Origin of the sequence: Bradyrhizobium sp. 157 (assembly GCF_023073815.1) — a bacterium.
Classification (GTDB): Bacteria; Pseudomonadota; Alphaproteobacteria; order Rhizobiales; family Xanthobacteraceae; genus Bradyrhizobium.
In genome coordinates this window covers 1-181,234 of record NZ_JADPKF010000086.1, presented here as the reverse complement: position 1 = coordinate 181,234, position 181,234 = coordinate 1, and the positions used below count along the sequence as shown (strand labels likewise).

Here is a 181,234-nt window from a genome sequence, read left to right as displayed (position 1 = left end):
GGATGCCATTGGCCGCATCGTCGACACTTACTCGCCCGCAGAATCCACAAACTACTTCGCCGCCGCAGGATATTTGCAACCTGATCGGCTAACGCTCTAGCGCAGGGGACCAATGACCAGATCATCCGGCCTGCGATTACCCAGGCCTACATGGACAAGCTGTGCAAGGCTGGCAGCAAGGTCAGGATGGTCATCCTGCCCGGTATCGGGCACGGACGCGCCGCGCAAGCGAGCACGATGGCGGCGGTGAACTGGATGACTGACCGCTTTGCCGGGAAAATACCTCCGGACGATTGCGCCAGATAGAGCTTGTCCAGAGAGCTACGAAGGAATCGTCTATCTGCTCGATGGGCATAACAGCTTCGATTTCACCTGCAGCGTGCGGCGGTGCCGAGCTTTCGGTCGCCACCAGCGATCAGTCAGCTGTCAAAACGTCTCGGTAATCTTGCTCAGGCGAGGAGGACGATCCGGGTCAAATCCGCAGGCGCGTGCCGTCTGCTCGATCATCCGATAGGCCGGAACGAGCATGGTGATCGGGTCGGTGGCGGGGTCATCCTCGGCCAACCAGGGCAGCGAGCCATGCGGTCCGCCGCATAGATGCAGCGCGATCCTTTGCTCGCGCAATTCTTCTGCCAGCGCGTCCACCGTGGCCGCCGTTTCATCCATGAGGCGCATCATGAGAACCGGCGTGCGCGATGATAACGCGGCGCGCGGCCCATGCTGCAGCTCGGCGGCGCTCAAACCAATGGAAGGCAGGCGCAGGATTTCCGAAAGCTTGAGCGCGATCTCCCGCGCCGAGCCCAGGCCCAGGCCCCGCGCGGCGACAAACACGGCTGACGCTTTGGTGAGATCATCGGCAATCTCAGACCAGTCGAGCGCCAGCGCGCGATGCAGGCGCTCGGGCAACCTGTCGAGGGCTGACCGCAGCGCACGATCTTCCGCCAGCTCGGCAACAAGTCCGGCGCTGGCGGCCATCGAGCCAATTACGGTCTTGGTCGCCGCGACCGAGTGCTCTTGGCCGGCTTCAATCGGAACGACGAACTCCGCTTCGTCAGCCACCGGCGACGACGTCGCATTGACGATGGCGATGGTGCGGGCGCCCGCGGCGCGCGCCGACCTAGTCGCCGCGATAAGATCCGGGCTACGCCCGGATTGCGAGATTACGATGAACAGCGCATCGCGCAGCATCAAGGGCGTACGAAATGCCGTGATCACCGAAGGAGCGCTGGCTGAAACGGGAAGGCGAAGCCGCGTCTCGACCAGGTATCTTAAGAAAACCCCGGCATGCCCGGAGCTTCCCCGGCCGCACACCACGCACAGGGGGGCGGAGCCAATCCCGATTCGCTGTGCGATGTCGCGCGTAGCGGGGCGGTTACGCAGAATTTTGGCGACAACATCCGCGCTTTCCCTGATTTCGCTCGCCATGGCGGATTTCGTCACGGCTCAACCGCTCCGCCTTGCTTGCGCGGTGCCGCTTCCTTGGGATGCCGGTCACGATCCTTGGCTAGCTCGGCAAACACGCGCCGAAGATTGCCGTCACAATTTTTCAGAATGGTCTCGGCATCAACCCTGTCGATACCCAACGCCAGAAGGCCTGCCGTCTTGATGTCGCCCTCGGCCTGCTCAAGCGAGCGTGCCGCGTGCGACGGATCACAATGTGCGATTTGCGCCACCATGGCGTCGGCGCGCCGCTTCAGCTTGGCATTGGTCGGTTGCATGTTCACCATCATGCCGCGATACACCCGGCCAAGGCGCAGCATGATCCCTGAGGAGATCAGGTTGAGCACGACCTTCTGCGCGGTACCCGCCTTCATCCGCGTGGAGCCGGCGATCAACTCGCGACCGGTCTCTATCAAGATCGGAAACTTTGCCGATTCCAGCAGTGCAGTGCCGGGGTTGTTGGCGACACCGATCGTCACGGCACCGAAAGAGCCTGCCTGCTGCAGCGCCGCGACCGTGAACGGCGTTGTCCCGCTAGCGGCAACGGCGATCACCACGTCGTGCGCTGTGAGCCGAGCGGCATCGATCTGCGTGACCGCATCATCGACATCATCCTCCGCGCCCTCGATGCTGGTGACGAACGCGCTTTCTCCGCCGGCGACGATGAAGCGGACGCGCTCGCTGGGCCAGGCAAAGGTCGGCATCAGCTCGGCGCCGTCCTGGACCGCCACGCGGCCCGAGGTGCCGGCGCCGACATACACAATGCGTCCGCGATCGCCCAGCGCCGCCTTGGCCGCCTCAGTCGCCGCTGTGATCGCGGGAAGAGCGTGGCCGATCGCCGCGACTGCCGCAAGCTGGCCCTCCCACATCGCTTCCATCGCCGACGTCAGCGGCCATGCATCGAGATCGGCAAAGCGGGGATCGACTTCTTCGGTGGCCATATACTTGATCCATGCCCCATCAAACGCGGAATTTTGAAGCCTGTTCATGGTCAGCTTCTCTCTTGGGCAGTTCTTTCTTGGGCACATCAAGCCGCCTTCGCGCAATTAGTAATGCGCCGGCCGCCGCGTCGGCGTCAGGACACCTCAGGCGGGCGCGCAGGTCAGGCGTCAGCCAGGGCGTAATGGCATCCGCGAGCCCGCCCACCAGCGAGAGCCGGTCAATCCCTCTCGCCAGGAACAGATCGAGCAGATCGCCGATGGCATCGGCCGCGCGTTCGACAATGCGACGGCCGACCTGATCGCCCTGATTGGCGTGCCGTATCACGATCGGCGCGAACGCAGCGTAGTCCGTGGCCCTGGCTTCTTCAGACCAGGCCACCGCCTGATAAGGATCATGATCGAATGCGCCCAACACCTCTGAAAGCAACGGGGTCAGCTCGCCGCGGCGATCCGCGGCCCGCAACGCCAGTCGAACAACCTGCAGGCCGATATCGGCACCGCTGCCTTCGTCCGACACCGGAAAGCCGTAACCGGCGAGACGGATCTCGTGGCCGTCGATCAGGCCGACACCCACCGACCCTGTGCCGGCTACCACGATGGCCCCGTCCGCGCCGCTATGGGCGCCGAGACAGGCCGCCAAGCCGTCGCTGATGAAGATGACGGACGCAAAGGGATGCGCGATCTTGTTGAGTGCCGCTTCCGCGCCCCGGCGACCAAGACCGGCAAGGCCAATTCCGGCGTGCATCTGCGCGAAATCCTCGCGCGTCAGTCCGGCCTGTGCGGCTGCCGCTTCGGTGGCCTCCATGATGGACCGCCAAGCCTTCTCGAAGCCAATCCGGGTCGTGGCGGGCCCCGAGCTCGCTGCACCGAGTACCCTTCCGTTTTCGTCTTCGATCCGGGCGCGGCAGCGGGTTCCGCCACCATCAATGCCGAGATACGTGGTACCTTTTGTTCCCATGGAAAGTTAACGCGAAGGTTTCGCTCCGGGTCCTCTCAAGAGACCCTTGGTGTACATATGAAGTCTTGTACGAGACTCGCCTCACGAGTCCGTGACTGCCATTCTCGGATCAATACTGATGGGCCACGCTGGTTATTCCTCCCTCACGATTGCCGCGCAGCATATCTTTGATGGCGCCGAGATGCGCGGGCCGGGGTCGGTCACGATCTCGCAGGGGCGGATTGAAAGCACCACCTTCGGCGAGGCGGAGGCGCGCGCCTCCATCCAACTTCCCGCAGACGCGATCCTCGCACCCGGATTCATCGACATCCAGGTGAACGGAGGCGGGGGCGTTCTCCTCAACGATCAGCCAACGGAGGCTGGCGTTCGATGCATCGTTGAGGCGCACCGCAAGGGCGGTACCACGGGGTGCTTGCCGACCCTCATCACCGATCGCGGCGAGGTCATCGAGCGATTGGCTGCGGTCGCCCAGGCTTGTCTGAAGATTCCCGGCGTTCTCGGCTTTCATCTGGAAGGACCGGCGCTCAACAGGTCTCGCAAGGGCATTCATCCGGAAGCCGAGATACGCGTGCCCGATCGGCGGGATCTCGCCGCGATCAAAAGTTTTGGAGGCCGCGGCCGCTCCATTGTGACCTTGGCCCCGGAATGCGTGCCCGCGTCCATGATCGATGAATTGATCGGCGCCGGATTGCGTATCGCGGCCGGCCACAGCGACGCCACCGCAGCCGAAGTCGGGCAGGTGGTCGATCGCGGTGTCTCGGGGGTCACCCATCTGTTCAATGCCATGTCGCAGTTGAACGCCCGGGAGCCGGGCTTGGTGGGTGCCGCGCTTGGGGATGACCGGCTGTTTGCAGGGATCATCTGCGACGGCATCCACGTTGACCGCGCCGGTTTGCGTGTTGCTTTCCGCTGCAAGGGACGCGACCGATTGATGCTGGTCACCGATGCCATGCCACTGGCGGGCACGAACGACCGGCAATTCATGCTGCATGGAAGGCAGATCACGTTGAACGAAAATCGCCTGACTGGCCCCGATGGCACACTCGCAGGCGCTCACCTCACCATGATCGAGGCGGTGCGCAACGCTGTTGCGCTGCTCGGCATCTTCCTTGTCGATGCCCTCATCATGGCCTCCAGGACCCCCGCGGCATTTCTGGGCCTTGAGTCCGAGCTTGGACGGATCGCGCCCGGATACCGCGCGGACCTTGTCGTGTTCAATCCGAACTTTGAAGTCGTCGGCACATGGATAGGCGGTGTCGGTTCGATGGGCGAGGCGAGCGAGACTTCTCACCGAGGTTAGATGCGCAACCATCCCATCATCGTACAAAAATATGGCGGTGTCTGTCTTGAAACACCGGCGAAAATTCGTGCGGTCGCGCGCAGTCTCGCCGACCTGCATGGCCGTGGTCATCGTGTGGTGGCGATCGTCTCCGCCATGGGCAAGACCACCGACCAATTGATCCAGATGGCTTATCAGGTAAGTCCTGCTCCCAATCGGCGTGAATTCGACATGCTGCTAACGACCGGTGAGCGCATCAGCATGTCCCTGATGAGCATGGCGCTTTCCGATCTCGGCGTGCCCGCGATCAGCTTCACCGGCAGCCAGGCCGGCGTGATGACCGACGACTCCCATTCCTCCGCACGCATTCTGGATGTGCGGCCCATTCGCGTGCATGAGGAACTTGATCGTGGGCGCGTTGTGGTACTGGCAGGATTCCAGGGCGTTAACGCGGCGACCCGGGAAATCACCACGCTCGGCCGGGGCGGCAGCGACACCACGGCCGTTGCGATGGCAGCGGCATTGAAGGCCGAACGCTGTGAAATCATCAAAGAGGTCGACGGAATTTGTTCGGCCGATCCGCGCATCGTGCCGGATGCAAAGCCCCTGCGGCGAGTGGACTTCGCATCCCTGTCCGACATGTGCTTCTGGGGTGCAAAGATCCTGCATTTTCGCAGCGTAGAGCTGGCGCAAAGTCAGGATGTGCGTCTGGTTCTGAAGCAGTGGGGTAGCGTTGAGCGCAGTACGGAAGTGACGAAAGAGGTTGCAGGCATGGAAAACAGAAAGGTTCTGGCCGTCAACTCGATGGCTCGCATTGAGCACGTGGAGATCGATTCCAAAGATCTCAATCACGGTTTCGAGAAATTTGCGGAGCATCTCAAGCAAAACAGCCTGTCCTGGCCGCAGCTCCTCGCCTCGAGCTTCACCGTGGGAAAAACCAGCATGACCGTGGCCTGTGATCCAGAGTGGCTCGACGCCTTCTTGCGCACGCTGGAGCAAAGCAAGGATCTGCGCAAGCAGCGCGAGGCTTCAAGCTCGGTTACTCTCACCTGCTTCGGCGGCGTTTCGTCGGAATTACCGTTCAAGGCGTTGCAGGTTCTCGGACATCACGGGATTGTCCCCGACAAGTACGTGTTGTCGCCGCATTCGGTCAGTCTGTTTGTCCCTGTGGAGAGCCGGGAGGCCGCGGTTAAGGCGTTGCATGCGCTTGTCCAGCAAACATGATGACAAACAAAGCAATCGTTGATTTTCCTCATTTTCGTTGGAAATTGGCCATGTCCGTTGCGTTCTAGCGAGATTGTTTCTGGTGCGAAACCGGTGCGGTACGTTGGAAGATCGAGGATCTACGGATGAGGACCAACGCAAACGTTGAGCTCGACGCCGGCACCAAGACATTTGCCTCGGGCCTCTTGCCGGATTTGATAGCTGCGCTCCGCCGAAGCCGTAAAGGCGATCTGGTGGCCGTGATCAGCGGCGACTCAAGCATCGGCCCCGAGCTCGAGGCATGGTGTCGTTTCACCCGTAACAGTTTGGTCGACACAGCAGTCGAAAAAGGTCGCACCCGTTGGGTGCTCCGGTACGGAGAGGCTCCCGAGAACGTCGGAGAAGGTCGGCTTGTCGGCTCTCGTCTGTGGCTTTATACCAACTTCGACTGCAACCTGAGCTGCGATTATTGTTGCGTACGCTCGTCACCCAAAGCTCCGCGGCGAGCTCTCGGTATCGAGCGGGTGCGACAGATCGCTACCGAGGCAGCGGAACTCGGCGTAGGTGAAATCTTTGTGACCGGCGGCGAGCCGTTCATGCTGCCGGATATCGGCGAGATCCTTGCAGCGTGTGCTGCTGCGGCGCCGACGACAGTTCTCACCAACGGCATGCTGTTTGCCGGGAGCAGGCTCACAACGCTGCGCTCGTTACCGCGCGAGCGCGTAACCTTCCAGATCAGCCTCGACAGCCCCACGCCGGAGCGCCACGACAGTCATCGTGGAAAGGGGACATGGGCACGCGCCTGGAAGGGGGTCGAGCGGGCCCGCGCGGAAGGGTTCCGCGTGCGTTTGGCGGCGACAGTGTCGACTGACGCAGAGGCTGACGAGTTTCGCAGCTTCCTTGACGCCCATCACGTCAGCGAGGAGAACCGGGTGATCAGGCGGATTGCGCTGCGAGGCTCCGCCACGCAGGGCATCGCTTTGGCAAGGGCGGACCTGGTTCCCGAGGTGACGATCACCGCGGAGGGCGTATTTTGGCATCCGGTTGGAGCCGAGGATAACGACCTGCTGGTTAGGCGGGAAATCTTTCCGCTCGCCGAATCCTTCTCAGCCGTGCGCCGCGCCTTCGATCGCGAATCCGAGCATCAGCGCAGGTTGGCGATGATTTTCAATTGCGCCTGACAAAGGCGCGAGCGCGCTCAACGCCGGACCGGGGCTTTGGAGCGGCTGCTAGGCCAAAGGCCGCGTTAGGAAACCTTGCTGCGTCGACGCTTCCCGTAGTTGCGCATACGCATCAAGCTGCGGTGCTATCCATTGGCGCAACCCTTCCGCTTCGAGCACAGGACGATGGGCCGGGTTATCGTAGCTCATCCCAAACAATGCTTTGGCAAACTGCTGCTCCAACGCGGGGTCCAGATCTGACCGAGCAGTGAACATGCAGTGGTTATAGGGTTGCGATGTCCAGATCTCGGTCAACGCACCCTCCGGCACCAGGCGCTCGGTGCGCACGGTATTCCAGAATGGGCTGCCGATTGCGCCGGCATCGGCGCGGCCGTCGAGCACCGCGCGAACGACATCGGCCTCGCTGGTGCCGGTATCGCCGTGCTTGCCAAGGTCGGTGTTGAAGCGCAGCGTCTGGTAGTCTTTTCCCTCAAACAGTCCCTCGCGCTCCAGAAAGTAAACCGGGAGGATCGCCGCATGGCCGCTGTCGCGGCTGCCGAGAGCCAGGGTGCGGCCGTTAAGGTCAGCAAGCTTGGCGACGGACCCGCCGGTGACCGCGACGATCTTGGTCATCCAGCCCACATCCGTATCGCGCATCGCGATCGGCCGGCAGCGATGGTCGCTCCAGGCATCGGCTTGGATATAAGCGAGGTTCGTATTCCATCCGATGTCGATGCGCGGCAGCCGCTCACTCGGCGAGGCCAGGAGAGCTGCGACTTGCGCCTCATAGCTCTGAAACAGCACCACCTCGATGGGCAGATGCGCTTCTTCATGGAAGTAGCGCCGTATGCCCTCCCAGATACCGACCACCTTCGGATCATATGCGACGGCGCCTACCCAGATCGTCCGGCTCATGATTGCATCCCGCTTCTCAAGCCCACATTGAAATTCGTCTATCGCGATCCAAGCGCTGCCAAGCGGCGCAGAGCTCTCGCGCTCAGAACAGTGGTATTCCCAAAACGGCTTTGCCGATGAACTCCCGCAGCACATCGCCCGTCGGCGCCATGACGGCGCCTGCATGGGCATCGCGGAACAATCGCTCGATGGCCAGATGCTTGGAAAACGCAGCGCCTCCGCACGCCCGCATCGCTGCCGAGGTGACGGCGATGGCAACGTCACCCGCCGCCGCCTTGCTCTCCAGCACGCGCAGCATGGTGGTATCTCGGGGGCGCTCAAGATGATCGACGAGATCGTCGACGCGCGCGGCAAGCCCATCGGTGTCAATCTGCATCGTCGCAAGCTGTGCGCGAAGCGTCGGCAGGCTCTCGCCGAGCGTCTGGCCCAAATGCTCGAAGCGAGCGCCGTTGAGATGTGCTGCCGTCCCCGACACCGCAGCCCGGCAAAGACCAAGCGCGACCGCCGATGTTCCGAGGTTGAATAGCGGAAGCACGACTTCCAGCATCGCCGTGAACCCGGCGCCGTCGTCCGTCAGTTGGAGACCAGGTGCGATCTCGCAATCCTCGAGGGTCATCGGCGCAGAAGCATTGGCACGCAATCCAAGACCATCCCACGGGCCGGCGACCGACAATCCGGGCGTGCCACTGGCGACAAGATAAAGGGTTGAATCCGTCGGGCTCGTGCCTTCAGGCGCGAGCGCCGAAACAACGTAGCTTTGTGCGTGACCGGCGCTTGTCACCCATGATTTCTTGGCCGTGAGGTGCACGTTGGCGGCGTTTCGCTTCGCTCGCGAAACGGGTGCCCAGAAGTGGCTGCGCGATCCGGCTTCGCTGAATGCCAAGGTAGTTAGGTGTTTTCCGGCCGAAATATCCTTTAGCGTCTGCGCAACCGTGGCACCCGGACGGGCCGCCGCAATCGTTGCGGTAGCGCTCATGTGCATCAAATAAACCATCGCGGCGGACGCGTCCGCTTCTGCAAGTGTCGCGACGACGGCAGCGAACGTCCGCGGTCCTAGGGCCGAGCCGCCCATCTCGGTGGGCAGCGTGATCCCCAGCAATCCGGCCGCACCGAGCGCCGCGATTGCCTCGGACGAGAATCGCGCTTCCTTGTCATTTTGCCTGGCCGTCGGTGCGAGAATGCGATCGGCAATCTCTTTGGCATTCGAAACTGCGGTCTCGTGATTCATGGCGACCCTCGACGCTTAGGTGTTGCCAGCCAACTTCGAAGATATCGAACCCGCCTCTCTTTGCGATCGATGCTACGCGACCCGCACGATTGGATCAACACGACTAGTTTCGGGCATGGCAAGTCCTTGCCATGCCAACAGCGAGTAGAGGCCGTGGTAAGTACGTTCTTCAAAGCCGACTTGTTACATCACTTGAAGAATTCTTTTGTGACTTGGGTGCCGCCTCGGCGGCGCTTGCCCGCTGTCAGGGAGAGCGCTACCGTGCCCGGCGTCGGCGTGACGAGGTTGTCTGGTGATGGCGATCAATGATGGCGGGATCCCGCCCATCCTCGCGCAGAAACATTACACCCAACCGTCCGCATTGGCGCCGGAAAGTCTGCCGCGCGAGGCGCGCACGCAAAAGTGTACGTTGCAATTGACCGCGGTCGCCGCCGATCGCCTGCGGTGTCGGCTGCTGTGAGCGTCGCGGCGATCGGCATCATATGCAAGGCGCCGCAGCCCGGCCGCTCAAAGACACGGCTTGCGACCGCGATTGGCGAAGTTGCAGCATCAGAGCTGTCCGCCTGCTTTCTGCGCGACGTGGCCGCGGCAATCGAGGCGGTCCCTGAGGCACTCGGCAGGCGCGGCTATGGCGTCTACGCGCCGGCGGGCACCGAAGACGTCATGCGGCAGCTGCTTCCGGCAGGGTTCGGACTGCTACTACAGGCTGGCGATGACTTAGGACACGTGCTGCTTGGCGCGACACGCGCTCTCCTGGACGCCGGACATGACTGTGTCCTGCTTGTCAATGGCGACAGCCCGACGCTGCCAATCCATTTGCTGGTACAGGCTATTGAAGCCATGCGCGAGCCCGGAGATCGGATGGTGCTTGGGCCAGCAAGCGACGGTGGCTACTATCTCATCGGCCTAAAGCATCCGCACAAGCACCTGTTTACGCAGATCGCATGGGGAACAGAAACCGTAGCTCGCAGTACACGCGAGCGCGCCGCCGAAATCGGGCTTGCCACAACGCTGCTAGCGGAATGGTACGATGTCGACGATATTGAAACCTTGCGTTGGCTGCAGGACGAGCTGGCCGGGCATTCGACCCGCTTTCGCGGCGGCGGATCCGCCCCGGCGAGCCGGGCCTTTTTGAAGGACGCGCCGCAGGTAAGCCAATGAAGCCCATGCCAGGAGCGATCGCCGGTCAATTCGGTCGACTGATGCGCTCCGACCACGAGATATCTCCACTTCGCCTGTTGGCCGGCATCGGAGTTGTCTTGTGCGGTCTTACCCTGGTCACTCCTTATGCCTTCGAGGCTGCTGGCGACAATGCCTTCATTGCTCTGAGCATCCTCGCAGGTCTGCTGACGATCGTAGCGACAAGTCTGGCGGAGCGTTCGCCAACTGGTCGCGCACTATGGCTTATCGTTGGACTTGGGATCGTGCTGAGAGCTTATGTGCTGCTGTTCGATCCACTTCTGTCCAGCGACGTCTATCGCTACGTCTGGGATGGCAGGGTTCAGGCCGCCGGCATTAATCCCTATCGCTTCATGCCAGCCGATGAAACGCTGGCTTTTCTGCGCGACAGGATGGTCTTTCCTCACATCAACCGCGCTGATACGGCCGTAACCATCTATCCTCCCGTGGCGCAATTCTTCTTCCTCATTGTCACGCGGATCGGAGAAAGCGTGACGACGATGCGTCTCGCGCTGCTGGCGTGCGAGTCCGTCACAGTGATACTGATCGTGGTTCTGCTGCGGCGTATGGACCGCCCGGTGACGCGCGTAGTTGCCTATCTCTGGCATCCGCTGCCTGTGTGGGAGATTGCCAACAACGGCCATGTCGACGCGCTGATGGTTGCGCTGATGCTGCTGGGTCTGTGGATTGCCCTGACCGGCCGTGCTCTCCGCGGAGCGGTGGTGATCACTTTCTCAGTGCTGGTCAAGCCCTACGCGGCGCCGGTGCTGGCCGGGATCTGGCGCCCTTGGGACGTCAAGATGCCGCTCGTCGTGATCGCTACCGTCGCGCTTTGTTATCTTCCCTATCTGTCGGTCGGCTCGGGAGTTCTCGGATTCCTTACCAAAGGCTATCTGACAGAAGAGGGGATCAGTGGCGGCAACGATCTCTGGCTGTTGTCACTTTGGCGCCTGGTGTTTGGCGAGCATCGAGGTGATGTTGCCGCCTACGTCGCACTGGCCGCGCTGGTCCTTTGGTTCAAGGGGCTCTCCGTGGCCCGCAGCTCGCACCACAGCATTGCGTCCCGTCTTGCCGACATCAACATGCTGTTACTTCTCGCGCTCCTGTTGTTGTCGCCCAACTATCCCTGGTATTTTCTGATTATAATGCCGTTTGTCGCCCTGTGTGGATCCGCGCCTACCTGGGCCGTTTCCATCGGAGCGCTGTTGCTGTCCGAACAGCTCGACTGGGATTTCTACATCCCGAGAGTTGTGAGCAAATCAATTCTGTTCGGAGGTCTTTTCCTAGCTTGCGCCTTTACGGCCTGGAGGGCCCGCATGCAGCGGACTGCAGATTCCGAGGCATCGCAATGAACGTTTCCGGCGAAGTGCAGGGCACTCGCGCGCCGTTCGATCCGCGCCGCTATCACGAGTCGGTCACGGGCGAGCGCACCGAGGTCGCCCAGCGTCCGCCGGTCTGCGCCTATCTGGAAGTGACTAACCGCTGCAATCTGCTGTGCACCACCTGTCCTCGCACCTACGAGGAGCTCGAGCCGCCGGCAGACATGAGCTGGGATTTGTTCACGTCGATTGTCGACCAGCTTCCCGATCTGGCGCGCGTGGTTCTGCACGGCGTTGGCGAGCCGATGCTGGTCCCGAACCTGCCGCGAATGGTCAAATACCTGAAAGAGCGCGGCGTTTACGTCTTGTTCAACACCAATGGGACGGTCCTCAGTGAGCGCAACGGCCGTGCGCTGATCGACGCCGGGCTTGATGAGCTGCGTGTGTCGCTCGACGCGTCAAACCGCGAGAGCTTCAAGGCGATTCGTGGCAGGGATTATTTCGGTCGGATTGTCCGCAATGTTCGCGCATTTCGCGAGCTACAGGAGCGGGAGGGGTTCGCAAGGCCGCAAGTTTCCGTTTGGCTCACCGGCCTGAAAGAGACTGTCGAGCAACTCCCGGCATTTGTGAAAGTCGCAGCGGAGATCGGTGTCAAAGAAGTTTATCTGCAACGGCTCGTGTTCTTCACGGAGTCCGCCATTGGTATGGCGCGGCCGGATCAGGCCCTGTTCGAGCGCCTGACGCAGGAAGAAGCGGCCTATTTGAAAGAGGCGGAGGATCTGGCGCGTTCCCTCGGCGTGACCTTCAGCGCGTCGGGCGCGGCAACCGAGCCGGGACTAAGCCTGAAGAGCAGTGGTGACGGTTCGCCGTGGTCGCTCTGCCGACGGCCGTGGTCGTTGATGTATTTCACGGCCAATGGCCGCGCCTTGCCATGCTGCATAGCGCCATTTTCGCAGCATGGCTACGACAACTACACGCTTGGTCATGCAGGGCAGCAGTCCTTACGCGATATCTGGAACGGGTCCGCGTACCGGGATTTTCGTGCGGCCCTGCTATCGGACAAACCCCCTAAGAGCTGCGCCAATTGCGGCCTGCGCTGGAGCCTGTGAACGAGGTGAGCCACGGGATCGGTGGGGAGCGGCCCCTGTTGTGCCAACCGCCGGTCGTTTCCGCAATCATTCCATGCCTCGACGAGGAAGCGGCAATCGGCCAGGTCGTAGCTGCGGTGCTGGTACAGAACGTGAGTGAAGTCGTCGTTGTCGATGGCGGCTCGCGGGACCGGACGGCCGAGCGGGCACGGGCCGCCGGAGCTCGCGTGATTGTCGAGCCGCGACGCGGCTACGGTCGCGCCATCCAGACAGGCATCGCCGCCGCGCGCAATGACGCCGACATTCTGGTCTTTCTCGACGGTGACGGCAGTGATCCTGCAGAGCGCATCTCCGATCTTGTATCGCCGATCGTCGCTGGGCAGGCCACCTTCGTACTCGGCTCGCGCGTTCGCGGTTTACGCGAATCCGGCAGCCTGGCGCCGCAGCAGCTCCTCGCGGCTCATGTCGGCCGGCTGCTCCTGCGCCTTGTCTATGGCGTAGGCTTCACCGACCTGTCGCCGTTTCGCGCCATCCGGCGGGATGAGCTCAGACATCTCGGCATGAAGGAGGAGACATACGGCTGGAACCTGGAAATGCTGATGCGGGTTGCGGCCGCCCGCTTGCCGGCACTCGAGATCGCCGTCGGGCAGCGGCGCCGGATCGGCGGGGTATCGAAGGTCTCCGGCAATCTCATCGCCGGCATCAAGGCAGCTTGGTCGATCTCGACGACATTTGTTCGCCTCGCGATTGAGCTGCGACGCCAGAGGGGTCCGGGAGAGAGGCGTGGCTAGATCAGCGAGCGCCGGCACCCCGGCAAGCAACGATGTCCCGGGGGGCTTTTCGATCCCGTGGCTCCGGTGGCGAAAACACCGCCAGGTATCCGCCGTCGCCTGCGAGCTGATGTGTGGCGACCTCGCGATAGCCAACGGCGCTCAGTTCGCAACGTAACAGTTCGATTGGCGTGCCATGCTCCGACGTCGGACGCTCGAGGTCGACAATTCCGACCCGCGCGCCCCGCTTCAGGGCGGGCGCCAGATTGTAGAGGAAGGCATAGGGCTGAGCTATTTCGTGATACACGTGCACAAGGATGGCAACGTCGAGCGAGGAAGCGGGAAGGCGCGGGTCGTGTGGTTTGCCCAGCGCGAATGTGACATTTGTCAGCCTCAGGCGTTGCGTTCGCCTGGCGAGCGCGATGAGGTAACTTCGCGTGACGTCCTGGGCGATGACGGAGCCGGTGGGACCGACGAGACGGGAGAGACGGACCGTGTGGTAGCCGGCGCCGGCACCAATGTCGCCGACTGTCATGCCTGGCTTGAGTTCGAGAAGGCGGGCGATCTCACCGGCCTCATTCAATGAATCGCGGTGCTCCTCGGAGGCGCGGCTCGGGCTGACGATCTGCGCAACCGGGCGCTGAGCCGCGGGAAACTCCTTTGCAGGGACACCCGGCGGAGCCAGATAGCCAATGTCAGCGGCGTGTCCGCAACTTGCGCCCAGACCCACAAGGAGCGTCAGTGCGCGGGCCAGTGCCATCATCTGCTCGTCTCCCAGGCAAAACGATAACGATTAACCGGCGATGTTGAAGAACCGGCCAATAAGTCCCTTCCCATCGCGCACGACGGGCACGTTGCGCCGCAACCAGGCATCAAGGCCGAGATTGCGGCCGGCGCCCTCGAGCACAAACAGGAACATCAGCATGGCCAGAAACATGTACGACCACGGCCACTCGGCCGGATCGCCCGGCCGATAGATGCCGAGCCAGAGTTGCAGCGTATAGGCGACAGCCAGCACGCCTACGAATCGTACCGCAAGCCCGAGGATCATCGATGCAGCGAACGTCAGCTCGGCAAGAAAAACAATTGGTCCAAAGACGCTCATGTAAGGCAACACAATATCCTTCACGAAGGTGCCGTGAAACTCGAACGCGGCGCGGGTCGTTTCCTGTTCGGTCCAGTATCGCAGACCGTCGGACACGGGCAGCGGCAGTTTCCACAACATGCCCTCGAACCACATGCAGCCGATCAGGACCCGGACCAGCCAGATTCCAAGATGTCGGCCGTTACGTTGCGCCGAATCCTCCCGCCAATTCTGGAAGGCCACTGCAATGCCGGCGAGCAGCAGCGCCCAGAACAGCGCCAGGATCAGAAAGCGCCAGTTTCCCAGACGGAGATAATCACTGGTAGCTGCGGTCAGGAACTGCCAGACATCAGTGAAAGGATTTTTGGGCATTTGCGCGTGCTCCAAAGAATTGAATAGCTGATCTGCCCATCGGCCAGCTGGCGCACCGCCGCGCGGGCGATTGAGGGGCCTACCAGGTTACTACGCCATGGAACGTGTGGTTATTACGCAGAAGGCGGCATCAAAACCCTTAGGCGCCCGTACCTCGTTCGGGGAAGGCTTCCTTGTCCCAGCCTAAGAGACCGCGTGGCGCGGTGATTACGAAAACAGGCTCAGCAAACCACTGATTTCGCTGGTGGGCCCGGCAGGACTCGAACCTGCAACCAGACCGTTATGAGCGGGAGGACAATGGTCAGCTTCGTTGATATTGCTGCGCTTCCGTTCGGATTTGATTGGGTTCGTTGCGTTTTGGTGAGGTCGTTTCTGGTGCGAAACTGGTGCGGTCCATGGCCATCCGTTTAGAGGGGCATGCGGCGCAAAGCTTGGCGAAGAGAAGCTGTGCGGAGAAAAGAAGTCTTTCAGAGCTTCGCACGGCGATCGACGCTCCTGCGGGACTCCCATCGCTAGGCTCCCGACGAGTTTTCCCGAAACTCGCGCGGCGTTATGCCGGCCATGCGGCGGAAGGCACGGGCAAAGTGAGCCGGGTCGGTGTAACCGGTAGCAAAGGCCACGTCGATGATCCTGGCGTCCGTCTTGCGCAGCAACTCGGCACCTTTCTCGAACCGGACCTGATCGAGCAAACGAGAGTATGTCAATCCTGCGCTTGCGAGTTCGCGCTGAAGGCTTCTCACGCTGGTCCCGGCGATCTCTGCCACCTCGGCGATGCCGAGAGGGCGCTCATCTAGGTATGACGGAAGCATCATCTTGAGCGCTGTTACGGTATCGGTGCCGATGCGCCGAAATTCGCGCTCCGACGGGCCTGATGCCGCGGACTTCGCCGGATTGGGTAAGCTCAGCAGCGAAATAGGCAAATCGATCCATGAGACCTTCTGACCCGACAGGAAGCGGGTGTGGGGCCACCGGGATTGGGTCTCGGAACCAGGCGTGTATCGAGCTTCAAAGGCGATGGTCGCCGGCGCCCAGTTCGGCCCTGCGAACTGGCGGATGACGTAGACCATCATCACGTTCTGCACCCATTGCGTATGCTCGAGATGCAGCGTTCCGGCAGTTCCGGAGATGCTGTTGCAAACCCTCAAGCGGTCATCATGACGTTCAAGCCAATAACGGACGAAGTTGTCTTCGATCTGGATGAGCCGACACCACTGCTCCAACACGGTAAACAACGTCGGCGCGTGGCGAACCGCAGCTTGAAGTTGGTCGCTCAGATGACCAAAGTGCATTCGTTGGATGGCTCGAAATCCAAGATCCGCAATCCCCTGCGATGTCTGTACAGTCGTTGCGAACTGAAGCGCGGGAATGAGCGGGAAATAGTCATTGGGCTTCTGTTCGGGATGCGCAGGCAGGCCGAACCTGCCCAGCATCCGTTCAGCCGGGGCGCCGACATCGTTCAAAACATCAACGAAAGGTGCAAGCAGGGCGCAGCGCGCCAGGACAATGGCCTTCATGGTCGTGCCGCCGGGACGTCACGGTTTTCCGCTGTCCCGGCCCTCCCAAGGTGATGCAACCGCGCCTTGCTCCTGATACTACTTTAGACTGAGTCCAGGATCAACCTTTCCACGCTGCGCCGCAGCATCAGTCCGGTGCTAGCCTTGGCAACAGCCGGCGAAGTCGAATTTTGGCACGCGATGGCCATACGGCACGGCGTTTTCCGCGTAAACATTCGCGAATCTGTCGGAAGAGGCGAGGTTTCGCGCCATATCATGAAGCGAGTCTGCACGCCGTCCCGATACGCTGTCCGGGCGGCCATCGCCGCGTCGCTGCGCCAGGACGGTGCGATGCTGCCGCAAACGGCGCGCCGGCTCGGCATAAGTGCCCGCTCGCTTCAGCGCCGCCTCGCCGACATGGGCACCACCTACGCCGAACTCGTCGCGGAAGTCCGGCTCGACACCGCGTGCCATCTGCTCGCGGAATCGGACGAAAACATCGCCGACATCGCTGCGCGTTTGGGTTTCGCAGGTGCCAGCAGCTTCAGCCGCAGCTTCGTGCGCTTGATGAAGATCCAACCCATTGTCTATCGGCGACAACAGTCAGCCCGGAAGAGTGGCACGAAATACGGTCCTGTTGCCCGGAAGCCGGCAGGCAAGCGCCTCTCAGTACCTCGAAATGGTTAACTCAACCTCGGAATGATTGGCGCGAAATGGCAAGACGCCGCGACGTCGACAGATCATTCTGCACGCTGGTGCGAGTGTGCCTTGATCTTTGTCAATGAGCTGGGGAGCGCGTGATGCAGGCATTGGGACGGCCGCCGGTACCTATCCGGTTCGGCACGGCCCACGAAGGAGACGAGCGACAGGCAGCGCCTGGAAATTTCCCGGAAAGAGTCTGTTCGTGCGGCGGCGCGGCATTTTCCCGGCATTGAGCTTGCTGTCACATTTGGTCGGCAACTTCTGTGCGAGTTTGAAACGAAGATTCCAGCGCACTGGTCTTGATTTTCTGCGGACGCCCACACGGCGTTTCATGCAAACGATGTTGTACGTCTTTTACGCGAGCTCTCGCGGCTGACGCGAGAGTGCTACCAAAGCGATCGATCAAGCTTTTTGTAACAGGAGTGGAAGTCACATGCGCATCACAAAACTGAATCGGGTTTTCGCAATGCTCGCCTTGGCCACGACGTTTTGCGGCGCCAATGCGTCGCTCGCCCAGAACGCGGCGGCACCGTCTTCCATGAAGACAATCGGCACGCCGGCAGCCGCAGCCAAGCCCGAGATCGTGCCGTCGCTGTTCGTGCTCAACTCCCGCGGCGCCACGTTGCAAGGCGACACACTCACTTTGACCGGCGTATCGCCCAGCTCGATCATATTTGCCGACCGTCCAGTACGGTCCGCAGGCCACCAGGCGACCGCTGACGTGATCGCGGAGTGGGGATCGGGTGACGACAGTTTCACCAAAAATCCCCCCAACGCGACCGTCTCCGTGTTCGGCAAGGATGGCTCGGTAAAGGACGCCGTCGTCGTCCTGAAAAATCCGAAGCTCGAAGGCGACAAGCTCACGTTCAACGTTCAGACCCTGGAGGGAGATGTCGCCGGCGCTGACGGTGGGGCCGCACTCTTCATCGACATCATCGGGCGGCCGTTCACGCCGCTGTCGTTTGCCGGCGTTGCCCGCCGTAGCGCGTTCCGTGGCGCGATGTATGCAGGCGCCGCAGGCGCCGCCGCATATGGCGCGGCAGCCTATGCCGCACCGTATGCATATCCCTACGCTCGTCCGGCCTGCGGCTATTACCCTTATCCGCCCTGCTATTGAACGCCGGCGCTTTGGCGCTGGCATCCGACCGCACAAAACAACGACGATGATAAAGGAGAGCATCCCATGTTGACGAAACGCGATCTGCTTCGCTCTGCTGCGATGACTGCGCTCGCCGTCACGGCGGTGAAGTCCACCCCGGCAATTGCGCAGAACAAAGCCGATTGGCCCAGGCTGTTAGAGGCCAAGGACATCGCCGAGCAAGGGTTCATCTTCGGCCTGCCGATCGTGATGAACTATGCCGTCATGTACGAGTACGCGGTAGATCGCAATTCGGGGCAGTTCAAGGCGCCGTTCAATGAGATCAAGAACGAGCCCAACGTTTACACCTACAAGGACACGGCAATCGTCACGCCGAACAGCGACACGCCCTATTCCTTCGTGTGGCTGGATTTGCGGGCGGAGCCGGTGGTGCTCTCGGTGCCGGCGGTCGACCCGAAGCGCTACTACTCGGTCATGCTCTGCGACGGCAATACCTACAATTACGGCTATATCGGCACCCGCGCCACAGGGAGCGAGGCCGGCGACTACATGGTGGTCGGGCCCGACTGGAAGGGCGACACCCCGGCGGGCATCAAGCAGGTGTTTCGATCGAGCACACAGTTTGCCCTCGCAGGCTATCGCACCCAGCTTTTCGGCCCGGATGATCTCGACAACGTCAAGAAGGTGCAAGCTGGCTACAAGGTGCAGATGCTCTCGGCCTATCTGAAGCAGACGCCGCCAGCGGCCTCGCCCAAGATCGACTTCCCCAAGATCGACAAGGAACTCGTGAAGACCAACTTCTTCGATTACCTCGATTTCGCGCTGCAATTCGCGCCGGAACAGAGTAACGAGAAGGAGATACGCGCCAAGCTGGCACGCATCGGCGTCGGGCCGGGCAAGACCCTCAACTTCAAGGACCTGCCACTGGAGCATAAGCTGGAGCTTGGCCTCGGCATGAAGGAGGGCCAGCGGAAGGTCGACGAGGCCGTCGCAAATGCCGGCAAGGCGATCAATGGCTGGCGGGTTAGCGGTCTTCCGGGTGATAGCGCCCACTACAATGGTGACTGGTTGAAGCGTGCCGTCGCCGCTCAGGCCGGCATCTATGGTAATGACCCGGCGGAAGCGACCTATCCGTTCACGCGCGTTGACAGCGACGGCCAGACGCTCGACGGCAGCAAGCACAATTACACACTGACCTTCCCGGCGGGACAACTGCCGCCGGTGAACTCCTTCTGGTCGGTGACCATGTATGACGGCAAGAGCCAGCTCCTGATCAAGAACCCGATCAACCGCTACCTCATCAACTCGCCGATGTTGCCGGGTATGAAGAAGAACGAGGATGGCTCGCTCACCCTCTACATCCAGAAAGACAGCCCCGGCGCGGACAAGGAAGCAAATTGGCTGCCTGCGCCCAATGACACGATCTATCTCGTGATGCGCCTGTACTGGCCGAAGACCGAAGCGCCGTCCATCCTGCCGGCCGGCGAAGGCACCTGGCAGCCGCCCGGCATCAAGCGGGTTTGACAGACGTCCGAATGCAGATCGATTCGGCAATTCAATCGAGTTAAGGAGTAGTGCGAATGTTGACGAAGCGAGATTTACTTCGTTCCACCGTGGCGATCGCCGCCGGCGCGGCGATTGCCAGGCCAAGCCTGCTGATGGCGCAGAGCTATCCCGGCATCATCGAGGCCAAGGACATCGCCGAAACCGGATTCATCTACGGCCTGCCGATCGTGATGAACTACGGCACCATGTACGAATTTGCCGTTGATCGGAATTCGGGGCAGTTCAAGGCGCCGTTCAACCAGATCAACAACTTATCCCACGTCGCTACTTATAAAGATACCGCCGTCATTACGCCGAACAGCGACACGCCCTATTCGATTTTGTGGGTGGACCTGAGGGCGGAGCCGATAGTGGTTTCGGTCCCGGCGGTGGACTCAAAGCGCTACTACGCTGTCCAGCTTATCGACGGCAACACATTCAACTACGGTTATATCGGCAGCCGCGCCACTGGAAGCGAGGCTGGCGACTACATGGTCGTCGGACCGGAGTGGAAGGGAGCAACTCCCGCCGGAGTCAAGAAAGTGTTCCAGTCGACCACGCAGTTTTCGTTCGTTCTCTTCCGCACCCAGCTTTTTGATCCGGGCGACATCGACAACGTGATGAAGCTGCAAGCCGGCTATAAGGCGCAGCCGCTTTCCGCCTATCTGAAGCAGCCGGCGCCGCCCGCTTCGCCGGCCGTGAATTTTCCGAAGATCGACAAGGAACTCGCAAAAACGAACTTCTTCGAGTATCTCGATTTCTGCCTGCAGTTCGCGCCGGCGCTCGAGAGCGAGAAGGATATCCGCGCGAAGCTTGCGCGCATCGGTGTCGGGCCGGGAAAGACGTTCAGCTTCAAGGATCTCCCGCTTGAGCACAAGGCGGAGATTCTCGTCGGAATGAAGCAAGGCGAACGAAAAGTCGACGAGGCCGTCGCAAAGGGCGGCGTATCGCTCAACGGATGGCAGGTCAACTCCTTCTTTGGCAATGCCGCGTTCTACAATGGCGACTGGCTGAAACGCGCCGCGGGCGCCAAGGCGGGCATCTACGGTAACGATTCGGTCGAGGCGGTCTATCCGATCACGCGCGTCGACGACGACGGCAAGTCGCTCGACGGCAGCAAGCACAACTACACGCTGACCTTCCCGGCCGATCAATTGCCGCCGGTCAACGCCTTCTGGTCGGTGACGATGTACGATGGCAAGACGCAGCTTTTGATCGAGAATCCGATCAACCGCTATCTGATCAATTCGCCGATGCTGCCGACCATGAAGAAGAACGCCGACGGGTCGCTGACGCTGTACATCCAGCACAAGTCGCCGGGTGCGGACAAGGAATCGAACTGGCTGCCGGCGCCGAACGGCCCGATTTATACGGTCATGCGGCTCTACTGGCCGAAAACAGAAGCGCCTTCAATTCTGCCGATCGGCAAAGGGGCGTGGCAGCCGCCCGGTATCCATGCGGCGCAATAATTGTCCCTGACCCCGCTGATGCGCGGTGCCGGATCAGGCGCCGCGCAGCCCGGACTGCAACAAAGGATGAAGCACAATGAAACGCTACCTGAGATTGTCCGGCGCTACTCTTGCAGTGGCTGTAGACGAGGAGAGAGCCGTGATGCGCGCGACGCGACTGCTTTGCGCCACCGTTGCGGTGGTACTGATGGGCTTGGGCGCCGCTTCCGCACAGACCTACAAGATGACGACACCCATCGCGCCGGGCGTCGCCGTGCCGGATAAAATCGAGTCCTCGATCGGGACGCTGAATCTCAATTACGGCTACCCGTCGGCCGATACCGTCGACAAGATCTACGACAACCTGGACCGTTCGCGCGCGCTCCAAGCTTATCTGCTGGCGATTCCGATCGTCAATCAGGCAGGCATGCGCGACTCGCTGCGCAAGTTCGGACCCGATAACCAGGCCAACGTGATCTGGGAAAATCTGCTCGATTCGAAGACAGTCGCCCTGACTGGCAACGACAACACGATCTACAACTTCATGTGGGTCGACACCAGCAAGGGACCGCTGGTGGCCGAGATTCCGCCCAAAGTGCTGGGGATGATCGACGACTTCTGGTACAAGTGGGTGGCCGACATCGGCATCACCGGGGCCGACAAGGGCGAGGGCGGCAAATACCTCCTGTTGCCGCCTGGATTCAAGGGCGACATACCACCGGGGTATCACGTTTTGCGGCCGAGCACTTTCGGCAGCTACCTCGTATTTCGCGCCTTCGTTGTGGACGGCTCCACTCAACCTGCGGTCGATTCGGTCAAGAAGAACCTGCGGATCTATCCCTTGGCCGAGGCCGCCAACCCGCCGCCGATGAAATTCGTCAATGCTTCCGGCATTCCCTCGAACTTCGTCTCGCCGGGTGACTACTCGTTCTGGAGTCTGTTGAACCAGGTCATCCAGGAAGAGCCGGCGGACGGTTCCGATCCAACCACCTTGGGCCTGTTCGCCTCGATCGGCATCGTCAAGGGCCAGCCCTTCAATCCCGATGAGCGGATGAAGAAGATCTTGACCGACGCCGCCAACATCGGCGCCGTGACGGCGCGGACGATCGCCTTCAAGATTCGCGCGAAGGATGCGTATTTCTATCCGGACAGTACGTGGCGCCTGCCGTTTTTCGGCGGCTACAAGTTCGAGGTGGCGCCCGGTGTCAGCAACCTGGACGGTGCTGTCTTCTACTATTACTTCGCCATTGCCGTGACGCCGGCGATGGAGGAAAAGATGGTGGGCCGGGGCTCGCAATATCCCTGGTCGGTGCAGGATGCGAAGGGCAATCCCTTTGATGGCGGCAACACTTACAAGCTGCGCCTGCCGCCAAATATCCCGGTCAAGGATTTCTGGTCGGTCATCGTCTACGACAACCAGACCCGCTCGATGGTGCAAACCGACCAGCAAGCCCCGAGCGTCAGTAGCCAGAACAAGGGAGTCAAGGTCAATACAGACGGCTCGGTGGATGTCTATTTCGGACCCAGGGCCCCGGCGGGAATGGAGAACAACTGGGTGCAGACGATTCCGGGCAAGGGCTGGTTCATGATCCTTCGCCTCTACGGTCCGCTGGAGCCATGGTTCGACAAGACATGGAAGCCGGGCGAGATCGAGTTCGTGAACTGAACGTGTCGCGTAAGGATCGATCTTGGCCACGCATTTTTGATAGCGATGTGGCCGCTGAACAAACAAGGGAAAAACCAATGAAGATGCAGGACGCAGCAGACAACGCGATCGGCCGAGTGGCACGATGGCCGATCTTGGTCGGCACGATCTTGACTATGGGCGCTTCGCTCGTGCCTGAGGCTCGGGCGCAAGGCGGCGACGCCGACAAGCTTCTCAAGGCGATGTCGGACTACGTTGCGAGCCAGAAGGCGGTGTCGGTCACATTCGACTCCGATATCGAGGTGATTACCTCCAATCTGCAGAAAATCCAGTTCACGAGTTCGGGCCAGGTACAACTGAGCCGTCCCGACAAGCTTCGCGCCACCCGCACGGGGGGATACCGTGACATCGAGATTGTGTTCGACGGCAAGATGCTCACCGTGAGCAACAAGGACAGCAAGGATTACGCCCAGATCGATGCCCCGGGGACGGCCGATCAATTGATCGACGTATTGCGCGACAAGCACGGCGTCGTCGCTCCGGGCGCCGATCTCCTGCTTTCCAACGTCTACGACGTGATGATGGCCGACGTTATCGAAGGCACTGTGATCGGCAAGGGCGTCATCGACGGCGTCGAATGCGATCATTTGGCGTTCCGTAACTTGGAAACCGACTGGCAGATATGGATCGAGTCCGGCGCCAAGCCAATCCCGCGCAAATACGTGATTACCAGCAAGGGCATCGGCGAGGCGCCGCAATACACGCTGCGCATCAAGGAATGGAAGACAGACCTGCCGGCGGATGCCTTTGCATTCAAGCCGGATACATCCGCCAAGAAGATCGCGCTTGGCGATCTCGGTGACATCGATGAAGTGCCGCAGGGCGTTGCGAAAACAGGAGCAAAGAAATGACCGAGATATCAAAAACGTTCTTCCATTTCTCGATAGCCACCGTTCTTGGCGGCGCAGCCTTGTTGTGGAGCGGGCAACTGCCGCTGGATCCGCAATCATCGCTGATTTCGTCCGCCGAAGCCCGGATCGGGCGCCCGCTGACGCCGATGAGTTATGCCGGCGTCGCGCGGCGCACCACGCGTCGGGCCGTCGCGGTTGGCGCGGCTGCGGCTGGCGCAGCGGTGGTGGTCGCACCTGCATGCAGGCAGGTGGCGGATGCCTACGGCAGGATTGTCACGGTCTGCCCGTAAGCCTGCCTTGCACAGGGCCGGAGCGCGGGGTGACCGCGCCCCGATGCTCCGAAATTGTGCTGACGGCGCCGGTCAGTCGACCGTTCCGGAAATTGAGACGCAACATCGGTAGGGAGAAAAATTCAGTGATCGGAAAATGTTTCATCTTATGCTGCGGGGTTATCGTCCTTGCAGGACCCGCTTACGCACAGGTCGAACTCAAGACCTATGCGAACCCGACGGTTACGTCGACGTTCAGAAACTGACTTGCGCACAACTCGCAAACACCTTTCAGGAAGACGCTGATTACCTCACCGCCTGGTACAGCGGCTGGTACAACGGCCTCGCCAAGAAGCACATGATGCAGGTCAGTCGGGCGAAATCTCTCGAGCACGAGGTCATCGTCCACTGCAAGGCAAATCCCGGCAAGAAAGTCATTGAAGCCATCGACGTGGTCTTTAAGGAGTACAGGGCCGAGAAGGGCATCAAGATGAAGCAGTAATTGAGTTTCGCAGTTGGCGTAACCGATGTTGACAGATACCCCGACCATCAGCCAGCTCTCGCAGGTCATTTCGCAGGCGGCGGCGCCTGCGTTTCTGCTCGGCGCGCTTGCCGCTTTCATCGCCGTGCTGATTTCCCGGCTGAACAGAATCATCGATCGATTGATTTTCCTGAACGCGATCCCCGACCAGGATACGGCGAGGAGCCGGCTCAAGGCCGACCTTCCTCGTCTCACACGACGTGCAGCCATGCTGAACCGGGCAATCTTCTGGGCGGTCGCCGGGAGTATCGCGATCAGCATCCTCATCATCGTCGCATTTGTGACTGCGTTTTTCAGACTTCAGCATGAGCACGGGGTTGCCATCCTGTTCATTGTTGCCCTCGGCGCCTTCACGACGTCGCTGGTCGATTTTGCCCGGGAGGTTAGCATTGCCCTCAGTGAATACGATCACCATGGGTGAGCCGACGCATTCAGATCGTCACCGTAGTCCCGCCGCATGCTGGCCGGGGACCATACTTGAAGCGGAGGCGAGGAATGGCTGCAACGAGCGTTATGGCAAACACCGGCACGGGGGCTGCTCATGCTGATCATCCTGACGCTTTACCTGGTGCTGGTGTGGCTCGCCTTCTCGAAGCTCAAGCTGGTGAGATGGGGGTGGGCATCCGGCACCTTGGCCGTGCTCATGGGCGCGTTGATCCTGGCGGTGTTCATGGCGATGTTCAATTATCTCACGCCGTCGGGCAGTTTTGTCGTGATCTCGCGGGTGGTCGAGGTCGCGCCCAACGTCTCCGGTCAGGTCACCGAAATTCCGGTTCAGACCAACGTGCCTGTGAAGACCGGGACCATCCTCTTCAAGATCGATCCGGCGCCATTCCAGTATAAAGTCGACCAGCTCGAGGCATCGCTGGCCGGGGCCAGACAGCAGGCCTTACAGCTCAAGGCGAACTACGAGCAGGCGAGCGCGACTGTCGAGGGGCTCACCAAGCAACTCGCCTATAACGCCCAGCGCCTCGCCGATATTCAGAAGCTGGCCAGCCAGGCGGTGCAGAGTCTGTTCCACGAACAGGACACCCAGGTTCAGTACGAGACCGTCAGCGCTCAGTTGCTGGCGGCCAAGGCGGCGCAGCAGAGCGCCAAACTGGCGATGGATTCGGAGATCGGCGGCGTCAACACGACCGTAGCGCAAATCCAGGCCCAGCTCGACCAGGCCAAATGGGAGCTGGAGCAGACGGTGATCCGCGCGCCAGGCGACGGCTACGTCACGGTCATGGCCCTGTCCGCCGGCGACCGCGCCACGCAGCATAAAGCGGTGATGTCGTTCATCATCGCGGACCAGATCACCATCGTCGGCATGTTCTCGCCGAACGGATTCCGGACCATCAAGCCCGGAGCGGCGGTCAAGCTGGTGTTCGACAATGACCCCGGCCGCATCCACGATGCGACGATCACGGGAATCCCGCAGGGCGTGGGACAGGGCGAGATTGCCGTTTCCGGGACGCTGGCGCGGGTCGGCTCGATCGGCGGCGTAAAGACCTATCCGGCTGTCATCTCCATACCGAAGGACATCGATCGCAGCCAGCTCAGGCTCGGCATGCCCGGCACAGCCACGGTGTTTGCGGAGAACGCTGGCGTCATCGGCTTGATCATGTCGATCCTGGTCTGGGTCAGTTCGTATGCCGCTTACCTTTGACAACGACAGTGAGCGACGGCCATTTTGGCTGCAGACACGACCAGTTTGGGGGCAGAAAATGACACGCGACACATCGAAACGAAAATCTCGGCGTTGGCTGATCCGCTCAAGTCTCAGCGCGACCATGGCGCTGCTCGGCTGCGTGCCCGAAGCGGCATATGCGGATGAGGGCGGGGTTTCGTACTGGCTCCCCGGCCGGTTCGGCAGCCTCGCGGCGGTCCCCGGGGTGCCGGGCTGGTCAATGGCGGCGGTGTATTATCACACTTCGGTATCTGCATCCGGCGCCACAGCCGCGTCGAGGGAAATCCAGATCGGCAGATTTCCCGCGACAGTCAACACCAGCCTGAATCTGCATCTCAATGCGCAGGGCGATCTCGTGCTGCTCAACCCCACCTACACATTCGCAACGCCGGTGCTGGGCGGACAATTGGCCATTGGCGTAACCGGCCTGTTCGGGCGGTCGAGCGCGGACCTGAGCGGGACGCTGACCGCGGCTCTCGGGCCGCTCGTGATAACGCGCACCGGCACCATCGCCGACTCCATCACATCGGTCGGCGACCTCTATCCGCAGGCGACACTGAAGTGGAACGCCGGCGTCCACAATTTCATGACCTATGTGACCGGGGACATTCCCGTCGGCGCCTATTCGCCAACCCGCCTTGCCAACCTCGGTATCGGCCATGCAGCCATCGACGGCGGCGGCGGCTACACCTACTTCAATCCGCAGACCGGGCTGGAATTTTCCGCCGTTGCGGGCCTCACCTACAATTTCAAGAACAACGACACGCAATATCAGAATGGCATCGATTTCCATTTCGACTGGGGCATGTCGCAATTCCTGTCAAAGCAGGTCTTCGTCGGCTTTGTCGGGTATGGCTATCAGCAGCTCACCGACGACTCCGGGGCCCACCCGATCCTCGGCGGCTTCCGCTCACGGGTATTCGGAATCGGTCCGCAGCTCGGGTATTTGTTTCCGGTCGGCGACATGCAGGGATACCTCAACCTGAAAGCCTACGGCGAGTTCGCCGCGGAGAACCGCCCGGCGGGCTGGAATACCTGGCTGACGTTTTCGATTTCGCCAATGGCGCCCGCGAGCACTGTAGCGCCGACACGGCGAATAGTGACAAAATAGACCTCAAGAAGCCTGCGCGTTGCGGCGTTCCATAGACCGGCAGGATGGCTTCTGCCGCATGTCGGATGCTTACAAACCGGTCAGCAGGCCGTTCGATGAAGGAGGCGCAGCGCATGTTCAGCCGCTTCGTCCGATAGCGCCGCCGAATCTACGATTGCGAAGGTGAGACCGTAGTCAGCGAGACCGGGCGGTCGGGCCAGGACCTAGTCACGGCGCAATGGTGGATTTGTGCCGCTGATTTGCCCGACGTGTCAAATCGGCATCGCGCGAAGCATGCTTGCCGGCGACTGCCCTGCTACTTTGCATGGGGTTGTTTTCGATATTTTGGTTGGGAGCGAGACCGGTCTCGCGGCTGCCTTTCCCGGTGTTGATCGTGGAATGGCTTGCCGAGCCGTAGCTCGCGGGCCGCGCCCGCCTTCGCCCAAGTGGGCTACGGCGCGGCAGCCTTCACTCGCTTCGCGAGCGAAGGCTGGTGGGCCCGGCAGGACTCGAACCTGCAACCAGACCGTTATGAGCGGTGGAAACTCGCTGTATTGCCACTAGAAGTGCCCATTTTCATTGAATTTTGACGACGTTCGTTTTCTTCTTTTCAGTTCGTTTCTGAGGCGAAGCTGAGGCGGTAGGCTTGGCCGTCATCTTGGCAACGGCATCCTTCAGGTGGTCTGGGTGGTGATGCCCGTACACACGCAACAACGTTTCGACGCTCATGCCGAGGTAGCCGGCGGCTTGCCATGGGTCGGTACCGTTCTGCATCAGCCACGTTGCGGCGGTGTGCCGTAGTGTATGCGGCGAAACGCCAGGCCCGAGCTTGGCCAGCGCCACCGCATGTTTGAACGCGGTCTTCACGGAAGATACACCTTCGCCGTTGAACTCGACAAAGTGCCGCGCAATAATCTTGCGCTCCTTCCAACGTCGCAGGTGTGCCAGGAGGCGCGGTGGGATCGGCATCGGCGGCTGCCGTTTGTTAGTCTCCCGCTTTCCCTGGGCGCGTCGGTAGTAGACGCCACGTTCAAGGTCAACAAAGGACCGCCCGATAGCCGCGGTCGGCGATGCTGACGCAATGGCGCCCGCGCGCGTCCCGCTATAGACCCCGATAAGGATGAACCGGGCGAGATGGCGGAGGGGCCGCTTGCTCGTTTCGATCTGCTGCCCTTTATTGGGGCCGCGATGCATAGTCTGTATCTCGCGGGCGCGCCAACACGTCCACATTAGGTGGGCGGCTTCATCGCGAGTCAGCCATCGATCGCGGGCAGGGCCCTTCTTGGGAAGCGTGACCTTCACGATGCCACGGTGCAGCCCTTCCGCCGCATGGTTGGCGATGGCAGCCCTGAGATCCTCAAGATCTCGGCGTGCACCGCCCTTATTGCCGCGGTGTTGTTGGTACTCACGGCACTTGGTCCGGGTCACCTCCGACAACATGAGCTTTCCCCAAAACTCTTTGAGGCGCCCGATCCGATTGAGATACTTCTGAGCGTCGGAGTTCTCGACGTAAAGGTCGGGGCGGTCGTCAATGAAAATCGAAAGCACATCGGCGACGGGAATTTTCTCTAGGTCTTTTTCCTTGCGCGTCGGCGCGTATTTTTTTGCAATATAGTCCTTGAGGACTTGCTCAGCTCCTGCAACTTCGCGTTCAGCGCATCCAGTGGCGAAATATCCCGTGCCGTCCCGGATGACCCAAGTGGCTTGATGGGTGAGCTTTCCGGCCCTGTAGCGGGCTGGTCTGAGGTGGAGTCGGGCACCCTTACTTCTACGCGGCATCGGCCACGCATCCTTTCAATTTCATTGAGAGTCGTAAACGCTTTGCCTGCAATAATCTCGACTGTAAGCCGCCCCCGCTTGGCTTCTCGTCTCAGGCTGCTTTCCGAAATGCTCTGATCCGGAAAGGCGATTGCAGCTGCCACGGACAGCCTCAGCGGTGTATCGGGTCCTACATTCTCGGATGTTAGCGCTGGTTTGCGCAAGGGTCATCTCACAAATGATTCAAGCGAGCAAGCGGCCTGTGCGTAACGTTCCGCGAATGCGTTTGCGCGAGGCGCCGTGTTTGCTCAGGGGCCCCTATCGCATTGCCCAGCGATTCCCGGCTGAAAATCGGTGCGGCTTTGCGATTGTCTATTTTTATGAATCAACTCAAACGCCTTTTTGCTCGTCGATCAATTGCAAGCAGTAGAAAGTTGCGACCTCATAACCCCAGGTCAGCAAAGTGGGATTCATTTCGTATGGCTTGGCGCAGTTAGAGCGATGTGATCATATTTTGGTAATCAATGCCATTTCCATCGTCGCTCCCGAGGAATTCTCGGATTATCGCGCGTTGCGGCCCAATGATGGATTGGAACGAGAGTTCAATTTTTCAATCTGTTAGAAGGCGGCGTGTGCACGATGTGTGCACCGGGAGATCCAGAAAAATCTATTTATGGCAGATTTGAGCGCCCCTGGACTCGACGCGATCTAATTAACGAAAGCAGTGCGGCCGCGACCCAGAGGCCGATTTCGTCTGTCGACTGTGAGCGGACCAGGCGATGATGTCGCCGGCAGAGTAGGATGGTTGTTCCGCGTGTCTCTGAAGAATGCTGATGTCATGGGGCGAGCCGCTCCTTCTCGATCTCCGGGCTTCACGCCTTGGTCGGTCCTTGAGTTCGCTATCGCGTCCTTCCGGCAAATGGGAAACAAACTGCAGGTTCAACGACACCGTTATCGGAAAGAGCATTAATTTTCCGTTCCGAATGACTGCGCCGCCATTCACCGCGTCGCCGCCAGCGGAACAGAAGTTCGTCATACGGTCGGAGCCGTGCGGGCGCGTGCGCTGCTGGATCATCTCCAGACACTCGGCGATAGAGATCGTCCAAGTCAGCAGCGAAGCGAAGCAGAGGCCGACCATGATGGCCTTCACTACCAAGTCGGCCCATCGAACCACCGCGAGAGCTCATCACGTTCCCTTTGATTTGCGCATCTTGCGCTGCTGCAGATGTCGTCGCAATGAGAGCGACGTACAGGAACGAAATGGTGACGTGCAAAGTCAGTCCATGACGAGGTCTGGGAGCGTTCCTGAAAAAGCGAGGCCTATTGCGTTGCCGCGTCCAGGAAAACGCATGGCCTCTGGCGAGAGCGCTCTCGTCTATTTTTCCTGCCAAATTTCAACTGCACTGATTTGGAATCTTCCAAAGCACCTTTAGAAACTTTCCAAACACGGTGTCAGCTGACTCGACTCGTCGATGATTGAGACATTCTAAGTCGCAGCGCACGCATTTGCGTTGCGGTCACCATAGCGTCTCTCTAAAGAGGCGGTGCAGATCGCTAGCGATCGGAGTTTGCCGACAAGGCACAGGCAACCAACGCGGAGTGCGAGTCTGCGGGGGCGCTGATTCACATAAGTGTTGGCCGAGCTCGGACGCGGAGAGCGGATCTTCGATCCACGGTCGTTGCAGGCCGAGCGTAGCACCATTTCACGTTGGGCGCCGTGCTGTTGATGAGGGACTTTCTGGAATGGGACGTGCAGGTGGGATTGGGACGGTAGGTCGCTTCGGTGCGACACTGCTGGGTGGAGTGGCGTTGCTGGCGTGGTTCGAATCGCCCGCTCAATCCCAAACGCCGCAAGGCGGCAACTCCCTTCCACCCGTAACCGTCGATGCTCCGACTCAACAGTCGGCCCGCCGCGCACCGACCAAACGAAATGCCGCCCGGGTCCGATCAACTTCACGGCGCACCACGGCGCCTGGCGCGCCGCAAACCGAAACCGTCGCGGTGCAATCGCAGCCGTCGAAGTCGGGTGTCGTGCCCGCCTTTGCAGGCGGCCAAGTCGCTCAAGGCGGGCGGCTGGGACTGCTCGGAAACACCGACACAATGAAGTCACCGTTCAACGTGACGAGCTATACGGACAAGTTCATCCGGGATCAGCAGGCCGCGACGGCTGCCGATGCCTTGATCCTGGATCCTTCGGTGCGCAGTTCCCACCCGACGGGCGGTGTGGTCGATTCGTTCAACATTCGCGGCTTCCCCGTCAACGAAGGCAACAACGGTGAGTTCGTCTTCGAGGGCCTTTACGGGATCGCGCCGAACTACCGCATCTTCACGGATTACGTTGAGCGCATCGAAGTGCTCAAGGGCCCCTCAGCCGCGCTCTCGGGCATCGCACCCAATGGCGGCGTCGGCGGCGTCATCAATGTTGTGCCTAAGCGTGCGGGAGAGGACTTGACCCGCTTCACCGCGGGTTACGGCTCGGCCGCACGGTTCGGCGGTCACTGGGATATTGCGAGGCGCTACGGCGACAGCAAGGAATGGGGCGTGCGCACCAGCGGCAGCCTGCGCGGCGGCGACACGCCCATTGAGCGCCAGTCCGAAACGACAGGTGTCGGGTCGCTGGCCCTCGACTATCAGGGCGAACGGTTCAGGTCTTGGCTCTACCTCATCGCCCAGACCGATCGGTTCAATGCTCCGTCACGTCCCTTCCTCATGGCACCCGGCCTGCAAGTGCCGAAGGCGCCGGACGGTCGGCTGAACGTGACGCAGCCCTGGGAATGGTCGCGCATCAACGATCAATCGGCCTTGTGGCGCACCGAATACGATGTAAGCGATCAGGTTACGCTGTTCGCCGACGTCGGCGGATCGCGGACCAATGTCGAGCGATTCTTCGGTCTTCCGACGATCATCAACACGAGCGGCGACACGACCTCAACGCCCCAATTCTTTGGCCTGAGCGTTGACCGATACACGTATGATGGCGGCGTCCGCGCCCGCTTCGATACCGGCTTTGTCCACCATGCCGTCGCCTTCCAGGCCTCGGTCTATCACGACGCGCTGTACCGGCGGCTCACCAATGGCAGTCTGGTCGGGTCGAACATCTACAATCCGACCGTGGCGCCAGCTCAGTTCGCAAACGAGATCAGCGGGCGTCCTCGGCTCTCGGACAGTGAACTCACGGGGCTCTCGATTGCCGACACCTTGTGCGTGCTCGATGAGCGTGTCCTGTTGACTTTGGGTGTCCGGCGTCAGGGCGTCGAGGCGAACAATTATCTCTCCAATGTCGGAACACTGACGACATCCTACGACAAGAGCGCGACCACGCCTGTGGTCGGCCTCGTCGTCCGGCCCTTGGACAACGTCTCTCTGTACGCGAACTACATCGAAGGTCTGAGCCGGGGTGACGTAGCGCCACAGGGTACTTCCAATGAAGGTGAAGTGCTCCCGCCCTACATCGCCAAGCAGTACGAGGCCGGCATCAAGGTGGACTTCGGCAGGGTCGCAACCACTTTCAGCGCGTTCGAGATATCGAAGGCGAGCGGCGAGCGGTCCGCCGGGCGCTTTGCGGCGACCGCCGAAACGCAGGTGCGTGGGCTCGAGTTCAACGTCTACGGCGAACTCATGCCCGATGTTCGTGTCCTCGGAGGCGTTTCGCTGCTGGATGGCACCCTGACGAAGACCGCCGTCGCGGCAAACATCGGCAACACGCCGATCGGCGTTCCGAACGTACAGGCCAATATTGGAGCCGAGTGGGATCTGCCGTGGATGAGCGGGCTCACGTTGAATGGCGCAGTCATCTACACGGGCAGGCAGTTCGTCGATACAGCGAACAGACAGCCGATCCCGGATTGGACGCGACTCGATCTCGGCGCCCGCTACACGACGGCGATCAACGGCAGGAAGACGATTTTCCGCGCCAATATCCAGAATGTGACCGGTGAGAGCTACTGGTCCAGCGTGGCCTCATTCGGAACGTTCTTCCTGGGAGCACCGCGCACGTATTTGCTGTCGATGACCGTGGACATGTAATCGCTACTCTTACAATTTGGTGAGACGCTTCATGAATGCTTGTGAAGGCTCGGTCATGGTAGGAGATGTCAGCGCATTGGTTCGCGCGCCACCGCCGCTGCTGGACACGCTGATCGAGCAACTCGTTCGTGAACAGCTGGCGTGCTTGCAACCCTCTGTTCTCCTTGTCGCCGTGCATCGGCACCAATGAAGCAGTGCCACCCTGAAGGTGCTGCATGAACAATTCCTGCTCATAAAAATCAGGCTGGCCGATATGCAAGTTTGCCTCCTTTCGCCAACATGCTTGATCCCGACCGAAGAGGTCGATCCCGACAGGGTAGCGGAGCTGCAGGCGCAAATCCTCCGCACGGATTGCTGGACTGTTCCGATCACGGTGGAGAAGGACGCTCTCTTCGTGATGGACGGTCATCACCGGCTAGCAGTCGCGGAACGCCTGCGACTGCCGCTGGTGCCGGTGATCCTCTTGGATTACGACGCAGTGCGGGTGGAGAGCTGGCGTCCGGGCCTGACGATCACGCCTGCGTGCATCCTCGCGATGGCGCGCAGTGGCCGAAAATTTCCCTGCAAGACGACGCGACATATTTTTGATCAAGGCCTGCCCAATTGCAATCTGCCATTGGAGACTTGCGCTACGTTGCTCCGACAGAACGCGCCGTAGCCAATGCCGAAAGGGCGAGGTCGTGACCTTGCATTGCCACAAGCCTGGCGCGGGCCTCTTGCCGATTCTGCGGCCAAGCACAGCGGAGCTCTTGGCTGGCAACGGCCCGCTGCTGATCGAGTGGGTCGCCCGACATGGGTCTCCGGTCAATCTGATCTGGCCCGATGAGCTGCAGAGGAATCTCGCGGTACTCACAGGCGTCTTGCGAGAGAGCGGTGTCGCGCACGCCCTCTATTACGGAGCGAAAGTCAACAAATCGCCCGGGCTGTTGGCGGCAGCTCTGCGCGCAAGGGCCGGCATTGACGTATCAAGCCTTTATGAGTTGCGAGATGCCAGGCGGCTCGGTGCCGACGGCACACAACTTGTGGCGACAGGGCCGGCGAAGACGGCGGCGTTCCACAACGAACTCATCAACTGCAACGCTCTAATATCGGTGGATTCACCGGAAGAGCTCGAGGATCTGATCCGCTGCCTTCCAGCAAGTCGCGGCCCGGTTCAGGCGGTGCTGCTGCGTTTGCGTCCCACCAACCGGGCGCGGAGTCGCTTCGGCATGCCGGCGGCGGCTATCCGGCAGTGTCTGTCGCGTATTGCTGGCGAAAGCAGGTTGCGCTTTGACGGGCTGCACTTCCACCTGAGTGGTTATTGTTGGGAATCTCGTGCGCAAGCGATTAGAGAAGCCGCTAGCTTGATCAGCGAATCCCGCGCACAAGGTTTTGCGCCACGCCTGATCGACATTGGGGGCGGGCTGCCGATCCAATATGTCGATCAACACGCCTACCAGGCGCATCTCGGGGCACAGATGCCCGAGGATTACCGCACCGGCAAGGTGCCGGCCTCCTTCTATCCCTACGGCGGAGGGCTTTGCGCGGCCGAGTGGCTGCGCTGCCTGCTGCGCGCGCCGATGGCCGATGGCCGCAGCTTCGCGAGCTATCTTGTCCATGAAGGGCTGGTGCTGGGGATGGAGCCCGGGCGAGCGCTGGCCGATCAGGCCGCGATTTCCGTCTTCCGGGTCTTGCGCGTGAAAGCGGTTGGCCCTGATGCCCATGTCGTCTTCGTCGAAGGCAGCAGCTTCAGCGCTTGCGAAACCTGGTTTGGCTCCGAATTCCTGGTCGATCCCATCCTGGTTCCGGCCATATCGCCGCCGGTCGCCGCAAAACCGATCCGAGCTTATCTGGCGGGCCATAGCTGCCTGGACGAGGACGTCCTTTGCAATCGATGGCTCACCTTTCCGATCGCTCCGCGAGCGGGAGACCTTCTGGTTTACGCCAACACCGGCGGTTACCAGATGGACCTCCTTGAAAACGAATTCCATCGCCACCCGATGCCGAGCCGCCTTTGCGTGGTTCAGGATGCAAAAGGGCAGCCAACGCTCGTTCCAGACACATAGGAGAGGCACAATGCTCTGCACGACCGTAAGCCAGTTGATTGGCCAAACGCCGGTGATGCCGATTGCCGTACCCAACAGCGATGCCACGCTGGTGTTGAAGCTTGAAAAGAACAATCCGGGTGGCTCCATGAAGGACCGCATGGCGCGCAGCATGGTGCTTGCTGCGCTTGAGGATGGGCGGCTCCCGCCGGGCGGCACGATCGTCGAATCGTCGTCCGGAAACACGGGGATCGGACTGGCGCTGGTCGCATTGGAATTGGGCCTACGCTTCATTGCCGTTGTCGATCATCACGCCGCGCCGGACAAGATCCGCATGATGCGCGCGCTGGGCGCGGAAATTCGTTATGTCGAAGGCGATTATCGGGAGGATGAGGTGGCGGTGGTGGAGCGCCAACGGCTGGCCGCCCAACTCGGTGCCCAGCTTCCTGATGCGCTGTTCATGAACCAGTCAGACAATCCGGCAAACCCGGAAGGCTATGCCGGTTTCGTCGAGGAGCTCCTGGCACAGCTTCCAGACGGCGTCGACGCCTATGTCGGTTGTGTCGGCACTGGCGGGTCAATGACCGGTATCGCCCAGCGTCTGAAGCGGGTTAATCCTGCTGTCCGGACGATCGCCGTGGAACCGGCAGGCTCGATCGTCTTCGGCAAACCCGGCCATCCCTACTACCAGTCGGGCACGGGAACGCCCGCCGGCGATGAAATCGGCAAGGTGCTCGACTATGGATGCATCGATGAAGGGGTACAGGTCACCGATACCCAGGCCTTCGAAACCGCACGTTTTGTCGCGAGGCGCCACGGGATTCTGGTAGGGGGCTCGACCGGGGGCACCATCTACAAGGCGCTGGAATTCATTGCGGCCGGCAAGCTGTCCGGCACGGTGGTCACGCCCGTTGCCGACGGTGGCGAGAAATATCTCGGTTCGATCTTCGACGATGAATGGATGGCCAAGCGCGATTTGCTGGATCCGACAATCGCCGAACAGCTCGACGCCTGGCTACCCGGAAGGGCGCGCGCAGCATGAAGGTGACGATCTGCGGGGCAGGACGCACTGGGCATTTGAATGCCGTGCTCTTCAAGCAGCGTCCAGGTATCTCTGTTTCCGTGCTGATGGGAGCGGCCGCCGTCGCCGATCGGTGGACGAGCGGAGACGGTGTTTGGCGGGCCCAAACGCCGGACGGCCACGTCTTGAGCGGGCGGCCCGACTATGTCGGTACCGATCCGAGCGAGGCACTCACAAACACGGACATGGTGATCGTGACGCAGCCGGCCCACGCGCGGCCCGCGCTTCTACACGACTTCGCACGGCATCTGCCCCGGGACAGGCGCATCTATGTCGGCGCGATTCCTGGCTTTTGCGGCTTCAACTGGCTCGCAGCCAAAGCCCTTTCGGGCACAGACAATGTGGTGATCTGGGGCATGAAGGACGTGCCCCATACGGCCTTTGACCTAGTCCCGGGCGAGCGGGTGCGCATGGGGGGCGCCAAGGCTCAGCTCTTCGCGGCGCTTCATCGCCGCGAGACCGCAGCGAGCCGCACCGAGCTCCATGCGATGCTGAGTCGCCTTTATGAAGCTCCCGTCACCCTGCTGCAGGATTATCTGGAAATCACGCTGACTCCGGGCAACGCAGTGATGCATCCCGCCGTGCTCTACGCCTTGATCGGCCCTGGCGCACCCTGGGAAAACAAGCCCTTTGACGGCCCCCTTTGCTGGTGGAGCGATTGCCCGCGCGCGGGTGCCGAATTGCTGGAGGCCTGCGATGCGGAAAACCAGGCAATCCGCCATGCGGTCGAGTCACGCCTGGGCATTGATCTGAGTTCGGTGAAGCCGCTCCGACAGGAATTGATCGAGGCTTATGGCAGCCAGATCGAGGACAACCGGACCATGTACACGCTGTTGCGAACCAACCGCGCTTACGCGGGCATTCGCGCCCCACTTGTCCCCAATCCGGACGGGCCCGGCCTTGTCATCGATCGTGCAAGCCGCGCTTTCCACGAAGACATAGCCTTCGGGCAGGCGCTGCTCGTGGAATTGGCCGCACGGCTCGAAGTGGCAACTCCCGCTATCACGAAAACCTACAACTGGGCTCTCAAATACCACGGCGGGTTCACCGAAGGCGCGCCGGCCTGTTTGCCCGCCAACTGGCCGGAGGAAGCGTAATGGACGAGACGATGTCTTCCTCCGCAGATGCCGAAGCTCAGGCGCATGCCGCGCAGCTTTGGTCGGGCGCATCGCGCAATGCGCTCAACCGGTTGGTCCGCTGCCTGTTCGCCGAATGTCTCCTTGAACCGGATGCGTTATTGTGGACGCGTGACGGCAACCAGGCGTGGCTCCCCCTTTGGCAGTCACGCAGGGTCCTGCATTTCACCGACCTGCGCCGTGCGCCTGCCGGAACATTGCAAAATCGTGGTTCTATCGAAGTACTGGACGAGACCGGCGCTCGGCGCCGGATCGATCATCCCTCAGACTTCATCAGGCAGGTCGCGCCCGCCTTGGCGGTCTCGCCTGCATCGGACGGCGTCCAGCTTCTAATACGCGACGTCGAGGACAGCATGCGCAACGACGTCCTGGCACGCCGTCACCGGGAGCACTGGAGCGCCGAGCTGCGTGGGAAGGTAGCCGAAGCAGGCGCAAAGGGATTCCTCGCATATCTGGAAAAGAGCCTGCCGCCGCATCTGGCGGCCATGACTCTTGATCAGTGGGGCGCGCTGGAAGGTCACCCCTTCTATCCGACATGGAAGGCTAAATCCGACCTGTCGCCCGAGGACGTCACTGCTTTATCGCCGGAGTTCGGTGCCCGCGTGCGCGTCGGGATAGCAGCGCTGCGCAAAGAGTGGTCCTATGTGGAGAAGATGCCGCACGTCGGCAGCTATTCGGAATGGTTCGCACAGAACTTCCCTGAGCTCTGGCGCGACTGGACCGAAGGATTGAATAAACGTGGGAAGTCTCCCGAGGACTGGCTGCCTCTACCCGTCCATATCTGGCACCTTGACAACTTCCTGCGCCGTGAATTCGCGTCCGAGATAGCTTCCGGAGTTTTTGACCCGGATGGCCCGGAGGTCGTGACACTGCCGTCAATGTCGTTCCGCACAATGCTGCCGGACACACAGGATCCGCGGCCCTTTATCAAACTGCCGGTAGCGATTTGGATGACCAGCGAACAGCGCACTTTGCAGGCCAAGTCCATTCACATGGGGCCGCGTCTCAGCACCCTGATTTCCGATATTTTGTCAAAAGAGAAGGATCTTCATAACAGGTTGGAGATCTTCACCGAAGAGTTGGGCGCAATCCTGCACCACCCCGTAACGGGCGACGAGCATCCGGGCCGCTTTCTTTCGGTTGTCTACCGCAACTCCGACGCACTGGCGCGAAATGATGGACTGTTGCCGGTCACCGTCGCGGCACTCTTGACGGCAAGCCCGGTCGACGACCGCCCGCTCATTTGCGAATTGATTGCGAGAAGCGGCGATGAAAGCGAAGCAGCCGTATCTGAGTTCTTCCGTGCCTATGTGGGGACCGTCATCGGCCCAACGCTCGCCATGTATCTGCTTTACGGAATCGCCTTTGAGGCGCATCAGCAAAACAGCACGATCCTGTTCGATGAAACCGGCCGCCCGCGAAAACTGCTGATCCGTGATTTCGGCGACGGCCGCAGTTTTGCACCCCTGTTTAAGGAACGAGGGCATCACCTCAAGCCCTTCACTCGGACGGGGATCTTACCCACCACATTTGACGACGATATCAGCCTCGTGCGCTCATTCGTCATCGATGCCTGCTTCGTCTGCCACCTTCACGAGGTCGCGCTGTGCCTCGACGAACAATATACAATGTCGGGCACAAGGCTTTGGCGCATCCTGCGCGAAGAGGCCGAGGCAGCTTTCGACGCGCTCAGGCCGCGCATGTTGTCAGACGCGTTCTGGCTGGAAGAACGCAAGGCCTTTCTTGAGAAACCCTGGCCGAGCCGCTCGGTGCTGCGGATGCATCTGGAGCGTTATCACGACTATCGGGTTGAGCACGAACTTCCAAATCCACTGGCGGAAGCGGAATGACAAATGCTTCTGCCGCGCTTCGCGGCTTCGGACCTGTTTTTATTTTGTTGTTCGGGCTGCAATTCATTTCCATGGGCGCCATGGAAATGAGTGGTCCATTCTGGCCAATCCAAATCAAGGTGTTGAGCCCTTCCGACGGCGTCTTTGGACTCGCAGGCGTTGGCGTCTACGTTGGCCCGATGATTGGCATGTCCTTGACCAGCGCCTTTTGGGGGCGAATGGGCGATCGCTACGGCAATCGGCTGATGATGGTTCGGGCGCTCGGCGGTCTGGCGGTCACGCAACTGCTTGTTGCTGTTGCACAGGATGTCTGGACGATCGTGGCGCTGCGTTTCTTGCAGGGCGCCTGCGCCGGCTATATCGCCCCGGCGCAGGCCTATGGCGTGCAGATTACCGGCGGGAAGGATCGCGCAAGCCTCTTCGCCTGGCTTCAAGTTGCCACCAATGTGGGCTCGCTGGGCGGCGCTTTCCTGGGCGGGCTCATTCTCGATTCCTTTCCTTTTGCAGCAATAAATCTCACAGCGGGGGCGATTTGTGCGCTATGCGCCGCCGTTGCCTGGTTGAGCCTGCCTGTTCCGACGCCAGGAGCTGTTGCCGCCAATCCCGGAAAGACGGGTACAGCAAAGCCTGCGGCGTCGACAGGTGCTCCGATCGCAGCTCTTCTTGTCTTGATGGGGATGCTGCTTGCCAGCCGCATGGTCCTGCAGGTTCCTTTCTCACTGTACATGACCCAGGTGTTTGGCGCCCGACACTGGGTCACCGGCCTCACTTACGGACTGCTGGCGTGCGGCTTTGTTGTGGCCGCGCCGCTATGGGCGCGGTTCTTCGAGAATCGAACGCCATCCTATGTGCTGGGCGGGAGCGTGCTGATTTCGGCAGCGTGCGTTTTGGTTACGCATCTGGCGGGCAGCACGGGCTCCGTTGCCGTCTTCGCGTTCCTGTATTTTATCTGGGGTATGCTTCTTGGGGGAACGACGCCGGTCCTTCTCGCGCTCATTTCTGTAGCCGTGGCTAATGATCGGCAAGGTTCGGTTCTGGGCCTTGCGCAAGCTTGCCAGCAGGGCGCCTCCGCGAGCGGAATTATTGCCGGCGTCGGAGTCACCCAGCTCTTTGGTCTCGAAGCCGCGTTCCCGCTCGTCGCCACGCTTTACACCTTGTCATTTTTGACGGCTCTCGGCATATGGCTCAAACGCCCCATCCCACTCAAAGGAAGCCGACCATGACGGAACACCGATCGCTGCTGCATGCCGCGGTGGCGGCTCTTGTCCTGATCGCTTTGCTTCCAACAGCAGCATTTGCCGGCGAACCCAGACCGACACAGACACAAGCGCCGCTTACGCTCACTGATATCGCGGGCCGCCAGGTGACGCTAAACGCGCCCGTCAAGCGCATGCTTCTGGGTGAAGGCCGGCAGCTCTATCTCATCGCATCGCTGGAACCCGAAGATCCACTGGCCCATGTGGTTGCCTGGCGCACCGATCTGATCGCGGCCGACCCGGCCACTTACGCGCAGTATCTCGAAGTGTTTCCCGGGTTGGCCAAGCTCCCTTCCTTTAAAGGCCAGGAGGACAGCCTGATCGACATCGAATCGGCGATCATCCAGAAGCCTGATGTGGTGCTGCTCAATCTTGAAGCCATGCAGGCCAACAAGGACGCCAACTACATCGAGAAGCTCGCGGCACTGAACATACCGGTTCTTTATATCGATTTTCGCCACCGTCCCCTGGAAAACACCGAGCCGACCATTCGGCTCCTGGGCAGGATCATGGGGCGTGAGGCGCGTGCGGAGGAGATCATCGCGTTCCGCCGCCAGGCCATGGCCGCGGTTACGGACGTCCTTGCCGCCAAACAACCGAGACGTCCCAACGTATTCGTCGAGCGGATCGGGGGCTACTCGCAGGATTGCTGCCTGTCTTTCGGCGCAGAGAATTTCGGCAAATATGTCGAACTCGCTGGCGGCCGTAATATCGGCAGCGGTATCATTCCTTCGACCTTCGGGCAGATAAGCCCCGAACAGGTCATCGTCGCCGATCCCGAGCATGTGGTGGTTACCAGCGCCGACTGGCAAGCCTATGTGCCCGGCGGCCACTGGATTCCGCTCGGACCAGGGGCGGATTCCCGGGTGACGCGCAAGAAGCTCGAATGGTTCGTTATCCGCGACGCCTATACCGGTATCTCGGCAAAGAAGACGCGGAATTTTCACGGCATTTGGCACCAGTTCTACAATAGCCCATACGAATTTGTTGCCGTCCAACAACTGGCGAAGTGGTTCCATCCCGACCTGTTTGCCGATCTGGATCCCAATGCAACCTTTGCCGAATACCATCGTCGCTTCCTGCCCATAGATTACCGGCCCGGCTATAGCATCAGCCTTTCCGACGGCCAGCGATGACAGATCTCCATACCGAAGCGCCGACCTTGGCCGGACGCGACGCCTATCAGACGCTCAGCGTCAGGCGGTGGATCGTTCTCGTTGTGCTGGTGGTCGGGGTTTGCATCGCATTGGTCGGCGACCTTTCGACTGGACCGGCCAGCTACGGGCTTGGAGAGGTTGTGCGCACGCTCGTCCTGCCAGCAGAGGCGGATGCGCAGATGCGGGTCATTATCTGGTCGATCCGCATGCCGTCGGCCCTTATGGGCGTCGTGGTCGGTGTGGCGCTTGCTATCGGCGGCGCCCAGATGCAGACCATCCTGAACAATCCGCTGGCGAGTCCGTTCACGCTGGGCATTTCCGCCGGCGCAAGCTTCGGCGCGGCCCTCGCGCTCGCCTTCGGTGTCGCGCTGGTTCCCATGGTAGGCGACTACATCGTCGCGGCTAATGCTTTCGTCATGGCCATGGCAACCGCCTTCCTGATCCATTTGGCCAGCCTTCGGCGCGGAGCCTCGATCGAGGTGATCGTGCTTTTGGGCATAGCACTGGTTTTCAGTTTCAATACGGCCCTCGCCATCCTTCAATATTTCGCCGCCGAGCAGGCGGTCGCGGCCATCGTCTTCTGGACCATGGGCAGCCTCACCAAGGCAACATGGCCCAAGCTCGCCATCACCGCGATCGTCGTGGGTCTAACCTTGCCGGTCTTTCTGCGCCGCCGGTGGCAGTTGACGGCCTTGCGTCTTGGCGAGGCGCGCGCGGCGAGCTTCGGCATTCCCGTGCGGCGCCTGCGGCTCGAAACCCTGATCCTTGTCTCCCTTTTGACGGCGATCCCCGTCGCGTTTGTCGGCACGATCGGTTTTATCGGTCTCGTTGGCCCGCACATCGCCCGCATGATGGTCGGCGAAGACCAGCGCTTCCTGCTGCCCGCGAGCGCGCTGACGGGTGCGCTGATCATGTCGTTGAGCTCGATCCTGGCCAAAATCGCGGTGCCCGGCGCCGTCCTGCCGATCGGCATCGTCACCTCAGCGATCGGATTGCCGATCTTCCTGTATTTGATCCTGAGAAGCGGAAGAGACATATGGTAGTGTTGAGCACGCATCGCCTGGGCGCCCGCTTCGGATCACGCGAGGTACTACGTGATGTGACGCTTCCGCCCTGTTATGGCGGCGAGGTGGTGGCTGTCATTGGACCGAATGCTGCGGGCAAGTCGACGCTGTTCCGGCGCCTGGCAGCCATTCTTCCGGGACCTGGCGAGTGCCGGCTGGAAGGTATGCGCGATGCAGATCGCGCCGTCGCCTACATGCCTCAGGACCAAACGGCAAGCGCAGTGCTGACTGTATTCGAATCCATCCTGCTTGCGCGCAAGCAGGTCAGCGGCTGGCGTCTGGGGAGGTCTGATCTGGTGGCGGTGGACCAGGCGCTGGCAGCACTCGATATGAGCGATCTTGCCAATGAAATCCTTACCGAGCTGAGCGGTGGACAGCGCCAGCTCGTTGGGCTTGCCCAATGTCTCGTGCGCGAACCGCAGGTGCTGCTCTTGGACGAGCCGACCAGCGCGCTGGATATGCACCGCCAGCTGGAAGCGATGCGACAGGTGCGCAGCCTTGCGCATGACGACGGTATGCTCGTGCTGATCGCGCTGCACCATCTCGACCTGGCACTGAAATTCGCCGACAAGGTCGCTATCCTCTCTGATGGAACGTTGCACGATTTCGGCACGGCGGCTGGCGTCCTGACGCCGGAAAACCTTGCCGCAACCTTTCGCATTAGGGCACGTGTCGAATCCTGCTCGCAGGGCAAGCCACATTTGATCGTCGACGACGCGATCTGACGCCCACGCGTCAGGGGCTGGCCGGCCTCGGAAGTCCGTCGTGAAGGACAACTTCACCGTTCAGCAGCGCACCCTGCGCCACGGTGCCAAAGCTCGCGACACCGGCAGAGTAATCGTTGTCAAAAACCCCGACCGATGCCCGGAAATAGCGGACCCCCGTTACGACGCGTCACCCGCTATACAGTGGGTTTGCGGAAAGACACCTCCTCCGAACAGGGCAGCGAGCTTATCCTGCACCTCTACCATCGTCCTTTGGTGGGCGATGATGCTGACATGGTCTGCCATCGTTTTACGAACAGGTCGAGAATTGGCTTGTTCCATCGGGTGCAAGAAGCTGCAAGCTGACCGCTATGAGTGGCAGAATATTGATCGCTCTCGTTGATTGTATAGTGGTTCTGTTTGATTGCGATCGCGTTCGCTGCATTCCGATCAGGTCGTTTCTGGTACGAAACTGGTGCAGTTAGTAGTTGGGCATCGAGGCGGTACCCATTCTTGCCGGCGCGAAGCTTGGCCGACCCCTCGGCGCCGTGACTCAACCCCCGACAAGCTGTCGGGGGCGGCACGGTGAGGGGCTGGCCTCGGCAGCTTCTTTGAGCTTACTCCGATTGGCGCTGCTAGGCTCAAGCTAGCTCAAATTGGCCCATGATGGATTGGAGCGAGAGTTCAAGCTTTCCAAGCGGTTAGAAGGCGGCGTGTGCATGACGTGTGCACCGGGAGATCAAGGAAGATCTATCGAAAGCTATTGTTGATGATCTCATTCGAATGATGTGAGATCCGCAGCGTTGGGCGGCTTGGAAACTTGGATCGCAAGGGCAGGGCGAACGCGCGAGGGAGAGCTGATCGTGCTCGTCGCGATCGCTGAGTGTTCGGCCTACGGGAAGATTTCTGGTTACAGTGAGTACAAAGAATGATGTTGAGGGTTCGAGTCGCTCCCCTGCGCGAATTCAGAGGTCCAGTGCATCTCGTCTGCACCATTAAAAGCAGCATCTCGTATGTGAACCAGATCAGTGCTGCTTAGCTCGACGTGCACGCGAGCGAAACACCTACGTCGTCTTAGCCCTCTCAAGGCTGGAACAGGGGTTCGATTCCCCTAGGGAGCGCCACCCGTCAACAAATTTTTCGGAATTTCAGTCGGTTAGATGCCCGTTTTGGCTAACTGCCGCGATGCGTTAGCCACGGAATGTTCTTCAAATACCCCCGCAATGCCGAGCTTTCCGATACGCGGGATTAACGCTGCGCATCTAATCTTGGCGTATGCCCAACAACATCTACAGATTTCGGCATGCGAAATGGGCCAACCCGAAGCGGTTCAAACTGATCGCTGACAGCCAACCTTCGTGGCTCGGCTCGCGCTATCTTTCCGGCTTCATTGTTCTTTGCGTGCTTACTGGTTTTGTGGCCGTTCAGGCGTGGCCGAAATTCAAACCTGAACCTGCCAAGCTCGCCACACTATCAATCCGCGTGATCGACGGCGACACCGTCAGTCTAGGGATGGCAAACCAATCGTTCGTCTGGTTGGATTCAACGCGCCAGAAATGGGAAGCCGGGCCAGATGCGAAGTTGAACGTCAAAAGGGCGAAGCCGCCACACGACGGCTTCGCGAGCTTGTCAGCAATGGCCGATCCGACTTTCAGCAAGTCGCGTGTTCGTGCGCGCCCGGTACGGAAGGCACAGATGCTTGCAACTTCGGACGCCGCTGCGGCACGCTTCGAGCCAACGGTGTAGATGTTGGATCGACCTTGATCAATGAAGGCTTGGCCGTTCGCTTCGTATGCGGCGCGACTAGCTGCCCAACGCTTCCTCGCCCATGGTGTTGATAGACGCGGCGAGCGGACAGTTTCCCTAAATTATTAGAAAACTGGCGGCGTCCCGTATTGCCGCCCACAGGTCGAAGTCACTCTCGAACTAATTCGAATGATTTCGGACCACAGAGGGAGCCATCAAGTTCAAAACGACAGGCTGTGTCGGAATGACCTTGGAAGACAACGACGAACTGACAACCGGGCCATATCAAGTGTCGCGGCGGCGTTCTCCAAGAAGCGAGCGAAGGCAGCCTCGACGAATTGTAGCTAGCGCCGCAATTTCGCAATCACCCAATCTTTGATGGCTTGCTCGATTGAAGCAACATCGCTTATCGCGAAATCGTGTCGTTCGAATTCTAATCGGCTAAAATCATTGCTTACATAGAATATGATTTCGTGGAAGGCGATCTTATAGCACACCATGTAAACGTCGCGGCCAGCCCCGACTATCCAGTCTGTCTCGGTCACCTGGTAGTGTGAGGCCACTCGTTGCTTTAGGGCGGCTTCGAGCGCCTTCAAAAAATTTTGTATTGGCTCGAAAGCGGCCTTTGCCGCTGCAATCCCTTCTTCGTCTAATCGCTGTTCCTCAGCGCGTCGGTGATCGGCTGATGCCTTGGCCTCAGCGAGCACTGATACTAATTCTGTGAACTTCGGATCGAAGGCCATTGTTTCGTTGCTGTTATCGTTGCCGTAAAGATGGGACCATACAGCTCAGTCATTGAATAGGCTGGTAAGCAGCGAGAGATTCGAAGGCCCAACCCTCTCGGTGTAAACGACAAGATCGAACTCTCTAACATTGATCATTGTGGTTTTGCCTGCGTTTGTCGAGCCTGTTCCTGTTTGTCTCCGTCATATCGTTGCCGTGAACAAGGTTCGTTCGCTACCGCAGACCGACAGCTTATTTGCGTCTGTTACGAATCGTGCCGTCACGGTGCAGGATTGTCAGTCGCGGCCTATACCACGGCGTATTAATCGCTGGATTGGTGATCTTCGCCCATTTCAAGATATGCTCGCAAAGCGCTTTTTTGGCCGGGTTGGCATTGGATTGCCCGTAATGGCCATTTAGGTGGTAGGCTAGCGCCCCTATCAGAATATCGACAACCTGTAAGGCTTGGTGGTTCTCAGGGTCACGAAACTTCAATTCGCGGTACGGCCAATCTGTTCGATTGCTGTACTTCCGAGCACCAGCGTTCATGATACCTTGCGCTTGTCGTAAATCTTGCTTCGTCGTTCGCCGATCAGGGTAGAGGTGAAACAGCCCGCGCTTTAAGCGATTGCCGATGGTAGGCACGCATAGGAAATAGACCTCTTTCGCGAAGCCAATCTCAACGTCGCCATCGCCGGTCGCTTTCAGAGTCTTCTTTGAGGTATCGACGGCGACGCAATGAGTATCGAGGGACTTCGCCAAAGGCAATTTATGACGCTGCGGGAATGTGAAGTACGCATCAACCACCCGCTTGTAGGCGGCCAGATTATGTCCTTTCGCCTTCTCCCACTTCATCAGCTTGGGGGTCCCATCGGGCTTGAGAAGCGGTGTCGTGTGATCGCGGTGCGCGATTATATCGGCTTCAAAAGCTCTGGAATGACTTAGGGGGACGCACAGACCGCCCAGCACCAGATACCGGAACTTGGTCTGGCTGCTTTCATCGATATAGACCTCGTAAAATCGTTCCGCTTCTTCCGGCAGCGGCACCCAACCGTCTCTTGGCATGACTGACTTCGAGGAATTTTCAAACCACCCTTCAAAAGACCAGGCCGCCCTGTCCAACGGCTAAGATGGATAGAAGATCACTTAGTCTAATCGAGCCGCCCCGCCGACGCCCGAACATCCATCACGGTGCTCGTCGGTATGCTGTAGTCGCATTCATACCTGCTCAACACCCATGCGCCAAAGCCGTTCTGGAATTTGATCTTGTCACCAACATAGGTGATGACCAGATTGTTTTTATCCTTCCATCCAAATCGACTGAATTTCGACTCGTACCACTTGTCTATCCATTCGAAATTGTTCTTCGCAAGCTTCTCTACGTTGGGGGCACACTTGAATGAAGCCTCGATTGATTTTTTGTTGCCCAAGCATTTAAGGTCGGAATTGCAGCGTGCTTCTTCTTCTGCTTCTTTTTTTGCAGTGGCGATGCGGTCTTCTTCTGAGACCGCTTGCTGTTTTGTAGAATCCTTATTGAAAGAGTTGAGAAACATGATGACCAAAATTGTCAACAGACCAAACCCCAAAAATTTGCGCCCTAGCCCCGTCTGCGTTTGGTTTCTACTGGGAGTAGCGGGGGCTGCACCGCGTTGGATCCCTTGCGGTGCCCCACAGTGCGGACAGCTTGCGGCTTTGTGGCTGACGGTTTGCTGACATTCTTCGCAACAAATTAAAGCCATTGCTCCACCAATAATAAAATATTTGCAGGTATCTAGATGTGAAATCGCGGCTGGTGCAACTGGAAAATGGTGCCATTCTTAATGACGACACCATGCAGCCTGATCGCCCCAAGGCACCCCGCGGCTAGGAAGCCGCCCATGCAGTCAGCGCGCTGGCGGCGGCACGCGCGCATCGCGCGGCGTGCGTTATCTATAGCCTGCGCTGCGGCTCATAGCGCATGTGTGGCCTGTTCGACATCCCGGCGCAATGCTCGGCATCGACTCTAGTATCTCTTCGCTTTCGACCTGAAAGCGACGCCTTCTGGGTCGTTCTCAATCACTTCTGCGCTGCTTCGGCGGAAGCTAAGACCTTCAAACTGGCGAAGCCGCCACTGTGAGAAAGATTATTTGCGCCGCTCCCACACTTCTTCTAGCCGATGGTTCAAGATCGAGCCAGGTGGCGAAAGTTCTGGATACGACCACTGTTCGAATTTGATGTAATCGCATCTTGCATAGTGATCGATCCCAGCGGCCTCATAAGTGTATTCTGTCTCGAAAGCTCTGCAACTTTCCCCAGTGGTATGAACTACCCCATTCGGATTTGCCACCGTAGTGCGAACGACATAGCTCCAGCCATCAGCCAGCGGAAGCTTTGATTTCTCGAAACGAGACATTTCTACTGAACCGCATTGGTCATAATATGCTGGTCCGGCATTGGCTACCCACGTATCCTTTTCGATGCGCTTAAACTTCAAGCTGGAATATTGACTGCTAATTCGGCACGTTCGCAAGCGTGTGTGATGGTGCGCCCGAACCTTCTCGGTTGCCGTGGCCGCGCTAGGCTTTATGCAATCATTGTACTGAGCAGTCCAATTTCGAATCTCGTCTTGCTTTCTCTGCTCGTTGAGTTCGACCTGCATCGAATTCCAATGTAAAGGCTTATAGTTTCGGAACTTGTCGGCAAATTGCGAGAAGAATTCGCAGTTATCTCTCGGCTTCTGGTCTTTCGAGTACTTCAAGGTGTGCTCTAACGCTTGCGTTGGATCTTTCGGTTCTTCCATTCGGCGAATGGACACCTTCACCATCTGGCAAATCATCTCATTCTCGAAATCCACCAACGAGCACTCGTATTGCATAGAATCGCTCGTATTCGACACCAATCCGCTGCGCGGGTGATCGGCCGCCGGTGCTTGCGCTCCGCACGCAACAGCAAAGATCGGAACCAGAATCTTCTTCATAATCTTGATTGTCTAGATTTCTGCGCTACGCCGCACGATTCCCGCGCAGCTACAAGGGTGCATGGGAGGCCGCCCGGCGGCTTCGTCCTCCTTTAGCGAGCGTATGATTTAGTAGCGCGGCGACCGCGTACCGGTGTGCCCGTTGTTTGGGTTGTAGTTGCCGGACGCGCCGTAATTGTCCCGCTGTGTGCTATTTGGATTCGTCGCCGTGTAGGGCTGAACGTAGGTACCGTTGCTGCGAGTGTGGCCCGATGTGCTGTGGCTATTCGGGTTCGAACCAGTACCGAAATATTGAGCTTGAGCGCCCGTAGCGATGAGGACTAGCGATCCTGCCAAAATCCATTTTGTCATTGTTGTCCCTTTTCTTGTTGTAAAGTTGTGGGACGGAAAACAATCACGAAGGTTGTGAGAAATCCAACTGGAAATCCGCGAAACTCTAATCAATAAGTCGCCGGTAATACTACGGATTGGCCTCTATCGGAAATTGGAAAGCCGATCAGCACAGCATTACGTCTTCTTTGTCCACACCCCGCTGCACAATCACCAGCGCATCATCCGCTGATTTGGGGCGGCCGGATCATGGGCGCGAAGATGCGCGCCGAGACGGCCCGTCAAGAGGCCAGGAAGGCTGCCCGCGCGGCGGACCGGGCAGAAGCGGAAGCGTGGTCGGATCGGATGGAAGGCTATGGCGGGCCAGCGCAACCCTCCCCAACGATAGGCCACTGCCTGAACGGCGGGATGGCTGGCTAGAGATTGAATGCTGCCGATGCAAGACGCGAGCTAGTCTGCCATTGAATGCCATTCGCAGGTCGCGTGACACACACTTGACTCATCTTTCCGTTGTCGGTCTTGCGGCACGCGCCGCTATAAGCCGCCTGTCCGTATGATCAAGCTGACTGAGCAGCGGGAGATAACACCGCATAGGTGCGTGCCCGAACGAGGAACGCTAAGGAAGCCAGTCAACAGGCGAACCCGTCAGCATAGCCAAGCCCGGCCCCTGCCGTATTTCTACGGGGTTTGGGCTATTTGCGGGGCCGGCCCCAAAGCCGTCTCCGATCGGGGATTTGGCGACCTGCCCAACCCTGTGAATAGCCGACCGCCGAGCGTGTACAAATCGTTGACTTACACGCGAACATTGCATCGGATGCTGCCGAGACAAACGCATCGGGCGGCACATGTTAATGGCAAAACAGAAGTCAATGGCAAAGCAGAAGCGCACAAATCCCGTCGTACTCAGACCAGGAATGACCATTGGAGCCAACGCAGCCGAAATGGATGATGAATTCCTATTGAAATGTTTCGTGCATTATCCGCCCGTCGAACTGTGCATGAACGTTGCGTCGAGAGGGATGGTTATCGACGGCCGCACCGGATCAGGCAAGACAGCCATCATGAAATTCATTCATTCGAAGGCCGAGTACTCCGTCGAGATAGATCCGTCTGAGATGGCTATGAGCTACGTATCTAACTCTGATGCGCTAAACTTCTTACATGCCATAGGTGCCGATCTTGACCTGCTCTTCCAGGCGCTCTGGAAGCACGTTCTTTGCATCGAATTCATCCGTTTGAAATTCTCCGTGACGAATGAGACGAACTCGCGATCGGTATTCGAACGTTTAAGATCGCGCTTTAGTAGGGATGATCGAAAAGCGCGCGCCATCAGATATTTGAAAGATTGGGAGGGCAAGTTTTGGATCACGATGGATCAAAACATCAAAGAGCTAACGGAAAGAGTTGAGAAAGCGGTTAAAGCTGAACTTGGTGCAGAAATCGAAAAATTTAAGGCGGGCGGTCAGTACGAAAAGAGACTCAGTACTGACAAGAAGTCCGAATTTGTTTCTCGGGTACGGAAAATCATCAGTTCAGACCAGTTGGCAGAACTTGCTGGCGTGATCGAAATGCTCTCCGAAAGCGAGGGCGGTGACGATATGAAGCATTTCTATATTCTCATCGACAAACTAGATGAGCATTGGGTCGATGTATCCCTTCGGTTCAAGCTTATCCGGGCGCTGATCGAGTCGCTAAAATCGTTTCGTCGTATCACAAATCTAAAAATTCTGGTGGCGCTGAGGTCCGACGTTCTCGAACGAGTCGTCCAAGAAACGCGAGACTTAACATTCCAGCGTGAGAAACTGGATGACTATTTCGTTCATATAAGGTGGACCAAGCCGCTGTTGCGACAACTGGTTAACTCGCGAATACAATCGCTATTTAGAGGGCAATACGCTGACCGCGTGATCGAGTTTCAAGATGTGTTTCCCTTCAACGTCGGCAACGTTGATGCTTTTGACTACATTGTCGAGAGGACGTTAATGAGGCCAAGAGACGTGATTGCGTTCGTAAACGAATGTATTGAAGTTGCACAAGGAAGCTACGAAGTCACAAGCACAATGATTAGGCGTGCCGAATCGAATTTCTCGCGCATACGCCGGGATGCGCTTGAACAAGAATGGCAGAGCGCGTTTCCTTCCATAAAACGACTGTTGGATTTCGTCGGCACGCGCCAAAAGGCAACCGTCACCCTCGAAGAACTCTGTTCACCGAAGGAAGTCGATGACATTGCTCTTGCAATCTACTCCGAAAAGAAGATCGACTATGATCCGCTGTACGAGCTGGCAAGCACGTACTACGAGAAGGATAATCGTTCGGCGGAAGAAATGGTCAAAGCAATCGTTGGCATTCTGTACCGCGTTGGCGCCATTGGCGTGAAGCTGAAAAACGGCAGCCGATTCATGTACTCGCACTTGGACGATGCGCTACTTCCAGCAGCGCAGTTTACGGAAGACGCACGCGTCCGAATTCACCCTATGCTTTGGGGCGCATTCCATCTTCAAGCGGCATGACCGTCGTTTCAGTGATCACCAAAGAACAGCGCATTGAAGCAATGAAGGGAGTCTTAGCGTCTCTCTTCGCATCGCAGCGCACGCTCAAATCACTTGCGCCGAACTTTAAATGGTCCGGGCTTGGTAACTTGCTGGGCGACTATGGAGAGTTCATCGCCGTCGAGGTCTATAATCTTCACCCTGCTCCGCGCGGCGCTAATGGTTACGACGCGGTTAGGCCAGACGGCAAGAAGGTGCAGGTAAAGACGAACTACGCTGCGTCGCAGATTGGCTTTCGTGGCGAGGCCGATATGCTCCTTTGCCTCAAGATAGACCTAAACGGTGACTGGACGGAAATCTATTATGGCGATTTTGGGCTTGTGAAAGCGGCGGCTCGCTATTCGGCGCGCGACAACAAGCACATGGTGCCGATTAGTGCGTTACTGAAAATTGCGACATCGGGGTACGTGCTGCCCGAAGTGCTGCCGGTCGCGGACGTTGTAGTTGATGCGAGCGAGCCAATCTGACGAGGGATGACCTTTCAACAGTCTCATCACCACGATGGCTGCTCTGGCTACATTGTCACTAGAGGTGGCAGGCCAGCGTCGTTGGCCGTCTTCCTCGAGATATTTCAAAGAGCGAGACCCTAATGGCAAAGAGCAAAAATGATCCCGGCAGTTGGTTGATATCGATACCAACCCAAGGAATTCAGGTGTCTGGCTCGACCGATACTATTCTCAGATTTTTGAACGAAGAACTCGCGTACTACTCGCGTTTGGGATTCAACGGGACCAATCTTACCCTTGCTAGTCAAAGTTACGGTAGCGTTAACCTTTCGAACCGCGCTCAAGGCGAGCTCACTAGTATCATCGAAGAAGTGCGGCAAGGAAAAACTGACGCCTTACAGCAGTACATCGATCAGGCCGATCAGAGGCTAGTGCTCGTAGGCGCGAGCCGCATGGGAAAACAAGTTGAACAGATGAAGGAACTCAGTCCGGCAGCCGCGTGCATGTTGGCTTGCATACATTGCTGGAATTGGACAGAAACAAGTCACCCCACGGGCCGTGAACTCATCCTGTTGTTCCGTTCAATTGCGTTTGCGAACCCAGCGATATTCGCATTCAATGACCTCTTAGCAACAGAACGGGTGATGAAGGAATCAAAGCTAGCTTGGCAGGCTACGAAAGAGGAGTGCAATGCACTTGACGCATTCGTTAAGGAAAAAACCGAGCTTTTCGGTGTTCTTGAAGACCGCTACCGCAATCAACTGACTATTCAAGAGCCAGCGGTGTCGTGGGAAAAGATTACCGCGCAAAAAGCAAAACTTTGGCGGCTATGGCTCGGCATTTTTGCGCTCATGGTGATCGCGCCTATCATCGTTGCAATTGCCCAATGGGAAAGCGTATCTGGCGCAGTCAGCAAGTTAACGGCCAACTCGAATGGAACGTTCTCAATCGCAGGACTTGCTGTCGTATCGATCCCGGCGCTTTTCTATGCTTGGCTTTTGAAGAACGTAAGCCGTGTCTTCATTCAGAATCTAAATCTTGCAGACGATGCAGATCACCGTCGCTCACTTGCTTTGACATATATGGGTCTACTAGAGAACGCAAAGAGAGAGACCACAGACGCAGAGCGAGCAATCGTCTTGAATGCTCTGTTTCGACCGATACCACCCCAAACGAACGATGAGGGGCCGCCCGCCGGAGTGATCGATCTAATCAAGAAGAACTAACGTCGCCTAGAGCGACCATTTTGCGGATGTGTGAATTTTACCACCCGCCGGTCGAAGCCCTTAAACCGCTAAAGATCAAACGCCCCCCTAGCCAGGGTAGGAACTATCCCCATCGGGACAGCTTGGTATCCAAACGAAAGGATATCTTATGTCCACAAAGATACCGAACCGAGAAGCCGATGCGGGCCAGCAAGTCCCGCCACGTCGGCACGACGCCGGTAGCGGCGCGAACGAAACTACCGACGGATTGGATGCAACCGCGGAAGCGCTGCGCCATGCTGCGGAAGACACACCATCGGGTGCCTTGCCAGAGGATGTTGAGATTGTCCCGGTATTTGACCGCGCCGACCTCGCACCGAAAATTTAGGTGCAATCATGGTGAAGAAAAAGCACGGCGTCATTATCGAAACACCCACGGAAGCGCGTCAAGCCGAACCCGGTCCCTCGATTCTATTACTGCTTATCATCAGCGTAAGTATCGCGGTGATCGCTATGGGCATTGTCTGGTTCTTGTTCTTCCGTACCTAGACGGTGAGATTGTTCAGTAGGCGAGGGCCAGCTGGCGGGCTAATTGCCGTCGCGACTTAGCTTTGGCCGCCCTTCCGCTTGATCATGCGTTGTCGTCGGTGCGGTCATATCGTCGTAATTATTCGCAAGATGCAACAGCCGTTTCTTAATGAACGGGTCTGCTTCCTTCGCTAGCTCGCGGAGAACGCGTGCTCTACCTCTATAAAAGTTGTCGTCCATGCCGGGTGTCCCTCGAAATGAGAGTACATGCCCGGCTTTTTCGACCAATAACAGTAATCTAGATCACAAATCTGATTTTTGCAGAGCGAAGTATTACGGCCACATTCTCGCAATGAAGCTTGTTCATAGATCGCCAACACAGACCGGCAAAAAGCCGACTCTGCACTAATCCAATTCGGAGAAAGAATGGCAAAAGCTAAGAAGGTAGTTCGCCGCGCGTGGACAAAAGACGACGTTCGAACAATGAAGACGATGGCAAAAGCAAAGTCAGGGGTCGCCAAAATCGCAAGATCGTTGAAGCGAACTCCCGGTGCCACCAGCGTAATGGCCGCAAAGCTAGGCGTTTCCCTATCAACGCGCGCTTAACCGGGCCGACGGCGGGTTGACTTCATTGTCAGCCCGTCGTTCGATTCAGAATCTGTTTTGGACCGGGAAGTAAGAAGCTCCGATCTACGTCCTCAAAGCTGCAAAGATTGCATGCTCCCGCCATGAGGGGCGGGATAAATTCTGACCTTCACCCATTTGAGGCATGCGGCCATTATCACCCCAATTGGGAAGCGACTAGGCGCTTGAATCACCACCCGGGATGATACCCAGTCGGAAGGTTGTGCATCATCAATCGCAATCGCTTGACGGGTTGCACGCAAAGTTATTGCCTATGGTTGTTTCAAACCAGGGGTATAACATGATTTCCTTTAAACAGTTTGTCGCGATAACGCTGCTAATAGCGGGTACAAACCCAAGCTTCGGATCGGGATGCGACGATGTCTATCTAAATAACGTTCGCAATCGCACTTCTTCCGAAGCAGACTATGCGTCCCTGAATACGCTGTACGATCATCTTTGTACTTCTTCGAGCAGAAAGAAGAATCTAAGTTGGGATTCTTCGATGGGGATTGTGGTCGATGCGCTTCCCATAAATATGACGGGAAGCGGCAAATCCACGGAGGAGAAGGCTGACAATTTTTGTCGCATGTACAGCACGCTGCGTTTCGACAAGAGCCATAGCTCGGTTGCTAAGGACGAGGTCGTGACAGCCGCGTTAGCTAACTACAATGCCTGAAGAGATCGAAGCTCGCACAGGAGTACTCGTTACCCACAAGTTTGCTGATCCCGATGCAATCCTGGTCAACTTCGACTTTAAGAATGCGAACACATTTCTACGCATTGACGGCGTACTAGCCAAAAATCTGATCTGTCGCGCACCGGCCGCGCCCTCAGGCCAGAATGCTTTAAGTCAAACAACCAAGTTTGAAATGCTCGGAAACTTCGCGATAACATGCGCCCGAACTCATCCTAAGAACGACAACACCAAGTACAATCCCGGCAGTCTCGGCATCGCCACTAACATTGCGTCTTACACTATCTCGCTGCCCGCCGACAGCATTTACAACAACAGTCTCGCATCCGATGCGACCTCAAAGATAGAAGGATTGCAAAGGACTTTAGCAACGCTCCAGGCTCAGAAGAGCGAACTTGACGGCAAGTTCGCGGAAGCAAACAAGAAGCTCGATGGCATCAAAATGGTACCGCATCGCGTCATGATCGGCGAGCATAATCCCGGCGGCGGCTTCAACTTTTATGGTTGTTATACAAACCTCGACATGGTCCGCGACAACCTATGCAAGGGATCGGCACAAGCAATCGTTACGAAAGGAAATAGTGTTGGGGGCCACCGATGTGGCTATACCGACTATGTCGTCAGTTGTCTTTATTTAGGAAAGTGAGATGTCGCCTATTGGGAAATGATGTCGCTTTGGGCAGCATTCTAATAGGTGAACCCTGTGAGCCAACGCGGCCGCACCATTTCTGGTGCGACCGCGCCGCCGCACAGCGCAAGGGACGATTGCGCGTGCGTCACTGCCGTCAAAGAAGCGGACCGGCAGCGATTAGTTCAGTTTCGCATCCAGCTTTCTTAGGGCGCGCATTAAGTTTGCGTAGCCACCATCGGCAAGCACACGCTTCGACTTCACATCATCGGACAGCAACGGGCCGCAATCACTTTTGTCGATCAATACGCAGTACGCCTCCCGACAAGCACCGTTTGGCACGAGGCTGATTTCATTTAACGTCGCATCGCGAACGATACGAACACGTTTGCCGTTGTAATCTTCGAATTGCTTGTTTTCAAAGGTGATACCAACCGATAGAGCGGTTCGCCCGTTGTCGCGAACGGTTGTCACTGCTTCTCGATGAACCGCAACGTCATCCCTTGGATAGAAGCGCATCGCTAACCCATAATCGTCGGCTATCAATACCAACCCGTCGCTTGTCGTGCCGATTGTGCGACTCTCGTCGTGATCGAAGTGAAGTCGCTTCACGCCGCGCATTGGATCACGGATCGCATAGGGGGCTACCCAAGCGAACTCCTTGTCATTCACGTGAATCAACTTATTCCAGCGCACTGCGTAACCTTGAATCACGTAGCGATCAGCGCTCACATTGGATTTAACGTAAGATGGCGCGACCTTTCGACCATCGACGGCGGCGATATATCCGCCGCCGCCGTATTCCAGGCTCATCGGACCGGCCGCTGTTTCGTATTCTCTCAGCATTAGCGAAACTCCGCCGGAACTGCCTTGATGTAACCTGCCGCTTTTGCTTCACGAAAGTATTGCGCGAGTGACGATGTTCTATCCGTCGGCGATTCCAGAAAATCTGGCTCAATGTCGAAGACGCCGTACAGACCGCATTCATTCGTAAGCAAATCACGTTTCAACCTTTCGAACTCGACGTATGCAGCATGTGTTTTGAGCAGGGACTCTGATAAACGCTTCATGATTTCATCGTGCTTCGGCCGGAAGGTTTGACAGATTTCCCTCCCTGCCTTTCGTTTGAGTTCGACAACCCGACGCACAAGTACTTCCTTCGCGTCTTCGATAGACCTCCATTGGGTATTGATGTCGGCAATGCGACCATCGATGTTAGTCTGCGGTAGAGGGGCATCGCCGTTTATGATCGCTGAAATGCGCGCTTCCTTTTCTTCAACCGTTTCTCCCCCCTGTTTGACCTTCCAAAGGCGCTGATGTTCCTCGCGAAGTTCGGCCCCGCGAACGGCAAGATTTTCGTACTTGGCCAATGCGTCTTTCAGTTCGGGCGAAACGTCGGTAAGTTTCGGAATAGACATAAATTACCTTTCTCATGAGAAATGAAAAAGACGGCACGCGAGCGCAAGCCGTCAATCTCACTTCCGGTATTATGCCATTTGGAAGCTGTACCCCTCCCCCAAGGGGTGCTAGGCAGCTACATCGCGCACGTACCGCCGCATGTCGTCGTTAGCGGCGCGGCGCATTGACGGCGGGTAGACGCCCGCCTTGCTGGAAAGCGGGCCAATGGCCGAGGTCTCATTTTCCTCCCAACGCGCCAAGTCGATTCTGACAAGTGAAGCTGTTCGCAGCCCTGCCCGCACGAATGCCCGACCTTTCGCCGCACCGCTGGCACCTTCCGCTTGGGCGATGTCCTTCATTTCGGCCTGTTCGATCACGGCCCTGACGACATGCCGGTAATTGACATCCAGCCGATATTTCAGGTGCTGACAGGTTTTCCTCGCCTGCAACTGATACTCTACCCGAAACAACGCTTCGAGTTCTCTGCCGTATGCCGGAACAGTGTTCGGGTCCACACCAAACCATCGCTGCACCGGGTCGCGTTCGGTCTCAATTCCCTCTGGTTCGCTGACGGCACCGGTTCGGGGATCAACGGTTTCGCCGAGTTCACCCGGAAAGCCAGACGTGCAATATTGGTTTCCGCAAGCGTCCGCTTGGCGGTTCGCGAGTTGATAGACACCCGCGAACCATTTTGCTGTTGACCAAAGCACCTTACTTTCGGATTCGCATTTGCCGAGCCGACCGGCGCGATATTCTTCCATCAAAGGCCAGCGCCCCCGGTGGTTATCATTGGCGTATTCTGGCTCACCGGCCGGCCCGTCACGGGAAAACCAGGCGGACCTGCCAATGGGAATACCGCGAATGCAGCGGCGGGATTTTTCAGAAAAGACCGTGCCGTCTTCTAGTGTGTGGACGACGGGTGCGGGCGTGATCAACGTGTTGGTCATTCGATTCCTTTGAGAGAGTGCAAGGCAATCGGTTTGTTGCAAATTGTAAGCAGCATACTATGGCTCTTCGGATTTTGATCTTTCAGAGAGAAATAGTGGTCACTTACAATAATACAACAAATCAAAAAGCCCTCGATCTATAGGGATTTTTCTATTGCAACGAGATGCTTCTGTTGTTGCAATAGAACCGGATGCTTGGCCTTTCATTGTGAAAACCGGCTTCTATTGCAAAGCCGGTTACAACAAATCACGCGGCGGCGCGCACCAGTTCGGTAGCCACAAATTTCTCACCAGACCGGCCACGACCGCCGCGATTGTCGGGCTTACCGACGTTCGCAACCTGTCCTGACCTTTCCAGCCATTGCAATGCGCTATCGAGTTCGAACGGCGTCGCCTTCGTAACTCCCGCCTTTCGCATCAGCACCGACTTGGGGATACCGCTCCCGGCCGCATCCCGAATATGGCCATACACAAGCTTGCGTAGCGCTTCGGCGTTCGAACCAGCCATGTAGCGGGCAACACCTTGGCTTACGGAATCTATGGACTTGTGAATGAGCGCCCACCCCCAATCGATATCCGCGACCGACACAGCCGGATTGCGCGGGTCTTGCGAAATTGCGCGAAGCGTGGCCAGTTTGATGGTGTTCTCAGCTACCCGCTCGACAATTCCTGCCAGGTCGGATTCAGAGTCCAGCATGGCCCGTTGATCTTGCTGAACGAGCTTAAAGCGTGCCTTGGCATCGTCATCCGCAAATGGAATGACGTGCATATTCACGCGCATACTGGCATCAGCTAGTGCGACGGTCTTGAAAGAACCATTCGCTTTGGGAAAGGCCTCGATCGCCGCTTGCAATTGCTGAATTAGCTCTTCTGGCACCTTGGGGATGGCCTCGACATCCTGCATTTCCGGCCGCTCATCGCGATCACGACCAACCGGTTCAACAGCCCGTTGCTTGTGGAAGCGGCGGTCAAGCCCTTATAGAATTCATCCGGCGTGGTAGCGCCCAAAATAAGCACCGTTGGTTGCTCGACAGGAGTTTCCTTGACGCCCTTCACCTTGGCAGCGGTTGATTTGGCCTTCCAAGAACCATAGGCGTCGGAGCGGCTGTAGAGTTCAAGAAGGGCTCGACAAATCGTTTGCGTCCATGCGGGTGCCTTCGGATTTGTGGCACCTTGCAACAATAACCCGAATTCATCCATCGCCATGTAAAAGCATGGACTGGCCTGTAGGGCTCGTTCAATCGCAGAGTCACCGGTTACGTTGGTTGGGCCAACCTTTGCTTTCCCAAAAGCACCAAGCGACTGCAACAGAACGCGCGGCGCTTTCAATGGCCAATCTTTTCCTGATCCAGTTGGGGCGACCATCACAAGGTACAGGTTCGCGCCAAGGCCAGTTGGACCTACGGCACGAAGGCCGAACACCGAAGCAAGAAAAATAATTGCAGCGAACAAAGCCAGTTCAGGCAGTGGTGACCTTGCGTTGTTGAGAACCCAGCGGGCGCAAGTGCCCAACAGTCCGCCCGCTTCATCGAAGTCGAACGGATCGACGTTGGGCGGTGTGATCGTTACGCCCATTTCTGCTTCACGCTCGTCATCTTCTGACTCGCGAATAAGCCGTAACAGTTGACGTTCCTTGTTGATTGCACGCCTATTGATTTCACTCAGGTTTGTAAAACCGTTCATCCGAATATCCCCTCCTGTTTCATGCGCCGCACCACGCTCTTGACGGCTAGTTCTTCTATTGCCGCTCCAACGTCGTATCTATCCGCGTCAATCCCCACGCGCTTGCTGGCGCGCTCAATCACACTCCTTGTTTGTTGTTCCAGGAAGGCTGGATTGCTCGCTAACGCCGGATGACTATCTTCGAGACTCGGCTTCTCAAACAACCGGAACAGCAATTCTTCCGCATGTTCTGACGTTTCGGCGTAGATAATCGAAGCATTTGCGAGCCGCGCTTCATGGCGATTGATATGAATGACTGCACCAGATGCGTCCACCGCGAACTGTCGCGGTGAATAAGCATCCTTGCGCAGCACCACAACACCATCGCGCTGTCGAGATAACCACCGCCACGGCGTCGCATAGATGCGGACTGGTTGGCCTTCCTTGAAGTGTCCGATCATACCACCCCGCCCCGTAATCGCGCCCCACGCGTCCATATTGTCCGCGCAGATGCACAGGGCATCGATTGTCTGGCCGTCCCGCACGACAGGTACAGCTAGTGCCACATCGTCGTCCAATCCCGGCGAGAATGTCGCTGAGTAATTGAAGTCAGGCGATATCAGTGGCATAAACCGGCCCGTCACCAAAGTTATGTCCGACGGGTCGTCATCATCTTCCCCGAGCAAACCGCTGAGTGACATTACATCTGCGCATCCGGCTTTGCCGTGGGTTAGCAAAAGTTCGGCCACGTTCACGTCGTCAGAGCGGAAGTATGGTACTTCTGGGTCGAATTCGAAACTCATGCTGCGACCTGAACTTCCAGCAAGTTGCGCAACATCAGGACGAAGCCATCAAAGTCGATCACGTCGCGTCGAAATTCGACGAGCCGTGCGGCTTGATCGCTTGCTTCTTGCCATTGTTCAGAAGCCCAATCGTAGTGCGGCTTTAGCTGTGCCCAATCGTCATCGGAAAGGTTTTCCCCTTCCCGGGCAAGCCGCGCCAACGTTTCCGCCGCACGGGGATTGCGCGGATCATTTGGATACTGTGTCGCCTTGAATTTGCGCCAGCTTGCCATTCTTTTGAGTGCCGACGCCAAGCTGGCCGCAACATTCCGCTTTGCTTTTTTCGATCATGTTTCTCTCTGTAATTTGCCCATGACAAAGCACCCCATGGGCGATGGGTGTTCCAAGTTCTGAGGATCAGAATGACTTTCAGTCGAACGCTTTGGCGTAGTTGGCCATTGCTTGTTCTGCCAACAGGCGCTGGTCGCGATCCCGGACGTAGACCATTATCTCGTCGAGGTTCTTGTGGCCGGTGATCGCTTGCACTTGAAACGGATCGCACCCAGCATCGACCAGTCGGCGGCAAGCTGCCTTGCGTAAGCCATGTGGCGAGCTGTCGCTAGGCAAGCCCGCTTTATGAGCGGCTTCACGTATAGTTTGTAAAAGCCTTTTCAGACCGGGACGCCCCATGTTCAGTTACGATGAAAGTCATCTGATCTGCCGGTATCTGATGAAGCATTTCGCGCAACTTCGGATGAATCGGAATGATGAGTTCGACGGCCTCTTGCGACTTCTTCGTTTTGATAACGATGCGCTGATCATTGCCGAACATTCGCAAATGTTGCCTACCGAGCCTCACGACATCAGAACGTCGCAAGCCAGTGTGCAACAGGAGTTCGAATGCTTGGCGCTGCGGTGTGTGCATCGGCCAATAACTTCGAAAATCTGCAATGTCTAGTTCGGTCCAAGGCCGGATACCCTTGTCGCGATGTTTTATCCGCTTGGCTTTTTCAACAGGATTGTCTTCGCGATATCCTGCGCCGACGGCAAAATCCATCAGCGCCTTCAACCTCAGCCGAAAGTGTTTCGCCGCCGCTGGCTTGTCGGCGATTGCGTCGAGCATCAAGTTCACCGATGTGGTTTTCATTGATGCAACCTGCAAATGGCCGTATTGCCTGCGAAATCGTTCGAAGAATCGCCGGTAGTTAGCTCGGGTGGTAGCGGAAAGGATCTTGAACTCGGCACCGTTGTAGTATTGCGCAATCACTGCCGACACTGATCCTGAGGGTGCGCGAGACTGTTGCGTTGGTGTTTCGTTCTGAAATGCGTGATATTCTGCCAGAAATTCTGGCGTGCCTGCCGGGGACTTGGGGTAAACGGTCCGGCCGTTCCTGCGGAATCGAAGACGGCGTTTTCCGCGTGCGTCTGTGAAGTATCCGCAGTACTTCGGCAACACTCGCTTTTTGTTCATGCGATGACCCCATTGTGCCGCAAGGCAATTTCCCATTCATCGTTGTTATTTGCCGCAGTATCGATTTCAGGAAGATCATCGAACAGGCGATCTAGATCGCGCCGGTCGTAAAGGGTCACGCCGAGAAAAATCTTGGGCGATGGTACTAGTCCCAATTTGCGTGCTTCATCGAATTTGGAAGCCGACACGCCGATGTAATGCGCCGCGCTGGCGCGGCGAAGGCCACGCGGGGCGAACGCCTGTCTGGTGGATTTGCTTGGCAAGACGGTCTCTCAATCAATGCACGGCATTGCGGCGCCATTTCAGGCTCGCGACCCGTGGCGGTGATGGTACTGGTTTGAGCAGAAACGCGGACTTGACGGCGGCGCGGTCAACAACGACTGAAAAGCAAGGTGGTGTCGTTGCAAACCTGAAAACAAAAATGGCTGGCTTGACGGGCCAGCCCAGATACACACTGTCAGGTCTGGCAGAGGTCTACACGGAAAAGGTACTTTTTGCCAGTGTGCGTCGGGTGTCGCTTGGAAAGCCGTTAGCCAGCACGACGAAATGTCGTGCGATTTCATGGGCCGCTGTGAGGCGTATGACCGGGCGTTAGCCACGCTAAGTTCCTGAATTTGCTCAGGAGGGATATTCCCCTAGGGAGCGCCATTTCTTCCTAACTGTCTGACATCGCTAGAACTACCCGGTTCAGCTTCCTCGTCTGCTACGTCTTCGTGCTACGGGAAGCGATGAATGCCGCGTGTTTCACACCTGCTCAGGCGTAATGGTGTTTACTGGTTCAAGATCGATCTGCCGGACGACCTTGCTGGCCAGCCCCTTCCACCTTCCATCCCCGACAGCATCAGGCCGCTCGAAAGCCCCGTCCGACAAGGTCACCTCAAGACAGCGGTGTGGCTGTCGTTGAGAACGACGGTAGACCGCGTGGCCAAGGAGCGTGTCGGCCTTCAGATCGCAAGACATGCAAACCTGTTCGACGCGACGAGAGCGTTCCTGATCAATGGCGTTACACCCTCGCTAAAGGCCGAACCGCTGCAAGAACACGGTCAGGCACCTGCAATCCAAGAGGCTTGCCCAGTTGGCAAGCCAGCGATCGATCAAGGCTTGACCATAACCAAGGCATTTCAGTCGTGGTCGATTGGGGGCGGCGCTAAGGGTGCGAAGAAGCCAGCACCCAACACCGTGACCGAGGCTGACGCTGCCCTACGCAGATTCGTGGATTTGTTCGGAGACATGCAGGTCCATCACATCGGCAATCACGGCGTTCCCTCGTCACTCTAGTGAAAGCAAAGGAAGCTTCGAGAACTATGGGATAAATGAAAGAGCCGAAGATCATTGTGCGCCAGTGAGGTCGGAGAAGAACATAGCGATCATTTTCTGTTGACTGGCTTTTCGCGTCATCTTTGGTGTGCCCAATTTTGTTGAACGTGTATTTTGCCCTCCCATTGTTCTTTAGTTAGCTCAAGCTGCTCATGATGGATTGGAGCGAGAGTTCAAGTTTTTCAATTGGTTAGAAGACGGAATGTGCACGACGTGTGCACCGGGAGATCAAGAAAAATCGATTGATGGCAAAGGTGTGACGAGGACGTCGGCGTAACTTTTGGCCACGCGGGCGGATAGGCTTGACTAGAGCGGAGCACTGGCGCGATCCAAAAAGCTGAATCCGCTCTTCGGAATGGAAAACGCCTTTAGGGGAGTGATCTGCTGGTTGAGCGTACGCAAAGAATCCGAATGATGGTCCGAGTCGCTTCCCGGGTACTACGTCCCTCCATCAATCCCTGAAAGCTCTCGTCTTGACCGATCGCTTCGGCGCAACGGCTAGCGTCGAATCGTAAATTCCTTCGACGCCCGCCGATATTCCCAGTTAGCTCTCTCAAGTGCGGGGCGATCGAACTCTGCCTGGGGATACCCAACGCAGAAGTAACCGATGAATTTCCAGGATTGGGGAACGTCGAGGCTCTCGTAGATGAGGGCTGGCGTCAGTATCGACACCCAGCCGAGCCCAATGCCTTCCGCGCGCGCGGCAAGCCACATCGCGCAGATCGCCGCAACGACGGAATATTCGATCGTTTCCGGCATCGTGGCGCGTCCAAGGCCGTGGCCGATATCGCTGGCCTTGTCCGCGAAGACGGCCAGGTGACCCGGTGCCTCCTCGAGACCCGAGAGCTTGAGCGCTGCATATCGCGCTGCGCGTTCGCCCGAATAGGACGCCAGGGCATCGGCATTGCAGGTCTTGAAGTCGTCGATCACGGCTCGGCGTCTTGCCCCGTCCTCGACGATGACGAACCGCCAGGGCTGGCTCAGCCCGACCGACGGGGACAGGCAAGCGATGTCTATCAACCGCTCCAGCGCGCCTTCGGGCAGCGGATCGGTCCTGAAGCGCCGCACGTCGCGCCGCCAGATGAAGAGCTCGCGCAACTGGCGGCGGAATTGATCGTCGAAAGCGACCATCAGAGTGGCAGGCTGGAGTGAAAGAGGGAGGCCGCTATCAGCAGGATGGCGGTTTCGCCAAGCTGTTCGAATGCGCCCAATATATCGCCGGTCTGCCCGCCGATCTGCTTGATCGCCAGGCGAGCCGTCATCAGCCCGATCAAGGCGAGCAGGGCCACGGCCAGGATCGCCTTGCCCGTCCCGAAGCCGAGGGCGAGGATCAGGGCGCCCAAGCCAAGCGCAACGGCGGCGCCTTGAGGCGTCGGCTGTCCGGCGCGAGCCGAAAGTCCGTCCGGCCGTGCCGGCGGCACAAACGCCATGAAGGTAGGCACGCCCGCGCGCGCAGCGGCATGTGCAAGCAGGAGTGCGATCATGACCGATCGCGGCGCGGCGATCGCTGCCAGCGCGCTCCAGCGCAGGATCAGCGAGATGAAGAGCGCGCAGGCCCCATACGTGCCGATCCGGCTGTCGCGCATGATCTCGAGCTTGCGCTCGCGCGTCCGGCCGCCGCCCAATCCGTCCACAGCGTCGGCAAGTCCGTCCTCGTGCAGCGCGCCGGTTACGATGACCGTACTTGCAAGCGCCAGCATCGCGGCCGGCCCCGATGTCAGGCCAACCGCGTAGACGACGCCGTAGACAGCAGATCCAACGAGCCCCACCAGCAAGCCCGTGACCGGAAGCGACCAGGTTGCGCGCGTGACTTCGCCATCGTCCACGGCCGTGGACGGGCCGAAAGGAAGAATCGTGGCGAACGAAACACCGATCCTCAAGTCGGTGATGATGGTTCGGAGCTGCTCGACCCCAGGCATCACTTGACCTTCATCGGCAATCCCGCCACCACGAACTCGACCTCGTCGGCTACCGCGGCCACATTTTGGTTCAACAGGCCAGCGGCATCGCGAAAGGCACGCGCAAGCGCGTTATCCGGCACAATCCCGAGGCCGACCTCGTTGGTCACAAGGATCACGGGGCTGCGTTGTCGGCCGAGCGCAGCGGTGAGCAGGGCGGCTTCGTCCGACCAGTTGCGCTCGGCATGGAGGAGGTTGGACAGCCACAGCGTCAGGCAATCGACGAGCCGGGCACCGCTATGGTCCGTTTCAGTCAGTGCCTGCACCAGATCGAGCGGGGCCTCTCGCTCGATCCAGTCATTGCCTCGGCGCGCGCGGTGGCGGGCGATCCGCTCTTCCATCTCCGTATCGAGCGCTTCGGCGGTCGCAATGTAGATGGGGCGGCCAGGATAGGCTTGCGCACGCGCCTCGGCGCGCCGGCTTTTGCCGGAACGGGCGCCTCCCGTGATCAACACGATCGCCATTGAATTCTCCGTTCAGACCCGCACTAACCATCAATCGCCGGCAAAGACAAAGCCGAATTCTCCTCTCGGGGGGCTTGCGCTTCGCTGGAATTCTTGCGCATCAGGCGGGTAACAGGAGACAATGCGTGGACTTTGCCGGGGCAATAGCGGTAGCGATGACGGTGGACGCCGTGTTGGGGTGGCCCGGCGCACTGTTCGCGCGCATCGGCCATCCCGTGACCTGGATCGGTAAATTGATCAGCCTGCTTGATCGCAGCTGGAACCGGTCCGTCGACGCCCCGTCGATCCGCCGCATTGCAGGCGTCACCGCTGCACTGTTGGTGATCGGGCTTTGCGCCGGAGGTGCCTGGATCGTGCAGGTTATGTTGGGGCCGGGCTGGAGCGGCGTTGTACTCATCGGCATTCTCTCATGGCCGATGGTCGCGCTGCGCTCGCTTTATGACCATGTCACCGCGGTGGCGCGGCCGCTGCAATCGGGCGACATCGATGCTGCACGACTGGCGGTCGCGCAGATCGTGGGGCGCGATCCCGCAACGCTTGATGACGCGGGGATCGCGCGGGCAGCCATCGAGAGTCTTGCCGAAAATACATCTGACGGCATCGTGGCGCCGGTGTTCTGGGGCGCACTGTTCGGCCTGCCCGGCATCGTCGGCTACAAGGCCGTCAACACGCTCGACTCCATGATCGGCCATCGTTCCGAGCGTCATCTGTATTTTGGCTGGGCGGCCGCGCGAATCGACGATATCGCCAACTTCATTCCGGCGCGTCTCACCGGCTTCCTATTCGCGCTGGTCTCCTTGCGCGTCACGGATGCGCTGTCATGCATGGTACGGGACGCGAACCGCCATCGTTCGGTCAATGCCGGCTGGCCGGAAGCCGCGATGGCGGGCGCGCTCGGCGTCCGTCTGAGCGGGCCGCGCAGCTATCATGGCGGCGCGACCAATGAGCCCTGGCTGAACGACGGCGCGCGCGATCCGCTCGCTGCCGACGTCCGGCAAGGCTTGATGCTCTACATCCGCGCGATGCTGCTCCTCGGCGGGTTGCTCGTCGCACTGGCGTTGGCATGACGAGGGCGGCGATGCGCGAGCATGGTGGCAATCTCGATCAGGCCGTCCAGCGCTTCGGTGGGCGCATGCAGGACTGGATTGATCTGTCGACCGGCATCAATCGTCAGCCCTATCCGATCGGCGAGATTGAGCCGCATTTCTGGAACGCCCTGCCATCGCGATCAGATCTTGAATCGCTACATGAAGCCGCACGGCAGGCCTATGCAACCAAGGCGCCGATTCTGGCGATGGGCGGCGCGCAGGCCGCGATCCAGCTCCTGCCGCGACTTGCGCCGTGCGGCCGGGCGCGCGCGTACTCGCGCCGACGTACAATGAATACGCCGCTGTCTTGTCGGCCGCCGGCTGGCATGTTGCAGAAGTCGCCAGTCTTGACGCGTTGGCGCGCGCCGATCTTGCTGTGGCCGTCAATCCCGACGGGCGACGCTATGACAAGGCTGAGTTGCTCGCGCTCTTGCCGCGCGTCGGTCGTCTCGTCATCGAAAGCTTTGCCGACGCCAGGCCAGAGCTATCGCTGGCGGCGGAGGCGGGACGACCCGGGTCTCCTGATTCTGCGCTCGTTCGGAAAGTTCTATGGCCTCGCGGGGTTGCGCCTTGGCTTTGTGCTCGGCGCGGAAGAAGATATCGCCGCGCTATCGGCGATGGCGGGCCCGTGGCCGGTATCCGGTGCCGCGATTGCGGTCGGATGACGCGCCTTGCGCGATCGCGCTTGGGCCAGGGCGACCGCGGCCCGTCTGGAAGCCGATTGCCTGCGGCTCGATGCCGCCGTGAAATCGCAGGGGTGGCGCCTTATCGGCGGCACGCCGCTGTTCCGTCTCTACGAGACCGGCGACGGGCGTGCCGCGCAGGCGCGGCTGGCCGGTGCGCCCATCTGGTCACGGATCTTCGAGCAAAGGCCGGGCTGGTTGCGGCTGGGGTTGCCAGGCGATGAATCGGAATGAACGCGGCTGGCCGAGGCTCTCTCGAGCTGACGTTTGGCGCTCAACGTGCGAGCGCGAGCAGCCCTTCGACATCGAGATGGGCCTCGATGTGATCGGCCAGCGCATCGAGCGCGCTCTCCACCCGCCCATGATACCGCTGGTTGGCAACCGGAATGTCCAATTGCCTGAGAAACGAGCTGCGGAAACTGTCGGACGTAAATAGGCCGTGCAGATAGCTGCCGCAGACACGTCCGTCGCTTGAGACCGCGCCTTCCGGCGCGCCATGAAGCAGAGCGAATGGACGCGCACGGTCCGGCCCGTCCGTCTGACCGATATGAATCTCGTAGGCGTCGATCGGGTGCCTCGTTTCCGCGTGCTGCGCGGTCACGCGGGTGAGCGTCTTCTGCTCCGTCATCACCGTCGTCACGTTCAGAAGGCCGAGGCCTGGCGTTTCGCCAGCCGGGCCCTCGATCCCTTCGGGATCGGCCACGCTCCGCCCGAGCATCTGGTAGCCGCCGCAGACGCCGAGCACATGACCGCCACGGCGGTGATGCGCGAGCAGATCGATGTCCCAGCCCTGCGCGCGCAGGAAGGCGAGATCGCCGCGCGTCGATTTCGAGCCGGGAATGATCACGAGCCTGACGTCGCCGGGAATGGCCTCTCCCGGGCGGACCATCACGAGGTCGACGCCGGGCTCGAGCTTGAGCGGATCGAGATCATCGAAATTGGCGATCCGCGACAGCGCGAGAAACGCGATCTTGCATTGACCAGGTTTTCGCGCCTCACCGAGCCCCAGCGCATCTTCGGCCGGCAGTTCGCCGGCCCGGGTGAAGTAGGGCAGCACCCCAAAGCCGCGCCAGGATGTCCGGGCTTCGATCAGCCGATAGCCGTCGTCAAACAGTGTGGGATCGCCGCGGAATTTGTTGATCAGAAAACCCTGGACCATCGCGGCATCGTCCGCATTGATCACGGTCTTGATGCCGACGAGCTGCGCGATGACGCCGCCGCGGTCGATATCGCCAATCAGCACCACGGGAACGTCGGCTCTCCGGGCAAAGCCCATATTGGCGATGTCTGATTTGCGCAAGTTCACTTCGGCCGGGCTGCCGGCGCCTTCGACGAGCACGAAATCGGCGCGATCTTTCAGCCGCGCAAAGCTCTCGAGCACCGCGCCCATCAGCGAAGGTTTCAGGGATGCGTATTCGCGCGCGCGGGCCGTGGCGATGCGCTTGCCATGCACGATGATCTGGGCGCCGACATCAGTTTCCGGCTTCAAGAGGACCGGGTTCATATCGGTATGCGGCTCGACGCCGGCAGCCAACGCCTGCAACGCCTGCGCGCGGCCGATCTCGCCGCCATCGACAGTCACGGCTGCATTGTTCGACATGTTCTGCGGCTTGAATGGGAGCACGCGATAGCCGCGTCGCTTGGCGGCACGCGCGAGACCCGCGACGATGAGCGATTTGCCCACGTCCGAGCCGGCTCCCTGGATCATCAATGCGCGCGCCATCGAATTAGAACTCGACGCCCGGCTGGGCCTTGACGCCAGAACGGAACGGATGTTTCACCAGCGTCATCTCGGTGACGAGATCGGCGATCTCGATCAACTCCTCCTTGGCATTGCGTCCGGTGAGAACGACATGCGTCATCGGCGGCTTCGAGGTCTTCAGGAAGTCGACGACCTCAGCTATGTCCAGGTAGTCATATCGAAGCGCGATGTTGATCTCGTCGAGCACGACCATGCGCAAGCGGGAATCCAGGATCAGTTGCTTCGCCTTGTCCCAGCCTGCCTTTGCGGCGGCGATATCGCGGGCGCGGTCCTGGATTTCCCAGGTAAAGCCTTCTCCCATCGCATGGAACTGGCAGAGATCGCCGAAATGCCCGGTGAGCAGGCGTCGCTCGCCGCTATCCCAGGCGCCCTTGATGAACTGCACGACCGCACAGGGAAAGCCATGCGCGACACAGCGGACGATCATGCCGAAGGCGGAGGACGATTTTCCCTTTCCCGCGCCGGTATGGACGATGATCAGTCCCTTCTCACTGCTCTTGGTCGCCATGATCTTGTCGCGGGCGAGCTTTTTCTTTGCCATTTTCGCCGCATGGCGGGCACCACTCGAAGCCTCGGAGGCCACGACGTCCTCGTCCTCGGCGGCATCCTGTTCAGTCATCATCTGACGTGGTCCTTCGGCTTGACAAGTAGCTAGCTTGGGCAAATGGTGGGCCTGCGTTGGTTCCTGTCCTATGACAGGCGAAGAGGGAATGCGATAGGGCTCAAATCGAGAGGTTTGGGTTCGAAAAGCAGCCGCCCCCGCGACCGTGACCGGAGAGATGCCCGAAGCCACTGCCCCGAACGGGGTCGGGAAGGCGGACATCGAAGGACAAAATCCTGCTCCGCAAGCCGGGAGACCTGCCAGCGCAACGTTTGAGACCGGCGGACGGGGTGTTCCGCGACGGGGAAGCGAGCCTTCCTTCGGATGGATTCGCGCACCTCATCGCTCCCGCTGTTTATCCTGGAAGGGGCGATGACTGTCACACTTCACGTCTGCATCACCTGCCGTGCCGGCCAGACGCTCGGCGAGGGCGAGACCACGCCCGGCGAGCGCCTGCATGCCGCCATTCTCGAGGCCGGTGTGCCTGATGGCGTCGGTGTGGTTCCGGTCGAATGCCTGTCCGCGTGCAGTCAGGGCTGCTCGGTCGCGCTCAGCGCGCCGGGACGGTGGTGCTATGTCTACGGCCGTCTGTCGGAAACCAATGCGCGCGATGTGATCGCCGGCGCGTCAGCCTATGCGGCTGCGTCCGACGGCATCGTGCCGTGGCGCAGCCGTCCGGAGATCTTTCGCAAGCAATCGCTCGCCCGCATTCCACCTATTGCCGTCGTGCCGGAGGCCGCCGAATGAACTCGCTCGCAAAAGTCCCCGTCACGGTCGTCACCGGCTTTCTTGGATCTGGCAAGACGACGCTGATCCAGCATTTGATCACCAATGCCAATGGAAAGAAGCTTGCCGTGCTCGTCAACGAGTTTGGCAGCGAAGGCGTGGATGGGGACATCCTGAAATCTTGCGCCGATGCCAATTGTCCGGCCGAAAACATCGTCGAGCTTGCCAATGGCTGCATCTGCTGCACCGTGGCCGACGATTTCATTCCGGCCATGGAGCAATTGCTCGCACGCAACGTGAAGCCCGACCATATCCTGATCGAGACATCTGGATTGGCACTGCCGAAGCCCTTGCTCAAGGCATTCGACTGGCCGGAGATTCGTTCCCGGATCACGGTTGACGGCGTGATCGCGCTGGCCGATGCGGAGGCCGTCGCGGCCGGTCGCTTCGCGCCGGATCCGGATGCGGTGGAAGCGCAGCGTGCGGCCGACGACAATCTCGATCACGAGACGCCGCTGTCAGAAGTGTTCGAGGACCAGATCGCCTGCGCCGACATCGTGCTGTTGACCAAGGCGGACCTTGCCGGATCGGTAGGGCTTGAAGCAGCGCGGGCTGCGATCGAAGCCGAGATGCCACGCCGCGTGCCGATGCTGCCAGTCGTGGACGGCGCGGTCGATGCGCGCGTGATCCTGGGTCTTGAAGCGGCGGCGGAAGATGATCTCGCCGCGCGCCCGTCGCATCATGACGGCGAGCACGAGCACAATGACTTTACCTCTGTCGTCATCGAGCTTCCGGAAGTCACCGATGTCGGTGCGCTCATCGCATCGATCCAGCGGTTGGCGCGCGAGCAGAATGTGCTGCGCGCCAAGGGCTATGTCGCCGTTGAAGGCAAGCCGATGCGGCTCTTGCTGCAATCGGTCGGCGAGCGCGTGCGGCATCAGTTCGACAGGCCCTGGGGCGCTAAGCCACGACAGTCAAAGCTGGTCGTGATCGGTGAGCACAGCGATATCGATGAGGCCGCGATCAGGACAGGACTTGGCATCTGATGCACGTCGTCTTCCGCGAGAGCCGCGGGCTGGAGGAGACCGCGACGCCACGGGACATCGGCCAGGATCCGGCCGATCTCGTGGTGCTTTCGTTTTCGGACAGCGATCTTGCCGCCTTCGCGTCGGGCTGGCGGCGAGGGCGGGCCAGCCTGCCGTCGCTGAGGCTCGCCAGTCTTGCCGAGCTGCGTCATCCGCTGTCGGTCGACACCTATGTCGAGCGAACGCTGTCGCAAGCACGCGGCATCCTCGTGCGCCTGATCGGCGGCGAGTCCTACTGGTCGTATGGGCTCACGGTGCTGCATCAGCTCGCCAGGGATCGCGGCATCGCGCTGGCCGTGCTGCCGGCGGACGGTCGTGACGATCTGCGACTGGACGCGTTCTCCACATTGCCGGTTTCGACGCTCCGGCGGCTCAAGGTGCTCTGCGACAAGGGGGGGCCGGTTGCGGCGCAGGCTGCGATCGCGCAGCTCGCGCTCGCATCCGGACTCTATGCGGGACCTGTTGTCGGGGCGATCGATATTCCCGAGATCGGGTTCTATGACCCCGCGCGTGGTGTCGTGGCTGCGCCGACCTCCGATGGGCGGCCCAGCGCGCTGGTTACGTTCTATCGGTCCTATCTTACGGCGGCCGACACGGATCCGGTCGACGCTCTGATCGTAGCGTTGCGGAAGAGCTTTGATGCCTTCGGCGTGTTCGTCACCTCGCTGAAGGCGCCGGGAGTTGCGGACTGGCTGCGTGCGCATTTCGCGCAGCACGCGCCGGCCGCCATCGTCAATGCGACTGCGTTTTCTGCGGTCGGCGAGGACGGCGCGACGCCGTTCGATGCTGCGTCGTGCCCCGTGTTTCAGATCGCGCTGTCCACGGCGCGGCGCGACGACTGGGCGGAGTCGCTACGCGGTCTCTCGCCGGGAGACCTCGCAATGCATGTGGTATTGCCCGAGGTTGACGGCCGGCTGTTCGCGGGCGTGGTGAGTTTCAAGTCGGCGAGCGAGCGCGATCCCTATCTGCAATTCGCCCATCTTGCGCATAGAGCCGACGACGAGCGCGTGGGCGCTGTTGCCGCGCGGGTCGCGGCCTGGCGACAACTTGCTGACAAGCCGGCCGGCCAGAAGCGGCTGGCAATCGTGGTCTCGAATTATCCGGGCCGTCCGCACCAGATCGCGCATGCGGTTGGGCTAGACGCGCTCGCCTCGATCGAAGCGTTGCTGTCCGATCTTGGTCGAGCTGGTTTTGATGTCGGGATGGCCACGTCGCTTGGCGATGTTTTGATGCGGGAGCAACTGACGTGGAGCGTCGCCGAATATCGCGTGGAGCTATCCCGTCTTCCACGCCAGTTGCAGGATGACCTCGCGCGCGCCTGGGGTGCGCCGGAAGATGATCCGAATTGCAAATCCGGCGAACTTCATTTCTCTGCTATTCGATGCGGTAAGGCCATCATCGCAGTCCAGCCGGAACGAGGTGAGGTTGGGCATCGTGATGTGGACTATCACGATCTCACACGCACGCCGCGCCACGCCTATGTTGCCTTCTATCTGTGGCTCCGGCGCGAGGCGATCGACGCTGTCATCCACATGGGCGCGCATGGCACGCTCGAATGGCTGCCCGGTAAGTCCGTTGCGCTGTCGTCCTCCTGCTGGCCGGAAGCGCTGATTGGCGACCGGCCCGTGATCTATCCTTTCATCGTCAACGATCCCGGCGAAGCGGCGCAGGCCAAGCGGCGGATCGGCGCCGTCACCATCGGGCATCTGCCGCCGCCGTTGGCGAAGGCCGTGGTGCCCGAGGGCCTACGCCGGCTCGAGCGACTGCTCGACGAATATTCGACGGCCGACGGCCTCGATCCCGCGCGCCGCCAGCGCCTGATTGCGGCAATCCGCGATGAGGCCCGGGCCGCAGGGCTTGAAGGCGATCTGGGCCTTGCCGCATCGGCCGCGCCGGCCGAGGCTATTCCGCGGATCGATCGCTTCGTCTGCGATCTCAAGGAAAGCCAGTTCGGCGACGGCCTGCATGTCTTCGGCCGCGGCGCTTGCGGCGAGGCGGAGAAGAGCGCGCTGCTTGATGCGCTCGCCGGCCGGCGCGTTGCGCCGGGGCCGGCGGGCTCGCCCTATCGCGGGCGTCAGGACGTATTGCCCACGGGACGCAACCTGTTTGCCGTCGATCCCCGCGCCGTGCCAACGCCGGCGGCGCATGCGCAAGGTATCAAGTTCGCGGAGGAATTGCTGCGCCGTCACCTTCAGGATCACGGTGACTGGCCGAAGGGGCTCGTCGTCGATCTCTGGGGCTCATCGACCATGCGCACGGCTGGCGAGGATTTTGCGATGGCCCTGCATCTTGCCGGCATCGCGCCGCGCTGGGATCACGGATCGGGCCGGGTGACCGGTTACGACATCATCGCGCTGGCCGAGCTTGGCAGGCCGCGCATCGACGTCACGCTTCGCGTGTCCGGGCTGTTTCGCGACGTGTTCTCCGGTCTCGCTCAATTGTTCGAGGCAGCAGCCGAAGCGCTCGCCGAGCGCGAAGGCGAAGGCGAGGAAAATCCCTATTGTCATCGCGCATCGCGCGTGTTCGGGCCGCGTCCCGGACAATATGGCGTCGGCTTGGCGTCGCGACCCGATGTCTTCACGCCGCAATCGCGGGAGGCAGTCGGCGAGGCGTGGTTGTCGGCATCGTCCTGGGCGTTTTCGTCCGATGGTGCGATGAAGCCCGACCGCGCAGGCATCGAGGCGAAGCTCGCTGCCGCCGACGCCTTCGTCCATACTCAGGACCTGCCTGAGACAGACCTGCTGCTCGCCGCGGACTATGCCGCCCATGAGGCGGGTGTCGCGGCCGCAGCGGCACGATTGGGCACGAGCATCCCCTCGCTCTATCACCTCGACACCACGCGGCCCGATCAACCACGCGCCCGCGAGCTGACGGAGGAAATTTCACGCGTGGTCCGCACGCGTGCTGCAAATCCTGAGTGGATCGCCGGGATGAAGCGGCACGGCTTTCGCGGCGCTGCGGAAATCGCCGCGACGCTGGAGCAGATGGCCGCCTTCGCTCATCTTGCGGATGCCGTGCCGGCGCATCTGTTCGATCTCTACTACGACGCAACGCTCGGCAATGACGACGTCCGCGGCTTCATGGCGTACAAAAATCCCGCGGCGCTCGCTGCAATGGAAACCTGCTTTACCCGATTGCATGAGGCCTCGCTGTGGAAGACGCGCCGCAATTCGATTGCGGCGGCGCTGCGAGAGGCCTCATGAGCGCGATCGCGATCAAGGGCTGGTGCCCGGGCGCGCTGCGGCCGATGCTGTCAGGCGACGGGCTGGTCGTGCGCGTTCGTCCGTATGGAGGGCGGCTTGATGCGAGGCAGGCGGGAGGAATAGCGGACCTCGCCGAACGTTACGGCAATGGTTTGATCGACCTCACCAGCCGCGCCAATCTTCAGATCCGTGGCGTCAGTGATGAAGGACATCCGGCTCTGCTCGACGGGCTCGCGCAGTTTGGATTGGTCGACCCCGATGCGGAGACCGAGAGACGGCGCAACATTCTGGTCACGCCGTTCTGGAGCGCTGGCGATGACACGTGTTCGCTTGCTACCGAACTTGAGCATGCGCTGGTCCATAGCTCTCTTGATCTTCCGACCAAGTTTGGCTTTGCAGTCGATGACGGGAAGGAGCGCATGTTCGCCGCGGCGTCGGCGGACGTGCGCTTCGAGCGCGATCCTTCGGGCACACTGATCGTGCGCGCCGACGGAGCCGAGTTAGGCCGCTCTGTTGCACGAAGCGAAGCGGTGAGCGTCGCACTCTCGCTCGCCGAATGGTTCCTGGCATCAGGCGGAGCCAGAAACGGGTGAGGGCGCATGGCGGCCCATGTCCGCGCCGGCGCGCGGCTGCCCGAAGGGTTGCGGGGGGATGCCGAGCCTGCACGCGGCATGGCTGCACCGGCTCCGGGCCTCGATCCGCATGGCGCGTTGATCGGCGCGGCGTTCGGGCAACTATCCCATTTGGCGCTCCGCCATCTCGCCGGTTGCGCGCCGGCACTGCGCACGACGCCGTGGCGCATGATACTGGCGGAGGGGCTACATGAGCTGCCCCGAACGCCGGATCTCATCACACGGGCCGACGATCCCGCGCTCCGTGTGATTGCGTGCAGCGGCGCGCCGCGCTGCCGTGAGGCGCACGCCGATACACGTGGGCTGGCGGCTGCGCTCGCGCCGCACGTTGCGGCTGGCGCGCGGCTTCACGTATCCGGCTGCGCCAAGGGCTGCGCCCATTCCGGCCCTGCGTCGATCACATTGGTTGGGACCGGTGACGGGTTTGATCTCGTTCGTGACGGTTCGACACGGGATAGGCCTGTCAGGCGCGGCCTGAGCGGCGCAAGCCTCGTCAAGCATCCCTCCATCCTGGTGGGAGCATGCTGATGCAGCACATCTACGAAACCGATGGCGCGGCGATCTACCGGCGATCCTTTGCCACCATCCGGACCGAGGCCGACCTCGGCCGGTTCGCGCCTGACGAGGAACCGGTGGTCGTGCGCATGATTCATGCTGCGGGCATGGTGGGTCTCGAGGCCCATATCCGCTTCACACCCGGCATGGCGGCGATCGCGCGCGCCGCGCTGCAGAAGGGCGCGCCCATTCTCTGCGACGCGCGCATGGTCTCGGAGGGAATCACGCGCGCGCGCCTGCCGGCCGGCAACGCCGTCATCTGCACGCTCAGCGACCCCGCCGTTCCCGCGCTCGCGCAGTCCATGCGCAATACGCGCTCGGCGGCCGCGCTCGAGCTGTGGCGGCCGCATCTTAAGGGCGCCATTGTCGCGATCGGTAATGCACCGACCGCGCTGTTTCATCTGCTCAACATGCTGGAGGACTGTGATTGCCCAAGGCCGGCGGCGATCATTGGCTGCCCCGTCGGTTTCGTCGGCGCGGCTGAATCCAAGGCCGCATTGATGGCCGATTCACCCGCGCCGGCGCTGACGGTCGAGGGGCGCCTTGGCGGCTCCGCAATCACCGTTGCCGCCGTGAATGCGCTGGCAAGCCGGAGCGAATAGGGATGGGGCGTATCATCTGCTGCGGCCTCGGGCCAGGCGATCCGGATTTGATGAGCGTGCGTGCTGACCGTGAAGTGCGCGCGGCGAAGCACGTCGCCTATTTCCGCAAGAAGGGACGTCCCGGCCAGGCGCGGCGGATCGTCGAGGGGATGCTGGCGGCGGACGTCTCGGAATATCCAATGGAATATCCCGTCACGACCGAGATCGCCTTCGACAGTCCGGAGTATGTCCGTCTGCTCACCGGATTCTATGACGAATGGGCGGAGCGCCTGACGCGGCTTGTGCGGGCGGTCGACGTCGTCGTGCTCTGTGAGGGCGATCCCTACTTCTACGGTTCCTTCATGCACCTGCACGCGCGCTTGCACGGGCGGGTCGGGATCGAGGTGATCGCAGGCATCCCCGGAATGGCCGGCTGCTGGAACTCTGTCGGCCGGCCGATCGCGCTCGGCGACGACGTGACGACGGTTTTGATGGGCACGCTCGCGGAGGACGAGCTGGAGCGTCGGATGCGCAATTCCGACGCGCTCGTCATCATGAAGACCGGCCGCAATCTGACAAAAGTGCGCCGCGCGCTTGTGTCCGCCGGCCGACTGGCTGACGCGTGGCTGGTCGAGCGCGGGACCATGCCGAGTGAGCGTGTCGCTCGGCTGATCGATGTCGAGGAAGCCGACTGTCCTTATTTCGCGATCGTGCTAGTCCACGGGCAGGGGCGACGCCTGGTGTCGGTCGAATGACGGGCACGCTGACTATCGCGGGACTTGGGCCGGGCGACGACGCACTGGTCACGCCGGAAGTCTCCGCCGCACTCGCGGCCGCGACCGACATCGTGGGCTATGCGCCCTATGTTGCGCGCGTGGCTCCGCGCGAAGGCCTCACGTTGCACCCCTCCGACAACCGCGTCGAGTTGCAGCGCGCGAACGAAGCCTTGCGGCTCGCATCAGAAGGCCATCAGGTTGTCGTGGTGTCCTCCGGCGATCCCGGCGTCTTTGCGATGGCCTCTACCGTGTTCGAGGCGCTTGAGGACCGGCCGCAATGGCAGGGGCTTCCCATCCGCGTGTTACCTGGCGTGACGGCGATGTTGGCAGCCGCCGCGCGCGCCGGCGCACCGCTCGGACATGATTTTTGCGTGATCAATCTCTCCGACAATCTGAAGCCGTGGCCGGTGATCGAGAAGCGCCTGCGGCTCGCCGCCGAGGCTGATTTCGCGATCGCGATGTACAATCCGCGCTCGGCGAACCGGCCCGAGGGCTTTGGACACGCGCTGGACGTCCTGAGCGGGGCGGGGTGCGGCGAGCGCATTGTCATCTTTGCGCGGGCGGTCAGCACACCCGATGAGCGGATTGAGGCGCTCAGGCTATGCGAGGCGAAGCCCGAAATGGCCGACATGCGGACGCTCGTGATCGTCAGCAATTCGACGACGCGCCGGATCGGCCGCTGGGTCTATGCACCGAGGCAGGTACGATGACCGAGCCATTGCATGACCTCGGCGACGCTTTCCACCCGCAACCGGTCCGGAAGTGCTGGTCGCGACAGCATGATCACGGGAAGACCCAGCGCGCGCGCAGCGTCAATCTTGGCGCGCGCGCCGTCTCCGCCGGAATTGCGGGCGACAATCCATTCGATGCGACGCGCGCGCATCATCTCCAGTTCACCATTGAGCGTGAACGGGCCGCGCGACACGATGACGTCGGCATCGAATGGCAAGGCGTCCTCGGGCGCGTCGACGAATCTCAGCGTGTAGGCGTGCTGCGGCCTGCTGGCGAAAGGCGCGATATGCTGCCGGCCGATCGCAAGAAACACCCGGGTGCGGCTTTCCGGCAAGGCCGCAACAGCGGAGGCGATATTGGCCACCTCGATCCAGTTGTCGCCGGGCGTTCTGGCCCAGGGGGCGCGTTCCAGAGCCATCAGCGGCGTGCCGGTTTCCACGCACGCCGCAACCGCGTTGCGGCTCATTTCGGCCGCGAAGGGATGCGTTGCGTCAACCACATGCGTGATGCCTTCCCGACGAATGTGTTCGGCAAGACCGCTCACGCCGCCGAAGCCGCCGATACGAGTCGGCAGCGGCTGATTGGCGGGCGCACGGGTGCGCCCGCCGTAGGAATAGATCGCGTCGAGTCCCGCGCGCGCGATGCTCTCTGCAAGCAGATTGGCGTCGGCCGTTCCGCCCAGAATGAGGGCGCGCATCATGGCTGATCCCTGGTTGACCATTATTGGCATCGGCGAAGATGGCCTTGCCGGCCTCTCCGAGGCAAGCCGAAAGGCGATTGCCCGGGCGGAAACTGTCTTTGGCGGCGAACGCCATCTCGCGCTCGCGGAGGTTGGCAACCGCGGCCGTCCGTGGCCGGTACCGTTCGATGCGGACATTGTGCTGAGCCGGCGCGGCCGCCCGACGGCGGTGCTTGCCTCGGGCGATCCGTTCTGGCATGGCGTCGGCGGAAGCCTTGCTGAGAAGCTCGAGGCAGGCGAGTGGGTTGTCCACTCCGCGCCTTCGACCTTCTCGCTCGCCGCGGCGCGATTGGGCTGGCGCCTCGAACCTGTCGTCTGTCTCGGGCTCCACGCCGCGCCTTTCGAGCGCTTGGTCCCGCATCTGGCGCAGGGCGCGCGGATCATTTGCCTGGTGCGCGACGGCAAGCAGGCGGCGATCTCGCAAAATGGCTCACGGAACGTGGCTGGGGCGGGTCGTTGATCTGGAGCCTTGCGGCCCTTGGTGGCCCCGGCGAACGCATCAGACAACATCGTGCCGACAGCTACTCGGCCGAGCCTCGCGACAATCTCGTCGCGCTGGCGCTGGAGGCGAGGGGATCGCAGGGCATCGCGCGCAGCTCGGGTCTTCCGGACGATCTCTTTGTGCATGACGGCCAGATCACCAAGCGGCCGGTGCGCGCGCTGGCGCTGTCAGCCCTTTCGCCGCGGCCCGGCGAAAGATTGTGGGATATTGGCGCGGGCTCAGGCTCGATCTCCGTTGAATGGGCTTTGGCGGGGGGGACGGCCATTGCGGTTGAGGCTCGCGAGGAACGCGCTGCGAACATCCGCCGCAATGTTGCGGCGTTCGGTCTGACACATCGGATCACCGTCGTTGAAGGAACCGCGCCCGATGCTCTCGCGGGCCTGAAGGCGCCCGGTGCCGTATTCGTCGGCGGGGGGCTCAATGCCACGTTGTTCGATCCCGTCTGGCTGTGTCTTGAAGCGGGCACGCGATTGGTCGCACATGCCGTGACGCTAGAAACGGAGGCGTTTCTCGCGGACCTGCATCAACGCCATGGTGGGGAATTGATGCGGATCGAGATCGCTCATGCCGCCCCGCTGGGCCGGTACCGATCCTGGGAGTCGGTGCGGCCGGTCGTGCAATGGAGTGCGGTCAAATGAAGGTCGCAGGTTTGGGCTTCAGGCGTACCGCGACGCTTGCCTCGCTGCGCGAAGCGCTGATCGCGGCCGGCGGCTGCGAAGGCCTCGCGGCGGTCGCCACGGTCAGCGACAAGGCGGAGACGGCCGCTCTGATATCGTTGGCGCGCGAGCTCAACGTGCCGATCAAGGCTGTTCCAGCCAATGTGCTGGCCGGCGCCGCGACGCTGACCCAGTCAAAACTCATCCGGGAAAAATTTGGCACGGGGTCGGTCGCGGAAGCCGCCGCACTGGTGGCGGCCGGTCGTCGCGCGCGCCTGATTGCGACGCGCGCGGTTTCACAAGACCGCACCGTAACGGCGGCGATTGCCGAAGGAGACGGCGAATGACCGTGCATTTCATTGGCGCCGGCCCCGGCGCTGCAGATCTCTTGACCTTGCGCGGGCGCGATCTGATCGCCGCCTCGCCGGTCTGCCTCTATGCCGGCTCGCTCGTGCCGGAAGGCGTACTCGGGCATTGCCCGCCGGGCGCGCGGATCGTCAACACCGCGCCGCTGTCGCTCGACGAGATAATTGCGGAGATCGCCGCCGCGCACGTGGAAGGCAAGGACGTCGCGCGGCTGCATTCGGGTGATCTCTCGATTTGGTCAGCGATGGGCGAGCAGCTATGGCGGCTGCGCGCGCTGAAGATTCCCTATTCGATCACGCCCGGCGTGCCGTCCTTCTCCGCCGCCGCCGCGGCGCTCGAGGCCGAGCTGACGCTGCCGGGCCTTGCCCAGTCCGTGGTGTTGACGCGCACGCCCGGCCGGGCGAGCGCGATGCCGGACGGCGAGAAGCTCGCCGCTTTCGCCGCGACCGGTGCGGTGCTCGCCATCCACCTGTCGATCCATCTCCTGGACAAGGTGATCGCCGAGTTGACGCCGCATTACGGCACGGATTGTCCGGTCGCGATTGTTTGGCGCGCAAGTTGGCCGGACCAGCGCATCGTGCGCGCCACGCTTGCCACGCTCGATGCCGCAGTCGGTGTCGAGCTCGAGCGGACCGCGCTCATTCTGGTCGGCAAGACGCTGGGCTCGGAGGAGTTCGCCGAGAGCCGCCTTTACGCTGCCGACTATGATCGCCGTTACCGCCCGGTCGGGCAGGCACCGCGTTTTCCGGAGGCGTCGTGATGGCGACAGGCCTCGTCATCTCGGCGCCGGCCTCCGGCATTGGCAAGACGACGCTGACGCTGGCGCTCGCGCGCGCCTATCGCGATCGCGGGCTGACCGTGCAGTGCTTCAAGAGCGGACCCGACTATATCGATCCCGCCTTCCACGCGGCCGCGACGGGACGTGCCTCGGTCAATATCGATAGCTGGGCCATGGATCGCGAGACGATCGCGCGGCTGGTCGGCCGCGGCGCGGACGCCGATCTCGTGCTCGCGGAGGGCTCGATGGGCCTGTTCGACGGCGTCGCTGCGCGCGGCGTGGCGGGCACCGGCGCGACCGCCGACATCGCGGAGATGATGGGCTGGCCGGTTCTGCTGGTGATCGATCCATCCGGCCAGGCGCAGACGGCCGCGGCGGTTGCCGCCGGACTGCGCGATTTCCGCGCGGGCGTCCGGCTTGCAGGCGTCGTTCTCAATCGCGTCGCGAGCCCACGGCACGAGGATCTGGTGCGCCGCGCCATGGCAGACGCCGGCATTGCCGTATTCGGTGCGCTGCCGCGCCATGCCGAGATCGCCTTGCCGAAGCGGCATCTTGGACTGGTGCAGGCCGAGGAGCAGGCAGAGATCGGCGAACTGATTGCGAAGGCTGCACGCTTCGTCACCGAGCATGTCGATCTCGACTCCGTGCTGCAATCGGCCTCTGCCTGGCTGCCGCCATCGGCCCCGGGCGATCTCACCGTCACGCCACCCGGGCAGCGGATTGCGCTGGCGCGCGATGCGGCGTTCTCCTTCATCTATCCGCACATGCTCGAAGCCTGGCGCGCCGCCGGCGCCGAGATATCGCCCTTCTCGCCGCTTGCCGATGAAGGGCCTGACGCGAGCGCCGACGTGTGCTGGTTGCCCGGCGGCTATCCGGAACTGCACGCGGGCCGGCTTGCAGGCAACACGCGGTTTGGTGGCGCATTGCGCGCCTTCGCCGAGACGCGCCCCGTGCATGGCGAATGCGGAGGCTATATGGTGCTCGGTGCGGCCTTGACCGACGCCGAGGGCGCACGCCACCAGATGGTCGGCTTGCTTGGCCTGGAGACGAGCTATGCCAGGCGTCGCATGCATCTGGGTTATCGCTTGGCGGAGCTTGCTGCACCGATACCCGGACACAAGGCCGGCGCACGGCTAAGGGGCCATGAGTTTCATTATTCGATGATCGTCGCGCAGCCTGACACGCCGCTCGCGGTCGTGTGCGATGCGACGGGCGCCGTGGTTGCGGAGACCGGCTCGCGGCGCGATAACACCTCCGGTACCTTCTTCCATCTGATTGCGGAGGACCGGTGAGCGGCTTCGTCTCCTTCATCTCCGCCGGCCCCGGCGATCCCGAGCTCCTGACGCTGAAAGGGGCGGCGCGGCTGCGCGAAGCCGACGTGGTGCTCTATGACGACCTCGCCTCGGGGGCGATCCTCGATCTGGCCGGTCCAGCCGCCAATCTCGTCGCGGTGGGAAAACGCGCCGGTCGCCCCTCGACCAAGCAGCAGCATGTCAACCGGTTGCTGGTCGATTACGCGGGAACGGGCGCGCGCGTGGTGCGGCTGAAATCGGGCGATGCGGGCATCTTCGGTCGTCTGGAAGAGGAGCTCGAGACACTCCGCGCGGCAGGGATCGGCTACGAGATCGTCCCAGGCGTCACCGCGGCCTGCGTCGCGGCGGCGCAGACCGGCATTCCCCTGACCCGACGGCATACGTCGCGCCGGGTCCAGTTCGTGACCGGCGCCGATGTCACCGGTGAATTGCCCGCGAACCTGAACTGGGCGGCGCTGGCCGATCCGGAGGCGACGACCGTCGTCTATATGGGCCGGCGCACGTTCCCGGTCCTGGCCGCGAAGCTGATCGAGCATGGCCTCGCGCCGAGCACGCCGGCGCTGTTTGCCGAATCCTTGGGCCGCACCGACGAGCGGCTGGTCCGCACCACGATCGAGGAGCTCGCCGAACAGCTCGCGCGAGGCGGAGCGGCGAAGACCGCCGCCGTGATCCTGTTCGGCGCGCTGGCGGAGATGACGTGAGATGACACCGTCGCCGACCCTCGCTCGCCGCTTGACGCGTGCTCTTCGAAAGAGTCAATTTTTGACGCCAAAGCCGTCGGTGTGACGGCAGAAAGGACTTGAGGCCATGCATATCGAACCGGGAATTGTGACGGGTGCAAAACTCGTGCTGAGCTATGCTACCGGAATTGCCGCAGGCGGCGTCGCTCTCAAGCTCGCGGCGGATAGCGTGCGCGAGCAAGGCATCGTTTCATTTGCCGTGCGCACGGTTGCGACGACAGCGCTGGTGTTCTCCTTCTTCGAGATCCTGCCGCACTTCCGCGTCGGAGTCTCCGAGGTGCACTTCATCCTCGGTTCCACATTGTTCCTGCTGTTCGGTGCCGCACCCGCCGCGTTCGGACTCGCATTGGGTCTTCTGCTGCAAGGCCTGTTCTTCGTGCCGACGGACCTGCCGCAATACGGCATGAACTTGACGACGCTGGTGGTGCCGCTGTTCGCGATCCACGCGCTGGCCCAGCGCATCATTCCCCGCAACACCGCCTATGTTGACCTGCAATATCGCCAGGCGTTGGCGCTTTCGACGACGTACCAGTCCGCCATCGTCGCGTGGGTTGCATTCTGGGCGCTCTACGGTGCGGGCTTTGGCGCGACGAATCTCGCCAACATCGCGATGTTTGCAGGATCCTATGCGCTGGTCATTGTGATCGAGCCGCTGGCGGATCTTGCCGTGCTCGCGCTGGCAAAATCGCTGCGTGGCGTTACGGCCTACGGCTTCGTCACCCCGCGCCTGCACAACGCCGTGTAGAGATAACGTGAGGGGCGGCTGCCACGGCCGCCCTTCGCACAGGTTATGCTGACGCTCTCCCTGATAGGTATCGGCTGCGGCGATCCCGAGCAGCTCACGCTCGCTGCGATCCGCGCGATCAACGCTGCCGATCTCGTCCTCATCCCGCGCAAGGGTGCGGCGAAGTCCGATCTCGCCGAACTGCGGCGGGCGGTTTGCGCCGATGTGCTCACGAGCGACAAGGCGCGTATCGTGGAATTCGATCTGCCCGTGCGCGATGCCGGCGAGGCGGACTACCGCCGGGGCGTTGACGATTGGCACGACGCTGTCGCTGCAACTTGGTTACAGGAGGTCGCGAGCCACCTTGGCAGCGACGGCCGCGTGGCCCTGCTGATCTGGGGCGACCCGTCGCTCTACGATTCCAGCCTGCGCATCGCACGAAGGCTGGACCCGTTGCCGGCGATCGAGGTGATCCCGGGCATTACGTCGATTCAGGCGCTGTGCGCGGCGCATGCGCTGCCGCTCAACGACATCGGCGAGCCCTTTCTCGTTACGACGGGGCGGCGGCTGCGCGAAGCCGGCTGGCCTGACGGCACCGACACCGTGGTCGTGATGCTTGATGGCGGCACCGCCTTTCAATCGCTGGAGCCGAAAGGCCTGCACATCTGGTGGGGCGCCTATCTCGGCATGTCCGATCAGATCATCATGTCCGGTGAGCTTGCCGAGGTTGGTCCTCGCATCGTCGCGACGCGGCAAGAGGCGCGCGAACGGCATGGCTGGATCATGGACAGCTACATTCTCAAGCGCAGGCCGTGAGGCGGCTGCATGCAGAGGCAGAACAACATGCTTCCCGAGTGGGTCTCCCAGAACTGCCCTGATGTCTCGGCCGTCCATCGCGAGGCGGCGCTCGCGCGGCAGGGGCAACTGACAAAGCCGACCGGTGCGCTCGGCCGGCTCGAGCACATTGCGGTCGAGCTTGCCGGTTTGCAGCAGACGAAAAAACCTCGCGCGGCGCGCGTGCCGATCATCATCTTTGCCGGCGATCACGGCATCGTCGCGCAGGGCGTGTCGGCCTATCCGCAGGAGGTGACGATCGCGATGATGGCGAATTTCGCCGCGGGCGGCGCTGCGATATCGGTCTTGGCACGCGAATTGGGTTTAGGTCTCGAAGTCGTCGACGCCGGCACGTTGGCGGGAGCGCCGCTGGCGGGTGTCGTCACCGACAAGCCGCGCTGTGGCAGCCGCGATTTCAGTGTGGAGGCGGCGCTTAACCCGAGCGAGCTGGCGTTCGCCTTTGAATGCGGCCGGCGCGCGGTGCTGCGCGCGGAGGCCGGGCATCCTGATCTACTCATCTTCGGAGAAATGGGGATCGGCAACACCACGACCTCGGCAGCAATCGCTTCGGCCCTGCTCGGCGTGAGCGCCGAAGAGATCGCAGGTAGCGGAACCGGCGTCGATACCGCCGGCCGGGCCCGCAAGGCGCGGCTGGTTGATGCCGCGCTGGCCCTGCACAGGCTTGCGGGGGCTTCTGCCGAAAAGATCTTGTGTGCAGTTGGGGGTCTCGAGATCGCCGCCATCTGCGGTGCGATCATCGCAGCCGCGCAGCGGCGCATTCCGGTCCTGATCGACGGCTTCATCGTGTCAGCTGGAGCGCTCGCGGCGGTGCGTCTCAATCCGTCGTGTCAGCCATATCTCTTGCCCTCCCACCAATCGGCGGAGCAGGGACATCGCCTGATTCTTCGCGCGCTCAACGTCCATCCTCTGGTCAGCCTGGACCTGAGGCTCGGCGAGGGATCTGGTGCCGCGCTCGTACTGCCGCTGGTGCGGCTCGCATGCGCCCTGCACAACGGCATGGCGACCTTTGCGCAAGCCAACGTGCCGGATCGGCCGGCCTGATGACGGCGCTTCAAGCAGCGCGCTGATTGACCGATAGCACCCGCCAGCCATTCGACAGCCGATCGATGCGAGTGAGGAAGAGCGGGTCGATGACGAAGCGGAGGGCAGCCTACGGGGTGAGGTCAAGTGCGATGCACAGCGCAGCGCGGATGGTGCCGGAATGGACGACAAGGATTGCCGGTCCGGTCCCGATCTGATCGAGGCCCTGCCGAACCCTGACAATCTGATCTTCAAAGCTTTCGCCGCCCGGCGGCCGGGAGCGAGCCGGATCGCTCCAGAACTTTGCGTAGCCTTCGCGGCCGGCAGCGGCGAGATCGTCGTGGCGCTGCCCGGTCCAGTCGCCAAAATCCTGCTCGCGGAATTCGGGCACCAGGATCGGGTCACGCCCCAGCGCACGCGCCGTGTCGACGGTTCGTCGCGACGGGCTTGCGTAGCTTGCGGCGTCCTGCGGCAGATGCCGTCTCAGCGCTTCAAGTTGCGTCCGGTCGTTGAGATCCGCGGGGGCGTCCGAGGCATGGATCGTCCCTGCGACGCCATTGACGACGGCATGCCGGACCAGCCAGAGGAAGGTGTCCCCTTCCATTCAACGTCTCCACCTACGTCAGAGCAGTAACGCGATAGCACGCTCCGGTAAGCAATTGTCAATGTAGAGATCGCTGCGACAAGGACACCGAGACTGCACATTGACTCCGTGCTCGTCTTAATCCTAGATGCACGCGACGGTTTCCCCTTACGGGGGTGAAAAGGGAATGCGGTGCGAGGAGGTTTCCTCAATGCCGTAGCTGCCCCCGCAACTGTGAGCGGAGAATGTTGCGTCACGAGCCACTGGGCATCTCGGTCCCGGGAAGGCGACGCAAGGTAACGACCCGCAAGCCAGGAGACCTGCCGTCAGCCGTGGTCACACGCGAAGATATCGGTCGGGGAGTACAGACATTCGGCTTCACCCGAGGCTTAGCAAGCTGGAGGTTGAGACCTGGGTCGCTGTGACGTGCCACTGACGTCATACCGAGGTATCAACCATGTCGTCTCTTCGTGCCGCCCGGTCGGGCCAATTCTTGCTCGCATCCGGCGTTCTCTCTTATTTTGCTTCCCTCGACATCTCCGTGGCCTGGGCGCAACAGGCGAGCTCCCGTGAGCAATTGCCACCCGTCGAGATTTATCCGGGTGCCGATCAGAAGCGCAGACCGGCAAGGCCGGCCGGTCGCGACGAACGCGGCGCGCGCCATACGGCGGCAAGCAGAGCCACGTCCGCCGCGACAGCACCGAAGCCTGATGAGCAAGCAATGCAGACGCCGCCGAACACGAACGCTGTCGCCAAGGGCGCTTCGCGTCTTGGCCTGACCGTGCGCGAGATTCCGGCAACCGTCGAGGTGATTTCAGCTGAGACGATCCGTGAGCAAGGCTATCGGACGGTGTCGGAAGTCGCGCAAGGCGCGGTCGGCGTGACGTCCGGTGACAATCCGGCCGAGCCCTCGGCCTTCTCGATGCGCGGCTTCACCAACAGCCAGATCAACGTGCTCTACAACGGCATCAAGATCGGTCCGCAGAACATGACGTCGCGTATCATGGATGCGGCCAATCTCAAGGCAGTGGAGTTTCTGAAGGGACCAGCCTCACTGTTGTCGGGCGAGGGTGCCGCCGGCGGTGCGGTCAATTTCGTGACCAAGCAGCCGCACATCGGGCCGATCCGGAACGAGGCGTACTTCTCCTATGACTCGCTGAATTCGTTCCGGAGCTACTACGGCTCCGGCGGCAGCACCAACATCCAGGGCCTGGACTACCGGTCCGACATCAGCCGCTCCTCACTCAACGGTTTTGCCGATGACACCAACACGAAGACGCTCGACGTATCGGGCCAACTGAATTACCGCATATCCGATAATCTCAAGGTCTGGGGCGCCATCGAATACAAGGAGGACCGTTCGAGGGCCTATTGGGGCGTGCCGCTCGTTCCGGTCGCCTTCAGCGGATCCCATGCCACAGCCGGCATTGTCTCCGGGAGCTACGTCTCGAACTACAACGGATCGAACCTGGGGCCCGTCACGATCGACGACCGCACCTTCAACAACAACTACAACGTTCTCGATAATCGTAACGTGGCGAAGGAGGTGTGGCTTCGCGGCGGCTTCGAGCTCAGGCTCGCACCCGGTCTGACCCTGAAGAGCCAGGCCTATGGCTATGGCGCCGAGCGCGAGTGGCTCAACAACGAAGTTGAGGCGTTCAACGCCAATTCGAACCTGGTCGATCGCGAGCGCTTCTACGTGGCGCATCGCCAGAAGCTCGCAGGCAACATCACCGACTTGACCTGGGATGCGAACATCGTCGGTATGGATAACCGCCTCGTGACGACGGTTGCGGCGAGCGGCCTCGATTTCGTCCGCCCGGGTGCCGCCAACTTCCCCCACGACCTGGTCGCGCTGGTCGATCCCGCGCGTGGATACTACGGCCTGCTGACGACGCAGCGACAGACCGCTCGAATCGACAATGAGTCCCTGTCGTTCGAGGATCGCCTTAAGATCACACGGACATTTGCTCTGGTCGGTGGCCTGCGCATGGAGCATATCGGGCTCGACCGGAATTCGACCGACGCGAACGGCGTGGTGAAGACGGGCTTTCCCTTCTCGAAATCCTGGATGCCGGTGACGGGCCGCATCGGCTACACTTGGGAGGCCGTTCCCGGCCTGACGTTCTTCAGCCAATACGCGACGGGTGCAGACGTGTCGGCCAATAACATTTTTCTGCTCGGGCCGCTCCAGCCGCTCGACCTGACAACGTCGCGGACCTATGAAACCGGCGTGAAGCATCTGTTCTGGGACAACCGGGCGGAGTGGTCGTTCTCAGCCTTCGATATCCTGCGCAAGAATGTCTATGCGGCGGCCGGCGGCATGCAGCTCAACTTCGCCGGACGGCAGGAATCGAAGGGCGTGGAGCTCGCAGCCTCCATGCGCCTGACGGAAGCCTGGCGTGTGTGGGGCAACATCGCCTATATCGACGCGCGCTATGCCGACTACAATTTTGCTGGTGGCTCGTTTTCCGGGAATACGCCGCCGAACGTGCCGCGCGTCGTCGCGAACGCCGGCGCGTCCTACCGGTTCTTCACGCCGTGGCCGGTCGAGCTCGGGGTGATCGGCCGCCATGTCGGCGATCGCTACAATACCGATGCCAACACCGTGACGATGAACGCCTACACGGTGGCCGATCTCTATGCCTTCGTCGACATCCCCAAATCCGTCTTCAATGCCGTCGAGCAAACGCGGCTGACTTTCCGGGTGCGGAATGTGACCGACAAGCGCTACGCGATCTGGGGCGATCCGTTCTATCCCGACCAGATCCTGCTGGGAGCCCCGCGCACCTATGAGATCTCCGCCGCCCTCAAATGGTGAGGTGATTGCCGTATGATGGACGGACTGGTCCTGCTGCACCGATGGCTCGGGGTCGCGTTCTGCCTCCTGTTCGCAATGTGGTTTGCGACCGGCATTGTCATGCACTTCGTTCCGTTTCCGTCGCTCACGGAAGCGGAACGCTTTGCCGGACTTGCCGCCGTGGACAGCGCTCGTGTGACCATCGATCCGTCGACAGCTGTCGAGGCAAGCGGCATCGAGGACGCCGCGCGCGTTCGGCTGATCCAGCGGACCGACGGGCCGGTGTACGTCGTTTCGGGGTCGTCGCAATTGCGGACGATCCGTGCATCAGATGCGACGGGTGCCGCAGTGAAATCTCCCGACATTGCCCTCGCTGCGGCGAGGGATCATGCAAGGCGGCGCGGCATGGATGTCTCGCGCGCGTCAATCGTTGAGCTCGCAGATTATGATCAATGGAGCGTGCCGAACGGCTTCGATCGTCACCGTCCCTTGTTTCGCGTGGCGCTCAACGATGCGGCCGATACAGCAGTCTATGTGTCCTCGGTCACCGGCGAGATCGTATTGGACACGACGCGCAGCGAGAGGTGGTGGAATCTTGCGGGCAGCGTGCTGCACTGGATCTATCCCATGATGCTCCGAAGCAATTGGTCGCTCTGGGATCGCGTGGTATGGACGCTGTCGCTGCTTGCCTTGATCGGAGCGGCGCTCGGCGCGGTGCTTGGGGGCGCGCGGATCAGGATTCAGCAGGGAACTGCCGTTTCGCCCTATCATGGCTGGCATGCGCTGCATCACGTCATTGGCTTAATAGCGACAGTTTTCGTCCTGACGTGGATCTTCAGCGGCTGGCTATCCATGGATCACGGGCGGTTGTTCTCGCGTGGGCAATTGACCGACACCGAGGCTAACGCCGCCGCGTCCCCACCAGCCTGGAACAGGCTTCCGTCTACAGACTGGGGGTCAATGTCGCCGTCTGCCCGAGAGATCGAATGGTTCGCCTTCAATGGGGACCGCTATCGACGCGACCGGATCGATCTCGGGAGGCAAACGCTAGTTCGAGCGGGGAGCCCGAGATCGGATGATCAATCAGGGTTCCTGGACTCGCGCGAGGTCCAAGCGTTGACCCACCGCTTGGCATTTGGTTGCGGCTTTCCAGCAATCCTTGCGGCAGATGACAATTACATGGCGTCCTCCACGATACCGGGTGCGCCTGTCTACCGTTCGGTATGCGGCAACGTGTGGTATGACATTGACGGCGCGAGCGGGAACATCTTGCAAAGATTGGACTCGTCGCGCCGCGCGTATCGCTGGCTTTACAGCGCATTACACACGCTGGATTTTCCAATCCTTGTGATTCGTCCTCGCGTCCGGAGCACTTTGATAGTCGGCCTCTGCATGTGTGGACTGCTGTTCGCAATAACTGGCATAGTTATTGGCTGGCGACGCGTGAGATACTCCGTGCTTGGGAAAGTGGTCCGTAAAGATGCTCGAGAAGTCTGATCTTCCTCGTTTCGCTGAGAACACTCAGCAACTCTAAAGTTCGCCGCGACACGCGCGTTTCTTTACTGCCAGCACCGCTGAGCTCGAACCCTCGATGTTTAGCGCGGATCTCTCCGGCGCGGCTGCATTCATCAGACGATCGAGCCGGCCGGCTCCACGGCGATCGTGCGAACAGCAGGATTAATCCGCTTCAGAGACGCTCATGTCGAGAAGGTGGCGGACGGTGCAGCCGCCGTATACCGAAGCCTTCAACTCGGGAAGATAGCGGACGACCGGCGCTTCGGGATCGAGCCGGCCTTGCCCGGTCAGGATGCCGCCGACCGTGCCGGCTATGGATTTGCTGACCGAAAATATCAGGTGCTGCGCATCGGGCGCGAGACCGTGCGCATACCACTCCGTGACGGTCCGGCCGCGATGGAGCACCAAAAAAGCCGTCGACGTGGGTTGAGCGCAACGCGTCAGCGACCGTCCTCTTTTCGCCCTTCAGGTCCGCGAAGGGGATCTCGTCGAGATAGCGGGGCGACCGCGGCAGCGCTACTGGCGTGCTCGATCGCGCAATGTTCGCGGTGGGAAGCACTTCGCGAACATTCCGATAGCTCCATTCCATCTGCGGATGCTGGCGCCAGTTGGCGAGCGTGATCTGACCTTCGTCAGCCGGGACAATCGACATGGTACCTTGAGCGCCAAGCATCTCTGGGAGACGAGCCTGGCGGGATCATCGCGGCGGCGGGTGTCGCAGCAATCCACCGGATGGTGGATATGAGTTGTCGCTGTCCGCCGCCCGCGCCGGGCAGTATGTCCTTTTTTGATCGCGTTTTTAAGGGGTTGGCCCGCATTTTGCTTGACTGAAAGGTGCGTCTGCCCCGTACGCGAGACGGATGCGCTCGATGTCCGACTTTCAGAGGAAGCAAATTGGGAGGGTGGCCATGTACATGATCGCGAGTCGCTCTGATCCGGCAGCCAGTCAGGCCGTTCAATTTGCGAGAGGGATGTTCGATGCATCAGCGATGGCGTTTTACGCCGTCGATGATGGTCTTAACCACAATCGATTTCTCTTGAGCGGAATTCCGCTCGATTTTCATCGCGAATATGTTGAGCGGATGGGACAGTTCGACCCGCTTCATCCCAAACGCGCCGCCGGAAAGCCATTTGCGTGGCTCAGCGTCATGTCAACGCAATACTCGAATGCGGAAACGGCAGCATACCGGTCATTTACCGACCAGTTCGGAATCGCCGACATGATGGAGTTTTTCTTCCGTCGAGGTGATAAGATCGTCGCCGGCATGAGCGTCATCTGGATGCCTGGATGCAAGATTCCCGACGAGGCTACAAATATCGCTGAGAAGATTCACGATTATCTCGAGTTCAACCTGGTCGGTTGCACGCCGTCGGCGAGTGAACAGGCCGCGCGCTATGGCCTGACCTCGCGCGAACTCGACGTGATCGAGCTCGTCTGCTGCGGACGGACCAACCGAGAGATCAGCGAGTGCCTTGGGATAGGCCACGCGACCGTCAAGACGCATCTCATCCACATCTTCGAGAAGCTCGGTGTGGAGACGCGCTCGGCGGTGGTCGCGCTGATGTCGAGACTGCACTGATAGGCTTGCGCGCCGCCGCGAAGCGATGGCGCCCTTCATGATCGATCATCCACCGTTCGGTTGATTGATCCGGCATGGTTGCCGGATCACGGTTCCCCTGATTGGTGTTTCAGGGGCCGGCGTCATTCTAGCGATGTCACCGTATGTGTTGGACAGCATCCATCCGCTTGCGAGAGGACCGCTTCGTTCGAAGAACGGGAAAGCGTTCCTGTTTGCGCAAAATGCCGGACGCGCAGCGCCACGCGCGGTTTCCAGCAAATCGACGGCGTGGCAGTCCGAGGGCGCACCGCAACTCTTGCTGGACGTACGCGACCTGCGCGTAACCAGCAACGCTGGCTATCCGCTGGTCGATGGCCTTTCCTTTACACTCAACCGCGGCGAAACGTTGGGCATCGTTGGCGAGTCCGGCTGCGGAAAATCGCTGACGTCACTCGCTTTGATGGGCCTTTTGCCAGTCGGCATGTCGGTATCGCGGCACGTCGAGTTCGAGAGCGCCGACCTCCTGAAATTGGCGCCGGCCGCATGCGCGATCTTCGCGGGGACCGCCTCGCAATGAGTTTTCAGGATCCGATGACGAGCCTCAATCCAGCGCTCATCGTCGGCTATCAGATCGCAGAGGGGCTGATACGGCATCGCGGCTGCGACCAGCGCAAGAAGGTCAAGCTGCCCGCCGCCGAACGGCGGTTTCGACGAATACCCGCACCAGCTTCGGCGGCATGCGCCAGCGCGTGATGATCGCAATCGCGCTGATCTGCCAGCCGGCGCTCCTGATCGCCGACGAGCCGACGACGGCCCTCGATGTCACGGTGCAGGCCCAGATCCTCCATCTGCTTGGGGAGCTGAAGGACGAGCTCGGTTCGGCGATGATCTTCATCTCGCACGACATCGGTGTCGTCGCCGAGAATGTCGACCGCGTCGTCGTGCTTTACGCCGGACGTATGGTCGAGGAGGGGCCGACCCGCTCGCTGTTCGAGCAGCCGCAGCATCCCTACACCGTCGGTTTGATGGGATCGATCCCGCGGATCGATACGACGAGCGAATGGCTGCCTGCGATTCCCGGCACGCTGCCGCTGGCCTCCGATCCGCCGCCGGGATGCAGGTTCGAGCCGCGCTGCCCGTTCGCCGCCGACAAATGCCGGGAGGAAAGCCCTGATCTCGCTGAGGTGAGACCGGGGCACCGGGCGGCGTGCTGGAAGGCACCGTTATGACCGAGCCGGTGCTCAGGGCGGTCGACCTTGCCAAGCATTATCCGGTTGGCGGTGGCTGGTTTGGGCGAACGCAAACGTCGCTGCGTGCGGTCGACGGCGTCAGCTTCGAGGTCGCCAAGGGCGAGACGCTGTCCCTCGTCGGCGAATCCGGTTGCGGCAAGTCGACGACGGGCAGGATGCTGGTCCAGTTGATCGATCCGACATCGGGCCATGTCGAATTTGAAGGACGGAAATACGGCGCCGGTGCGCGGCGCAAGGCGGAGAGGATTTCGCGGCGCATTCAGTTCGTGTTCCAGTATCCGTATGCGTCGCTCAATCCGCGGATGACGGCAGGCGAGGCGATCGGCGAACCGCTGTCGTTGCACAGCATGGTTCCAAAACGGCAACGCGCAACGAGAATAGCCGAACTGCTGGAGATGGTCGGGTTGCCGCGGTCGTTCGCGTCGCGCTATCCGCATGAGCTGTCGGGCGGCCAGAGACAGCGCGTCGGCATCGCACGCGCCCTGGCGCTTGAACCATCCTTCATCGTTTGCGGCGAGGCGGTCTCCGCGCTCGACGTTTCGGTGCAGGCGCAGGTTCTCAATCTACTCAAGATGCTGAAGGTGCGGCTCGGTCTCAGCCTGCTGTTCATCGCGCATGACCTTGCCGTCGTAAAGCACATCTCCGACCGCATCGCCGTGATGTATCTCGGCCGTCTGGTCGAAGTTGCAAGAGCGTCCGAGCTGTTTACCAACCCGCGGCACCCCTACACGCGCGCGCTGCTGGGCGCTATCCCGCAACCGGTTTTCGGCCGCGTCCGCGCGACTACCGTCGGCGGCGACGTTCCCAGCCCGATCGATCCGCCATCGGGATGCCGCTTCCACACGCGCTGCCCGCTAAAAACGAACATCTGCGCGCAGGTCGAACCGGTGCTGGAAACGATTGCGCCCGGGCATGTCGTCGGCTGTCACCGCTGGCGCGACGTCGAGCCGATGCCGGAAGCGGTCAGGGCGAGCGACGACATCCATTCGACCCGTATTCAACGGCTTCTCGGATTTTTTCAGGACAAGGCGGGATCGGCCGCCGGTCAGCAGGAGTTGAGATCATGAAGAGACTATTGCTCGCTTCCCTGGTGTCGCTCGCGGTGACGAGCGGCGTCCAGGCGCAGTCCCTGCGTTTCGGCTTCAACGAGGATGTCAATGTCCTCGATCCTACGCTAAGCCGCGGCTTCACGACGCGCATGATCTTCAGCGCGCTCTGTGACAAGCTGATCGATATCACGCCGGACCTGAAGTTCACGCCGCAGCTCGCGACCTCGTGGTCCTGGTCCGACGACAACCTCTCGCTGACCCTCAAGCTGCGCCCCAACGTCGTGTTTCACGACGGCGAACCTTTCAACGCCGAGGCGGTGAAGTATTCGATCGAGCGCCATCAGTCGATGACCGGCTCACAGCGCAAGGCTGAACTCGGGCCGCTGAAGTCGTGGAGGTCGTCGATAACCTCACCGTCAAGCTCAGTTTGTCTGCGCCCTTTGTGCCGCTGGTCGGATATCTGTCCGACCGCGCCCGGCATGACGGTGTCGCCGAAGGCGGCCAGTCGGCGACAAATTCACCACCGCGTCGGTCTGCGCAGGCCCGTTCAGGTTCAATGAAAGGGTGGCGCAGGACCGCATCGTCGTCGACAAGTTCGACAAGTACTGGAACAAGGACAACATCTATCTCGACCAGATCGTGTTTCGGACCTTGCCTGATCCGACCGTCCGCCTCGCATTCGATCCGGGCAACTCGACCTGATCGACCGCATCGCGCCGATCGATGTGGCCGGCGTCAAATCCGAAGGCCGTTTCGCGGTCGAGGAAAATACCGAGCTGGGCTGGAACGGCCTCCTTTATAATGTCGGCGCCGGCGAGAAGTCGAAGGGACCGATGGGCTCCGATCCGCGCATCCGCGAGGCATTCGAGCTGTCGATCGACCGCGACGGGCTGGTGCAGGCGATGTCAAAGGGCCAGTACACGCCCGGCAACCAGTGGGTCTCGCCATCGAACACGTACTACGACAAGCAGCTTCCGATTCAGAAGCGCGACATCGCCAAGGCAAAGGCGCTGCTCGCCGCAGCCGGCAAGCCGAACCCCGTCGTCACGCTCGTCACCCCGACGCAAACCGAGACGGTGCAGTTCGCGCAGATCATCCAGGCGATGACGCGCGCCGGATTTGACGTAAAGATACAGGCGACCGAATTTGCGACCGCCCTCGACATCACCCAGAAAGGCGATTTCGAGATGTTCACCTATTTCTGGAGCGGCCGCCCCGATCCCGACGGCAACATCTACAATTTCACCGCCTGCAACGCGCCGCTCAACATCGGCAAGTACTGCAATCCCGAAGTCTATGCGGCGCTGCAGGCGGCGCGGCGCACGGCCGACCCCGAAGCCCGACGCAAGGCATGGGCTCAGGCAGCGGCGATCATCCTGAAGGACCGTCCGATGCTGTTTGCCTTCCATCGCAAGTATTTCTGGGGAAGAAAGAAGGAGATGACCAACTTCGTGGCCTATCCAGACGGACTGGTCCGCTTCACCAATCTGAAGCTGAACTGAGCGGCTGCTTTCGATGACACGCTTCCTGCTGCAGCGAATTGGCCTGATGATCCCGACGATCTTCTTTGTCTCGGTCATCGTCTTTTCGCTGCAACAGCTTCTGCCCGGCGATCCCGCGCTGACCATCGCGGGCGACGAGGCGTCGCCCGACCTGATCGCCGAAATCCGCGCCAAATACCATCTCGATGATTCCCTGCTGGTCCGCTACGGCAAGTGGGTAGCCGGAATTGCCCAGGGAGATCTCGGAATTTCGCTGCGGACGCAGCAGACCGTCGTTGAGCTCCTCAAGCAAAAAATTCCGGTGACGCTGGAGCTTGCAACGCTGTCGATGATCATCGCGCTGACCTTTGGCGTCTCGATGGGCATCCTGGCCGCGACCTCGCGCGGTGGACCGATGGACTATTTTGCCCGGTGTATTGCCTTGTTCGGGATTTCGATGCCGGCGTTCTGGCTCGGCATCCTCTTCATCTTGCTGTTTGCCGTCAAATGGCGGATATTGCCGGCCTCCGGATACGTGCCGCTGACGGAAAATCTGCGGTCGATGGTCATGCCGGCCACGGTTCTCGGCCTCGCGGTAAGCGGCGTGATGATGCGGCATACCCGCAGCGCAATGCTGCAGGTTCTGTCGAATGATTATGTCCGGACCGCGCGGGCCAAGGGACTGGCCGAGACGACCGTCATCTTCGTGCATGCGCTGCGCAACGCCGCGCTGCCGGTCATCACGCTGGGTGCGCTGGAGTTCGGGCAATTGTTGTCGGGAACCGTGCTCACTGAAACCGTGTTCTCGATGCCGGGTTTCGGAAAGCTGGTCGTGGATGCCGTGTTCAACCGCGACTACGCCGTGGTGCAGGGCGCGGTGCTGTGTACGGCGGCGGTCTTCCTCCTTCTGAACCTGTTTGCCGACCTCGCTTATGCCGCGGTCAATCCGCGGCTGAGAGGACGGTGATGGCCGTCGCGCTCAGCATTCGTCAGGTCCGTCCGTCGGCAGCGCTGCGGAGCCCCCTGGGGCTGGCCTTGTCCGCATTGTCGCGGCAGCCCGTCGCCATGCTGGCGATGGCGGTCGTCCTTGTCGTCGTTGTGCTGGCCGTCGGCGCGGAACTGATCGCCCCGTTCGATCCGGCATCGGCCGACTGGTCGGCGCTGCGCGAAGCCAGAGCCGCACCCATCTGTTCGGCACCGACGATCTCGGCCGCGACATCCTGTCCCGGATGATCTATGGCGCGAGGGCCTCGCTGCTGGCGAGCGTGATATCGGTAGGCATCGCGCTCGCGATCGGCGTTCCCGTGGGGCTGTGTGCGGGTTATCTCGGTGGCTTTGTGGATGGCGTCATCACCCGTTTCACCGACGCGATGCAGGCGATCCCGGCGCTGATCTTCGCGGTGTCGCTGGCCGCCTTTCTCGGGCCCCAGCCTGATCAATGCCGTGATCGCGATCGGCGTGGCCGCCATTCCCGTCTTCATCCGCCTCAGCCGCGCGCAAGCGATGGGCGTGAAGTTCGAGGAGTATGTCGAGGCCGCCTATGTTGTCGGCAATCCGCGTTGGCGGATCGTGCTCAAGCACATCTTTCCCAACATCGTGCCGGCGCTGATCGTGCAGGCGACGCTGACGATGGCGTTCGCGGTCATCGCGGAGGCGAGCCTGTCGTTCCTCGGCGTCGGCCAGCAGCCTCCGGGCGCATCTTGGGGCAACATGCTGACCACGGCCAAAAACTATCTCGAGGAAGCGCCGTGGATGGCGATCTGGCCGGGAGCTGCGATCTTTCTCACCGCTTTGTCCTTCAACCTGCTGGGCGATACCCTGCAGGATGTGCTCGATCCAAGGTTGCGGCCGCGCATGGCGGCTGACGCCAACAGTCAAAGAGAGGAATTGTTATGCGAGATTTCATGGCCGTCGCCCGCTCGGTCGCGGTTGCCGAGAAGGGAATGGCCGCGACGTCGCACCCGCAAGCCGCACTTTGCCGCGGTCGAAATTCTGAAGGCGGGCGGCAATGCCGTCGACGCCGCCATCGCCGCGGTAGCAGTGTAGGGCGTGGTCGAGCCCCAGATGACGGGAATCGGCGGCGATTGCTTTGCGCTGTATTCCCCAAAGGCAGGGGCTCCCGTCGCCCTCAATGGCTCGGGCTATACGGCGGCGGCCACCATCGCCGACAGGTATGCCAGCGCCGGGGCGCGGGATATCCCCCCGACCTCGCCCGAATCCGTCACCGTGCCGGGCGCGATCGACGCCTGGTGCAGGCTGGTTGCCGACCATGGCAGCAAACCGCTGGAAGAGATTTTCCGTCCCGCGATTGCGGCGGCGGAGCAGGGCTTTTGCATCGCGCCGCGTGTGGCCGAGGATTGGAGACGTTTTCGGTCACGGCTTGAAGGCAATACCGCTGCCGCGGCCCAGTTCTTGCCGGGAGGCCGTTTGCCGACGGTCGGCGACATCAGGTCTCAGCCGGCGCTCGGCCAGACGCTACGCAGCATTGCGAAGGAAGGACGCAAGGCGTTCTACGAAGGCGCCGTCGCCGATGAGATCGTCGGCATTTTGCGCGGGCTCGGCGGCGCGCACAGCCCTGAGGATTTCGCCGCGCAGAAATCGAGCTATGTCACGCCGATCTCGGCAAGCTATAGCGGCTACGACATCACAGAATGCCCGCCCAACGGGCAGGGCCTGGCGGCGCTGATGATTCTGCGGATGCTTGCCGGTTTTGGTGTTGCGGAGCTTGCGGAGGCCGACCGGATCCATCTGCTGGCGGAAGCGACCAAGGCGGCATACCGGGCGCGCGACTCCTTCTTCTGCGATCCCGCCACCAGCAATATCGACAGCGCCTCGTTCCTTTCCGACGACTATATTGGCGCAATCCGCAAAAAGATCGACATGAAACGCGCCTCAACCATCGAGGCGTGGGACGATATCGAGCACCGCGATACCGTTTATGTCACGGTTGTCGACCGCGACCTCAATGCGATTTCGCTGATCAACTCGCTGTTCTATCCGTTCGGCAGCGGCATCTATGCGCCGAAGTCCGGCGTGCTGCTGCATAACCGCGGCTGGAGCTTTCGCGCCCGGCCGGGGCATCCCAATTCGCTCGGGCCGCGCAAGCGGCCGATGCACACCATCATTCCCGGCATGATGATGCAGAACGGACGCGCGGTGATGCCGTTCGGGGTGATGGGCGGGCACTATCAGGCCACGGGCCACGCCAACCTGATCTCGAACATCCTCGACCTCGGCCTGGACATCCAGCCGCCGCGGAAGCGCCGCGATCGTTCTCGTTTGACGGCGTGCTCTCGCTGGAAACAACGATATCGGCCTCAGCCAAGGACGATCTCGCCGCGCGCGGGCACAATGTCCGCTGGTCAGAGGAGCCGATCGGCGGCTGCCAGGCGATCCGCATCGACCACGAACGCGGCGTTCTCCTCGGCGCGTCCGATCACCGCAAGGACGGGCTGGCGCTGGGTTTTTGAACTACTTGACCGCCTCTAGCCCGGCGTCGATGCCCTCGGCGATTTTTGCAACGTCCGCCGACGTCAGGATCAGCGGCGGCGACAGGATGAGGTTATTGCCGGAGACGCGAAGCATCACGCCGGCCTCGTAGGAGCCGTCCGCCACCGCCGCCATCGTCTTCTTGTCGGCCGCCTTCTTGCTGTCGCGATCGGAGACGAGTTCGACGCCGGCCATCAGCCCCTTGTAACGGACATCGCCGACGACGGCGTGCCGCGCCTTGAGCTGTTCCAGCGCTTGTCCCAGCTCCTTGCCGCGCGCAACGGCATTCTTGTCGAGCTTGAGCCGCTTGGTTTTAGCGAGCGCCGCGATCCCCGCGGCGCAGCCAACGGGGTGCCCCGAATAGGTGTAGCCGTGGCCGATCGAACCGAAAGTGGTTTGATCGGATTCAAAAGTCTCGGCGATATTGTCATTGATCAGGGTGGCGCCGAGCGGGAAATAACCCGAAGTGATCGCCTTGGCGATCGTCATCATGTCCGGCTCCACGCCGAAAAGCCGCGCGCCCGACCAGGCGCCGGTGCGGCCAAAGCCGGTCACCACCTCGTCCGAGATCATCAGGATGCCGTGGCGGTCACAGATTTCGCGCACAAGCTTCATGAAGTTGTCAGGAGGCACGATCACCCCTCCGGCGCCGAGCACGGGCTCCATGATGAAGGCGGCGATCGTATCCGCGCCTTGGAACGCGATCTCGTCCTCCATGGCGGCCGCACAGAGCTGCGCCAGCCTGGCCGGATCGGTCTCATTAAACGGATTGCGATAGGTCCAGGGCGCCGGGATGTGGAACACGCCGGGCAGCAGCGGCTCGTAATTGCGTCGGAAGTTGGCATTGCCGTTGACCGAGGCGCCGCCGAAATGCGTGCCGTGATAGCCCTTCTTCAGTGCAAGGAATTTAGTGCGGTCCGATTGTCCCTTGATCTTCCAGTACTGCCGCGCAAGCCGCAGCGCCGACTCGACGGAATCGGAGCCGCCCGATGTGAAGAAGGCGCGCACCATCCCTTCCGGCTTGAACCATTCGGTCAGCTCGTAGGCGAGTTCGATCGAAGGGCCGTTCGAGGTGCCGCGAAACCCGGAATAATAGGGGAGCGCATCGAGCTGGTCGGCGATCGCCTTCTTGATCGGGTCGCAGCTATAGCCGAGGTTGACGTTCCACAACCCGCCAACGGCGTCGAGCAGGGTGCGCCCGCTCACGTCGGTGACGTGGACGCCTTCGCCCTTCATGATGATCCTTGGCGGATGGGCGCGCATTTCCGCCGGATGCGCCATCGGGTGCCATATCGATTTGGCGTTGTTCTCGATCAGGAAATTGGTGTCGCGCATGATCTGCCCGCCATTTCTTCAGTGAGTTCGAGGCCGAAGGGTCGGAGCGCGGCGACGTAGCCGGAGCGGGGATCGCGGACGTCGAACAGGACAGTGTCCATTCCGCACGCTTCGGCCCCATCGATGTTGCGCCGCTGGTCGTCCACGAACACGCAAGCCCCGGCGTCGAGGGACAACGCGTCGAGCACCATCTGATAGGCGCGCGGATCGGGTTTCAATAGCTTTGTGTAGGTGGCATCAATGATCGCCGCGAAGCGCTGCAACAACGGCAATCTTCCACGAAATTCCGTGCCGTAGAACAAGTCGAGCTCATTCGATAGGATCGCTAGTTTGAAGCCGGTGTCCGCAACCAGTTCGATCGCCCGCTTGGCTTCGGGCCTGATCACGGCTTCCGGGTCGGCGCCACGCGCCCGTTTGACGAAGGTCGCCATGTCGTTCCAGTCTTCGCCGACCAGACGTCCCACCTCGCGGCTGCGCGTGACCCAATAGTCACGTTCCGAAATTTCGCCGCGTTGCATCGATGCCCAAAGCGGGTCGGTTTCGATCGCGAAGGGTCCGCGCCAGCGCAAGGTGCTCGGGGAAAGGCCAAGGGCGGCTTCGGTCAGTCCGTGGGTTTCGAACAGCGTCTTCGAGATGACGCCGCCGAAATCGAGCACGAGGGCTTTGGCGCGCGGAAAACTCACGCCGCGACCGATGCCCGGCCGGCCGGCACGATGCCGGCCTTCACCCAACGATCGAATATGCCGAGCACGATGGCGTTGAATGCCGCGCTATTGATGTGGTCATTGATCTCGTGAAGCTCGACCGGCGGCTTGATGGCCGAACGCATCTCGCCGACGAAGGCGGCCAGTCCTTCCGGATCGTGCAGTGCTTCGCCTTCGCGGTCCCATTGCTGGATACCGCCGGTCGGCAGAACAAACGCCACCGGCGCCTGAGCTGAAGCAAGCTTGTCTGCAATTGCGCGCGCGATCCTGCGCCGATCGTCCGGGCGCGATGTCGCCGAGGCCAGCAGCCGGTTGTGTGCATGGTAGGGGCGTTCGAGCAGTTCCTTCGGCGTTGGCAGCCAGGCCGGAAAATCCACCATATCGATGGCGCCCGGCGCCACGATCTGCGGTATTCCGGCCTTGCCGGCGTTCTCCAGCCGATCGGCGCCGGAATTCACGACCGAGCCGGTCAATTGGTTGGCGACCTCCTGCAGGCTGAGATCGAGAATGGCAGCAAAGCCCTCCTTCGCGGCGATCGATTCCATCGCGCGGCCGCCCATGCCGGTGGTGTGAAACACCACGACCTCGCAGCCGCGCTGTTCCAGCGCAGGCTTGAGTTCGACCATGTAGCTGAGGCAGCTTTTTCCAAGCGACGTCATGGCGACGACGGGCCGGTCCGACCGCGGTTTCATCGCGCTTCTCGCAGCGCCCACGACTGCCCCGCAGCCTTGCGACAGCACGGATTTGCAGGTGCTGTTGAGCCCATAGAGACCGCCGGCCCACAGGATCATCATCAGGTCGGCCGCGATGCGCTCCGGTGGCACCAGATGCGAGTAGGCAATGGTCGAGATCACGAATTTCGGTACGCCGATCGGCAGCGCCTGCGCGACATCGAGCGCGAGATCCGTCCCCATGGTGCCGCCGATCGCGAGCATGCCGTCGAAGTCGCCGCTATCGTATAGACGCCGTGCCAACCGCTTCGCCCCGAGCGCCATCAGCGACATCGCCGAATTCTCGTCGCCGCTTTCGGCGATCTTGTCGATCGTGGTCTCGGCTGCCTGCGCCACTGCGTGCTTGTCGTGATGCGGCGAGTAGGGGGGATCGCCGAGCACGCTGACATCCATCATGATGGCTTCGCCGCCGGCTGCCGCGATGCAGTCTCCGATGAAGCGCAGTTCATCCGCCTTGGTGTCGCCTGTCCCAATGACCAGGATTCGGGGATGCGCGAGTTTGGTCATGGTCGATGGATGCTCCAAAATTTTCCTCGGTTGCGCGCCGGCCGGGAGCCGCGCATCCGAACGGCCGCTCAGGCTGCGGCGCAGCAAAAGTGGTAGGTCGAAAACTGGTGGCTTTCAAGTTTGCCGGCCTTGGGGCGGTTGTTGCAGCATCCACCTATCGGTTGATTGCGACGGAACGGGCCGCGAGCGCCTATTCCCGTTGCAAAAAGGTCTCTTGGCGAGAGGACGTGGGGGTGCGCAAGCCGTCTTCACGAGGCAAGTGAAGCATGCAGCAGGAGCAGATCGATCGGCTGAGAGACGTTAACGCCAAGGGAGCTCTTCATCGCGGGCACGCACGTTCGCAGCCTGCGAGGCGGACGGCTCGACGTCTTTTCTCCGATCGACGGGCGGACGTTCACCAGCATCGCCGACGGTGGCCCCGACGATATCGACCGGGCGGTGCGCGGCGCCCGGCAGGTTTACGAGCAGGGCGCGTGGTCGAAGGCGGCACCCTCTCACCGCAAGAAGATCCTGCTGCGGCTGGCGGAATTGACTGAAGGCCATGCGCTCGAACTCGCCGTGCTGGGGGTCCGCGACAACGGCACCGAGATCAACATGGCCTACAAGGCCGAACCGATATCAGCGGCCGGAACGATGCGCTTCTACGCCGAGGCGGTCGACAAGGTCTATGGCGAGATCGCGCCGACCGGGCGGGATGTTCTTGGCCTGATCCATCGCGAACCGCTCGGCGTGATCGGCGTTATCGTACCCTGGAATTTCCCGTTGATGATCGGCGCCTGGAAGATCGCGCCGGCGCTTGCGACCGGCAACTCGGTCGTGGTCAAACCGCCCGAGCTCGCTTCGCTGACGCTGCTTCGGCTGACCGAGCTTGCCAGCGAAGCCGGTCTTCCGGATGGCGTGCTGAATGTTGTCACCGGCCGGGGGACAACGGCCGGCGAGGCCCTTGCGCTTCACGGCGACGTCGATGCCATTGCCTTCACCGGGTCGGGCGCGGTCGGCAGGCGGTTGCTCGAATACTCCGCGCGGTCGAACCTCAAGCGCTTCTATCTCGAGCTCGGCGGCAAGTCGCCCAACATAGTCTTTGCCGATGTGCCCGATCTCAAGCAGGCGGCCAAGGTGTCCGCCAACGGCATCTTCCGTAATTCGGGACAGGTCTGCGTCGCCGGATCGCGGCTGATCGTGCAATCCTCGATCCACGACCGCTTCATGGACGAGTTGTTGAGCGTGACCACTTCGCTCCGGGTTAGCGATCCCCTGCGCTTGAGTTCTGACATCGGCGCGGTGGCGAGCGAAGCCCAGTTGCAACGAAGCCTCGATGCAGTGGAGCTTGCCGAGCGTGAGGGTGCGAAGCGGCTGACCGGCGACGAGCGGATTCTTCGCGACACCGGCGGGACCTTCGTGTCGCCGGCGATCTTTGCCGACGTCTCGCCTGAAATGACGTGGTCGCGCGAGGAGGTGTTTGGACCGGTGCTTGCGGTCACGCGGTTTGACAGCGAGGACGAGGCCGTGCGGCTTGCGAATTCCACCAGCTATGGGCTGGCGTCGGCGGTGTGGACCGGCAGCCTGTCGACTGCGCACCGCATGGTGCGCGCCGTCAACGCGAGCGTCGTGCACGTCAACACCTATGGCGGTGCCGACATCACCGTGCCGCTCGGCGGCTTCAAGCAATCGGGATTCGGACGGGACAAGTCGTTGCACGCGCTCGACGAATATTGCGACCTCAAGACCGCCTGGATTGCGCTGTGATGAACGCCGCAAAGCTGGACATGCTGATCGCGCGCGAACAGGAACGTTTCCTGAAGCTGCATCCGCGCTCGGCCAGGGCGTGGGAGGAGGGCAAGCAGCATTTTCTTTATGGCGGCCCCTCGCACTGGATGCGGCGCTGGGCCGGCGGGTTTCCCTGGTATGTTGAGGAAGCCAATGGCGCGCATATCCGCGATATCGACGGGCATGACTATGTGGACTTTTGCCTCGGCGACACCGGCGGCATGTGCGGTCATGCCCCCGAGGCCATCACCCGGGCCGCACTGCGCCAGCTAAGCCGCGGCGCGACAATGATGTTGCCGACCGAAGACAGCCTCTGGGTCGGCGCCGAACTCTCCCGCCGCTTCGGCCCGCGGTACTGGACGCTGACGACGTCGGCGACCGACGACCAACCGCGGCGCGATCCGCATCGCGCGAATGATCACGGGGCGGCCGAAAGTCCTGGTGTTCTCCGGCTGCTATCACGGCGGCATCGAGGAGGCCCATATCGAGATCCGCGACGGCCGCGTCGGCATGCGCAACCGATCGATCCGAACGGCGTCGACCACGCCGCTGTCAGCCGGATCGTCGAATTCAACGATGTCGAGGGCCTGGAGAGGGCGCTGTCGCACGGCGACGTCGCCTGCGTATTGGCCGAGCCCCTGATGACGAACTTCGGGATGATCCCGGTCGCGCCCGGCTTCCACGAAGCGCTGCGCGATATCACACGCCGTACCGGCACCGTCCTGATCATCGACGAGACCCATACATTGTCCTGTGGGCCCGGCGGTTTTACGCAGCTTCACGGCCTGGAGCCCGATATTCTCGTCGCCGGCAAGGCGATTGCCGGCGGCATTCCCGCGGGCATTTTCGGCCTCAACGCCGAGATCGCCGAACGAATGTGGAAACTCGTACCCCTTGCCAACCCGCGACAACGCCAGGCTGCCCATCTCGGCATCGGCGGCACGCTGGCCGGCAATGCGCTTACGGTCGCAACCATGCGCGCGGTGCTCGAGAGCGTACTGACGGCGGAAAACTACCAGCGCATGATTGCCAACGCGACGCGGCTTGCCGGGCAATCCGCAGCCTCATCGCCAACCAGCGTCTGCCCTGGCATGTCACCCAGATCGGCGCCCGCGCCGAGATCATGTTCATGCCGGAGCCGCCGCGAAACGGTGCCGACGTGATTGCTCATCGAAACGGCGATCTCGAAACGCTGCTTCACGCCTTCTACATGAACGAAGGCATTCTGGTGACGCCGTTCCACACCATGTTGTTGATGTGTCCGGCGACGACGCCTGACGATATCGAGAAGCATACAAGGGTGTTTGAACGCTTCATCGTCCTCTTGCGCGAGGCCGGTCTGGCCTGAAGGCGGAGTTGCAATGGCTCGATGCTCATGACATCAGCTCCTTTCGACCTGTCGGGAAGAGTAGCGCTGGTGACCGGTGGCGGACGCGGCATTGGCGCCGCTATCGTCACCCGCTTCGCCGAGGCCGGAGCGACGGTGGTGATCGCGAACCGCACGAGGGATGTTGCTGCGGAACTAGTCAGGCAACTCGAGGCGTGCAACCTCCGTGTGCATGACGTTCCCTTCGACGGGCTGGATCGGGCAGGCCTGCATGCACTGGTGGGTCAGGCCGCAAGCCGGCACGGCCGCCTCGACATCGTGGTCCACAACGCGGGAGGATGCCTGTGGTCGTCGCTCGAAGAGCTTGACGAGGAAAAGCTCGATGCGACCCTGGCACTCCTGGCGCAGGCCGCCATTCCGCACATGCGGGCGAACCGGTTCGGGAGAATCCTGGTGACGTCGTGGGTGTCGGCCCGGGTCGCGATGGGAGGCGGCACCCATTACTCGGCCGCGAAGGCCGGCGTGAACGCGTTCATTCGCGGCGCGGCATTTGAGCACGCCCGAGATGGCATCACCGTGAACGGCGTCGAAGCCGGCTTCATCGCAAAGCCCGGCCGCGGTACCCTGAGCACGCCGGAGAACATGGCGCGGATCGGACGGTTTATTCCGGTCGGATCGATGGGCGAGGCCGACGACATCGCCTACGCCATGGTCTATCTCGCGTCGGAACATGCGAAATATGTGACAGGCCAGACGACCCTCATCGATGGCGGCTCGACGCTGCCGGAAACCGGATTTGCCGTCGAGCAGCAATGGGGGATCGAATGAGCAGTCGTCTTGCAGGGCGCATCGCCCTGATCACGGGTGCTGCGACCGGAATCGGACGCGCATCGGCCGAATTGTTTACACGCGAAGGTGCCCGCATTGTTCTGTTTGGCCTGGGCGGTCCGGCGCTGGATGATGCCGCCAGTGCGGTCGGTGGAACTGCCGTACATGGCGATGTGACGAACGAAGCGGATATTGCCGCGGCCATCGGAACGTGCGGCGAAAGACTTGACATCGGGCTCAACGCCGCCGGCTTGATCATTCCGGATGAACCGGAAACCGTGACGGACGAGACCTGGACGACAACGTTCGACGTCAATCTGACGGGAACGATGAGAGTCTGCCGCGCTACCCTTCCGCTGCTCAGGCAGCGGGGCGGAGCGATCGTGAACATCGCCTCCGTTGCGGCGTTCAATTCGAGCCCGGACGGCGTGAGCTATGCGGCGAGCAAGGCGGCGGTCGTGTCCTACACGCGCTCGCTCGCCTTTGCCCACGGTGGCGACGGAATTCGCGCCAATGCCGTTGCTCCGGGATGGGTGCGGACGCCGATGAGCGAGCATGAAATGCGGCTTCTCGCGGAAAAAAAGGCAGTACACCAGAAGACGAATTCAGGGTGTTAAGGGAGCGAATCGCATTGCGCAGGATTGCCGAGCCATCGGAGATCGCATCCTGCTGTCTGTTTCTAGCATCCACCGAAGCCTCTTTCATCACCGGAGCGGTGCTGATCGCTGACGGCGGTGGCCGGGCGCCGACGCAGAGCAGGGCCGTGTGAAGCCACGGGGAAAGCCGAAGGGACGCAAGCACCGGTCGCGGCCGCCTATCATCAGCGCTCGTAGCTTGCGGGATCCGGGCTGTCCGACGGATTTGCAAATGCCTTGCGCAGAACCGCCGACATGGGCGTATTGAAGTTGAGCCCGTTCGGCGGGACCGGCGATTCGAGCCACTTTTTGTAGAGCGCCTCGATCTCCGGGCTGCGGTAAAGCTCCGCAGTCGTACGATCTGCCACTGCCTTGAAGGCTGCGTCGTCCTTACGCAGCATGGTCCCATAGGGTTCGGCCTTTGAAAAAGTTTTGTCGCTGATGATATAGGCAGACGGGTCCTTCGACCTGGCGATCGCGACGGCAAGCTGCACGTCATCGAGGACGTAGGCCACGGCGGCGCCGGCGATCGACGGCATTCCGCCGGCGAGTGCCGCCATTGTGGCCGCCTCGAGCTTGAGAACCTGACGGCGATCGAGCGTGGGTTCGGTCATGGCAATTCTCCCGAAGTCAGGTGGTCGCGTCGATGGCGTGGAAAACAAGCGAAGCGGAATAGACGTCGGGCAACAGCGCGAGCTGGTTGAGCGTGGTGCCGAGCGCGCCGGCATCCGGCGAATCGACCACGAAGACGAGCTTGCTCTTGGGATCGCGGCCGTAGATTTCGCATCCCTCCAGGGTCAGGATTGCAGCTTCCACGTCTGCGAGGCGCTCCGGGCGGGCCTGCACCAGAATGCTGGCGATCTCGCCGCCGGGCGGCGCCACCACGCGATCCGGATTGAGCAGACGGCCCGTAATAAGGGCCCGACGATCGATCGCGCTATGAGGTCTGGCACGTTTTTCTCCCTGAAGAGCTGCAACTACCGCGTGGGAGGGCCGGGGCCCGGCCATCATCTGGTAGATCCAAACGGCGAGGGCCTAGCTGCCGACGGTCGCGACCGCAAAGGCCAGCAAAAGCACGGCAGTCAGAAATAGAGACGCGAATTTTTCCATGCGCCTGCGGCGCGGCCTTCCGCCTCCTGTCGTCGCTTGCGGCCGACATGCTGAATCTCGTTTGCGATTTGACGGCTGGATCATTGGCGGCATCGGTGCCGCTGCCCGCGTCAACGCTAGAAGAAGTATCGCTCGCTGCTTTGATCTAGATCAATCCGGCCCGAGTTCGCCGTTTCCGCAGTGCGAAATCGGGGGCGTTTTGCCGCGCCTCGGAATCGAGGCCGTCGCAGCGAATTTCCTCGGTATCTAGCCAAATTCGGCCCGTTGCTCACGGGCCGAAGCTGACGAATGCATCACGCCTTCTGACCCAGTTCGTCGATTGCCGCCGTGTTGGGGCAGTACTCGTCATACCGTTGGGCGAGGGTGCCGGCGTCGAGGTCGTGGTTGCACAGGGCCTTCCGCTCGCATGCAGAGCAGACGCGGACCATGTCACGTTGCAGGACAGGCTGGGTCCGCGAGAGGGTCGCTTCGTCGATGCCCAGGATTTCAGGAGCCTCGGCAACTCATCGCTCGCATGTGGTCCCTGCCGGACAACGGCATCGAGCTCGGCAGGACTCACACAAAGGTCCCGCGCAATACGTGCGAAATCCCCGCTATTCATATCGCGAAGTTCACGCATCTCGCGCTGATGCTGGAGCCAGTCGCCGAACAGATTAATGACGTTTTCGACGATCGGGTATGTCTTGATCTCGGTTTTCATGGCGCGCTCCCCAACGTGCTGAAACTCCGAGCATGAACGTATAGCCACGCTGAGTCGTTGCGGTAGATCAAATGGCATGAAGGTGTGTACACTTGCCTCCTCTCAATTCCTTATTGACGCCATACGCGCCAGTGCGTCGGATAAATCAGCACGGGCTGGTCGGCCCAGACGTTGAACTACATGGCCTCGCGCTTCATGAATTCGAGCACACGTCGGATCCATCGTCCGCTCCCTGCAAACACACCTGGAGCCGCGCCTCCTGATGAGCGCGCCATGACATGGACCGTTTCCTAGAACTTGCCGCCTTCTATTCCGCGGCATTTCAATCGCCCCTCATTGCCTTTGTCCTGACATCGCTCATCATCGAAATGACGCGGGGGCCGAACATGGCCCATCTCGCCGTGCTCGGTGCGAGCCGGGGCCGCCTCGCCGGATTCTCCGCCGTCCTTGGCGTCGCGCTGGGATTGGCGCTGCTCGGCATCGCGGTCGGGCTTGGTGCGGGATCGCTGATCCTCAACAATCCTGTTCGCTTACGAAACCCTGCGCTGGGCCGGCGCGATTTACCTTTTCACCTCGATGCAGTTGGCGTTGAGGCGTTCATTGTCAACCAGCCGTTCAGCCAGCACCATCGCCTGCGACGGACCATTCGATTGGACATCAACTTGGCGCTGCAGGCACTTGAAGCTGTGGCCGTCCGAATTCAGGATATCCTTATAAAACGAGACGCGATAGTTGTTCATTCTCGACTCCTAGCCGTGTGCGTTGCGCATTGTCGCGTACAGATGGGGACGTAGGCAGGCGGCCTGCCTCAGGCGTCCATGTCTGCCAGACGTTGGCGGTTGCGCAGCACGATTTGACGGGCACTCGAAAACACCAGGACGCCCTGATCGTTGAGCTGCGACAGCGCGCGCGACACGGTTTCCAGCGTCAGGCCGAGATAATCGCCGATATCGCGGCGGCACATCGGCAGCGCCATCATACCGGTCTTGGCGAGCCGGCGGTCCATTTCCAGGAGGAACGTCGCAACCTTTTCCATCGCGGTCTTGCGGCCGAGCAACAGCATATGATCTTCCGCGTGCCTGAGATCGCTTGCGGTCATGGTCCAGAGATTGTGGGCGACCCTGACGTTGGATCCCGCGGCGGCTTCCAGGCTGCGGCGCTTCACCAGGCGGACGGTGGTATCGGAGATGGCTTCGGCCGTCAGGCGATGGGAGGTGCCGGGATCGAGGCCGAAGACGTCGCCGGCCAGATGGAATGCGCCGATCTGGCGCCGTCCGTCGTTCAACAGCTTGTAGGTACGAACCGCACCCCGGATTACCTGATAGACGTACTCGGCAAGTTCGCCCTCGCCGTAGATTTCCTCGTCCTTGCGGTAGGAGAATTCGGTCGCGACCACACCCGAGCAACTGGCGATGACGCTGAACTGGTCGGCCGACGGAGGTACCGGGCTGCGCGGGGCGTTGAGAACGTGGGCTGCCGGCGCGGTGATCGTCTGGGTATGCATGTCGCCATCTCCTCGATGCGGGATGGCTTGGTTTATCGAGGATATCTGTTCGGCGATATTTCGGACGATATCCTAAGGGGGTCTACTTATGGGGTTTTACGGGTGCCGCGTCTCGCCTGATTATTCAGGACTGGCCCGTCGCGGAGCCCGGATTGATGGCGTTTCGAATACATTCCACCAAATTGTCTTCGAGATTGGGCTTGAGGAGGACCTGAAGCACCCCGGCAGAGCTGGCCTTCGCCGAAATGCTCCCGTCTGGATAACCCGTAATCATGACGATCGGCGTGCTGATGTCGAGGCCGCGCAGTCGCTGGGCAAGTTCCAAACCGTCGATCCCTGCCATCTTGTAATCCACGACGAGGCAATCCGCGCCCTGCGGGATCGAAGATTCCAGCAACGCGGACCCGCTGCGGAAGGTGCGGACCTCGAAGCCCTCGGTCTCCAGCAAAAACCGCAGCGACTTCAGGACGTCGTGGTCATCGTCGACGACGTAAATCAGCGATTTTTTGGGGGACGGGCCAGTCTCGGAACGGCCGAATGTGTGATGGGTATGCTGCATCAGTGCAGGATAGCCAGTCCGCCCACGCCCATATTGACTTGGCTCAATCGTCGACGATCCCGGCCCGGATCGCAAACCTGACCAATTCCGAGAGGTTAGCCGCCTGCATCTTGGTCATGACGTTGGCCCGATAGACCTCCACCGTGCGAGGGCTGATATTGTATTCCCTGGCAATCACCTTGTTCGATTGGCCGCTCACCAGGCCCTGCATCACCTGCCGCTCCCGCTGGGTGAGGGACGCGACCCGTGCGGCCATGTCGGCCGTCAGCGCTTCGCTCTTCGCGCCGCCTTCATTCTGCGAGAGCGCGGTCTCGACCATCCCGATCAGCCGGTCATCCTCGAACGGCTTTTCGAGAAAGTCGAGCGCGCCAAGCTTCATAGCTTCGACGGCGAGCGGCACGTCGCCATGGCCGGTCATGACGATGATCGGAAGCTTTCGGACGCTGGAGGCTCCATTGAGTTGACGCAGCAATTCCATGCCGTCCATGCCCGGCATCCTTATATCCGTGACCACGCACCCGGCCTCCAGCTTCGGATGCTCGCTCAGAAAAACCTGCGCGGAATCGAACAGGCGCACGCTGTAGCCGGCCGAGCCGAGCAGGAAATCCAGCGAGTCGCGCATCGCCGCATCGTCATCGATGACATAAACCTTACCGCCCATAAGTCACATCCTTGGCAGCACCGGCGGGCAGCGTGAAACGAAATGTTGCACCGCCGGCTTGATTTGTTTCGGCCCACATCCGGCCGCCATGGGTCTCTATGATTGTCCGGCTGATCGAAAGGCCGACGCCCATGCCTGTCTCCTTGGTCGTGAAAAACGGCTGAAACAGGTTCACATGGGTGTCGCTGCCGAATCCATGTCCGGTGTCCGATATGGCAATTTCAATCATATCGTCCGCTGCCTTGGCGTTGGAAGCGATCAGCTCGCGGTGGATCGAATTGGCCATCGCTTCCAGCGCATTGCGGAAGAGGTTGACCAGGACCTGCTGGATCTGGACCCTGTCGGCAAGCACCAGGTCGCAGGCCGGGTCGAGGTTGAAGCGCAGCAATACCCCCTGTTCGCGAGCACCGGTAAGCCCGAGCGCGCCGGCTTCCTCGGTCAGCTTCGAAAGGCTCTCGACGCGCTTCTCCGATGCCTCGCGCCCGACGAAGGTGCGCAGTCGCCGGATGATGTCACCGGCCCGGATGGCCTGTTCCGCGGCACGGTCGAGCGCGGCCTCGATCTTCGGCGCGTTGACGTCGGTGCTGTCCGCGAGCAGGCGGCGTAATCCCTTCATGTAGTTGCTGATGGCTGAAAGCGGCTGATTGAGTTCGTGGGCCAGCGCGGACGCCATCTCTCCCATCGCGCTCAAGCGCGACACGTGAACCAGTTCGGATTGCAGTTCCTGCAGCCTTGCCTGGGTCTGCTGCTGCTCGGTCAGGTCGCGCACAAAGCCTGTGAAGTAAGGTTTCCCGGCCGATTGCATCTCGCCGATGGTGAGATGCATGGGAAATGTGGTGCCGTCCTTGCGCATCCCGGTCACGATGCGGCCGATGCCGATGATGCGGCGTTCACCTGTCTTCAAATAGCGGGCGAGATATCCGTCATGGCGGCTGCGATCCGGCTCCGGCATCAGCTGGCTGATATTTTTCCCGATCGCTTCAGGTTCGGTGTAGCCAAATTGCCGCTCGGCGGCGCTCGAGAAAAACTGCATGATGCCGTGCTCGTCAATCACGATCATGGCATCGGGGACCGTATCCAGGATCGAACGGAAGTGCCGCTCGCGTATCCTTAACTCATCCTCGAAACGCTTCTCACGATCGATGTCGATCATCACACCGCTGAGCCGGGCAGGGACACCATCCGGGCCGGCTACGATGGCGCCGAGCGCGCGCACCCAATGACCCGCATCCGCATACCGGTGCACCCTGTATTGAATATCGAAATTGCACCCGGTTTCGATCGATTGCTGCATCGCCTTCGCGGTGCGATCGCGATCCTGCAAATCAAGCAGGGAGAGGAAATTGTCGTAATCGATCGGCATGTCAGGTGCGACGCCGAAAAGCTTCCTTGTGGTGTTGGACCAGGTCAATTCCCGGGTCGAAAACTCAAAATCCCAGGTGCCGACGCCGGATCCCTCGGCCCCGCTGCGCACGTTCTGGTCGAGCGGATCCTGACTGCGAAATGGTCGGTCGACGTCTATCATGCCTTGCCTCGAACCATTCCATGCACGCCGGAAATCGTGTCCGATTATTGGGAACGCGGCGAATTATCACTAGCGTTTATCTTATTGAGAGAAAAGGCAATATCCACGAGCTGTATTGCTCCCCGGGTATCGCAAAGCCGGGTTTGCTCGTAACGGCGAAAGCTCTCCGTCTTGATCTAGGTCAGGTTCGATCTGGAATCGTTTTCTAAGGTGCAGCTCTGTGGGCAGCACGCCCATTCGGCATTTCGACCCAAAGGGTGGAGCAGGATATGAACTACAAAACCGTCATGGTCAGTCTGGCGCTGGACCGTCCCAATGATGCCTGTCTCGCGGTGGCGGGGGATCTGGCCGACGATTCGGGGCGCGGGTGATCGGCATTGCGGCCTCGGACGTCAAGGCGCCATTGTATTTTGCAGATGGCGGCTAGGCGCAGAAATTCCTCGATGAGGAGGCCACGGCCGTTCGAAGGCGGTTGTCGGAGCTTGAGGCGCAATTCCGTACTGCGGTCGGGAAGCGCGCCAAGTCGGTGGAGTAGCGTTCCGTCCAGGCGATGCCAGTCCCTTACGTCGTGCACCAGGCCAGGGCCGCGGACATCCTCGTGGTAGGTGCGCGCAGCGAGGCCATTGTCGACCCCTGCGCTGCTGCGGATCCCAGCGCACTTTTGATCAAGGCCGGCCGTCCGATCATCGTCGTGCCTCCTGCGGTGGAATGGTTCGATTTCAGAAGCGTGCTGGTGGCCTGGAAGGATGTGAGGGAGGCGCGCCGGGCAATACTCGATGCGCTGCCGATTCTTGCCACGGCAAAAGACATTACGGTTGCAGAAATCAGGGCGCCCATCGCGCCGATGCGTTGTTACATGTTGCGGACGTGGCGGCGTGGCTGCTTGGCCACGGTATCGTTGCGAGCACCGTGGTTCCGGAGTCAGCAGCCGGGGTGACGGAACAGCTTGATAGGATTGCGGCTGACGTCGGCGCTAGCGTTGTCATTGCCGGTGCGGATGGCCACTCACGGTTCAGCGAGTGGATTCTCGGGGGCGTGACGCGACATCTCACCAACCCATCGAACCGCTGCTCCCTGCTGTCACACTGAACTTGATTTCAATCAATACCGCCGGCTGACGGTCTGATTGAATCGCACAGAATTTCGATTGAGGGTCGCATCTTGGATAGCTTCATCGATCAGGTTGTTGCAGACCATATGACGGGCAAAGTCACGACGGTCGTGCGCGGCCTTACACTGCGCGAACTCGGCGATCTCTTTGAACGAGAAGACTTCAATACCTACCCGGTTGAGGAAAACGGGCAGGTCGTAGGGCTTGTCTCGAAGTTCGACCATCTTGCCTGCTTTGTCTTTACTCCGGCCCGCATGATGCCGCGTTACGACGATCTGATGAAGCGGACGGTCAACGATATCATGACCTCGGATTTCATCTATGTCGGGACGGATACCGGGCTGACCAGGGTGCTTCAGCTCATGGTCGATCATCGCATCCGCAGCATGCCGGTGATCGACGGTGATCAGCGGCTTGCGGGCATCATCTCTCGCGAAGACGTGATGCGGGCGTTGCAGCGAAGTGTCGGCGGCAGGGTGCAACGCGCTCGCTAAGTGTGCTTCCTGCCAAGGACCATCCCATGCAAGCGACTATCCGGATGGAACCAAAGGTCACCTAGCTAACTCATAAAGTGCTGGGCCGTTCCGGCAGCGCCTACACCGCCGAGCTCGGCTCGATGAAGATGCGCGAGGAGTTCGACGCGTTGTCGACCATGGGGCTGGATCCGATCGAGCTCCTGATGCTGCCCCGGATCATCGCGCTTGCCTGCGCGCTGCCGATCCTTAGTCTCATCGGCTCGATGGCCGCACTTTATGGCGGCGGCCTGGTCGCGTGGTTCTATGGCGGCATGGGGCCGGCGATCTTCATTGCGCGACTGCACGAGGCCGTATCCGTCACGCATTTCGAGGTGGGCATCATCAAGGCGCCGTTCATGGCGCTGGTGATCGGCATCGTCGCCTGTAGCGAGGGTTTGCGGGTGAAGGGGAGTGCCGAGTCGCTCGGTAAGCAGACCACCACCTCGGTGGTTAAGTCGATCTTCCTGGTGATCGTGCTCGATGGGTTGTTTGCGGTGTTCTTTGCATCGATCGGAATGTAGCGATGCAGGAAGCGGACGGACAGTTTGCGATACGCGTGCATGACCTTGTGGTCGGCTTCCGCCGCCATGTCGTGATCGATCATCTTGATCTCGATGTGCGCCGGGGGAGATACTCGGCCTGGTCGGCGCTTCCGGCGGCGGCAAGTCGGTGCTGATGCGCACCATCATCGGCCTCATTCCGCGGCAGGAAGGCGAGATCGAGGTGATGGGGGCGACAATTGGTGGCAACCATGACCGCACCTCGCGAAGCGCCGCCGGGCGATGGGGCATCCTATTTCAGCAGGGCGCGCTGTTTTCCTCGCTTACCGTGCGGCAAAACATCCAGTTTCCGTTGCGCGAAAATCTCATGCCGTCGGATGAACTGATGGACGAGATCGCCACCGCCAAGCTCGAAATGGTCGGGCTCAGCCGGAGGACGGCGACAAGTTTCCGTCCGAATTATCCGGAGGCATGACCAAGCGGGTGGCGCTGGCGCGTGCGCTCGCACTCGATCCCGCGATCGTGTTTCTCGACGAGCCGACTTCGGGCCTCGATCCGATTGCGGCGGGCGATTTCGATGCCTGATTAAGACATTGCAAAAAGCACTAGGGCTGACGGTGTTCATGGTCACCCATGATCTTGCCAGTCTGAATACCGTTTGCGACCGCGTCGCGGCACTCGCCGACGGCAAGATCGTCGCCATCGGGCCGATGCGCGAACTGCTTCAATCCGCATCCGTGGGTGCGGGCCTATTTCCAGGGCAAGCGTTCCCAGATGCTGCAATCCAAAGCGAGCTAGACCATGGAAACCCGCGCTCCCTTCGTCGTTGTCGGCGCCTTCGTGCTGGCGGCGATCGCCGCCGTATTTGGCTTCATCTACTGGCTGCACAATGCCGGTGGTCTCGGACCGCGCGCGACCTACCACGTCCAGTTCGAAGGCTTGGTGCCCGGGCTGTTGGTTGGCGCTGCGGTGCTGTTCATCGGCATCCGCGTCGGCGAAGTCTCCGAGCTCGGTCTCGCGCCGGGTAAACCGCGCGGCGTCAATGCGACCATTTCGGTGGCTTCGACGACACCGGTACGCGCCGACACCAAGGTCGGTCTGGAATTCCAGGGCCTGACTGGCGTTCCCGTTATCACGCTGGAAGGCGGTATGCTGGCTGCCAATACCGGCAAGGTGCCGACGCTTATTGCCGACCCCGGCGCCGGGCAGGGCATGTCGCAGGCTGCCCGTGACGCGCTGCGCAAGGTGGATTCGGTGCTGACGGAGAATTCCGGCGCGCTGAAGGACACCATCGCCAATTTCAAGTGTTTTCGGAAGGCCTTGCCCGCAACGCCGGCAAGCTCGACGGCATCGTCGCCGGCCTCGAACGTATGACCGGCGTGACCGCGCCGCCGGTAAAGATCACCTATGACTTGCGCGCCCTGCAAAATCAGGGACCGGCGGGCAAGACGGTGAACGTGCAATGGGCGATCCCGGAGCCCACGGCGGTCGCAGACCCAGCGATTTCTTTTCTCGCCGGCACAGGACCATCCAGGGTTTGCCGAAGCGATGTGGGCCGATTCGCTTCCAAAACTGTTGCAGGCAAGGCTGATCGAGAGCTTTGAGAACTACGACCTCGCGCATGCGCCGCTGCGCATGGCGGACGTAGGCCAAACCGAATTCCAGCTTGTGATCGACGTCCGCCGGTTCCGTACTGTGGTCGATGCGAAGCCTTCAGCCGAAATCGCTTTGTCGGCGAGGATCATCGACAAGAGCGGTAAGGTCGTCGCGGCACGCCTATTCGAGGAAAGTGAGAAATTCGACCAGGTAGAGCCGCCAGAAGCCGCCGCTGCGTTCAGCGGTGCATTCGGCCGGATTGCGAAGAACGTGATCGCCTGGACGGTGGGGGCTTTGTAGAAAGGTATTCCAGCGTCTTCAGATACGACAACAGGTCGTGAATCTGGTCGGGATCGAGCTGGAACTCCGGCATGGTCGGATGCCCGGTCTGGATGCCCTCGGCGAGCGACTCAGCCAAATTCTCTATCGGATAGCGCTTGTGCAATATCCGGAACGGAGGCGCTATCTTTAGCGGGCTTTGGCCCACGCGGTCGACGGCGTGACATCGTGCACAATTATTGAGTGCAAATGTCTTGCCGCGCCGTTCGTCAGGTGAAGCGGCGAGGGCCGGCGTCAACGCGATGAACGCAAAAGCGATAGGCCTCAAAATTCGTTCGATCATTGCAGCGTCCACTCTGGCGGGTTTCCAGACATCGACGGCACAGTGCAGGTTTATTCGAGAACCCAATTGATCTCGATCAACTGGCCTGCCGTGGATCCTTTAAAATGGAACGCGTCTCAGCGGTCGTTGAGTAGCCGGCCTATGACCGCGGGATGCAATTGCCGGTCGGTCGAATGGACAGGGAACATGATCCGAACTATCTCGCCATTACGCGCCAATTTCGGTCGTTGCACGGCCTGCGCTGTACGGTCGCTCAGCATCTGCGGCGCGCTTGACGAGACAGATCTTGTCGAATTCGAGCGAATAGCCCGCCAGGTTCATTTGGCGCCCAGCGAAGCGCTGTTCTCTGCGGGCCAGGTTGCCAGCTCGGTTCACAATCTTACCGCGGGTGTTGCGCGTCTGTACAAGCTGCTGCCAGATGGGCGGCGGCAGGTAATCGGATTTGCACTGCCGGGAGATTTTCTCGGCACCATGCCGTCTATTCGCTACAGCTATTCGGCGGACGCGATTAAGCGTGTTTCGGCGTGTCGCTTCCCCGTGGATGCCTTTAAACATTTTATCGAGCAGCGGCCACACTTTCTGCTCCGGATCAACGAATTCGCGTCACGCGAACTGATGCTGGCGCAGCAACAGATGCTGCTGTTGGGGCGGCGCAGGACGGAGGAGAAGGTCGCAGCCTTCCTGGTCGGCTGGCGGGCGCGGCTGGCCCATATCGGCGACGAGCGGCAAACTGTTTCCTTGCCTATGAGTCGGCAGGATATCGCGGACTATCTCGGGCTGACGATCGAGACGGTGAGCCGGACGTTGACCCGATTCGAGCGCGAAAAGATGCTTGTTATCGTCAGCGGAGGCGTGCGCCTGCTCGATTGCCCACGTGCCGAGGCGATGGCCGCGGCGTGAAACCATCTTAAGCGGTAACCCATCTATTTGATTCAGCGCAAAGACGATTTGCGTGAAGCAGGCATTGTTCCTCCATCACAAGGAGATCACCTATGCCCGCTGATTCCATGCTCGTTGCCGCAGGCGTTGTCCTGATGTTCGTCGTCTTTGCTGCCGTTCTGGCGTGGGGCGATTTGCAGACCCGCCCCAAGCAATTGGCCCAACAGACTGACGCCAGGCGCCGGCCTTTCTGACCCGAGGCATCCGGTCAAGTAGTCTGGCGAAGAGAGCCCTGCCGTGAACGATATTGTACGCCGTTATGCCCGATTGCAGGTGCCGCGATATACGCCCTACCCGACGGCGGCCGAATTCACGCCGGCGGTGGCGTCCGCGGACCAGCAACGCTGGTTGCGCGATCTGGAGTGGCCGAGGCCGTCTCGGTCTATCTGCATGTGCCGTATTGCCGCGAACTCTGCCTCTATTGCGGTTGCATACCAAGAAGGCGCTGCGCGAGGACGTCGGCGGCGCCTATCGCGCGGCGCTGGAGCACGAGATTGTGCTGGTCAGCGACAATCTGACAGCGTCGGTTCACATTGCGCGACTGCACTGGGGTGGGGGAACGCCCAGCATTCTGGGGGCCGAGGGTCTCGCATCCGTGATGGCAGTCCTGCGCCGGCATTTCGTTCTCGAACCCGGTCTCGAGCACGCCATCGAGCTCGATCCCCGCTGTGTGACGTCGTTGCTGGCGGGCAGCCTGAATGAGCTTGGTGTCAACCGCGTCAGTCTGGGCGTGCAGGACGTCAATCCAATGGTGCAGGCGGCGATCGGCCGGTGGCAGCCGATGCAGGATGTCGCCGCGGCCGTTTTGCGGCTGTGGGCTGCCGGCATCGGCAATCTGAGTTTGATCTACGGATTGCCGCTGCAGACCGTCGCCTCGCGCATCGCCTGCTACGGCTACGCCCACATGCCGCGTCTCAAGGCCAATCAGCGGCTTATCGATGAGAAGATGCTTCCCGGTGCGGAGGAGCGTATCGACCAGGCCGAGGCCATCGCCGAGGAATTCCAGCGCCACGGCTTTCTGAAGATCGGCATCGATCATTTTGCAAAACCGGGTGATGCGCTGGCGCGGGCCGCGGCGTCGGGACGGCTGCATCGCAATTTCCAGGGCTATACCGACGACAGCAGGGAAACCCTGATCGGCTTCGGCGCGTCTTCGATTTCGCGGTTCAGGGACGGATATGTCCAGAATATCTCCGACGTTCCAAGCTATGTTCGTGTCATTGCGGATGGCCGCCTGGCGGCGGCGCGCGGTTGTCGGCTCGATGCCGCCGAAAAGCAGCGCGCCAATACAATCGAAAGCCTGATATGCGCGTTTCGGGCCGACCTCGACGTCACCGCGCCGGCAATGGAATTTACGGAAGAAATTGCCTCGCTGCGGCCTTTGGTAGACGACGGCTTGGTACGCATTGAAGGCCGCGTCGTGACGTCGACCGATACCGGCCGTCAGGTGGTACGGGTCATCGCGGCAGTATTCGATCCGCACACGCGCACGGATGCGGCGCGTTTCAGCAAGGCGGCGTGACCCGCGCAGCCGGCTTGACTTCGATCAAGGCAATCCCCGTCCGAACTAGCATTGCTGCGGGATCATCATCCTGGAGACCTCCCATGACGAATGCTTTCGGCCAAACAGGCAAGTTGCGCGGATTCAGTGTTCTGACCGCATGGGCAAAGTCCGTCGCCGCCAGTTTTTCCCGCGCGAACGAGCTGCGCGGCATGGACCGCTCCGAGTTCGAGCAGATTGCGCGAGATCTGAATCTGTCGCCCCCGGAGCTTTACGGGCTTTTGACGGGGTGTCGGGTCTCCGCTGACGCGCTGGATGAATGCCTGGCAGCGGAACTCGAGGCATCTCCGCAGCTTGCGAAGCGACTGCGTAAGATCGAACGGAAGCATCGTGCAGCCCTACGGATATCCGTCCCGATCGCTCCGTGTTGCTGACGTTTTGACAGCTTTTTCCCCAGCGCTCTCGCAAATTCGCCGGAGTTTGACCTTGATCAATTCGACGACGCCCCAGGTGTGATCATTCGGGACTGACCTTTGCAGAAGAGAAGCCCGCGCATGAACCAGTCTCAATCCGCAAAATCGATGACGCACGGCGAAGCCGGCCTCGCAATAGTTTTTGCCGCGTCGGCGTTTCTATGCCTGTTCGCCACCGCCAAGGCGCTGGATACGGCGTTCGCCTTTCACGCGTCTCTGGCGTGCGCGGCTAGTTTGTGGGCGGTCTTTGCGATCGTGAACCGGTATTATGACCGGCCCGCGGCGCTCCCCCTCCGGGAAATCAATGGCCGGCCCAATTACAATATGGGTCCCGTCAAATTTTCGGCTGTGATGGCGATGTTCTGGGGCATCGCTGGATTTGCGGTCGGGTTGCTGATCGCGTCGCAGCTTGCCTGGCCTGCGCTCAATTTCGACTTGCCATGGACCAGCTTTGGCCGCCTGCGTCCGCTTCACACATCGGCAGTGATCTTTGCGTTTGGCGGCAATGTGTTAATCGCAACGTCGTTCTATGTCGTGCAGAAGACCTGCCGCGTGCGCCTCGCCGGCGATCTCGCGCCGTGGTTCGTCGTGATCGGCTACAACTTCTTCATCCTGATCGCGGGCACCGGCTATTTGCTCGGCGTCACCCAATCCAAGGAATATGCCGAACCGGAATGGTACGCCGATCTGTGGCTGACGATCGTCTGGGTGGCCTATCTGCTGGTGTTCCTGATGACCATTATCAAGCGCAAGGAACCGCATATCTTTGTCGCGAACTGGTTCTATCTCGCCTTCATCGTCACCATCGCCGTGCTGCATCTCGGCAACAATCCCGCGCTGCCAGTATCCGTCTGGGGCTCGAAATCCTACATTGCCTGGGGCGGCGTGCAGGATGCCATGTTCCAGTGGTGGTACGGCCATAATGCGGTGGGCTTCTTCCTGACCGCCGGCTTCCTTGCCATCATGTACTATTTCATTCCGAAGCGCGCCGAGCGGCCGGTCTATTCCTATCGGCTGTCGATCATCCACTTCTGGGCGATCATCTTCCTCTACATCTGGGCCGGGCCGCATCATCTTCACTATACGGCGTTGCCGGACTGGGCGCAGACGCTCGGCATGACGTTCTCCATCATGCTGTGGATGCCGTCCTGGGGCGGCATGATCAACGGCCTCATGACCCTGTCAGGGGCCTGGGACAAATTGCGCACCGACCCCGTGCTCCGAATACTCGTGGTGTCGGTCGCATTCTACGGCATAGCCACATTCGAAGGCCCGCTGATGTCGATCAAGGTGGTGAATTCGCTCAGCCATTACACCGATTGGACGGTCGGTCACGTTCATTCCGGCGCGCTCGGCTGGGTCGGCTTCGTCTCGTTCGGCGCACTGTACTGCCTGATCCCCTGGTTGTGGGATCGTAAGGGCCTTTACAGCCTCAAGCTCGTCAACTGGCACTTCTGGATCGCGACCATCGGCATCGTGCTCTACATCTCCGCGATGTGGGTTTCAGGGATCCTGCAGGGCCTGATGTGGCGCGCCTACACTTCGCTCGGCTTCCTCGAATATTCCTTCATCGAGTCCGTCGAGGCGATGCATCCCTTCTATGCGATCCGCGCCGCGGGCGGCGCGCTATTCCTGATCGGTGCGTTGATCATGGCCTATAATCTCTGGATGACGGTGCGTGTCGGCGAAGCGGAAGCGCAATCGCCTGTCGCTCTTCAGCCGGCGGAATGAGGAGCGACTAGTTGTCTTTCTGGAGCAGACACCAGATATTCGAGAAGAACTCGATCGTCCTGATCGGCGGAATTCTCACGGTCATTGCCATCGGCGGTCTCGTCGAGATCACGCCGATGTTTTATCTCAAGTCGACCATCGAAGCCGTCGACGGCGTCAGGCCGTATACGCCGCTCGAGCTCGCCGGTCGCAACGTCTATGTCCGCGAGGGCTGCTATCTCTGCCACTCGCAGATGGTCCGGCCATTGCGGGATGAAGTCGAGCGCTACGGCCATTACTCGCTCGCGGCCGAGAGCATGTATGACCACCCGTTTCAGTGGGGATCGAAGCGCACCGGTCCGGATCTGGCGCGCGTCGGCGCCAAATATTCCGATGAATGGCATGTCACGCACCTAACCAATCCGCGCGCGATCGTGCCGCAATCTGTAATGCCGGGATATGCGTTCCTGTCGGAAACGGAAGTCGATGTCTCTGGCATGGCCAGCCATCTTCGCACCAGCCGCGCGGTCGGTGTGCCCTATTCGGACGACCAGATTGCCAACTCCGTGGCCGATCTCAAGGCGCAGGCTGACCCGGATAACGCCGGTGTCGACGCTTTCGCCAAACGTTATCCCAAAGCGGTTGCCAGAAACTTCGACGGCAAGCCGGGCATGCCCACCGAGATGGACGCGCTAGTCGCGTACTTGCAGATGCTCGGCACGCTGGTCGATTTCAAGCTCCACAACAAAAAAGCCAATCTTCGCTGAGCACATCTCCGTCGAGAAAGCAGAACGATGAAAGCCATCCTGACAGTCCAGAATTTTACATCCGATTTCGTCACCACGTTCTGGACGCCCATCTTCGTGGGAATCTTCCTGGCGATCGTAGCTTACGCGTACTGGCCGCGGAGCAAGGCCGCGTTCGACGAAGCCGCGCAGATGCCGCTGCGGGAGGAGTGACGGATCATGACTGAGCACAGCGATTTCGACCAAGTCTCCGGCAAGACGACCACCGGCCACGAGTGGGACGGCATCAAGGAATTGAACACGCCGCTGCCGCGCTGGTGGGTGATCACGTTTTACCTGACCATCGTGTGGGCGATCGGCTACTGGATCGTGTATCCGGCGTGGCCGCTGCTGTGGAGCCATACCACCGGCGTGCTGAATTACTCGTCGCGCGCGGACGTTGCCGTTGAGCTCGCAAACCTCGAAAAAATTCGCGGCGACAAGATGGTCGCACTCGGCGCGGCGCCGCTGGCGGAAATCGAGAAGGATCCGGCATTGCTGGCGCTGGCCCGCGCCCGCGGCAAGACGGTATTCGGCGACAACTGCGCGCCGTGCCACGGCAGCGGCGGCGCCGGTGCCAAGGGATATCCCAACCTGAACGATGACGAATGGCTTTGGGGTGGTTCGCTCGATCAGATCATGCAGACGATCCAGTTCGGTGTCCGTTCCGGGCATCCAAAGGCCCACGAAAACGCCATGCTGGCGTTTGGCAAGGATGGCGTTTTGAAGAAGGATCAGATCGTCACAGTTGCCAACTACGTCCGGTCGCTCTCGGGTCTATCGACCATCCCGGGCTACAACAAATCGGCCGGTGCGAAAATCTTTGCGGATAATTGCGCGGCGTGCCATGGCGACAATGCTAAGGGCAATCAGGAACTCGGAGCGCCCGACCTGACCGACAAGATCTGGCTCTACGGCTCGGACGAGGCGACGCTGATCGAAACGATCAGCAATGGTCGCGCCGGCGTCATGCCGACCTGGGTCGGTCGTCTCGATCCTCCCACGATCAAGGCGCTGGCCGTCTATGTCCACTCGCTCGGCGGGGGCAAATAACGGGCGGGCGCCGGAACTTGCGCATTGTTTGAGGTGGATCAATCGCGGTTGCGGGGGCGTGCCTAAAGTCCACGCCGGACCTGAGATCAACCTCGATGAACAAGCCCCGTGAATCCAATCGATCTGCAGCTTGAAGACGACGGGCCGCTCTATGTGGCCCAGAAGAAGGTCTATCCGCAGAGCGTGTCGGGGACCTTCCGCCGGATCAAATGGGGCCTGATGGCGTTCTGCCTCGGGGTCTACTATCTGCTGCCGTTCGTGCGCTGGAATCGCGGCCTCGGCGCGCCCGACCAGGCGGTGCTGGTCGACCTGCCGAACAGCCGTTTCTATTTCTTCTTCATCGAGCTGTGGCCGCAGGAGGTCTACTACTTCACCGGCCTGTTGATCGTCGCCGCGATCACGCTGTTCCTGATGAACTCGCTGGGCGGCCGTATCTGGTGCGGATACCTCTGCCCGCAAACCGTGTGGACGGATCTGTTCTATGCCGTCGAACGCCTGATCGAGGGCGATCGCCGCGAGCGCATGCGCAAGAATTCCGCGCGCGGCACCATGAAGCTGCAGCGCTTTTCCGAGCTCCTTCTGAAGCATTCGATCTGGCTGATGATCGCGTGGTGGACCGGCGGCGCCTGGGTGCTCTATTTCAACGACGCGCCGACACTGGTGAAGCAGTTGGTGACGTTCCAGGCGCCGATGCTGGCCTATATCTGGATTGCGATACTGACAGCAACGACCTATCTGCTCGCCGGCTTCATGCGCGAACAGGTCTGCGTCTATATGTGTCCGTGGCCCCGTATTCAGGCGGCACTCACCGATGAATGGGCGCTCAACGTCACCTACAAATACGATCATGGTGAAAAGCGCACGTCGCTGAAGAAGGCGAACGAGTTGCGGGCCCTCGGCGAGTCGGTCGGTGATTGCATCGATTGCTACCAATGCGTCGCCGTGTGCCCAACCGGGATCGATATCCGTGACGGCGCGCAGCTCGATTGCATCCAGTGCGGACTGTGCATCGATGCCTGCGACACCGTAATGACCAAGATCGGCCGGGAAACCCGTCTGATCGGGTATGACAACGATATCAATATTCACCGCCGTCAGGCCGGCAAGCCGCCGATCTACCGCATTGTGCGGCCGCGCACCGTCATCTACTCCGCCATGATCGCCTGCGTCGGCGCGCTCATGCTCTATGCGCTACTGACGCGCACGCTGCTCGATGTCAATGTACTCCACGACCGCAATCCGGTCGCGGTGAAGTTGAGCGACGGGTCGATCCGCAATGCCTATACGGTTCGCTTGTTGAACAAGCGGGGCTTCGACCGGGTCATCGCGATCGATATCGACGGTCCGGTCAACGCAACGGTCCATGTCGTCGGCGTCGATTCCGTCACCCCGGAGCGGCCGATGATCATTCTGGGGCGCGACCAGACCACCGAGCTGCGGGTGCTGGTGACGGCGCCTGCCGCAAACAATCCAGAGAAGTCGGTTCCGGTGCATTTCCGCATCACCGATATCGGCCTCGGCGAGGTGGCATCCGCCACCGATAATTTTGTCACGCCGTAAGCGGCAGGAGCCACCACATGACGGGATCGCAGGCGCCAAAACCCATCACCGGCCGCAAGGTGTTGGCAATGCTGATCGCGTTCTTTGGCGTCGTGATCGGAGTCAACCTCGTCATGATGCGGTTTGCTATCCAGACGCTGCCCGGGACCGAGGTCGACAGCGCCTATAGCGCAAGCCTCGCCTATGAGAAGCAAATCACGGCGGCCCGCGATCAGAACGCGCGAAACTGGAAGGTCGATGCGCATGTCGAGCGCAGCGGGCAGGGCGGCGCGACGCTGCAGATCGAGGCGCGCGACAGCAGCGGCCGGCCGATATCGGGCCTAAGGTTTCACGGCCGGTTCGAGCGGCCGACCGACCGGCGCGCCGATTTGCCGGTGCTCCTCGCCGAAGTGGGGATCGGCATCTATCGGGGAAGCGCCCTCGCGATCGCGCCGGGTCAATGGGACCTCGTGCTCGAAGGAGCTTCGGCCGGGCAACGGTTGTTTCTGTCGAAGAACCGTGTGCTGTTGAACTAGGAAGGGCATATCATGCAGGCGGCGCGGGACTTTTCACATTATGTCAGGGACCTCGGTTCCGGGGTGTCGCATATCGATCTTGCGGTCGAAGGCGTCAGTTGTGCCGGCTGCATGTCCAAGATCGAACGCGCCCTTTCCGCGCTTCCGGATGTCACGCTGGCTCGTGTCAATTTGACTGACCGTCGAGTGGCGCTGGAATGGAAGCAAGGGGCGCACGATCCAACCCGCTTCATCGACCGGTTGGCCGAACTAGGTTACAAGGCCTATCCGTTCGAGCCGGTCCGTGCCGAAGCGCTCGAGACTGAGCAGGCGAGCTTCCTGTTGCGCTGCCTCGGCGTTGCGGCGTTTGGCGCGATGAACGTGATGATGCTGTCGGTGCCGGTATGGTCCGGCAACGTCACCGACATGATCCCGGAGCAGCGTGATTTTTTCCACTGGCTGTCTGCCTTGATTGCTTTGCCCGCGGCAGCCTATTCGGGACAGCCGTTCTTCAGGTCTGCGTTCCGCGCACTGCGGGCGCGCAGCACCAACATGGACGTTCCCATCAGCATCGGCATCGTGCTGGCGCTCGCGATGTCGGTGGTCGAAACCATTCACCACGCTGAACACGCTTATTTCGATGCGGCGCTGATGCTGATCACCTTTCTGGTGGCCGGCCGCTATCTCGATCAGAGCATGCGCCGGCGGACTCGCGCCGTCGCGGGAAACCTGGCCGCCCTCAGGGGCGAGACGGCAACGAAGTTCGTTGGCGTTGACGAGATATCCGAAGTGCCGATCGCCGCGGTGCAGGCCGGCGATATCGTGTTGCTGCGGCCCGGTGAACGGTCGGCCGTCGACGGCTCCGTGATCGAGGGCCGGTCCAAGATCGATCAAAGCCTGATCACCGGCGAGACCCTGCCGGTGAAGGCGGGACCGGGGACCGCCGTCTATGCGGGAACGCTCAATATCTCCGGTGCATTGCGCGTGCGCGTGTCGGCGGCGTCTGAAGGCACGCTGCTGTCCGAAATCGGCCGGTTGCTCGACAACGCGGTGCAGGCGCGCACCCGTTATGTGCAATTGGCGGATCGCGCGGCCCGGCTCTATGCGCCCGTGGTCCACGCCGCAGCCCTTCTGACCATGCTGGGTTGGGTCGCGTTCGGCGCGTCCTGGCATGATGCCATCGTCATGGCGATCGCGGTTCTGATCATTACCTGCCCATGCGCGCTCGGCCTCGCCATACCGGCGGTGCAAACCGTCGTATCGGGCGCCATGTTCCGGAACGGCGTGCTGCTCAATTCCGGCGATGCCATCGAGCGGCTGGCCGACGTCGACAGGGCCGTGTTCGACAAGACGGGGACACTGACCTTGCCCGAACTTGATGTCGCCAACGCTGCGAGCATTCCGGCCGAAATGTTCGAACTGGCCGGCCGGCTTGCGCTTGCCAGCCAGCACCCGGTCGCGTCCGCGGTAGCCCGCGCGGCCAAAGCAAAAACGCCGCTGGCTGGGGTCGAAGAGATTACCGGTCAGGGTGTGCATGGTTTCGTCGACGGACTTGAAGTCAGATTGGGCAGGCCGTCATTCTGCGGCGCGGATTATCTGGCCAATGATATCTTGTGCAGGGATCCCGAAGCGTCGGTCGTTGCCTTCCGTCATGGCGAAACGTGCCACGTCTTTGCGGTACGGCAGCGGCTGCGTCCAGATGCAGCCAGAGCTGTCGCCGCACTTCAACAATGTGGCATCGGAGTCGAGATACTGTCCGGCGACCGCAAGCCAGCGGTACGTCACGCCGCGCAGTCGCTCGGAATTCACGAATGGCGGGCAGGCGTAACCCCTGCCGACAAAATTGCGCGGATCGATGAGCTGAAGCGACATGGCGTCAAGGTCATGATGGTCGGTGACGGCATGAACGACGCGCCTGCGCTGGCGGCCGCGCATGTTTCGATGTCGCCGGTGACCGCCACCCATTTGAGCCAGGCGACCGCCGATCTGGTCTTTCTCGGCGACCGCCTGACACCCGTGGTGGCTGCCATCGGCTTCTCGCGGAAAGCGCTGCGGCTAATGCGACAGAATCTATGGTTGGCCGCTGTCTACAATCTGCTGGCTGTGCCCTTGGCAATTGCTGGTTTGGCGACGCCGCTGGTGGCCGCTGCTGCCATGTCGGGCTCGTCGCTGCTCGTGATCTTGAACGCCCTTCGCGCGCATCGTGGTGTCAGGGAGTTGAGCTGATGGAAGTCCTGGTATTCCTCGTTCCGCTGGCGCTGGTGCTCGGCCTGCTCGGCCTGGTGGGGTTTCTCTGGTCGCTCAGGAACGGCCAATACAACGATCTTGAAGGAGCGGGGTGGCGAGCGATTGCCGATGACGACCCTGTTCAGGACAAGCCGGCTCCTTGAACGTCGTCGTGAGCCCAATATAGAGTCCGATCGAGGCCGTTGCGGTAGCATCAGCGGCGACGTCACGAATATCCTCGCCGGCGCAACCTAAGGTGAGACGTGTGCACTCGGGCCGTCGTGTGCACTACGTGTGCACTGAGAACGCATTCGGGTGATTTTTCCTTCCAATCGGGTCATGTATGACCCTAGAAAATCCAAGGTGCGGAAGCTTGGTCGCGCTGATTTCCTCAGTCGGTTCAACTTATAGGATCGACCGGAGACAAAATAGATCAATTAAATGAATGGCTTACGCTGTAAATTCTCCACGTGGTCTTGTGCGGCTCTTGAGGGTGAAGTCGTCCCAGGGGTTCGGGTGTTGCTTGTCGAACAGCTCCGGGTGCAGCCGACGCATGATGCGCCAGACCTTGCGACAGAGGCCGACCACTTTCTCGCCCTGCCGCAGCCGGACTCCGTTCGGCCCGTTGATGATCTTGTCGTAGATTTTGTCAGCGGCCCGTGGCGTGACTTCCATGATCTGCCGTTCGCCGATCCGCCGTCCGCTCTTACCGACGGTATCGCAGATCATCTGCATGATCCGCTCGTAGTCAGGCCGTGACCTGGGAGAGACTTTCTCGGTATAGGCCTTCTCCGTCTTGAATTGCCGGAACATTCAATCGATTGTGCCATAGCGCGCAATCTTTCCCTGCTCGCCCGGCTCTCCTCTGCGCTGGTCGTTCCATTCATCGAACAAGCCATTGAGTGTGGCGGCGCGTCCGCCTTTTCCGTCATCGCCGCATGCGGCTTCTCGTCCCAAGTGGCTCATTCGCCATCTCGCAGCCGAGCTTGCGGTAATAGGTCGGGATCCGGAAATAGAACGCGACCGAACCGCGGGCAAGCCGACGCACCTCCACAAAGCGTGGAAGCGGGCGCTCCAACGTCACAAATCCTCGGCGAGGTCGCCCGGCACCATGTCCGGGGCAATAGCTCGGTCCAGATCGTTTCTCAACCACAGCTGACGCCTCTCTTCCTTCACACGTGGTCGAGGATACTCCGTCCCGACTCGTTTGAGAAAGGCTTCGACAGTCGGCTCTCCGCAATAGCCCGCTGCGACTGCGGCTGGCATACGACGTGGCCAAGAACCAGCAGGAATTACGGCAAAACGTGGCATCGCAACCCATCTAAGCTTGAGCTGCCGAAATCGGCTTCCAGTCGTATGGTACCAATGCATCATGCAGATTGCCGCCGATGCCTGAAACCGCGACAGTAGCGAGATCGCGCAAAAACGTAGCATATCGTACTAAAGGAATGCGTTGGGCGTAGTCGCCGCTGGGAAGGGGAAGCTCATAAGCTTGGCCGGCACTTCCGCCTCGTTTCCGCCTGACGGCCAACTGTTGATTTTGTGGACCCCTAATCAGCGGGTCCCAGGTTCGAGCCCTGGTGCGCCCAGCAAGCCTTTCAAGGACTTAGGGAGAGAAGCCGTTTGAGAAGACCGATCTAAAACGCTTTTTCAACCGGTGTTTTTGCAGGTTGGCCGAAGAGCCTTCTCTCGACAATGTGATGGGATCGTTGCGATAACAAGGTCTTCTGCAGAAATCGCGACAGGCAGGAGCGATGCGAATTGCCGGCGATGTCGACGGATCGCCTCAAGCACGAGCCTCTGACCCGCGCGGACCCATAGCAAATTCCAATCGATCGCACTGAGCGTAGTCGTCCTCCCGGAAGCCTGTGCGAAAAACCTGTAGGTATTCTGTCGCTACCATCTCGTCACGACAGAGCCCGCGGGCGCGGCGCCATTTCCGAGTCGAGGATCAGTCGGCCGTCGAGACGGCCGTCTAAACGCTTCACGTATTCCGAAGCTTCCTCCATATGTGCCTTCATAAGTGCACGCACGCGCTCGCAATCTCTCGCGCGACCAGCTTTCGCGATCTCCGAGTGAATCTTTACATTGGCGCATTTGACTTTCGTGTGTTCCTCCGCAGGCGTCTGCGTGCTGAATACGACCAGTAGGGACGAAGATGGCTATCGGGCAAGAAATCCCCGAAATCTGGGCAGCGATTCACACCCCTTTCGACATGTCCGGGGCCATCGACGAGAACGGGGTTCGTCGGAATGTCCGTCAGTACATCGCGACAGGATTCCCTGACTTGCCATTGTCGTAGTAGGCAAACGTGCTGATTTCTCGCTCCTTGCTGCGGTTTTCGGGGAAAAGGTTCTTGCCGTAAAGCGCGGAGCTGTTCAGGTAGGGCGTATATTCGTAGGGCATCCGTGCGAACCGGATGCACTACTATGCATTCAATCAAGCTGCGGAACGCGACGCGAGTTTCGATCGCCTTCGGATTGATCTTCAGCGCGGTCACCAGCCTTCTAATCTCCGAACGGTATCGGTCACTGAATTTCGGGTGATCGAAGCCAATGACATTTTCGCCGCCACCGCCCAGCAGCCGCAAGCGCTCTTCAACGCTTTCCCGCTCCAGGTCGCACTCATCGATCCGCTTCAGCAACTCGTCCGGCTTCCGACGGCTATTTGCGATGGCATATGACAGGCGTTCGATCTCGGTAGTCAACACGCGGCGTCGACGCTCTAGCTTAGCGTGTTCGCTGCCCTTGTTCCGATCGTTTTTGCGCTCCTCCTTCCAGGCGCACATCGCCTCTTCAATGGCTTTCGGCGAAAGCAATTTCAGTTTGATTTTGTCGGAGGCATCCTCGAGCAGAACGTCCATGTCGAAGCTACGGGTGTGCTCGCAGGTGCCCCGCTGATGCGCGCTCGCGCATGCCGCGCGCGGTGCAGCGTTACGCGAGGATTGAGCGATTCGCATGTGGCCATTGCAGACGCCGCACCGGAGCACACCGGCAAGCGGGTGCTCATTGTTGCGCGGGATCACGGCGCGACGCCGCGGCTTGCGCGCGCTACGAACCTCCTGCGCTCGATTCCAGAGCACTTGCGGAACGATCCGCAGCTCTGGCTTTTTGACTATGTTGTGGCGCTCTTCTGGATTGCGGCGCCCAGGTCCCGTCCGGCGTCTGGACCCTCACGGATTCCTCCATGTCGGCTGGCGAGACACCGTCGATCATGCCCCGTGGCGCCTCACCAGCCCTGGCGAGATACGCGACCCGCTGGCCTGTGGTGGGAAGAGCACGCCGAGTCTGCCGTTTCGGCCAAGATCGGGTTGGGCAGATACGGTTCGCCGTTTTCCACGAGGAATCAGCCAGCCCGCAACGGGAATCCCGGCTCCGTCGACGCGTTAGCATAGCCGCCCCGGTGCGTCGGAGTGGTGTAAATTATGTTTTTTCCGATTTTGTTGAATGTTATCGGGTTTATGCGTCCATGTTTTGCGGGAACGGAGACCGCGATGCCAAAGCATCAGACCTCGCTTGAAAAGATCGAACAGAAGATCGGGCGGAAGAAGGATGAGGCTGTCTTGCTATCGCGTGAGTTCACGAGCTCGGCGAAGATCAGGTGTTGCCGCGCTTCGTACCCTTCTGGGGAAGGGCCGTCTCGTACGGCTCGGCTACGCCCTATGGCCGTGCAGTCCCTCGCGGCTGACGCCAGATGGCTTGGCCGGCGTGGCGCGTCAGGCGCTCGACGAGCCTGGCGTGGAATGGGAACCTACCGAAGCCGAACGTGCCTATGATGAGGGCCTCTCGACCCAGATTCCCGTCAAACCCGGTCGTCCGCCAAAGGCCGCTTCTCGCGTAAAGGTCCTGATCATCATGCATGTAGGCACATACATCACGTCGTCGCGGGAAACGGCGCAGGAAGCATGAATCGGCTCGACCCCGGCGTTTGGTCTGGCGTCTACAATCGTCTTAATGCCTGTTGCGGATTTCGTGTAGATTTTCCGGATCGAGCAGCACCCGTCTCCTTCTAGATCCTGACGAAAAGCGGTTGAAAGCTGTCAGGCTCTGAATGCGGAGCTCCACTTCGCGCTGATAGATCGTCCTTTGCAAGAACACGATATCCGCGTCTCGATCGCTTTCGTCGATATCGATGTACCAAGACTTTGGCCGTCCATCGATACCGTCACTCCAGCGATATCCACGCGTCTTGAGTTCATCCTTCGGCTCGAACGGCGAATCTTCGGCCCAGATCCCAGTGGTTTTGCGCCGCGCACGTTCCAGCAGTGCGGAAAGAACGGTCCGATTGTGATCGGGGAGCTGCAAGAGTTGGATCTCGAGGAGCGCGAGGCAGTCATCGACAGCGCGATGAGCCTCATGAAACAGGCCCGCCTTCATCAGCAGATACGGCAGCCGTGAGCCTTCGAAGCCATGATGCGCCATTCAATCTCACTGACCGAACACGCCCAAGCTTGATGCTCAAACGACGGACAGTAACGCTCCATGAACGTGCGATCGAAAGCGGCATTGTGCGCAATGATGACGACAACGGCATCTGCCGCGAAGGCGGCAACGTGATTCGGGTCAAGGTTGTGGCCATTGACCATCTCGTCGTAATCCCGGTGAGAGCCGTCGCGGCCGCCATTTCGGCCAGGGTTACGGGATCGGTCATTTTCTTGGTCAACAGATGAAACCGCGCTCCGTGTGCACCTGACTGCACTCTACCGGATGCGCTCGGGCGAGGCATCGGTGCCTGTGGACAGCTATTCGCCGGTTTCCGCAGCTATCGGCTGGGTGGAAATAACCAGTCGGGCGAAACGGCATCCGCGACCAGCCAGCGGGGACGCTCGAGTCCAGCACCTTGCCAACTTCACTAGAGGCTTCGCCCGCCGAAGTGTCGAACGGCGGATATTGATGGCGATCTCTATGGCACGCTCGCATCCACCCGTGCTCCTCGCATTCGCGGCTAGCGCCGACCTGCTGCAGCACCGAGATCGCCCAGCCGCGAGCGTCCGGGATCGAGGGTCCTCTCTCCGGTACAATCAGCATCGAATTCGCTCCAACGAATCCCCCCAGACAGTTCCGGCGGTTAGCACAACGCGGGATTCCGGATCGTCTGGCCGAATGCGGTCACGTGCTAGGGGGTCCTCATGGCCAAGCCGGGCGCGGTCCTCGGACCTCCCGCGAGATCCAAGGGCCTTCCGCGAGCACGGGAATCTGCCCGCGGACCCGGCCGACGAGGAGCCGAAGTGCAGATCGAGCAAGTCGGCTTCGGAGCCGAAGAAGGACAGGCGTGCCGCATCGACACAGTCCCAAATGAGCGCTGAATTCAGCCATCGGGCCCGTCATATTCCGCCCAACAATCGGTCGTCTCGTACACCCTCACGCTCGAGAGTTGCGCAAGGCGCGGTTTCGCGTGCTTCCAGATCCAGATGGCGATATTTTCCGCCGTCGGATTTTCCAGTCCCGGGACTTCGTTCAGGCAACGGTGATCGAGGTTCTTTAGAAGAAGACCGATCGCTTCTTCCATGTTGAAGAAATCCATTACGAACCCGGTGTGCGGATCGACGGGCCCGTTCAGCACGACCTCGACCCGATAGGAATGACCGTGCATCCGATGACAGCGATGTGTCTGCGGGACGTTTGGAAGTCGGTGCGCTGCCTCGAACTTAAATACCTGGGATATCTTCATCTGATGCCGGGATGTTTGTGGGATTGCACGCTGAGTCGCCATTTCCAATGAGCAGACATTACGCGACGGCATGCCGCATGTGGTCGACGGCGTCAAATTGTCCGAGCCCCCTCTCATCGAACGAACCGCAACAGTGGTTCTGGGCACGTTCATTGCCTGTGCCATGCAGACGATGGAGCGTCTACTACAAGATCCGGTAGATGCAGAAGCCAACTTGAGGCCCTAGGGTGCCGGCCGCGTTCCCCCGCCGATCATCATCGAAGAAACAGAAGTGAACGCAATCGACGAGAAGCCAACAAAAGGGCAGAACGGCACAATATGACTGGCAGAACCTGGGTGGCTACCCACGAACACCTCAATCAGGCTCCTCGTTGTTCTGACTTAAGAGCCGCAGAACGGAGTTTTCTGCTGTGACCGGGCAATCAATCGTCATGAACGGTGGTCGATCGCTGCCGCGCAGGCTGAAACTCAATCTCACACTGACCGGCTAATTTTCGGCAGGAGAAAGGGCACTGCGTTCTCCTGCCTTGCCTCTTCCGAGTTTGCAGCATGCGTCAAAAAGGAAAGCGAGCTTTTGCCATTCCCCGGTCGTTTAACAAAGTTGCCCGAATCGTCTGCCGCGGTGGATCGATTCGACTTTCGTTTCGGCCATGCTTGTAGAAATACCTCGCAAACCAGAGCTTCTGCGATGAGTTTCACCAAGAAATTGGAAGATTGCCGGGCGTAACGCCGAGCATCGGTACCTTCGGAGTGCTATTCTGTGGTCAATCAGGAGATCGAACGTGAGCGGCAAAACAGCAGCCGGCCTGCCGGATCCAGATGCCGCATCGGGGAATGATATTGAGTCGGTCTACCACATCTGTTGTCAGGCTCGACGCGGCCAGCCGGGGGTGCCTTTTTGCGAGCGCGGTTGGCTGGGCGGCAAGGGCTCTACGCGGCGGTCGAAAGGCTCGGCTTTAGCAGAGTGGGTGGTTTCTGCGCTTATGCAGGTTTGTCTCTTAACCCGGGTCTTTGGACCTAACTTGAATGCCGCCGCTTTGGGCCGACACTTCGCAGGACGCTCTTGAATTTTCGCCTGCCGCGATTCGCTGTTGGGCCGTCGTGGCCGCCTCGGTCAATCTCGCTTTCATCGCATTGGTCATATTTTTGGCGTGACCGCGAGACGCAATCTTGCTGATTGGACTAGTTGTCTCGCCCACATCTGAAACGCGCAACACGCACCAGGGAGCTCGGTGCTCTGAAGCACAAGCATTCCGATGTTTCATATCCAGCCTCAGGAGCTATCGTGACTGTCTACACTGGGCCAGTGTTTGAGATGGCCGTAAAGCAATTCGACGTGATCGCGATTATCTGGGGATACCAGACGACGTAAGACCCCGCCAGCTGCTGCCGAAGCGATCTGTCACGGTGTCGTGCCCAATTCGCCTTGATGACGGCACAACGGCGGCTTTTGAAGGCTATCGGGTGCAGCATCACCTTACACTTGGCCCTACAAAAGGGGGCACCAGTTCGGGCCAACCGTCGACCTTGGCGAGGTTGCAGCGCTCGCGATCTGGATGAGCTGGAAGTGTGCCCTGGTCGGATTGCCATATGGCGGCGTCAAGGGCGGAATTAACGTCGACCCTTCTAGCTTGTCGAACCGTGAGCTTGAGACTCTGTCGCGCCGGTATATGCAGGAAATGATCCCGTTTGTTGGGCCGCACACTGATGTCATAGCTCCCGATCTTGGAACAAACGAGCAGATCATGACGTGGTTCATAGATACCTACTCGATGTATCAGGGCCAAACCGTCACCGAGATCGTGACTGGCAAACCTGTCAGCGCTGGTGGAACGCTCGGTCGTCGTGAAGCCACAGGCCGGGGTGTGGCTCATTTGGTTCGCCGCGCAGCGGACGAGCTCAAAATCCCACTCAATGGCGCCAACAGCCGTTGTTCAAGGCTTTGGAAATGTCGGTTCGATGACCGCACTCGAGCTACACAACATGGGAGCGAAAGTGATCGCGGTCAGCGATCACACGGGCGCGCTTTATCGACCTCGGGGGCTCGATATACCACAGCTGGTCGGACATGCTGCCTCGCAAGGTAGCCTGGATGGCTACTCCAGCGAGCTTGCTCTAGACCCAGGCGAGTTGCTGACGATCCCGTGTGACGTGCTTGTTCCGGCTGCCCTGGAACGGGTCATCGACGCCGAAATAGCCAGCAGGAAGGCCATCAGGAGGAGATCTTCCTCATCCCCGATCTTCTCTGCAACTCGGGCGGTGTCGTGGTCAGCTACTTTGAATGGGTGCAGGACCTCCAGCGACTGTTCTGGGAGGAGGAGGAAGTCACGCGTAGGGAGTATCAACTTTTGGACCGTACTTTCGAGCGCGTCCTGGCGCGAAGCAAACGTGAAAACCTGTTCAATCGCACGGCAGCCATGGCGATAGGTGTCGAGCGCGTTCGCGGAGCAAAAGAAACACGCGGACTGTTTCCCTAGTAGTGTGATCTCGCTGAATGTCTTTGTTGTCAGTTCGATATGTCGGGCCGATAACAGACCGGACTTTCTGCACCGTAGGCCCAGGTGGGTCGCCGCCGAAGTTCACGCGGCGGCCCCTTTTTTACTAGTGAATGAGTGCGTGCGTCTTACGAATCGCCCGTCGATCGCAGCACTAGCAGCCTGTGCGTCATTTCAAAGGAATTGACTTGTTTTCACCCGTCACACTTCGTGAATCGTCCTACAAGGGCAAATCTTTGCGGGGCTTGTTGAAGTTGCCGATTCCAGCCTGGCGCCGCTTCCACGTTTCCATCAGCTGCTCGACAGTACCTGACTACTATTTGGCGGCGGAATCCACCGTAAACCCGCCGCCGGCGGGCCACGCCGGTAATGACTTCCACCTTCGAAAACGTCTCGGACGGTTCAAGGTACTTCTGCTAGGGAAACGCGTACGGCTTCAGGATGCTCGTCCAGGAAGGCTGGAGTCTGGAGCTTGACTACGGTGGGGCCTTTTCAATTGACCTTATAAGAGGCCTGAAAGAACGTACCCCAGCGCTCCATGCTAAACTTCGAAAACTCAGTCGCAGTGGTTCCCGGATAACAGCCTGTGCATATCGTTTCGTTGTCCTTTTGGGTCCACATTGCCCAATAGCGCCCGCCGACGCCGATGCTGAGATTATTGGTGATGAAGTAGGACAACACGCCTTCGACCTGTACACCCCCGCCTCCGTTCCCGCGTTGATCAGCGAAGGTAGTCGTCGGGCGCAAGAGATGGTGGTCGCGACCAGCGAAATCGGTCCAAGGCAGGTAAGCGACATCGGTGCTTAAACGCCAACGCTCGGTAAGCATGGTTTCGGCGCTCAGGCCGACGCGAGGTGCATTCCAGTGCGTATCCTGGCTGCCAACGATTTGATCAGCGGACGCCGTGCATGGAGACATGGGGTTGGCAATCTGCATGCATCCCATCGTGTCGGAGTTCTGGGCGTAATAGGTCCAGCCGATAAATCCGCCGACCTTGTAGTTGGCGCCGCGCGAAAAATCGTAACCTACGTCGGCCGTGTAGTACGTGAACCTCCCGTTTGCCTGGCCCGATATCGTGTTGCTATAAGAGAGCCTGCGATGGATGCCCCAATCTTCATCGTTGAGCTTTCCTTTATCGAAGCGCCCGATGCCAACGTTGCTCTTCAGGAACACTCCCCACGGGCTGTCAAGACGGCCAAATAATTCCCCGGAAAGTCCGTCGAGGCCGTGGTAGGTGAGCTTGATATAAGAATGTTAGGATCTCCAGTAGCGATCTCATCGGGAATAGCGCTGGCGTCCCATTGGAATCGTCCCCGGCTGAGCCAGAGCCGCGATCCGCCTTCGAACGACCAACCGGCCTTGTAAGCAATCGGCGGCGCGCCGGCAGGTGCTTTCGCGTACAGCGGCGCATCGGACCCATTGCGCCGCCCATGGGTCCGCGCCGAAATGGTATTTCAATCCCATCTTTCCGATGTGATAGTTGCTGGACAGGCTCGTCATGTTCGCCGGAAGAATTGCGAACGGCGGAAACTGCACCGTCGAAGGCGTTGCGACACTTGGCCCACCGAAATGCAGATAGTCATACTCTACTTTGACCGACCATGCAGGCGTAAGCGCTTGCTCGACGCCCAGCCCGATGGCGCCACCGACCTGACCATAGTCGAGATGAGTGTTCTCCTGTGGCTGCAGGCCATTATATTCGTTGTTATTGAGCACGTTGCCCTGATTGTATTGCCAAGCCACGCCTCCCTTGAGATAGGCCAGCGTATGGCCGAGAGCGCCGAAGGCGTAACCGACGCGGCCGGTCCCGGTGGCAAAGAGGTTTGGACCTGCCGTGCAGTTTGCGCTCACACAAAGCCCGAGGCGGCCAGGCAAGTATTTGTGCCATCGGAGACAGCACGGCTGGCATCTAGTTCGACGCCAAACACCCAGCCGTTCTTCTGCCAATTGTAGCCGATCTGGCCTCCTGCGTGGAACACTGGGGTATTGACGACGCCGCCATAGATTGACGGACCGTCGGGATTGCTGAAGGAGGTTCGGCCGTACCCACCGCCGACGTGCCCGCCAATATAGCCTCCGGACCAGCTCCACACCGCGGGTGAAAGTTTCACTTCTGGCTCAAGGTCCGCCGCATTGGCTGCACCGCTTGCGATGAGCGCAATTGTTGTGGCTCCCGAAAGAAGAACTCCAGATCGCATCCAATACTTCCGTGCATTTTCTCGGTCCACAACCGAGCGCCCTTAAGTTATCCCCGCAGCAAACCGTCGGGGCGGACCAGACGCTAACGGCGATGCGCGCCGAGTCGTCCCGAAGACCATCGCACTGCGATTGGTGATGATGACGTGAACAAAGCAAACCTCGTGCCGAAGAGAGTTCGAGGCTCTGCAGGCACTCCGTAAGGTGTGTAGCGTCAAGTTGCTGACATTTGTCTCAAGACTGACAGTCTGCGCTGCTATCGTCCGACAGGACGTTGCGCTTCGAACAGTTGTCCCATCGCCCCTCAATACGCGGGGCGCGCGTTAATGTAGGGCATTCAACTCCGCATCGTTCAGCGCGGTGATCGAGGAAGCGCTGCTTGGCGTCATCGGTCCCGGGGCGATCGCCGCTGCAATCGCGGCTGCAGAGAGCTAAGGAACGGCGGGATCAGGTGCGTGATGCTCTCCGCCGACATCATCCAGCCGTGCGCCAACTGGTGCTGACTTCCATCCTGATGCCGCGCCGCACGAACTACCACATCCCGGTGTTTAAGCCTGCCGATGGCGGAGTAGTGTGGTCGCCGCCGGGCCGTGTCCCCGTTGGTCTGCTTCACCGGCAGATCGAGATTGTACTCATTGAGCCAGCAAAGCGCCTGTCGCGCGCCGCCCAGTTCCTCGACCTTGTCGAACACCATCTTGATCGCTTCCTGGACACGCTGCCACAACCAACTCGCCCCGACGCGCCTTCTCATAGCGTGCCGAGAGCGAGCGCTGGCGCAACAGATCCGGTTCGTACTCGTTGAGGCTGCCCTTGAGCCCGAGCAGCAGGCGGTCGCTGCCATGCCTCGGCGCGTAGATGGTCTCCTGATCGACCAGAACCGGTATCGACCACGCGGCACATCTCGATGAGTTGCTGCCAATCCCGACCGCTGCGAGCGAAGCGCGAGACCTCGCGGGCGCAAACCGCACCAACCTTACCAAGGCAAACCTCCGCTACCATTCGCTCGAAGCCGGCGCGTTGTACGGCGCCGGCGGCTGAACGACCGAGATCATCATCGATCACTTCGATCTCTGACTAAGCTGGGTGATGACGGACTGAGATAGGCGGCGTATCGAGGCGGGTGTCGAGCCTGCCAGAACCTCTCAAGGAGAGCGATACGCCATGAACGAGACCAGTACCCACTTTCTTGGTCGTGAGTCGTGATTCAAGATATGGATGATCCTTGAAGCAAGAGAAGTCCACCTTTCGAGGAAAGATCGCAAGGCGCTTGAGGCGTGTTGTCGCTCGCCAATGACGTTGCAGCGCGATTTGAAGCGGCGCGGATCGTTCTGTTGGCGGCGGATGGGCGCAGCACCCGGTCGATCGCCAAGGAAGTTGGGGGTCCAGCCGCGGATTGTCAGCCTTTGGCGGCATCGCTATGCCGACCATGGCCTTGAAGGGCCGCAAGACAAGCCGCGGCCTGGCAAGCAGCCGATTTATACGAGGACGACCTACAAGCGGATTCTGAAGCTGCTGGATAAGCTGCCCCGCAAGGGTTTGCGCGCTGGACAGGCCCTCTGCTGACCGAGGCGCTGGGCGACGTTGACGTCCAATATGTCTGGCGGTTCCTGTGCAGCCACAAGATTGACCCCGCGGCTCGCAAGTCCTGGTGTGAGAGCACCGACCCGAACTTCACGGCCCCGCTCGTGCCCCCACTACTTGATTGTTTGCGTTGATGGTCTTACTGCGCTTCTCTGTAGCGCCATGTCCACGAAATCCCGCGAGTATCTGTTCGGCACCCAAATCAGAATGTCGGCCGAGCGTGCAAAGGAGGCGCGCAAGCAAGAAGACAAGCTGACTTGTGAGGCGTGGAATTTTCGGATGCTTGGTTACAAGGGACCGACCCCGCCGTCACCTACGATCGGCGACGCGATCAATGCCGGTTATTTTTACTTGGAAGTTCGGTGCCTGGGGTGCGACACCAATCAGACCGTGGCGCTCGACATCATCAGGCGTGCGAAGACCACGCCGGTGCATGAGCTAGATGTGGTCTTTCAGGAGGTTGTCCATCTGGTCCGAACCGAGGAAGCTGAGGTTGCGAAGCTTCAGTGTTCCACGGAAAGACCAGATGAACAGCCACAAGAATGCTCCACTGACGCCGAAAGGTCGAGAGGCCATGGTGCGGTGTGTGGAAGCGGGATTGAGCAATGCACGCCGCCGCGCGCCAGTTCAACACCACGCCGAAGATGGTGGCCGAATGGGTCGAACGGCCGCACAATCTGCGCAACGTTCTGGCCGCGCTTGCATCGATGTCGGCGCGCCGCAGCTTGGCCCTCAGCATATGCCGGCTCCAGAACACCAGCACATATATCGAGCAGCGCAATAGCCTTTGAAGAAGCCTCCCTCCTGATGCCCGTATACGGGTGGGTGGCGTCGAGATCGAGGATGATCTGCGGCGGGATCACTTGGGCGACTCCAGGAACAGCTTCAGGGGCGTCCCACCACTCCAGACTGATCTGCACTACGCTCTGTCGTTATCAGGGCATTCCTTGAACCACCACAAAATTCTTGTCGCAAAAGAACGCCTCGCCGATTCGCGCCCCGATGCGCCTCAACAATGTGAGAAATGCACCCTGCGCTCAGGAGAGGCCCTTGCGGCACCCGCTGAGCTGTGCGTCATAAACGGAACGCTGCCATTGTAGCTCAGCGCTCGCTTGCAGGCAGCAGACCGATCAGCGCTTTAGCCTCGGACTTCAGAACTACAATCGCAGCCTTCCGAGCATCTGCATCAAAGCGAGTCCGAATGGCGGAGACCGAGAGGGCGCCGCGCAATTGGCCATGAACGTCGATCACAGGCACAGCTGCGGCCGCGACCTCAGGATCCCGTTCGCCGATCGAGACGTAGAAGCCACGATCTCTGACCTTCTTTCCATCGGCTGATGCAGAATCGCGGTAGGCGGTAAGAACACGGCCGGCAGCGCCGCGGTCAATCGGCAATCGCTGACCCTCTTCGAGGTGATGCCGGACCGAACGCGGAGAATTGACGCGATAAAGGCAGATGCGCTCGTCGCCCTCCGCGATGTAGAAGGATGCGGTCTCTCCGGTTGCCTCGACCAGACGATGGAGCGAGGGTCTGATCAGGTCACCGAGGTCGAGCCCGCGCTGATAGAGCGCCCCAAGGCGCCATAGCTCCGGCCCGGGTCGAAATAGCCGGTCCGTACCCCGCACCAGGAAGCCATCCGCCTCCAGAGATGCGGCAAGGCGAAGGACTGTGCTCTTGTAGAGGTCAGTCGCATCCGCAATCTCCGTCAGCGTCATCGCGGCGCGCTCCGGGTCGAACGCCTTAAGGATTGCCAGTGCCCGCGCGACCGCATCAACCCCTGTTCTTACCATCGATACCTCTGGTTCTGCTGTGCAGAACCAATAGTCAGAATGACGCCAGGAGTCCAGCCAGCTAGCACGAGGGCCATTCTGCACATCAGAATACGATTGACTCCTCGTGAGACGCGAGCTACTCGGGTCCAGACGCCAGAACAAGTTCTATGGAGCGAAACAATGGGGCGGCCGGGACTTGCCGTGGACTTGCGCGACGTGATGATTCGCTTCGGCGACTTCACGGCCGTCAAAAGCATGAACCTCCAGGTAGCCGAGACTGAATTCGTTGCAGTGGTGGGGCCGACCGGCTGCGGAAAATCGACCATTCTCAACACTGTCACCGGACTGCTGAAGCCCGCCGCCGGCGACGTTCGCATTTTCGGCAAGTCTCTTACGGGCCTGAACGGTCAGTCCGGCTACATGCTTCAACAGGAAGGGCTGCTGCCCTGGAAGACCGCCCAGGACAATGTCGGCCTCGGGCTCGTCTTTCAGGGCAGCTCGATCGCGAAAGCGCGCGAGCAGGCACGGCCCTGGCTCGCCAAGGTCGGATTGAAGGGATTCGAGGAGCGCTATCCGCATCAATTGTCCGGCGGCCAGCGCAAGCGCGTTGCGATGGCACAAACCCTGATCATGGAGCCCAAAATCGTTCTCATGGATGAGCCGTTCTCCGCGCTGGACGTTCACACACGCCGGCTCATGCACCGCATCCTGCTCGACCTCTGGCAGGCGGACCGGCGCTCGCTCGTCTTCATCACCCATGATCTCGATGAGGCCATCACGCTGGCGGACCGCGTCGTTGTGATGTCTGCCGGTCCCGCCAGCCGCATGGTTGCCGACGTCAGGATCACGCTGCCTCGTCCGCGCGATGTTTCTGCGCTGCAGACCACCGACGAATTCGTCGCGCTCTATCGTGAAATCTGGTCGCTGCTCGGCGCCGAAGTGGAGAAAAGCTATGTCACGCAGGGGTAGGGTCGCTCTCACGCAGTTCGCCATCGTCCTTGGCCTGATCCTGATCTGGGAATTGGGCGTGTGGGCCGGACTGATCGATTCCTTCTTCTTTCCGGCACCTTCGACACTTGTCGCAAGGATCGGGGAGTGGATGTCGACGGCGGACTTTTGGACCGATATTGGCATAACATTGCTGGAGACGGTCCTGTCGTTCCTGGCTGGCATCGGGATCGGCACAGCACTTGGTATCTGGCTGGGCTTAAGCCCGTTCGCTGCCGAAGTCGTTCAGCCCTTTATCAAGATGTTCAATGCAATCCCGCGGATCTTGCTTGGACCCATTTTCGTCATCTGGTTCGGATTGGGCCTCACCTCCAAGGTTGCGCTCGGCGTCACGCTGGTTCTATTCGTCGCATTCTTTAACACGTTCCAGGGCGTCCGCGAGGTCAATCCGGTCGTGCTGGCGAATGCCCGCCTGCTGCGTGCATCGAAGTCGTCCCTGCTACGGCACGTCTACCTGCCGTCCGCCACGACCTGGATTCTGTCGAGCCTGCGGGTGTCCGTCGGCATGGCCGTGATGGGAGCCGTGGTCGCCGAATATCTCGGCTCGTCCGCAGGATTGGGGCACTTAATTGCGCAGGCCGAAGGCGTCCTCGATGCGACCGGAGTGTTCGCAGGAATTATCGTTCTCTCCGCCTTCGTCGTTGTCCTCGATGCCATCGTCGACTGCGCGGAAAAGCGGCTCCTGGTCTGGCGGCCGGCGCCTGCGCACGAAAGCTGATCGTACGCTCTCCCATCAATCATGGAGGTTCGCATGCACGTTTCCATAAGACTGACGCCGGTCGTGGCGCTGGCCGCATTCTCGGTCATTTTGGCGCATGCCACCGAGCCCGAGAAAACAAAGTTGAAGATCGCCGTGGGGTCACAGATCCTCAACTATATGCCTGTCGAACTTGGAGTGAAGCTTGGCTCCTTTAAGGAAGAAGGCCTTGACGTTACCGTCGAGAATTTCCAGGCCGGTGGTTCAAAGGCTCTGCAGGCCCTGATCGGCGGCTCCGTCGACGGGACTATCGGCTTTTACGACCACACCATTCAGATGCAGGCGCAGGGTAAGCAAATTTCCTGCGTGTTCCTGCTGAATGACATTCCCGGCGTCCTGCTCGGTGTCCGCAGCGACCTCGCCGACAAGGTCAGAACCGGCGCCGACCTGAAGGGTCTCAGGCTCGGGATCACGGCGCCGGGGTCATCGACGGAGACTATGGCGCGTTACTACATCAAGAAATCAGGATTGGGTCCACGCGATGTCAACATCATTGCCGTCGGCAGCGGCGCACCGGGCATGGTGGCGCTTGAGGCCATGAACGTTGATGCCCTGGTCTATTTCGATCCCATCGCGACGGTTCTCGCGCGCAAGAAGAGCGCGACAGCGCTGTTCGATGCGCGCACGATCGAAGGCTCAAAGCAGGCCTTCGGCGGATCCTATCCGACCGCGTGTCTCTACCTTCAGCAGTCTTTCATCGACAAAAATCCAGAAACGGTCCAGCGCCTGGTCAACGCCTTGCTCAAAACTCACCGCTGGATCAACGCAACGCCGACGGAGCAGCTCGTCGATGCGATTCCTCCTGGTTACAAGACTGACAATCGCGAGGTGAATATCGAAATCATGAACGCATCGAAAGCGCTCTTCTCGCCAACCGGGCAGATGGACATTGAGGCGGCCAAGGTCCCGCTGGCTGTCCTGAGCGACTTTGATCCAAAAATCGCTGCCGCAAAGATCGACCTGAACAAAACCTTCACCAATCGCTTCGCGGAACGCGCCGCACAACAACTGAAATAGCTGCCCGCAGGCCAAGCCCTCACCATCGGATCACCTAAAGGAAGGCGTCTTCAGATGTCTCTGCCGCTCACCGGCATCCGCGTCCTGGACCTGTCGAACGTGTTGGCCGGTCCGTTCTGCGGTTATCATCTCGCGCGTCTTGGCGCGGAGGTCATCAAAGTCGAAAATCCGAACGGCGGCGACCTCGCGCGGCGCCTCGGCGCCGATCCGAAAAGGGCAGAGCGCCTGCAGGGCCTCTCTTTTGTCGCGGTGAACGCCGGCAAGCAATCCGTGGCGCTGGACTTGAAGTCGGAATCGGGCCGCGAGGTATTCTTGCGACTCGTCAAGGAAGCCGATGTGGTGCTCGAAAACTTCCGGCCGAAGGTGATGGAACGGCTTAGCCTGGGCTTTGATGTGCTCAGCAGGCAGAACCCGCGTCTCGTCTACTGCGCGATCTCCGGCTTTGGGCAGAGCGGGCCGTGGTCCGCCCGTCCAGCCTATGACCAGATCGTTCAAGGTCTGTCTGGTGCTATGAGCGTCACTGGCGATACGGCCTCGGCTCCCCTGCGCACGGGCTTTCCGATCTCGGACACGATTGCGGGACTGACTGCTGCCTTTGCCATCGCCGCAGCTCTGGTCGAACAGCGGCATAGCGGCCGCGGTCGGTTCATTGACGTGTCCCTGCTCGAAGCCACCGTTGCAGCGATGGGATGGGTCGTCTCCAACCACCTGAACGCTGGTGTCGAGCCGCAGCCCATCGGCAACGAGAACTTCACCGCGGCTCCCTCCGGCACGTTCCGCACCGCAACAGGCCCGCTGAACATTTCCGCCAACGAGCAGAAGCAGTACCAAGCCCTATGTGACCTGATTGGCCGACCGGACCTGAAGACCGATCCGCGCTTTGCTGGGCGCGAGATGCGCAAGGTCAATCGCGCAGCGCTGAACACGGAGTTGAACAAGGCGTTGAGTTGCAAGCCCGCTGACGAATGGGAGGCCCAAATGAATCTGGCTGGAGTCCCCGCAGGCTGCGTGCTGACGGTCTCGCAAGTTTTGCAGCAGCCACAGCTCCTCGAGCGCGGATTCGTCGAGACTTTGGCCCCAGAACAACACGGTGCGCAGCCGTTACGAATCACGCGGCCGGGCTTCCGGCTGGATGAGGAGTTTTCGGTGCCTTCACCACCTGCGACGCTCGGAGCAGACACCGAGCGATGGCTGCAGCGGCTCGGCTATTCGTATGCGGAGGTCGAGCAACTGGTCTCAAGCCGGGCCGTCGGGACGCCAAAGCGAGGAGAGGCTGATTTCCTGCCCGTCCGCGTAGCCGCGGACGGACCAATATCATGATATTCGACGGCTTGCGGCGGTTGGCAATCGGCAGGTTGAAGGGGCCGAACCGGAAATGAGCGAAGAAGAATTGCGACAGCAAGCGGCCCGTTGGTGGCGAACCTCCATCTGCGATATCGCGCCCGGTCGCATCGCCTATCGGGGTTATCCAATCGAAGATTTGATCGGCCGGATTTCCTTTCCCGCCATGATCTGGCTGATGTTGCGCGACGATCTGCCGACGCCAGCGCAGGAGCGGCTGCTGCAAGCTGCGCTGGTCGCGTCCGTTGACCACGGTCCGCACGCGCCCTCCATCGCAATTGCGCAGATGGCGGTGAGCTGCGGGCTGCCCCTGAACGGTGCGATGGCCTCCGCAATCAATACGCTCGATGACGTGCACGGCGGAGCAGGGGAGCAGGCGGTCGAACTCTACGAAGATGTGCTGCGGAGGCGCGATGGCCTAGAGATCGGCGAGGCCGCGGCCGCCGCAATCGACCATTTCACCGCAAGGCGCGGCAAATATCTGCCCGGCTTCGGCCACCGGTTTCATCCGGTCGACCCGCGCGCGGCACCGCTATTGGCGCTGGTGGATGGCGCAGGTGCTGAGGGCAGTGTCAGCGGCGACTATGCCAAGGCCGCCCGCGCGATCGAGCGCGTGATGCAGCAGCGCAAGGGCAAACTCATCCCAATGAACATTGATGGCGCGACCGCGGTCATTTACGGAGAGCTCGGCTTCGCGCCTTCGCTGGCGCGCGGCGTCTTCTGCCTGTCGCGCGCGGTCGGAATCCTGGCCCACGCCTGGGAACAGACCAGGCGCAAGGATCGTAACAAGGGACCGATGCCCAAGCAGTTTGGCTACAAATATGAGGGCCAGCCGCGCCGCACGCTGGGAGGCGCGTCATGATGTATCTCGACAAGTCGCCTCAGCTGGTTGAGACCCGCGTGTTCTCGTCGATGCCGGCGGAATTTCGTCGCCCGGGTGTTTCCTCGAAATGGGCGGATGCCAACCGCGGGGGCCATCCGGTGGATTGTTTCATCGAGGGGCCGTCGTTCAAGTCCGGGAATCTCTACGTCGTCGATATCCCCTTCGGCCGCATTTTCCGGATTTCGCCCGACGGCATCTGGTCTCTGATAATCGAATATGACGGCTGGCCGAATGGTCTGAAGATCGCACCTGATGGCCGGGTGCTGGTGGCCGACTACATGAACGGCCTCATGGAGCTCGATCCGCAGCGGGGTACTATCAGGCCGCTTCTGGGGCACCGCAATTCCGAGTCCTTCAGAGGCTGCAACGACCTTCATATCGCGACCAACGGCGGCATCTATTTAACCGATCAGGGGCAAACTGGATTGCACGATCCGACAGGCCGGGTGTTCCGACTGTGCCCTGACGGCCGGCTCGATTGCCTGATTTCGAACGGGCCTAGCCCGAACGGGCTGGTGCTCAGTCCCGACGAGGCCGTGTTGTTCGTTGCAATGACGCGCGACAACAGCATCTGGCGCGTGCCGCTGATGCGTGACGGCGGGGTTGCGAAGGTGGGACGGTTCAGCTTGTTCTTCGGGACCAGCGGTCCTGACGGGCTGACGATGGATCAAAAAGGGCGGCTCTTTGTCGCGCATGCCTCCCTCGGCCACGTCTTCGTCATGGCGCCGAACGGCGAAACGATCGCCCGCATCAAGTCCTGCGCTGGGGCGACCTGCACGAACCTCGTATTGGAGGCGGCAAACGGCACATTGCTCATTACGGAATCCTCTACCGGATCAGTGTTGATGGCTGATCTCGCTCACCTTCCTTGAACGTTCGCCAGCAGGAGTGACAAGGTGGTACCGAATCCTTCACGCGACGGTCCACCGAATCAAGATGCAGGAAGGAGCCCGGTAGATGATTGGCTTGCCAGTTGCCAAGGCATTGTGCTTGGCGACGAATGGATCGCATTTGTGTGCGGTGATCCGAAACTGGAGTCAGTAAGCAGCACTGTGTGGAAAGCGCGAAAGTACGACTGGGCTATCGTTCGTAAGGCTGGGTCGGGCTTCGCCCGCAACGGGCCGCCGCCGACCTGGCTTCGCGCCTTTTAGCCGGGCAGGTTTCGGCTCGCGGTCCACGAGCCTTGAGAAGACCATCGTATCGCTTCGCACCATGAAGAACGATTTGATGGCTGATATCTTGAACGTTCCCGCCAAGAAAGTCGAAGAGGTAACCGCTCGCAGTGGGAGTAAGCACCGCATCAGCGTCGAGGTTCTCCGATCATCCTCGAGCAACCGCGACGCACGCGTTGGAGCGTTCGTTTTGAGAACCAACAAGCAGCAGGGTTTGCTGCTTTGAAAGTCTTTACTGATAGGCCCAGGAGCGCTTTTAACTGTGTGGAGCAGAGGTCGCAGTACTGTCATAGCGCTCTTGCGCGCGCGCAATCCTCCAACCCGATATCCCCTCTCCTCGTAGAAACGGCGTACCCGTTCTAAGGCCGGATAGCCATCCGGGGGCAACGCAACCTCAATCATCTGCCAGCCTCGGCGCTTCGCCTCCGAATGTACCGCCTCGAGCAGATGCCGACCGTGGTCAGAGCTTCGGAAGTCGCAAGAAATCCATAGCTCCTGAAGCACACCGTACGCTCCGGCTGCTCTCACGGCCTGTACGGCCGAGATGGCAGCGACCCCTACAATCCGCCCCGTGGCTTGTTCTTCGATGACAAAAATGAAGCCCTCTTCGGGATCCTGAATCAGGCGCAAAGCAGCCTGCTTCGCGCCTTCAAGGCTGAACTCTGGTCCGGGGCCACCTAATTCAGAAAGTAGCTTTCCGACGGCTTCTGCGATCGCGTTCTCATCTCCTGGCACGCCTTTGCGCAAAGCCGTGCCCCCGTGGGGCAGGCCTTGCGCTTCAGCGCCAACACGAACACCCGTCACGTTAGTCCCTCCAGTCCTTCTTGAGGATATCCATGTTCAAAAGGATGCAGAAAACGCAACTGAGAGCAACTATCAAGCTCGATAGGGAATAGGACGTCCGCCCTCGCTATAAGCAACAGAGGTGAGGTAAGTGCAAGCTGTTGCCGTTCTCAGAATCGACTGCGGCTTGACCTGCTGCGAACTCATGATGGACTTCCTTCGATTAGAAAGGAAATCCATGAGACGGCACATTCGCGCGTGGGCAGGCCGGCCATGCCGATCAAACATTTCGTAAGAGCGATTGCCGATCACCACTCACGAGCGAATCGATTCAGTAGATCTTGCAGCATGATAATCGCCGTGCCATAGGGCGCATCAGCTCGGCGCGTCCGAAGGTGAGATTCCCCACACTCGTGTGCGTCACTCGTACAAAGTTGCGCGAGGCGGGACAGGTATCATACGCGTGCGCCCGACAAAATCGTCTGAACAACATCGCGAAAGATTTTGCACGCTAATGCACTATCTTAAGCTTACCTCGAAGAACCGAAAGATAATGGCAAGCACAGCTTGTTTTGGACCTTCGCTCCTCGTTTAAGGGACCGTCACGGAACGGGAGTGGTTGCGATGGAGCATGGGCAGGCCGAACTGGTCGGAGGGAAACCTGTAATCTTCGGACAGCGTAAGGTGCGGCCGCGAGCGTGCGTGGCCGTCGGCAAGCGGCATCTGCGCGCCTTTCTTCGGGATGTGCTGGAGGATATGGGGTTTGTTATCAGCGAATGCGGGACTGCTGACGAGCTGCCGCACGTACTCGGCACGGACTTCCCTGATCTGATCCTGCTCGGCATTGGCTCGGATCGCATCGAGCCTGGACGATTGCTCGAGATACTCGTACGCGAAGGATTTGCAGGCGGAGTGCTGGCGTTCGGCGCCCGCGAGTCGATCATCATGACGGCAGTGCAGCAGGTCGGGGGCGAATATGGACTTGCTATGCTGCCGCCGCTGAGGACGCCGTTTGCAGCCGAGACGCTGCGCGTTCGGGTCGCCATGCTCTTGCCCAGAGAGCCGGCGCCCCGTCCCGCGGTCCATGTCGGGGAAGCCTTACACGCTGGCTGGCTTGAGCTCTGGTATGAGCCGAAGTTTGACGCGTGTACCCTCAGCCGCCGCGGCGCCGAGGCGCTTGTGCGAATGCGGCACCCGACCTAGGGCGTTGTTCCACCGGCCTATTTCATCCCGGAGGCTCACGATCCGCATTTTAGGGAGTTGTCGCAGTTCGTGATCGACCGCGCGATCAAGGATTGGCAGTATCTTCTGGAGCAGCAAACTTCAATCGATCTCTCCATCAATCTCCCGGCAGCATTCCTGATTGACCCGCAGGCGGTACGCGATCTCTGTCAGCGCATGCCGTCGCACCCCGCTTTCGGCGGCTTGACGATTGAAATCGAGAGCGAGGAAGCGATCGAGAACCTAGATCTCCTGATCGAGGTCGCGCGTGAGGTTCGCTTTCACAACATTGGCCTTGCAATCGACAATGTCGGCGCCAATTGGCCGCAGTTGATGGGGGTGGAAAAATTCCCGTTCATGAAATTAAAAGTGGACCGGCAGTACGTCGCCGGTTGCGGAAATGGGCCCCTGAAGCGAACGGTGTGCCGCCATATCGTCGATCTAGCCAAAGAGTACAGTGTGCGCACCGTCGCCGCAGGTGTGGAGAGCCACGCCGACCTGATCGCTGTGACCGAACTCGGCTTCGACCTTGCGCAGGGCCATCTGTTCGGAAAGGCCATGCCGCTGAAGCAATTTGCACAGTCATCTTTCAGCCCTGTTCCACTTCGTCCAAAATAGTTGCATGAGGAGTGGCTGAGCACAGCCAGGCAAAGCGTACCAGCGCTCGCCCGCGCCGCCATGCCTACTCGGCACCAGGCATGCGGCTGACTGCAATTAAATCGGTCACTTTGCAAAGCCAGTATCGCTCCTCCCGGCGCAACTTCATTTCCCTCCGAAGCGACGCCGAAGCTTGTTGTAGCACAAACCCGTTTTGGCAAGCCTCCAGCGAGTCAATCCGCGGAGTTAACGTTGTAGCCGTGAGCGAGGCTTGCACAAAACCTCCAGTCAGGGCGTGTGACCGGAGGTTTGCCGAGATCCGGCGTAGACGTGCGTCGGCTCGCGGCTTTTAGTCGCGCCGCCGGTTTCGGAATCGTCGAGCGTCGCTTGGCTCCGCGCTGCCGTGCCAGACAAACCGACGGAAGCTCGCAGCGCGACTGGCTCTCGGAGTAGGGCCCGAGGGCTCGCAAATTGCCCATCATTGAGCGCGTCTGTGTTTGGCACGGCATTTGAAAGGGATCGCCAATGGCATCGCTCGCCTAAGGAATCGGAAGGCATGGCTTACAAGATCGTCGCTTCGCAATGCACCGTTTGTGGGGCATGTGAGTTCGAGTGTCCCAACGCGGCGATCAGCCTCAAGCGCGACATTTACGTTATCGATGCCAAAAAGTGTACGGAGTGCGCGGGCCATTGCGACACGCCGCAATGCGCGGTCGTCTGTCCGGTGCCTGACACCTGTGTCCCGTCTAAAACAGCATAAGCAGCCCGCGTCCAGAAGGCTTCACCGCTCGATTTCGCGAACGAAGTAGTAGATGTCGAGCTTGAGGAGGCCGCCGACCGCATGGGGCGCATCGAGGTCGATCAACATCGTTATGACTTAAGGCGCTGATCTTCTCCGAGAAGCCCTCGAAGGGCTCTGTCAGAGGACACCGTTAAATTTGTCTCGAATAAGGACGAGGCCGCCTCGATGCTCCAGTCGCCGCGTCGAGGCTTATCGTCGCTGGCTGACGAGCCAAGGCGAGGTGGACGGGGCGTCAAATATCACAAGATCGATTTGCAGGATATCTAAAGCGACGTCACGGCCGAAGCCGAAGAGGCGGTCTCCTCGCGCGACGAGATCGGTCCGGAGATCCTGAAGACGTACGAGAAGCTCGGCATCCGCTTCCGTGCACGAGTGCATGGAGCGTAGAGTCATAGCACGATCCCGCCGCCCGCCCTCTCGCCGCTTACTCCAGTTTCGCAAGTCAGCGTGCATCCTGAGGTCCGGAACTGTTCCTGCGATGTCGCGCAGGCCAACGTCCAGGCTGCACTACTCCCCAAGCGGCGACGGAAACAACGAAGGCGCGCGCCAAAGTCGCTCAGCACGTGAGTGCCTGGCGCACCGAGGAGATCATCTTGACCAACGCCACGGAGGCGATCGAGCTCGCGGCTCGTCGCGGGGTCAGCCGAACACAGGCAGTCCGACCTGATCATCCGTTCGATCCTGGAGTAATCCGGCCTTTGCAATTCCTCAGAGCCTCATGGCACTGTGATCAAACGGATGCCGGCCGAGGATGATCGCAACTTCCTTACGGACGAGTTCGAGAAGCTGCTGACGGAAAAGACCAGGCTTTGTCGCGATCACGCAGATGTCGAAGCGCCCGGCGCGTTCGTTCTGCTCGCGGAGCTCATCCGACTACGCGAACAGGGTGTTGAGCGGACGCATTCACAAGCGGAGCCTCCACAGATCCACGCGTTTTCACCAGGCCGGGAGTAAGACCGTTGTAGCCTACCTAGTACAGCTCGCAATCGCTTGGGCAATATCGCAGCGACACTCCAGTAGGTTGACGGATCGATCCTCGTGCGCATAATGCCAGCCGTCGTGGTCTCCGGATTTCGTTTGATCCGGAGCTAAGAGGGAAGCCGGTGCAATGCCGGCGCTGCCCCCGCAACTGTAAGCGGCGAGCCGCTGTCCAACGAAGTCACTGAAGCCATGCGGCTTCGGGAAGGCCGGACAGCAGCGACGACCCGCGAGCCCGGAGACCTGCCTCGATTATATCGTCCACGGGCGGGGTGTCCCGGTGTGCGCCAAGCAGCTGTCGCTCACGCGATATTCGCTGCATGCGTCCGCCATGGCCTTTGCCCCAATCATGGCGTCTGAGCTATGTCTATTCTTTCGCTTCCCGTTGCCACACTGGGGATGTCACGCATCGGCCCACGACGCGAACTCAAATTCGCGCTCAAGAGCTACTTGGCGGGAAACTCCAGCGAAGCCGAGCTCCTCGAGGCGGGGAGTAAACTTCGTGCCGCTAATTGGGCACGGCAGAAATCCCGCGGTGCGACCGTCATTCCTTCGAATGACTTCTCGTTTTACGACCATGTGCTCGATACCAGCGTAACGGTCGGCGCCATTCCCGACGTCTACGGCTGGACCGAAGGTCCTGTGTCGCTCAAGACCTACGTCACCATGGCGCGTGGCGCTCAGGACGGTGGTCACGCTCAGCATGGGCCTGGAGTAGCCGCACAGGAAATGACGAAGTGGTTCGATACCAACTACCACTACATGGTGCCGGAATTTCACCAGGATCAGATCTTTAAGTATTCCTCTCGAAAGCCGATCGAGGAATATGAGGAGGCAAAAAGCCTCGGCTACCGAACGCGCCCCGTCCTAGTTGGCCCAGTCACTTTCCTGAAGCTCGGCAAAAGCGCAGATCCCGCATTCAATCCGCTGTCGCTGCTTGACCGGCTCCTCGCAGTCTATGTCGATGTCCTCCGCGAACTAGCCTCGCGCGGTGCTGAATGGGTTCAGCTCGACGAGCCATGCCTAGTGACGGACGTCGACGAAGCGTCGCGGGCGGCTGTCCGCCGGGCCTATGCTCATTTCGCAGAGGTTGTGCCGGCCCTTAAAATCATGCTGGCCACTTATTTCGGCGCTATCGGCGACAATCTTGAAACAGCCTTGGCCTTGCCCGTTGCCGGGCTTCATGTCGATCTGGTTCGGGCACCCGACCAGTTGGACGCAATTGTCGCCACAGCCCGCAGAGATCTCGTGGTCTCGCTAGGCGTCGTTGATGGTCGCAACGTCTGGCGCTCCAATCTTGCGGCGCTGCTCGACCAATTGCCCCTATGGTCAAAAAGCTGGGCAGGGACCGTGTTCAGATTGCTCCTTCCTGCTCGCTGCTTCATGTTCCGATCGACATTGAGCTAGAGACCGATCTCGATCCCAATCTGAAGACGTGGCTGGCGTTCTCAGTTCAGAAGATCAAGGAACTTTCGATATTGGGCAAAGCGCTGGCCGGCCATGCTGCCGAGGTGGCCGATGAACTTGCGCTTTCGGAGGACGCAGCCGTGACCCGCGAAACATCGCCCGAGATCCACAATGCGAATGTCGCCGGACGAATGGCCGCGATCGACGATAGCATGCGTCGCCGTCGCAGTGCGTTCACCCAGCGTGCCGACGTCCAGCGCGTCGCGTTCGCATTGCCGATGTTTCCAACGACAACCATCGGATCCTTCCCGCAAACGGTCGACGTCCGGAATGCGCGTGCGGCTCATGCGCGGGGAGCGCTGAATGACGCGCAGTACGAGCAGCTTCTGAAAGCGGAGACAGCCCGTACCGTGCAGTGGCAGGAAGATATCGACCTGGACGTGCTCGTACACGGTGAGTTCGAGCGCAATGACATGGTTCAATACTTTGCCGAGCAGCTGTTGGGATTCGCTTTCACCAAGCACGGCTGGGTTCAGTCTTATGGGTCGCGGTACGTTCGCCCGCCTATCCTGTTCGGAGATGTTTCCCGGCCGAAGCCGATGACCGTTGAATGGTGGCGCTATGCGCAGTCTCTGACCAAGAAACCCGTCAAGGCTATGCTGACCGGACCGGTGACGATCCTGAACTGGTCGTTTGTCCGCGACGACATCTCGCGGAGCGAGACATGCCGTCAGATCGCTCTTGCGATCCGAGATGAGGTCATCGACCTTGAGGCGGCTGGAGCGACCATGATCCAGATCGACGAGGCTGCGTTGCGGGAGGGATTGCCGCTACGCAAATCGCAGTGGAGGAACTATCTCGATTGGGCAGTGGACAGCTTCCGCGTTTGCTCCTCCGCTGTCGCCGACGGAACTCAGATCCATACCCACATGTGTTATTCCGAGTTCAACGAAATCATCGATGCGTTCGCAGCAATGGATGCTGACGTCATTTCAATCGAGAGGTCGCGTTCTAAGATGGAATTGCTCGAGGCCTTCAAGAGCTACTAATATCCCAATGAGATCGGGCCCGGCGTCTACGACATTCATTCACCGCGCATTCCCGCAGCGGCGGAAATCAAGCAGCTGATTGTGTTGGCGCGGCAGCGAGTTTCCGATCGGCAGCTCTGGATCAATCCCGACTGCGGACTGAAAACTCGAAGATGGGAGGAGGTGCGTCCCGCGCTCATCAATATGGTGGCCGCCGCACGCGAGTTGCGGGCTGAGCCATGATGGTGCGGAGCGTTTCGCCAACGCGTTTGTGAATAAGATGCACGCGCTTTGGGGGCTTACGATGTCCTTGCGAGCTCCCAAAGTTCCCAGCGCCTGGGAATCCGGCCGGCGCCGGCGGAGGCGGTCGCATACAGCTGGCGACAAGCTCGGTTTTCGATCCGACGGCGGACAGCGTGCCGGCGATGCCCGATCCGGTCACATATTCCGAAGTCATTAACGCTCGACGCGAAGCACAGCGCTATTTTTCATTTATCCATCGCGTGGATGCGTCCCATCACAACAATCTATTTTACCTCCCTTACGGAATGTCATACGAAATTGGCGCCTTGGCACGCTCTTCCGGAAGATAATCGAGCGTTGTTGGTGTTTGGGGGTGCCAAATGCTGCTGCGCGACGGCAAACTGTCGCTTGTGTTTCAGGGCACGGCAGCCAAACCGCTTGCGCAAAGGATCCCAGCTCAATCAAGGCACTGCCTGCCAACCGGACAGCGGGCGAGTGGTGGACAAGTCGCGAAGTTTCCGACAGGAGCGGAAGGCAAGCGGCTCCAGATTTCGCGCGGAGTGATATCCGCTTCTCGTTGTTTGACGGCGAATGCCCTCGCCGTAAATCGATCGCCGGTAGTCCTCCCTACCGACGAAAGCTGGTGCGATGCGTAAAGCAGCGTTGTTCCTGCGTGACTATCGCCCGGCCTCCCGAGGAGGCCGGGCGTTTTTTTGTGGTGCGCCCAGCATGGGCGCACTCTTATGGGTGAAAGTCCCGTCGCGAGTTGATCACAACGAGCGAAGCGAAGCGCAACTGCACGAGGGTGACCGAGTGTGGGCGTGGAGCGAAGCTGCGGGCCAATGAACAAGAACCGGATAGAAGGCGTTGCCGAACAGGGTGAGCGGGCCACAAACCGCGAAACTCGTGATCAAGGGGAAGCGGCGTAGATCCGGCGGTCGTGCAGTGAAGGAGTGCGTTCTTACCTGGGGAGATCTCGCCTTGTGCCTGAAAGGGGCAACGGTGTCGAGCCGGAGCGAGAAGTCAGCCGAGGTTGTAGTCGCCGGCGGTAGAGTCGGAAGGCTGAACGGTGGGCGAAGAACCAAACGAGAAGGAGTGTTCAATACCGTGCCGAGGTGGCAAGCATCGCATCAGATGTCTGCGCAAGCAGGGCGGTCCGGGGTATGACGCGGTGAAGCCCCGTGTGGCTCGGGCAGCGATGAAGCTCGCCGCCCGCGGCATGGATCGGAGAGCCAGGGTCAGGGCTGCTTCTGGCGGCGCTGACGAGAGAGAACCTGCAACGCGCGATCAAGCGGGTGCGGGCCAACAAAGGCGCAGCTGGTGGGGACGGTCTGCACATTGACCAGACCGTCGCACATCTGCGTACGGCGTGGCGGGCGATCCGCGAGCACCTATTGTCGGGGACATACCGGCCCAGTCCGGTACGACGGGTGACGATCCCCAAGCCTGACGGTGGCGAGCGCGAGCTTGGCATTCGGACGGTGACGGATCGTTGGATCCAGCAGGCGCTGCTGCAGGTGCTGCAGCCCATTTTTGATCCGACCTTCGCGAGCACAGCTACGGCTTCCGGCCCGGTCGAAGCGCGCATGATGCCGTCCTCGCGGCGCAGTCATACGTGCAATCGGGTCGCCGGATCGTGGTGGATGTGGACCTGGAAAAGTTCTTTGACCCGGTCAATCACGACATCCTCATCGACCGCTTTCAGAAACGGATCGGGGACACCGGAGTCATCCGGCTGATCCGGGCGTATCTGAACAGCGGAATCATGGACGATGGCGTGGTCCAGACGCGTACGATGGGGACGCCGCAAGGCGGGCCGCTATCGCCGCTGCTGGCCAATGTCCTGCTCGATGAAGTGGACAAGGCGCTGGAACATCGGGGCCATTGCTTCGTGCGTTACGCCGACGATGCGAACGTCTACGTTCGCAGCCGCCGGGCGGACCGGGTGATGGGCTGCTTCGGCGGCTCTACGGCAAGCTGCGCTTGACGGTCAACGAGACCAAAAGCGCAGTGGCCAGTGTGTTCGGTCGCAAGTTCCTGGGCTACAGCTTCTGGCCAGGTCCGGGCGGCGCGATCAAACGCAAGGTCGCCGACAAGCCGCTGAGGACGTGTGCGGGACGCCGGGTTCTTGCGTCGCATCTGTTACTATTCGGCAAGGCATGAAGCTGGTGCTGTTAATCCTATCTGTCTATTGAAGGCTTTGGCGTCGTGTTGGTACGGGTGGGTAGTATCGGATACTCGATCTTAGGTAGGCGCCCGGTTAGCGAATTCAGAAACGCGACAATGTCGTTTTCTTCCCCATCACTAAGCTTGGCGCCGAGCTGGATTTCACTCATCAGGGCGACAGCTTGCTTCAGGCTCCAAACCTGGCCCGAATGGAAGTAAGGGGCTCGCAACGCGACGTTCCGCAACGGCGCCGCGCGGAAGACATATTCGTCGCCGACCGCCTTGGTGACCGCGAATCGGCCCTTATCGCCTTCCGGAAGCAGGGTTGCATCCGGCTTCTTCATCACGCCGAACGGGAAGTAGGCCTGTCCACCGACATTGATTCCATTGTGGCAAGAGGAGCATCCCTTCTCCATAAACAGCGCCAACCCTGACTTCTGCTGATCATCGAGAGCATGTGTATTGCCCTCCAAATACTGATCGAACGGGGCCGCAGGTGTAATGAGAGTCGCTTCAAAAGCCTCGATTGCCTTCGCAAAGTTTTCAAAGCTGACCGGTCTCGCTTCGTTCGGGAAAGCGTTTTTGAACAAGACGACATAGCTGGTCATTGAGTTCAAGGTGTCGAGCACACGATCCGGAGTCGCATTCATTTCGGCACTCGCCTGCACAGGGCCAGTTGCTTGCGCCTTGAGGTCCGCGGCGCGTCCGTCCCAGAATTGCGCCGCATTGAACACTGCGTTGTAGACGGTTGGAGCTCGACGTAGGCCGACCTTCCAGCCGTGACCGACGGAGGTCGGACCGGCATCGACTCCGCCGCTGCCGAGGTTGTGGCACGTATTGCAGCTAATGATCTCGCTTGCCGATAGCCGCGGATCGAAGAACAGAATCTTGCCAAGCTCGACCTTTTCATGCGTGACTGGATTGTCCTTTACCGCAGGAATGACTGAGGGGATCGGATGGAAGATCTGCCTGGCGGTTCTCATCAGATCATCGTCCGCGCTAGCTCCTGACGACATCAGCAACCCAGTCGCCAAAACAGATGCTTCAGCCACAAGCCGAAGCTCCCGGATCGATTTGTTCATACACCCGCCTCATCAGTTCTGATTGTTAATCAAGGAAACACTCGAAAGCGATGCCACACCCCGTTCCCACAACGGGCCGGCGCAGCATGCACCGGATCCTTTCAAGCGAGGCTGCATCAAAAGTTCGATTTTGAGGTGCTCGCTGCCGGCGTTCGCCCACGAGGCGTCAGACCGTTATTTGATTCGCGAGTTCGCTTTGAGCTTAGATCACGACCTTCCTATTGCTAGATCAGACTAGCGCCTCAACCTTCGGCATGATGGCCGATCTGACAACAACAAGCGTGCCGAAAAAGGATAATCTGTCCGGTGGCCGCATCGGTTCTCCATTAAGCGATTGGGTGGGCAATACGCTCCAGCGAAGTTGATCGTATCTGTCTTAAACCGCTGGTCGCGCTAGCGCTCACGGTGCGGCTGGACAATAGCAAACCCCATGCCAGTTGCATCTGACATGCAAGCTGCTGATTAAAGTTACAGAACGAGTCCGGGCTACCGAACAACGTCGGATGTCTTGGCTTGATGAATACATACAGTGTCACAGATGCGACAAGCGCCAGTCCCGGCTAGACATCATCGCAGAAAGTTTTGTGATGAGATCCAATTGCCAGCTCGCCGGCCGCACGTGGGACGGCGGTAATAAGATCTACGCTGGCCTACGGCGAGACACTGAGCCGAGGCGCCCGGCGGTGCGCATCGCTCACGATTTCGCCTCGCCCTGCCGACTGAAGGCTCTCCGACCTCATGTCCGGGCCGGCTCTTCGCGCGCCGCCGCCGAAATCCCACTCGTTTGTAACAGACGAGCTCCCAAGCCTGAACATGGCTTGTCTTGAACCCCACCTGGGGTTCGCTGGCATGGCAATTGCCGATCTCAAATCGGTTACCCACAGTTTGACGGTACGACCGTCCGATTACTCCGATACTCCCATTCGACACCAGCTTAAGTGGCCGGCCTGACACCTGATCGGGCCGCGTGTTGGTTGGAATAAGATAACCATTTCGACTCACTCACGGGCGAGTGGCAGCTTTTGAAATCTGCGCGCTGATGGCAAAAATCGCTGAACTTCTGCAGAAGCAACGGTCACTTCGTGCTCTTGCGTTGAAAGACTTCGATACAAGAGGACATGCTGGGAGGAGATCGTTACATCATGTCCGCAGTGTCCATGGCTGGTTCAAGCTAGATATGGTGTCCGTGATGGCTTCGATTGACGATCGCTTGAATGAGATCAGATACGTGCGGAATGACATTTGGCGTTGTCGAAGAAGACTTCAAAGCGAGCTAAGTGATCTCGAGCGTAAGGTTCTCGAAAAGCGCCTGCTTGAGCGGCAATCTGCCTTTGAACGGCTCCTAGCGACCACGTTTCCTTTTACATTGACACTGTGAAGCAAAATTCGGGACCTGTGCCGCGGGTCATTGGCGCGGAAAATGGTGTCCGCTCATAGAACGCATGCGCCTGCGTCAGGAACTTAGCGCTCCGTCGCCGCGGGCCGTCGCGCCCGTCATGGCCGCCGCCGAGCTGAATGCGTCGGCCCTCAGCCTTGGTTCACCGATGTGCTGGCCCGCGGCGCACCGTGAGCGCCGATAATGAAACCGTTCGGGCCGCCCATCCAGGCCCACCGCTGGGGGGGATACCGATTGCCCCGTTTCTGCGACACCGCGGTCACATGAGTAGCTTTCATCCGACAGAGCGATCGAAGAAGCTTGAATCGGCCGTAGCGTCAGATTGTACAGAGCAGGCGAACGATACTCCAGACTAGGTGTAGCCGAATGAGAAGACCCGTTATCGCTTTTGTATTATGTTCCGCTCTCGAGTTGCTCGGGCTAAGCACGGGCGCGGTTGCGGACACAAGGCGGTACGCGTGCACGATCACTGCCGCCGATAGAGAGCCGGTCGGAGTTCGGGACGAGCGGGTCATTCTCACGGTTCAATATGGCTGCCGGATCGCGGATGGTCTCTTGAGTGACGCGGGGATTACAGCAGTGTCCGTCAGCGAGTGGGCTGCTGATAAAGGAACATACTTAGCGTCCCTGGAATTTCACCGCGCGCTGGAGGGAGTTGCAATTGGGCAACTCTCCGGGGTGACCGGCTTCTCTAGCATGGAAGGCGAGCAAGGCATTGCGGTCGCAACTTCCGGCACGACAGTATTCAAGTTCGCATCTGGCTCATTGGCAGCCCTTTCAGGGAAGACCCTTAAATTCACCACCAAACTCACTGGCCTACGTAGCTTCGAATTGGAGTTCACAGATTGGCCAGAATCTCTTTTTTGGAAGTGACTCGTGTCTCACGCTGATTTCCGCAAGCGCTCGGGCGGACGAGCCACTGTCGACTCTTAACTCCACACGATGAATACCGCTCCGGCCTGTGTGCCGTCCTCAAAGACGAGCACACCGCAACAAAGGTTGAGCCCAAACTCCGAAGGCACTTGAAGGCGGCTAGACTACTTCCCAGCGCAAATTAGGTGGACGCAGTCTGAATTCAGAGTCGGCCGGTCGGCGGAAAACTGCAAGGTCGAACGGATCGGCGCTTGACTGGTTAGGCTGCCATTGATTCATTCTTATGGATCATTAGTGAGCGAACCGTTAAAGCGCGCGACAAGCTCGTCGGCAAGCTGCCGGCCACCGGCGAGTTGCTGCGCGGTTCGTAGCTGGAGCGCACCTTCCGACATACCAAAGGCTGTCCTAAATGCGCGCGCGGCGAAGGGCACAGGTGTTCGTGCTCACCCTGACATACGCCGGCGGCCGAAGCGCTCAACGGCTTCTACCGCGAAGTACGTCGGACCTGGCTGCGTTGTCTGAGACGGCGGAGCCAGAAAAGTCGGCGCATGGGCTGGTCCGAGTTCGACACCCTGACGGCACGCTTCCGTCTGCTCGTTCCACGCATCACTCGCACTTGGGCACAGGCGCGGATATGACGCGGGTTACCCCCGGGAACAGCCGGGTGCGGGAAAGCCGCCCGCCCGGATCTGTGAGGGCAAAGCCGAATGGCCGAGCTACTCGACCACGATCATAAGACTAGGGCACGTTGACTGGCGGCAGGGACGCGGTCAGCCGCGGCACAAAGCTATCTTGGTGCCGGCCGCGTGCTGCCAACACTATTGTAAGCGCCACAAAAACGATCAGAAGTCCACGCATTCCGAAGAATTCCCCGCCAACTCCATCGCAATTATGAAACGGCTGACACCTGATGCGCTTGCTCTAAGCTCGCCGCGAAATTGCCGCCGCGTTCAATGCAGGCTGTTAGGCTTGCAAAGTCGAAAAGATAAGCCCACTCAGTCGTCAAAAATCAATATTCCTTGTATTTCCGAGTAAGTCTGCGAACTATCGGGTGGTCAGCTTGAAAAATTCACCGCGTGCGTATGATGTCCTTGTGGCGGTAAGACGTGGCCCGCTGCGATGCCGATCTCGCGATGCCAGCCCATGCACCGGTAAATTCCGGCATAGGGAGCCGTGGCTCCTGGCTCATGATCCTGGTCAAATGGCTCGCTGTTAGACTCGCGCAGATAACGCCCGTTCTTATAGCTCGCGATTCGTCATTTCTCAATCGGCTAGCTTAACTTTGCCTAAAGCCATCCATTCGGGCGCAGAGTTGATCTGAAAAGCTAGCTGAGCCCGCCTTCTGGCCTTCTGCGAGCGTGCTTGTTTATCTTTCGACAGTGCGCCCCGCAGATTGCCGCCAGTGCGGAGGAGCCCGCGCCATCGCGAGTGTACTTAGAGCTATGGCCGCGATCGTATCGTGCGTTTTTTCATTGCCTGTGCAGCGTTAATGCGCCGAGTGCCTGTTGGCGCGGTAAAACATCGATTCGTTGAACGAGAGTCGTGTTGGACGCTGAAGCGGCATGATCTTTCCCGATATCTTTCTGCGCATGACCAAGTACTTTCGCATGGACGCTCTTGACCGTCATCTACTATCGCGGCAACGAGAGCCATTATAGATCGAGAGAAAGAATGATGGATGTGATTGATCAAGCGAACGGTTCGGAATTGCCGCCCGTCTTGCAGAAGTCATCAAGACGCCTTCCGTGGGTTTTTGGATTTGTCGCCGTCTTCATCGGGCTATGCGTTGGGGGTGCATTTTACTGGCCCCATATCGACCGAATGATCGAGGCGTCAGCGGCACGTGAAGTCGTCCCAATGCCGGCGTTGTCACCTGAAGACAAGGCGGCCCTTTCGGAGATTCGGTCGGGGCAACAGGAGGTGAGCGAGGAGATTTCAGCGCTTAACCGCAACATCGATGCGCAGCAAGCCGATTTGAAACGGATGTTAGATCAAATCGCAGCCCTGACCTCAAGAATTGAGTCTCTGCAGAACATTGCTGCGCCTCTTCCTGCAGATATTCGTCCGCCAGCAGCCCAGGCCGCTTCAAAGCCGACTACAAGAGCCACTCGCCCGCCTAAACCAGAAGGGCCGGTTTCCGTCGGGGGCGCACCGCTGGTTCCCGAGCCGGAGACGGACCGCCGATGATCCAATCATGAAGCCTCGAGCCTGCCAGACATGGCATCACTGAGAGGATGCAAGTCGAACTAAGAGCGAAGATCGCGCTGCTCACGTTCGGTCCTCCCAGTCGCGTTCGGTGAGGAGGACGAGAATGCGGCTCGACCGGTCGAGTCCGAGATCGCTTGTATGGCTCGGGTCTGCGAGAGCAGCCATGGCACCCGCCAGGCCCGCTGCACCGGACGGCGTGGTGGCGAGGCCATCATGGGCGGAGAGTACGCGAACAGCATCCACCAATTCCGCCTCGAGCACGGTAATGGCCCGAGCGCCGTGACGCCTGAGCACCGCAACGGCGGGCGCACTCGCCTGGCCGCAGGAGAGCATCTCCGCGGATGTTCGAAGATCGCCTATCACCCGAATCGGGCGACCGGCCGCGAGCGCGGGCGCAAGACACGCGGCGGTTTCCGGCTCGACCGTCACGATGCATCCCGGAGGTGCCAGCCAGCCCCAGAGGCCCTCGGCGATGGCAGCGGCGAGTCCGCCGACACCAGCTTGTATAAAGACGTGTGTCGGACGCCCATGGCCGGCGAAGTCTACTTGATCGCGGATTTCCGCCGCCGTGACGCCGTATCCCGCCATGACGTCGCAAACGATGGGGTCGTTCGGATCGTCGGTCGTGTCGGCGACAAGAATGCCGGCGCCTTGGCAGGCCGCGGCTGCGGCCGCATCAACTGCATTGTCGTAGGTGCCCGGCACCCACACGATCTCGGCACCCTGGTTCTCGATGCGGCGCGCGCGCGCGTTCGGCACGCCCTCGTGCAGGAACACGCGGGCGGGGCGCCCCGGCAAAGCGCGCGGCGGCAGCTACCGCGAGCCCGTGATTACCGTCACTGGCGCAGACCAGGGTCGGCTGCCCCTTAGGTCGGGCCGCGAGAAGGTCGGCCACCTGCATGCGCGAGGCCCGGGCGAGCGCGCGCAACCCGGCATAGGTGCCACCAAGCGACTTGAAGCTGCCGAGCATGCGGCGGCCCTCGTCTTTCGCTAGCACCTGCGCCACTCCGAGCCGCTCCGCCAGCGCCGGAAGGTTCAGGAGTGGCGTCGGCGCGTATGCGGGATCGAGGCCGGCAAGCTCGGCTGCGATCGCATTGACTGGTGAAGAAGAGGTGCTGTTCATGCGTTGATCTTGCCCGCTACAGGTGACGGCTGCTGCCGGAGCGTTGCACAGCAACTGTTTCCGCCGATCATAACCAGCTGTACCTTCGAGCACCACCCTCGACGACTTCGATCGCGCGCTTCTCGCGGAGGCCCTTTTCGTGCTCGCGTCCGCCTCCGCAAGTTTAAATGCGCATCTGCGCAATGATCTGAGAGTTTTATCGGCAGGAAGTCTCTGCGAGCCGTAAGAAGTCTGTGAGCAGCACGTGCCATCGTTGCGTAAGTATGGATTCGGGGTGAAACGGCAGGCCGTAAGTTGGTTGATAACGATGTGCGAGAGCCATGACCTCGCCCTCTTCCGAACGCGCTGTCACCATGAGATCCCGCGAGAAGACCTCGTCGAACTCGACGACAAGAGAATGGTAGCGGCCGACGCAAAGTGGGGACGGGAGTCCTGTGAAAAGCCCCCGGCCGTCATGGCTAATATGCGAGGCCCGGCCATGCAGACCTGCGCGCACGACGCGTCCGCCGAAAACGCTCCCAATACACTGATGTCCGAGGCAGATGCCGGCGGTTCAAGGTCTGCCAATTCCTCTAAGTCCTCCAGAGGGAATGGCAGAGCGTTTTTGATGTCGGTAATGGATTGGATATTAGCTTCACACAACATTTCGAAGCAGCGCCGAATGAGGTGAGGCGATTCTGTTTCCATTTTACCGTCAAATGGTTCACCTTTGCGCCATCGGCGCCATCCATAAGCGCTTGGCCGACAAATCATCCAAGATGTCGAGCGACTTGCAGCGCATTATCATTGCACTGACCGAAACGCCCCATCTCTCCTTAAGACTGAGCATGCCATCCAATGTTGGGGCGTATAGCTCGTCTAGGAAGTCACGCTCAGGAAGCAGCATAAAACTTGCAAACTGGTCAGCATGCTTCTCCAAGATCTTATAAGTCGTGCGGTTGTTTAGATGCTCTTGTGTCACCTTCCGATGAAGTAAAACGTGTGCGAGTTCATGCAGTGCATCAAAGCGCTGTCTCGATGCGCTCGCCTTGTCTCGTGATAACATAATGAAGGGAATGCCAAACCGGTCAGACCATTGCGAAAAAGCATCCACCTTTTCCGCGCGAACGTGAATACGAGAAACAAGAATCCCGCTTTCTTCAATACGGACGGCGACCGGCCATCCCCATACTGGAACACAAGGTGGTGCAACGGCAATTCTTGTGGGTCTGGAGTCGATTTACGAGACGCACGTCTCGCATGCTTGTACGGCGTCTGATCGGACGATCGGTCCAGGCTCCCTGCACAACCCGCGCAACGGACTCATTGAGGAGCGCGGCTAACAGGAATTCGGAAACAAGCTCGTCTCAGTATCATCTTGGGGCCGGCCCTCGCGCAGGCAAGGCACCCTCCTGGCGCGGCATGTCTGAAGAGTACGGGCCTTCAGTTCGCCCATCCCGAACGACCGTCGCGGAGGCGCCGCGATATAACATCAGCACAGATTCCCGGGACGGCATCTCGACGGAGCGAGGTCGCGCCTGCGCCTCCGCCACAAGACCATTGAGCGTCTGATCCACGAGTGCGATGAAGCGTGGTGGACCGGACGCAAGGACTAGGCCATTTCCCGGAGCCGATCTCATGATGTAGCGTTCGTCGGAAATGGCGAGCGCATCGAGGGTTGCCTTGAGCGCGTCGCAGCTGATTGAAGTTAGGAGAAGCAGACGAGTTTGCGCTTCCTTTGCGGTAGAGACGTAAAGCACGAGCCCATCGTAATACCATTGAAGATTGTAGAGCTGAGTCAGATGGTCAAGGAACTCGCGCGGTGGTAGGTCCGGCATGTGCCCGCGAATCCGACCCTTCACCTCGGCGCTGATGGTGACTTTAATATTGAGGTTGTTGCCGAATTCCTGCAGCGCGGCAGAAAGCTCCTGATCCAGAACCGTATACCGGTAAGGGGTCGAGGGCAGCGACAGGGGAGCGCCGCGCGCGATCTGTATTCCGCCGGAAACGAAAACGGCGACACACAGAACTCCGTTCAAAACGTGCGGGATTATGGATCGGATGAGCATTCATGGTTCTCTTTGACTTAAACTAACAGGAGTACGTTTGGTACGTGAACGCGAAACGTGATCTTTAGATGGCGATGTGCGGGCGAACTCGTCAGCTTGTCGTCAGCTGGCCTGTCTAGGACATTAAGCCGCTAATCGGCTTGAACGGCTGGTCGTATCACATCTCGATGAGAGCGAGTCTTTCCATGATGATGTTAGGCGCTGCGCCGATTTCTCACAATCTAGAAGGCCTGTCCAAGGCCTTTTCGGCAACAGTTGTCGACGCGCAGGTCCAGTTTCAGCAGAGTCTCTTGCAAGCGGCTTCGGTTCAAGACCTTGCGCCTTCAGTAACGGAAGCGGCGGCCGTTCCGCCGACATCCGAGGTATCGCGTGCAACAACACAGGCGAGCCCGCTGGGCGATCGCATCCTCCAAAATCTTTCTGCGATGTATCCGGTCAATGCAGTTCCAAAAGGTGCGGAGGCCGGGCCGGCATCGGAGCCCCTTTTGCTGCAACCGGGCAAAGCGGAAGCAGGTGTGCCGGGCACCCCCAGTGGCGCGGGTGACTTCGAGGCGATGTTGGCGAATTTGAAGGATGTTTCTGACAGCGCCATCCAGGTAACACTCATTTCAAATGGCATCGGTAGCCTCGGTTCATCTCTGAACAAGCTGATATCGGCGGGCTGAGTGGGGCGAATGATTGGTTTAATCTATCGCGAAAGCGGTCAGGCGCGCCCATTCCGCAAGCGGGTTCAACTTCTGGCTCTGCTGCCGCTCCTGCTTGCCCTGGTTGGTTGCAAAGCCGATCTCTACACGAAAGTTCAGGAGCGTGAGGCCAATGAGATGCTTGCGGTCCTCCTCAAAAACGGGGTCGATGCGCTCCGCGTTGCCGCTAAGGACGGGACTATCACGATCCAGGTCGAGCAGACTCAGATTGCTTCCGCAATCGACCTGCTGAATGGCGAAGGGTTGCCGCGCCACGCTTTCAAGAGTCTCGGCGAAGTGTTCAGCGCGGCGGGTCTGATTGCTTCGCCAATCGAGGAGCGCGCCCGTTACGTCTATGCGCTGAGCGAGGAATTATCTCGCACGATCAGTGATATCGATGGTGTCCTCTCGGCGCGCGTCCACGTTGTTCTGCCAAAGAACGACCTGTTGCGACGTGACACCACGCCATCTTCGGCGTCGGTTTTCATCCGGCATGACTCGAGGGCAAATCTCTCAATTTTGCTGCCGCAGATTAAAATGCTCGTCGCCAACAGCATCGAGGGCTTATCCTATGACAAGGTGGCTGTTGTTTTCGTCTCAGTCGAGCGGCCCGCACAAGAGCCGCGACCGGCGGCTGCGGCTGGTTTCGCCCAAGCATCTGGAGTCATTTCAACGCCATTGGTTGCGGTTGGCATGGGGCTCGGCGGGTCTGTATTCGGCGTGCTATCCTGCGTCTTGCTGAGCGCTCGTGGGCGTCAGCGCAGGCAATCATCTCAGAAAGTTAGCGCTGTTGGTGGGCGCTCGGGTGTCTCTGCTATCGAGATGATTCGCAAAGCGACTAAGCCTAATGCGGCGTAGTGTGGTATCCGACATGACGAGACCGAATCCGTCTGCCGAGCGGCATGATCCGCTGAAATTAGCCTCTGTAGGTATTCGTAAGCTTGCTGCCACGATTCATCCGACCCGCCTTGCCGCGCGACTTGACGCGAACCTCTCGGCCGCGACGTTGGCGCGACTGCAGAAGAGTCCTAGGCTGCAGATAAGACTGCAAGCGTTGCTGCTTGAAGATGAAATGGGCTTGAACGGAAGTGACTTCGGGCCAGACCTTCTCCTCGGGCATGATCCGAGCAGGGCTGCCCTGCTCGCCGGCGGCATTTGGCATGCCCGTTCGCTGACAAGGCTGATTTCAAAGCACGATGTCGCCGTTCTGGTCGAGCACGTCGGTACCGAGGTGCAGGCTTTCGGGATCCGACATGCAGCGCATGCGGTTTCGACCAGATTAATTGCTGATCCTCAACAACTCGCGCTAGGGATTGAAGACGATGGACATGCCTGCCTCGGCGCTTGGCTCGATGAAGCGTCAACGCTTGATTGCCGCCGCGTGCTTCTACGCCTAGCTGTCGGAACGGCCGCCGACAATCCTGCGACTGAACACCGCGATGCCGCGGGCCAAGTGTTTTCGCCGGTGTTGGCCCAATTGGCGAGGGAGGCCCCAGCGGGATGACAGCCGACGAAACTGTGCCGCCCGTCGCTCCGCACATCCGCCCGCTTGGGCCACTCATAGCGGCGAGGGATCTCGAGATTTGGCAGAGCGCCCTCGAGGCGCGTGCCGTAGCCGAGCGCAATCTGAAGCGGGTTCGCGGCTGGGCGCGCAGAGCTTATCAGAAGGAGCGTGCGCGCGGCCATGCCGAGGGGGTGAGGGCCGGCGCCGAGGAAATGGCACAGCTGGTCGCGCAGGCTGCCTCGGAAGTGGCACGACGAAGGGTCCTTTTGGAGCAGGAACTGTCAGCGCTCGTGATGGACATCGTAACTGATCTATTGGGCGATTTCGATCCCGGCGAGATGTTGGTGAGAACGGTTCGTCACACGATTTCGCACAGATATGGCGGGGCGAAACTGTCCCTTCATGCGTCCCCCATGGATGCTGATGTGCTTACGCGCGAATTTGCTGCGTGCGACGGACGGGAGGACCGGCCCGCGGTCCGAATTATTCCGGATCCGGCGCTGTCAGCGAACGAATGCGTGCTGTGGAGCGAATTTGGCAATATCCATCTCGGACTTGACGCGCAGCTCCGCGCACTGCGTTTGGGCTTTGGGTTAGATCATGAGGCAGGCGAATAGTGACGGCGCCGAGACCAGACCATAGCTGTCCTGATGGAGATGGGACTCTGCGCGCGGCGCTGGCTCGTCTGCGAACTACGGCAAGGCATGTGGACACGCGTGTCGTACGCGGGCGGATCACGCGGGCGATCGGCACGTTGATCCATGCAGTTTTGCCGGATGCGCGTATTGGAGAAGTTTGTGTGCTCAAGGATCCGCGCACGGGATGGTCGCTTGAGGCCGAGGTGATCGGTCTCTTGCAGGACGGCGTGTTGCTGACGCCGATCGGTGACCTGCAAGGCATGTCCGGCCGCGCAGAAGTCGTTGCCACTGGCCGAATGCACGAAGTGCCGGTCGGCCCCAATTTGCTTGGCCGGGTGATCGACAGCTTCGGCCGTCCCCTCGATGGCAAGGGCGCAGTCAAAGCCGTGGAGACGCGTCCGCTGCGCGGCAAAGCGCCAAATCCAATGACGAGGTGCATCATCGATCGCCCTCTGCCACTCGGTGTTCGCGCCTTGGATGGTCTTCTGACATGCGGCGAAGGCCAGCGCATCGGCATTTATGGAGAGCCTGGTGGCGGCAAGTCGACGTTATTGTCGCAGATCGTAAAAGGCGCGGTCGCTGACGTGATCGTGGTTGCGCTGATAGGCGAGCGTGGACGCGAAGTGCGTGAATTCATCGAGCGGCATCTTGGGCAGACGGCCCTCCGCCGCACGGTCGTCGTCGTTGAGACCTCCGATCGCTCAGCGACGGAGCGGGCGCAATGTGCTTATACGGCAACCGCGCTCGCCGAATATTTTCGCGAACAAGGGCTGCGCGTCGTTCTAATGATGGATTCATTGACGCGATTTAGCCGCGCTATGCGCGAGATCGGGCTTGCTGCCGGTGAGCCACCGACCCGCCGGGGCTTTCCTCCCTCTGTCTTTGCAATGTTGCCAGGTTTGCTGGAGCGCGCTGGTATGAGTGAGCGTGGCTCAATCACGGCCTTCTATACCGTGCTTGTGGAAGGTGACGGCACGGGCGATCCAATCGCCGAGGAAACGCGTGGCATTCTCGATGGTCATATCGTTCTTTCACGCTCTCTCGCGGCGCGGGCGCATTTCCCCGCCATCGATGTACTGTCGAGCCGCAGCCGCGTCATGGATGCCGTCGTATCTGCACCGCATCGCAAGGCAGCATCCCTCTTCCGTGATCTTATCTCCCGTCATGCAGAGGCGGAATTTTTGATCAAGGTTGGCGAATACAAGCAAGGCAGCGATCCGCTGACGGACCGAGCTGTCGCTTCGATCGATGATCTGCGCGAGTTTTTACGCCAAGGTGAAAACGATGCGTCCACTTTTGAGGAAACCGTCACATGGATGTGCCGTCTGACCGCATGAGTTGCATACACGTTTCGAGCTTGCGGCAAGTGAAGGATATGCGCGAGCGTAGTGCTCGTAGTGAGTTGTCCAATATGGAAGCCAAGCGTCATATCGCGACCTCGGCCGCGGAGCACGCATGGCAGGAACTTGCAATTGCTGAAAAGCATCATACACATGCCCAGGCGGAGGTTTACCAACAATTGATGTCGGTCGGTACCTTGTCCGTCGTTGAACTCGATCATTGCCAGCTCACCCTTGAGAGGCTCGCGATTGAGATCACCTCGAAACGCCGCACACTTGAGGAGGCGCGTATCGCTCAAAAGCAGGCCGAGACAGCGGCATCCGAGAGGCGTGCGCACTGGGCGAAGCGTTCCGCAGCGACTCATAAATGGCGACAAATCGAGACCGACGTCCGGCGTGCGGCCGATACCCATTCGGAAGTGACAGCCGAGCTAGAGGCTGATGATGAAGTCTTGCTTCGCCATGGGAGGGGTTTGCCCACGCCGGTGGCGGGCGGTTCAATTTGATGACCGCTAGTCCAGTTGGGAAGCAAATGCGCTGCCCTGTACAGCCGCCTCCTGCAACTCGCGCGGACGCATACGTGAGGTACGAGCCGGGCCAGAGTCTAACGCGGAGTCTCGTCTCGTGGCTCAACAGAAACGTGCGGCCCTCCGCCTCTTTGCGGAGTAATCTTTGTGACAAGCCGCTATCGGTGCGACTGGAACGAGTTGTGTGGCAGGAGGAGCCTCCGGCTCTGTCGATGCTCGATTGCGTTTGGGGCCTCGGCGATGATGCGCTCGTGTTGTCGATGCCGCATGCGCTTGCCCAGGCCTTGATCTCGACAGTACAGAGTGGCCTAGCTTTACTTTCCGAGCCAAGTCGTTCGCTGGTTCTCGAACTTGCACTTGAACCGTTGCTCGCGCGCCTGGAGACTGAGACAGAGCAGCAACTGCGACTCCTTCATGTTGGAAAGGCCGAGAAGAACGGGCCTTATATCGAACTCGACATCATCTACGGTCCGGTCAGTGGCAAAGGTCGCCTATTTCTTTTCTCGCCTCTTGATGGACCGATACCGCCGGCGTTCCGCGCCTTAGGCGAGCTGCTCGGCCAATTGCCGCGACAGTTGTGTGAGGTCTCCGCACAGTTACCCGTTACAGTTGCAGGAGAGATCGGTTCCCTCCGGGCGTCAGCCTCGCTTCTTCGCAAAACGCGTAAGGGCGACGCTTTGTTGCCGGATGTAATGCCATTCGCCCGCGGTCAGATCATCCTCACTGCGGGCCGGTTATGGACCGCGGCAGATGTCACTGGCAACCGCCTGATCCTGCACGGACCGTTTCGCTTGCGGCCGCGCCCTCTGGAGTATGCGCATATGACGACACTACCCGGTTCACAGCAGCCGCCTTCGGAAGCCGATCTCGACGATATTGAGATTTCGCTTGTCTTCGAATGCGGCCGCTGGCCCATCACGCTGGGAGCCTTGAGAAGCATCAGCGAAGGATATGTATTCGAACTTGGCCGGCCGGTCGATGGCCCGGTCGATATCCTTGCAAACGGCGTACGTATCGGGAGTGGTGACATAGTACGTATTGGGGACGAGCTCGGCGTTAGACTGCGTGGCGGGTTAGCGGGCAATGACTAACATTGAACCAGCAATACTGCCGCTTCTTGCGGTCACGGCCGCGCTCGGCTTGTTGGTCTTCGCTGTCGTCACGACCACGGCGTTCGTAAAGGTATCTGTCGTTCTCTTCCTCGTTCGCAATGCGCTTGGGACCCAGTCGATTCCACCGAACATCGTTCTATACGGCGCAGCATTGATGCTCACCGCCTTTACGAGCGCCCCCGTCTTTGAGCAGAGCTACAATCGAGTCGCCGATCTGCAGCTCCGCTATCAAACGCTCGAGGATTGGGTAGCCGCTGCGAAAGAGGGGCAGGAGCCGCTGCGAGGCTATCTCAAGAACTTCACCAATGAAGAACAGCGAGGCTTCTTCCTGTCCTCGACCGAACGTGTCTGGCCGGAAGAGATGCGCGGCAGAGCCACAGCCGATGATTTTGTCATTCTCGTCCCATCTTTTCTAATCTCAGAACTCAAGCGTGCCTTCGAAATCGGGTTTTTACTATACCTTCCGTTTATCACTATCGATCTGATCGTAACGACCATTCTGATGGCCATGGGCATGTCAATGGTGTCTCCGACAGTGATCTCAGTTCCTTTCAAACTATTTCTATTCGTGGCGATTGACGGCTGGTCGCGGCTTATGCACGGGCTAGTGCTGAGCTATACAACACCTGGAGGGTGAGCATGGATGAGGCCACTATTCTCCCTTATATGAGCCGATCACTGGTGCTTTTCATGACCTGGGTTCTGCCTCCGCTCATTGCAGCGGCGGTCGCCGAAACCGTCATCGGCATCATCCAGGCGGCAACACAGATCCAGGATCAGACATTGCCACTGACTGTGAAGCTTTTGGTCATTGTTGGGATTATAGCTTTGTTTTCTCCGGTGCTGAGCGTCCCGCTCATCGAACTAGCCAAGCAGATCTTCACTGATTTTCCCGCGCTCACGACGGGCTACTAGCAGCGCCGGCATGTATGATCTGTCAACCACTGGCACGCAAAGTCTGATCCAGGCGACCATCGAACTCGTCGTTGCTGCCAGCCTTGGTGCGGCCCGCCCCGTGGGCATTATGCTGGTGCTTCCCGTATTTACGCGTCCGCAGATCGGGGGCCTGATCCGCGGTTGCCTGGCCGTTGCGCTCGAACTACCATACTTGGCGCACATCGCCGATCGCCTGAAGGAGCTAGATCCGGACACCCGTCTGCTCAACATCCCGCTACTCGGTCTTAAGGAGACGTGTGTCGGCCTGCTGATCGGCGCCCTGCTCAGTATTCCCCTCTGGAGTCTTCAGGCCGTCGGCGAGTTCATCGACGCGCAGAGGGGCATCAGCAGCGTGGTCACTCCCGCCGATCCCGCGACACGCAGTCAGGCTTCGGCGACGGGACTGCTTATCGGTACCACCGCGATCACCATCTTCGTCGTGTCGGGCGGCCTGCAAACCATGATCAGCGGACTTTACGGCAGCTATCTGGTTTGGCCGGCTTATCAGCTTGGACCCACGCTGAGCATGCAAGGGACACTGGAGTTGTGGGGCGTGCTCGACAGCATCATACGTACCGCCGTCCTGGTCTCTGGACCGGTGGTAGCTTTCCTCTTGCTGGCCGACATATCAGCGCTCCTGCTCGGGCGCTTTGCGCCGCAATTCAACCCGCGGGACCTATCTTTGACGATCAAGAATATAGGCTTTGCGATCGTCATGGTCACTTATACGATCTATCTCATCGAATACATGCAATCCGAAATCATGCAGTCGAGCCGAGAGCTGGAGAGGCTTGAAAGGAAACTGAAGTGAGCGACACGAGCGAAGAGAAAACGCTCGCCCCCACTGAAAAGAAGCTAAGCGATTCGCGCAAGAAAGGCGTGGTTCCGCATAGCACGGATCTAGTCAGGGCCCTCAGCGCTTGCGCCGGTCTCGGCTATCTCTGGATAGAAGCGAGTTCCATCTACGACAAATGTCGGGAAGCGCTCATGCTGACTGACAAGCTGCTTGATAAGCCGTTCAATATTGCGGTCGATCTTGCGCTCGGCGTCTTGCCCGAACTTGCACTGAGAATTGTTGGCCCGCTTCTTGGGAGTATGGTCACCTGCGCAATTCTGACGACGGTCCTGGCCAATGGTGGATTAGTGTTCTCCTCGGAGCCGATGACGCCGAAATTCGAGAACATTGATCCCATCAACGGACTGAAGCGCATCGCTTCTTTGCGTTCCCTCATCGAGCTTGGCAAGACCTTGTTCAAGGTCTTCTGCCTCGGCGCGATCTTTCTTCTCGTCGTTGTCGGCGCGTGGAAGACACTGGTCTATCTGCCGGTTTGCGGCACGGGCTGCTTCGAGTTCGTGTTCATTCAAGTGAAACTGTTGATCGGGATTGCAAGTGGTGCATTTCTGATCGGCGGATTGGTCGATCTCCTCGTCCAGCGCTGGTTGTTTTTGCGCGGCATGCGCATGACTAAGAGCGATATGAAGCGCGAGGACAAGGAGCAGCAAGGCAGTCCGGAGGTGAAACGCGAACACCGACGCCTTCGGCGGGAGCAGGCGAGCGAGTCTCCACTCGGCGTGCGTCGCGCGACATTGATCTTGACTGGACGCGAGCTGCTGGTCGGGGTACGCTACATCCGTGGCGAAACGGGCGTCCCGGTCCTGGTTTGCCGCGGCGATGGGGAGGCGGCTTCACGGCTCTTTGATGAAGCGAGGCGCCTTCGTCTCAGTATCGTCGATGATCACGTCCTGGTCCGTGAGCTAATCCGCAACGCTAGCCTTGGCAATTCCATTCCTGTCCAGTATTTCGAGGCTGTCGCAAAAGCTCTCCTTGCCGCCGGCCAAGTCTAGTTCGTGTTGTGAATGAGGTCGCATCGAATGACTGATGTTCTCGCTATCGAGACGGCTGCACGGTCTGGGTGCCGGCAGACGTGGGATCTGATAGCGGCTTGTTGTTAGCTATACCCAAGCTGCTGTTATTGCCGGTCGCGAAGGCTTTGTATGTGGCAACGGGAATGGCCGCACGATTGCCATCACTCGGCACAACGGCCTGATTGTCAATCAAGTCGCGCGGATCGTTGACCATGCCCGCCAAGTTGTTGCGGATCGAGCAGCCAAGCGTCGGATCGAAAGAATTGTCGTTCACTGAAGGGCCGACGATCGCAATCGACGGACAAACGGGAGGGTGCGCCTCGTACGTAATCGCCTCGATTCGGGCGGCAGAGCCATCACGCCTATCGATGAATGGACCGTACAGGCGGATGTTGTGAGCGTCGACGCCCACTGCGCGGGCCTCAGCTGCTATCTGCGCCCGGAGCCGACGTGAGCCGACGATATCAAGATGGAGCGCGTCATACCGACCGCGACTGGTACTCGCTATGAAATAACGCAGACGCTGCCGTTCGGGCCCTCCAAGGGTCTGTAACAGTAAGACGTTCTTCTCCTGTTCAACCAGGATCGCTTGCGCGGTCGGTTCGAGGTAAGTCGGCGCGGTGCTTGCGCAGCCACCTAGACTGGCCGCCAGACAGATGAGGGGACGCACGAATCGTAATCTCATTGGTCGAATCCTCATTCGATCATGTGGCCGGTGCCCCTTATCGCGCCTGGTACGCTTATCGGGGGAGCACTGCGAACAGGCGAGCGCGTTGCCAATGTGTTCGTCAGACTGCGCGCGAGGTCTGAGGGCGGAGCGCTGCGGTCGGTGGGCACACTCATCTGCTTCGAGTTCGATCTTGGCCGCACGACGTAAGGCGTGACGATGATCACGAGTTCCGTCTCCTCCTGTTGAAATGACGATGAGCGAAACAGCGCACCAAGAATCGGAACGTCGCCGAGCCAAGGGAAAGTCGTGATCTCAGTGCTGAAGTTGCGCCGGATAAGCCCACCAATTGCAAAGCTCTGGCCGCTGGCGAGCTCGACGACCGTGTTCGCACGCCGGGTGGAGAGAGCCGGCACGGAGATGCCGTTGATGTTGACAGCACCTTGTGACGATAGTTCGCTGACTTCAGGCTTCACCCGGATATTGATCTGATTATTGCTGAGAACGGTCGGCACAAACTCCAGGCTGATGCCGAAGTGACGGAACTCGACAGAGACCTGCCGATTGTCCTGCAACACCGGAATGGGAAATTCGCCGCCGGCGAGGAAGCTGGCGGATTCGCCTGACATTGCGGTGAGGTTCGGTTCAGCAAGTACGGAAGCGAGGCGCTCGTGAGCCAGTGCATCGAGCATAGCGCTGACGTTCACATGGCCAGTGTTGACTCCCATCTTCGCCGTACCGCCGCCCTGCGCCGCGCCGTATCCACCACCACTGCCACTGACCAAGCCGAGAGTGAAAGGGCCAGCTTGACCGGAAGCGGAGAGGTTGACGCCGAGCTCCTTCATGGCGCTCCGGGAGACCTCCGCCACCCGCACGCTCAGATTCACCTGCAATGACCCAGCCACCTGAATCTTGTTGACCACGAGCGCACCAGACCCAAGAAACTGCTCGGTCACTTTCATGGCTATATCCACGATCTCCGCATTGGGCGCCGTACCGTTAAGGATGGCCCCGCGCGGGGTGTAGCTTACCTGGATGGGATAGTCGCCGACCTGGGCTTTCAGTGCGGCGCGCAGATCCTCGATCGGCTGCGTGACGACAACACGCAGTTCAGCGAGAGCCTCCCCGCCCTCGCTCAGTGCGAACAAGCTGGTCCGCCCGGATTTTTTGCCGAAAACGAAGATGGTCTTGTTCGAAGGTGCCTGATAGTCCGCGACCGTAGGATCGGCGACAAAGATGCTCGCAGCTGGCGCTGGCAGATGAATCGTCTTACCGAACGAAGAGGAAAGGGTCAGCGTTCCGCTAATGCCGTCAGGAGCCGTACGCTGCGGCCCGCCTACATCATCCCGCTTGATCTGAGCTACGGCAGCAGCCGGGAATAGCAGGACGACCACGCACAAAAGCTGCGAAAGACAAGGAAGAAAGGTGGACGAAAGGCCGTTGGCGGCGATCGATCCTCGAGTGACGCCGGCATGCTTGTCAAGAATGATGCTCAAGATGGTCTTTTCTTTCAAGTTCGATTGACTACGCGGTCGATGCCGCGCATTTCAATTCAAGGACGTAGCCGATCCCGCGCGCGGTTTTGATCCGTAGCGTCGCACCGGACTGACTCAAATGACCGCGCAAACGATAGATTCCGACCTCAAGCGCATTGGTGGAGACCTCGTCGTCAAATGCATAGAGGCTATCCTCCAATGACGCGCGAGCCACGGTGCGGCCGGCGCGGCTGAGCAGATGTTCGAGAATGCACACCTCGCGGCGGGCAATCTTCAGCGGTCGACCATTGACCGATGCTTGCCGACCGATCGAATCGAATCGTAGATTGCCAAAGGTAACGATGGGGGCCGTCATTTGCGTTGATCGGCGCAGAGTAGCGCGCATCCGTGCGATGAGTTCATCAGTAGATACGGGCTTGGGCAGGAAGTCGTCCGCACCGCCATTAAATAGTGCTATCCGCCTACCGAGCTCGTTGAAGTTACTCATCATCACGGCAGGCATCGAATGTCCGTCACGTCTCAACTGCTTCAGCCAATCCAAGCCGTCTCCATCCGGTAGAACCAACTCGAGCAAGAGAATGTCATAGCTGGCGCAACAAAAAGCGGCGGCCGCCTCGTCCAGGGTGCACGCTACGTCAACGGCAAAACCGCAATCGGAGAGCGCATCTTGTACAACGCGCGCTGGGTCCGTCTCATGATCAACGAGTAGCGTTCGCATTCCACGACCTCCTATCAAGTCACGCCAAGACAACCACCACGTCACGTTCGAGCATGACCACCCCCGAGCGGAATTGAACAGTCCGGCCTCCGCGTAAGCGTTAGAATCCGGAATAGACGAAGAGCAGCGGTACTGGCGAATCGCATACTGGATCGGGATTCCCTTGTAAGCTCGACTGGCGTTGTTCACTGTCTCACGTGGCGCGCATGCATCTTGGTGACGTCGAATGTGGCTCTTGCCACCGGGACATAGGCGGCAATCAATCAAATGCATCGATAGGCGGGCAGCACCCCGCTCAGCGCCGGAACAATCCCGGCAGTTGTCGCAGACATCGTGAGGTCGAGATGATTGCCGAGAACACATTGATTGGTGAAATCGATGGTTTGGATCGATGCATTCACATGGCGGATCAGTGACAATGCCGTTCCATGGTCTGGATCTAAATCTCCTCATCACGATCGATGCTTCCGATGGCGAGCGCAGCCGCACGGCCGCAGGTTTGATGGGGGAGCAGCGATGATAGGCGATTTGCATCGCGGCCCTCAATTTGCAAAGCCTCACACGCCGGCAGACGTTCCGTGCTTGAGCAACGAACTTCCTCATTCGGCCTGGAAGGTGAGCCTCCTTCGTGCTCCGATCACCGGAGCGACAGTGATGGCCAAGCGCGGCTACGCTCAGCTGGAGAACGCCATAACGAGGCCGTCCTGCCGCGCCTTCCTTTTTTTAACTTTTATAAAATCACCGAGACGCTGTGGAATGAACTGCTCAACGGCCGCACAATCCAAAGACGGGGGGGTGACATGAAGTTGGCCGCACCGGGCAAAACCGTGCCTACAATCCGATCGCGGCGTCCATGATCACGTACTCATCGCAGCTTTGCCGACAGCAAACCTACCATGTTGCGTGATGCACGGCGCTTTCCCTACCCGGCAGCACATGAAGTGTGAAATCAATTCTTTGGATGGATTGCATTCGCATCCTGGATAGTGACAGCACGTCTGAGGTCTGTGTCTCAGTCTCCTAGTCGCACCTGATGCTCTGATGACCGAACGCAATCTGTCGCTGGCAGCTCTGGTGGGGCGAGCGATGATTTTGGTGATTTGCATGGCGGCGTCTTCCTGCAAGGCTCACATTGGGCGCCGACTCTTCTGGACTAGCAAACCCAGGTGATGGTTACTCGCCCAGCAATGTCGGTTCTGCTCCATCCGGACGTGGGAAAAAATGTTGTTGTGATCGACATTCTACGTCTGATCAGAATGGTGCATCATCTCGGAATCGGTGGGCGACTTGCTCCGGAATTCGCATGGTGCATGACCGCGCGTCAGCAAGTTGTTCCGTCTGAGCCGAAGCGCCCCGATCCTAGAGAGCTTGACGGCCAATAAGTCTTCCGCAGAGTGCTTGGCAGTCGCATCGGAGTGCGGACAGATGCTTTGGTCAGGTTGTGGTCAACTAGGTTGTATATCCTCCTCGGCAAAGCTTGCCGCGGCACGAGCTCAATCGCGTGCATTTTGCCGATGCGGGAGCGATCTGATGTATGGCAGAATCGGTGGCTCCGTTTTGCGGAAGCGGTTGCCGGCCTGGAGCGAGGTGGGTGGTCGTCGGCGGGCGCGACGCCATACTCCCTGCGTTCCAATCCGCCCATTATCAAGATCGTCGACCGAGAATCTTTCATGTGCAAAGTGAAGAGATTCTTGTCCAGTGACATCATGCACATCGCCAGTAACCCGCAGGAGTACTCGGATTTTGTTCGGAGAAAGCCGAGCGGGCTGCAACTGTCGGCGGAGGCCATTCCAGTACTTACGATGATCCGGATAAGCCCGCGCGATTTTTCAGCTATCAGCTTGGGTGACGAAACTGTAGGGCTTTTAGGAGCCGGAGGCTCGGTCCGGATCAAGGGAGACCATTTTCGCCAACAGTTCGGGCGTAACGATATCACGTCCGTGGTAGATCTACGCGTTACTCACCCGCTCGTCGAGAACGCGGGCGATATCCTGCTGGAGCATGAACTGCGAATGGACGGCGATCATCCGTTGGTCTTATCACGTCCTGGCGTAGGAGGTATGAAACCCCGTCTAGCGGAAATGGGTTTTGTTCACGTGGGTCGCAATAACTGGGTGCTTGATCCTCAACAGCATCCCAAAGTGTGGACGAAGAACGAGAACGACCAGTGGCACCGAGTAGACAGGCCTACAAAGTATCTTTCCAAAGTCGAGGATAGCGATAGTCAAGAGAGCTGCGAGACGGATTCGTCTGACGATGATCCCTCGTATTACCTGGAGCGCGCTGTTCGAAGATTGGCTGTGGGACAAGACGATTCGGAATGATGAGAGCGGGCTGGGACCGACTGGTATTTCGCCATTGCAGGGGCCGGTTCAGAAGTGAACTTGAAGGAAGCGCTCGCGCCGATCGTGCTCCTCGCGCGTGACATATGCCCGGTTTCGCAAGTTTGACTTCCTCGGCTACTGCTTCCGGCCGCGACGGGCAAAGAACTCACAAAGCGCCTCGGTGTTTTGCAGTTTTCTGCCTCGGCTCAGCGCTTCGGCGCTGAAGTTTATGCGGGCGGCAATCCGAGATTTGAACCTCCGAAGACGGACCCATGTGTCAATGGCTGACATCGCTCGGCAGCTCAATCCACTCCTGCGGGCGGGGATTGTATATTACGGTCGATTCAGGCGGGCGCCTCTGGGGCAATCCTTCGATACGTCAATCAGACAATCGAGGCTTGGATGATGCGGAAGTTCAAACGCTTTATGGGTCGCAAGGCCAAGACCGGCCGCGTTCTCGAACGACTATCTCGCGAACGTCCCGGGTTGTTCGCACACTGGAAGGTCGGCATACGCGGCTCGTTCGCCTGATGGGAGCCCAGTGAGGCGAGAGTCTCACGCTGGGATCCATGAGAGGCCGGCGGCGAGATTCCGCCGGCCTACTCGCCAAAGCCGTCTGCCCGGATCTGTGAGGGCAAAGCCAAATGGCCGAGCTACTCGACCACGATCCACGGCGATGTGGGTTTCCTGTGCAACCGGAAAAACGCCCTTCGTCAGCTACTCGTCAGCCAGCCTGTCTAAGACAGGCTGCGCATTCTCGACTTGATTGGAGATGGAATATGACGGGCATTGGCCGATCTGGCAGATCGCGCACTGGGGATGCTGGAGCCGGATCGAGCAGTTCACGCTCGCACTCAAGTCTAGTCCCTGGGGAAGGCAGTCAATCGTTCGATTCCGTCGTGGAGCGGATGCG

At 60.2% G+C, this 181,234-nt stretch carries 166 protein-coding genes, 1 tRNA gene, 23 pseudogenes and 3 riboswitches; of the genes and pseudogenes, 123 read left to right on the top strand and 67 right to left on the bottom strand.

Features of this window, described 5'->3' with window-relative positions; all coding sequences use genetic code 11:
* Positions 1–426: 426 nt before the first annotated feature.
* Genes IVA95_RS23970 through IVA95_RS23960 form a run of 3 tightly spaced genes read right to left on the bottom strand, consistent with a single transcriptional unit; the run spans position 427 to position 3,339 of the window.
* Positions 427–1,425, bottom strand: a complete 999-nt coding sequence (locus IVA95_RS23970; protein ID WP_247512721.1) for an SIS domain-containing protein — start codon at positions 1,423–1,425, stop codon at positions 427–429.
* An 11-nt stretch (positions 1,426–1,436) separates the two neighbouring features.
* Entirely contained in the window at positions 1,437–2,381 is a 945-nt protein-coding gene (locus IVA95_RS23965; protein ID WP_247512720.1) for an N-acetylmuramic acid 6-phosphate etherase, read from the bottom strand.
* 19 nt (positions 2,382–2,400) lie between these two features.
* Complete coding sequence (locus IVA95_RS23960) at positions 2,401–3,339, bottom strand: BadF/BadG/BcrA/BcrD ATPase family protein (protein WP_247512719.1); 939 nt, start codon at positions 3,337–3,339, stop codon at positions 2,401–2,403.
* A gap of 118 nt (positions 3,340–3,457) precedes the next feature.
* Here IVA95_RS23960 and nagA point away from each other — a divergent pair, with 118 nt between their 5' ends.
* The 3 genes from nagA (at position 3,458) to IVA95_RS23945 (ending at position 7,002) form a co-directional block, all read left to right on the top strand.
* Positions 3,458–4,639 carry an N-acetylglucosamine-6-phosphate deacetylase gene (gene nagA / locus IVA95_RS23955; protein WP_247512718.1) on the top strand — a complete coding sequence of 394 codons (1,182 nt, stop codon included), beginning with the start codon at positions 3,458–3,460 and terminating at the stop codon, positions 4,637–4,639.
* A complete protein-coding gene (locus tag IVA95_RS23950) occupies positions 4,640–5,842 on the top strand; it encodes an aspartate kinase (protein ID WP_247512717.1) in 1,203 nt (400 codons plus the stop codon). It begins immediately after the preceding gene.
* Between the two features lie 125 nt (positions 5,843–5,967).
* Entirely contained in the window at positions 5,968–7,002 is a 1,035-nt protein-coding gene (locus IVA95_RS23945) for a radical SAM protein (RefSeq protein ID WP_247512716.1), read from the top strand.
* Positions 7,003–7,050: 48 nt separating this feature from the next.
* Here IVA95_RS23945 and IVA95_RS23940 read toward each other — a convergent pair whose 3' ends face one another.
* Together IVA95_RS23940 and IVA95_RS23935 are read right to left on the bottom strand one after the other, a co-directional pair.
* Positions 7,051–7,896 (bottom strand): PhnD/SsuA/transferrin family substrate-binding protein, encoded by an 846-nt coding sequence (locus tag IVA95_RS23940; protein ID WP_247512715.1) that lies wholly within the window; start codon positions 7,894–7,896, stop codon positions 7,051–7,053.
* An 82-nt stretch (positions 7,897–7,978) separates the two neighbouring features.
* The gene (locus IVA95_RS23935; RefSeq protein WP_247512714.1) at positions 7,979–9,124 is read right to left on the bottom strand and encodes an acyl-CoA dehydrogenase family protein; all 1,146 of its coding nucleotides are present in this window, start codon (positions 9,122–9,124) and stop codon (positions 7,979–7,981) included.
* A 295-nt stretch (positions 9,125–9,419) separates the two neighbouring features.
* On the opposite strand from IVA95_RS23935, the gene IVA95_RS23930 reads away from it, so the two are divergent.
* From IVA95_RS23930 to IVA95_RS23910, 5 genes are read left to right on the top strand one after another with little or no spacing between them, the layout of a single operon-like run.
* A complete protein-coding gene (locus tag IVA95_RS23930) occupies positions 9,420–9,584 on the top strand; it encodes a hypothetical protein (protein WP_247512713.1) in 165 nt (54 codons plus the stop codon).
* Positions 9,527–10,285, top strand: coding sequence for a TIGR04282 family arsenosugar biosynthesis glycosyltransferase (locus tag IVA95_RS23925; protein WP_346658037.1), 759 nt, complete (start codon positions 9,527–9,529; stop codon positions 10,283–10,285). Before IVA95_RS23930 ends, IVA95_RS23925 begins: the two co-directional genes overlap by 58 nt.
* Positions 10,282–11,655: a glycosyltransferase 87 family protein gene (locus IVA95_RS23920; protein WP_247512712.1), complete on the top strand. Its 1,374-nt coding sequence runs from the start codon at positions 10,282–10,284 to the stop codon at positions 11,653–11,655. The genes IVA95_RS23925 and IVA95_RS23920 overlap by 4 nt, the downstream gene beginning before the upstream one ends.
* On the top strand, positions 11,652–12,731 hold the full coding sequence (locus IVA95_RS23915; RefSeq protein WP_247512711.1) for a radical SAM protein: 1,080 nt from the start codon (positions 11,652–11,654) through the stop codon (positions 12,729–12,731). The genes IVA95_RS23920 and IVA95_RS23915 overlap by 4 nt, the downstream gene beginning before the upstream one ends.
* Before the next feature lie 38 nt (positions 12,732–12,769).
* Positions 12,770–13,501 carry a glycosyltransferase family 2 protein gene (locus IVA95_RS23910; RefSeq protein ID WP_249810433.1) on the top strand — a complete coding sequence of 244 codons (732 nt, stop codon included), beginning with the start codon at positions 12,770–12,772 and terminating at the stop codon, positions 13,499–13,501.
* 1 nt (position 13,502) lies between these two features.
* On the opposite strand, the gene IVA95_RS23905 is transcribed toward IVA95_RS23910, so the two are convergent.
* The 3 genes from IVA95_RS23905 to IVA95_RS23895 form a co-directional block, all read right to left on the bottom strand.
* On the bottom strand, positions 13,503–14,243 hold the full coding sequence (locus IVA95_RS23905; RefSeq protein ID WP_247512709.1) for a methyltransferase domain-containing protein: 741 nt from the start codon (positions 14,241–14,243) through the stop codon (positions 13,503–13,505).
* Between the two features lie 30 nt (positions 14,244–14,273).
* The gene (locus tag IVA95_RS23900; RefSeq protein ID WP_247512708.1) at positions 14,274–14,936 is read right to left on the bottom strand and encodes a DoxX family protein; all 663 of its coding nucleotides are present in this window, start codon (positions 14,934–14,936) and stop codon (positions 14,274–14,276) included.
* 512 nt (positions 14,937–15,448) lie between these two features.
* Positions 15,449–16,450, bottom strand: coding sequence for an AraC family transcriptional regulator (locus IVA95_RS23895; protein WP_247512707.1), 1,002 nt, complete (start codon positions 16,448–16,450; stop codon positions 15,449–15,451).
* A 144-nt stretch (positions 16,451–16,594) separates the two neighbouring features.
* Between IVA95_RS23895 and IVA95_RS23890 the strand changes: the two genes are divergently transcribed.
* From IVA95_RS23890 to IVA95_RS23840, 11 genes are all read left to right on the top strand, one after another.
* Entirely contained in the window at positions 16,595–17,116 is a 522-nt protein-coding gene (locus IVA95_RS23890) for a helix-turn-helix transcriptional regulator (RefSeq protein WP_247512706.1), read from the top strand.
* 448 nt (positions 17,117–17,564) lie between these two features.
* Positions 17,565–18,248, top strand: a complete 684-nt coding sequence (locus IVA95_RS23885) for a hypothetical protein (RefSeq protein ID WP_247512705.1) — start codon at positions 17,565–17,567, stop codon at positions 18,246–18,248.
* Positions 18,249–18,314: 66 nt separating this feature from the next.
* Complete coding sequence (locus IVA95_RS23880) at positions 18,315–19,754, top strand: DUF1254 domain-containing protein (protein WP_247512704.1); 1,440 nt, start codon at positions 18,315–18,317, stop codon at positions 19,752–19,754.
* Positions 19,755–19,810: 56 nt separating this feature from the next.
* Positions 19,811–21,244 carry a DUF1254 domain-containing protein gene (locus IVA95_RS23875; protein ID WP_247512703.1) on the top strand — a complete coding sequence of 478 codons (1,434 nt, stop codon included), beginning with the start codon at positions 19,811–19,813 and terminating at the stop codon, positions 21,242–21,244.
* A 139-nt stretch (positions 21,245–21,383) separates the two neighbouring features.
* Positions 21,384–22,889: a DUF1254 domain-containing protein gene (locus tag IVA95_RS23870; RefSeq protein WP_247512734.1), complete on the top strand. Its 1,506-nt coding sequence runs from the start codon at positions 21,384–21,386 to the stop codon at positions 22,887–22,889.
* A gap of 77 nt (positions 22,890–22,966) precedes the next feature.
* Positions 22,967–23,779, top strand: a complete 813-nt coding sequence (locus IVA95_RS23865; protein WP_247512702.1) for a DUF2092 domain-containing protein — start codon at positions 22,967–22,969, stop codon at positions 23,777–23,779.
* Positions 23,776–24,069, top strand: a complete 294-nt coding sequence (locus tag IVA95_RS23860; RefSeq protein WP_247512701.1) for a hypothetical protein — start codon at positions 23,776–23,778, stop codon at positions 24,067–24,069. The genes IVA95_RS23865 and IVA95_RS23860 overlap by 4 nt, the downstream gene beginning before the upstream one ends.
* Positions 24,070–24,205: 136 nt before the next feature.
* A complete protein-coding gene (locus tag IVA95_RS23855) occupies positions 24,206–24,550 on the top strand; it encodes an HdeA/HdeB family chaperone (protein WP_247512700.1) in 345 nt (114 codons plus the stop codon).
* 25 nt (positions 24,551–24,575) lie between these two features.
* Positions 24,576–25,010, top strand: coding sequence for a DUF2721 domain-containing protein (locus IVA95_RS23850; protein WP_247512699.1), 435 nt, complete (start codon positions 24,576–24,578; stop codon positions 25,008–25,010).
* Positions 25,011–25,130: 120 nt separating this feature from the next.
* A complete protein-coding gene (locus IVA95_RS23845; protein ID WP_247512698.1) occupies positions 25,131–26,240 on the top strand; it encodes a biotin/lipoyl-binding protein in 1,110 nt (369 codons plus the stop codon).
* Between the two features lie 58 nt (positions 26,241–26,298).
* Complete coding sequence (locus IVA95_RS23840; RefSeq protein ID WP_247512697.1) at positions 26,299–27,372, top strand: transporter; 1,074 nt, start codon at positions 26,299–26,301, stop codon at positions 27,370–27,372.
* Between the two features lie 555 nt (positions 27,373–27,927).
* Here the strand turns inward: IVA95_RS23840 and IVA95_RS23835 are convergent.
* On the bottom strand, positions 27,928–29,130 hold the full coding sequence (locus IVA95_RS23835) for a site-specific integrase (RefSeq protein WP_247512696.1): 1,203 nt from the start codon (positions 29,128–29,130) through the stop codon (positions 27,928–27,930).
* 691 nt (positions 29,131–29,821) lie between these two features.
* The gene (locus IVA95_RS23830; protein ID WP_247512695.1) at positions 29,822–30,265 is read right to left on the bottom strand and encodes a hypothetical protein; all 444 of its coding nucleotides are present in this window, start codon (positions 30,263–30,265) and stop codon (positions 29,822–29,824) included.
* Positions 30,266–30,918: 653 nt separating this feature from the next.
* On the opposite strand from IVA95_RS23830, the gene IVA95_RS23825 reads away from it, so the two are divergent.
* The 12 genes from IVA95_RS23825 (at position 30,919) to IVA95_RS23770 (ending at position 45,153) form a co-directional block, all read left to right on the top strand.
* Positions 30,919–33,135 carry a TonB-dependent siderophore receptor gene (locus tag IVA95_RS23825; protein WP_247512694.1) on the top strand — a complete coding sequence of 739 codons (2,217 nt, stop codon included), beginning with the start codon at positions 30,919–30,921 and terminating at the stop codon, positions 33,133–33,135.
* Between the two features lie 253 nt (positions 33,136–33,388).
* The gene (locus tag IVA95_RS23820; RefSeq protein WP_247512693.1) at positions 33,389–33,793 is read left to right on the top strand and encodes a ParB N-terminal domain-containing protein; all 405 of its coding nucleotides are present in this window, start codon (positions 33,389–33,391) and stop codon (positions 33,791–33,793) included.
* Between the two features lie 22 nt (positions 33,794–33,815).
* On the top strand, positions 33,816–35,180 hold the full coding sequence (locus IVA95_RS23815) for a Y4yA family PLP-dependent enzyme (protein WP_247512692.1): 1,365 nt from the start codon (positions 33,816–33,818) through the stop codon (positions 35,178–35,180).
* A gap of 10 nt (positions 35,181–35,190) precedes the next feature.
* A complete protein-coding gene (locus tag IVA95_RS23810; RefSeq protein ID WP_247512691.1) occupies positions 35,191–36,201 on the top strand; it encodes a cysteine synthase family protein in 1,011 nt (336 codons plus the stop codon).
* Positions 36,198–37,337 carry an NAD/NADP octopine/nopaline dehydrogenase family protein gene (locus IVA95_RS23805; protein ID WP_247512690.1) on the top strand — a complete coding sequence of 380 codons (1,140 nt, stop codon included), beginning with the start codon at positions 36,198–36,200 and terminating at the stop codon, positions 37,335–37,337. Before IVA95_RS23810 ends, IVA95_RS23805 begins: the two co-directional genes overlap by 4 nt.
* The gene (locus IVA95_RS23800; protein WP_247512689.1) at positions 37,337–39,226 is read left to right on the top strand and encodes an IucA/IucC family protein; all 1,890 of its coding nucleotides are present in this window, start codon (positions 37,337–37,339) and stop codon (positions 39,224–39,226) included. The genes IVA95_RS23805 and IVA95_RS23800 overlap by 1 nt, the downstream gene beginning before the upstream one ends.
* Complete coding sequence (locus IVA95_RS23795) at positions 39,223–40,449, top strand: MFS transporter (protein WP_247512688.1); 1,227 nt, start codon at positions 39,223–39,225, stop codon at positions 40,447–40,449. The genes IVA95_RS23800 and IVA95_RS23795 overlap by 4 nt, the downstream gene beginning before the upstream one ends.
* Positions 40,446–41,618 carry an ABC transporter substrate-binding protein gene (locus IVA95_RS23790; RefSeq protein ID WP_247512687.1) on the top strand — a complete coding sequence of 391 codons (1,173 nt, stop codon included), beginning with the start codon at positions 40,446–40,448 and terminating at the stop codon, positions 41,616–41,618. The genes IVA95_RS23795 and IVA95_RS23790 overlap by 4 nt, the downstream gene beginning before the upstream one ends.
* Positions 41,615–42,682, top strand: coding sequence for an iron ABC transporter permease (locus IVA95_RS23785; protein WP_247512686.1), 1,068 nt, complete (start codon positions 41,615–41,617; stop codon positions 42,680–42,682). The genes IVA95_RS23790 and IVA95_RS23785 overlap by 4 nt, the downstream gene beginning before the upstream one ends.
* On the top strand, positions 42,676–43,428 hold the full coding sequence (locus IVA95_RS23780) for an ABC transporter ATP-binding protein (protein WP_247512685.1): 753 nt from the start codon (positions 42,676–42,678) through the stop codon (positions 43,426–43,428). The genes IVA95_RS23785 and IVA95_RS23780 overlap by 7 nt, the downstream gene beginning before the upstream one ends.
* A 1,001-nt stretch (positions 43,429–44,429) precedes the next feature.
* Positions 44,430–44,531 (top strand) — tRNA-Glu (locus tag IVA95_RS23775).
* 151 nt (positions 44,532–44,682) lie between these two features.
* Positions 44,683–45,153 (top strand): hypothetical protein, encoded by a 471-nt coding sequence (locus IVA95_RS23770; RefSeq protein ID WP_247512684.1) that lies wholly within the window; start codon positions 44,683–44,685, stop codon positions 45,151–45,153.
* Positions 45,154–45,497: 344 nt separating this feature from the next.
* Here IVA95_RS23770 and IVA95_RS23765 read toward each other — a convergent pair whose 3' ends face one another.
* From IVA95_RS23765 to IVA95_RS23750, 4 genes are all read right to left on the bottom strand, one after another.
* Entirely contained in the window at positions 45,498–45,896 is a 399-nt protein-coding gene (locus IVA95_RS23765) for a hypothetical protein (RefSeq protein ID WP_247512683.1), read from the bottom strand.
* A gap of 232 nt (positions 45,897–46,128) precedes the next feature.
* Positions 46,129–46,923 carry a DUF3800 domain-containing protein gene (locus tag IVA95_RS23760; protein ID WP_247512682.1) on the bottom strand — a complete coding sequence of 265 codons (795 nt, stop codon included), beginning with the start codon at positions 46,921–46,923 and terminating at the stop codon, positions 46,129–46,131.
* Positions 46,924–47,027: 104 nt separating this feature from the next.
* A complete protein-coding gene (locus IVA95_RS23755; protein WP_247512681.1) occupies positions 47,028–47,615 on the bottom strand; it encodes a hypothetical protein in 588 nt (195 codons plus the stop codon).
* A gap of 383 nt (positions 47,616–47,998) precedes the next feature.
* The gene (locus IVA95_RS23750) at positions 47,999–48,832 is read right to left on the bottom strand and encodes a hypothetical protein (protein ID WP_247512680.1); all 834 of its coding nucleotides are present in this window, start codon (positions 48,830–48,832) and stop codon (positions 47,999–48,001) included.
* 579 nt (positions 48,833–49,411) lie between these two features.
* Here IVA95_RS23750 and IVA95_RS23745 point away from each other — a divergent pair.
* The 8 genes and pseudogenes from IVA95_RS23745 to IVA95_RS23705 all read left to right on the top strand — a co-directional run.
* Positions 49,412–49,763, top strand: a pseudogene (locus IVA95_RS23745) (hypothetical protein); the annotation flags it as partial.
* 250 nt (positions 49,764–50,013) lie between these two features.
* Complete coding sequence (locus IVA95_RS23740; RefSeq protein WP_247512737.1) at positions 50,014–51,675, top strand: hypothetical protein; 1,662 nt, start codon at positions 50,014–50,016, stop codon at positions 51,673–51,675.
* Complete coding sequence (locus tag IVA95_RS23735) at positions 51,672–52,181, top strand: hypothetical protein (protein WP_247512679.1); 510 nt, start codon at positions 51,672–51,674, stop codon at positions 52,179–52,181. Before IVA95_RS23740 ends, IVA95_RS23735 begins: the two co-directional genes overlap by 4 nt.
* A 122-nt stretch (positions 52,182–52,303) precedes the next feature.
* Positions 52,304–53,386, top strand: coding sequence for a DUF6161 domain-containing protein (locus IVA95_RS23730; protein ID WP_247512678.1), 1,083 nt, complete (start codon positions 52,304–52,306; stop codon positions 53,384–53,386).
* A gap of 148 nt (positions 53,387–53,534) precedes the next feature.
* Positions 53,535–53,753: a hypothetical protein gene (locus IVA95_RS23725; protein ID WP_247512677.1), complete on the top strand. Its 219-nt coding sequence runs from the start codon at positions 53,535–53,537 to the stop codon at positions 53,751–53,753.
* A gap of 8 nt (positions 53,754–53,761) precedes the next feature.
* Positions 53,762–53,914, top strand: a complete 153-nt coding sequence (locus tag IVA95_RS23720; RefSeq protein ID WP_247512676.1) for a hypothetical protein — start codon at positions 53,762–53,764, stop codon at positions 53,912–53,914.
* 904 nt (positions 53,915–54,818) lie between these two features.
* The gene (locus IVA95_RS23710) at positions 54,819–55,196 is read left to right on the top strand and encodes a hypothetical protein (protein WP_247512674.1); all 378 of its coding nucleotides are present in this window, start codon (positions 54,819–54,821) and stop codon (positions 55,194–55,196) included.
* On the top strand, positions 55,189–55,860 hold the full coding sequence (locus IVA95_RS23705) for a hypothetical protein (RefSeq protein WP_247512673.1): 672 nt from the start codon (positions 55,189–55,191) through the stop codon (positions 55,858–55,860). The genes IVA95_RS23710 and IVA95_RS23705 overlap by 8 nt, the downstream gene beginning before the upstream one ends.
* 162 nt (positions 55,861–56,022) lie before the next feature.
* Here the strand turns inward: IVA95_RS23705 and IVA95_RS23700 are convergent, their stop codons facing one another.
* The 10 genes from IVA95_RS23700 to IVA95_RS23655 form a co-directional block, all read right to left on the bottom strand.
* On the bottom strand, positions 56,023–56,688 hold the full coding sequence (locus tag IVA95_RS23700; RefSeq protein ID WP_247512672.1) for an HK97 family phage prohead protease: 666 nt from the start codon (positions 56,686–56,688) through the stop codon (positions 56,023–56,025).
* Complete coding sequence (locus IVA95_RS23695) at positions 56,688–57,260, bottom strand: hypothetical protein (protein ID WP_247512671.1); 573 nt, start codon at positions 57,258–57,260, stop codon at positions 56,688–56,690. The genes IVA95_RS23700 and IVA95_RS23695 overlap by 1 nt, the downstream gene beginning before the upstream one ends.
* A gap of 108 nt (positions 57,261–57,368) precedes the next feature.
* A complete protein-coding gene (locus tag IVA95_RS23690; protein ID WP_247512670.1) occupies positions 57,369–58,187 on the bottom strand; it encodes a hypothetical protein in 819 nt (272 codons plus the stop codon).
* 247 nt (positions 58,188–58,434) lie between these two features.
* Positions 58,435–59,091 carry a hypothetical protein gene (locus tag IVA95_RS23685; protein ID WP_247512669.1) on the bottom strand — a complete coding sequence of 219 codons (657 nt, stop codon included), beginning with the start codon at positions 59,089–59,091 and terminating at the stop codon, positions 58,435–58,437.
* Complete coding sequence (locus IVA95_RS23680; RefSeq protein ID WP_247512668.1) at positions 59,049–59,870, bottom strand: hypothetical protein; 822 nt, start codon at positions 59,868–59,870, stop codon at positions 59,049–59,051. The genes IVA95_RS23685 and IVA95_RS23680 overlap by 43 nt, the downstream gene beginning before the upstream one ends.
* The gene (locus tag IVA95_RS23675) at positions 59,867–60,652 is read right to left on the bottom strand and encodes a hypothetical protein (protein ID WP_247512667.1); all 786 of its coding nucleotides are present in this window, start codon (positions 60,650–60,652) and stop codon (positions 59,867–59,869) included. The genes IVA95_RS23680 and IVA95_RS23675 overlap by 4 nt, the downstream gene beginning before the upstream one ends.
* The gene (locus IVA95_RS23670) at positions 60,649–60,924 is read right to left on the bottom strand and encodes a hypothetical protein (RefSeq protein WP_247512666.1); all 276 of its coding nucleotides are present in this window, start codon (positions 60,922–60,924) and stop codon (positions 60,649–60,651) included. The genes IVA95_RS23675 and IVA95_RS23670 overlap by 4 nt, the downstream gene beginning before the upstream one ends.
* Positions 60,925–61,060: 136 nt before the next feature.
* Positions 61,061–61,321 (bottom strand): tyrosine-type recombinase/integrase, encoded by a 261-nt coding sequence (locus tag IVA95_RS23665; RefSeq protein ID WP_247512665.1) that lies wholly within the window; start codon positions 61,319–61,321, stop codon positions 61,061–61,063.
* Positions 61,278–62,102: a hypothetical protein gene (locus IVA95_RS23660; RefSeq protein WP_247512664.1), complete on the bottom strand. Its 825-nt coding sequence runs from the start codon at positions 62,100–62,102 to the stop codon at positions 61,278–61,280. The genes IVA95_RS23665 and IVA95_RS23660 overlap by 44 nt, the downstream gene beginning before the upstream one ends.
* A complete protein-coding gene (locus tag IVA95_RS23655) occupies positions 62,099–62,365 on the bottom strand; it encodes an XRE family transcriptional regulator (protein ID WP_247512663.1) in 267 nt (88 codons plus the stop codon). Before IVA95_RS23655 ends, IVA95_RS23660 begins: the two co-directional genes overlap by 4 nt.
* 469 nt (positions 62,366–62,834) lie before the next feature.
* Between IVA95_RS23655 and IVA95_RS23650 the strand changes: the two genes are divergently transcribed.
* Positions 62,835–63,380, top strand: a complete 546-nt coding sequence (locus IVA95_RS23650; RefSeq protein ID WP_247512662.1) for a DUF6538 domain-containing protein — start codon at positions 62,835–62,837, stop codon at positions 63,378–63,380.
* A 537-nt stretch (positions 63,381–63,917) separates the two neighbouring features.
* On the opposite strand, the gene bluB is transcribed toward IVA95_RS23650, so the two are convergent.
* The 3 genes from bluB to cobU are packed head-to-tail and all read right to left on the bottom strand — an operon-like array spanning position 63,918 to position 65,841.
* On the bottom strand, positions 63,918–64,550 hold the full coding sequence (gene bluB, locus IVA95_RS23645) for a 5,6-dimethylbenzimidazole synthase (protein ID WP_247512661.1): 633 nt from the start codon (positions 64,548–64,550) through the stop codon (positions 63,918–63,920).
* Positions 64,550–65,341 carry an adenosylcobinamide-GDP ribazoletransferase gene (gene cobS, locus IVA95_RS23640; protein ID WP_247512660.1) on the bottom strand — a complete coding sequence of 264 codons (792 nt, stop codon included), beginning with the start codon at positions 65,339–65,341 and terminating at the stop codon, positions 64,550–64,552. The genes bluB and cobS overlap by 1 nt, the downstream gene beginning before the upstream one ends.
* Positions 65,338–65,841, bottom strand: a complete 504-nt coding sequence (gene cobU / locus IVA95_RS23635; RefSeq protein ID WP_247512659.1) for a bifunctional adenosylcobinamide kinase/adenosylcobinamide-phosphate guanylyltransferase — start codon at positions 65,839–65,841, stop codon at positions 65,338–65,340. The genes cobS and cobU overlap by 4 nt, the downstream gene beginning before the upstream one ends.
* Before the next feature lie 125 nt (positions 65,842–65,966).
* On the opposite strand from cobU, the gene cbiB reads away from it, so the two are divergent.
* Positions 65,967–66,908 carry an adenosylcobinamide-phosphate synthase CbiB gene (gene cbiB, locus IVA95_RS23630; protein WP_247512658.1) on the top strand — a complete coding sequence of 314 codons (942 nt, stop codon included), beginning with the start codon at positions 65,967–65,969 and terminating at the stop codon, positions 66,906–66,908.
* A gap of 11 nt (positions 66,909–66,919) precedes the next feature.
* A pseudogene (locus tag IVA95_RS23625) lies at positions 66,920–67,846 on the top strand (threonine-phosphate decarboxylase).
* 40 nt (positions 67,847–67,886) lie between these two features.
* Here the strand turns inward: IVA95_RS23625 and IVA95_RS23615 are convergent.
* Entirely contained in the window at positions 67,887–69,335 is a 1,449-nt protein-coding gene (locus IVA95_RS23615; protein ID WP_247512655.1) for a cobyric acid synthase, read from the bottom strand.
* A gap of 4 nt (positions 69,336–69,339) precedes the next feature.
* On the bottom strand, positions 69,340–69,993 hold the full coding sequence (gene cobO / locus IVA95_RS23610) for a cob(I)yrinic acid a,c-diamide adenosyltransferase (protein WP_247512733.1): 654 nt from the start codon (positions 69,991–69,993) through the stop codon (positions 69,340–69,342).
* 43 nt (positions 69,994–70,036) lie between these two features.
* Positions 70,037–70,255: riboswitch (cobalamin riboswitch) on the top strand.
* Between the two features lie 92 nt (positions 70,256–70,347).
* Here cobO and IVA95_RS23605 point away from each other — a divergent pair.
* The 8 genes from IVA95_RS23605 to cobJ are packed head-to-tail and all read left to right on the top strand — an operon-like array spanning position 70,348 to position 78,243.
* Positions 70,348–70,722: a DUF1636 domain-containing protein gene (locus IVA95_RS23605; protein ID WP_247512654.1), complete on the top strand. Its 375-nt coding sequence runs from the start codon at positions 70,348–70,350 to the stop codon at positions 70,720–70,722.
* Complete coding sequence (gene cobW / locus IVA95_RS23600; protein ID WP_247512653.1) at positions 70,719–71,747, top strand: cobalamin biosynthesis protein CobW; 1,029 nt, start codon at positions 70,719–70,721, stop codon at positions 71,745–71,747. The genes IVA95_RS23605 and cobW overlap by 4 nt, the downstream gene beginning before the upstream one ends.
* Positions 71,747–74,989 carry a cobaltochelatase subunit CobN gene (gene cobN / locus IVA95_RS23595; protein ID WP_247512652.1) on the top strand — a complete coding sequence of 1,081 codons (3,243 nt, stop codon included), beginning with the start codon at positions 71,747–71,749 and terminating at the stop codon, positions 74,987–74,989. Before cobW ends, cobN begins: the two co-directional genes overlap by 1 nt.
* Positions 74,986–75,582 (top strand): hypothetical protein, encoded by a 597-nt coding sequence (locus IVA95_RS23590; protein WP_247512651.1) that lies wholly within the window; start codon positions 74,986–74,988, stop codon positions 75,580–75,582. Before cobN ends, IVA95_RS23590 begins: the two co-directional genes overlap by 4 nt.
* Positions 75,583–75,588: 6 nt before the next feature.
* Positions 75,589–76,149: a hypothetical protein gene (locus tag IVA95_RS23585; protein WP_247512650.1), complete on the top strand. Its 561-nt coding sequence runs from the start codon at positions 75,589–75,591 to the stop codon at positions 76,147–76,149.
* On the top strand, positions 76,149–76,778 hold the full coding sequence (locus tag IVA95_RS23580) for a precorrin-8X methylmutase (RefSeq protein WP_247512649.1): 630 nt from the start codon (positions 76,149–76,151) through the stop codon (positions 76,776–76,778). The genes IVA95_RS23585 and IVA95_RS23580 overlap by 1 nt, the downstream gene beginning before the upstream one ends.
* A gap of 2 nt (positions 76,779–76,780) precedes the next feature.
* A complete protein-coding gene (locus IVA95_RS23575) occupies positions 76,781–77,512 on the top strand; it encodes a precorrin-2 C(20)-methyltransferase (protein ID WP_247512648.1) in 732 nt (243 codons plus the stop codon).
* Entirely contained in the window at positions 77,509–78,243 is a 735-nt protein-coding gene (cobJ, locus tag IVA95_RS23570) for a precorrin-3B C(17)-methyltransferase (protein WP_247512647.1), read from the top strand. The genes IVA95_RS23575 and cobJ overlap by 4 nt, the downstream gene beginning before the upstream one ends.
* Here the strand turns inward: cobJ and IVA95_RS23565 are convergent.
* Entirely contained in the window at positions 78,219–78,965 is a 747-nt protein-coding gene (locus tag IVA95_RS23565) for a cobalt-precorrin-6A reductase (RefSeq protein ID WP_247512646.1), read from the bottom strand. The two genes, cobJ and IVA95_RS23565, sit on opposite strands and share 25 nt — an antisense overlap.
* Between IVA95_RS23565 and cbiE the strand changes: the two are divergent.
* The 8 genes and pseudogenes from cbiE (at position 78,964) to cobT (ending at position 85,979) form a co-directional block, all read left to right on the top strand.
* Positions 78,964–80,144: pseudogene (gene cbiE / locus IVA95_RS23560) on the top strand (precorrin-6y C5,15-methyltransferase (decarboxylating) subunit CbiE). The gene IVA95_RS23565 and the pseudogene cbiE sit on opposite strands and share 2 nt — an antisense overlap.
* Positions 80,141–80,509, top strand: coding sequence for a cobalamin biosynthesis protein (locus IVA95_RS23555; RefSeq protein ID WP_247512645.1), 369 nt, complete (start codon positions 80,141–80,143; stop codon positions 80,507–80,509). Before cbiE ends, IVA95_RS23555 begins: the two are co-directional and overlap by 4 nt.
* Positions 80,506–81,288 carry a precorrin-4 C(11)-methyltransferase gene (gene cobM / locus IVA95_RS23550; RefSeq protein WP_247512644.1) on the top strand — a complete coding sequence of 261 codons (783 nt, stop codon included), beginning with the start codon at positions 80,506–80,508 and terminating at the stop codon, positions 81,286–81,288. Before IVA95_RS23555 ends, cobM begins: the two co-directional genes overlap by 4 nt.
* Entirely contained in the window at positions 81,288–82,598 is a 1,311-nt protein-coding gene (locus tag IVA95_RS23545) for a cobyrinate a,c-diamide synthase (RefSeq protein ID WP_247512643.1), read from the top strand. Before cobM ends, IVA95_RS23545 begins: the two co-directional genes overlap by 1 nt.
* Positions 82,595–83,320 (top strand): uroporphyrinogen-III C-methyltransferase, encoded by a 726-nt coding sequence (cobA, locus tag IVA95_RS23540; RefSeq protein ID WP_247512642.1) that lies wholly within the window; start codon positions 82,595–82,597, stop codon positions 83,318–83,320. The genes IVA95_RS23545 and cobA overlap by 4 nt, the downstream gene beginning before the upstream one ends.
* A gap of 106 nt (positions 83,321–83,426) precedes the next feature.
* The gene (locus IVA95_RS23535) at positions 83,427–84,104 is read left to right on the top strand and encodes an energy-coupling factor ABC transporter permease (protein ID WP_247512641.1); all 678 of its coding nucleotides are present in this window, start codon (positions 83,427–83,429) and stop codon (positions 84,102–84,104) included.
* A gap of 45 nt (positions 84,105–84,149) precedes the next feature.
* Positions 84,150–84,899 (top strand): precorrin-6A synthase (deacetylating), encoded by a 750-nt coding sequence (cobF, locus tag IVA95_RS23530; protein WP_247512640.1) that lies wholly within the window; start codon positions 84,150–84,152, stop codon positions 84,897–84,899.
* A 27-nt stretch (positions 84,900–84,926) separates the two neighbouring features.
* Positions 84,927–85,979, top strand: a complete 1,053-nt coding sequence (gene cobT / locus IVA95_RS23525) for a nicotinate-nucleotide--dimethylbenzimidazole phosphoribosyltransferase (protein ID WP_247512732.1) — start codon at positions 84,927–84,929, stop codon at positions 85,977–85,979.
* Between the two features lie 10 nt (positions 85,980–85,989).
* Here cobT and IVA95_RS23520 read toward each other — a convergent pair.
* Positions 85,990–86,562 (bottom strand): annotated as a pseudogene (locus tag IVA95_RS23520) (histidine phosphatase family protein).
* Positions 86,563–86,682: 120 nt separating this feature from the next.
* Positions 86,683–86,884: riboswitch (cobalamin riboswitch) on the top strand.
* A gap of 114 nt (positions 86,885–86,998) precedes the next feature.
* Here IVA95_RS23520 and IVA95_RS23515 point away from each other — a divergent pair.
* On the top strand, positions 86,999–89,362 hold the full coding sequence (locus IVA95_RS23515; protein ID WP_247512639.1) for a TonB-dependent receptor: 2,364 nt from the start codon (positions 86,999–87,001) through the stop codon (positions 89,360–89,362).
* 12 nt (positions 89,363–89,374) lie between these two features.
* The gene (locus IVA95_RS23510) at positions 89,375–90,838 is read left to right on the top strand and encodes a PepSY domain-containing protein (protein WP_247512638.1); all 1,464 of its coding nucleotides are present in this window, start codon (positions 89,375–89,377) and stop codon (positions 90,836–90,838) included.
* Positions 90,839–91,018: 180 nt separating this feature from the next.
* Here IVA95_RS23510 and IVA95_RS23505 read toward each other — a convergent pair whose 3' ends face one another.
* Positions 91,019–91,261, bottom strand: coding sequence for a serine hydrolase domain-containing protein (locus IVA95_RS23505; protein ID WP_247512637.1), 243 nt, complete (start codon positions 91,259–91,261; stop codon positions 91,019–91,021).
* Between the two features lie 455 nt (positions 91,262–91,716).
* On the opposite strand from IVA95_RS23505, the gene IVA95_RS23500 reads away from it, so the two are divergent.
* The 10 genes and pseudogenes from IVA95_RS23500 to IVA95_RS23455 all read left to right on the top strand — a co-directional run bounded on the left by IVA95_RS23500 (position 91,717) and on the right by IVA95_RS23455 (position 99,665).
* Complete coding sequence (locus IVA95_RS23500) at positions 91,717–92,436, top strand: helix-turn-helix transcriptional regulator (RefSeq protein WP_247512636.1); 720 nt, start codon at positions 91,717–91,719, stop codon at positions 92,434–92,436.
* A 145-nt stretch (positions 92,437–92,581) separates the two neighbouring features.
* Positions 92,582–92,992: an ATP-binding cassette domain-containing protein gene (locus tag IVA95_RS38935; protein WP_346658036.1), complete on the top strand. Its 411-nt coding sequence runs from the start codon at positions 92,582–92,584 to the stop codon at positions 92,990–92,992.
* Positions 92,989–93,168 carry a hypothetical protein gene (locus tag IVA95_RS23490; protein ID WP_247512635.1) on the top strand — a complete coding sequence of 60 codons (180 nt, stop codon included), beginning with the start codon at positions 92,989–92,991 and terminating at the stop codon, positions 93,166–93,168. The genes IVA95_RS38935 and IVA95_RS23490 overlap by 4 nt, the downstream gene beginning before the upstream one ends.
* On the top strand, positions 93,168–93,644 hold the full coding sequence (locus tag IVA95_RS23485; RefSeq protein WP_346658035.1) for an ABC transporter ATP-binding protein: 477 nt from the start codon (positions 93,168–93,170) through the stop codon (positions 93,642–93,644). Before IVA95_RS23490 ends, IVA95_RS23485 begins: the two co-directional genes overlap by 1 nt.
* Positions 93,641–94,732 (top strand): ABC transporter ATP-binding protein, encoded by a 1,092-nt coding sequence (locus IVA95_RS23480; protein ID WP_247512633.1) that lies wholly within the window; start codon positions 93,641–93,643, stop codon positions 94,730–94,732. The genes IVA95_RS23485 and IVA95_RS23480 overlap by 4 nt, the downstream gene beginning before the upstream one ends.
* Entirely contained in the window at positions 94,729–95,274 is a 546-nt protein-coding gene (locus IVA95_RS23475; RefSeq protein ID WP_247512632.1) for an ABC transporter substrate-binding protein, read from the top strand. The genes IVA95_RS23480 and IVA95_RS23475 overlap by 4 nt, the downstream gene beginning before the upstream one ends.
* A gap of 4 nt (positions 95,275–95,278) precedes the next feature.
* Positions 95,279–96,216 (top strand): annotated as a pseudogene (locus IVA95_RS23470) (ABC transporter substrate-binding protein).
* Positions 96,217–96,229: 13 nt separating this feature from the next.
* Positions 96,230–97,162 carry an ABC transporter permease gene (locus IVA95_RS23465; protein WP_247512631.1) on the top strand — a complete coding sequence of 311 codons (933 nt, stop codon included), beginning with the start codon at positions 96,230–96,232 and terminating at the stop codon, positions 97,160–97,162.
* A gap of 98 nt (positions 97,163–97,260) precedes the next feature.
* A pseudogene (locus tag IVA95_RS23460) lies at positions 97,261–98,043 on the top strand (ABC transporter permease); the annotation flags it as partial.
* 44 nt (positions 98,044–98,087) lie between these two features.
* A pseudogene (locus tag IVA95_RS23455) lies at positions 98,088–99,665 on the top strand (gamma-glutamyltransferase family protein).
* 1 nt (position 99,666) lies between these two features.
* On the opposite strand, the gene IVA95_RS23450 reads toward IVA95_RS23455, so the two are convergent.
* Genes IVA95_RS23450 through IVA95_RS23440 form a run of 3 tightly spaced genes read right to left on the bottom strand, consistent with a single transcriptional unit; the run spans position 99,667 to position 102,961 of the window.
* On the bottom strand, positions 99,667–101,019 hold the full coding sequence (locus tag IVA95_RS23450; protein WP_247512630.1) for an aspartate aminotransferase family protein: 1,353 nt from the start codon (positions 101,017–101,019) through the stop codon (positions 99,667–99,669).
* Complete coding sequence (locus IVA95_RS23445) at positions 100,998–101,702, bottom strand: HAD-IA family hydrolase (RefSeq protein WP_247512629.1); 705 nt, start codon at positions 101,700–101,702, stop codon at positions 100,998–101,000. Before IVA95_RS23445 ends, IVA95_RS23450 begins: the two co-directional genes overlap by 22 nt.
* Positions 101,699–102,961 (bottom strand): Tm-1-like ATP-binding domain-containing protein, encoded by a 1,263-nt coding sequence (locus IVA95_RS23440; RefSeq protein ID WP_247512628.1) that lies wholly within the window; start codon positions 102,959–102,961, stop codon positions 101,699–101,701. The genes IVA95_RS23445 and IVA95_RS23440 overlap by 4 nt, the downstream gene beginning before the upstream one ends.
* Before the next feature lie 266 nt (positions 102,962–103,227).
* Here IVA95_RS23440 and IVA95_RS23435 point away from each other — a divergent pair.
* The 5 genes and pseudogenes from IVA95_RS23435 to IVA95_RS23415 all read left to right on the top strand — a co-directional run bounded on the left by IVA95_RS23435 (position 103,228) and on the right by IVA95_RS23415 (position 107,500).
* Positions 103,228–104,707: pseudogene (locus IVA95_RS23435) on the top strand (aldehyde dehydrogenase).
* Positions 104,707–105,891 carry an aminotransferase class III-fold pyridoxal phosphate-dependent enzyme gene (locus tag IVA95_RS23430; RefSeq protein ID WP_247512627.1) on the top strand — a complete coding sequence of 395 codons (1,185 nt, stop codon included), beginning with the start codon at positions 104,707–104,709 and terminating at the stop codon, positions 105,889–105,891. The pseudogene IVA95_RS23435 and the gene IVA95_RS23430 overlap by 1 nt, the downstream one beginning before the upstream one ends.
* Entirely contained in the window at positions 105,888–106,076 is a 189-nt protein-coding gene (locus tag IVA95_RS23425) for a hypothetical protein (protein WP_247512626.1), read from the top strand. The genes IVA95_RS23430 and IVA95_RS23425 overlap by 4 nt, the downstream gene beginning before the upstream one ends.
* Positions 106,077–106,103: 27 nt before the next feature.
* Complete coding sequence (locus tag IVA95_RS23420; protein ID WP_247512625.1) at positions 106,104–106,883, top strand: SDR family oxidoreductase; 780 nt, start codon at positions 106,104–106,106, stop codon at positions 106,881–106,883.
* Positions 106,880–107,500, top strand: a complete 621-nt coding sequence (locus IVA95_RS23415) for an SDR family oxidoreductase (protein WP_247512624.1) — start codon at positions 106,880–106,882, stop codon at positions 107,498–107,500. The genes IVA95_RS23420 and IVA95_RS23415 overlap by 4 nt, the downstream gene beginning before the upstream one ends.
* Before the next feature lie 203 nt (positions 107,501–107,703).
* Here the strand turns inward: IVA95_RS23415 and IVA95_RS23410 are convergent.
* The 4 genes and pseudogenes from IVA95_RS23410 to IVA95_RS39070 form a co-directional block, all read right to left on the bottom strand.
* Positions 107,704–108,036 (bottom strand): annotated as a pseudogene (locus IVA95_RS23410) (transporter substrate-binding domain-containing protein); the annotation flags it as partial.
* A gap of 112 nt (positions 108,037–108,148) precedes the next feature.
* Positions 108,149–108,526 (bottom strand): chaperone NapD, encoded by a 378-nt coding sequence (locus IVA95_RS23405; protein WP_247512731.1) that lies wholly within the window; start codon positions 108,524–108,526, stop codon positions 108,149–108,151.
* A 30-nt stretch (positions 108,527–108,556) separates the two neighbouring features.
* A pseudogene (locus IVA95_RS23400) lies at positions 108,557–108,628 on the bottom strand (nitrate reductase); the annotation flags it as partial.
* 293 nt (positions 108,629–108,921) lie between these two features.
* The gene (locus tag IVA95_RS39070; protein WP_346658034.1) at positions 108,922–109,056 is read right to left on the bottom strand and encodes a hypothetical protein; all 135 of its coding nucleotides are present in this window, start codon (positions 109,054–109,056) and stop codon (positions 108,922–108,924) included.
* Positions 109,057–109,606: 550 nt separating this feature from the next.
* Between IVA95_RS39070 and IVA95_RS23390 the strand changes: the two genes are divergently transcribed.
* Positions 109,607–110,122: a hypothetical protein gene (locus tag IVA95_RS23390; protein ID WP_247512623.1), complete on the top strand. Its 516-nt coding sequence runs from the start codon at positions 109,607–109,609 to the stop codon at positions 110,120–110,122.
* Positions 110,123–110,136: 14 nt separating this feature from the next.
* On the opposite strand, the gene IVA95_RS23385 is transcribed toward IVA95_RS23390, so the two are convergent.
* From IVA95_RS23385 to fixL, 4 genes are all read right to left on the bottom strand, one after another.
* On the bottom strand, positions 110,137–110,832 hold the full coding sequence (locus tag IVA95_RS23385; RefSeq protein WP_247512622.1) for a helix-turn-helix domain-containing protein: 696 nt from the start codon (positions 110,830–110,832) through the stop codon (positions 110,137–110,139).
* A gap of 124 nt (positions 110,833–110,956) precedes the next feature.
* A complete protein-coding gene (locus IVA95_RS23380) occupies positions 110,957–111,391 on the bottom strand; it encodes a response regulator (protein ID WP_247512621.1) in 435 nt (144 codons plus the stop codon).
* A 43-nt stretch (positions 111,392–111,434) separates the two neighbouring features.
* A complete protein-coding gene (fixJ, locus tag IVA95_RS23375) occupies positions 111,435–112,052 on the bottom strand; it encodes a response regulator FixJ (RefSeq protein ID WP_247512620.1) in 618 nt (205 codons plus the stop codon).
* Positions 112,042–113,577: a sensor protein FixL gene (gene fixL, locus IVA95_RS23370; RefSeq protein ID WP_247512619.1), complete on the bottom strand. Its 1,536-nt coding sequence runs from the start codon at positions 113,575–113,577 to the stop codon at positions 112,042–112,044. The genes fixJ and fixL overlap by 11 nt, the downstream gene beginning before the upstream one ends.
* Before the next feature lie 661 nt (positions 113,578–114,238).
* On the opposite strand from fixL, the gene IVA95_RS39065 reads away from it, so the two are divergent.
* The 5 genes and pseudogenes from IVA95_RS39065 (at position 114,239) to IVA95_RS23345 (ending at position 117,599) form a co-directional block, all read left to right on the top strand.
* Positions 114,239–114,514 (top strand): hypothetical protein, encoded by a 276-nt coding sequence (locus tag IVA95_RS39065; RefSeq protein WP_346658033.1) that lies wholly within the window; start codon positions 114,239–114,241, stop codon positions 114,512–114,514.
* 224 nt (positions 114,515–114,738) lie between these two features.
* A complete protein-coding gene (locus IVA95_RS23360; RefSeq protein ID WP_247512618.1) occupies positions 114,739–115,182 on the top strand; it encodes a CBS domain-containing protein in 444 nt (147 codons plus the stop codon).
* An 83-nt stretch (positions 115,183–115,265) separates the two neighbouring features.
* Positions 115,266–115,724, top strand: a pseudogene (locus IVA95_RS23355) (ABC transporter permease); the annotation flags it as partial.
* 2 nt (positions 115,725–115,726) lie between these two features.
* Positions 115,727–116,501: pseudogene (locus tag IVA95_RS23350) on the top strand (ATP-binding cassette domain-containing protein).
* Positions 116,502–116,504: 3 nt separating this feature from the next.
* Positions 116,505–117,599: pseudogene (locus IVA95_RS23345) on the top strand (MlaD family protein).
* A 7-nt stretch (positions 117,600–117,606) separates the two neighbouring features.
* On the opposite strand, the pseudogene IVA95_RS23340 reads toward IVA95_RS23345, so the two are convergent.
* Positions 117,607–117,921, bottom strand: a pseudogene (locus IVA95_RS23340) (cytochrome c); the annotation flags it as partial.
* A gap of 186 nt (positions 117,922–118,107) precedes the next feature.
* On the opposite strand from IVA95_RS23340, the gene IVA95_RS23335 reads away from it, so the two are divergent.
* The 12 genes and pseudogenes from IVA95_RS23335 to ccoS all read left to right on the top strand — a co-directional run bounded on the left by IVA95_RS23335 (position 118,108) and on the right by ccoS (position 128,826).
* Complete coding sequence (locus tag IVA95_RS23335; protein ID WP_346658038.1) at positions 118,108–118,821, top strand: Crp/Fnr family transcriptional regulator; 714 nt, start codon at positions 118,108–118,110, stop codon at positions 118,819–118,821.
* A 92-nt stretch (positions 118,822–118,913) separates the two neighbouring features.
* Positions 118,914–119,054 (top strand): hypothetical protein, encoded by a 141-nt coding sequence (locus IVA95_RS23330; protein WP_247512616.1) that lies wholly within the window; start codon positions 118,914–118,916, stop codon positions 119,052–119,054.
* A 43-nt stretch (positions 119,055–119,097) separates the two neighbouring features.
* A pseudogene (gene hemN, locus IVA95_RS23325) lies at positions 119,098–120,382 on the top strand (oxygen-independent coproporphyrinogen III oxidase).
* Between the two features lie 83 nt (positions 120,383–120,465).
* On the top strand, positions 120,466–120,795 hold the full coding sequence (locus tag IVA95_RS23320; protein WP_247512614.1) for a hypothetical protein: 330 nt from the start codon (positions 120,466–120,468) through the stop codon (positions 120,793–120,795).
* A gap of 120 nt (positions 120,796–120,915) precedes the next feature.
* Entirely contained in the window at positions 120,916–122,565 is a 1,650-nt protein-coding gene (gene ccoN, locus IVA95_RS23315) for a cytochrome-c oxidase, cbb3-type subunit I (RefSeq protein WP_247512613.1), read from the top strand.
* Between the two features lie 11 nt (positions 122,566–122,576).
* On the top strand, positions 122,577–123,311 hold the full coding sequence (ccoO, locus tag IVA95_RS23310) for a cytochrome-c oxidase, cbb3-type subunit II (RefSeq protein WP_247512612.1): 735 nt from the start codon (positions 122,577–122,579) through the stop codon (positions 123,309–123,311).
* 27 nt (positions 123,312–123,338) lie between these two features.
* On the top strand, positions 123,339–123,503 hold the full coding sequence (locus IVA95_RS23305; protein WP_247512611.1) for a cbb3-type cytochrome c oxidase subunit 3: 165 nt from the start codon (positions 123,339–123,341) through the stop codon (positions 123,501–123,503).
* Between the two features lie 6 nt (positions 123,504–123,509).
* Positions 123,510–124,382, top strand: a complete 873-nt coding sequence (ccoP, locus tag IVA95_RS23300; protein ID WP_247512610.1) for a cytochrome-c oxidase, cbb3-type subunit III — start codon at positions 123,510–123,512, stop codon at positions 124,380–124,382.
* Positions 124,383–124,490: 108 nt separating this feature from the next.
* Complete coding sequence (ccoG, locus tag IVA95_RS23295) at positions 124,491–125,942, top strand: cytochrome c oxidase accessory protein CcoG (protein WP_247512609.1); 1,452 nt, start codon at positions 124,491–124,493, stop codon at positions 125,940–125,942.
* Between the two features lie 17 nt (positions 125,943–125,959).
* On the top strand, positions 125,960–126,457 hold the full coding sequence (locus IVA95_RS23290) for a FixH family protein (RefSeq protein ID WP_256470260.1): 498 nt from the start codon (positions 125,960–125,962) through the stop codon (positions 126,455–126,457).
* Between the two features lie 12 nt (positions 126,458–126,469).
* On the top strand, positions 126,470–128,662 hold the full coding sequence (locus tag IVA95_RS23285; protein WP_247512608.1) for a heavy metal translocating P-type ATPase: 2,193 nt from the start codon (positions 126,470–126,472) through the stop codon (positions 128,660–128,662).
* Entirely contained in the window at positions 128,662–128,826 is a 165-nt protein-coding gene (ccoS, locus tag IVA95_RS23280) for a cbb3-type cytochrome oxidase assembly protein CcoS (protein ID WP_247512607.1), read from the top strand. The genes IVA95_RS23285 and ccoS overlap by 1 nt, the downstream gene beginning before the upstream one ends.
* Positions 128,827–129,112: 286 nt before the next feature.
* Here ccoS and IVA95_RS23275 read toward each other — a convergent pair whose 3' ends face one another.
* From IVA95_RS23275 to queD, 6 genes and pseudogenes are all read right to left on the bottom strand, one after another.
* Positions 129,113–129,475 carry a hypothetical protein gene (locus IVA95_RS23275; protein WP_247512606.1) on the bottom strand — a complete coding sequence of 121 codons (363 nt, stop codon included), beginning with the start codon at positions 129,473–129,475 and terminating at the stop codon, positions 129,113–129,115.
* A gap of 1,270 nt (positions 129,476–130,745) precedes the next feature.
* Positions 130,746–131,525, bottom strand: a complete 780-nt coding sequence (locus tag IVA95_RS23270; protein ID WP_247512605.1) for a hypothetical protein — start codon at positions 131,523–131,525, stop codon at positions 130,746–130,748.
* Between the two features lie 39 nt (positions 131,526–131,564).
* Positions 131,565–131,621 (bottom strand): annotated as a pseudogene (locus IVA95_RS39060) (hypothetical protein); the annotation flags it as partial.
* Positions 131,622–132,612: 991 nt separating this feature from the next.
* Complete coding sequence (locus tag IVA95_RS23265; protein WP_247512604.1) at positions 132,613–133,038, bottom strand: hypothetical protein; 426 nt, start codon at positions 133,036–133,038, stop codon at positions 132,613–132,615.
* Entirely contained in the window at positions 133,038–133,247 is a 210-nt protein-coding gene (locus IVA95_RS23260; protein WP_247512603.1) for a hypothetical protein, read from the bottom strand. Before IVA95_RS23260 ends, IVA95_RS23265 begins: the two co-directional genes overlap by 1 nt.
* Before the next feature lie 722 nt (positions 133,248–133,969).
* The gene (queD, locus tag IVA95_RS23255) at positions 133,970–134,332 is read right to left on the bottom strand and encodes a 6-carboxytetrahydropterin synthase QueD (protein ID WP_247512729.1); all 363 of its coding nucleotides are present in this window, start codon (positions 134,330–134,332) and stop codon (positions 133,970–133,972) included.
* Positions 134,333–135,617: 1,285 nt separating this feature from the next.
* Between queD and IVA95_RS23250 the strand changes: the two are divergent.
* Positions 135,618–136,809, top strand: a pseudogene (locus tag IVA95_RS23250) (Glu/Leu/Phe/Val dehydrogenase).
* A gap of 510 nt (positions 136,810–137,319) precedes the next feature.
* On the opposite strand, the gene IVA95_RS23245 reads toward IVA95_RS23250, so the two are convergent.
* The 5 genes from IVA95_RS23245 to IVA95_RS23225 form a co-directional block, all read right to left on the bottom strand.
* A complete protein-coding gene (locus IVA95_RS23245) occupies positions 137,320–138,000 on the bottom strand; it encodes a hypothetical protein (RefSeq protein ID WP_247512602.1) in 681 nt (226 codons plus the stop codon).
* Positions 138,001–138,102: 102 nt separating this feature from the next.
* Positions 138,103–138,678, bottom strand: coding sequence for an outer membrane beta-barrel protein (locus IVA95_RS23240; RefSeq protein WP_247512601.1), 576 nt, complete (start codon positions 138,676–138,678; stop codon positions 138,103–138,105).
* On the bottom strand, positions 138,675–138,938 hold the full coding sequence (locus IVA95_RS23235; protein ID WP_247512600.1) for a hypothetical protein: 264 nt from the start codon (positions 138,936–138,938) through the stop codon (positions 138,675–138,677). The genes IVA95_RS23240 and IVA95_RS23235 overlap by 4 nt, the downstream gene beginning before the upstream one ends.
* A gap of 470 nt (positions 138,939–139,408) precedes the next feature.
* Entirely contained in the window at positions 139,409–139,717 is a 309-nt protein-coding gene (locus IVA95_RS23230) for a hypothetical protein (protein WP_247512599.1), read from the bottom strand.
* 53 nt (positions 139,718–139,770) lie between these two features.
* Positions 139,771–140,022, bottom strand: coding sequence for a hypothetical protein (locus IVA95_RS23225; protein ID WP_247512728.1), 252 nt, complete (start codon positions 140,020–140,022; stop codon positions 139,771–139,773).
* Between the two features lie 216 nt (positions 140,023–140,238).
* On the opposite strand from IVA95_RS23225, the pseudogene IVA95_RS23220 reads away from it, so the two are divergent.
* The 3 genes and pseudogenes from IVA95_RS23220 to IVA95_RS23210 form a co-directional block, all read left to right on the top strand.
* Positions 140,239–140,702 (top strand): annotated as a pseudogene (locus IVA95_RS23220) (helix-turn-helix domain-containing protein); the annotation flags it as partial.
* A 64-nt stretch (positions 140,703–140,766) separates the two neighbouring features.
* Positions 140,767–141,048, top strand: a pseudogene (locus IVA95_RS23215) (hypothetical protein); the annotation flags it as partial.
* Between the two features lie 161 nt (positions 141,049–141,209).
* Positions 141,210–141,395: a hypothetical protein gene (locus tag IVA95_RS23210; RefSeq protein WP_247512736.1), complete on the top strand. Its 186-nt coding sequence runs from the start codon at positions 141,210–141,212 to the stop codon at positions 141,393–141,395.
* Between the two features lie 310 nt (positions 141,396–141,705).
* Here the strand turns inward: IVA95_RS23210 and IVA95_RS23205 are convergent, their stop codons facing one another.
* Positions 141,706–142,395 (bottom strand): IclR family transcriptional regulator, encoded by a 690-nt coding sequence (locus IVA95_RS23205; protein ID WP_247389246.1) that lies wholly within the window; start codon positions 142,393–142,395, stop codon positions 141,706–141,708.
* Positions 142,396–142,557: 162 nt separating this feature from the next.
* On the opposite strand from IVA95_RS23205, the gene IVA95_RS23200 reads away from it, so the two are divergent.
* Genes IVA95_RS23200 through IVA95_RS23175 form a run of 6 tightly spaced genes read left to right on the top strand, consistent with a single transcriptional unit; the run spans position 142,558 to position 148,255 of the window.
* A complete protein-coding gene (locus tag IVA95_RS23200; RefSeq protein WP_247512598.1) occupies positions 142,558–143,346 on the top strand; it encodes an ABC transporter ATP-binding protein in 789 nt (262 codons plus the stop codon).
* Positions 143,330–144,103, top strand: coding sequence for an ABC transporter permease (locus IVA95_RS23195; protein ID WP_247512597.1), 774 nt, complete (start codon positions 143,330–143,332; stop codon positions 144,101–144,103). Before IVA95_RS23200 ends, IVA95_RS23195 begins: the two co-directional genes overlap by 17 nt.
* A 33-nt stretch (positions 144,104–144,136) precedes the next feature.
* A complete protein-coding gene (locus IVA95_RS23190; protein ID WP_247512596.1) occupies positions 144,137–145,159 on the top strand; it encodes an ABC transporter substrate-binding protein in 1,023 nt (340 codons plus the stop codon).
* A 54-nt stretch (positions 145,160–145,213) separates the two neighbouring features.
* Positions 145,214–146,479, top strand: a complete 1,266-nt coding sequence (locus IVA95_RS23185) for a CoA transferase (RefSeq protein ID WP_247512595.1) — start codon at positions 145,214–145,216, stop codon at positions 146,477–146,479.
* A gap of 55 nt (positions 146,480–146,534) precedes the next feature.
* Positions 146,535–147,362: a citryl-CoA lyase gene (locus IVA95_RS23180; protein WP_247512594.1), complete on the top strand. Its 828-nt coding sequence runs from the start codon at positions 146,535–146,537 to the stop codon at positions 147,360–147,362.
* Complete coding sequence (locus tag IVA95_RS23175; protein ID WP_247512593.1) at positions 147,359–148,255, top strand: SMP-30/gluconolactonase/LRE family protein; 897 nt, start codon at positions 147,359–147,361, stop codon at positions 148,253–148,255. The genes IVA95_RS23180 and IVA95_RS23175 overlap by 4 nt, the downstream gene beginning before the upstream one ends.
* 165 nt (positions 148,256–148,420) lie before the next feature.
* On the opposite strand, the gene IVA95_RS23170 is transcribed toward IVA95_RS23175, so the two are convergent.
* Positions 148,421–149,290, bottom strand: a complete 870-nt coding sequence (locus tag IVA95_RS23170; RefSeq protein WP_247512727.1) for a GNAT family N-acetyltransferase — start codon at positions 149,288–149,290, stop codon at positions 148,421–148,423.
* Positions 149,291–149,962: 672 nt separating this feature from the next.
* Here IVA95_RS23170 and IVA95_RS23165 point away from each other — a divergent pair.
* The 6 genes and pseudogenes from IVA95_RS23165 (at position 149,963) to IVA95_RS23140 (ending at position 157,777) form a co-directional block, all read left to right on the top strand.
* Positions 149,963–151,177 (top strand): annotated as a pseudogene (locus IVA95_RS23165) (EAL domain-containing response regulator).
* A gap of 535 nt (positions 151,178–151,712) precedes the next feature.
* On the top strand, positions 151,713–151,916 hold the full coding sequence (locus tag IVA95_RS23160; RefSeq protein WP_247512592.1) for a 4Fe-4S binding protein: 204 nt from the start codon (positions 151,713–151,715) through the stop codon (positions 151,914–151,916).
* 780 nt (positions 151,917–152,696) lie between these two features.
* Positions 152,697–152,912, top strand: coding sequence for a hypothetical protein (locus tag IVA95_RS23155; RefSeq protein ID WP_247512591.1), 216 nt, complete (start codon positions 152,697–152,699; stop codon positions 152,910–152,912).
* 89 nt (positions 152,913–153,001) lie between these two features.
* A riboswitch (cobalamin riboswitch) is annotated at positions 153,002–153,202 on the top strand.
* A gap of 97 nt (positions 153,203–153,299) precedes the next feature.
* Positions 153,300–155,614, top strand: a pseudogene (gene metE / locus IVA95_RS23150) (5-methyltetrahydropteroyltriglutamate--homocysteine S-methyltransferase).
* 1,603 nt (positions 155,615–157,217) lie between these two features.
* Positions 157,218–157,601 (top strand): annotated as a pseudogene (locus IVA95_RS23145) (reverse transcriptase domain-containing protein); the annotation flags it as partial.
* Positions 157,598–157,777 (top strand): hypothetical protein, encoded by a 180-nt coding sequence (locus IVA95_RS23140; protein WP_247512590.1) that lies wholly within the window; start codon positions 157,598–157,600, stop codon positions 157,775–157,777. The pseudogene IVA95_RS23145 and the gene IVA95_RS23140, both read left to right, overlap by 4 nt.
* A 17-nt stretch (positions 157,778–157,794) precedes the next feature.
* On the opposite strand, the gene IVA95_RS23135 is transcribed toward IVA95_RS23140, so the two are convergent.
* Positions 157,795–158,862, bottom strand: coding sequence for a cytochrome-c peroxidase (locus tag IVA95_RS23135; protein WP_249810429.1), 1,068 nt, complete (start codon positions 158,860–158,862; stop codon positions 157,795–157,797).
* Between the two features lie 1,975 nt (positions 158,863–160,837).
* On the opposite strand from IVA95_RS23135, the gene IVA95_RS23130 reads away from it, so the two are divergent.
* Complete coding sequence (locus tag IVA95_RS23130; RefSeq protein ID WP_247512589.1) at positions 160,838–161,131, top strand: hypothetical protein; 294 nt, start codon at positions 160,838–160,840, stop codon at positions 161,129–161,131.
* A 1,617-nt stretch (positions 161,132–162,748) separates the two neighbouring features.
* Positions 162,749–163,318 carry a hypothetical protein gene (locus tag IVA95_RS23125; protein ID WP_247512588.1) on the top strand — a complete coding sequence of 190 codons (570 nt, stop codon included), beginning with the start codon at positions 162,749–162,751 and terminating at the stop codon, positions 163,316–163,318.
* 81 nt (positions 163,319–163,399) lie between these two features.
* On the opposite strand, the gene IVA95_RS23120 is transcribed toward IVA95_RS23125, so the two are convergent.
* The 5 genes and pseudogenes from IVA95_RS23120 to IVA95_RS23105 all read right to left on the bottom strand — a co-directional run bounded on the left by IVA95_RS23120 (position 163,400) and on the right by IVA95_RS23105 (position 166,510).
* Entirely contained in the window at positions 163,400–164,116 is a 717-nt protein-coding gene (locus IVA95_RS23120) for a pyridoxal-phosphate dependent enzyme (protein ID WP_346658032.1), read from the bottom strand.
* The gene (locus IVA95_RS38675; RefSeq protein ID WP_253075373.1) at positions 164,016–164,462 is read right to left on the bottom strand and encodes a pyridoxal-phosphate dependent enzyme; all 447 of its coding nucleotides are present in this window, start codon (positions 164,460–164,462) and stop codon (positions 164,016–164,018) included. Before IVA95_RS38675 ends, IVA95_RS23120 begins: the two co-directional genes overlap by 101 nt.
* A 196-nt stretch (positions 164,463–164,658) precedes the next feature.
* A pseudogene (locus tag IVA95_RS23115) lies at positions 164,659–165,009 on the bottom strand (aminodeoxychorismate/anthranilate synthase component II); the annotation flags it as partial.
* 156 nt (positions 165,010–165,165) lie between these two features.
* Entirely contained in the window at positions 165,166–165,591 is a 426-nt protein-coding gene (locus tag IVA95_RS23110) for an ImmA/IrrE family metallo-endopeptidase (RefSeq protein ID WP_308200474.1), read from the bottom strand.
* A gap of 223 nt (positions 165,592–165,814) precedes the next feature.
* On the bottom strand, positions 165,815–166,510 hold the full coding sequence (locus tag IVA95_RS23105) for a nodulation protein NolW (protein ID WP_247512586.1): 696 nt from the start codon (positions 166,508–166,510) through the stop codon (positions 165,815–165,817).
* Between the two features lie 185 nt (positions 166,511–166,695).
* On the opposite strand from IVA95_RS23105, the gene IVA95_RS23100 reads away from it, so the two are divergent.
* From IVA95_RS23100 to IVA95_RS23050, 11 genes are all read left to right on the top strand, one after another.
* The gene (locus IVA95_RS23100) at positions 166,696–167,175 is read left to right on the top strand and encodes a nodulation protein NolB (protein ID WP_247512585.1); all 480 of its coding nucleotides are present in this window, start codon (positions 166,696–166,698) and stop codon (positions 167,173–167,175) included.
* A 9-nt stretch (positions 167,176–167,184) separates the two neighbouring features.
* Entirely contained in the window at positions 167,185–168,051 is an 867-nt protein-coding gene (gene sctJ / locus IVA95_RS23095) for a type III secretion inner membrane ring lipoprotein SctJ (RefSeq protein ID WP_247512584.1), read from the top strand.
* Positions 168,052–168,064: 13 nt separating this feature from the next.
* The gene (locus IVA95_RS23090) at positions 168,065–168,697 is read left to right on the top strand and encodes a nodulation protein NolU (protein WP_247512583.1); all 633 of its coding nucleotides are present in this window, start codon (positions 168,065–168,067) and stop codon (positions 168,695–168,697) included.
* Positions 168,694–169,314, top strand: coding sequence for a type III secretion system stator protein SctL (sctL, locus tag IVA95_RS23085; RefSeq protein ID WP_247512582.1), 621 nt, complete (start codon positions 168,694–168,696; stop codon positions 169,312–169,314). The genes IVA95_RS23090 and sctL overlap by 4 nt, the downstream gene beginning before the upstream one ends.
* A gap of 89 nt (positions 169,315–169,403) precedes the next feature.
* Positions 169,404–170,672, top strand: a complete 1,269-nt coding sequence (sctN, locus tag IVA95_RS23080; RefSeq protein WP_346658031.1) for a type III secretion system ATPase SctN — start codon at positions 169,404–169,406, stop codon at positions 170,670–170,672.
* On the top strand, positions 170,648–171,181 hold the full coding sequence (locus IVA95_RS23075; RefSeq protein ID WP_247512581.1) for a hypothetical protein: 534 nt from the start codon (positions 170,648–170,650) through the stop codon (positions 171,179–171,181). The genes sctN and IVA95_RS23075 overlap by 25 nt, the downstream gene beginning before the upstream one ends.
* A 233-nt stretch (positions 171,182–171,414) precedes the next feature.
* Positions 171,415–172,293: a type III secretion system cytoplasmic ring protein SctQ gene (gene sctQ, locus IVA95_RS23070; protein ID WP_346658030.1), complete on the top strand. Its 879-nt coding sequence runs from the start codon at positions 171,415–171,417 to the stop codon at positions 172,291–172,293.
* Positions 172,286–172,951 (top strand): type III secretion system export apparatus subunit SctR, encoded by a 666-nt coding sequence (sctR, locus tag IVA95_RS23065; protein ID WP_247313961.1) that lies wholly within the window; start codon positions 172,286–172,288, stop codon positions 172,949–172,951. The genes sctQ and sctR overlap by 8 nt, the downstream gene beginning before the upstream one ends.
* A gap of 2 nt (positions 172,952–172,953) precedes the next feature.
* Entirely contained in the window at positions 172,954–173,229 is a 276-nt protein-coding gene (locus tag IVA95_RS23060) for a flagellar biosynthetic protein FliQ (RefSeq protein WP_247512579.1), read from the top strand.
* Between the two features lie 10 nt (positions 173,230–173,239).
* Positions 173,240–174,061 carry a type III secretion system export apparatus subunit SctT gene (sctT, locus tag IVA95_RS23055; protein ID WP_247512578.1) on the top strand — a complete coding sequence of 274 codons (822 nt, stop codon included), beginning with the start codon at positions 173,240–173,242 and terminating at the stop codon, positions 174,059–174,061.
* Positions 174,058–175,095, top strand: a complete 1,038-nt coding sequence (locus IVA95_RS23050) for an EscU/YscU/HrcU family type III secretion system export apparatus switch protein (protein WP_247512577.1) — start codon at positions 174,058–174,060, stop codon at positions 175,093–175,095. Before sctT ends, IVA95_RS23050 begins: the two co-directional genes overlap by 4 nt.
* A 43-nt stretch (positions 175,096–175,138) precedes the next feature.
* Here the strand turns inward: IVA95_RS23050 and IVA95_RS23045 are convergent, their stop codons facing one another.
* From IVA95_RS23045 to IVA95_RS23030, 4 genes are all read right to left on the bottom strand, one after another.
* Positions 175,139–175,801: a CpaD family pilus assembly lipoprotein gene (locus IVA95_RS23045; RefSeq protein WP_247512576.1), complete on the bottom strand. Its 663-nt coding sequence runs from the start codon at positions 175,799–175,801 to the stop codon at positions 175,139–175,141.
* An 11-nt stretch (positions 175,802–175,812) separates the two neighbouring features.
* A complete protein-coding gene (locus tag IVA95_RS23040; protein WP_247512724.1) occupies positions 175,813–177,234 on the bottom strand; it encodes a type II and III secretion system protein family protein in 1,422 nt (473 codons plus the stop codon).
* Between the two features lie 73 nt (positions 177,235–177,307).
* Positions 177,308–177,997, bottom strand: a complete 690-nt coding sequence (locus IVA95_RS23035; RefSeq protein ID WP_247512575.1) for a response regulator transcription factor — start codon at positions 177,995–177,997, stop codon at positions 177,308–177,310.
* A 263-nt stretch (positions 177,998–178,260) separates the two neighbouring features.
* Positions 178,261–178,416, bottom strand: a complete 156-nt coding sequence (locus IVA95_RS23030; protein ID WP_247512574.1) for a hypothetical protein — start codon at positions 178,414–178,416, stop codon at positions 178,261–178,263.
* A gap of 1,272 nt (positions 178,417–179,688) precedes the next feature.
* On the opposite strand from IVA95_RS23030, the gene IVA95_RS23025 reads away from it, so the two are divergent.
* A complete protein-coding gene (locus IVA95_RS23025; RefSeq protein WP_247512573.1) occupies positions 179,689–180,321 on the top strand; it encodes a host specificity protein in 633 nt (210 codons plus the stop codon).
* The last annotated feature ends 913 nt before the right edge of the window (positions 180,322–181,234 follow it).

Bases quoted from the DNA above. Each gene is read 5' to 3' on its own strand.
- IVA95_RS23970 (WP_247512721.1), bottom strand. From the start codon at position 1,425: ATGGCGAGCGAAATCAGGGAAAGCGCGGATGTTGTCGCCAAAATTCTG.
- IVA95_RS23965 (WP_247512720.1), bottom strand. From the start codon at position 2,381: ATGGCCACCGAAGAAGTCGATCCCCGCTTTGCCGATCTCGATGCATGG.
- IVA95_RS23960 (WP_247512719.1), bottom strand. From the start codon at position 3,339: ATGGGAACAAAAGGTACCACGTATCTCGGCATTGATGGTGGCGGAACC.
- nagA (WP_247512718.1), top strand. From the start codon at position 3,458: ATGGGCCACGCTGGTTATTCCTCCCTCACGATTGCCGCGCAGCATATC.
- IVA95_RS23950 (WP_247512717.1), top strand. From the start codon at position 4,640: ATGCGCAACCATCCCATCATCGTACAAAAATATGGCGGTGTCTGTCTT.
- IVA95_RS23945 (WP_247512716.1), top strand. From the start codon at position 5,968: ATGAGGACCAACGCAAACGTTGAGCTCGACGCCGGCACCAAGACATTT.
- IVA95_RS23940 (WP_247512715.1), bottom strand. From the start codon at position 7,896: ATGAGCCGGACGATCTGGGTAGGCGCCGTCGCATATGATCCGAAGGTG.
- IVA95_RS23935 (WP_247512714.1), bottom strand. From the start codon at position 9,124: ATGAATCACGAGACCGCAGTTTCGAATGCCAAAGAGATTGCCGATCGC.
- IVA95_RS23930 (WP_247512713.1), top strand. From the start codon at position 9,420: ATGGCGATCAATGATGGCGGGATCCCGCCCATCCTCGCGCAGAAACAT.
- IVA95_RS23920 (WP_247512712.1), top strand. From the start codon at position 10,282: ATGAAGCCCATGCCAGGAGCGATCGCCGGTCAATTCGGTCGACTGATG.
- IVA95_RS23915 (WP_247512711.1), top strand. From the start codon at position 11,652: ATGAACGTTTCCGGCGAAGTGCAGGGCACTCGCGCGCCGTTCGATCCG.
- IVA95_RS23905 (WP_247512709.1), bottom strand. From the start codon at position 14,243: ATGATGGCACTGGCCCGCGCACTGACGCTCCTTGTGGGTCTGGGCGCA.
- IVA95_RS23900 (WP_247512708.1), bottom strand. From the start codon at position 14,936: ATGCCCAAAAATCCTTTCACTGATGTCTGGCAGTTCCTGACCGCAGCT.
- IVA95_RS23895 (WP_247512707.1), bottom strand. From the start codon at position 16,450: ATGAAGGCCATTGTCCTGGCGCGCTGCGCCCTGCTTGCACCTTTCGTT.
- IVA95_RS23885 (WP_247512705.1), top strand. From the start codon at position 17,565: ATGCGCATCACAAAACTGAATCGGGTTTTCGCAATGCTCGCCTTGGCC.
- IVA95_RS23880 (WP_247512704.1), top strand. From the start codon at position 18,315: ATGTTGACGAAACGCGATCTGCTTCGCTCTGCTGCGATGACTGCGCTC.
- IVA95_RS23875 (WP_247512703.1), top strand. From the start codon at position 19,811: ATGTTGACGAAGCGAGATTTACTTCGTTCCACCGTGGCGATCGCCGCC.
- IVA95_RS23865 (WP_247512702.1), top strand. From the start codon at position 22,967: ATGAAGATGCAGGACGCAGCAGACAACGCGATCGGCCGAGTGGCACGA.
- IVA95_RS23860 (WP_247512701.1), top strand. From the start codon at position 23,776: ATGACCGAGATATCAAAAACGTTCTTCCATTTCTCGATAGCCACCGTT.
- IVA95_RS23855 (WP_247512700.1), top strand. From the start codon at position 24,206: ATGTTTCATCTTATGCTGCGGGGTTATCGTCCTTGCAGGACCCGCTTA.
- IVA95_RS23850 (WP_247512699.1), top strand. From the start codon at position 24,576: ATGTTGACAGATACCCCGACCATCAGCCAGCTCTCGCAGGTCATTTCG.
- IVA95_RS23845 (WP_247512698.1), top strand. From the start codon at position 25,131: ATGCTGATCATCCTGACGCTTTACCTGGTGCTGGTGTGGCTCGCCTTC.
- IVA95_RS23840 (WP_247512697.1), top strand. From the start codon at position 26,299: ATGACACGCGACACATCGAAACGAAAATCTCGGCGTTGGCTGATCCGC.
- IVA95_RS23835 (WP_247512696.1), bottom strand. From the start codon at position 29,130: ATGCCGCGTAGAAGTAAGGGTGCCCGACTCCACCTCAGACCAGCCCGC.
- IVA95_RS23820 (WP_247512693.1), top strand. From the start codon at position 33,389: ATGCAAGTTTGCCTCCTTTCGCCAACATGCTTGATCCCGACCGAAGAG.
- IVA95_RS23810 (WP_247512691.1), top strand. From the start codon at position 35,191: ATGCTCTGCACGACCGTAAGCCAGTTGATTGGCCAAACGCCGGTGATG.
- IVA95_RS23805 (WP_247512690.1), top strand. From the start codon at position 36,198: ATGAAGGTGACGATCTGCGGGGCAGGACGCACTGGGCATTTGAATGCC.
- IVA95_RS23800 (WP_247512689.1), top strand. From the start codon at position 37,337: ATGGACGAGACGATGTCTTCCTCCGCAGATGCCGAAGCTCAGGCGCAT.
- IVA95_RS23795 (WP_247512688.1), top strand. From the start codon at position 39,223: ATGACAAATGCTTCTGCCGCGCTTCGCGGCTTCGGACCTGTTTTTATT.
- IVA95_RS23790 (WP_247512687.1), top strand. From the start codon at position 40,446: ATGACGGAACACCGATCGCTGCTGCATGCCGCGGTGGCGGCTCTTGTC.
- IVA95_RS23785 (WP_247512686.1), top strand. From the start codon at position 41,615: ATGACAGATCTCCATACCGAAGCGCCGACCTTGGCCGGACGCGACGCC.
- IVA95_RS23780 (WP_247512685.1), top strand. From the start codon at position 42,676: ATGGTAGTGTTGAGCACGCATCGCCTGGGCGCCCGCTTCGGATCACGC.
- IVA95_RS23770 (WP_247512684.1), top strand. From the start codon at position 44,683: ATGCCCAACAACATCTACAGATTTCGGCATGCGAAATGGGCCAACCCG.
- IVA95_RS23765 (WP_247512683.1), bottom strand. From the start codon at position 45,896: ATGGCCTTCGATCCGAAGTTCACAGAATTAGTATCAGTGCTCGCTGAG.
- IVA95_RS23755 (WP_247512681.1), bottom strand. From the start codon at position 47,615: ATGGCTTTAATTTGTTGCGAAGAATGTCAGCAAACCGTCAGCCACAAA.
- IVA95_RS23750 (WP_247512680.1), bottom strand. From the start codon at position 48,832: ATGAAGAAGATTCTGGTTCCGATCTTTGCTGTTGCGTGCGGAGCGCAA.
- IVA95_RS23740 (WP_247512737.1), top strand. From the start codon at position 50,014: ATGGCAAAACAGAAGTCAATGGCAAAGCAGAAGCGCACAAATCCCGTC.
- IVA95_RS23735 (WP_247512679.1), top strand. From the start codon at position 51,672: ATGACCGTCGTTTCAGTGATCACCAAAGAACAGCGCATTGAAGCAATG.
- IVA95_RS23730 (WP_247512678.1), top strand. From the start codon at position 52,304: ATGGCAAAGAGCAAAAATGATCCCGGCAGTTGGTTGATATCGATACCA.
- IVA95_RS23725 (WP_247512677.1), top strand. From the start codon at position 53,535: ATGTCCACAAAGATACCGAACCGAGAAGCCGATGCGGGCCAGCAAGTC.
- IVA95_RS23720 (WP_247512676.1), top strand. From the start codon at position 53,762: ATGGTGAAGAAAAAGCACGGCGTCATTATCGAAACACCCACGGAAGCG.
- IVA95_RS23710 (WP_247512674.1), top strand. From the start codon at position 54,819: ATGATTTCCTTTAAACAGTTTGTCGCGATAACGCTGCTAATAGCGGGT.
- IVA95_RS23705 (WP_247512673.1), top strand. From the start codon at position 55,189: ATGCCTGAAGAGATCGAAGCTCGCACAGGAGTACTCGTTACCCACAAG.
- IVA95_RS23700 (WP_247512672.1), bottom strand. From the start codon at position 56,688: ATGCTGAGAGAATACGAAACAGCGGCCGGTCCGATGAGCCTGGAATAC.
- IVA95_RS23695 (WP_247512671.1), bottom strand. From the start codon at position 57,260: ATGTCTATTCCGAAACTTACCGACGTTTCGCCCGAACTGAAAGACGCA.
- IVA95_RS23690 (WP_247512670.1), bottom strand. From the start codon at position 58,187: ATGACCAACACGTTGATCACGCCCGCACCCGTCGTCCACACACTAGAA.
- IVA95_RS23685 (WP_247512669.1), bottom strand. From the start codon at position 59,091: ATGCAGGATGTCGAGGCCATCCCCAAGGTGCCAGAAGAGCTAATTCAG.
- IVA95_RS23680 (WP_247512668.1), bottom strand. From the start codon at position 59,870: ATGAACGGTTTTACAAACCTGAGTGAAATCAATAGGCGTGCAATCAAC.
- IVA95_RS23675 (WP_247512667.1), bottom strand. From the start codon at position 60,652: ATGAGTTTCGAATTCGACCCAGAAGTACCATACTTCCGCTCTGACGAC.
- IVA95_RS23670 (WP_247512666.1), bottom strand. From the start codon at position 60,924: ATGGCAAGCTGGCGCAAATTCAAGGCGACACAGTATCCAAATGATCCG.
- IVA95_RS23665 (WP_247512665.1), bottom strand. From the start codon at position 61,321: ATGGGGCGTCCCGGTCTGAAAAGGCTTTTACAAACTATACGTGAAGCC.
- IVA95_RS23660 (WP_247512664.1), bottom strand. From the start codon at position 62,102: ATGAACAAAAAGCGAGTGTTGCCGAAGTACTGCGGATACTTCACAGAC.
- IVA95_RS23650 (WP_247512662.1), top strand. From the start codon at position 62,835: ATGCCGCGTGTTTCACACCTGCTCAGGCGTAATGGTGTTTACTGGTTC.
- bluB (WP_247512661.1), bottom strand. From the start codon at position 64,550: ATGGTCGCTTTCGACGATCAATTCCGCCGCCAGTTGCGCGAGCTCTTC.
- cobU (WP_247512659.1), bottom strand. From the start codon at position 65,841: ATGGCGATCGTGTTGATCACGGGAGGCGCCCGTTCCGGCAAAAGCCGG.
- IVA95_RS23615 (WP_247512655.1), bottom strand. From the start codon at position 69,335: ATGGCGCGCGCATTGATGATCCAGGGAGCCGGCTCGGACGTGGGCAAA.
- cobO (WP_247512733.1), bottom strand. From the start codon at position 69,993: ATGACTGAACAGGATGCCGCCGAGGACGAGGACGTCGTGGCCTCCGAG.
- IVA95_RS23605 (WP_247512654.1), top strand. From the start codon at position 70,348: ATGACTGTCACACTTCACGTCTGCATCACCTGCCGTGCCGGCCAGACG.
- cobW (WP_247512653.1), top strand. From the start codon at position 70,719: ATGAACTCGCTCGCAAAAGTCCCCGTCACGGTCGTCACCGGCTTTCTT.
- cobN (WP_247512652.1), top strand. From the start codon at position 71,747: ATGCACGTCGTCTTCCGCGAGAGCCGCGGGCTGGAGGAGACCGCGACG.
- IVA95_RS23590 (WP_247512651.1), top strand. From the start codon at position 74,986: ATGAGCGCGATCGCGATCAAGGGCTGGTGCCCGGGCGCGCTGCGGCCG.
- IVA95_RS23585 (WP_247512650.1), top strand. From the start codon at position 75,589: ATGGCGGCCCATGTCCGCGCCGGCGCGCGGCTGCCCGAAGGGTTGCGG.
- IVA95_RS23580 (WP_247512649.1), top strand. From the start codon at position 76,149: ATGCAGCACATCTACGAAACCGATGGCGCGGCGATCTACCGGCGATCC.
- IVA95_RS23575 (WP_247512648.1), top strand. From the start codon at position 76,781: ATGGGGCGTATCATCTGCTGCGGCCTCGGGCCAGGCGATCCGGATTTG.
- cobJ (WP_247512647.1), top strand. From the start codon at position 77,509: ATGACGGGCACGCTGACTATCGCGGGACTTGGGCCGGGCGACGACGCA.
- IVA95_RS23565 (WP_247512646.1), bottom strand. From the start codon at position 78,965: ATGATGCGCGCCCTCATTCTGGGCGGAACGGCCGACGCCAATCTGCTT.
- IVA95_RS23555 (WP_247512645.1), top strand. From the start codon at position 80,141: ATGAAGGTCGCAGGTTTGGGCTTCAGGCGTACCGCGACGCTTGCCTCG.
- cobM (WP_247512644.1), top strand. From the start codon at position 80,506: ATGACCGTGCATTTCATTGGCGCCGGCCCCGGCGCTGCAGATCTCTTG.
- IVA95_RS23545 (WP_247512643.1), top strand. From the start codon at position 81,288: ATGGCGACAGGCCTCGTCATCTCGGCGCCGGCCTCCGGCATTGGCAAG.
- IVA95_RS23535 (WP_247512641.1), top strand. From the start codon at position 83,427: ATGCATATCGAACCGGGAATTGTGACGGGTGCAAAACTCGTGCTGAGC.
- cobF (WP_247512640.1), top strand. From the start codon at position 84,150: ATGCTGACGCTCTCCCTGATAGGTATCGGCTGCGGCGATCCCGAGCAG.
- cobT (WP_247512732.1), top strand. From the start codon at position 84,927: ATGCTTCCCGAGTGGGTCTCCCAGAACTGCCCTGATGTCTCGGCCGTC.
- IVA95_RS23515 (WP_247512639.1), top strand. From the start codon at position 86,999: ATGTCGTCTCTTCGTGCCGCCCGGTCGGGCCAATTCTTGCTCGCATCC.
- IVA95_RS23510 (WP_247512638.1), top strand. From the start codon at position 89,375: ATGATGGACGGACTGGTCCTGCTGCACCGATGGCTCGGGGTCGCGTTC.
- IVA95_RS23500 (WP_247512636.1), top strand. From the start codon at position 91,717: ATGCGCTCGATGTCCGACTTTCAGAGGAAGCAAATTGGGAGGGTGGCC.
- IVA95_RS23490 (WP_247512635.1), top strand. From the start codon at position 92,989: ATGAGTTTTCAGGATCCGATGACGAGCCTCAATCCAGCGCTCATCGTC.
- IVA95_RS23485 (WP_346658035.1), top strand. From the start codon at position 93,168: ATGATCGCAATCGCGCTGATCTGCCAGCCGGCGCTCCTGATCGCCGAC.
- IVA95_RS23480 (WP_247512633.1), top strand. From the start codon at position 93,641: ATGACCGAGCCGGTGCTCAGGGCGGTCGACCTTGCCAAGCATTATCCG.
- IVA95_RS23475 (WP_247512632.1), top strand. From the start codon at position 94,729: ATGAAGAGACTATTGCTCGCTTCCCTGGTGTCGCTCGCGGTGACGAGC.
- IVA95_RS23465 (WP_247512631.1), top strand. From the start codon at position 96,230: ATGACACGCTTCCTGCTGCAGCGAATTGGCCTGATGATCCCGACGATC.
- IVA95_RS23450 (WP_247512630.1), bottom strand. From the start codon at position 101,019: ATGCGCGACACCAATTTCCTGATCGAGAACAACGCCAAATCGATATGG.
- IVA95_RS23440 (WP_247512628.1), bottom strand. From the start codon at position 102,961: ATGACCAAACTCGCGCATCCCCGAATCCTGGTCATTGGGACAGGCGAC.
- IVA95_RS23430 (WP_247512627.1), top strand. From the start codon at position 104,707: ATGAACGCCGCAAAGCTGGACATGCTGATCGCGCGCGAACAGGAACGT.
- IVA95_RS23420 (WP_247512625.1), top strand. From the start codon at position 106,104: ATGACATCAGCTCCTTTCGACCTGTCGGGAAGAGTAGCGCTGGTGACC.
- IVA95_RS23415 (WP_247512624.1), top strand. From the start codon at position 106,880: ATGAGCAGTCGTCTTGCAGGGCGCATCGCCCTGATCACGGGTGCTGCG.
- IVA95_RS23405 (WP_247512731.1), bottom strand. From the start codon at position 108,526: ATGGCCGGGCCCCGGCCCTCCCACGCGGTAGTTGCAGCTCTTCAGGGA.
- IVA95_RS39070 (WP_346658034.1), bottom strand. From the start codon at position 109,056: ATGGTCCGCGTCTGCTCTGCATGCGAGCGGAAGGCCCTGTGCAACCAC.
- IVA95_RS23390 (WP_247512623.1), top strand. From the start codon at position 109,607: ATGGACCGTTTCCTAGAACTTGCCGCCTTCTATTCCGCGGCATTTCAA.
- IVA95_RS23385 (WP_247512622.1), bottom strand. From the start codon at position 110,832: ATGCATACCCAGACGATCACCGCGCCGGCAGCCCACGTTCTCAACGCC.
- IVA95_RS23380 (WP_247512621.1), bottom strand. From the start codon at position 111,391: ATGCAGCATACCCATCACACATTCGGCCGTTCCGAGACTGGCCCGTCC.
- fixJ (WP_247512620.1), bottom strand. From the start codon at position 112,052: ATGGGCGGTAAGGTTTATGTCATCGATGACGATGCGGCGATGCGCGAC.
- fixL (WP_247512619.1), bottom strand. From the start codon at position 113,577: ATGATAGACGTCGACCGACCATTTCGCAGTCAGGATCCGCTCGACCAG.
- IVA95_RS23335 (WP_346658038.1), top strand. From the start codon at position 118,108: ATGATCCGAACTATCTCGCCATTACGCGCCAATTTCGGTCGTTGCACG.
- IVA95_RS23330 (WP_247512616.1), top strand. From the start codon at position 118,914: ATGCCCGCTGATTCCATGCTCGTTGCCGCAGGCGTTGTCCTGATGTTC.
- IVA95_RS23320 (WP_247512614.1), top strand. From the start codon at position 120,466: ATGACGAATGCTTTCGGCCAAACAGGCAAGTTGCGCGGATTCAGTGTT.
- ccoN (WP_247512613.1), top strand. From the start codon at position 120,916: ATGAACCAGTCTCAATCCGCAAAATCGATGACGCACGGCGAAGCCGGC.
- IVA95_RS23305 (WP_247512611.1), top strand. From the start codon at position 123,339: ATGAAAGCCATCCTGACAGTCCAGAATTTTACATCCGATTTCGTCACC.
- ccoP (WP_247512610.1), top strand. From the start codon at position 123,510: ATGACTGAGCACAGCGATTTCGACCAAGTCTCCGGCAAGACGACCACC.
- IVA95_RS23290 (WP_256470260.1), top strand. From the start codon at position 125,960: ATGACGGGATCGCAGGCGCCAAAACCCATCACCGGCCGCAAGGTGTTG.
- IVA95_RS23285 (WP_247512608.1), top strand. From the start codon at position 126,470: ATGCAGGCGGCGCGGGACTTTTCACATTATGTCAGGGACCTCGGTTCC.
- ccoS (WP_247512607.1), top strand. From the start codon at position 128,662: ATGGAAGTCCTGGTATTCCTCGTTCCGCTGGCGCTGGTGCTCGGCCTG.
- IVA95_RS23275 (WP_247512606.1), bottom strand. From the start codon at position 129,475: ATGTTCCGGCAATTCAAGACGGAGAAGGCCTATACCGAGAAAGTCTCT.
- IVA95_RS23270 (WP_247512605.1), bottom strand. From the start codon at position 131,525: ATGGACGTTCTGCTCGAGGATGCCTCCGACAAAATCAAACTGAAATTG.
- IVA95_RS23265 (WP_247512604.1), bottom strand. From the start codon at position 133,038: ATGAAGGCGGGCCTGTTTCATGAGGCTCATCGCGCTGTCGATGACTGC.
- IVA95_RS23260 (WP_247512603.1), bottom strand. From the start codon at position 133,247: ATGGTCAATGGCCACAACCTTGACCCGAATCACGTTGCCGCCTTCGCG.
- queD (WP_247512729.1), bottom strand. From the start codon at position 134,332: ATGAAGATATCCCAGGTATTTAAGTTCGAGGCAGCGCACCGACTTCCA.
- IVA95_RS23230 (WP_247512599.1), bottom strand. From the start codon at position 139,717: ATGGTGTTCGACAAGGTCGAGGAACTGGGCGGCGCGCGACAGGCGCTT.
- IVA95_RS23225 (WP_247512728.1), bottom strand. From the start codon at position 140,022: ATGGTAGCGGAGGTTTGCCTTGGTAAGGTTGGTGCGGTTTGCGCCCGC.
- IVA95_RS23210 (WP_247512736.1), top strand. From the start codon at position 141,210: ATGCACGCCGCCGCGCGCCAGTTCAACACCACGCCGAAGATGGTGGCC.
- IVA95_RS23205 (WP_247389246.1), bottom strand. From the start codon at position 142,395: ATGGTAAGAACAGGGGTTGATGCGGTCGCGCGGGCACTGGCAATCCTT.
- IVA95_RS23200 (WP_247512598.1), top strand. From the start codon at position 142,558: ATGGGGCGGCCGGGACTTGCCGTGGACTTGCGCGACGTGATGATTCGC.
- IVA95_RS23195 (WP_247512597.1), top strand. From the start codon at position 143,330: ATGTCACGCAGGGGTAGGGTCGCTCTCACGCAGTTCGCCATCGTCCTT.
- IVA95_RS23190 (WP_247512596.1), top strand. From the start codon at position 144,137: ATGCACGTTTCCATAAGACTGACGCCGGTCGTGGCGCTGGCCGCATTC.
- IVA95_RS23185 (WP_247512595.1), top strand. From the start codon at position 145,214: ATGTCTCTGCCGCTCACCGGCATCCGCGTCCTGGACCTGTCGAACGTG.
- IVA95_RS23180 (WP_247512594.1), top strand. From the start codon at position 146,535: ATGAGCGAAGAAGAATTGCGACAGCAAGCGGCCCGTTGGTGGCGAACC.
- IVA95_RS23175 (WP_247512593.1), top strand. From the start codon at position 147,359: ATGATGTATCTCGACAAGTCGCCTCAGCTGGTTGAGACCCGCGTGTTC.
- IVA95_RS23160 (WP_247512592.1), top strand. From the start codon at position 151,713: ATGGCTTACAAGATCGTCGCTTCGCAATGCACCGTTTGTGGGGCATGT.
- IVA95_RS23155 (WP_247512591.1), top strand. From the start codon at position 152,697: ATGCCGGCCGAGGATGATCGCAACTTCCTTACGGACGAGTTCGAGAAG.
- IVA95_RS23135 (WP_249810429.1), bottom strand. From the start codon at position 158,862: ATGAACAAATCGATCCGGGAGCTTCGGCTTGTGGCTGAAGCATCTGTT.
- IVA95_RS38675 (WP_253075373.1), bottom strand. From the start codon at position 164,462: ATGAACAGCACCTCTTCTTCACCAGTCAATGCGATCGCAGCCGAGCTT.
- IVA95_RS23105 (WP_247512586.1), bottom strand. From the start codon at position 166,510: ATGCTCATCCGATCCATAATCCCGCACGTTTTGAACGGAGTTCTGTGT.
- IVA95_RS23100 (WP_247512585.1), top strand. From the start codon at position 166,696: ATGATGATGTTAGGCGCTGCGCCGATTTCTCACAATCTAGAAGGCCTG.
- sctJ (WP_247512584.1), top strand. From the start codon at position 167,185: ATGATTGGTTTAATCTATCGCGAAAGCGGTCAGGCGCGCCCATTCCGC.
- IVA95_RS23090 (WP_247512583.1), top strand. From the start codon at position 168,065: ATGACGAGACCGAATCCGTCTGCCGAGCGGCATGATCCGCTGAAATTA.
- sctL (WP_247512582.1), top strand. From the start codon at position 168,694: ATGACAGCCGACGAAACTGTGCCGCCCGTCGCTCCGCACATCCGCCCG.
- IVA95_RS23075 (WP_247512581.1), top strand. From the start codon at position 170,648: ATGGATGTGCCGTCTGACCGCATGAGTTGCATACACGTTTCGAGCTTG.
- sctQ (WP_346658030.1), top strand. From the start codon at position 171,415: ATGCTCGATTGCGTTTGGGGCCTCGGCGATGATGCGCTCGTGTTGTCG.
- sctR (WP_247313961.1), top strand. From the start codon at position 172,286: ATGACTAACATTGAACCAGCAATACTGCCGCTTCTTGCGGTCACGGCC.
- IVA95_RS23060 (WP_247512579.1), top strand. From the start codon at position 172,954: ATGGATGAGGCCACTATTCTCCCTTATATGAGCCGATCACTGGTGCTT.
- sctT (WP_247512578.1), top strand. From the start codon at position 173,240: ATGTATGATCTGTCAACCACTGGCACGCAAAGTCTGATCCAGGCGACC.
- IVA95_RS23045 (WP_247512576.1), bottom strand. From the start codon at position 175,801: ATGAGATTACGATTCGTGCGTCCCCTCATCTGTCTGGCGGCCAGTCTA.
- IVA95_RS23035 (WP_247512575.1), bottom strand. From the start codon at position 177,997: ATGCGAACGCTACTCGTTGATCATGAGACGGACCCAGCGCGCGTTGTA.